Here is a 230,686-nt window from a genome sequence, read left to right on the forward strand (position 1 = left end):
TAAAGGAACTAGGCAAATTGACGCTGTAACTTCGGGATAAGGCGTGCCGCAGTGATGCGGCCTCAGTAAAATGGTACAACCAACTGTTTAACAAAAACACAGGGCCCTGCAAAATCGAAAGATGACGTATAGAGCCTGATACCTGCCCGGTGCTGGAAGGTTAAGGAAGGATGTTCGGAGCAATCCAAAGCTTCTGACTGAAGCCCCAGTAAACGGCGGCCGTAACTATAACGGTCCTAAGGTAGCGAAATTCCTTGTCGGGTAAGTTCCGACCTGCACGAATGGTCTAATGAGTTGTACACTGTCTCTACCACGAGCTCGGTGAAATTGTAGTATCGGTGAAGATGCCGGTTAATCGCAACGGGACGGAAAGACCCCGTGAACCTTCACTACAACTTAACATTGATTTTGAATGCCAGATGTGTAGGATAGTTGGGAGACTATGAAGCAGCTTCGCCAGGAGTTGTGGAGTCATCGTTGAAATACCAACCTTCTGTTATTTAGAGTCTAATCCCAGTAATGGGAGACATTGTTTGGTGGGTAGTTTGACTGGGGTGGTCGCCTCCTAAAAGGTAACGGAGGCTCGCAAAGGTACCCTCAGTACGGTTGGTAATCGTACGCAGAGCGCATTAGTATAAGGGTGCTTGACTGTGAGGCAAACAAGCCGAGCAGGTGCGAAAGCAGGCTAAAGTGATCCGGTGGTTCTGTATGGAAGGGCCATCGCTCAAAGGATAAAAGGTACTCCGGGGATAACAGGCTGATCTCACCCAAGAGCTCATATCGACGGTGAGGTTTGGCACCTCGATGTCGGTTCGTCACATCCTGGGGCTGGAGAAGGTCCCAAGGGTTCGGCTGTTCGCCGATTAAAGTGGCACGTGAACTGGGTTCAGAACGTCGCAAGACAGTTCGGTCCCTATCTGTTGTGATCGTTAGTAAATTGAGAGGACATGACCTTAGTACGAGAGGACCGGGTCGTACATACTGCTGGTGTATCTGTTGTGCCGCCAGGTGCAGTGCAGAGTAGCTATGTATGGATAGGATAAACGCTGAAAGCATCTAAGCGTGAAACCTGCTTCAAGATGAGTTTACTTTTAAGGGCCGTCGGAGACTACGACGTTGATAGGTTACAGGTGTAAGGGTGGTAACATCGCAGCCGAGTAATACTAATTGCCCGTAAGCTTTAATTTTTTAAATATTACGCTAAAGAGTCTTAGAATACAACTTTCCCGATATGTTATCTTATTAGTTTGCTGTAAAGCAAAGAAGATCTTATGGTGGTTATGCCGAGGGTGTTCACCTCTTCCCATTCCGAACAGAGAAGTTAAGCCCCTCATGGCCGATGGTACTGCAATATCATGCGGGAGAGTAGGTAGCTGCCATACTTATTAAGAGAAGCCTTGGTGTACAAACACCGAGGCTTCTTTATTTAAATTCTATCCAGACAGAAAAGCTGTTATAGGTTATCTCTTTAAGAGACTCAAATACGATTCACAGTTCGTTCAGAACTTCATCATATAATTGCCTGCTCAAACAGGCTAAAGATCTTATGGTGGTTATGCCGAGGGTGTTCACCTCTTCCCATTCCGAACAGAGAAGTTAAGCCCCTCATGGCCGATGGTACTGCAATATCATGCGGGAGAGTAGGTAGCTGCCATACTTATTAAAAGAAAGCCTTAGTGTTTCAAACACTAAGGCTTTCTCTTTTATATCACTTCCTGGAATCACTTATCTATTCGTACGATTATACCACTTCGCCAGATTTATCGCAACACCCATATTAAAATTCACCGGCTGGAAATACTCATTGAAATTATGGTCGTCGGTATCGTCGTAAAAACTATTACTGTTTATCGGTGTTGAAAACTGTAACTGTGCCTGAAACTTTACGTATTTATAACCCACCCGCACTGTGAATGCCGGCTCATAGAACACCACGGATTTGTCGTGGATACGCATAAATTTCGTCTGCTCCTGTTCATTATTTTCAAATGCCTTTACGCCAATATTACTGTCGTAAAAGTTTATCAGGGAAAAGCGACTGCTGAACGCTGCTTCCACCACACGATGGGAAAGCCCGAAGCTTGGTTGTATAAATACTTTGCTGAAACGGTTTTTTATGACATAGTCGTTGAGGTTAATGTTACCCGTACCATCATTATCGGATTTGTAGTTGCCAGTCAATGTTTTGAAATTGCCGCTGCCATAACCCGCATATACATCAAAAACTGCTTTTTTACTGACGCCAATAGGCTTGAAGAAGCCAACTGCCCCTTCTATCAATCCTCCGCGGGTATTGTTATCCCGGAATAAGCCATCTTCATCGTAACTATTGGTCGGATCGGCATAATTAAATCCCCACAGGTACTGGCCATTGGCCATGATGGCTATATTATCAGTAATTGCAAAAGCGGTCTGCAGATTGGTAGGTGTAACGCTGCCTTTGAATTCATACTTCTCTTTCAACAACGGCACATTTACCTGGTTAGGCACATAAATACGCTTGTTACAAGAGGATACGGCAACTGCGGCAGTACATAATAATGCTACATAAATGGAAGATTTCATAAAAGTTGTAGGTTATCAGTTTTAGTATTAAATTATATTCCGGTAGATTCCCGCTTGATTAACTCCACCGGGAATACGTAATTTTTTGTCACTTTCACTGTCTCTTCGTGGTTGATCAGCTGAACGATTGTTTCCACTGCTTTCTGCCCCATATTATACCCCGATTGTTCAATGGTAGTTAAAGAAGGAGAAATAATACGGGAAGACAGATCATTGGAATATCCCACTACTTTGATTTGCCCGGGAACCGCAATATTCCTGTTCCTCGCTTCACGGATAAAAGCCACCGCTGAACTGTCATTGGCTGCAAACATACCATCGGGCATTTTCTGTGCATCAAACAATTGTTGTGCAGCAATAGTCGCCGAGTCCATCGTCAGATCATGGATATAAACCAGCTCTTCGTCGAAAGGAATATTATATTGTGCCAATGCCTCTTTGTATCCTGAAAGCCTTTGCTGGTAAAGGTTACAGGTGAGCACTCCGGAGAAGTGGGCAATACGTTTGCAACCTTGTTTGATCAGGTGTTCGGTGGCCAGGAAACCGCCTCTGAAATCATCTCCGGTAATAGTGTAGCCCTGAAAATCGGTAGGCACACGGTCATAAAATACCAGTGGAATATTGTTCTTGATAAACGGACTGAAATGATCAAAATTGGTGGTGAACATGGAAGCAACTGCCAGTAATCCATCTACACGAAGAGAATAAAAAGTATGTACTAATTCCTTCTCCATCGCCACGGTTTCATCCGACTGGCCAATTACAATGCTGAATCCATATTTATGTGCCTCATGCTGAATACCGCTGATAGCCGTACTCTGAAAGTACATGGAAGTTCGGGGTACGATAAGGCCGAGAATGTTCGACCGTTTCTTGCGCAAACTGGAAGCAATCCAGTTAGGTACGTAGCCCATCTCTGTAGCTGCGGCTTGTACTTTTTCACGTGTTTCCAGGTTAATGAGCGGATTGTTTTGCAATGCACGTGAAACAGTAGATGCCGACAGATTCAGCTTATGCGCGATATCGTATATCGTGATTTTGTTAGTCCGATCTTTCACTTTTGAGGCTTCTAAGTTAATAATGCAGCGATATTAAGCATTTTCCGCAATAATTTATAGGCTTTTGAACATCTATAAAACGAAGGCACCCTTCCTGGAGTTACCGGGAAGGGTGCAGATATTTTCGTGTATGCGCATTCGTTATTTCGGATCCAGTGCCTTATTGATACGGGCAATCAGCTCCTGGAGATGATTGCGGGTCATGCTGTCGCCACTGCCTGCAGCAGCACGCAGCTCTGTTCTCAGGGCGGTCAGCTGGGCACGGCCAATGCCTGCAGCATCTGATCTGGCAGCACTCGGAGGTGCATAACCACCCATCATTGGGTTGGCGGGGGCAGCTGGGGCTACCAGGTCAGAAAGGTTATCCACGTAATCGCGTTGCAGGTTTCTGCGGTATACGTCTATCGGTTGATGTGTATAAAGTTCTGAGAAGATGGATTTTTTCAGATCGTTCAGCATATCAACAGGTGAATAAGCCTTTGCTCCCAGTGCAGCTTCACCGGCAATCAGTTTATTGATGGTATTGGTACTCATCAGCCTGTCCAGCACCGGTGTTTGGCGGGAATTAATCAGGGAAACGCCATCGCTGCCTATGCGGCTCAGTAAATCCTGGTTAATCAGCCACTTCGGAGTGGTAAACAGTTGCTTGTTCAGGAACTGTATCGCTTCTTTCTGGGTTGCTTCAGGTACATATTCGTACACGCCACCGGCTTGTTCTACCGTTTTCGGTGTTTCGTAGATCCCGCCTACGTTTTTAGCCACATGACCCATGTAACGGCTAAACTGACCGGCTACTTCTTTATACAATTCAGACAGGTTTGCATAACCTTCGTTATCTACCTTTGTCCAGCTAAGGAGGTTAGGCATAATATACTGGAGGTTTTTTATGCCGTATGTACTGGCAATCATGGCATTGTCGCCCAGGTCTTCATTTTGGGATCTTGGATCATCCGGGTTCATTTCTGTACCGAACCAGAATTTCTTATCCTTCAGCTTTTCTACCGTCATTTTATTCAGGATAGGCGTTTCTGCTTCAGGTGATTTGGCCTGTGGAAGCAGTTTATAGCCCCATTCGATTGCCCATTTGTCGTAGTAATTAATGCGGGGATAGAGATCAGCTCCGGTGATGCCGTCGCCAGGTTGCGCTATGTAGTTAAAACGGGCGTAGTCCATGATAGACGCCGCATGGCCGTTCTTTTTTACCCATTCCTTATCACGCAGTTTCTCAACCGGGTAAGTGGAGCTGGAGCCGAAGTTATGGCGTAAACCGAGTGTATGGCCCACTTCGTGGGAAGATACAAAGCGGATCAGTTCACCCATCAGTTCATCGCTGAACTGCATGTTACGGGCGCGGGGATCGTTGGGAGACGCCTGTACAAAATACCAGTTACGCAGCAAATGCATCACGTTGTGGTACCAGTTGATATGGCTTTCGATAATTTCACCCGAGCGGGGATCGTGTACGTGAGGACCGCTCGCATTAGGCACATCTGAAGGTTTGTAAACGATAGCAGAGAATCTGGCATCTTCAATAGACCAGGTGGAATCTTCCTGGGGAGTAGGCGCCATTTTCGCAATAATAGCGTTTTTAAAGCCCGCCTGTTCGAAGGCAGACTGCCAGTCGTTCACACCCATGATCAGGTATTTACGCCATTTTACGGGCGTTGCAGGGTCAATATAAAACACGATGGGTTTAACTGGTTCCACCAGTTCGCCGCGTTTATATTTCTCCATGTCTTCAGGTTTTGGTTCCAGGCGCCAGCGGGTGATCATCTGGAGTCTTTTCACGCCTTGCGGATCCGCATCGAAGTCGGTTACGCTGGTGGTGAAGTAGCCTACGCGGGGATCAAAATAGCGTGGTTGCATGGGCACTGCGGGAAGCAATACCATAGAGCTGTTTAACTCCACGGTAGCATTGCCACCCGGAGATGGGGGCATACCTGGTCCACCCGGTCCGCCGGATTTGCTGTATGTTTTTACGGTTTTGATTTCGGTATTCATCGGATAGGATTTCACATCAGAGATGTAAGATTTATCAGGTTGAACACCACCGATTTTGAGCATGTTTTTAATCTGGCCGTCGAAGAACAGGATCTCGTTATCCCCGCTGATGTATTCTGTGAGGTCGATAACTGTACCTTTCCCGTTTTTAGATGCCGCCTTTACATCAAATGCTGCAACGATGGGTTGCAGGTTGGAGTTGCTCACAGAGGTGAACATAGGTTGGGTAGAATCTTTTGAAACGTCGGCGTAGGAGATATTTTTAAGGAAGATGCGATTGTTGGGGCCTTTTTCAAAGCGGATCACATTTTCGCCGATGATATCGCCACTGAAGCCCATCATCATAGCGCGGAGACCTGCAGCTGATTTTGAGATCCTGTTTACCACCAGTACATCTCTTCCGAGCAGGGAATCAGGGATTTCAAAAAAGAAGCGGTCATCCAGTTTATAGATGTTAAACAGGCCTGAATCAGCCTGGGCTTTATCAGTAATTACTTCGGCAAAGGGTTTGGGTCCTGGTTTTGGTCCCGGCTTGATCATCGGAGGTTTCCCGGTAGAATCTTTAGCAGGAGCAGGAGTAGTTGGGGTGGCGTTACGCGATTGTTTTTTCCGCTGTGCGCTGGCAGGTTGATAAACTGTAGTACCCAGGCAAAGTGCGCCTGCCATGGCTATTATCAGTTTGTGATGAATTGGTTTGATCATTACGATTTAATAAATTGGTTTTTGATTAGTTGTTATGTTTTTTTAAAAACCTTTGCAAGTAAGTATTTTAAGTATTAACTTATCAGGAAAATCCATAAGCGCAGTAATGACTGTAGGAATGGAAAAAAAGAAGCAAAATTGAATGGTAGGCGTTGAAACAATAGTTGCGGTGGCAACTTTTTTTATGTAAGTATTTATTGTTATAGCAAATAATAATTTCATATGGCAGAGATAACAGGGGAGAAGTTGATTGTCGCTGCGGCATTGAATTTCAAGTTATGGAACGGGCAAATATGGATGTTGTATTGCTAAATGCTATTAGCGTGGCCTGAAAGTGGTCACTGGCGCGGAAATAAATAAGTTGGCAGAATTGTGAGATTTCTGTTGGAACATTTGAATTTTTTCTTAAATTGTGCGTCCAACTTTGAAAAAAATCAAACGATTTCAAGAATTGGGACAGTAACAATCAGTTGTGAGAACTGCAATATTGGTTTATTCGCTTATGTAAGTGTTTGCTCTAAAAAAATGAGTGGTCTAAAAGCCCTGTGATGGGGCTTTTACGTGTGAAGGTTAATTTTTGTGGGTTTTTTTGGGCTGCACTTGTTTTTTTGGACCAACCGTATAACTTTGCGAATCACTGATTAAAACAGTAAATTGGGTGCTGAGGGGCATTCTAAAGGGACAGAAACTTCTAACAAACAATAGTTTAATTTTTAACACTAAAATTTCAATCAACATGGCTGAGACTAAAACAACTGTGACTGCAGCTACAGCTAAGGCTTCTTCTCATCAACCTAAAAAGTCATCCAACCTGTTCGCGACGTTGGCTGTGCCTATCTGCTTAGTGATAGGATTCCTGTTTTTCTTTTTTGTATTAGGTAATCCAGCCAATTTCCAGGGTAATAATCCCGATGGACATCCTATAGATTCAGGTATCGGTAAATGGTTTGGTACTGTTTACAAAGGAGGATTGGTAGTACCGGTATTGATTTCCGTATTACTGGTGTGTCTGACTTTCGTGATCGAGCGCTTCCTGTACCTGTCAAAAGCAAAAGGTAAATTCAGCGGTTCTGAGCTGGTACGTAAAGTACAGTATCACCTGGCTAACAAAAATGTAGACGCAGCACTGGCTGAGTGTGACAAACAGAAAGGCTCTGTAGGAAATGTACTGAAAGCTGGTCTGAAAAAGTACAAAGAAATGGTTACCAATGCTGATCTGGATACAGAACAGAAGATCCTGACCATCAAAAATGAAATTGAAGAAACCACTGCACTGGAACTGCCAATGATGGAAAAGAACCTGGTGTTCCTGTCCACCATTGCGTCTGTAGCAACCCTGTTGGGGCTGTTCGGTACAGTATTGGGTATGATCAAGGCGTTCTCTGCAATGTCTTCTGGTGGTGCTCCGGATTCTGCACAGCTGGCGTTAGGTATCTCTGAGGCGTTGATCAACACCGCACTGGGTATCGGTACATCCGCTATTGCGATCGTAATGTACAACTACTTTACTACCAATATTGATAGCATCACTTACGCTATTGACGAATCTGGCTTTACTTTAACTCAGAGCTTCGCAGCAAACCACAAATAATCTGAGATTATTTTGTGGAATTTGAGCGGTTTTGAATCTATTTAAAGTAAACCATAAAACAGAGTAAAGATGCCTAAAGTTAAAATGCCAAGGAAAAGCACGGCCATTGACATGACAGCAATGTGTGATGTGGCTTTCCTGCTGTTAACTTTCTTTATGCTGGCGACTAAGTTTAAACCGGATGAACCGGTAACAGTAGTTACCCCATCCTCTATAAACACCACCCTTTTACCTGATTCCGATGTGTTGTTATTCACAGTGGATAAGGATGGCAGAGTGTTTTTCAGCATGGATGGTCAGCCCAAAAGAAAGAAGCTGATAGAAGATCTGAACACGCAGTACAAACTGGGCCTGGATGATAAAGAAATTAAAAGCTTTGTAACCGGAGCCAGTGTAGGAGCACCTATCAAAGACCTGAAACAATACCTCTCCCTCTCTGAGGACGAACGTAAAAAATCAGGACTGGACAAGGGAATTCCTACAGATTCTGCTAATAATGAGTTAGGTGCCTGGATCGAATATGGTGTTGCAGCACAAGGCGGAAGCATTGCGAAGCTGAAGTACTGTATCAAAGCAGACAACCAGACTCCTTATCCAAAGATCAAGGAAATCCTGGATACCTTCAAAAAGAAGCATATTCAGAAGCTGAACCTGGTTACTAACCTGGAAGAAGCACCTAAAGGTACTGCTGCCTGGGAAGAGGCAAATGCACCTAAGAAGTAAACGGCAGTAATTACTTCCTGACCTGGAAGGCTGTTGATTTAAGAACTAAAAAAAATTGGCTACTATGGCAGAAATGGATACCAGTAGTAGTGGCGGTGGCAAGAAACACGGTGGGACGAAATCCAAGAAACAATCTACCCGTGTAGATATGACACCGATGGTAGACTTAGGTTTTCTCCTGATTACCTTCTTCATGCTTACCACTACCATGTCCAAGCCCAAAACAATGGACTTGATCATGCCAAAGGATACCGAAAATGAGAAGGACCAGAACAAAGTAAAAGAAAGTACGGCCCTGACCATTTTACTCGGAAAAGATAATCGTGTTTACTATTACGAAGGTTTGGCACAAGACCCGAATGCCTCTGCTAATCCTGACTTCTTCAAGGCAACATCATTTGCCAATACCGGAGGAATCAGAGATGAGATTATCAGAAAGAGGGATGAGGTTGCCAAACTGAGAAATGCAAAAGGTGAACCAGAAGATGTTGTGGTGATTATTAAAGCTGATGATCAGGCTAATTACAAGAATTTCGTAGATATTCTTGATGAAATGGCCATCAACAGGATTCAACGTTATGCAACCGTAGATATCAGTGACCAGGATAAAAAATGGATACAGTCTACAGAAACAGCTAACGGTGTACCTAGCAGCACTCCTGCAACTCCGCCGGCTAAATAACTAATTATTTTTTTGCATCCATCATAAAACAACAACAATGGATTCTGCTAAAGTCTTAAAGTCCGATTTTCTTGATATCCTGTTTGACGGCAGGAACAAGGATTATGGGGCGTACGATTTGCGGAGACAGTATAATAAGCGTGTGCGGAATGCCATTTTGGGAACCGCGTCATTGTTTGTAATATTCTTTGCAACGTACATGATATCACAGTGGGTTAAAGCTTCTGAGGGTGAAAACACGAAGAAGCCGGTGATACAGGAAATTAAGATGGAGGATGTGAAGTTACCGGATGATCCGAAAACGCCACCTCCGCCACCTCCACCGCCTGCGCCGCCACCACCGGTAAAACCGTCAGTACAGTTCACTCCTCCTGTTATTAAGAAGGATAATGAAGTACCACCGGATGAGGAACCTCCGAAACATGAGGATATTAAGGATAAAGCCATCAGTACTAAAACTGTAGACGGTGATCCAAACGGAGTTGATCCGGGATTACTGGAAGATAGTAAAGGTACCGGTGTAGTAGGCCCGCCTCCTGCTCCTGCAAAAGAAGAAATCTTCACTTTCGTAGAGCAACCTCCAACCTTCCCGGGTGGAGAAGAAGCACTGGCCAAATACCTGAGCAAAAATATCCGTTACCCGCGCGTTGCGCAGGAAAATGGTATCTCCGGTACAGTATTCGTTCAGTTCGTAGTAGATTCTGAAGGAAACATTAAAGATGTAAAAACAGTAGGCGCCGCAAAAGGTGGTGGCCTGGAAGAAGAAGCTGTGCGTGTGGTGAAAACCATGCCTAAGTGGAAAGCTGGTAAGCAAAATGGCCGCCAGGTTTCTGTACAGTTCAACCTCCCTATCCGCTTTACTTTGCAGGAGTAGTACTGTATCAATATAATTTTCAAAGGTCCCGTTTCAACATAGTTGGAACGGGACCTTTGATTTTCAGGAATTGGTGATAGCCACGATTGTCCGTAAATTTGTGCCCTTTGGGAATATTCATAAACTAAACACGGTATGCTGGGTAAATTAACAGGATTTGATGATACGATTGTAGCGGTAGCAACAGCCCCGGGCCTCGGCGCTATTGCGGTAATACGGCTGAGCGGCCCCGATACCTATGCGATCTGTAACGGACTATTCCCTGGTAAGGATCTCCTGCAACAAGCCAGTCATACCCTGCATTTTGGTAACATCGTTTCCAATGGTCATATCATCGACGAGGTAGTGGTGAGCCTGTATAAAGGCCCCCGCTCTTATACCGGCGAAGATGTGATTGAGATATCCTGTCATGGTTCTCCCTATATCCAACAACAAATTATTGATGCCACCATTAAAGCAGGTGCACGGCTGGCGAAGCCAGGTGAATTTACCCAGCGGGCATTCCTGAACGGTAAACTGGATCTTACCCAGGCCGAATCTGTGGCCGATCTGATAGCCAGCAATTCTGCCGCTTCCCATCAAACCGCCATGCAACAAATGCGTGGAGGCTTCTCCAAGGAATTACATGCTCTGCGTGAGCAATTAATTACCTTTTCTGCCCTGATCGAACTTGAACTGGACTTCAGCCAGGAAGATGTGGAATTTGCCGATCGTAGCGGCTTATATACCCTTGTTACTAATGCCACCGGAGTAGTGAAGCACCTCATCGATTCCTTCCGGATGGGAAATGTTATCAAAAATGGTGTGAATACCGCCATAGTAGGTAAACCCAATGCCGGCAAATCAACATTACTGAATACGCTTCTCAATGAGAACCGCGCCATCGTCAGCGATATTGCCGGCACTACCCGCGATACCATCGAGGAAATACTCAACATTGATGGCATCCTCTTCCGCCTTATAGATACTGCCGGTATCCGCGAAAGCCTGGATACCATTGAAAGCATTGGTGTGCGGAAAACAATGGAGAAAATACGCGAGGCCGGTGTAGTCGTTTATCTCTTTGATGTGAATGAACTCTCTGAAACGGATATACGTAATCAGATTACTGCTTTTGAATCACAAAACGTTAACTATCTCCTGGTAGGAAACAAAACAGATATCACCGGTGAAGCAGCCATCCGCGCCAAATTCACCGGTATACCTGAAATACTTTTTATCTCAGCAAAGAATCATGCACACATCCAGGAGCTGAAAGATGCACTGGTACATAAGGTACTGGCAGGCGATGTCAACACAGAAGATACCATCATCACCAATGCCCGCCATCACGCCGCGCTGCAGGAAGTGCTGAAATCATTACAGGATGTAAAACAGGGAATGGACGACGGTCTGCCGGGAGACTTGCTGGCACTGGATATCCGGCTCTGTTTGCATTATCTGGGAGAGATAACGGGTGAGGTGACAAATGAGGATAGGCTGGATTATATTTTTAGTAAGTTTTGTATCGGGAAGTAACCCCTTTCTTTTATTTACATCTACTTTTCTTTATTTACCTAACGTAATGCTTATCAGTGCTGCATCTTGACAGGATGCCTAATTTTTCCTTTGTTTTATTTTGTTGTTGATCCATAAACCTCTAAATTAGTAATAAGATACGGAGGTACAAATGTACACGGGGAAATAGGGAAATAATGGCAGTAATTGACAGTTTAAGGCAGTAATAGGCAGTTTAATTCATCCCCAGACAGTAGCCTCACAATAGTTCCAATTTCAACTTCTAAAAAATGAGTAGTCATTTAAGGATAAAGAAGATTTGTGAGCATTGCGGAGAAGTATTCATCGCCCAAAAGACAGTAACCAAATTCTGTTCGCTAACCTGCGCCCGCCGCAATTATAAACTACGTGAGAAGAAAGAGCGTGTACAGAAAGTAGAGTCGGAAACAAACACTCAACTTCTTTCTAAATCCAGGTTGGTTGATCCCCCAACCTCAAAGCCATTGGGTGACCTGATAGATATTAAGGCGCTATCTTCTCTTACCAGCATCAGCGAACGTACTTTATTCCGGTTGATAAAAGATGAGGACTTCCCCAAACTAAAAGTGGGGCGTAGTCTTCTTTTTCACCGGCAAACCGTGATAGATTATTTAACCACCAAATACGGGAATATATGAGAGGAGCGCTGAGAAACAAGAAGTTGAAGAGTGGGAAGCTCAGTCTTTATATAGATTACTACCCGCCTGTATGGAATCCACAGGCGAAACAATACACCCGCCGGGAGTTTCTGAATCTACATCTTCATGCTAATCCTGTTACTCCATTGGAGAAACAGGAAAACAAACTGTATAACGAAATAGCTGAGAAAATCTATCTCAAACGCATGAAAGCCCTGATGCTGGATGCTAACGGCTTGTATAATAAAGATGCGCTGGACGCAGATTTCTACTTGTATGCGTTGAATTTTATTCGTGGAAAGCAGCGAGAGGGAGTTGATACTACCCACCATGAAACAGCTATTAAGTATCTGAAACGTTGGATGGGAGAGCATTTTAAATTTCGGAACATCGATGAAATATTCCTGAAGAAATTCAAAGAATATCTGTTAACTACCAATTCACTAAAGTCCTCAAAAGCGAAGCTGGCCCAGAATTCGGCGGCTTCTTACTATGATAAATTTATTCTCATTATTCAAAGTGCCTTCTTAGATAAGTATCTACCAGAAGACTATACTTTACGTGTGCCGCGTATCAGCAACGTAGATACCTTCCGGCAGATCATTGACGATGAAGAGTTACGGTTGTTATTAGAGAATCCTATTGATGATGATACTGTTTTCCGGTCTTCCATTTTTGCGTTGCTTAGTGGCTTCCGGTTTAGTGCTATCAAGATTCTGAAATGGAGCGATCTGCATTTCTCCGAAGCATTGAACACCTGGTATGTGTATATCATAGACCCCAAGCCGGAACGATCTTTCAAGCATTATATCAGTCAGCAGGCGGTTGATATATTAGGAGAGAAGCAGGAAGGGGATAAGCTAATATTTCCGGATCTCAATTATTCCCGCACCCGGACAAGGCTCCAGGATTGGTTTGCCAGTGTGGGTTTAAAAGATAAAGCTAAGTTCCACAACTGGCGGCATAAGTACGCGACTGACCTGATTGAGAAAGGAGAGGATATATATGTTGTCAGCAAAATGCTGAATCATAAGCATGTGAAGACTACGCAGATCTACGCGAAGGTGCCGGATACTAATAGAGCTAAAGCAGCCAGCAAGGCTATTAATAGACATTTAAATTAACCCCTCATGAGTTTATCGCCTATTGAGCAGAGATTGGATCGTATGGAGAGCGATATCCAGCAGATCAAAAGTATGTTGTCTGAATTACTGGACCTGTCTAAGGGGGCATTTCAGTCGCATGCTCATGAGAATATTATGTCGGCTAAGGAGGTGGCAGACCTACTCCGGCTGGATGTCAATGTTATTTATGGTAAGTGTTCTAAAAGGGAGATACCATTTTTTAGGATGGGGAAGTTGTATAAGTTTAAGAAGTCAGAGATATTGGAGTGGGTGAAGCGGCAGGGGGATAGTGGCGCTTTTTCTGTTGATGATTATGTTAATCGGTATTTACAAGCAAATACATTAAGAGGTTAGTATTTATATTCCATGAACTTTACATTTTTATAATCATATGAAAGACGATCAAATACTCATTTACCAGAATTCAGAAGGCGATTTAAGAATTGATGTTAAGTTGGAAGACGATACTGTTTGGCTGACTCAAGACCAGATGAGCCTTTTATTTCAGAAGGCAAAGTCAACCATTAATGAACACATTAATAATATATATAAAGAGAAAGAGGTTGATCAAGAATTCACTATGAAGAAATTCGGAAATTCCGAATTTGCTAAAAAGCCTGTTAATTTCTATAATCTTGATGTGGTAATTTCTGTTGGTTATCGGGTTAAATCACCACGTGGTACGCAATTCCGCATTTGGGCTAACAAGGTGTTGAAAGAATATCTGATCAGCGGATATGCCATTGACAAAAAGCGTTTTCAGGAACAGTCCCGCAAATTGGATGAGCTGAAGCAAACGGTTAAGCTATTGGGGAATGTTATGGAGGCTCAAAACCTAAATACTGATGAAGCAACGGGTTTATTAAAGGTAATCACTGATTACACTTATGCTTTAGATGTGTTGGATCAATATGATCATCAGGTATTGCAAATTGAATCAACCACCCCTGAGAATTTATTTGAAATTACCTACCCTTCTGCAATGGAAGCAATCAAAGGACTTCGTGATAAGTTTGGTGGAAGTAGTTTGTTTGGGAATGAGAAGGACGAATCATTTCAGGGGTCATTGGCTGCAATTTACCAGACATTTGGCGGGCAGTATCTTTACCCAAGTGTGGAAGAGAAGGCGGCCAACCTGCTTTATTTCGTTATAAAAAATCACTCCTTTTCTGACGGGAATAAGCGTATTGCGGCTTTTTTATTTGTGTGGTTTTTAGAGAAGAATAGAATCCTCTATCATTCCGATGGCTCAAAAAAGATTGCTGACAATGCTTTAGTTGCACTTACTCTTATGATAGCTGAATCTAAACCCGATGAGAAGGATATGATGATTAGGGTGGTTGTAAACCTAGTTAATTTAAGAAACTGACCAGAAATAATTAAGCGTATAGGTAGGTAACCTCAACTATTTCAAAGTTGAATCTTCAGACCCCAGTAATTGTTGAATATCATTCCATAGGAAAAACACACGGGATCTCACTTTGAAAGGCTTCAGTTTACCATGTTTGATCCAGTCATAAATAGTCGGTTTTGTAACCTGGAATAATTCACATACCTCGGTCATCTTATAGAGCGGTTTATATTTGAGTCCTGGTGTTTGATATTGTGAATCGGATGGACTAAGTCTATTAACCTTTGCGACCTCCTCACGTATAATTAGCCTGATCTGCTGCCAAAAATCATCTGGTTCAAAAGGAAACAGCATGGGCATTAGATTCTTTTTTACTTGCATATTTTCTTCCATGCATCCATTATTTGAATAAACATAAAAATTAGATCGAATGAGAAATGCTAAGTACAGCACTACTTTTAAAAAGGATCATCTTCAGAGTACCAGTCAAAACGTTTTTCATTTATACTCTTGTTTTTATTAAGGACTATTGGATCAAAGGTATCATAGAGGAAACCACTTTTTGCGTCATAAACAACATCGCATTTGGCGTAGCTTGTCATATTTCCCTTTCTACGAAGTAAAAATTGTGCTTTATTTCCCTTAAAGTCATAGAAGTCGGGACGGAAGAGCTGAATTATATTATAACCCTGTTGTTCCAGCACATTGCTGTCTCTTAAATCAGAAAGAACAGGCTCCCTGAGCTTAGGCTCATTACTTCTCTGATCTCTTTTTGATGATTCTCTATTTAATAATGCTGTTGCAATAATGGTAATCTTACGTGTTCTAACTATGTCGCTTAGTCGAAGAGTATTTAATGTTACGGTGTTTTCCCTGTTTTGACTCATTCCTTTGTCATATGAGCTAATACCAAGATTTTGGAGAGAGGAAATAAAGAAAACAGTGGTTCCTTGGGCGATATATCTAAGTAATATCTCCTCTATTGTGTCCATATTGCTATGGACTTGATTAATAATCTCGACGCTATTATTGGAGGCTTTAATTTGTGCATCACGAAGAGCACGTCTATGTTCAAATGACAGCTGCTGCCAGTTGTTGAGTTCATCAATATTTACATTAAGCTGTCTAGCGAGTAACTGACGTTCAATCATATCCTTGGGCGTGCCTGAGAATGAAAGGTAGACACTTTTGATATTCAGATTGTTGAAGGAATCTACAGTTGCTAGAAGAGCACTGTCTACTTCATTATTAGGATAGCCAGACAGTATATTTATTGTACCTGGAGTAAAACCTCCTCCAAGTAAGAAATCTAATGATTTGTATCCTGTTGGAAAGTGGGGCTGGGGTGAAAGTCGTTTCATTAATTCAATATTTATTTCTTCAGATTCAATTTTTTCTTCGAGTTCTTTCTTCTCCCTTTCTTTTCTGAGTTCATCTTGCTTTTGCCGCCTGAGGGCAATGACTCCAGAGAATTTTTTTATGAGACAACTTGTACAGAGCTTTTCATCAAATATGCTGCACCATTCGTTATATTTTTCTTCGGTAGTATACGACGCTTTTAAATCTATTTCTCCAACACCTTGCCTGAAATCTCTTCCATTTTCTATAATTGAACTGTAGTGGGATCTGTTTCTAACAAGCAAATTGATTTCTTTGTCACAATAACTTTCTTGGTTTTGGGGGCAACTACCTTTATGCCAGTATACTTTTGATGTTTCTGCTACTTTTTCCTCCATGTCATTTCGCTTCATATTGAATACGTCTCTCTGCAGGTTAAGAATGGAGTACTCCATTTTATTTTTATTTTTAAGGGGATCATTCTTAAAGGAAAAATACATTTGAACTTTCTCTATCTCTTCCTGATCTATTAAATTAATAAAGACTGATAAACGTTGGTTGTTTTTAAGGTCGTAATAAATGGTCTTAGGCATGAGTTGCAGAATTGTATTTGATATGTAATCCGGCTTACTAATTAAGCGGAGCAATTTATTAAGAAAATAAATTAGGGGCGGTTAATCACTTGTTATGCAAAAGATTTTTGAATTAATATTTTAATAATATGTTATCAATTAAGCGTCTATCCTGATAATAATTTCGTATATTGATTATATCCATTTTTGCTAAAATCAACTATGATATGACCCAATTGGAGCAATTGAAAGATGTCCCCTTTAGTGTTAGAGTAGCTGAAACAAATGCCTTTGTGAGGGAAATCCCATATCATGACCAGGCGAAGAAATCCTCTCGTTGGACAATTGACTTTGATAAATTAGCTAACCATGCTTTACATAATCACTACTGTATTTCATTTATAAAATGCCCCTTCCCCTTAAATTTTGATAGCCTGATAAATCATTTTGACTGGTGTAGTCGTTACCTATATTTTAACTTTGAAGAGTCGATTCTACGAATTGAGATATTCACAAAGTTGGAGAAACAGCATTTTGATGCCGAAAAGTTGGAGTATTTAATAAAGATGCTGAAGGAATATCCTCAGGCATATCAGTATAAATTAGACGAGGCGGACAACAGACAACAATGGGCGTTGCGGAAGAAATTTAACTTTCAGAAGAATATGGACTTCTTGAAGATAATGGAAAACGACATGCAGCAAAGGACCATATTATTGGATTACTTGCAAACTCTGCAAAGGGAGATTGGGAGGGATAGAGTCATAAATCCAATTGAGGAATCCGCTACCTCTCCAAAACAAGTTGCTTTACCCAACATGGAGAAGCGGGAAAGGGAAGCAAGCAGCTATAATTATCTGAAATTAAATGATGAACTTTCTCCCGCTACTTGTAAGAAAGTGATTGAGTTTTTATATGACACCCTCCAACCATACTTTCGAGTCCCCTACCATCTTGATATTTTTAGTAAGATATTTAGTACTGAAGACAGCCCTGAATTAGAGCTTATCAAGAAAGACCATTTCGATAATCAATCCTTAAAAATCATCTTCCTGTCATTGAAGGAGGTAAAAGGACTCGTTGTATCCTGGCAGGTAATTGAAAAGAAGGTTCGGGTATTTAAGGCAAATGGAACCCCATTTTCCAGTTTTTCTGAGGTGAGTATGGGTAAGATTAGTCGTCAAAAGCGCCAAAAACAGGAGAAAGACATACACCCCGTAATTGAACTGATTAAGAAGGAGTTAGCCGCCAATAGAAGAAAATAAGCAATCACCATCCTACAAATAAAGTCCGGATTTTGCATCTTTTTTCCGGATTTTGCCTTAAATCGGTATTTTTTGCATTCATATTTGCTCTGAATCAATAGTGAAGAGATATGAGTGAGCAAATGCAATTTATTGGTTTCAGTATAGAGCAAGCAAGGCTCTTTATTGAAAATATCGTTAAGTCCTGCCTCCAAGAAAATAACCTATCCAAGGGTCTATCAGAAACACCCCTAAACATTCAGCAGGCTTGTAAAATTATTGGTGTTTCCGCCCCCACACTCCGGAAGTTCGTGCAAATGTCCCTGATCCGCCGCCATGACCTGGGCGAGCGTAAGAAGGTGTTTTACCTGTCTGAGCTGGAGGAAGATATTAAGCGGATTCGATCCATGAACCAGAAACCTGAAGATTAACCCTTTTTACCCATCTCAAACAATTTTATGGTAACAGATGATTTCCCCATTGCCGAGGCAAAGCGGATCGACATGGTTGATTACCTGGCATCCCTCGGCTACAAGCCTCAGAAGATCCTAAGTCAGGATTATTGGTATTTATCTCCGTTCCGGGAAGAGAATACTGCCTCCTTTAAGGTTAACCGCAGACTGAATTTGTTTTATGATTTTGGAATTGGTCAAGGAGGAAGTATTGTAGACTTTGGAATGTTGTTCCATCATTGTACCATTCCTCAAGTTTTGGAGAAGCTGCAAACTTTTCTTTCTTTTCACCGGCACCAGGTTATCTCTCAGCCTCCACCAGTGGGGCCAGCTCCCCATTTTTCCAGTGAAGAAAAAATCCGGGTGATAGGGGATGCACCGATTACTTCACCGGCCCTGCTCTATTACCTGGAAGTGCGCTGTATTCCCCTGCAGCTTGCCCAGCAGTTTTGCCGGGAAATTCGGTACTCCCTTTATGGAAAGGATTATTATGCCATCGGTTTTAAGAATGATGTCGGCGGGTATGAATTGCGCAATCCTTATTTTAAGGGGAGTTCCAGCCCCAAGGCAACTACGTTTATTGATAATGGCGCATCTGAAGTATTCGTATTTGAAGGCTTCTTCAGTTTTCTATCTTTCCTGATGATCCATCGGGAGAAAGACCCGCCGGTGACCAACTACCTGGTACTAAATTCTTTATCCTTCTTTAAAAAGAGCCGGGAATTAATGGAGGGACATCAGACTATTCATCTGTATTTGGATAGAGACAAAGCAGGTATTATCCAAACGCATCAGGCGTTATCTCTGGATAAGAAATACCGGGATTGCAGTTACCTATATGGGAACTACAAGGACTTGAATCAATTTCTCATCCATTCTAACCCTGCGGAAACCAGCAAACGCCCACAAGACAACCTCAATAAGCTACGCCCAGGTTAGCCTCAGAAAAGGGAATGGAGAATGATGCTCCTTTTTCTTTTCACTGTAACCCACTCCTCTCAGGAGTAATTATTCAATTATTAAAAATCTCAAATTATGGCAGATTTCAAAAGAAAAACACTGCAATTAAGTTCTGGTAAGCAGATTAAGTTATTTGGAAATAGCATGGCTATAGGGAAATCATTGGAACTTGGAGAAGGGTATCGCCCCAATATACTTGCCTGCAATGATGGAGTTTCGGAAAGTAATTCCCCCGCATCTGTGCATAATCCCTTCAGGTTAACCCGTGACGAATTGCTAGAACTAGCGGATTATAATATTCAACTTTGGATGGACTTGAAAAAAAATATCTATAAACACGGGATCGATAACCCCATGATTTTTGAGATGGAGTTACCGCCTCAGAACAAATTAGCTAAGCCCGGACCTAAGAAAAACGGGCCTGAAGGGGAAGGTAAAAAGATAGTTTCTCCCAAATCAGACGACAAATTATAGTGTAGGAAAACCATGCGGGCGGGAGCATATGGGTCTTGAGGCTCGGTATAGCCAGCTATGTTTTGGTAATACCAAAACTTCTGACCCACCGCATGCTATCGCATTTGTGGACAGGTTTTTTCATCCGCTGACGGCGGATTCAAAGAATAAAATGAATTGAATTATGACGCAGAATTATAAGAGGCAGAGGAGTAAAGGAGGGCGTCCTTCAAAAGAAGTCAGGAAAAATATTATCCTGACATTCAAATGTTCAGCTTATGAAAAGATGGTCATTGCCCAAAAGGCAAAGGAATTAAACCTGAATATATCAGAGTATATCAGGCGGATGTCAGTAAACGGTAAGGTTGATCAGCAGATTAAAGTACTCCCTGCTGAAGTATTGGCGCTATCCGGAACACTTAATCATATAGCTGCCAACATCAACCAGGTAGCCAAAAAGCGCAATAAGGATGAAGACTTATCAATGATGGAGCTGGTAAACCTTCAAAACATGGTGCCGGTGCTGAAGGGAATTGCAGTGGAGATTAAAAATTATCTCAGGTGATCGGCACAGTAGTAACCGGAAGTTCTTTTTATCATCTTATCAGCTATGTATTGGAAGATAAAAAAGATTTGTCCGAAAAGCAGAAAAGGGAAATGTCTTTAAGGGATGGTGTTCAGCACAAGGATAGAGCCGAAATACTTGCTTTTAATAATTGTTTCGGCGATAAGTATGAGATGGCTGAACAGTTTAGGGATGTAGCCCACTTGAGTAAGAGAGTTGAAAAACCAGCATTTCATCTTTCCGTTAGACTGGCTGAAGGTGATCATTTGACCAAAGATCAACTGATTGAGCTGGGGGAAGCTTTGGTAAAGGAATTTAATGTTGAAGATCATCAGTACCTGATGGTTTTTCATAAAGATACCCGTGAGCAGCATTTTCATATAGTAGTAAACAGGGTAGGACTTGATGGTAAAGCGGCCAGTGATAGTAATAGCTATAGGCGAATGGCAGCATTTTGCCGGAAGCAGGAACAGAAACTCGGATTGACACAAGTATTGAGTCCGAAAGCGTTTTTATCGAAAGACCAGCAATTAATTCCCCGGCAGGATCAAAGGAAAATAAAGCTGAAGGACCATATCCGAAAAACTTTAAGGGAGGTAAGTGATTATCCTTCCTTTGAAAAAGCTATGCGCTCATTGGGTTATACAGTGATTAAAGGTCGAGGTATTTCTTTTATTGATGGAAAGAAAGTAAAGATTAAAGGAAGCGACGTCGGCTTCTCCCTTTCAAAAATTGAGAAGATTTTATCCCTGAAAAAGGAGCTGGCAGGTAAGCAACTGGAACAAAAGAATCTTGAATCACTTTCCCGAAAACAATTCGGAAAAAATATTCACTATACGGATAATGATTGGTTCCAGTATAATACCGGTTCTCCTCTGACGTTGGGTATTCAAAATTTAGCAAACCTTATTGAATGGTTATTACAACCTGAGATGACTGGTAATTTTATTCCGTATGAATTGACCCAGGAGGCATTTGATAGAAAAAGGAGAAGAAAGAAAAAAGGCCCATCTCTTTGACATCTTCAAAATATTAAATCATGCATCAGATTATAGAAACACTTGCTGCCAAGTTAGACAAGCAAGAAAAATCACTGCAGGACTTGGATGAAAAAGTAAAGGCTATCCCCGATAGCTCCGGTAAGATTGTCGAAATATGGAAGGAAATGCACGGTACTTTCATTCGACATTCCTTACCTAAAGAAGAAGTCGTCACGCTAACTGCTGCTTTATCTGAAAATATCCGGATCATGAAAACTCCCCGGACGGAGAATCTTACCCATCATCATCATTTGCCAAAGGTTATTTTTATAGTGATAGCTCTGGTGGTAGTTGTTGCTGTCCTGAGTATGGGGTGGTATAATGCGGCTGATAATCTGAAGCAGTATAAAGCATCAGATACAAAATACCGCTTCCTGAAATTGCAGGGGAATAAGTCTATTCAACAATTATTAATTACTACCGATAGCCTATATTATTGTAATTCTGTCATGCGGGATAGTGTGCTGCATCAGGAGCAATTGAAAAATGATCGGCTGGAAATGCTACGATTGGCAACTGAACAAGAACAGTCTGCAAGGGAATTGAGAAAGAAAGCGAGTCGCATGAATCAGTAGTTGCTACTGTCTGAAATACCAAGTTTCCTGTGCTGTCTTACCAAATTGCTGAATATAGCTATCGTTGGCGTGAAGAATACATTCCAGATATTGAACCGGGTTGCCGATTTTTAAACCAACCACCTGCAGCCCGGTTTCATTACATCTTTTAAGAAATTCCGGGAAGTCTTCAATAGAAATAACATGTTTGCCGTGAGCAACTCCGCTGAAGCCTTCTAACCAATATATCTGTGTTAGATTATTTTGTGTCATACATTTCCTGTATAGCTACGCATCTGAAAATTACTCCGTCTCTTTCTTCCATATGGGATTCATGATAGTGACCATAATACCATTTCCGACATCCGGCAGCCTTAAGATATGAGTAGATCTGGCTCATTATCAGCCGTTCGTTTTCCAGATCAGTAGCTAGGTCTTTGCCAGCAGCCATCTCCTTAACAATAAAATTAAGAACGATGGGGTCAAAGGTGTAAGGCCATGTTTCTTTAGGGGCTATATGGGAAACAGCCATATCAATGCCTTGAGCGCATGCTGATTTTAGTAATGCTTCATCAAATTTGATTTCTTCGTCCGGCCAGTAGTCTTTGCCGGGTGTCCTGCTTAGCCTGTCAATGGATATACCACCGCCAATAAATATGACCTTTCGATCTTCTATTTCAAGTACTTCGTAATCCTGTACCAGTTTGACGTTTTGAAGATTGAAAGTATCCCTGTGATCCCAGAACCACTTATTATCATGATTGCCTCTCAATATGTACAGATGGTTTTCCTTCTCCCTAAGAAATTTATCAATTTGAGACAATGCTTTTATGTCAAGATCTTTATGCTGAAAGCCAAGCCCCCAGTCTCCAACCTGTATAAAGGAAGAGTTTTCCAGTCCGAATTTTTTGATCTTGGAAAGTATTTCCGGATAACCTCCATGAAGATCACCAACGACTACCATTTCGATATTGTATTAGATGAAAGTTAATATGTTGCTAATGTAATTATTTATAATCCTGGACATGCCTGATCCTGGAAGTTATTTGTTTTCATGTGTATTATCAGTAACCTGATTTTTGAGAAGAAAAGTAACTTCAATCATTCTTTCCATGTCGATGTATAGTTCAGTTGTTCCTAATGGATCAATGTTGCCCATAAGCAGATTTTTAATAAATCCATTCCATAGATGTTCTCTAAAGCTCTGAAGGGAATATCTTTCCCAGAAATCAGTAATTACCAATTGTGGGTTATTTATTTCTTGTTGGTTAAGCCTGAATGGCCGTTGGCTGTAATCATCTTCTATTTCAGATGAATTGATTAGCGGGTTACTATTTTCCATAATTGTTGGAGGTTAGGTGAATAATAAAAATGGTTTAATTGTTTGTCGAGTACTGACTCTGTTGTATATAGCTTTCAGCCTTCCTGGTACGGTTGCAGGATGAGCCGCGAACCATGTAATTGTATACACCCCTTATATGGATACCATAAAAGGAAAGATATTTAGTGAGTACACATGAAGCCTCACTCCACGGGTGTACAAGCACCCTCAAATATTCTTGTTAGCCAGGGAGCTATTCTACAATTATATTAATCCCGGCTTTATTGGCTTTGTAAGTGATCTTTTGCCGTAATCCGCCATAGTTCCAATTTCGCACAACAAATTTTTCTTCTTTCGCCAGTTCTTCTGTTTCCTGTTGATCCACCAGAATAAGTGTGGCCGCTTGATGCTTTACACAAAGGTCTATCAGCCGTTTACTGTAAACATGGAGTTTATAGTTGATGTACCTCTTTTCTGCATCGCGGAAGATATTTACCTTTTGGCGCATCCGCGCTTTACCATTTTTAGTCCTGTTAAAGCCAGATGATTTCTGACAACGCCGGATAGCTTCCTGGATAGCCAGTCTGCGATAGAGGAAGTCTTCTTTTGTGCCTATCCTATATTGATACCTATTGATTTTTACGACCACGGGGATTTCCATAGAAAGTGACGCCTCCGCTATCACCTCAGGTTTTAGATTGTCCACCAGCTTATCAAACTGGAAAACAGCCAGCAAGTAAATTTTACTACTGTCTAATTGCAGGGAGCTATCACAAAGTTTGTAATCTTCTTCTATAGCCCTTTTCCACATGCTATACTTGTCATCCAGATCCTTTCCGAAATAAGTTCTAAAGTAAAGCCCATAGATTGAAAAAGTGTAGTTTCTGCTTTTTTCAATAGAACTTATGTTAATCAAAGCCTTTGCCGGTATAGGTATTGGGATATTGCGTTTATAGTTCCTCAGTGATCTATCCCCTTTCCAGTATGCTTCTTTTTCCTTGTTGTACGTGGATACAAGGGTATTATTTAGACACCCTAGTATTGCCATTGGCATTTCCTGTTTATATCGTTTGCTGAGGAACTGATAAGTGGTATTGGTTTTTGAGGTGGTTAATATACCGTCCGGATCTTTGTGGACATCAGTCAGCTTAACTTTTGTGTCATCCTTCAGATAGAACAATTCCTTTATCTGGTCCTGAATAAAGTGATGGGTAGATATTTGATTGGCGGCCCGGAAACAGAAATGTTGCCATTGCCACAGCGTTTCCCAGATTGTATGTCTTACCTGGTCATCATCACTATTGATGAGTAGCTGGATTCTACGAGTAACAATGATTTTTCTTGTTTCCATGTTTGCGAATTTTTTGTAAGGTTTGATTGGCTGAAACGTATTGATTTACTACATCGGCTAATGGTCTGTTCGTTTCCTGAGAAATCCTGTCAAAGCTGTATTTGTCTTGATGCCGTAACTTATATATCTGGGCTTGTTCTGGAGTCAGGTGTGTTTTATAGTTATCGTGATGGTCCTTTCTGATGGTGGCTTGCTTTGGCGGAGGAGCCAATAACATTGATTTTAGGGATTCAATGCTTTCCTGAATTTCTGTTGTTATATGCTGGTACGGAGCGGCGAACCGTTTGGCTATTTCTTTATAGTTAAGGCCGTAGAGCATGTAAAGCCTTATGATGGTTTGCCTGTTGGCTGGTAAATATGGAATCGCCTTTTCAATCCTTTCAAGGCATTCGAGATCCTTCCCTGACAAGTGAGGTGATTCTGCCTCTTCCTCTGGGTTAAAGGATGCGTAATGACTATTCTCCAGAAATTCAAGGTGCATAAAGCTGCGATGGAATTTACTGACTTTCTTTCTGAGGTATTCGAAGCACCCCCACCGGACACATAGCCGGATGAATCGGAAAAGGTGGAGCATGCTGGTCATTCGTGTTCTGAAATCCCAGGCTCGGAGAAAGGCATCCTGGAGGATAGAGTTTATAACAAATGAGTCTTCAATTATGCGCCTGGCGTAATAGAAGATCGGTTTGTATAGGTTGTTGTATATGTAGTTTAGCCCTGTTTCATCACCCACTTTGAACAGTTGAAAATGGGTATTGTTCTCCGGTGTGCCGGTTGTGATGTATCTACTCATAGCTTCCAATTTCAAATAGACATGATAAGATTGTAGTGGTTGTTAACCACCAAAGCCATTACAGTATGTTTAATTGGAGCCTGCGGAGTGAGTATAAAAAAGGCGCAGGACTCAGCGTTACCGTCCCCTGGCACGACCAAGCGCCTAAAGACCAAAGCAACGCGAGCCCACGCGCCTTATGACGTGAGCTTCGCCGTTGCCTTGTTGGTCTGGAATTTGGTCGTTTCGGGGACCAAGGCATTTGCGAGACGATTCATGCTATATTAGTAGAATCGCCAAATTAGTATTTTATGGAAAGATTTGATAGTCTCTCTTCAATAAAGATAGGATAATTTTTCAATTGTACATCTATAGAGGTACAAAATATTTTCAGATTTAGCAGAACTTCCTTTAATGGATGCCCTTCAGGAGGAAGAAATATTAAAAGAGTTTGGGAAAAAGCTTCAAAAATTGCGTAAAGCAAAAAAATTAAGCATTAGAAATTTTGCATACGCTGCAGAGTTGTCTGTAAGTTATGTGCAAAAGCTTGAAATCGGAGTTTCAAATCCATCCTATACGACATTGTTAAAAATTGCTGATGCTTTGCACGTTAGGCTCAGCGATTTTGACTTGGACAAGTAATTTCATTTATGTGGACAACACTAATCTAGTATTATTACTTAGAGCGCTTTTATCTATATACCGTTTATAGTTTATATATCCCGAAGCCCCTTATTTTCCTATTTCAATTCAAAAAAATTATTATAAAATAATGAACTACTTGAGCATCAACTGTACCGTTGAAAAAGGATTAGGGAGGGTAATAATTGTTGTAATTACGGAGGAAGGGCAAGCTTTATTTCATATATTTAAAAGCCCGTCAGTATTTTCTTTTACTAAAAATTCTGCTGAAATATTGAATTGGCATAGAGATAATATTATTTCCCTTATATCTCAGTATAACATTGAAGGCATAGTTGTAAAAAAAACAGAAAGAACATCTTTCCACTCTAGACCCAAAAATTCAGATATTTTTAAATTGTATATGGAAGGCGTAATGCTATCATTAGCGGGTAACATAGGAAAATATAATAAGCATTTTTACAAAGTAGATATACAGACAATCCTAAAAGACAAAAATATATTTGAGAAAGATTTTAACACTATAAGCAAGACATATAACATTGATTGCTCCTTTGGGAATTTATTAAAAGCAGAAGTTGATCCAATTAAAGAAACATTATTAGCTGCACTAGCTCTCCGCGAAAAAGTAAAGAAATGATAAACACAATAGTTGAAATAGAACATTCTAAAGACTTTGAAGAGCAAGGATTTTACTCTAGAACCTATTTAGCGGAGGATAAACGACTAAAGAGGAAAGTTGCTGTTAAAGATATTCTTCTAGACCATCTTACTTCCAGAGAAGATTTTGAAAAATACTTTGAAGAAGCATTTAAACTATCGGTAGCATCTCATCCCCGCGTACTTCCTGTTTACTATGTCGGTTTGGATCATTCTCCTACAGATGGTAAGCCTATACCCCGGATAGTGACATGTTATCTGAAAAACGGATCATTAAATGCTTACATTAAGAGCGTTTATGATACAGGTCGCACTTTGTGCTTGGATGAGATAATAAGATTTGCCCATGACATTATTCAAGGAATGATACATTTGCATTCTTTGGATATTTTACATCTAGATCTGAAAGCATCCAACATTTATATAGGTGACGACAAGAAAATGATTATTGGAGATTTTGGTCAAAGTAGATTTATAAAAGATGGAATTGTATTTGAGCCAGGAAACCTTTATCCTGCTATTGCACCACAAGAAGCCATAACGAAAAAGGCAATCGATAAAACAGCAGATATATATCAATTTGGGTTATTACTTTATTCTATGGTTTGTTATGATCAGTATCGGAAAGCACTAGAGGAAACCTATAAAATTGATACCAATACTTTGATAGAGATTTTCAGAGAAAATCGCCCTGACAAAGCGGCGAAAAAGAAAGAGTTCCAGGCGAATATGAAACTATTTACTGAGGCAATCAAAACATGCAAATTTCCCTCAAGAACTGAGTACCCATATTACGTTCATAGTAAGATTAAGGAAATTATCCATAAATGTTTAGAGCCGAATGTTGCAAACCGATATAATAATTTTTATGACATACAGTCAGACTTGAATGAAATTATTTTCCCAGATCAAGTTTCAGACTTTTATCAGGACTTAGCAACAGGGAAGGTCCATTTTATAAAAGAAGCTGCACATTGCGAAATTGAAGTCAGCTTAACTAATGATAAATTTGAATTAAAAGCAAAGAAAGACAAACGGCGATGCCACAAAAATGATAAATCTGACATTAGTGTAACAAAGCTGTCGAAGAATTTATTTACTTTGGCATCAGAAATATGAAAAAACATCATTGTAAATATTGCAATAGAGTTATGAAAGTCAATTCTTTACAGTATAGATCTAACCAATACTGTAATAAATGTTTTGATGAAAGAGCTCAAAGCAAACCTATAAAAAAGAAAGATTTAAATACTTTCGTTTTTATGGGAGAAGTATTTTCATTATCTCAATAGTTTTTTCGTAATAAAGCCCCAGCCAGATTTTTTGACTTGCTAAATTGAAATAGCTTCCCCTTGGAATAGATAAGGATTGTAGTTTTTAGTTTGTTACATATCTCATTATTCAAAAATATCCTATTTCCTCTCTTAATCTGCAAAGATATGACATAAACGATTGAGCCTGCTTTGTTTTCGAAATCGTTAGCTTTTTTTAAAACATATGTTTGAGAAGTCTTTATGAAGACTGAATTATTAATGGTATTATCTATAGGTGGACATATCACTAGGAGAAACTTTATTTGCGGGAATAATTACGCTGATGATATAATTGGGATAATTGTTCCCAAGTGCAAGAGACGGACTCAAATGCTGTATTTGGAAAAGTTCACGTATGTCGTTGATCGGATTGTTGGTTTCATTTTTTGGGGTTAGGTCAAAAACAAGAAAGAAGCCCAATTGATCGTAAGCATTTGTATAGGTTTGAGCCTGTGCTAAATAATCGGAAGCTATTCGACTCCATGTTGGTAATATTTTAGTTTTTTTTACTTCTAGGGGAAACATACACTGGTTGTCTTCATATGTCACGTCAATTCTTCCCGCTGCTGCTTTATTCGGTTCGTAGCTATAGTGAGATGCTAACTGTGAATTCCTCAAATTCTTATACAAACTTTCCTGGAAGACATGTTCTGTCCTACCATTTGCTAGCGAAGAGTCATACAATTCAGGGAAGAAATCTTTTGGCTCATTCATAGTTCGGATCACGTATCGAATAACATCCGCTAAAACACTAAGAAAAGTAGTTAACTTCTCCTTGGAATAGCCTGGCAAAAGGGTTATTAATTCGTGGTATAGTGAATAAAGTATTTCTTCTCCCTGCGGGAATCCTGTAAGCTTGCCAAGTTTGTATGACGCTTCATAGCTGGCAACTAATGCTATCAAATCGGACGGGTCTTCAATATTGATTTTTTGGATGTCCTGTTGGATTTGGACGATTGAAACTTTACTGTACCGCTGAGCTAGTGTAGCAAGTGTGGTTGAAACTTCTTTTTTTTTACTTTCTTCGAATACTAACAATTTCTTCAGATCTCCCAAGAAAATGTAAAAGGGAGTATTGGAAGTCGTTTGTTTGAGTAGTGATTCTATTTTACCTTTTGCTGCAGCGAGATTGTATTGGAATAATGGCGTTACTAGAAAGGATGCCACATTCTGTTTAAAATAGTCAAATTGTGAGTTAGGAAAGATATTTGTACCTATCTCAAGAGACATAAGAGCTTGGTGCAAATCAAATATTTCAGTTAATTCTTTGCTATAATCTAGCCAAGATTCCTCTTGAGTTATTTTTTCTGCTATAGAAACCAAATGTTTAAGTGCGATTGAGGTCCCCCCATTTGTCGGGTCAGTGTGAGATAGAGAAAGCCGGGCTATTGAGGTCCCCCCATTTGTCGGGTCAGTGTGAGATAGAGAAAGCCGGGCTATCTAAAGATACAAAACTGATGGGAAAAAGATGTCTTTTCTGATGCCGTTGGTTTATATTCTACTGCCGCAAAAGACGTCTTTTTATCATCAGGATTTATTTTTATTTCTACCATCTCAATATTCGTTCTGTTTGCAATTGGCTACAAACTGAGCAGGTGTTAGCTCGTTTAATGAGCTATGTGGTCTAAAGGTATTATACTCTTGTACCCAGTTGCTAATTTTCTCATAGGCATCATCCAAGGATAAGAACCAGTTTACGTTTAAGCACTCATCCCTGAATGAACCGTTGAAGGATTCTATGAATGGGTTGTCTGTAGGTTTACCTGGTCTAGAATAGTCCAGCACAACCTTGTTTTCATATGCCCATCGATCAAAATCCTTCGAGATAAATTCACTTCCATTATCGACTTGTATCCGTTTTGGGACGGTGCCATTCTCCCGCTTAAGAGTTTCCAGAGCCTCCACTACATCTATCCCCTTGATGGATTTCCCGACCCGGATCGCATGGCAGTAGCGACTAAAATTATCGACTATAGTTAACGACCTGAATTTACGTCCGTCGAAGAGAGCATCGGCTACGAAATCCATGCTCCAACATTGGTGTAAATTAGTGATATTGGGTCTTTCCAGACGGTGTGCCGCTGATTTATTCCTTCGTGGTCTTTTGCTGCGTAGGTTAAGCCCTTCTTCTTTGTAGATCCTATGAATCCTTTTATGATTGTCCTTAAACCCCTCTCTGCGTAACAGTATGTAAATCCGCCACATCCCATATCTGACCCTCGCCTCTGAAATCTCGCGCATTCGTTGGCGAAGGTGCCGATCTTCTCGGCGGCGCGAACGGTAATGCCAATTGGACCAGGGCATGCAAACTACGCGGCAGGCTCTTCGAAGGGATACCTGGTAGTCGGCAGTTAAATGGGTTACCAACTGCCGTAGTTGACGGGTTTTCAAAGATTTTTTTTTAGCACATCCTGCAACATCTGTTTGTCCAGGCTTAAATCTGCGACAATCTGCTTCAGCTTCGCATTTTCGTCCTGAAGTTGCTTCAGTTGCCTTAGCTCACTCATTCCAAGTCCTCCATACTTTTTCTTCCAGTTGTAAAAAGTAGCTTCGCTGACACCCATTTGCCGGCATACTTCTTGGACCTTTACACCACTGTCCGCCTGCTTAAGCGCAAACACAATCTGGCTTTCGGTAAATTTTGTTTTTTTCATGAGCAATTTTTCATGTTTAAATTATGAATTATTGCCCGATTTCTCTACTTTTCAATGGCCCGATTTATTGGGAGGAGGTCACGATGGCTATGTTTGCCTCAATACTAAATGTAGATGTGTTAGAACTGAATAATTTTAGATTCCATAGATGTGACAGTGCTGAGCCCAGAAGTTGGTGAATCATACTCGCATTACCTAATGGAATGGCCATCAATAAATCGCTTATCGATAGATAGTATTGAGCGTCTATACGGTTCTCGCCGATATTGCTCGCGAAACCAAAAGCGATAATACACTCTTGTAATTTGCCAATATATTCTGTCTCACTTTCAGTAGTGATTTTCAGAAAAGAAAGCAATCCTTTTCTGAAGTATGCCTCACCGGCGACCTCTGCATCAGTATGCTTGGTGAGTTGCTCTATCTTTTGGATAATAGCGGTATTTCCGTTATAGAAGGTAAAAAGAAATTTTAACCTTAATACTTGAATAAAAACTTCATCACTTTCATCAAGATCATCCAACAAAATTGCAATAAGGGCATCTGGTTGAAAATAACGAATTAATGTTAGCTCGGCGAAATTTGCTAGTGCCTGTCGTCTTAAGTAGTTATTATTTTCTTCAATAATAATGGTATTTAAAAGAAGTTTGATTTTTGCAATGCTGTATCTTTTATATATTTGGACCTCTACCAACATATCTAGAAAATCTGCCTTTTCAGAGGAGTCCATTTGTGCAAATTCTTTATATGTCAGTATTTGTTCCATCAAAAAAGATATTCGTCAGTTTGCCTTATATCGACCCTCTTGAGGTCTTGTACTGTATTCTGAAGCGTTCTGTTTGCGGTTCCGACAAACACTTGGACTTTATCACCAAATGCTTCATCGATATGAATAAGAGATTCTTTTAAACCTTGTAAAAAGGTTGCATCGCCTTCCTCTTTGCCTGGAGAATCTAGAATAATTAGTTTTGGATGTCTTCCTATTCCCTTTACGATGTCCATTTCGATTAGACTGAGATATAATGCCAACTTGGCTCTTAGCTGTTCCCCTTCAGAAATATCATCAAAATTGTTTTTGATCTCTCCTTGAAAATAGTATATGGCAAAATTTTCCGGGTTTATTAAAACTCTTGTATAGCTTTTAAGCCCAAGTGCATGAAGTTGGGATAGCATCAGATTTTCCAAATTTGAAAAAATGTCTTGCCCAACTGCTGCTCTTTTGTCTAGCAGAACTTGACGTGCAAACTGTATTAGATCTATTTGCTGTTGTAGCTTATTATTGAGTTTTTTATCTTCTTGCTTTCCTTCTGAATTTATTTTATATTCAATGTCGATTTTTCTTTTCAAAAAGTTCTCCATAAGCTCAAAATAGTTTTCATTGGAACTCGCAGTCAGTTTGGACATCTGTTCTTCCATCTCAACTATTTCCTGGTTGATCTTTGAAAGCTGTGAATGAAACGCATCCAAATCCCTTTCATATGTTCTTGAATTTTTTTCTATTTTTCCGATTGCAGCTAATAGATAATCTAAAGAATTTTGTTCATTGGTAATAAGGACCTCATATTTGTTTAGATCTTCCTGTAGTGCGCCTATTCTGTTCTCCCATTCTGATGTATCTTTTTCCCTATCTCCCAAGTCATTTTCGCATAACATGCAAACATGATTTTCTTTTTCATTGGCATATTTCTCAGGATTTACTGTATGTTCGCAATGTGGACATTCAGTAACCTTGAGATTGGAGAAGAAAATACCAGAGTCAATATATTCCTGATGTTCTGTGATTACTTTTTTTGTTTTTCTAACTTCCTTTTTTATGTCATCTATCTGATCTTTTTTAATTGAGATTGCCAGTCGTAGTGAATTATGTTCACCGTTTGCGCCATACAGTCGATCCTCTACTTCTCTATTTCCTTTTCTAATTTTTTCCCTAAAGTTAACTTTAGACGATATTTCTTGTTGCAGTTTTTCAATGTGAGTCCTATTAGAGTTATTTTTAAGTCCAGCAATTAATTGCTGGACTTCCAATAGTTCCAACTTTAAATTGGCTTCAGAATTGACAATATCGGTATTGTCAATTGTCTTTTCTTTTTCCATCTCTATATCTAAATCTCTCGACTTTTTTTTCTGCATAACTTCCAACGCATAGATGGAGTAGGTAAAATCCAGTCCCAATAGCATCTGAAAAACCCCTCCATGTTGGTTGCCCATATTTAGCATGCCATAGTCTTTGGATTGCAGATAAATGGATGAGTAATAGGTGCCCCAGCTGATATCTGATTCCACTAGATTTAGCGAATGCTGATTAGATTGTACTTTTTTTAATGGATAATAATTTAACTGATCAAAAAAGAATTGCGCAATGAAATTTTCAAAACCTTTAACGCTTTTAAATTTTTCGACTGGATCAAGTTCAGGACGAATATTATCAATGCTGGAATGGTATAGTCTTGCATTGAGAGAAGATGCTGATAGATCTAGATCAATTGTATAGATATCATCTCCAATAGAGAATTCAAGTTGTATCTGTTCAAGCCAGGATTTTATTTTATTCCCTAAAGAATTTTTCCCAGTAAGTGCAAATTTTATAGCCTTAAATATTGTTGATTTTCCTTTTAGGTTGTCCGCTACCCACATGTTAACACCTGAAAATAACTGCTTGTCGTAATTGAAAGATGTTTCCCCATCTTTTTTTCCTTTTAAGATAATACGTTGCAGCAGTAGGCGTTTCCCGATCGAGTACGGCTTACTTATCTGGTAACCGTCATCTTCTAGATGGAGGATTTCTTTAACTTCGTTCAACGTGAAATTCGCTTGAAATGAAGAATGAATTTCCCTGGCAAAATCGTCAAAATTAAAGTTCATATTGCTTCCTTAAATTCTTCCTTAAATAAAATTGTTGTCTGCTGTTCGATATCTTGTATGTACTGATTGATCATAGCGTCTTTATATTCTTCATGTTGGTATTGCAGTGCTTTGAGGTCGGTCCCCCCAAGGTCACCAAAATATTTCTTTATTAGTTCGCATCGTTCTGCATACCATCCGATGCTAGGAAGTGCCTTTAATGCTTTTTCAATATTTGTTTTTCCTAATGTGGTAAGATAGTATTCTTTCTTTCGCTGCTTGAAATCCTTTCCCAACTCACTTTTGAAATCAATAAGACCGTGAGCCTTTAAAAATGAAATTGTTCTATCTAAATACTCCCATGCGCCATATAGAAATTTTTTCATGTCAATAGTTCTTATTTGCGGCTCTTCGGACTTAATTATTTTTCTAACTATATTCTTAATTTCTAATTGATCAATTGCTGGATTTTCTCTAAGTTTAAGAATAAGCTCATAGCACAAGTAGCTTGGGTATCTAATTAGAAAGTCCAATTTCTGAATTTTTACTTCGCTTTTAAGAACTCCAATTAAATGAAGTTTGTCGGAAGAGGAATAAGGCTCCGAGAAAAAGTAAATTATAAGTAGTATTCTTAATCTATCACGATACTTTTTGTTTAGGGAATCGTCTTCTAATTGCATGTTTTTAACCTTACTAAGATGTGAGTTATAAAATGCTCTATTCAACTTCATCTTCAATCATAGATATTTGGGTCTTTAGTTCATCTTTGGGGCCTATATTTCATTAAGTGACTAAAGTTAAGTATTTTTTGTTTTAATTAAAAGAGGTGAATGGCTTTTTTATTAATTGATCTATTGCTATTTGGTTATTAATAATGGTTAAATAATAAAGGCTAGATATTCCGAAGTGTCTTTGAACGCATGAATCTACCTAATACCAATAATAAATATTTGGATTGTCGTCGGTGATCGCTAATCACTATCTGTATTGTCCTCCTGCTCATTTATGTAATATTTCTTAATTACGTGAGCTTCGTGTTCAAACCCTTCTTCATTTAGTAAGTCAAGCAGTTCCACACCATTGATTATACATTTTCCAATTTTTTTGGGATTATAACTGCTGCTATTTATTTTATTGATGAAGTCGTTGCATTCTGAATGATAATTTCCTGTTGAAATAAAGACGGCTTTAATTTTATGATTTTGAAGAATCATATCTGTTTTAAAATACTCACTAGCCAGTGGAACCGACGACCTGAAAAAATAGCGGAGTGTATTTTTGGTATTTGAGTCGCCCAGTTTAATATAGGAATTACCCGCATATCCCTTCAACTCGACTAAAATAAGTTCTTTTGGGTGAGAAGAGGCCAAGATATAATCAAATTCTCTTTTTTGATCTTTTTGTGGATGCTTCAGAATTTTGCCGGGTAGGAATTGAGCTTTGGGATATAGTGTTGACAAAACAGGGTTCATTAAAGCTTCAAATAGCGCGCCACGTAATGCTTTTAATTGCTCGGTTTGCCCACTTGTGCTGATTTTATTCAGTGCCGCTTCAATGCTTTCACTAAAATCGTTGTTAAGGTTGCCGTATATGGTCTTGATATCTTCGATAAGTTTACCAATATTGGCACCATAAACCTTTCTCATACTGAAGATCATAAAACCCAGTTTTTTTGCGATATTTTGGACATGAGGCTCAATATTGGCATAAATCAATAATGGCAATACCTTTCGTTGGGCGTCTTTTACAGAGTTATTATTTATTTGAATTCTACTAATAAACCCTTGTAGGTCTGACATACAATATGTCCTACTTATAACTATGTCCATTACTACAAGTGTCTGTTTCTCTATCTTATCTGCATGAACCGCAACACCTGGATTGATACCTGTAGTTTTTGTATAAGCAAAGGCATCCCACGACAGATTATTATGAGTGCTACCTAAACCTGGTGTATTGGAGCTTCGATAAGCCCCCCAAGTTGTAATAATATTAGATTCTGCTAACCACCTAATTAAATCAGGGATAAACATCGTGTCCACCCGCAAAGAGTCTTGATGTTTAGTCATCAGTTCCTTGTAACGTAGTTCAGCCAACTCTCCTTCTTCCTGATGCCGGTATAAGATGAAATTACTACCATTTTCACCTTTTCGTTCAACAACTACTTTGAGTTTGGCAAGGTCATTTACTATGTCTTTCAATAAACTGACTTTCGAGGTGGAGTTCTCTTCTGGTGAAGAGGTAACCTTAAGAGCTTCATGGAAGGATATTACACCTTCATTAATATCTAGTAGATCCAGCAGTCTATATAGGGGAGGGCGTCTTTCTTTTGCAAGATCTTTTATTAAAAATTTGTCAGGGTACTGATCGGGGTGGAAGTAAAAATATTGTCCTTTTCCAAAGCTTAGGGGTTTGCTAGACCAGATTGCTTTATTGTTTGTTACTCGCTGAATGACCTTTCGTGCGTTTTCGGGAGAAACATTAAATTCCTCAATCAATAATTCTGATAATTCGCTTCCAAGTAATCCTTGTTTTTTATTAAGATACTCTCTTAAAAACTCATCGTATTTTCCCATAATTAGTTATAAAATGTCACGCTGCCCTTATTGTTTATTCTTAAAGCATATAATGTGGCAAATCTAAAAAAAAGAAAGGTAATATTAAAAAATTATAACTTGTTGATAATGAATTTGTTGATGTGTATTTTTGAGGATCTAGATCGAGTTTTTTGAGATTTTGGTTTAGAGAATTTGTCCCTTACTTCGTAGATTCTTGTCTCAGATTAGATATTTTTGTTGAAAAGCGATGTATGATCGAGTGAAAATTAATTACGATGATTGAAAGTATCATTCCTTAATTTAGGTGAAAAATTCTTGGTTATAGGCACAATTCAAGCATCTAAATTTCGGAGTCTTGAAATAGACAAAGGCATATTCATTTATCTGAAGGGTAAGCTTTTTATCTTTGGAGAAATGTGATTGGTACAGCGGAAAGTCTATTATTTATTTTGCGAAATAGCCTGTAGAATTTACGAAAGCAGTATCCCCATTTTATGATTAGTTAGAGATAACTATATAAAATTCAATTGTATGTACTTTCTGTATCGGGAAATAGGGGCTTTCTCATACTATTTTCATATCCCGAAAAAATATCAAATTGGCCGTCTATTGACCCTTTATTAGTTGTGACGTATTGAAACCAGTGTGAATAAAACGGACGACATCCCATCCGGATTATCAAAAAAGCTACTATTGATTTCTATATGCAACAATGGTATAATAAAATAGACCCGGTATTAAAAGACATTGTCCAAACCGTCTTAATTCTGGACAGGGCCGATCCCCCTGAGCCGGATGACTTGCCCATATTTACCAACGGCATGCCGGCTTTATTGTGTACAACACAGCATAAGGAAAGTCGCCCTGTCGCTGTTCGGAAAGACCGTTCCTTCAGAAAGATGGGCCGAATGGGGGAATGCTACCCTGATCGCATTTTTCTTCAAACCATTTGCCATAGGGCCTGTTTTTAAGCTATCTGCACAGCAGTTAAAAAATGAAGCCATCGGGCTGAATCGTTGGAATCCACAAAAGGCAATGGCATTGACCATTCAACTAGCCTATGCTCCATCAACAGCCGAGAAAGTGGAGGTGCTACACCAGTTTATTCTTTCCCAGGTTACAGCCAACCAGCGGGAATGCAGGATTATCCGGTATGCGACCGATAAAATATTGGAAAACCCGGAAGCCGATGTGTTGGCACAAATGCTGCAGGAGCTTAGTCTCACCGAAAGAACATTTCAACGGATCTTTAAAAAATATGTAGGTATAACGGCCAGCGAATACAGGCGGATCTGCCAGTTCCAGATGGCTTTTTACCAGTTAAAGTCCGGCCAGTTTCATAAATTGACCGACGTGGCATATGCCAATGGTTATTTTGATCAGAGCCATTATATCCGTTCTTTTAAGGAATTTACAGCAACCACTCCCAATGAGTACCTGCAGTTTGGGCTAAAGAAAAAATAATGTCGGTTTTGTACAAGGCCATGTTTGGTAGCTGGTTCATCTTTACACAAAATTTAAATGTATGAAAGAATTAATCACGCCTTGCTTATGGTTCGATAACCAGGCAAAAGAAGCCGCCGCTTTGTATTGCAAATTAATTCCCGGCGCAAAAATAGTAATGCAGTCGCCTGTTGTCACCGAAATAGAGATAGCCGGACAGCATATTACGCTATTAGATGGTGGTCCTATGTATAGACCCAATCCATCCATTTCAATGTATTACGTCTGTGAAACAGAAGAGGAGTTAAATAATATCTGGGAAGGATTATCCAGCGACGGTTTTATAATGATGCCATTGGATAAGTATCCCTGGAGTGAAAAATACGGCTGGGTGAGCGACCGGTTTGGCATTTCATGGCAGGTTACCCTGGGAACAGTAGCCGCGGTGGGTCAAAAGATTACGCCCTTTTTAATGTTCGTCGGGGATCAGTATGGCCGTGTGGAAGAGGCCATACAGCATTATACTTCCATATTCCGGGATTCAGCAACAGATGGAATACTCCGTTACTCACAGCATGAACAGCCCGATATAGAGGGAAAAGTAAAGCATGCCGTGATAACCTTAGCCGGGCAGAAGTTTATGCTAATGGAAAGTGCACATGCTCACAAATTTGCCTTTAACGAGGGCGTTTCCTTAACGATCCATTGCAACACACAGGAAGAAATAGATCACTATTGGGGAAAATTAACCGAAAGCGGCGAAGAAAGCAGGTGTGGATGGTTGAAAGATAAGTTTGGCGTTTCCTGGCAGGTAATACCTACTATTCTCGGGAAATTGATGACCGATCCCAATAAGGCCGGTAAAGCAGCCCAGGCGTTTATGCAAATGCGAAAATTTGATATTGAAAAGATCGTGCAGGCAACGCTTGAGTAAATTTTGAAAGGCCATACCGGCTATTCTGTTAGATTATTTTACCCGAAAAGTGGAACTATAATATTTTCCACGTCCAATTTTTACTAAGTACAGGCGGCTTTGCTTTATTGCATTGCCGCCTGGCAAATAGCACAGTAATTTAATTATGATGATTGTGTTGTGTCTGCTGCCTTTTCTGTCCGGGCTGAACATGATTCCAATGATACTTATTCCGCAATGTAATTTCCACATGCCCCATTCTCCCCGGATATTACTGTTTCCTGTTTTAGACGGATGGTTGATTATAAATTGTATTGCCCTCCCGCTTTTCGCATACCTATAATCCGTATTTTACAATCCACAAATCCACGGATCGGCGCGCGAACACGCCAAAATGATGACTGAATGATGAAATTGCTACTCCTTCTTGCAGCCTGCTACTGTACGTGCATTACTGCCAATGCCCAGCTCAATGCGGATAGCCTGAATCAACTGCTGGCAAATAAAAACATGACCACGCCGGAAAGGATTACGGCGCTCAATATGCTGGCGGCCCATTACAACCAGGATTCCACCAATGTGGCACTGGTACTGGCCAATGAGGCTTACCTGCTTTCCCTGAAAGAAAAGAACAAGCCGCTCCAGGCGGCTTCTCTCCTCAACCTTTCCGAGGGATATCTCTATAACGATCAATACGACCAGGCGCTCAATTACGCCTATAATGCACTGGATCTCTGCCTGGAGTGGGGAAATGATAGCGCTATTGCCCGATGCTTTACAAACCTGGGCTGGGTTTTCTACGATACGGAGAACGCCCACTTCTCTCTTCAGTACCACCAGCAGGCGCACACATTATATAAAAAAAGCGGCGATCCCCACCGGCTGGCGGTGTCTATGAATGCACTGGGACTGGTTTACCTGATGAAAGATGATTTTGAAACGGCCCGCCTGTATTTTGATAGCACGCTCGCCATCGCAAAGCAAAATCATCTGGAAGGGATGATTGCCACAGCGTTGAGTAACCGCGGTATTTGCTGGAATGAACAAGGGAAGTACCAGGTGGCCATCGCTGATTTTAACCAGGCAATGGCAATCATTAACCCTGCAGAAGTATTGTCGCATGCGGAGGTGCTGAACCAGATGGCTTACTCCCGCATTATGCTGAAGGAATATCCGCAGGCGGAAACGCTCCTCCGGGATGCAAGGGTACTGATCAACCAATCGAACTCCAATACAAAGAAGGAGAAGCTGCTGGATAACCTTACCAATTCAGTATTGCTATACCAGGAGTTGGGAGAATACCAAAAGGCTTTCACCGAACTGCAGGAATATACCAGGGTCCGTAACCAGATCCTTTCCAAAAACAAGAGTGAAGCTATTTCAGCGCTTAAGCTGCAACGGGAGGCAAAAGAGAACGAAACCCGCATCATCACGCTGGTGGCACAGAAGGAGCTTCGGGCGTTTCAACGGAATGCGCTGGCAGCAGGGGTGGTACTCCTTATTATTATCTGGTTGCTGTTTTACAGCAAGATGAAACAAAAGCAGAAAAAGGAGAAAGAACTGGAAGAGGTTAAACGTGCCCTGATCAAACAGGAGCTTGATGGCGCCCTGATGGAAAAGGAAGCCCTGAATGGTAAACTGGAATTCCGCGACAACGACCTCAAAAACTATGCGCTATACATTTCCCAGCGTAATGAAATGATCCGGAATTTTATTGATGAACTGACCAGCCTTGATATCCATAACGACGTCAGAAATGAGAATATCACCCGTTTCAACCGCCTGGTCCATAAATTCCAGCATGACCTCGATCATAATAAAGATGCCCAGGATTTTAATCTCTCGGTAAATGAAATCCATAAAGACTTCTTCTTTAATCTCCTTCAAAAATATCCGGGCCTTACAGAAAATGAACGCCGCCTTTGTGCACAAATCCGGTTAAATCTCTCTATCAAAGACATCGCTTCATTGAATAATATCTCTGTAAAATCAGTTGAAATGGCTCGCTACCGCCTCCGTAAAGCATTCAACCTGGAACACAAAGACAACCTGTCTGATTTTCTGAAAAATTTCTAACCAATTAATTATCAACTACCTGTCTCTCTTGTAGAGGTCATGTAGAGGTGCCTGTAAGGCTCATATAGAGGCTTACAACTCTCCTGTGCCCATCTTTCCTGCCTACATTACTTCCCTGATCCGTTGCTGCCGATTTCACGTTTGAAAGCAGATACCTATGCTGCAGCATCCGGACGATCCATGTTATACTTTTTAAAAAAAAGATCTAAAAACCAAAATGCGTATGTGGAAACTATTACGGAGGAACGGAATATTATTATTCCTTTTATTTACCGGGTTAACGGCAATCGCTCAAACAGCATCCGTTAACTGGACCCTGAAGGGGAGAATTAAAGACGCCGCAGGCAACCCTATTCCGGGCGCCAGCGTCGTGGTAAAAAACACGGCTAACGGAACGGCCACCTCAGACAAGGGCGTCTTTACACTAACCGTACCTGAAAATGCTACCCTGGTTATTTCGGCGATGGGATTTACCGCCAAAGAAATTAAACTGACCAGCGCCAAAGAACTGGTAGTAGCCCTGGAAGAAAGTGTGAAAGGACTGGATGAAGTACTGGTGATCGGCTATGGTACCCAGAAAAAAGGAGATGTGACAGCGGCCATATCTTCCGTAAATACAAAAAATCTCGCCAAACAACCCTCCGGTAACATCGGTACCATGCTGCAGGGACAAGCGGCCGGCGTGATCGTAAGTGCCGGTACAGGCAATCCTGCGGCCAATCCCGTAGTGCTGGTGCGGGGCCTCAACAGTATTAACAACGACAACCCCCTTTATGTAGTGGATGGTATTCCCCTGGGATATGCATATGATATCAACCCCAATGATATCGAATCTGTAAGCATCCTTAAAGATGCTTCTGCCGCTACCATTTATGGCGCCCGGGCGGCCGGGGGTGTTATCATCATCACCACCAAAAAAGGGAAAACGGGTGAACCGCGTATCACCTTCAACTCCTACGCATCCCTGCACAAGCTGAATAATAATATTGACCTGCTGGAGAAAGTTCCCATGAATAAGGTGGTGAGAGAAGCCTATGCCAATGACGGCGAAACACCTCCCATTTATGTGCAGGATGATAATAAATACGCTAACTCCGACTGGCTCGGCGCTTTCACCAAACAAGGCGTGGAACAGAAATATGATGTTGATGTGGCAGGCGCTTCAGAGAAAATTGCTTACCGCCTGTCGTTAGGACACTGGGGACATTCCGGGTCCATCATTAATTCCGGCTCTAAAAGAGATAACATCCGGCTGAATACAGAGATCAAACTACTCAACAATCGCCTCAAATTAAGTCCCATTATCGCTTATACCCGTTTTGACAATAAGAATTTTGGAGATGTGAACGGTGATGGAAATGCAGGATTTTCTCCCATTATGAACGTTTATAACACCCTCCCACATAAACGCATCTACGACCTTGCTTCGATGAACGGTTATGCCAAACCCGAAACAGAGCTGGGTTCCGGCAACCCGGTAGGTGAAAGAATGCTGAGCAACGGCAACACAATAGATGATCACCTGCAGTTCAATATGGCTGCCGACCTGCAACTCTGGAAAGGGTTCTCTTACAACTTTACCCTGGGCCGTAACATTGTAAATACCTACGAGTACACGCAAACAGACCCTTACGACTTTGGCGCACAGGCGCTGGTTGAAAATCCGAGTCGCTCCGAAAGCCGTGGCCGGAATGAGTTCACCGTGTTTACCCATCTCCTGAATTACGAAAAACAACTGGGTAAGCACAATATTAAAGGCATGTACGGCTTCTCCCGTGAAAAGTCTGTGAGCCAGGGTACCACCGGCGCAGGCAATCATTTGAGCAGTCCGCTGATCGAATCACTGTCGGGCCTGATCATCGACGGTAAAGGAGATTTTATCCGCGCCGGCGGCTGGAATTTTTCCAGCACGCTGCAATCCTACTTTGGCCGCGCAAGCTATAATTACGACGATAAATATTTTCTCCAGGGAAGCCTCCGCCGTGACGGCTCTTCTAAATTCGGCCCTCTGAACCGTTACGGTACTTTCTACTCTTTCTCTGCAGGCTGGAACATGCATAAGGAATCCTTTTTCAATATCCCGTGGATATCAGAACTAAAGCCGCGTATCAGCTATGGTACCGTGGGGAATCAGAACGTGAGCAACTTTCAGTACCTCGCCAAGATATTCCTGACAGGCTCCAGTCCTTACCTGAACTATCCTTTGGGTTCCGCGCTCAGTCAGCAGGTATATGTCGGCGCCATTGCAGCTACATTGGCTAATAACAACATCAAATGGGAACAAACGGCTACCCTCAATGCAGGGTTGAATTTTAGTTTCTTAAAAGGTGCTGTGAGCGGCAGTTTCGATTACTTTAGTTCCAGAACATCTGATATGCTGGCCGAAACGCCTATCCCTGCATCATCCGGTATCACAGCATTGCCGCTCACCAATATCGCGGATATGGAAAATAAAGGATGGGAAGTAACGGCTACCTACCGCCGCCCTGCGTCCAATGCATTTTACTGGGATATAACTGCAAATATTTCACACAGCCGGAATAAGATCATCCGGTTGGGATATGACGAAGGGGTGATTGCCGACGGATATGTTGATTTTAACAACCGCGGTACCACGCTCACCAAGAAAGGAGAGGCGCTGGCATCATTTTATCTTTATAAAACAGACGGCATCTTCAGATCGCAGGCGGATGTGGATGCACACGTCAATAAATCCGGCGATCCGCTGCAACCCAATGCCAAACCCGGCGACCTTCGTTTCGTGGATACAAATGGCGACGGTGCATTGGACGATAATGATAAACAGCTGATGGGTAACGGTCTTCCTAACCTCGACTTCGGTATTACTTTCAACGCCAGTTACAAAAACTTCGACCTGATGGTGTTCTTCAACGGCAAACAGGGCCAGAAGATGTACAACGGCGCAAAGATGTTCCTGTACCGCTTCTACCGCTCTGCAGACCTGCTGAACGCCTGGAGCCCCTCCAATCCGGATGCTTCGGTATATCGTCTTTCCAATACAGATGAAAACGAAAACCTCCGCGTGTCCGACTACTTCCTGGAAGACGCTTCTTTTGTACGCCTGCGAAACCTCCAGCTGGGTTACACACTTCCGCAGCAACTCACGGCAAAAGTACACATCGACCGCTTACGGGTTTATGCCGGCGCCTACAACCTGCTCACCTTTACAAAGTATACAGGCTTTGATCCGGACCTCTCTAACACCGGCATCTTTGGCCGTGGGGTAGACCGTGGCTACTACCCGCTGAGCCGCTCTTTTGTATTCGGCCTTAACGTTGGATTCTAATCTGAAATTTTAAACTGACAATCATGAAACTACCAATAGCCGTTCTCTTCTTCTTTTCCGTTGCGCTCTTCACTGCGTGCTCCGATAAATACCTGGAGCTGGACGATAAACAAAACCTCACAGAAAATACTTTCTGGACCACCCGGCAGCATGCTTTGCAGGGAATTACCGCCAGCTATGCGGCTTTACAGGGACACGACGGCTCCATGTGGACTTTCTTTGAGGAAGTATATATCACGCTCTCCTATAAGGCTGATGATATAGATAATAATAAAAATGAGCCTTATGGAAAAAATCTGGCTGCATTTGTAAACAGTGCAGATGAAGGCGGTCCCTGGAATCTCTGGGCTACCTGTTATGCAGGAATTGGCCGTGCTAACCAGGTGATCGAAAAAGTACCAGGCATTACTGCCATGACGGAAAAAGAAAGAAATGAAATTGTTGCAGAAGCTAAATTTCTCCGCGCCTATAATTATTTCATACTGGTAAATGGTTTTGAAAATGTACCGCTGGTATTGAAATTTGAAAAAGATCTTACCAAACTTCAAACGCCGCAGTCCCCCGCTGCAGACGTTTGGGCACAAATTGAAAAAGATCTGACAGAAGCAGAAGCCGTGCTGCCAACCGCTTATCCGGATGCATATAAAGGTCGTGCAACAAAAGGCGCCGCTAAAGCGCTGTTGGCAAAAACATATCTCTTCCAGGAAAAATGGACAGCGGCAGAAGCAAAATTCAGAGAGATTTACGGGCAGTACACCCTCAATACAAATTATATCGACAACTTCAACGGCACAAAGGAAAATGGCCCTGAATCCATCTTTGAAGTGCAATTCAGTGGCGATCGTTCCGTGTCTGATGAAAGACATCCTTTCAATTTTGAAGTGAGGCCCTATGCGCTTGATGGCTGGGAACTCTTTTATCCTTCTGACTGGCTGGTGACTACACTGATGAAAGATAAAACCGCAACAGGTGGTTATAGCGACAGGGTATATGGTACTATCTTTTTCAACGATCCGGCGTCAAAAATGTGGGATCTCAACATTCCCGCCAACCTCGTGCCCTACGCAGATGTGGCAGGCAATCTTTCCCACCCCGCCTTCTTCAATAAATATGCATACCCTAACGACAGGGGCGGTTCTTATGTAGGAACGAACATCTCCCTGATCCGTTATGCAGATGTGCTGCTTATGCTGGCAGAGGCAACGAATGAAAATGGGGGAACGGCTGCAGCTATTGACCTCGTGAATGAAGTGCGTAACCGCAGTCACGCGAAACCAATTGCAGCAGGCAGTCTGAATAAAGAACAGCTGCGGGAGCAGATCCGAAATCACGAAAGACCGGTAGAACTGGCAATGGAATTTGGTATCCGCTGGTTCGACCTGGTACGCTGGGGCCGTGGCGCTACCGCCAAACAACCGGTAAAAGCCCTGCTGACAAACCATGGTAAAGCTGCTGCAGCCAACTATGTAGAAGATAAACACATCCGCTACCCTATACCGCTGAAAGAGATCAACGTAAACCCGCTCCTGAAGCAAAACAATTTGTACTAAACAACCGGGCCGGTGTGCCATTGTATGCCGGCCGGTAATTTTTTTTCAAGATAAGCAAGGAACTTAATGAAATACAGCACCGGATTGATGATTGTTTGGTTGTTATGGCTCAATATTTTTACTGCCAGTTCCCAACAGCATCCACAGCCCTGGCAGCACCCGGAGATACAAACAGAAAACGCCCTGGCGCCGCGGGCATGGTTTATACCCGCCATCTCGGAGGCCGCTGCCATGTCGGGTTCCCCGTCCCCATTCCTGCTTTCGCTGGATGGCAACTGGAAGTTCAGGCTAGATGCATCACCTGCAGCAAGGCCCGATAGTTTTTATGCGGACCATTATGACGTGAGCAACTGGAAGAATATTAAAGTGCCCGCGCACTGGCAAACGGAAGGTTTCGATAAATTTATTTTCACGGATGTGGAATATCCTATTCCCGTAAATCCGCCGTATCCACCGGAGAACGACAATCCCACCGGCTCCTACCGGAGGAGCTTTACCATTCCCGCGAAATGGGCCGGCAGGAATGTAATCCTCCGCTTCGGCGCCGTAAATTCCTTTTTTTATTGCTGGATCAATGGCCGGTACTTAGGCTTTAGCAAAGACAGTAAAACTGCCGCCGAATTTGATATCACCCATTATTTACGGAAAGGAGAGAACACCATTTCCGTACAGGTATTCCGTTTTAGCGACGCCACCTACCTGGAAGGGCAGGATATGTGGAAGCTAAGCGGAATAGAACGAAGCGTGCAGCTGATTGCACAACCTAAAATAGCTGTACGCGATTTCTTTGTAAAAGCAGGACTGGACAGCACTTACACCAATGGTATCTTTAGCCTGGACGTACAACTAAATTCTACAGCACGGCATGGGCGTTTGCAAATAAAACTGCTGGATGACAAGGGAAACATCGTTATACAACAACAGCAAACGTTGAACGGCACTGCAGATTATCACTTTGATGCTACGCTGCATAATGTAAAAAGCTGGAATGCAGAGTATCCCCATCTTTATAAACTACTCATTTCCCAATTCGATAAAAATGGCAAGCTGGTGGAATGTATTGCGCATGAAACAGGCTTCCGGACGATAGAGATCAGGAACGGGCTATTGCTGGTAAACGGCGTGGCGGTAAAGATCAAAGGCGTAAACCGGCACGAACATAACATGTACACCGGGAAGGTGATCACGCAGGAAAATATGATGGAAGATATACGGCTGATGAAACAGTATAACATCAATGCGGTACGTGCCAGTCACTATCCCAACAGCCCGGAATGGTACCGCCTTTGCGACGAATACGGTATTTACGTGGCGGACGAAGCCAATATTGAATGCGATGGCATGTCGTTTCATCCGATGAAAACATTATCCGATAAACCGCAATGGAAAGAAGCCTATCTGCACCGCACCCGGAGGATGTTTGAAACCAACAAGAATCATTGCTCCATTATTACATGGTCGTTGGGAAATGAAAGCGGCTTTGGTGAAAACTTTGAAGCTACCTACCGGTATCTTAAATCAAAAGACAACACCCGCCCGGTTCAATACGAAGCGGCAGGAGACAATGAATTTACAGACATCGTGTGCCCGATGTATAAATCCACCAGTGTGTTGCTGGGGTACGTGAGAGAGTGGCGCAGCCGTCCGTTTATTCTTTGCGAATATGCGCACATGATGGGCAACGGTGGCGGTAACCTGAAAGAGTACTGGGACCTGATGTATCGTTACCCGCAATTGCAGGGCGGCTTTATCTGGGATTTTTCTGATCAGACTTTTAAAAAGAAAGATAAAGCAGGAAGGGATATCTGGGCCTATGGCCGGGATATGGGTAATGTAGGTCTTACCAGTGATACGAGTTATTGTGCTGACGGGTTGTTTGCAGCCGATCGCACGCCGCATCCACAGGCGTTTGAATTTAAAAAAGTAATACAGCCGGCAGGCTTTGAGCCCGTGCCGTTGTCGGCAAACAGTATCCGCATTATTAACCGCCTCGATTTTACAGACCTGGATCAGTTTTATTTCAACTGGGTTATCAGGTCAAACGGGGAAACGATCGCCAAAGGTGAACTGAATGCCGGTTCCGTGGCGCCCCATAAAGAAAAGATCATTACACTGCCTTTGCCGGTGCTGAAAGCGAAGCCCGGTGCGGAATATTTTGTTATGATAGAAATGAGGACGCGGCACGATGCGCCACTGGTGCCTGCACACTACCTCGCGGCATGGGAGCAGTTCCCGTTGCCTGTGGCACTGGCTGAAATGCCCGCTCCTGCAAGCACTAAAGCAATATCGGTTAAAGAAGAACCATCGCAAATAAAAATTGCCGGGGTTGATTTTGAAGTGGCATTCAGCCGGAAAACTGGCTGGCTGAGCGCTTATAACTGGCTGCAGCAGGCAATGATGAAGTCGCCCCTCGAGCCGCACTTCTGGCGTGCTGCCACGGATAATGACATCGGTAACAGTCAGCAGATCCGCTGCGCCGTATGGAAAGATGTATTGCAAACAGCCCGGCTTGATTCCCTGAAAATAGACACCACAAATAAACGACAGGTAGTCATCCGCACCTGGCACTATCTGCCTGCGGTAAAAGCAGTGTATAAAGCAGCGTATATAGTAACGGGAGATGGAGTAATAAACATCAGCGTAGCAATGAAATCCGGGAGAGATCCCATGCCGGAGCTTCCGCGATTCGGTATGCGCATGATCCTGCGCGGAGCATTCGATCAGGTGAAGTGGCTGGGCCGCGGTCCTTTTGATAATTATGCCGACCGGCAAACTGCTGCAGCTGTTGATATATACAGCATGAACGCCGATCAGCTTTTTCATCCTTATCCGCGTGCACAGGAAAGCGGCTACAGAACGGATGTGCGCTGGATAACCCTGACCAACAAAAACGGCGTGGGATTGACCGCACAGGGTCAGCCGCATATCAGCACAGGCGTATTGCATTTCAATATGGACCATCTTGAATTTGACCGCTACGCAGCGGAGAACAACCACGGTGGCTCTATGACGAACGAAGATCTGGTATGGTGGAATATCGATTATAAACAAATGGGCGTAGGCGGCGACAACAGCTGGGGCGCCACCCCACACGCAGAATATTTGCTGCCTTACCAGGATTACAGTTACTCTTTTACGCTACGTCCCGCTATAAAATGAAGCAGATGAGAATATGGATATTACTATTGCTCACCGTGCAGACAGCTACTGCGCAGCGCTACCGTTATCCTGATGTGTTGGATTTGCGGACGGCGCCTCCTGCCGGTGAAAGTATCGAGGCCAATGTATTCAGCGATATGGGTGCATGGCATGCCTATGCACTGCCCTCGGGGAAAGAAAACAACGGCGCCTTTATCGGCCCTTTGTTGATGGATATGCAGGGAGAATGGCTTTCCGGCTCTTTCTCAAGATTAGCTGTCCGTGAAAACGGTGTACCGCTTAACCTGCCGGCAGCGAAAGCCAACATTAAGTTTTATCCCGGGCTGTTACAGCAGCAATTTGAAATCGCCGGCCTGGTGATATGCCAGCAGCTCCTCTTTGCTTCCAGCCGCGAAGCATTGTTGTACACAAAAATTACCAACAGCTCCCGCTATCCCCGTATGCTGGATGTGGAATACTATGGGCAAACAAAAAAGAGGATGACTGCGGAGGCCTCCACCCTGCGGGTAAACGGTTTTGTAACCGTATTCCCCAAGGGCACTGCATTGCAGGCGGACAGCTTTACTTATAAAGCGCTTTGGAAGAATGTAGTGATACAACCCGGCGGAAGTTATGAACAAACACAGGTGCAGGCGTATTATCCCGGTGAAACGCGGCAACCTTTTCAATACAACTTCAAAACAGCGCTCAAAAAAAATGAAGCGAGATGGAATGGTTATCTCTCCCGGTATTTCTCCCTGGCATCTCATTTAACAGAGATAAAAAAAAGGCTGGCAGTCAAATGTATCATCACGCTTATTACCAACTGGCGAAGCAGCGCTAAGGACATCCTGCACGACGGCGTATTTCCCTCTGTAAACTACCGGGGCTTTTATGGCGTGTGGAGCTGGGACAGCTGGAAGCAGGCCGCGGGCCTCGCCACCTTTTTTCCTCAGCTGGCGAAAGACAACGTCCGTTCCATGTTCGATTACCAGGATGACCACGGCATGGTGGCAGACTGTATCTATGCAGATAAACGTGAAAACAACTGGCGGGATACCAAACCTCCTCTTGCCGCCTGGGCAGTGTGGGAAATCTATCTGCATACAAAAGACAAATCATTCGTCAAAGAAATGCTGCCTAAACTTATTGCCTATCATGAATGGTGGTATGCTAACCGCGATCACGACCGGAATGGCCTCTGCGAATACGGCGCTACCGATGGTACCCGCATAGCCGCAGCATGGGAAAGCGGAATGGATAATGCCGTACGCTTCGACAGCGCGGTGATGCTGCAAAACAACAGCAGCGCATGGTCGCTGAACCAGGAAAGTGTGGATCTCAATACTTATCTCTATGCAGAGAAATTGTACCTGGCAAAGCTTTCATCTCTCCTGGATAACAAACAACATACTTACCGGCAGCAAGCGGAGAAGTTGCTCCGGCGGATACGCACACAGTTCTACGATGAGCATGCCGGTTACTTCTACGACACCAGGGCGAATGGCTGTGTGCAGGTGGATGGCCCGGAAGGATGGATCCCGTTATGGGCTGGCGTAGCCACCTCACAGCAGGCCAGAAGGGTAAAAGAAAAAATGGAAGACACGGCAAAATTCAATACGAAAATACCGCTGCCTACCCTGGCTGCCGATCATGTTGCTTTTGATCCGATGAAAGGATACTGGCGCGGGCCGGTATGGCTGGACCAGTTTGCCTTTGGTACAAGCGGTTTACGGAAATACGGCTATGATAGTCTGGCAGCAGTATTCGAAAACCAACTATTGGAAAATGCAGCAGGCATGACAGCCAACGAACCGGTATATGAAAACTATCACCCGCTTACCGGTAAAGGGCTGAATGCAAAGAATTTCAGCTGGTCGGCCGCACACTTGTTAATGATACTGAAAAATAAATAACGTCATGGAATTTACAGCAAATGAAGTAAAGCAACTGGTACAAAAGAATTACCTGCTTGCAGTAGAAGTGGAAACACTCCAGGGCTACGATGAATTTAATTATAAAATAACGGATGTCTCCGGCCGTAAATTCATCCTCAAAATAACGGGGGAAGAAAAGCGCTACTCCTTCCTGGATGCGCAACTCCGCATATTGGAACATCTTTCAGTGAGCGCCGTGGCGTGGAACTTTCAGCAGATACTCCGCAACAAAAACCGGCAGGAACTTACGCCCATCTTCAAGGATGGTAAACAATATTACCTGCGTATCCTCTCCTGGCTGGAGGGAGTATGCTGGGCGCAGGTACCGCACAAAAACAAGGAGCTCTATCTTGGTCTCGGCAGCTTCCTCGGCAAAACAGATGAAGCGATGCAGGATTTTCAACACGACGCCCTGCACCGGCATTACACCTGGGATATCAGCACTGCCGCAAGCGCTAATCGCCTGCTGCACTGCATCCGCGATCATGAAAAAAGAAGGCTGGCCGGATATTTTTTGCTTGCCTTTGAAACAGAAGTGCTGCCGGTACTTGACTCGCTTCGTCATGCGAGCATCCACAACGACGCCAACGATTATAACGTATTGGTTCAAAACGGTGAAGTAAGCGGTTTGATAGACCTTGGCGATATGGTGTATTCTGCACTGGTGAATAATGTGGCTATTGCATGTACCTATGCGATGCTGAACACGGAAGATCCTTTACAGGCAGCTTCCTGGGTGATACAGGGATATCACGGCGCCTTTCCGTTAACAGAACAGGAAACAGATCTTATTTATTACCTGGTGGCTGCGAGGCTTTGTATCAGTGTAACACAGTCGGCCTGGCAGGCGTCACTCGGCTCTGTCAATGGCCATCACTTTGTAACAGAACGGGATGCCTGGTCGCTGCTGAATCAACTGATCCGGATAAACCCGCTGAAAGCCGCCGATACTTTCCGGAAAGCGTGTGGCATGTCCTTGCTTATCAATGCCGGCGAGGATTACAGTCCGTTGCTGCAGGAAAGGAAAACATTCATCGGCGCCAACCTGAGTATCAGCTACCGCAAGCCATTAAAAATTGTAAAAGGTGCATTGCAATACCTCTACGACGACAAAGGAAATACGTTTATTGATTGCGTAAATAATGTAAGCCATGTTGGGCATTGCCACCCGGTAGTAGTGAAAGCGATGCAGAAACAGATTGCCACGCTAAATACGAATACCCGTTACCTGAACAACCACCTGGTGGAGTTTGCCAAAGCGATCCATCGCACATTGCCTTCAAAGCTCTCCGTATGTTACTTCACCAATTCAGGAAGTGAAGCAAACGATCTGGCTATTCGCATGAGCCGTCATTTTACCCGCCGGAACGATGTGGTGGTGCTGGATCATGCTTATCATGGCACGTCTACTGTTGCAATGGAAATGAGCCCTTACAAGTTTGATGGCAAAGGCGGATCCGGGCAAATGCCTTATATCCACAAAGCCATCTCTCCCGATTTATACCGTGGAGCATACCGGTACAACGATCCGGAAGCAGGCGTTAAATATGCGCAGGATGTACAAACTATTCTTACGGAGAACCCGGGCAAGGTAGCGGCCTTTATCTGTGAAACATTGTTGGGTGTAGGTGGGCAAATCCCTTTACCGGATCATTACCTGGAAGCAGTATACCGGCATGTGCGTGAAGCAGGTGGCGTATGCATTGCAGATGAAGTGCAGGTAGGCTTCGGACGGGTAGGAGAGAAGTTCTGGGGATTTGAGCTGCAGCAGGTGGAACCTGATATTGTAGTGTTGGGAAAACCTATCGGCAACGGTCATCCACTGGCTGCCGTGGTGGTTACCAAAGAAATAGCCGCCGCATTTAACAACGGTATGGAGTATTTTAATACGTTTGGCGGGAACCCCGTTTCAATGGTTACCGGCAGGGCAGTACTGGACGTAATACAATCTGAAGATTTGCAGCAGCACGCGCTGGAAACAGGCAATTACCTCATGAAAGGCTTGCGTGGTTTAATGAATAAACACACCATTATCAGCGATGTAAGAGGACACGGTTTATTTGTGGGGGCAGAGATGGTGAAAAACAGGAATTCTATGGAACCCGCTGTGGATGAGATCAACAAGGTAGTGGAAGAAATGAAGGAAAGAGGGTTTCTGCTCAGCACCGACGGACCGTTATACAATGTGTTGAAAATAAAACCGCCATTGGTGTTCAGTAAAGAAAACGCCGCCGATATGGTGCATCATCTCGATGAAGTATTATCAAATCTTTAACTTAAAATATAACAGGTATGAGTAACCTGCAATTGATACTGGACGGCCTGATGCGCCGTTATAAAGAACGGGTGCCGGATGTGGAAAAAGTAATATCAGCCATGATGGAAGAAGGACTGATACAACATGCAAACGAAATTGAAAATGATCACATCGCATTCCGGACAATTGGCGTGCCCCACCTGGGCATCCAATCACTGGAGAAAATATTCCTGCACCATGGATATGTCAAAAGGGATTATTACTATTTCGCTGAAAAGAAACTCGACGCTTACTGGTATGCCCCGCCAGCGCCTTCTTTGCCCCGCATCTTCATCAGTGAGCTCCGGGTAAAAGACCTTTCTCCCGAAGCTCAACATATTATACACCATTATACAGATGAAGTTACGGCGGATCCTGTATTGCAACTGGATCTGAACGATGCCGCTGCGGTAGACGATTTTCTCCACAGCGGTCTTTGGCGACTACCTGCTTACAGCGATTTTTCAACATTAGCGAAAGAAAGTGAATATGCTTCATGGACTATTTACAACCGTTATTATCTCAATCATTTTACCATTAGTGTACACAACCTGAAGCCTGGCTATAATGACATTACAGCGTTCAACCGGTTTCTTGAAAAACATGGCTTCGTGCTTAATGATGCTGGCGGCAAGTTCAAGAAAAGTCCGGATGGCCTTTTGCTGCAAAGCTCCACTGTAGCGGGTATGATAACAGCGGCATTTGCAGATGGCGGGAAGCACGCGATCTCCGGTTCGTATGTGGAATTCGCGGAGCGCCGCGTGTTGCCTGCTTTCCGGCATCTGGATGTTACAGCCATAAAAAGGGAACATCGCCGGGAGGGCTTTGAAGCAGCCAATGCCAACAAAATATTCGAAAGCACGTATTCATCTCAAACCAATAAAAAATAATGGAATTTCTAAAGGAGTTAGGTATAATGCCGCGCAATTCCGGCGTTAGCACCGGTATGAACTGGCTGAACGGCAGGGGCGGAGATCTCGCGTCGTATTCTCCCGTAAACGGGCAACTGATTGCTACTGTTACGACGGCTGATGAAACTGATTACGACTCGGTGATCAATACTGCGGTAAAAGCTTTTGCGTATTGGCGTACCGTACCTGCGCCGCAACGCGGCGAAATAGTACGGCAGATAGGGGAGGCGCTTCGCCAAAAGAAACAGGCACTGGGCAGCCTGGTAAGTTTTGAAATGGGGAAAAGTTTGCAGGAAGGTTTGGGAGAAGTACAGGAGATGATTGACATATGCGATTTTGCGACAGGACTGAGCCGCCAGTTATATGGCCTTACCATGCATAGCGAACGTCCGATGCACCGGATGTATGAGCAATGGCATCCGCTTGGGGTTACGGGTATTATATCTGCTTTTAATTTCCCGGTGGCGGTATGGAGCTGGAATGCAATGCTGGCAATGGTATGCGGGAATGTATGTGTGTGGAAGCCCAGCGAGAAAACACCGGTATCTGCCATTGCCTGTCAGAAAATTATTGCAGCAATACTAAAGCGTAATAATGTGCCGGAAGGAGTAAGTTGTTTAATCAATGGTGGAAAAGAAACCGGCAGGCTGCTGTCCACGGATGTAAGAATACCGCTTGTATCAGCCACGGGGTCAACGCTCATGGGAAGAAATGTAGGTGTTGCCGTAGCGGCCAGGTTTGGACGTTGCCTGCTGGAGCTTGGCGGGAATAATGCCATCATGATTTCTAAAGATGCTGACCTGGATATGGCACTTACCGGCAGCGTATTTGGCGCCGTGGGTACTGCCGGGCAGCGCTGCACCACCACCCGGCGGCTGATCATCCATGAAGAGATATACACCCGTTTCACGGAACTATTGGTACATGCCTACGGCCAGCTCAGGATTGGCAATCCCCTGGATGAGTTAAATCATGTGGGACCTTTAATCGATAAGGATGCTGCAAATACTTACCTGGAGGCTATTGCAGCCTGTAAAGAGCAGGGAGGCCGTTTTGTTGTGGAAGGCGGCGTAATGGAGGGACCGGGTTATGAAAGCGGTTGTTACGTGAAGCCCTGTATTGCCGAAGTACTGCCTGGTTACCCCATCGTACAAACCGAAACTTTTGCTCCTATTCTATATCTCATGAAATACAAAACCACAGAAGAGGCAGTAGCTATACAGAATGAGGTGCCCCAGGGGTTATCTTCCGCTATTATGACCATGAACCTCCGGGAGGCGGAATACTTCCTGTCTGCCTCCGGCAGCGATTGCGGGATTGCAAATGTGAACATCGGTACTTCCGGCGCAGAAATAGGAGGCGCCTTCGGCGGAGAAAAAGAAACCGGCGGTGGCAGGGAAAGCGGCAGCGACGCATGGAAAGTTTATATGAGAAGACAAACCAACACCATTAATTACGGCACCCATCTGCCGCTGGCACAAGGGATCCGGTTTGATCTCTGATAGAGGGTATACCACGGGAAGGGGCTATGCTGTAAAGCATGCCCCCTTTCTTGTCTATGGAAAACGGAAGAAACCACTATATTTACTGCATAAAATTAACCCCCGTAAACATCAATCTATGTTCCGTTACCTTACTTTTCTGCTTTGTTGTATACCCGCCTGCCTCTTTGCACAATCCAATCTTACAGTAGATGTGGGAGATACAGAAGTGACCTTTCACAGCACAAGCGCCTTCGGTCTCCGGGGTAACCGCAGTCAAACGCTGAAACCCAGGGATATTGCTTCCTTTAAGTACCTGGGCGGGGCTTTTTCAAAAGATAAGTTCCAGGTTTATTTCTATACAAGCATCGTAAAGGAAGCTGATGCCGCATCTTTTTTCTGCCTGGGCCGCAATAGCCTATATCCCGAATTTAATCTTTTCCCTAAACTCAAATCAGTGATAGGCGCCGATGAAAAGAACATTTACTTTATGCCCAACTTCGGACCCGTTGGCGACTATGTGGATGATGTGACCGTAATGGACCGGAAAACATTTGGCGTAATAACTGTATTGGATTCCATCAGCGGGAGTTACCTGTTGAGAGATGGGAAGAAAATATACGTGATGATGAAGGATATGTACGACAGAACGAATGTTATTCCTACTGATCTGGTGGAAAAAAATATTACGTTAATCGGCGGCGGATATCTCCTGAATGGCGATACACTCTATTATCAGATCTTCCCGATCCATAAAGTGAAGCCCGGAAGTATGAAAGTGTACGCAGGATCTAAGTATATAACTGATGGGAAAAAGGTTTACCACTATACATACAGCCTCGACCCAATAGTAGCAGACTATGCCTCTTTTAAAGTACACCCGGTATATAAAGCCTTTGCCAGGGATAAGAAGGATTATTATTTTAAGGGAGAAAAAATGTCATCTTCCCTGACTGCATTTGAAGTGGCAAAGGAAATATTCAGCAAGGTTGATATTGAACCGGCCAATCACCGGCGTTACCTGAAGATGTGTGAGGAAACCGACTAATTTCTCCATTATAAAATTAAAAATGGGCTGCGGGTAAATTACCTGCAGCCCATTTTTTGATTGATTGAATACTATTCTAAAGCACCATTATAATCTGATTCTTTCAACGGAACTTTCCAGGTCCATTTGTTATTACTTTCAGGAGTGATGGTAATAGCCAAAGAAGTTATAAAGTTACCACCGTTGGCGTAATCGCGTCTTACAATAGGATCTCCCCAACGTTTCATATCAAACCAATCGAAACCTTCTCCCCACAGCTCAATAGCGCGGTATGTTTTGATTTCATTTAGCAGATCTGTACCTGTTTTGGTGCAGGTGTAGCTTGCGTCACGTCCCGAGTTTTTGGTTAAGTCAACCAGTACCTGCTGAACTTCGGCTGCCGGCTTATTCTGGTAATATTTAGCTTCTGCTTCAATCAGATACATTTCGGAAGAGCGGAAGTGATTCACATTGCCAACGCCGGGCTGGTCATTCGCTTTCACTTTAAACTGCATATAGGCGTATACGTTTGACGTGCTGTAGATATCCGGGAACAGCTGGAAAGCACGGGCTTTCAATGCTGCGCCGGCGGCGCCTGTGGCAGTGGTATAAGGATCTGTTTTGGGATCAAGGAACAGGTTTTTGCGGATATCCGTAGCGGGGATTTTATTATACAATTCTTTGCTGATACACTTAGGATAAGTTCTGACTGCAGAAGCGCTGGAATTGTATGCGATGTATGACTGGTAAGAGTAATAGTATAAAGTTTCATCTGACGCGCCATAGCTGCTCCATAACCATTCGCTGTTTGGAGTAGAGAAGCCTGCTTTGTAGTCAGCTACAGACATCAAAGGATATCCGGTGCGGGCTTTAGCAGCAAAAGCCTCTGCTTTCGGATAGTCCTGGCGTGTGAGTGCTGCACGGGCATAAACTGCATACGCCACATTGATATCCATTTCAAAATTCTTCGACCTGGATTTACCAGCGGCCGTGAACAATTCGATCGCTTTATCCAGGTCACTGTAGATAAGGCTATAGGTAGCTCCCAGCGAAGACCTTTCGAGGTCGCCATTGGAGAGGTCCGTTCTCAGTACAAGGCCCGGAGTTGCGCCGTTATTGGAATCGCTCCATCTGTTACCATATAACTGTGCCAGCATAGTATAGCAGTAGGCCCTGTAGGTTAACGCCTGTGCTTTGATGAAATTTTTATCAGCTTCTGATCCCTTTGCGGCATCAATGTAAAAAATGATGGCGTTGGCATTGCCAATTACTTTGTAATAGTAGTACCACGGATAGTAGTCATAAATGCTACTTACATTTTCGTTGATAGTACCATTGATAAGCGTGGCCCAGCCCGGCAGGTTTACATAAAAATTGTTGCCAGGATAGTTGCCATAGTACATTTTAATCGTTCCTTCCCCGTTGAATCCCTGGGAAGACAGGTACTGCACCGTCATCAATTTGGCCAGGCCGTTAACGGCTAATTTTGCATTTTCCGTTGATTCAAATGCAGTAGAAGTACCGGTTGAGCTGGTAGGTTCGGTATCCAGGTAATCCTTTTTACAAGAGCCTGCAAGCAGTACAAAAAACAACAAACCTATATTATATATCTTATTCATCTTTCTTCTTTTTAATTATAAACCAATATTAACACCAAGAGATATTACACGTGGCGTTACAAAAGCGTTTAGGCTTCTTCCGTTAAACGACTGCTGCGGATTCATGCCTTGCAGTTTTGTAAGCGTCACCAGGTTTTCAACACTCAAAGTAAATCTGGCAGATCTGATGTCTATTTTCTGTAGTAAAGAAGAAGGTACCTGGTAAGCCAAAGCAATATTCTTCACTACGAAGTAAGAGCCATTCTGGAGAAACCGGGTTGACATAGCGTTGCTATAATTACTTTTGGAGAAATCCATTACAGGAACGCCTTTAGGGTCAATACGGTTGGAAGAAGTTTCTGTGATGCCGGAAGGAACTCCATCCCATGATTTTAGTACATCTTTATGCATCTGGCCTACAGTACCCGACATAGTCATCAGATCCAGGTAGGAATCATCATAAACTTTACCTCCCAGGGAATAAGTGAAGATGCCCGACAAGGTGAGATCTTTGTAGGTAAGGCCGGTGGAGAAGCTACCAAAAACATCCGGGATGGCACTGCCTGACCAATCACGTTTTGCGTAAGTGGTGTAGGTGGTATAGTCAACGCCGTTGATATTCACAAGATATTTGTAGTGTGCGCCATTTACATCTTTCGGATCGAAGTTTTCATTATCCGCCAGGTACAAAGCGCTGCCGGTCATTTGATCCACGCCGGCGTACTGGTATGTCCAGAAGTCATAAATGCCATGTCCTTCCATGTATTTATAATTTCCGTTGATAATCCCATTGGCCCGGTTTTGCTCCGGTAAGGAAACAATTTTATTTTTCAGGAAAGTGGCATTTACGCCAACATTCCATTTAAAATCTCTCTTCCTGATTACATCAACATCTAACGACAGCTCAAACCCTTTATTGGAAACCGTACCCAGGTTTTTTGTAATAACAGACTCGGCTACCGTATTAGAAGTACCACCGGCAGATAATGGTAAGCTTACATCAAATAACAAGTTTTGTGAACGTTTATCAAAATACTCAACAGTGAAGTTGGCCCTGTTGAACAAACGTGTTTCCAAAGCAGCAGAAATGGAAGAAGAGGTTTCCCATTGCAGATCAAGTGCTTCGTTTTGCGTTTTATATAACGCAGCAAGATTGTTATTCTGATCAATGGTATACAATGCCATGTATGCGTAGGTGGCGGCGCTTACGTCGTTACCTACCTGACCGTAAGAAGCACGGAGCTTTGCATAATCCGCATATCGGGAAAGGCCGGTAAAGAACTTTTCTTTAGACAAGAGCCAGCTACCACCTAATGACCAGAAATTACCCCAGCGGTTATCTTTATAGAACTTGGAAGAACCATCTCTTCTGAATGAACCATCCAGGAAATACTTTTCATCGTAGTTATAGCGTGCGCGTGCGAAGTATCCTTCGGATCTGTAGTTTACCTGGTAGTCGGTGAGATCAGTGATGTTGGTAAAGTTTACTAATTCGGTTGCATTCGCAAACGTTTCAGTCGTTTTATATCCATACAGATAGTTATAGTTGTCGTAATAGTTTTCATGACCTACCAACGCATCTACTGTATGAAAGCCATAAGATTTACCCCAGTTCAGCATTTGCTGGGCAGTGTAATTTTTATAGCGGTAGTTGGTTCGGGAGGCGCGACCCTGGTTACCTGCGCCATCACCAATGATGGCGTTATCGTAAGTCTGGGTATCACTGTTGCGGACGTTGAGGTCGCCCTTCACGGTGAACGTAAAGTCTTTAGGTAATTTAAAGTCCAGGAACACCTGGCCATTTACTGTATTTCTATATACCAGGTCTTTATTCAGTTCATTTTCCCAGGTAGTATGACGGCCAATAAATTGATTGCGGCTGGTAGAACCATCATCATATTGTTCCTTACCGGCATCATCCAGCACCAGTTCACCGGTAGCTTTGTCGTGTAGGTGCACAGGATAGATAGGTGCTATGCCCCTGGCATACATGAAAGGGTTGGCATAGGAAGACGCACTTGTTGAAGTAGCGGAAATATTACTGGTATTCTGATGAGAACCAGCGAGATTAAATCCGTATTTAAACCAATCTTTCGCCTGTATATCAGCGTTAATCCTGCCGGTGAATCTTTTATAACCGGTATTTATCACATATCCGTCTTCATCAAGATATCCGGCGGAATAGTAGAGATTACTTTTTTTATTGCTTGCACTACCATTGAGTGAGTATTCCTGGCGGAAGCCGGTTCTTTCCACACCATCGAACCAGTTCAGGTCATTGGCGTAGCCGGATTTTATCCTGGCATCACCAACCAGTTTGCCGTTGGCATCAAATAGCTGGTCGTCTGGTTTGTTGTAGATGTTCAGGTATAAATAGTCAGAAATCAAGCTGCTGGTGGCCTTTGCACCGGCCGCTTCTTTCGTCGGATAGCCGGTAGGGTTGGTAGACATCAGGTTGTTTCTGTAACCCTTCCACATGGTTTCCATAAACTCGTTAGCGCTCAGTACCTTGTATTCTTTGATACCACGGGTGTATACGCCTTGGTTCATAACCAGGTTTACATTGCCATCGCTGGCTTTGGAAGCCCTTTTTGTGGTCATAATAATAACACCGTTAGATGCCTTGTTGCCATATAAGGCGCCGGCTGCAGCGTCTTTCAATACAGAAACAGATTCTATGTCTGCCGGATTGATATCCGTTACATTGCCGGAAAAAGGCACGCCATCGATAACATACAACGGAGTGTTATCACCGTTTACGGAACTAAACCCGCGGATGCGGATACTGGGCAGTGCACCCGGTGTTCCTGTAGTGTTATTAACCTGAATACCTGCACTACCTTCCAACACACTCAGCGCATTGGAAACCGGGCGTTTTTCGATGTCTTTCGCCTTAATTGCAGCTACAGAACCTGTCAGCGATTCTTTCTTTGCATTACCATAAGCGACTACAATCACCTCGTTCAGATCATCACGTTGCACGGCGAGTGTCACGTTGATAATATCTGAGGCGCCTACCGTAACATTTTTTATCGCAAAGCCTATGGAGCGGAACGATAACACTTTGCCGGCAGGTACATTAATACTGTAATTACCATTTGCATCGGTTTGGGTTCCCACGGATGTACCCTGGATTACTACCGAAGTGCCGGGAATACCGCTTCCATCGGCGGTGTTGGTAACTTTACCGGTAATTCTTTTTTCCTGTGCAAATACTGCAACAGTTTGCAGCATGCTCAACAGGAAAAAAACAAGTAAACTTTTTCTCATGAAAATTTAGATTTAGATATAGAAAGAAAACTCAGACATAGAAAGGATTACAGCTGTAGTATACCCATAGCCCTGCCAGCCGCACATATCAGGAGATATGCAGGTTTGTTTCAAACTGGATTTACTGCGCGCAAGAATAACGCTAAAGGCGCCGGCCTTTAAAACATCTCTTAAAAAATTCAGCTTGAATTTTATCTCGTAAGCGAATATGTACTACTAAAGCGCCGCCTCAGTAGCCCTTATTCAGATTTTGGATTTTAGTTCTCATATAAGCAAATAGGCCGCCCCTAAAGGCGTTGTTTAGATTTAGACTTGTACAATAAGTTATCATTTCTAAGACATCCGTCTTAGCATTTAGCTGTTTAGATAAAATATTTTGACTTTTAACTCAGGATAAAATCGCCATAGTACTGCTGTAATTTAGGTTAGACTTTGGTTTTACTACCGAAACGGGTTACTATAACTTCAGTGCTCACGCAATAAATTCTAAAGGTATAGAAGGGCCGGCATGGCCACCTTCCATCGGGCATAGTTTTGTTGTAATTGATGTGCTCCTGCCGTAAAAATAAATAAAACTTTTTCTTTTTATAATTTTTTTTTGAGAGTGCACTTTATTGACGCAAAGAATTCCGCAGGAAGTATTGTTTTAACCCTTTTGCCTATATTAGTATCCGCTCAAATTTAGCGCTATCTATGAACAAGATACTCTTAACAATAATGTTTAGTCTCCTGGTAGTATCTTCCTTCGCCCAGGATACTACTCTTCCCTCATTACAAAAATTAACCACCGACAAGCAATTTGATGCAATTGTCGCGCAGTATGCCCCGGCACAGGAGCACCTGTCAGCAGCAGCATTATACTACGTAGGATATGCGTATTTTATGAAGCAGCAAGATGACAGCTGCCTGAAATTTATGGATCTTTCTATTGATAGAAATGCGAATGATCACCGGGCATATTTTATAAAAGGATCTACACTGAATTACATGCAGCAGTTTGATCAGTCGATTAAATGCTTCAAGGCGGCTATTGCATTGAAACCAGATACTGCAGAGTATTACAGCGGATTGGGAGATGCATACTACAACCTCCACCTGTATGAATCGGCCCTTGAAAATTATAAAACGGCAACGGAAAAGAAAGCTCCCGGCGAACGTCCGTTTTTAATGGTTCCCCAGGTATACTTTAATCTGCACCAGGAGTCGAAAGCGCTGGAAGCACTTTATAATAATACATCGAAGCTTCCCCATGGAAGCGAGGGATATACGAAGTCGTGGTTTAACATCGGCCAGATCGAATCTTTAAGCGGCAACTATGATAAAGCGGAAACGGCTTTTCTTGCAGTGATAAAATCCGATTCATCCGACTTTCATGCTTATGCAAAACTGATCCAGGTGTATTATCATAATAAAACCTATGAAAAGGCAAAGTTTTATAGGGCCAGTTTATATGATGCCCACAAACAAGGACTGCTGAAAGAAAATATGGAAGATATGTTCTGCTTTGATCAGTTTAAGTGGAAAGGCAAATCCATCCAGGCTTTTGAGCGATATGAAGAAGGGCCTAAACAAGGGATTTTCAATAAGCAGATTTTTTATGTGCTGGATTCCATTGGAAATGTAGACTTCACTATACAAACGGAGTATTCACCTATTTCTGTAGAGATGGGAGGACCGAAGTATATCCTTTGTGGTTCTCAGGGAGGAACGCATTTAAACTATGGCATCGGGTTTAATGATAACTTTAAGTATGATGATTTGAAAAATGCGGTAGTTAATATTTTGGAGAAGAAATACAAAACGGTGGCTGAAAGTAAATAAGAACTCATATCTATTGGACTATGACATCCCAGGACACTATCCTCAAGAGATATAACAGTATCCGCAAGCGCGCTTTTAATAATTATATAGAAATCCGGTTGTTCTATTTTTTCCAACATGCAATAGCGAATCCGGAAGTAAACGATATTAAGCAACTTATAATAGAACCTGGATTATATGATCTATATGCTTCCTGTTACCAGCTAACATCTGTTGAGAAAGTACCGGAAGGCCAATCTCTTACCATCGGGGAACTGGACAAACTATACATAAACTGGTATAACAATCACCCGCCGGAACTTCAATCCCTGCGACAACATTTTGAAAATAACTGTTTTCTCTCCATAGAAAAGTTCAGTGAGATTTATAATAATATACAGAGGAAATGCCACTACTGTAACATTACGGAAGCTGAAATTGATCTACTGAGAAGCCACAAGAAAATAGAGACCAAACGTTTCATCACAAGAGGAAAAACACTGGAGGTGGACAGGATCAATCCATTCCAACCTTATGAAGAAGGGAACCTGGTGCTTTGCTGTTACTGGTGCAATAATGCCAAAACAGATGAATTCTCAGAAGAAGAGTTTAAGAAAATAGGAAAAGTAATGGAAGAGATATGGAACGAACGGTTAAGAAATGAAGAGGCTGACCAAAAGTAATGGCCAGCCTCAGCGCCTTAAACGAGTCTCAAAGTCTTCGTCTTAATCATTTAATCAACCCCGCTGCCACATGCTGAGGATCTGCCAGGTTATGGTTAAACCAGTGCGGATATAACGGCCCAGGAGCCGTGAGACTGTCCAGTAATTCCACTTCCGCAACAGAGAGCTCAATGGACGCTGCTTTCAGGTTGTCTTCCAGCTGCTGTACTTTGGATGCGCCAATCAGTACGCTGGACACTACCGGTTTGGTGAGCAGCCAGGCCAATGATATTTGTGCCACCGTGGCGTTATGTGCCGCCGCAATTTCTTTCATCCGGTCTACCAGGACAAACCCTTTTTCTTTGTCGAACGGAATGATATCAAAGCCGGAAAGGCGGTTCCCTTCTTCTTTCAGATTTTCCCGGGTGTATTTGCCACTCAGGAATCCGCCAGCCAGTGGTCCCCAAACCGTCATGCCTATTCCTGCCTGTTGCATAAACGGTACCACATCGTATTCCACATCACGGCCAACAAGGGTGTAGTTCATCTGGCCATTGCAAAAGGTAGCCCAATTATTGTCGCGCTGCATCTGCCAGGCAAGCGCCGATTTCCATACCGACCAGTTGGAGAACCCGATGTACCGCACCTTCCCGCTTTTTACCAACCCATCCAGCGTAGCCAGGGTTTCTTCCAGTGGCGTTACCGGGTCTTCCCGGTGAACAATGTACAAGTCAATATAGTCGGTACCCAGTCGCTTCAGGCTCTGATCGCAGGAGTACAGGATATGCCTGCGGGAAAGCCCCGACTGCGTAATAGGCGCACCATTCCGGAATCCTACTTTGGTGGCAATCACCACTTCATGCCGGCGGCTGGCCAGCAATTTGCCAAGCATTACTTCCGACTGGCCACCGGCATACCCGTCGGCAGTATCAAAGAAGTTTATGCCGGCAGCCAGCGATGTGTCAATCATTTTACGCGCTTCCTCATCTGATACCTTATATATAGTAGGCATAGATGGATCGCTGCCAAAGGTCATGGCGCCAAAGGATAATCTGGAAACAATCAATCCGGTATTTCCCAGGGTAGTGTATTTCATAAGAAACTTAATTGTTGGTTCAAAATATGGTTAAGCCATCGAAAAGAATAACAAATATCGCCGGAAAATTTATTCCCTGATACTACTATTGTTAATACTTATTTATCAATAGTAGTATTTTTCTGACCCTGCAGACTACCATTTTTTTAAATACTTTTTACATAAATGGTTGATTTAAAGCTTGTTAGCACTGGTTAACATTTGTGTTATAATCGTTATCAAAGCTGATATGGATTCTTACGAAAGAACGATAGCTTCATCATGAATTCCAGACGTTATGATTTGTAAAATTGGCCTATACCACTTTTATGATGCACCGTATGATGCCATAAAAAGGACCTGTACAAGAACAATTTCCATCTTAAGAATTCCACTTTTTATATCAACCAGATACCGTCAGTATGTTTAAAACAAACGTTATGAAACACTTATTACCTCACCTCCAAATCATTCTTCAATGAAAAAAACTCTAACAAGGTTAAAACCCATATGCTGTTTTTTCCTCTGCTATTCATTGTTAATGATCAACTGCTCCCTGCGTGCTTACAGTCAATCCCGTACTGTAAAGGGAGTGATTACAGGTGAATCGCAGCCACTACCCGGTGCAACCGTGCTGGTAAAAGGCACCAAAACAATGGCGCTTAGTAATTTAAACGGAGAATTCACTATTGCAGCCGCCAAAGGAGATGTATTGGTCGTTACCTATCTCAGTTATCAAACCAGGGAAATCCGTGTAGGAGAGGAAGATGTTATCCGTATATCACTTACTTCCGCTACCAGTAAGCTCGACGAACTGGTGGTAGTGGCTTATGGCAAGGCCAAACGGGCCAACCTCACCAGCGCACAAACTACGATTACCTCCAAAGAAATGGACCGCACAGTAAATACCACGCTGGAACAAGCCATACAGGGACGCTCCGCAGGCGTGTATATAACTCAGAATTCCGGTCAGCCCGGTGGCGGTATCTCCGTGAACATCCGTGGCGTGAACTCTATTAATGGTACCAACGAGCCGTTGTATGTAATTGATGGTGTTCAGATGCCCGGCGCGTCCATCTCCTTTGGGTCAACCAGTTCGTCCAATCCACTGGCCGGCCTTAACCCCGCCGACATCGAAAATATTGAAGTATTGCAGGGACCTTCCGCTACCGCGCTGTATGGCTCCAGGGCCACCAACGGGGTGCTGATCGTAACCACCAAAAGAGGTAAAGCCGGCGATACTAAAATGGACTACATGTTCCAATATAATATACAAACGCCGCCACCACATGTAGAAGTGATGGACCTGCGCCAATACGCACAAATGGTAAATGAATACCACGCACTGGCAGGCGGCAACACCCAGGGGGAATTTAAAGACCCTTCCCTGCTGGGTAAAGGTACCGACTGGCAAAAGGAACTTTTCAAAAATGCTCCCATGAGTAAACACCAGCTGAGCCTGAGCGGAGGCACCGATAAAACTACCTACTACCTTTCCGGCGAATACATGAAGCAGGAAGGTATTGCACTGGGTTCGGGCTTTAACAGGTATGGGTTCCGGTTAAACCTCGACAATAAACCCCGCAACTGGATCGCACTGAACGCCAATCTCAGCTTCAACCAAACAAAGGAAAATCTCACCACCAGCCAGGAAAATATTATTTCTAACGCTTTGATGCTCACTCCGCAGATCCCCGTGAAAAATATGGACGGTTCCTGGGGAGGCGGCGATCTTACCAATGGCGCCAATATCTTTACCCCGGTGAATCCTATTGCCATTGCCAATCTGAATATCAACAGGGCAGTAAGGCGGCAGTTGATCGGCGGCATCGGCGCCAGCATAAACCCTATAAAGGATCTCTATATCAGAACTACTTTCAATACCAATTTTGGCTTCGCCAACACAGAAAATTACCTGCCTACCTATTCTATTGGCTGGGCGGTAAACGACCGGGCTAGTCTTACCAACGGAAGCAATGTAAGTACCTACTGGAACTGGAATCAGCTGATTGAATACTCCAAACAACTTGGAAAACATAATATTAACCTGATGGTGAGCCATGAGGCGCAGGAATCCAACTGGAAAAATTTAACCGGTGGCAGGAAAGGGTTTCTTACCAATGACATCCTGGATCTGAACGCAGGTGAGGCGGCCGATGCCACCAACTCCGGTGGCCAGGGCGACTGGGCAATGGAATCTTATCTTGGAAGAATAAATTATAATTACGATGACCGGTATATCCTGTCAGCTTCTGCCAGGAGAGACGGATCAGCAAACTTCGGAGATGAAAATATCTGGGGCACCTTCTCCGCTGTTTCAGCAGCATGGCGCGTTTCCAGGGAACACTTCTTCCAGGTACCTTTTATCAGCGACCTTAAACTGAGATTTGAAACCGGTATCACCGGTAACTCGGGCTGGAGCGCCGGTATCTATGCGCCTATGCAGGCCGCCGCCACACCAACCGGTACAGGGTTTTTAACATCCCGGTATGCGAACCCGGGGTTGCAGTGGGAGTCTACCCAAACCAATAATATTGGTATTAATATGGGCTTCCTGAATAACAGGATCAGCATCGAGGCGGACTATTATGTGAAAAATACCGACAACCTCCTGATGGATATTCCACTGCCCTGGTATATGGGTACCAACGGGATCGGTGCAGTAGGAGCGCCGACCGTTAACATCGGCTCCCTGGAGAATAAAGGATGGGCCGTAACGATCAACACCACCAACATCCGCACAAAAGATTTTAAATGGGAATCCAGTCTCAATCTGTCGGGGTTCAAAACAACGATCAAAAAGTTCAATACAGATGCAGGTGTGCTGAACCGCACTTCCTGGTGGCTGGATAACTGGACGCAGCAATCTGTTGTGGGCCAGGCGCCCTGGTTGTTCCTGGGCTATATCCAGGAAGGTATTTTCCAGTCGGTAGACGAAATCAATAAAAGCGCCGTGCCGGTAGATAACACCGGGCAGCGTCTTCCCACCAATGTGGACAATATCTGGGTAGGAGATGTGAAGTTCAAAGATGTAAGCGGTCCGCAAGGAAAGCCCGATGGCATCATTGATGTAAATGATCAAACCTATATCGGCAACCCCTATCCGAAAGTATTTGGCGGCTTTACAAACACCTTTTCTTATAAAGGATTTGACCTGAGTATTTTAATCACCGGCACTTACGGCAATGATGTATATAATTACCTGGCAAGGGTGAACTCCAATCCCAACCAGATCAATCTTAGCCGCAACATGATGATAGAAGCAATGGACTATGCCAAACCGGTAACGGATAAAGACGGCAATGTGTCCTTATCGAATCCGGGAACAAATGTCCCGAGAATATCCAGTGGTCCGAACGGCAACTACGGCCGTATCACCGACAGGTTCGTGGAAGATGGTTCTTTCCTTCGGCTGAAAAATGTTTCCCTCTCTTATAGCTTGCCCGCTTCCCTGCTGGCAAAGCAAAAAATAATCAGGGGCGCCAGGTTAACTTTTGGCGCGCAAAACCTGGCTACTCTCACCGGTTATACCGGATACGATCCTGAAGTAGGTGGTTACGTGGGAAGGGAGTCCAGCTCCGGGAATCAGGCTATAGGACTTGATTTCGGACGTTATCCGCTCACACGCATCTACACTTTTGCCCTAGGCGTTAATTTCTAAAATTGCTGGTTATGAAAAAAGGTACATTCAATATATATCACGGGGCGCTGCTGTTATCTGTGTTTTTACTGGCAGCCTGTTCAAAAGAATTTTTACGCCGTCCACCCAAAGATGCTATCGTGGATGCGGGATTTTATAAAACGGATGATCAGCTGATGGCAGCTACCGCTTTGCTATACAGTAAAGTATGGTCTGATTACAATGGCCGTTCGGCTATCAGCATCGGTGATTTCAGGGCGGGTACTGCTTATTCGGCATGGAATGATAAAGACAATGTGGAGTTTAACACCACCGCCAATACTACGGCCAATGGCGCGTCCTGGCGGTCGTTCTTTATTGTGATCGGCCAGTCCAATCTCACTATTTCCAATATCAATAAATATGCGGGTCCGGAAGTTTCTGCCAACGCTAAAAAAATGGCTATTGCGGAAGCGCGGTTTATGAGGGCGCTGGCTTACCGATACCTGGTAATGAACTGGGGAGAAGTGCCCATTATCGAAGATAACCTGAAGTTGATTTCCGATACTTCTCTCCGGAAAAATACCGCAGAAAGTGTATGGAAATTTGTGATCAGCGAAATGCGTGCTGTGGCGGAAGACCTGCCGGAAGTACCAGCCCGCGAAGGCCGGATCACAAAATGGACCGCACAAGGTATGCTCGCCCGCTTTTACCTGGCCAGGTCCGGGTTAGGAGCAAACGGTTCCGGCGCCCGTAATCAATCGGACCTCGACAGCGCCAAATACTTCTCTCAACAGGTCATCACAAAAAGTAAATATTCATTGCTGAGGAGTTACTACGACCTCTTCCTCTTTCCTTATGACAACAACACAGAATCCATGTTCTCACTGCAATGGGTATACGCACCGGGCGACTGGGGCGCCTCCAATGCTTCTCCGTCCGATCTGAACTACGATAGCAAAATGTGCAACGGCGATGGCTGGGGCGGCGATAAAAGCGCCACCTGGTGGATGATCAGCAAGTATGAAGGCTTCGTGAACTCCGGCGATACGCTCATCAGCGGCAGAACGCTGGACCAAAGACTGAAAGCCACCTTTTTTATGCCGGGCGCATACTACCCGGAAATTACAGAGAAGCTCGCAGATGGTACCACACCTAAATTAATTTACCCTTATAACACCGGTGATAACAATTTCCTCTGCATCAAGAAATATGTAACCGGCAGGGCCGCCGATGTAGGTGGACAGTCGGCGCAACAAAACTATGGTAACGATACCTACATGATGCGGTTGTCTGAAATGTACCTGATTTACGCGGAAGCGGTACTGGGTAACAGCGCCAGTACTACAGACGCCACTGCACTGGAGTATTTTAACGCCGTGCATACCCGCGCAGGCTTACCCCGTTTTGAAAAACCACTTACCGCAGATGTGATCTTTAACGAACGCATCGTCGAGTTTGCCATGGAAGGAATGGCCTGGTACGACCTGGTAGCTCTTCACTATTACAATAAAGCAAAAGCATACGCCATCTTAAACTCGCAGGACAGGGGCTTGTTTGCCACCGCGCCGGATAAAATGCCTGATCCTACATCATGGAAATGTGTGAAAACATCCTGGGCATCCTTCCGGAAAATTATTGCCAACGATGGCAACTTCCTGATTCCGATACCTGCAGCAGAACTAAGCCAGGCGCCCAATCTGAAGAAACCGGCAGTAGATTATTATAACAAGTAGGCCTATACGCTTTTTACAAAAAATAATATACTCATGCAAAAGATATATAGCTCCATAGTATTGCTCATTATGTGTATAGGAATCATTTCCTGTAGCAAAGATAATCTCCCCAACAACGGAGAGCCGCGGATCAGTTATGTCCGGCTCACAGATCCCGCTACCAGCGACTCCTTGCTCGTAGAAGCCGGGCAGGGTGTGCTGATCGCCATTGTAGGGGAGAACCTCGGAGACGCCAGGGAAATCTGGTTCAACGATCAGAAAGCCAGTCTTACACAACCCTACATTACGCCTACCGTTATCCTCGTAAGCATACCTTCCCAAATCCCGGTAGAAGTAGATAATAAACTGAAGATCATCTTCGGCAGCGGAAAAAAACTAGAGTACAATTTCCCGGTAAAAATCAGCAAACCACTGCTTACCCGGATGGATTGTGAATATGTGGCCGCCGGGGATGTAGCCGTGATCACAGGTGATTTTTTCTATGCGCCCGTAACGGTAACCTTTACCGGTGGCGCTGTTGGCGAAATAGTGGAAACAACAGATAAGCAGGTGAGAGTAAGGGTGCCTGCCGGCGCACAACCAGGGCAAATCACCGTTAAAACCAATTTCGGGGAAGCCATTTCCGATTTCTGGTTCCGCGATAACAGGAACATTTTTATCAGCAGCGACCCATTCACCGGTTGGTGGAATTCCTCTTTTGTAGTAACCAATCCGGGCGCCGGCGACCCTGCCGCTATCAATGGTAACTATATCCGCGTAAAACAACCCATCAGCAACTGGGGCTGGGTGGAGCTGGCCGGCGGACCTGCAGATGCCATGGGGCCCATCAGCAAAAATATCCCGGATGAAGCCATCCTGAAACCGGAAAACTATAACCTGAAATTTGAACTGAACACGAAGAAGCCCTACAACAATAATGCACTTAAATTTTGTGTAGGTGTGAAGAATGACGGCCAAGGCGACTTCTCCTGGATGCCTCCTTACGACACCAAAGGCGTGTGGCAAACCGTGACTATTCCCTACGAAGAAGTAACCGCCAGCTACGCCAAACAAACCGTGCAACCCAATGGGTACTACACCAGGATTGTGTTCAGCGGCGCCGGTGACCTCGATTGCGATATGTCGTTCGATAATTTCCGCGTAGTGCCAAAAGTGATTAGGAAATAAGTGTTCACAAGTTCTCAACTCATTTCAATGAAAACTATTTTATATAAACAACTGCTTTGGCTGCTCCTGCTCATCGCCGGACTGATGTCATGCAGTAAAGACGACGACGATGCCGTTAAAACGGATAAGGTAACACTCCTGAGCTTTGGCCCATCCGGGTCAAAGCCAGGCGACAAGATCGGCTTTATCGGTACCAATCTTAATAAAGTAACCGCCATCGTGCTGAAAGGCGCTACCGTAGAAGCCGCGGCCTTCTCAGAACAAACGGCCGATCATATCGTCATCACGGTGCCGCAGGAAACGGAGAAAGGAGTGGTTACCCTGAAAGCACCTGAAGGCGATATTGTATCCAAAACGGTATTGAACCTCAATGTGCCGGTAACCATTACCACGATTCCCGCTTCCGCCGCCAAAGGAGCTACGATCACCATTAAAGGCACTTTTGTAAACTGGGTAACGCGGGTCACTTTTGGGAACGATGATGCTGCAGTAACGGAATTTGTCAGCAAATCGGTGACAGACCTGGTGCTGAAGGTACCGGCCACGGCCACTACCGGCACACTGGTATTCAGCACGGACGGTACCACACCAATGGATATTGAGTCGGAAAATCCGCTGGTGATTGAATAACCCGAAAATAGCATACATTTTAAACAGAGGAATCGTATTTTCATATCGCCCGCTGTCACTACCGGCAGCGGGGATATACCTTTTTTCAATTGCGTCCGCGTTATAAGATGAAACTTACCAATATAAAATACCTGCTGTTGTTATGTATGTACTGCACGTCTGTTTCTGCACAGGATATACCGTATGCTTTCTCGCACCTGGATGTAAATAACGGGCTGTCCCATAATGGAATTACCAGCATCCTCAAAGATGCCAAAGGATTCCTGTGGATGGGAAGCCTGAATGGATTGAACCGGTTTGATGGTTCTAAATTTAAGGTATATAAACACCGGCTGAATGATGCCACTTCTCTCAGTGATAATTTTATTACCCAAATTTATGATGCCCCCGGGAACCGCCTGTGGATCAGAACACAGCTTGGCTTTTCTATCTATGATCCGGAAACAGACAGCTTCAATGATGATGTAGCCAAATTGCTGCACCCGCTGCAGGTATATGGCTACCAGGTAGAAAAAATACTGAAGGGCGCCAACGGCGATTTTTATTTTTTACATGCCGATCATGGCATTATCATTCTTAATGAACACACCAAACAAATAAAAGCCTACTGCGTTGCTGCAAACGATAGTACCTCCCTTCATTCCATTGCCATATCTGATATTGCGCTGGATGATCGCGGCGACCTGTGGATTGCATACCTCGACGGATGGGTGGAACAATTTGACACCCGTACCCGTAAAGTGGTATACAGGGCCATGCCTTTGTATGCAACCCTGGCTAAAAAGAAAGCTACCAGGTACCAGCTGTACATCGACCACCAGCAGGATATCTGGGTTTTTACCGGCAGCGGCGATGGGCTTTACTATTACAGCCCTTCGGGCAACCTGCTGAAACACTTCTATAAAGATGCACCGGAAAACAGGATCACCGCAAATGTTGTGAATGCGGTGATGCAAGATAAACAAGGCAAAGTGTGGATTGCCACCGATCCCGGTGGCATCAACCTGCTCGATAAATCAGGGTTTCATGTACAGAACCTGGTAATGGATGAACGTAATCCAAACAGTATTTCCCAAAATAGTATTACCACGCTGTACAGCGATGCAGCCGGTATGATCTGGTTTGGGACTTATAAAAAAGGAGTTAATTATTATTATCCGGATCTCTTCAAATTCCCTTTGTACAGCCATGATCCCATGAAACCGGAAGGACTCAACTACAGCGACATAAACGCATTTGCGGAAGACGCAAAAGGCAACCTGTGGCTGGCCAGTAACGGCGGCGGACTTACTTGTTTTAACCCGCAAACAGGTACTTATAAGGCGTACGTACACGATAAATCTAACCCGCAAAGCATAAGCACCAATGTGCTTGTAAGTATTTGTATAGATCATAAACAGCATATATGGGTAGGCACCTACCTTGGTGGACTCGAGTACTTCGATGGAAAAACGTTTACCCATTACCGTCATGATGAACAGAACCCCAATAGTTTGTCTGATAACAGGATCTATGAAATTATGGAAGACAGTGAACACCGTATCTGGGTGGGAACGCTGTCTGGTGGCGTAAATATTTTTGATCCGGAAACAAAAATATTCAGGCATTTAAGAAGGGAAGATTCCGTCAGCATCCGTTCAAACTACGTTTTTACCCTGCTGGAAGACCGGCGCAAGGATATCTGGATCGGCACGTCGAACGGTATTGACGTATTGCAGAAAAAGACCGGGAGGTTTGTGCATTACCAGCATGAAAATGATAATCCCAACAGCCTGGCAAATGATAATATCCTTTCCATGATCGAAGACAGCAGGGGATATATCTGTATCGGTACACGCGAGGGACTGAACATTTTTAATCCCAATACCAAACAGTTTTCCCTGTTCCGGGAAGAAGATGGATTGCCAGACAATAATATACTCGGCATCCGGGAAGATAAAAATCATAACCTTTGGCTAAGTACAGCCAACGGCCTTTCCAATGCCGTAGTGTCGGTGGAAAATGAGGTGTACAAGCTGAACTTCATTAACTATGATGTAAAAGATGGCCTGCAGGGAAAGCAGTTTAATGAAGATGCCTCCCTGGTAACCTCCAAAGGAGAAATGGTCTTTGGCGGAGGCAGCGGCTTTAATATTTTCAACCCGGCAAGTATTAAGATCAACAACATCTTACCGGAACTGGTATTTACAGATTTCCAATTATTTAATCATACCGTAAATACCGGTGAAAAAATAAATGGCAGGGTGATTCTTCCTGTTTCTATTACCATTGCCAAAAATATTGTACTGAATTATAACCAGAACTTTTTTTCGATAGAATTTGCCGCACTGGATTACCTGAACCCCGACAAAGTAAAGTATCAGTACAAGATGGAAGGGTTGGATGAAAACTGGGTAGCCGTTGATAACAAAATCCGCAAAGCCACTTACACCAATGTGGATCCGGGCAGCTATGTGTTTAAAGTGAGAACATCCACTGTACATGATACCTGGAACGAAAAAGTGCTCGCGATCAATATCCGTATCCTTCCGCCTTTCTGGAAAACTCAGGTCGCCTACATCACTTATGTGTTGCTGGTTTTAGCGGGTTTATTTTACCTGAGATACAGGGGTATCAAAAAAATACGGACGCAGTTTTTACAGGAGCAGGAAAAACAAAAAGCGCAACGGAGCCGCGAGCAGGAGAGGGAAGAAGCCAGGCGACTGCATGAACTGGACCGGCTAAAGATTAAATTCCTCACGAATGTAAGTCACGAGTTCCGGACGCCCTTGTCGCTGATCATAGCGCCACTCGATAAAATGCTGAAAGATCCGCAGCTGGCAGAACAGAACGTCCAGGTAAATATGATCAAACGCAACGTAAGACGCTTACTGAACCTGGTAAACCAACTGCTGGATTTCAGGAAGATGGAAGTGTATGAACTGAAGCTGGATGCCCGCCCGGGTGATATTATTCGTTTCATTAAAGAAGTATCTTTTTCATTTATGGATATTGCGGAACAGAAAAATATCAAGTTTGCATTTGATACCGATATTTCTTCCCTTGAAACCAGTTTTGACTATGATAAGATAGAAAGGATTTTATTCAACCTGCTTTCCAACGCTTTCAAGTTTACACCGGCAGGTGGGCATGTAGGCGTGTTCCTGAATTGTCTCCCGGCAGATGAAAGCGGCAACACCGTAACCCTCCGCATCAATGTGATGGATTCCGGCATTGGTATTCCCCCGGAAAAAGTAGATAAGATCTTTGACCGTTTCTATCAGCATGATATTCCTGCCTCGCTCATCAACCAGGGCAGTGGTATTGGTTTATCTATTACGAGGGAGTTTGTAAAATTGCATCAGGGGAGCATCCGGGTAGAATCTATTACCAATGGCGGGAGTTGCTTTATAGTAGAGCTGCCGCTGAAAACAGAACCGGCGGAAAACGGGGAGGTAGTTACAGAGAACCAGCAAACTGCCGTTACACAACGGGAAAAGAATAAGAAACCTACCATTTTGCTGGTAGAAGATAATGATGATTTCAGATTTTACCTGAAAGATAATTTGCAGGAGTACTTCTGTTTACTGGAAGCTGCCAATGGCAAAGAAGGATGGCAGAAGGCGCTGGCATTGCATCCCGATCTGATTGTGAGCGATGTAAGTATGCCTGAAATGAATGGCATGGAGCTGTGCACAAAAATCAAACAGGATAAGCGCACCTCGCATATCCCGATTATCCTGCTCACCGCATTGGTAGGCGAGGAATATCAGATAAAGGGATTGGAAACAGGCGCCAACGACTATCTCTGTAAGCCATTCAATTTTGAAATGCTGGTGTCAAAGATCCGGAACCTGCTTACATTACAAACCACTATCAAAAAAGTATATACCAAACAGGTGGAGGTGCAGGTGGCGGATATCTCCATCCAATCTGTAGATGAAAAATTTATCGCTGCCGCACTGGCTTATGTGGAAGAAAATCTGCAGAACGCCAACCTGAGTGTGGCAGAATTAAGCAGGCATCTTTGCATCAGCAGGGTATCGCTTTATAAAAAGATGTTGCTGCTCACGGGTAAAACACCGGTTGATTTCATCCGCTCTATCCGCCTGCAGAAAGCAGCACTGATGCTGGAAAAAAGCCAGCTGAGTATTGCAGAAATATCATACGAAGTGGGATTTAATACCCCGCATTATTTCACAAAATCTTTCAAAGCTGAATTCGGTGTATTGCCTTCTGCCTATATCAAGCAGTCGGGGAAAGATTCACCGAAGAAAGCAGTATAAATTATGCAGCATATGAAACGGCTCCCGTTATCTTTCTACATCATTGTGTTCTTTTTATGCGCCTTTGTCTGTGCAAAACCGGCCCGGTCGGATGCCGGCGATAAGCCTCCGAAAGACACGCTCCCGGCAGGATCACCGGTGCAGCGGTATGGCGCGTTGCATGTATCCGGCCGCTACCTGAAAGATCAGCGTAACAATACTATATCCCTGCGCGGACAAAGTTTCGGCTGGAGCACCTGGTGGCCGCAGTACTGGAACCCGGGCGTAGTGAACTGGCTGACGGATGATTTCAAAACAGATATTGTCCGCGCCGCCATGGGCGTTGATGCAACGCCTGCTTATCTGAATGATCGTGCCCGACAGCTTGCACTGCTGAAGAAAGTAATTGACGCCGCGCTGGCAAAAGGCAGCTATGTAATTATCGACTGGCATTGCGAAGCATTTCACCAGGAAGAAGCGGTCGCCTTCTTCAAATTGATGGCGCAAACGTATGGTCATCATCCGCACATACTTTATGAAATCATCAATGAACCTAATAAAACGCAAACATGGGAACAGGTGAAATCCTATGCAGCGGCGGTGATCGCCGGTATCCGTGCATATGATCCGGATAATATTATAATTGTAGGTTGCCCGCACTGGGACCAGAAGATCCGCGAAGTAGCAGATGCGCCTTTAACCGGCTACAGTAATATTATGTACACGGTACATTTTTATGCGGCGTCACATGGCCAGTGGCTGAGAGATGACTGTGCTTATGCGCTCAGCAAAAACATTCCTGTATTTGTAACAGAGTGTAACGGCTCGGAAGCTACCGGCAGCGGCCACATCGACTATCCCCAATGGGAGGCGTGGTTTACGTTCCTGGAAAGCAACCAGGTAAGCTGGATTAACTGGTCGGTGTCCGATAAGCCCAACGAGTTATGTTCTATCCTGTTGCCCGGTGCGCCCGCAAATGGGGGCTGGACAGCTGCTCAGCTCACAGCATCCGGTAAATATATCCGGGCGAAATTAAGAGGCTACAGCACCCGCCCCTGACAATAATTATTTTTTACGCGACCATAATTTCCCGACGCCAATAAAAGCCAGGGACATTAAGGTGAACAGCACGCCCATTCCAACGGCGTTTATTAATGTTTGCCGGAAACCTAAATCATTTAAGTTGATAAACGGATAAGGGTAAAAACCGGAGAAGGAGCCACGGATCAGTACAAATAAAACATAAATCAGGGGATACCAGAGCCATGGAAGGAAGTCTTTCCATTGAAGGGAACTTTTGTTCACAAACACACACCAATATAAAACAAATAGTACCGGTACGATTACATGCTGTACTTCATTTAATATTTTTTGTAATCCTTCAAATTGGTAGAGGGGGCGAAGGATCACGTTATATATCAGTGCCACAATAGTAATATACACCGTTATAGCGGTAGCGGTGGTAGTCCGTGCAAAAAATCGTCCCCAGCTGCTATTGGGCGCTACTAACAACACCGTGCTGGAAATGGCTACCATAGCATTGGTAAGCAGGGTGAAATAACTGAAATACCGGATGAAATTCTCAAACCAGGGCGCCTGGTTACTGCCGATGGTGATGAAAAACTGTGGGATCAGGGCAAACCAGGCAAAGCAGGATAAGATCGCCAGGAAAATTTTTATTGAAATGGGTTTTTTCAGGCTCATCTTCCATTAGTATTTATACGAATATAATAATATAATCCCCATTTAGTGTATTCTTGGTGTGGATCACCTTCTGACGCAGGTTTCCGCTAAAAAAGGCCAGGGTATCTTTATCTGGCCTTTTTTTAGCTAATTTTATCGGCAGAAAAGAAGGAAATGGAAGTATTCGGTAACCACAATCATACAATAATACATGGAGATGCGTTGCAGGCGCTGCAAACGCTGGTGCCGGATCATTCTGTGGATCTCATCTTCGCCGATCCTCCCTATAATATCGGCAAAAACTTTAACGGGCATATTGAAAAATGGGATACGGAAGAAGAATACCTTAACTGGTGCTATCAGTGGCTGGACCTTTGCCTAAAGAAACTCAAACCTGCCGGCAGCTTTTATGTAATGACCGCCACCCAGTTCATGCCTTATTTTGATATTTACCTGCGTCAGAAAATCAATATTCTCTCCCGCATCGTATGGAGTTACGATAGCTCCGGCGTACAGGCCAGGAAATACTTTGGGTCCATGTATGAGCCCATCCTGTTTTGCGTAAACGATAAAAACAACTACACTTTCAATGCAGCCGATATTCTCATTGAAGCCAAAACAGGGGCAAAAAGGAAACTGATCGACTACCGGAAAAGCACGCCGGCTGCCTATAACACGCAAAAAGTTCCCGGCAATGTATGGGACTTTGCACGGGTACGCTACCGCATGGATGAATATGAAAATCATCCCACCCAGAAACCTGTTGCCCTGCTGGAACGTATCATTAAAGCCAGTTCCAACCCGGGAGACGTAATCCTGGACCCGTTCTCCGGTACTTTCACTACCTGCGCGGTGGCTAAAGAGCTGGGAAGGAAGTGCATCGGTATAGAAATGCAGGAAGAATATGTAAAGATCGGGCTGCGAAGATTGCAGCTCGCAGATGAATACAAAGGCGAAAAATTACAACGTGAGATACGCTCCTTCGAAAGCGGCATCATCTGAATGGCCGCTGTACAATTCCGGTTGTACAGGGACTTTTTAAAACGGGATATATGGAATTACACGATCAGAAAATTGTGGCGGCTATTGAAGCCATCTGGGAAGAAGCAGAGGTGTTGTTTGAAAACAATGATCCTGCCAGGTATGCATTGAAGCTGGAAGAAGCCTGGGAACTGCTGCCAGCACCTAAAGAGGTGTATGACGAGAGCTATCATATTGCCCTTGCCATTGCAGAAACCTATTTCATATTAAAAGATTTTCCGGCCATGCTCCGCTGGGCAAATACCTTACAACAATGCGATCCTGCGCGTGCAGATGATGGTGAATGTGAATTTGTACTGGGTAAAGCCCGTTTTGAAAACGGAGATATGAAAGGAGCAGAAGAATATTTTACTACGGCTATGCATAAGTCGGCCGGGCGCGTATTTGAAGGAGTGGATGAAAAATACCTGCATGTATTTTCCGGCCTGGCAACTGTAGTGGAGGAAGAACTGCCGGCAGATATCCACGAAAAAGTAGAAGCTTTATCTGAGGCGGGCAACGAACTGGCGGATGCAGATGATTTTGATGGCGCCATTGCCCGGTTTACCGAAGCTTTGCAGCTCCTGCCGGAACCGGCGCGGAACTGGGAAGCCAGTACCTGGTTGTATGCCAGCATCGGGGATATGTATTACTTTAAAGGCAACTATGAGGCGGCCGCCAATAGCTTTTATGACGCCTTAAACGGCCCGGATGCACAGGCCAACGGCTTTGTGAATTTACGCCTGGGGGAAAGCCTGTATGAATTGAACCAGCATGATCAATCGCTGGAATACCTGTTAAGGGCGTATATGCTGGAAGGGAAGGAGATTTTTGCAGAAGAAGATCCCCGCTATTTTATTTTCCTGAAAACACATGTGAAATTATAGATCCGCTCTTTCTGCAAATTCATTGATGAGCCGTGCATGATCTCCGAGAGAATAAACTGCATCGATCAGGGGCGCATATTTCAGGGTATAGTTCCTGATCGTCAGCCGGGCAGCCTCTTCTCTTACAGTAGGATTAAACACGCTGCCTGCTTCATCAAACAGGAACCAGTCGCCCTGGATGCTGTCGCATGATTCGCAATGATTAGACCAGCAATGACTCCCCAGTGTATTTGACCACGCCCGTTTGTAACGCGGATAGTAATCATTCAGAAATGTTTGCAGGTTATCTGAAATGCTGGACACCTGCTGGAATACTGTAAAGAAATCCTGCGCCAGCCATACCGACTCATCCCGCTCATTCATATCTTTCTCATAAAAATAATTGCCGGCAAGCGCTATTACCCGGTTATTGTGCTGGCATTTCCAGCACGTCCTGCCAGCCTGCACAATACTTATTTCGGTGGGCAGAATAATGGCAGGATGCTTTTCCGGTATCCACCGGGCCACCTCTATGAGCCGGTCGTAGCGGTCCTCCGGTAAGTACCAGGCGCGCGCCACCTGATCCCATTGGGCGCCCATAGATGCAGCATGCTCTTTTTCCGCGTTGGGAACATTCAGTAGTAATGACATAAAAGCAGGATATGACTGAAGACTCTCTTCAATGAATTTAAGGAAAAAAAGGGGAATTCGGTGGACTGTTCATGATTCCTTAACGAATCCATTTGCGTACCAGCAGGAAGGCCGGTATCAGCAGCAGTAAAAGCAGCCAGTACCAGCAGAAACGGGAGGAAGACAGGACTGCCGCCGCCGTATTCCCCTGGAAGCTCAATGCGGCCCAGTAATAGGGAAGTTTATGCATGTCCGTTACCATGGGATCTTTAAGCCAGTTTAGCTTGGCCTGTTGCAGGGCAGTGGCGGCATTGTGTTGTATAGTGAGTTGCTCATAAAATTGTTGCATCAGCAGGGGAGCAGTGGCATCGTTTACATTCCAGTAAGCGGCTACCACTGCAGGCGTGCCACCCGCCATAAAAGCATGCGCCATACTCTGGATGCCTTCCCCGGTTACCAGGCGGCCGTCGCCGGTTTTACAGGCGCTCAGCACCACCAGGGCGGGGTGGCGGACAATACCATTCAATTCAAATAAGTAGAACGGCGCATCATACAACATGAGGTGCGGGGCAGCGGTGCTATCCTTTTGAGTGAACCCGTGCGTGCTGATATGTACAATGCCCGATTGCTCCAACGCATTCCTGAACTGTTGACTGTGTGCCTGTTCATTCACAAACCATTGCCCGTTATTTATCACCGGCGCCAGCAACTCTTTTTCTTTCATAACTCCCTGCAGGTCCGGTAATCCGGCGTGCTGCCGCGAAATAAAGAAACCGCTGAAGCCTTCGGGATTGCTATGGGCCTGCATCTGTAGGTTCCAGGTGCGCAATGAATAAGCGTAAGATACCGTTGCCTGTTTCACAAGAAAGGACCATTGCCCGATGGCGGATTTATATACAGGGTCTGTTATCAGGGCGTCCATTGGGAGTGTGTTGAGCGGACCATCCGGCATCAGCAGGTAACTGTAGCCGGCCTGTAATGGGTGCCCGGCAAATATTTGCGTATACAGGCGGTATGCTGCCTGGTGATAGGCCTTCGGATGGTTCACCATGGCAGACGCCCCTTCTTCAAAAAAATGCTGCTTAAAATAGCGGATCTCATCACGGTCCAGCGGCGTGCTATCCGCATACCGTATTCCCTGGTGATCCGATTCTATGCTGTATAAGGTATGCTCTCCCGCAAAGTAAGTCCGGATCCGCTGGCGGGGAGCCAGCCGGTGCAGCAGGCTGTCGGGCGAAAACAATTCATTGCCGTTATGTGCTGTCTGCCGTACTTTTTTCCTTAAAGTAGCCAGGTCCCAGGCCAGTCGCTGCTGGCGAAGCTGCAATAAGCTATCATTTTTACTACCGAGTAGCGCTTCTTTCCTGTAGTAGAGCTGCGCCTGCTCCAGCAGCCGGATTCGTTTTTGGATAGTATCGTTGCCGGAATGAATGGACTGCTGCTGCATTTCTTCCCACAATAACTGCGACTTGCTGTCTTCCATAAACTGCAGGATGGCCAGCTGGTAAGCTGCCTGGTGTGTGGTTTGCCAGCAGCGCCAGGCCAGTGCAATAGCGGCTTCATAACGGTAACGGCTATCTGATATAGCGGCCTCTTTGGCCGATGGGGATATATACTGGTGCCGCAACTCCCTTTCTGCGGTAAAGCTCAGGCGGTATAAGGACAGTGCTGTAGCGGGTTGCCCGAGCGACTGGTACACCGATGCTGTGGTGAAGAGGAGATCCAGCAGGGTGTATTCACCATAAACATCTTCAGTAGTAACTTTGCGTATATCCTTTCCCGGTAGTAATATTTTTGAGCAGCTATCCAGCCAGGGAAGCGCTTTTGCCGGTTGCTTACCCGAAACTTGCAACTTCGCGATACGCAGGAACAGGCGGGCCTGTTCCCTCTTTCGCAGGGTGCGTTGGCTTTCCGGCATGGACAGCGCACGGAAGTAGTATTGTGCTGCGGTTTTGGGATCAGCGAGATAAATATCGCCTGCCTGCTGATAGGCCATAAACAGCCAGTGCGTGGCTTCCGGGTTGCCGGCGGGCTGCTGTTGCAGGATGCGGATACTTTGCGCAATACTTTGCCTGGCGGCCGGAAACTGGTGTAACTGCTGGCAGGCATCTGCCTGCTCAGACAACAGCAAACCATAGGTAGCACTGTGCTTATCCGCCAGCAGCAAGCCTTCCTGGCAGTATCGAAGCGATTGTTCCAGCTGCCCCATGTTGGCGGCAGTGTTAGCGAGATTGCTGTAAGTGGCTGCAGTAGCCTGACGATCGTTGAGCTCACGGGCAAATTCCAGCGCTATGCGGTGAATAAACAACGCCTGTTCGTAGTCGCCGAGCCGCGTATAATTGTTGCCCAGCGGCTTCAGGATATATTCCAGTACTAGGCCGGGATCAGTAACGGAGGTGTGTTGCCGGCCCCATTCAAAGGCTTGCTGGTAGGCGTCTGTAGAGGAAATGATATCGCCGCTTTGCAACAGGGAATAGCCCTGGTTAATGAGCAGGTCCATCCATGCCTGTATTTCATCGGTAGACCGGGGCACCCGCCAGGCATTGGCAGCAGCTCTTTTCAGCTGTGCGGCCTTTTCTGCAGGCGAAGCGGCAGGGCATTGAATATAGGCGTAGATCCACTCATCCAGCCGGTTGGCGGCCTTGTGTTTTTTCAGCACTGCCGGTGCTGGGTCCTGCCAGGAAATCAACAGACCAGATACCGCCAGTAACAGCAGTACTTTTTTCAGGTAGGTGATATATGATCGGGCTCCAGCCATGGTATAATGGCTGAAGTTATGATTTATTACAGTTTGTAGATAGCGTATACAAAGAAACGATCGGGCGTGTTACCGGTTACCTGCCGCAGGTAACGCAACCCTATTGCCGGTCCGCTTTTTATTTTTCCTATCTGTATATCGGCAAAGGGCGCCGCGTTGATGCTGGCAAACCATTGCGGATCATCTTTGAGCGTTTTACTGACCGTGTTGGTGACCACGTCGGGTTGTTGCACACCGGTCAGGTATACTTTTGACTCAGTAGTAGTTTTGGTAGCAATATTTATTTGCGCCATCGCACCAATACCTACACCGATCCAATTGTTGAGGTTATACCGGAAATGTAACGGCACCAGTTGCAGCGACTGCCGCGTGGTGGTGGTGAGTTCATTCCTGCCCCTGATCAGGTACACCTGGCCGTTTACGGTGGTATCCCGTTTATCGCGTATGATGGTTGTTCCGGAAGATTCCTTTTCCAGCAGGCCGGCAAAGGCTTCCACCTGGAAGTAAGGACGGTCGGGTGCAAAAGGCGCCAATACGGCGCCGAGTTGTAGCGGCCCTTTCAGCGTATAGTCGCCGCTGTTAGGAGAAAACGTATAACCGGCAATAATCCCGGGAGAAAATCCTTTGATAAACCTGGCAGTGGCGCGGTTGGTATAAATGGGCTCGTTTTTATCAAAGATGATGGCCGCGCTGCTGCTGAAAGGAATCTTTTTGGGTTTCTTTTTGAACAGGATGGAATACCGCACAAATCCTTTGGTGGAATCAGGATCGGTAACACCTTCCTGCTGGAGGCCGGGGAGATAAATATTTCTGAAAACAAAATAGATGCTGTCTTTTGTCCGCACGGTATCCATACAGCTTTGCGACTGATAGGCGGAGTCGCAGGCGATGCAAGCAGGGTTTACTTCTTTTAGCTGTATAGTTTCTGTATTCAGTTGCCGTGGCACGGCGATGCCGATGGCCACTCTTTTTGCGGGCCCTTTGCCGGTATTCTGAAATTGAATTTTATAGGTCAGTTCTTTTTTCTTTCCCATAAAACGATAGTTGATCCGGTGTTTCCGCAGTTGCAGCCGGTTGGGGTCGTGGGAATTTACCACGGCCATTTCCAGCTCATATACTTCCGGTTGCGCCAACGCGTTGTCGGGCACCATCATGGCGGTCATGGTAACGGTTGCATTGGTGTCCTGCACCATTTCCGGCAGCGTGTGCATGTTGAGGAAAAGGAATTGTTCTGCGGTTTTGCCGGCATTGCTGAAGTGCAATACGGTATGACTGCTATATGCGCCCTGCATGGCCTGTAACATGGCTTTGGCAGCGGCGTTGTTCACTGCGGGTAAGCCGGCATGGGGGCCACGGGCCAGTGCTACGTCGGGTTCAATACCGGGCGTTTCCAGTTGAGCCAGCAAGGATTGCAGGGAGCTGCTGTCTTCCCCGTGGTAGCTTCTTTTTTCTGTAAGATCAAATGCCGCATGCCCAAACTGTTTCTCGTTATAAAACAACAGGATGGTGCCGCTGCCCGCATCGCCGGCCATATTCCGGTAGCCAATAAGCGCCATGAAGTCCTCGCCAGGTTTGGGGTTCCGGTTTATCTTCATCTCTATATTCCCATTTCCGTGAAAGAAACGGGAAGCCCAGGCGCTGTTCTTTACAGGCTTCTTCACCTTTATGGGCCTGGGTTTGGTGGGCGGCGCCTTACCATCGTCGTAGTTATTGGTGGCGTATAGGCGTACCTGGTAGGTGCCGGTATCTTTGTAGTGCAGTTCCGGCGTTGGACTAAAACTAAACGTGCCATCTCCCAGTTCCCAGAAATATGTATAGAAAGATGCGGGGGCGCCGGCTATCTGGCGCAGTGGGCGCAGCTTTGCAACGAGGTGCATACTGTCGTCGGTACCTTGTACTTCAATTTCCGGAGGAAGGGTATCCTGCGGAAATGATGGAGGTACAGGGGATTGCGCCATCACAACGCTTTGAAAGAAAAGTAATAGTGCTGCCAGGAGAGCTGTAGGTTGCATATAACATAAATATAAATAAATATTATATAAAAGCAGCAATAAGCCAACCGGGGGATTGACTTATTGCCTTCAGATTTGGAGTACTTGTAAACGGATAACAGGCCGGTTATTTGGAATTCATGCTGTTAATTAACGACAACAACGTAGCGGCATCCACAGCCTGCAGATCAAAGCTTACGGTGGAATAGTTATCGCTGCCTGCCGGTGTGCCGATGGTAACTGTTTTCTGTTCTGCATACAGCTGGCCATTTACGGCGCTGATAGCGAGGAAGGTGCCTTCCAGTCCTACGGGGATAGAGGTCTGGTAGCTATGGAAGCCTTCTTTACCAGCGGGAGGCGTCATAATAACGTTGTAGAATTTTACCAGTGTATTATAGTTTTTGGGTTTGAAGAACAGCATGCTGGGTTGTTCGCCGCCGTAGCTGCTGCCTGTTTCATTGTTAAAGTGATTAGTGAAATAAGCCATCACCGTGGTTTTGGGATTAGGCATATTAGCCAGTCCATCGCAGTTAACCCATCGGATAAGGCTGTCGAGCCGGAAGTTCATGGAGCCATTGGATGAATTGAACAGTGCATAACTGCTCTGGATCTGGTTCCATAACACGCCCCTCGAAATAGTGTGCTCGGTGGTAATGGTCACGGGCTGGTTGATGTAGTTAAAGCCGTGCTGGGTAACAGATACGGTGGTGTCGCCGTTCCACATCGGCACTTCTTTCATGCCATTCAGTACGTTATCTGCCGGTCTGGCGGGTACCTGTACCATGATGCCTTTGCCGGTATCATTCTTCGGTCGCAGGCCAAGGTCCTGATTGTTCTGGACGGCTCTCACAAAAAATTCTCCAAATGATACCAGCATCTTCCCATCGGCAGTAACAGTGGCTTTGTCCGACAGGATCATACTGCTCACATCCCTGATCTCTTTGATACTGATATCTACTGCGCCCGTAACAGGTGCCCCGCCGGCAGTAATAAAAACGTTGGGAGGAATATTGAATTTTGTTCCCTGGCTGGTAGTGATAACGCCGCCCGCTGCTGCATTTATGCTGAAGTGTTCAAATGGTCGGGCGTGACCGTCCAGGAATTCGGCCAGCATTTTAGCGTCCTGGCCTTTTTCCGGGCCGGGTATTTCCTGGCTGTTATTCTTTTTACAGGAAGAAATAGCCAGTGCGGCAGCTACCAGGCAGGTGATCGACGTTAAGGTAATCGCTTTCATAAAAGATATTTTTGTTGAGTAATGTTTTTGCTTGTTTGATAGTAGATCAACAGCCCTTTTATTTTGTTACCCCCTTTCCGGAATATTTTTTTAGAAAGATGTACTTTTAGTCAGCGCATGTTCCTGTCAACCCATGCGAATCACTTCCAGATGAGTATTCACCCCGACCAGCGATACCTTGAAGGTCTGCTCCAGAACGATACGTTGCTGGTGCAGGAGATTTATCAGCGTTTTGCGGGAAAGATCAAACACCATATCCTGCAACATCAGGGTACGGAAGATGATGCTGCCGATATTTTCCAGGAGTCCATTATAGATGTATACCACCAGGCAAAGTACAAACAGCTGCAGCTTACCTGTCCCTTTGAACCGTTCTTTTTATTGATCTGTAAAAGGAAATGGCTGAATGAACTAAAAAAAAGAGGCCGTCAGCCGGTAACAAAAAGACTGGATGATTTATATGATGTGGGAGAAGATGTATTTGCCGCGGCCGAACAGGTGGTAAAAGAGGAAGCCCGGATAGGCATCTACCTGGAACAGTTTGAACGGTTGGGGGAGAAGTGCCGGGAAATTCTCCGGCAATCGCTGACCGGTGAAGCCCAGGAAAAAATTGCAGCGGCCATGGGGGTTTCCTATGGTTATCTGCGGAAGAAAAAATCGGAGTGCATGGCTACATTGTTATCCTATATTCAGGCTCAGAAAATTTAGTGTATGGCTGCTTATAACCAGGAAGATATTATCCGTTACGTAGAAGGCGACATGCAGCCGGAAGAACTGCTGCAATTTGAAGCGGCCCTCCGGGAAGATGCTGCTTTGTCCGCATCGGTACAGCAATACCGCGAGGTCATTGCTGCCTTGTCGGACCGCTTAAAGCCTGATCCGGGGCTTCAGCAGTTGAAAACCACCCTGGAGGCACAACGCGCTGAACATTTCCGGCGTACAGGGAAAGTGGTGGGCTTTAAAAAGTACCTGGTCACAATCGGTATGGCCGCAGCGGTGCTGGGCGGGATCTTCTTATTCCGCTTTTATTCCCGCGATACCGGTTACATGGATACCTATGGCAATATTGAAATGCAGGTAGCCGCGGAGCGGGGAAATAGTGAGGATACACTGTTACAGTCAGCTGCATTATATTTTAACGAGAAGGCCTACACGAAGGTGATCCCTTTACTGGACAGCTATCTCAAAACAGATAGTAGCAGTCAAACCGCCCTTTATTACCGGGGAATAGCCCTTATCCAAACGGGTGCGGTGCAAACAGGTATGAAAGACCTGGTGAAAGTATACGAAGGGGAATCAGTATTTAAATATGATGCTGTGTTTTATATTGCCCTGTATCACGCACAGGCGCAGCATAAAAAGGAGGCACTGACCTGGTTAAAGAAAATTCCGGCGGATGCCTCTGCTGCGGCGAAAGCTGCTGCGCTGGAGAAAGAATTGAAATAACGCGGATTTTGTCTTTCTCGCTGATTATACTGATTAGTTTGATTTTTACTTTTGGATTTTATAAAGGATTAAGGGAGATAGAAGCGGATATATTCGCTCTTATCTCCCTTAATTATTAAATCAGAAAAAATCCAAAAGTAAAAATCAAACTAATCAGTATAATCAGCGTAATCAGCGAGAAAGACAAAATTCGCGTATGATCAGTATTTATCGTCATTGATCTCCAGCCAGTAACCATCCGGGTCACGGAGGTAGATCTGCTGTACGCCATCCACTCTTTTGTTGATAGCACCGGCTTTGCCTGGCCAGTCTTCAAAAGGAATCTGGTGCTTTTTCAATACTTCCACGAAAGCCTGCATATCAGGCACGCTGAAGCAAAGGTGCGTGTTTTTGTCGTGCGCAGTGGCTTTGGCTGCGCCGGAAATAACGTGTACATGGCTGTTCTCACCCACTTTGAACCAGCTGTGTCTTCCATCTTTAAAGGGCTCTTCCATTGGTTCCAGCCCAATAATATCCCGGTAAAATTCCGTGCTTATTTTCAGATCTACTACGTACAACGCCATGTGGTTCAGCGATGGATACTTCTTTGCTTGTCCGCTCATGTGAATAGAAATACCGGTAAGCGCCAGAAAGAGGAGGCCGCCGGATAATAAAAACTTTTTCATACAAACAAGATAATGAGCACAAATGAAAAGTGCAAGAGCGGATGTTGTCTTTCTCGCTGATTACGCTGATTTACTTTTTTTGATTTTTTAAAAGATTTTGGGAGATATCAGCGATATACCCGCTGATATCTCCCAAAATCTTTTAAAATCCAAATAAAATCCAAAAGTAGAAATCAAATTAATCAGTAAAATCAGCGTAATCCTGAGAAAGACAACATCCGCTTAATTCGCTGCTTTGAATGCCACCGATTCAATAACCACGTCCAGTTTTTTCAGTGCAGGCATATCGGAGCGGAGTATTTTGTCGCCGGTGACCTGGTCGTATTGCTTGGGATCGCCGGTGTTATTGGCTTTCAGTATAACGATCACGCTTTTGCCTTCCAGGGCGCCGCCGTTCCAGCTGGATACCATTCCGCCGTTGGTCCATTCAAATGCGTTCAGCTTAAAGGGGCGGCCATTTACCTTGATGAGTTTATCCAATGGGTCGCCGGCTTTGATGCCGTAAGGCGATTTCCATTTGGAGGGGTAGTGCGAAAAGGTAAGGATGTTGCCATTTTCGCCGTCAAACTGTACTTCCAGTTCATTATCGGTATCAGGATAGATCAGGTAAGCCTCGCCTTCTTTTTCGCCGGAGAGGTTGATGGCATCATGCTGGGTAACGTTATTGACGCCGTACATTTCCACCAGTTGTTCCGGGGTGCGTACCTGGAACAGGGGGCGTACTTCCCAGTTACGTGTATCCGCTGCCGGTGCAGAGGTGGTAGCTTCCGCATTACCAGTTGCCGTGGTGGCGGTGCTTTCATTGCCGCTGCTGGTGCTGGCCGGGGCGGTGGCTGCTGCCTGGTTGGCTGCTGCTACTTCCGCAATGGTAGCAGGTGGCTTTTTACCGGTTACCGGGCCTGTATAGGTGGCCAGGAAATCCGTTTTATCTTCCATGAGGGCTTTTACTTCGCCCTTATACTTGTTGGCGGTGTAGGTGGCAATGGGGAATACGCTGTTGGTTTGAAGTCCCATACTGCGCAGGTTGGTAATAAACCGTTGCCGGTTACAGTCGCTGTACTGGTAAAGGTATTTCAGCGCGGCGTCCAGGGCTACCGGGTCTTTTTTCAGGTCAAAAACAGTAGAGTCGATATCCAGGCCGGCATTACCACTGCGGGTGAGCTGTTCAGCGATGTACCCGGTGATGGAATCATGCGGCAGCTGGTAGTGAGCGGCCACCCGGGCGGAGAAATCGTCTACGATATTTTGACTGAGTTTCGTTTGCGCGGTGAGTGTCACCGGAACGAGAAGGGCAACCAATATGAAAAACCTTTTCATGTGAGCTGTATTGAGAATCTTTAAAACTAACAACGTTAACTGGTTTGAGATCACTAATTTATGTAATCTTTGCCACAGCAGTTACCATTACCGCAATAATAGCGGGAATTAGTAAAACGTATGGATACTGAAATATAGTATTTTTAGAGGCAGGGGACGCCAAAGAAATGCCGTTACGGCGCGTTTATGGTGGAGATGGTACACTGTCGCGGGTTTTAATAAACGCCCCGTAATGCTTTTTTATATCCGCATAGATGTCGTAGTCGGAAGCGTTTTTAATAAATGAATATTCCGGGCGGTAGTACCGCATAAAAAGCTGGAGGCTGTCGCCATCGAGCCGGGTCACTTTATTCACCATCGAGGGGGTGTATACACTGTTTACATACATCTCCTGTTCTTTATCCAGCAACATATGTTTGAAGGCGATCTTCTTTTTATTCTTCTTAAACTGCGTAACCCGGTATAGTTTGTTGATATCAACGGCGGTGATCTTGTAAACTTCGAACCATTTGGGCCGGCGGAAGGTCATCTCTCTGCTGTATTCTTCCCGGAAGGCAGCAGAATCTTTAAAAAAATTATACCGGACAATATTCACTGTTTTCAGTTGTACCGGTGGTTTCGTGGTGGTATCGGCAGTTTTGGCCTGTGCAAAACTGCGGGTCGCGGCAAAGCATAATATAATTATCCAGGTGGTTACTACGGGCTTCATCGGCAGTTAAAATACTTTCTTCTGTTGAAAGAAAAAATTAAATAAACATATCTTCGGCACAGAAAATATTCTGATGAAGTATCAACCGCTTTTATTGAAATGCTTATTGCTGGCATTGCTGATTGGTTTCCTGGCGTCGTGTGATCAAAGCAAAAAACAAAAGTTCAGCGTGGAAGATGTACCGGATCCCAAAAAATCCGGTGGGGGGTATGTAAGTAATCCCGACCAGCTGATTTCAGCAGCTGCCGTGAATGAGCTGAATGAAAAGTTATCCACTATGGATAACGCTGGTAAGGCGCAGGTGGCGGTGGTCATACTGCACAGTATCGGCGACAATGAAACGCGCGACTTTGCCCATAAACTGTTTAATTACTGGAAAATAGGAGATAAGGAAAAAAATAACGGGCTGCTGATCCTGATGGTGGAAGATGCCCGTAAACTGGAATTTGAAACGGGGTATGGCCTTGAGGCAGATATGCCGGATATTATCTGTTTTCGTATCCAGCAGGAATATATGATCCCGCGCATCAAAGAGCACAACTATGATGCAGCCTTTACGGACGGTATTAAGTCAGTGGCCTCCCTGTTTGATAACGGCAACTATGCATACAATATGCTGCCGGATCTGCCCCGGGCTGATTCCTCCCTGATGGCTGCCGATACCATAGTTATTGCCGGAGACGAGGCCACCATGCCGGCCACCATGCCGGCCACCGTGCCGGCGACAGATGGCGACGTAATAGACGTAGCTCCCCAATCATTTGCCAGTACAGATCAGGCCACCAATTCCGCTTCCAATGACTATACCGGCGATTTCTCGTTTACTGCCATTATCTTCTGGTTATTCGCCTCGGCGGCAATGATGCATGTTTTCTTCGGGAAAAAAGCAAAGCGGAGGGACGATGATCCGGATGCGGAGCCATTGGCCATAACGGCTGTTCCCAATGAATTCCTGCGTCCACGCTGGATTGGCCTGATCATTATTCACGCTATCGCTTTCTATACCATTTTTTATATCGCTACAAAGCGGCACACAGATGTAGGCTTTCTGAAAGTATTCCTGGTCTACTACCTGGTGTGGCTGGTGTTTATGCATGCAGCGGTGTTGCTGATCATGCTCCGTTCTGCAGTGATGCTGAGAAATGATGACCGCCACCTGAAATGGCTGCGGTTGGAGGTATTGAGGAGGGATCTGCGGATTGCCGGTTACGTGTTCCCACTGCCCTATTTATGGCTGTATATGATGTGGCTGAAGTCCCGGCTCAATCATCTGCGGAACGATGTGTATGATTGCCCGCAATGCACACATGCGATGCATAAACTGGATGAAGCAGATGATAACACCTACCTGGAAAAGGGGCAGGTGGTGGAGGAAGAACTGGATTCGGTTGACTATGACGTATGGCGCTGCGATACCTGCAATACCCAAACAGTACTGAATTACACGAATATGCGCTCCGCGCTGGCAGATTGCCCATCTTGCAAACATAAAACCTATAAGTGTAAGAAAACGGTGACGAAAAAGCGCGCAACCACTTCCTCCGAAGGGTGGGGTATCAAGGAATATGCCTGTGCATTTTGTGCTTATGCACATGACTACCAGTTTGTTATTCCAAAGATATCCAAATCATCATCATCTTCTTCTTCCGGAAGCTCTTCGTCATCGTCCTCTTCTTCCAGCTGGGGTGGCGGGTCTTCGGGCGGTGGCGGAGCAAGCAGCAGCTGGTAAATCCTTTCTCCCGGAATAAAAAAGAGCCGGTGTAAAACCGGCTCTCCTGTTAAACTGAATAACTATGTTGTTTTAATTATCGGCATTCATTTTACCAACCACTTTATATCCTGCGATAGAATTATCGCTGTTCAGAACTGACTGGTAATACATGCCGTCTGGTGATAAGTAATACTGCTGACCATTGATGTTCACGGAGCGGCTGTTATCCGGCAGCTGTGAAACCATATCTGTACCACTGTTGCCTGCGCCGTTATCGGGATTGTTATTTCCCTGGTCATCATTAATGGTCACTGTTTTATCGCCTATTTTACCATTTTTGCCAACTACTACATAACGTCTGCCGTTATCCGTCATGGACTCCTGGTAATAGGTGCCATTCAGTTCGTAATAGGTATTTCCGTCTACCTGTATTTCTTCTGCGCCTTCCGGCAGGTCCGGTACTGCTGCGCCGACGGGAGCTTCCACTACTTTATAGCCTTTGGTATCGCCGGTCGACTGGTAATAGGTTCCTCCGTAATAGTACATTGGACCAAAGGAGGCGCCCAGGGAGAAGTAACCGAAAGGCAGTGAGGAAACATATAATCCCAATGGCGGGAAGAACGGATTGTAGTAAGGTCTGTACCAGGGACGTCCGTAATATACGCGTCCGCGGTAAACCGGGCCACGATAACCGTGATAATAGCCTCTGTTTACCGGGGCCACTACCCGTGGAGAATACATGCGGGGGGACGCGTATACCCTGCCGCTACCGCCTGACCGGAATCCTCCGCCACCGCCATGATAACCTCCACCGCGGCCACCGCCCTGACCTGAGCTAACACGTTGCGCATAGGCGTTGCTTACTGTAAATGTGCCCAACAGGCCAACCAGCACAAACAGTATATAAAGTCTGTTTTTCATTTTTTTTAACATTTGGTAATCGTCTCTTCAGTTCTCTTTCGCTGTCATTTATTAGACGGTAAAGGGGGCTTGAAGTTTAACTGCAATACCATATAATGCAAAAATGCGGCCGGTTTGCTGAAATGCGGCTGTTTACTGGGTGCTGGTAGTATTAATAGCCGCCATAAAGCGTTTGGCGAGATTTCCTATCTCCGCTGATTTTACCACCTGGTTTATCCACTGGGCAGGCAGCTGGTCAAACCCGTAGTGGAGGCCCGCCGCCGCACCGGCCACTGCGCCGGTGGTATCTGTATCTCCTCCCAGGTTTACAGCAGTGAGCACGCAGCTTTGGTAATCCTGCGTAGTGAGCAGGCACCAGAGGGCGCTTTCCAGGGTATGTATTACGTAACCGGAGCTAAGGATCTGTTGTTCAGGGATAGCGGCTATATTTTGCTGTAATACACGCTCATAAAGCTTTATTTCCGCCGGATTAAAGGGCTGGGTGCCCAGGTAGGCGTTTACACTCCGCTGCATCTGCAAATAAGCCTCCCGGAGATCTTTCAGGGAAAGCAGCGCCCGGAGAAATTCCACGTAGATAAAACAGCCCAGTACCGAGCGGAAATGCTGGTGCGTAATGCCAGACACTTCCCGGATAACCTGGTAACGCGTATGGATATCATTTTCGTTGGTGAGGAACAGGGCAAGCGGCATCATGCGCATTAAAGATCCGTTGCCGTTTTCAAATTCCTCAAATCCACCGCTTACCAGGGGCGACGTGCCGGTACTTACCCTCAGCAGCGCCCGGCGGGTAGTATGACCAATATCAAATACCTCGTTATGCGCGCCCCAGTAACCTTCCGATGACCAGCGCACAAACGACTGCGCCATGTTTTGAAGGTTGTAACCGGTTATCAGGCTTTCCGCTGTGCAGAAAGTGAGGGAGGAATCATCTGAAAATGTGCCGGGAGGCTGATTCCAGCATCCATATCCCGTGAGGGTGGTAATGGGATTTTCTGAGAGATAACTACGCGTTTTGAATTCTACCGGTACGCCCAATGCATCGCCGATAGCGATACCGTAAAAAGCGCCTGTAATTTCTTGTTGCATGGGATAGAATAACTAACGTTAAGGTATATATGAAATTATAGCAATGAATATACGGTTGATTTGTTAATTCTGACCATCAGAATATGATATTTATACAACAAATTTTTTGATCTCCGGTATTCATTTTATTCAGCATTTTTTTGTTCCATTCAGGATTGTTCATTGTAATAATGGCTGCAAAACCTGTTTTCCGGGAATGGTAACTCCCTACCTTTGCTTTATCACGATGAACATATCGCTGAAAAGAATTACCGAAAATCTGTTTTTTAGCTTGTCTGGAGCATTTATATAACCTTGTTGTCACAGTTAACCCGGTTACAATACAAAGGTTATTCAACCATTATTAGCAGCGCCAAATAGCTGGCTATTCCTTGTATTTATTTATTGAAAACGAAAATTAACCCACATGCAATCTTTTTTGTTCAACCGGCATTTTCAAACATGCACATTTCTTGGACATTACCACTATCAGTTATTTTTTTTTGTGTTGAATTAGCAGAACAGCTGTTGCTTTCGGTACGCCAGGTCCTGATCAGGGTTCAGGAAGATCAGGCATAGGAAAATGGTGATGTATTACCGGCATTGATATGCGGTAACTGGTCAGACCTGGTTTTACCGGATAGCTGTCACGGGAGCGGCATGTACACTTGCAGCTAAAAGTATTCATTGTTTGTTCCCGGCTACAGTTAACCAATCAAATCCTATTCACATGGGGTGATAGTACATACAAGAACGGACCGTTTTTCCAGGCAGTCCGGTTTTTTTAACATTGAGATGAACATTTAGTTGAAGTCTTTGCGACGCATGTTAAACGGGGCCGCTTATTCAGGTAGTCCCCTGTTTTTCAATCCCATAAAAATTTTATATGAAAAGATTATTGGAGTGCAACATACACGATGGAAGCTTTATGCCCTGGACCGTTTTTCTAAACGGTCCCCATTACCGGAATCACCAATATGAAGGCGCATACCCTGCATATTGTTTAAATATAAAGCCATACGCTAAACCGATCAGTGTAGAAACGAGATCATTTATGCTGCGATTGATTCGGAAAACCGGGGGACTGTTTTTCCAGGCGGTCCCCATCTTTGAAAACCAGGCTGGCAACAGTCTTCCTGATACAACGCTTTTTCATAGGTTCAATTTGATTTGGGAAAGGAAGGGACCATCTTTCCAGATGGTCCTGATTTCTTCCTCCGGATCATCCTGACGAAATTCATTCAACAATGGATCGGACATACTAAAAAACAGGGGCTGTTTTTCCAGGCGGCCCCATCTCCTGACCAACACATGGTAACGCAGCGGCAGTGCCGCGCTTACTGCAACATAGCTCATTTTTGAGGTGGACGTAAATTGATATCGGGGCTGTTTATCAAAACAGCCCACTATTTTAAACCGGATTTATGTGAAAAATGAAAGTTTTGGTGATAACTTCGTTACCTGCACTTTCACAGAAAGCGCTTGTTGAAAACATCGTAAACCCGGAAACGCATGCAATATCACCTCCTCGGAAAATCAGGCCTCGCCGTCAGTGAAATCGGATTCGGCTGCATGTCGCTCGGAAATGATGATGCCGCTAACGCAAGCCTTCTTCATCACGCCTGCGACCAGGGAATCAATTTCTTTGATACCGCCGACCTCTATGAACACGGGCAAAATGAAATCACCATAGGCAAAGCACTGCAGGACAGAAGATCATCTGTAATCATCGCCACCAAAGTAGGGAACCAGTGGAAAGAAGATGGCAGCGGATGGGACTGGAATCCCCGCAAAGCATACATCATGGCGGCTGTAGAAGCAAGTTTACAACGGCTGAAAACAGATTATATCGACCTGTATCAGCTACATGGCGGCACTATTGCCGATCCCATAGATGAAACAATTGAGGCCTTTGAAACCCTGCAACAGCAAGGGAAAATAAGGTATTATGGCATCTCTTCCATCCGCCCCAATGTGATCCGCGAGTATGTACAGCGGTCGGGTATGGTAAGTGTAATGATGCAATACAGCCTGCTGGACCGGCGTCCGGAAGAAACGGCGTTCCCTTTATTGCTGGAAAACAACATCGGTGTGCTGGCAAGGGGAAGTGTGGCAAAAGGCCTGCTGGTAAATAAACCCGCGGCGCCTTACCTCAACTATACTGCGGAAGAAGTGAGCGCTGCCGCCGCTGCGGTAAAAACGTTCAGCACAGCTTCCCGGGATGCTGCGCAAACGGCGCTGCGGTTTGTATTGCAGCAGCCGGCGGTTTCCAGCGCTGTGGTAGGCATACGCACCACCGCACAACTGGAAGATGCACTGCGCGCTGTGAAATCCGCAGCACTGCTGCCGGATGAAATAAAAAAACTGCAACAGGCAGTAACCATAAACACGTATGATCAGCACCGGTAGCAATTTGCGCTGCTCCCTGCCTTCATGCTGCTTACATTATATTGTACCCCATCTAAAGCCGCTGTTATGCAAAAACTGAAAGTAGGAATGTTATTGTTTCCTGAGTTAACCGTCCTCGATTTTACAGGACCTTACGATGTATTTGTGAAGGCGCCCTGTTTTGAAGTGATCGTTATCGGGGAAACCACTGGTATTATCCAGGCAGAAGGCGGCTTGTTGCTGCAGCCACAGGTAGCGCTGGCGGATTGTCCGCAACTGGATATTATTTTTGTTCCCGGTGGGAGAGGAATCAATGGGTTACTCACCAACGCCGTAGTGCTGAAGTTTCTGCAGGATCAGGCGGTAAAGGCAAAGTATATCACATCTGTTTGTACAGGTGCATTGGTGCTGGCCGCAGCAGGATTGCTCGATGGATTCAAGGCTACTACTCACTGGCGTTCGCTGGAATTGTTACGGATGTTCGGTGTGGAAACGGTAGAAGAAAGAGTAGTGAGAGACCGGAGCCGCATTACCGGCGGGGGCGTAACCGCAGGCATCGATTTCGGATTGGTGCTGACAGCACTTATAGCCGGAGATGAAGTGGCTAAAATTATACAGCTGCAACTGGAATATAATCCCGCGCCGCCATTCAGGGCAGGATCGCCACATACCGCGGGATTGCCGGTGCTGCAAAAAGCAAAAGAACTCAGCGCGCAGATGCTGGATGCCAGGAAGAAAATTATCCGGCAACTACTGCAGGATCGCGCTCCCTCCTCAGCAGGGTCCTCCTGATACTGCGTACTTCACGCAGGCTGATCATCCGGTTTTGTTCAGGATCCCATACCTTCAGCCGGAAACAGGCGCACACATCCCGGAAGCCCAGGCTGGTGGTTTTAACAGACTGCATGGCAGGTATCTTTTGCATTACTTCCGGTAAACGGTAAAAGGGAATACGTGCATTCAGGTGATGAATATGATGATAGCCAATATTGCCGGTAAACCATTTCATTACAGGATTCATTACCATATAGCTGGAAGACAACAGTGCGGCCTTATCATAACACCATTCCTTGTTTACATTGAACGTAACGCCCGGAAAATTATGCTGCGCATAAAAAAGATAGGCGCCCAGTCCGCATGCAATGGTAAACGGAATCAAGATAAACAACAACCAGCTTTGCCAGCCCAGGAAGTAAATCACAGCCGCGCTACCACCGATATGAATGATCAGCGCCAGTAAAGAATCCAGGTGTTTACGCGGACTGCTTAAAAAAGACTGTACACACATGCCGATCATAAACATCGACAGGTAACCGGCTGCAATTGTTATCGGGTGGCGGCTGAACAGGTAAGTTCTCCTCTCTGCCGGTGTTATGGATTCAAATTTCTTACGGGTAATAATAGGGTAGGAGCCAATGCTGGCGCTGAACAACTTCGAATTATGTTTATGGTGGTAATCGTGCGAACGCTTCCAGATACTGGAAGGCGCCAGCACATATACCCCGAAAGTAACCATGATTGCTTCCGCTAACCAGGATTTATGCAGAATAGCATGATGCTGATGATCATGATAAATAACAAACATCCTTACGATCAGTAATCCGGAAAGAATACTGGCCATTATTTTAAGTACCAGGTCAGGCAATACCAGGGTGCCTGTTAAGGCCAGCATCAACAGTAGTAATGTTGATATTGTATAGAGCCAGCTTTTGGCTCTCTCTTCGCGCGCATATGGCTTGGTAGCCAGTATCAGTTGTTTCCCTTCCAGCATAATTGTCGTAGGATGATCTATCTTAAGTTGTTGTTTGTAAAATGATTAAATAACGGCAGGGCGTTTGTGTTTCCACCTTTTGTGCGACCAAAGCCACGTTGCTGGTTGGGAAACAATGTCCTCTTCCAGTTTACGGGTATGTGCGGAGGTAATGGCGCCGTCTTTTTCTTCAGCCGGCGTGGCGGTCAGTAATTCAGCCGACACGGTGTAGTAGCCTCTCTTTTCGCGTTGCACGGTTACATACACTACCGGGTAATTCATTTTCTGTGCTATTTTTTCAGTGCCCTTGAAAACAGGCGTATCCTGGTGAAGGAAGTTGAGCCATTGCGCTGTTTTCGGCTGTGGGGCCTGGTCAGCAATAAAAGCAGTGGCATTTACTTCTCCACGGTTTTGCACCATGTCGCGGAAGGTGTCCTGCATGGCAATCAGCTTGGTGCCAAAGCGGGTACGCATGCGGTACATGAGACCGTTAAAATGTTTGTTGGCCAGCGGGTGATAGATAACATAAAGCTGCTGGCGGCACAGTATGCTAAACGTATTTCCTGCCCATTCCCAGTTTCCTTTGTGCCCCATTACAAGTACCGCACTTTTTTTCTCTGCTTCGAGCTGGTTAAAAAGCTCCACTGTAGCCGGTGTAAAGCTGCAGTGTTTCACCATCGCTGTTTTGCTGATGGTAAGCGTTTTAAACGTTTCCAGGAAAAGATCACAGAGGTAATGATAGAAATCTTTGCATATACGTTGGATCTCTGCGTCACTCTTTTCTGGAAAAGAATTCCGCAAATTCTGAAGAACCACCTTTTTACGGTAGCCCATCACGTAATATAACAACACATATACTGCGTCAGAAACCAGGTAAAGCACACGGAATGGCAGTAGCGATAACGCGTAGATCAGTGGTAACAGTAAGTAGTAGGCAATAGCAGACAATGTGGCACAGGTTTTTGATACTTCGAAAAGTATTATTGAAAATGTAAATGTATACCTTAAAGAACACTTTTCATAGTATCCGTAAAAAAAACGATGCATTGGTTCATTTAGTATCTTTATCAGGTAGTGTTGTCTAAACTTTAACAGTTCCAGATGAAGACCATAGCCCGATTTGCGAGATACGGCTGCCTGCTGGCAGCGATTGGCGGCCTTTCTTATTGCGCCCGTAACCCATATGCCGCCACCAATAAGGTTTACCGGCAGGAAGCTAAAACCTACGCGAAGGTGTTGCGTGAGCAGCCCGGAGCGCTGAATGGCGCCGGCGGCGCAGAAGCCCCCTCCTGGGTAGGCACGGTGAACTTCAATATGAGGAAACCCAGTCTTGTTATCATACATCATACCGCTCAGAATTCATGTGAACAAACACTGAAAACGTTTACCCTGCAAAGAACCCAGGTAAGCGCCCATTATGTGATATGCCGTAATGGAGCCATCCATCATATGCTGAACGATTATCTCCGCGCCTGGCACGGAGGCGTCGCCAAATGGGGCAACCTCACGGATATCAATTCTTCTTCCATCGGTATAGAGCTGGACAACAACGGCAAGGAACCTTTCGATTCCGCCCAGATCCGCAGCCTGTTAGTGTTACTGGACACCCTTCAGCACCGCTACAATATCCCCGCAGCCAACTTCATCGGCCATGGCGACATCGCCCCCGGCAGAAAAGTAGACCCCAGCGCCTGGTTCCCCTGGCATCAACTGGCCGATAAAGGCTTTGGCCTCTGGTATAAAGACACCAGCAATACCATCGTGCCCCAAACATTCGACCCGTTGCTCTCGCTTCGCATCATCGGGTACGATGTGAAAGACTCCACCGCCGCCATCATGGCCTTTAAACGCCACTTTATACCGGAAGACAGCCTCCCGGGTCTTGATGACGCCGGCCGGAAAATAATGTTCAACCTGCAGCAGCAATACCAGTGATCTGTTAGAAAGACACCCAACTTTACTTTTACCCCTATGTTTCTGCAAAGATTATTTTGTGGAGTGGGATAAATATCATATTTTAATAATGAGTTAAAAAGAGATATAAACCAAAATCAGCAATCAAGAGACCCATTTTCCCGGACTTGTTATTATACCTAATCTCCATGTTATACTAATCTTTCTTGTTATGAAACGTTCTTTTAAATTCCCGTTACTGCTGGCAGCAGCCAGCATCGCATTGCTATGCTGGCCCCGTGAACAGGCCACCGCACAAACAGACCATCCCGCAAAAGATTCTTCCTGCCTGGTGAAAACAGATGTCAGCTACGATTTTGCAGATAATATGCACAAAAAAGTAAACGACATCATAGAAGATAAACTTGCCGGTGGTATCGAAGAAAGCGGCAGGGTCACCTGGGAAAATTCTCCCGACGCCCCGGAATATTACCAGGTAGTACTGCGCAAAACAAAGGTGACCATCAAATATAAAGGCACCATTTGCGAAGACAGGATGATCTGGCAGAATATTGAAGACTGTAAGTCTGAGCTCAAAAAGCTGCTCGGGGCGAAGTAAATGACATTTTCAAAAGAATTTACCGGGAAATGCCTTCCCGGTAAATTCCCGCGAAGCTGGTTACCTGTAAACCAAATGCAGGATTACCCAAAACTGGTGTAAGCCAAAACCAGGACTATCTCACCTGTGTTATAAACCGGCCTCAGGAAGAGATAGTGTATTGGGAGTGCATTAATAGTGCATTAATAGTGCATGAGGAGTGCATGGGAAGTGTATAGATAGTCCATAGCATACGCATATTTCAGGCATGGCTGAAGCATCCGTGAAGTAACACTGGCATTATCTCCATGTATCCGTTACCTGCTCATTTCAGTGATAAACTCTCTGACCGGAATCGCCCCGCGGTTACCGCCATCCCATACGCACAATGCCCGCCCGACAGCTCTTCCCTGCTAAATATTTAGCAGCATCCTCCCGCTGTTTTCACAGCCCATATAGTCTATAAATTTTGTAGATTAGTAATTGTACCTTACTTTTGCCCCCGATATCACCAACTGATTATACACCAAAAAAGAAATGCCAAAATCTGAACGGTGTAACCATATCCGCAAAGATCTGAGTCAACTTATAAATCAAGTACAAAGCATGAATTACGTAAAAAGGCTGTTATGCCTGCTGCCCGGTTTACTGTGGCTGCAGCAGAGCATTGCCCAGGAAATCAGGGTAAACGGGGTAGTCACATCCCGTTCGGATGCACAGAACATACCCGGCGCAATTGTTCAGGTGAAGGGAACCGGTCGCGGTACACAAACCGATCCGGACGGAAAGTATTCGATCAGTGCGCAGGTGAATGATACGCTGCAATTTTCCTCACTAGGCTTTGAAACAACGTTTGCCGTTGTAGGAAACAATAAAGTGATCAACATCTCCCTGGAAAACAGTAACAGGAAACTGGAAGAAGTAGTAGTGACCGCCCTGGGCATTTCCCGCGAAAAGAAATCACTCGGCTACGCTGTGCAGGAATTAAAATCAAAAGACATTTCTGAAGCAAAGGAAACCAACCTGGTAAACGCATTGTCCGGAAAGATAGCAGGCGTACAGGTTACCAACAGCCAGGGTAACCTCGGCTCTTCCCGCATCGTGATTCGTGGCGAAACCTCCATTGCAGGTTATAACCAGCCACTGTTTGTACTGGATGGCGTGCCGGTAGACAACAGCCAGCTCGGTATTGGCACAGGCCGCGATTTTGCCAATGCCATTTCGGATATCAACCCTGATGACATTGCCTCCATCAGCGTTCTGAAAGGCCCCAATGCGGCGGCATTGTACGGATCGCGCGCTTCCAGCGGCGTAATCGTCATCAAAACAAAAACAGGAAAAGATACCAAAGGAGGCATGGGCGTGACCGTAAATTCCGGCGCCACCTTTGAAAAACTCCTCATCCTGCCCGACTTTCAGAACTCCTACGGACAAGGTACCGGCGGACAATTCTCCTATAAAGACGGTAAAGGCGGCGGCATTAACGACGGCGTTGATGAAAGCTGGGGGCCGAAAATGGACGGACGCCTCATCCCGCAGTTCTTCTCCAATGGCGAAGCAGTACCGTTTGTAGCACATCCCGATAACGTAAGAGATTTCTATGTTACCGGGTATACATTGAATAACGGTTTATCTGTAGGCGGCACCAACGAAAAACTGGATTACCGGTTCTCTTATAACAATACCAAACAAGGCGGCATTTTACCAAATACCGGTATTACCCGTAATACCTTCACCGCCAGTAATACGTTCCGTATTACACCAAAACTCACCCTCAGTACCTATGCCAATTACGTGCGCAGCGCTGCCGATAATCTTCCCGGTGTAGATGGCCGGCGCGGTAACAGCGTTACCCTCCAGTTCATCTGGTTTGGCCGCCAGGTAGATGTGAGCAAACTGAAAAACTACAAAAATGCAGATGGTACCGATTACAACTGGAACCACAGTTACTACAGCAACCCTTACTGGATCCAGAACGAGAATACAGTAGGCATGCTGCGCAACCGTTTCCTCGGTAACGCCCGTCTGTCGTACCAGATCCAGGATTGGCTCACCGCCAGCTTCCGCATTGGTACCGACTACTACCAGGACAGACGCAAATATAAAATTGCTTACTACACCAATGGTACGCCATTCGGTTCTTATACAGAAGATGCCTACGCAGTTAGCGAAACCAATGGCGAGTTTACATTAAACGCCAAGAAAAAACTAAACAGCGATTTTGATATCGATGTGTTGGCCGGCGCCAACCTCCGCTCTAATCAGCTGGAACAAAACTACCAGCAGGCGCCACGCCTGGCAGTGAAAGATGTATACACACTGAACAACTCCCGCGATCCGCTCATCTCTACCAGTTTGCTCAACAGGCAGAAAGTGTACAGCGGATTTGCAGCAGCGCAGGTAGGTTACCGCAATTATGCGTTCGTGAATTTAACCGCGCGTAACGACTGGTCATCCACACTCCCAAGAGGCAGCAACTCTTATTTTTATCCTTCTGTAAATGCCAGCCTGGTGCTGTCTGAAGCGCTGCATATCCAGGGCGAGGCACTCTCCCTGCTGAAACTGCGCGGCGGATGGGCACAGGTAGGAAAGGACACCGATCCTTACCAAGAAATCAATACCTATCCATTCAACCAGCCGTTTGGCTCACTGCCGTTACTCACCGTGTCGGATAAGTACCTGAATAAAGACCTGAAACCGGAAATCACCACTTCAACAGAAGTAGGGGTGGAAGCCGGATTTATCGATAACCGCGTACGGCTGGATGTTACGTACTACAGCTCCCACAGCCGCAACCAGATCCTGCTGGCGGATGTGAGCTCAACTACCGGCTATCTGAAGAAACTGCTCAATACAGGCGAACTCAGTAACCATGGTGTGGAAGTAATGCTGGGACTAACGCCCATCACTACACGCTCCGGGTTTCGCTGGGATGCGAACATCAATTATGCCCGTAATGTGAGTAAAGTAATAGAACTTGATGCAGATGGATATCTCACCAACTATGTACTCGGCAGCTCCGGTAATATCCAGGTACTTGCCAGCAAAGGCCAGCGCTATGGCGCTCTTTATGGCATTGCCTATAAAAGAGACAGCGAGAACAGGATCCTGGTTAATGCAGATGGTACCCCGGCTGTAGATCCGAGTAAAAAAATATTAGGCTACTACACACCAAAATGGACAGGTAGCATCAACAATAATTTCTCCTTCAAAGGGTTTAACCTGAGCTTCCTGATAGACACCAAACAAGGCGGTTCCATCTGGTCCGGTACCAATGCCACCGGTATGAGTACCGGTGTACTGGCAGCAACCATGCCAGGTCGCGACCAGGAACATGGCGGGTTGCCTTACTATAATGATGGCTCTAAAAATGTTCAGCTGCCGGATCATAACGCCACCGCACCTGGCGGCTTTACCGTGAAACACGACGGGATCATCTTCGACGGCTACACAGCAGACGGTAAGAAGAATACCGCTATCCTGCCCGCACAAAACTATTACAAGGCCGTATACAGCAGCAACCTGAATGAAAGCGCTGTATATGACGCGTCCTTTGTTAAACTGCGTGAAATAAAAGTAGGATATACTTTACCGGTTTCCCTGGTGAAGAAATGGGGACTACAGGCGGTGAATGTGGCGCTGGTAGGACGGAATCTCGGGTACCTGCACAAGAACACACCGAACATAGATCCCGAAACAGCCTTTAATACCGGTAACGGGCAGGGACTGGAAACGCTGCAGATACCTACTACCCGCAGCTTTGGCTTTAACCTGAATGTTTCATTTTAATGATTGATTGATTATGAAAAAGTTGTTGATACCTTTTTGCTTAATATTCGCTGCTGCATGGCTGGCTGGTTGCCAGAAAGACCTGGAGCGCACCAACATAAATCCGAACGAACCTACCGTTGTACAGCCCGACTACCTGCTGAGCAACGGCATTAAATCCAACGTGGATACCTACTGGGGCAGTGATGCCACCATGGAAACATCCCTGCTGTACATCCAGTACTGGGCTAAGATCCAGTATCCCGACCCGGATCGTTATATCCCCGCATCTACCAATATCCAAACGGTGTGGAACAATTTTTATGCACAGGGAATCGCTGATTTTACCAAGCTGGCAGAGTTGGGCGACACGTTGCACAATCCTAATTATAAAGCAGTAGGCATTATCATGCGTTCCTGGATCTTCCAGGTGTTGACGGACCTGTACGGGGATATTCCTTACACACAGGCAGGCAATATCGATAAGTACCTTACACCGGTGTACGACAGTCAGCGCGTAGTATACAGGGGGCTTCTGGCTGAACTGAAAAATGCTGCGAACACTATTTCCCCATCAGACAATCCTATCCTCGGCGACTCTTTACTGGCCGGGAATATGAATGGCTGGAAAAAATTTGCCAACGGGCTGCGTTCGCGCATTGCCTTACGCCTGGCCGATCGTGATCCTGCTGCCGCTAAAGCGGTGTTCGCAGAACTGGCGGCAGAAGGCAACTTTTTCCTCACCGCCGGCGACCGTGAAGTGAAACTGAATTACCTTACTTCTCCCAACCAGAACCCGGTTGGTAAAAACAGGGAAACGAGAAACGATTACCGCATCAGTAAAACAGTGGTCGATAAACTGAAAGCACTGAACGACCCACGGTTAAGCATATACGCAGCACTGCCAGCTGATACCAATGCATATATCGGCGTTACCAATGGATTGTCTGCCGACTCGGCCTCACGGTTGGGTTTCAGCAGGACTTCCGATGTGGGAGCCGCTTTTACCGCTACACAGGCGCCTGCCTATGTGTTTACCTATGCAGAGCAATTGTTTATCCTGGCAGAAGCAGCGCAGCGTAACCTGATCAGCGGCAACGCCGCCGATTTGTATGCACAGGCTATCCGCGCATCCTTCAAACAGTACGGTATTACCGGCGGTCAGGTAGACGCTTACCTCGCACAACCGGCCGTAGCGTACGACGCCAGTAATTTTAAGAAATCAATAGGAGAGCAGAAGTGGCTGGCCTTATTCAGTGAAGGCCTGGAGGCTTTTGCAGAATGGAGGAGACTGGATTATCCACAGTTGAAGCCCGCTTATACCGGCGCGCTGCAGGGTAAAATGCCGCTGCGTTTAACGTATCCTTCAAGTGAGCAGGCGTTGAACGGCGCCAACTACAAAGCAGCTGTTGCCCGCCAGGGTGCGGATCTGCTGACGACGAAGGTTTGGTTTGACATGTACTAAAAGAAGTAAAAAAAAGGACGGATTTGCAGTAAGTTGTTACCTGCAAATCCGTCCTTTTTTTATTTTTTATTATTCGCGCGGTAGCGCATGATTTCTATACCTGCTTCTATCACCGGTCCGATCCCGTGAAAATCGTTCAGTTCTGTAGGACGGTTATAGTAAAAAGACAGGTCCGCCGACGTGTTTGTGCCGATGCACACATCTTTCAGTTGTCCATCTTCCTGAATTTTCTCCTTTACCAATCCTTCCCAACCCCTTTCTGCTATGGAGATATAGCGTTTATCGAGCCAGCCTTCATTTACCCCGCGTGCAATGGAATATACAAACATCGCGGTGCAGGAAGTTTCTGTGTAGGAATCGGTACGGTCCAGTACCTGGTGAAACAGGCCGCTGGCCGACTGATATTTTGCAACGCCCAGGATTTGACGGGTAACATCTGCAATTACTTCATTCCTGCCGGGGTGATTGGCGGGCAGGTCGTTCAGCAGCTGTACTTTTGCCAGCATGATCCAGCCGTTGGCACGGCCCCAGTGAGCAACGCCCTGTCTTTTCAGATCTTCGTAATAATAGTGCACATACAATTCATTCCGTTCATCCCAGAGGTAATGCGAAAAATGTTTTACCTGGGCTACGGCATCATCAAAATAAGCGTTGTTGCCGGTGAGCTTACCCATACGTGCGAGGAAGGGAACGCTCATGTACAGGTCATCTCCCCAGAGCGTCCACTTATAAGGCGTTGGCCGGCATAAGGTGCCGTCTGCCAGCCTTTCCTGTACCTTGCTGATATGGTTGGCTGCTTTATCGATATAGGCCCTGTAATCGCTTCTTTTTACTTTTTGGTAGACGTCTAACAGGCTGGCCCCCATGGCGCCGCAGTCATCCAGCACGCGGGTGTTGATTAGCTGGTTGAACGGAAAACTTTTGTACTTCACACCTTTTTTGCTGAGCGCTTCAAAATAGGCGTAGTTGTCGAACGCAAAGGCTACATGCCGCTGCGCGAAGGCAGTATATTTTTCGTCTTTCAGGTAATTGCCGAGGTCCGTCATAGCGATATTCAATACACCGTTTGGATAATGCCATTCGCTCAGGTGGTCGGATATCCTGGCTGTTGTGCCGGCTGGTATTTCCTTGCTGGTGTTCCAGGTTTGGTTGTTATCATCTTTAAACTGGAAGGCTGCGTGTGCCACAGCATAGTCGGCTACTTTTTTTACAACTGCTGCGTCGGCGGAATTATCCTGCGACAGCGCGGCTAACGGGAGGGTTATGCCCAGGAGTAAGACAAGGGTTTGCTTTTTCATATGTGGAAATTGTATGTACAATATAGCCCGCATTTATCATTATTGCAAACGATTGCATAAAAATAACTTGGTTCTTAATATAATTTATTTTAATTATGTGTTTCAAAGTAACCAGTTTAAATTTTATCGGGATCATGCGGAATATACGGCATCGGCTGAACGAAGAAAGAAAGCGCGTGTTCAGTATCGTCATATTGCTGTCGTTAACAGCCTGTCAGCAGCACAAAACAGAAGAAATGGACATTGCTGTAGCGGCGCCTTCGGAAAACATCCGGCCGCTTACGGAAGAGGAAGACTCCCTGCAGGAAATCCGGCGGAACATTGCCTGGGAGCAGATAGAGGTTTTCCTCTTTGCCAAAGCGCTCATCAATAACAAAGTGCCGTTATTTACCAGCAGGCAGCGCCTGGAAGCAGCCATAGGTACGGCCGACAGCATCATCTCTGCAAATGGGGAAGATATCTGCGGGTCGCAGTTTGCGGAGGATTTTGATTTTTTCTATAAAGATGGATCTACTTTTGAACACTGTAAAGATTCACTGGCCTGTGAAGAATTTGTTTTTACAGATAGTAACTCACTTACTTCCGGTAAAATTACACTTACCCGCAATACTACCTGGGAAGAAGTAAAACAGTTGTATCCCAATGCAGTATTGCAGGCGGAAAACGAAGGTAAAAGAGATATGATCATCCTGCGCGATTCCTACAGCAAAGACAGCGAAAGCAGTGTGCAGTTATATTTTGAAGATGGCCGCCTGGTGAGGATCGTTAATTTTATTCCTTGTTGAGTTACATCACGGGTGTTTTGCCTCCGTCTACAGCAGTACTGGTACCCGTAATGTAGGCAGCCGCAGGCGATGCCAGGAACGCTGCCAGCGCCGCTATTTCATGGGCTTCTCCAAAGCGCTGCATGGGGATTTCTTTCAGCCATTCTGCTTCTATTACTTCCGGAGATACATTGCGGGCAGCAGCGCTGCTCTTAAACAATCCTTCCAGCCGAGCGGTGGAAGTGGAGCCGGGTAATACATTGTTCACCGTAATGCCATGCGGCGCCAGTTCTGTAGCAAGGGTTTTTGACCACGCCGCCACTGCCCAGCGGGTAGTATTGGACACGCCTAAATTTTTTATAGGTGTTTTTACAGAAGTGGAAATGATATTGATGATCCGGCCGAAACCCGCGCTGATCATGCCAGGCACAAATATTTGCGCCAACGCCTGGTTGCACAGCAGGTGTTGTGAAAAGGCTGCGGTAAAAGCGGCCGCACTGGCTTCTAAAATAGGACCACCCGCCGGACCGCCGGTGTTGTTAATCAGTATATGCACCGGACCAAGTGCAGCAACTTTTTCTGCTGCTGCCGTTACCTGCGCCACATCTGAAAAATCGGCGATGGCATAACTATGTTGTTGCCCGCCGGAGGTACTCAGTGTTGGCAGTACTGTTTTCAACCTGTCTTCATTCCTGGCCAATAAAATACACGTAGCGCCTAATAAAGCCAGTTCCTTTGCGGTGGCCAGTCCTATTCCCTGTGAGCTACCGCACACCAGCGCTGTTCTTCCTTTGAGTGAGAGATCCATCCGTGATAATTTTATGTACAATTTAGCGAAAATGTCTGACGCGTATAAAAGCGAAGGGAAGGCCATGCGACCTTCCCTTTGCTTTTATAATTCAGTAAGATAATATGGTTATACGCGGACGTAGATCTTCTTTTTGTCGAGAATAAATCCTACCAGCCAGCAGGTGAGCATGAATGCCAGTGAAAACAGCAGCGATCCGAATTTGCCCGGCGACAATGGCTGGAAGATGGTGTCGTTGATCCATTTGTAGAGCGACACGCCATTGACCATAAAGAAATAGAACAGGATGGCCATTACTTCCGACAGCAGGTAGAGGAACAACGGATTTTTACCGAACACGGTAAAGAAGCCGGTGCCTTTAGTGAAGCCGAGGATATCTATCACAAAAATGAGGAGTGATAACAGCAACAGGTCGATTCCGATGGTGAGCAATACATAGGAGCTGGTCCACAATTTTTTATTGATAGGGAATACCGTGTTCCAGGCATATGCCAGCAGCAGGAATAATACGCCGGCGCCCACCATGCGGAGCAGGCCGGGTTTTGTTCTGCCCTGTTGCTGTACAAACAGGCCGGTGTAATAACCTGCCACCACGTTTACTACAGCCGGAATGGTGCTGAGGATGCCTTCCGGATCAAAGGCAATGCCTTCGCCATGATACATGTGGTTATCTCCTAAAATAAGTTTATCGAGCAGGATGCCGGCATTGCCACCCATGCTGTACTGTTCGCCGGGAGTACCGAAGTACCACATAACGGCCCAGTATCCCAGGAGGAATATGGCACTCACAGCCCATACCACTTTTTTAGAGCAGTAGTGGATCAGGAGGGAGGCAATACAGTAGCACAAGGCGATACGTTGCAGCACGCCCAGTATACGGGTATGACTAAATGGCTTGAATTGAAGTCCGTTATCGGTATGGTCTACAAACGGGAACCAGTACATCAGGTACCCGAGGAGGAAAATGATCAGGGTGCGTTTGAAAATTTTTCCCAGCACCGCTGAATTTCCCAGTTGAACATATTTCTTCATGCTGAAGCTCATGGCATTGCCCACAGCAAAAAGAAAAGAAGGAAATACCATATCGGTGGGGGTCCAGCCATGCCAGGCAGCATGGTCAAGTGGCCAGTAAGTCCCACCAGTGCCGCCTGTGTTCACTATGATCATGAAACAAACGGTCAGCCCGCGGAATACGTCCAGCGGTAAAAAGCGTTGAGAGCTTTGTGTCATTTCCCTTTAATTGTATTGGTTGATAAGATGGTAAGGATAGAAAAAGCGTTGAGCTGCCTACAATATATACATCTAATTTTCAAAATCCAAATATGAATTCGTTCCGGGAAAACAAATTGAGACATATCGGCTAACGTGAGACACGTATAATCACTATTTTGGTGACTCCACTAAAAAAGTTACGTTATGAATTACAGATTTATTGCGTTGTGCGTGGCCGTGCTTGTTCAGATGAGCTGTAAGCAGCCCGAAAAAGGTTTGTGGTCAAAGGAAAGGGCCAATACCTGGTATGCAGGTAAAGACTGGATCAGGGGAAGTGATTTCATTCCCAGTACGGCTATCAACCAGCTGGAAATGTGGCAGGCCGCTACTTTTGATACTGCTACCATTAACCGGGAACTGGGTTATGCAGAAGGAATAGGCATGAACACCATGCGGGTGTACCTGCATCACGTGCCCTGGGTGGTTGACTCCGCGGGGTTTAAGCAAAGGATCAATACCTACCTCGATATTGCTGACAGGCATCATATCTCTACCTTGTTCGTATTCTTCGACGATTGCTGGGACAGTACCTACCAGGCGGGGCCGCAGCGGGCGCCAAGGCCAGGCATCCATAATTCCGGCTGGGTGCAGGATCCGGGATTAGCCATTCATCAACGTCCTGCGCTGGTGGATACGTTGGAGAGATATGTGAAAGATATCCTGACTTCCTTCTCTGATGATAAACGTATCCTATTATGGGACCTGTATAATGAACCCGGTAACTCCGGCCATGGCAACAGGAGTTTGCCCCTGCTGGAAAAAGTATTTGCCTGGGGCAGGGAAGTAAATCCTTCGCAGCCTTTGTCCGCGGGGATATGGGACTGGAAGCTGAAGGACCTCTCCAACTTCCAGGAAACACATTCCGATGTAATTACCTACCATAACTACTCTCCACCGGAAGAGCATCAACGGGATATTGATACCCTGCGCCGCCTGGGAAGGCCGCTTATTTGTACCGAATATATGGCCCGTACGCGCAGCAGCCGTTTTGATAATATTATGCCGTTGCTGAAAAAAGAAAATATCGGCGCCATTAACTGGGGACTGGTAGCGGGTAAAACCAATACCAAATATGCCTGGAGTACGCCTATGCCGGATGGTGGCGAGCCGCCTACCTGGTTTCATGATATTTTCCGGCCGGATGGCACGCCTTACAGCGAAGAAGAAGTGAAAGTGATCCGTGGGCTAACCGGTAAGTAATGGTGGTTGCCGGCTTCCCGATACAGGCAGCCGGCAGCTATGCTATTTTGAAAACCCTCTCCCCAGTACTTCATGTACTTCGTGTATCACCACAAAGGCCTCCGGGTCGGTTTCGTGCACCAGTGATTTAAGGCGCATCAGCTCCTGTTTGCCGATCACTACATACAACACCTCTTTAGGCGCGCCGGTATAGGCGCCATGGCCGTGCAATACTGTGGCGCCGCGTTTCATTTCGCCGGTGATCTTAGCCGCAATAGCTTCGGTGCGTGCGGAGATAATGGTGATGGCGCGTTTGGTGTTAAGACCGTCCACGATATAATCTACTGTTCTGGCGCCAATGTATACGGCAATAAAAGTGTACATGGTTTTTTCTATGCCTATAATAAAGGAAGAAGCCATGATCACCACGATGTCAAAAATGAGCATGGCGTTACCCAGTGTCCAGCCGAAATACTTATTAAATAACCGGGCTACAATAGCTGATCCGCCGGTGGTGCCGCCGGAAAGGAATACCAGTCCGATGCCTATACCTACCAGCAACCCTGCGAAGATAGCCGCCAGCAAAGGATTGGTGGTAACCGGGGCGAGTTTGTTTTCCGTGAGATACAGGAACAACGAGCAAAACAGGATGCCAAGTATGGTATATACCATGCTCCTTTTATCCAGGAGCCGGTAACCGGTTACGATCAGGATGGCATTGATGATGAAGTTGGTAATGCCCGGCGACCATCCCCAATAGTAGTAAGTTACAATGGTAATACCGATGACGCCTCCCTCAGATAATTTGTTGGGAATGGCCAGGTAGTTAATGCCTGCTGCAAAGATGAAGGCACCTGCTATAATGAGTAATATGTTTTTCACATGCTCTTTCATGCCGCAAAAATACGCTTTTGTCGCACTTGGATACTGGCCCGCTTCTCCAGCCACGAACAAAAAATCACAAAAAAAATTGTGCAATTATTTGGAATTAATAAAACTCGATGTATATTTGTCTACCAAATCAGTAGACTAATAAAATCTACCACCACAGGGAAGTATCAGGCAAACGCTTCCGGCATCCTTTGACCACCAGCAAGGTGTTGCTGCCATCATTTATTGAAAATGTGTAAATAAAAATACACTATGAAAAGGCACCCGCTAACTAGTGGAATGCGTTACCACACGCAAAATACCGTGGTAAATATCACCTGTCCCCGTTACATTCAAATAGCAGGCTGTTATTGCAGCCGCTGTTGAAAGAAAATCTTGCGTTCTGTAAGCTGTAAATAGAATGCCTGGTCAGGCTTGCGGGAAAGGTGGGCTGCAAATTTATTGGTGGTAAATTTATCAGCAACGTACCTCCCCGCATCCTCCTGGCATTTATCAACTGAAATCTTAAACCAGTCTCTCTCATTTTATTTAACATGAAAACAAACATCAACTGTTCAGTCCTGATGCCGTTACCCGGCAGCCCGGCAATAACAGCTGTATATGATAGTATAACGTATACGGATACACGATTTTAATAGTGTATTGGTAACGGAATAGAATTGGGTTACTATCCATTGAAATTAAACGATCAACTTCAGTTCAAAAGGGGCGTTGTCTCAAACAATACTGGTGGGTTTTGTCGGCAACTGCCCCAGGGACTGAAGCATTATCGGATCATTTAGGACTGCTTCCAAACCAACTGTTATAAAGATATTATCCGGAAGCAGCCGGGCAAAATACGTAATAACGTATAAGCCTATACTTTTTTCGGAAAGCCTAATTAAAATGAAGGAACCACTTGTTTTCAGGTAAGGTCCCCAGTGCCAGCAAGTCCCGACACGTGTCGGGACTTCTATTTTAATACTACCTGTATCTTACGCTATTATATATACCCCGCCCCGTTACCCATCTCCCTGAAAATATATTTTCAAAAACCTTATGGAAAATATTTTACTGCAACATCTAATTAGAAACATATTTACCATGGACTCAGCTAAAATCCCGGGGAATGATTTCCTCGACATTCTCTTCTATGGAAGGAACAAAGATTATGGGGCCTATGAATTACGCAGTCGTTACGACAGGCGTGTTCGCAACGCAGTAATGGGCACCGCTTCTATTATGCTGGTAATGATCGGCGGCTACGTGTTGAACAACACGCTGATGGCCGCAGAAAATGTACACCGGCCTGTATTGGCAGAGAAAAAAATTGAATTACAGGCATTGGAAATGCCACCGGAACCCCCGGTTACCATTCCTCCACCCCCGGTAACCTCCGCACCGCCGCCATTGGCTGCTTCTATCAGGGTAACTACACCGGTGATTGTTAACACAGATGTTCCGCCGGATGAAATGCCTCCGAAAAATGCCGATATGGACGGCCAGGTTATAGGATTTAAAACTACGGAAGGAGTAGAAGGAGGGATGGACATTGACCTGGGTGCAAGTGGCAACGGCGGCGGTTCCGGTGTAGTAAAGGCTCCTCCGGCGGCCAATCCAGATGTTCCAGTTGCATTCGTGGAAATCATGCCTGAATTTCCCGGCGGTGAAGCTGCATTAGCGAAATACCTGGGTAACAATATCCGGTATCCGCACATCGCCCAGGAGAATGAAATACAAGGTACCGTATTTATCCAGTTCGTGGTAAACCGCGACGGCACTATTTCACAGGTGAAAACAGTAGGCGCAGCGAAAGGCGGGGGCCTGGAAGAAGAAGCGGTCCGTGTGATCAGTAAAATGCCCAAGTGGAAACCCGGCAAACAGAATGGACAGTATGTGGCGGTATATTTTAACCTCCCGGTCAGCTTCCGGTTAAGCGGCAACTAGTTTCACCTTTCCTCATTTTTTTCAATAAACACTTTATTAATAACCCGGAAAAGTGCTGTCATCGTTTGACGGCGTGACTTCCTATATTATTATCTCTTTAATTCTTACAATTCCTGTTTATCCGGCTTACATCCATTTAACCTGCGCATTCTGATTCCTGATACCAATCCCGGCCCGCATATAGCGGCCGGGATTGCCTTTTAATCCTCTCGCTTCTTATTAGATAATATTCAAACATTATCACTTTATATCAAACAAAAATCAAAAATCTAAGAAATTAACATAATAATTATTAATTTAACAGCCGCTTAGTCTTCTTCTTTAGCACTATAAACGGATAATTAGTATGGAAGCGCCGGTAAATAATTCGCTGCAACAGTTCAAAAACCTCGTTGGGACCAAGTTTCAGCTGTATAATAGCCTCTTCACCTCTTTGCCTTTCCACCGGGTGGAAAAGACAGGCATCTTCCTGTCCCTGTTCCTGCTTCATTGTGAAGAAGGATACGCCAAAGGCAACAGCCCCCAGGAAATAATGGACTCCTTCTTTTCCCAGTATACCACCTATACGGAAGAAAAACAGCGGACGGACCTCTTGTTCCGCTTTGTGCAATACGCTGAAAGACAGGTAGTACTGTTTGATGCACTGGAAGATGCTGCGTTCCGGAATATCCGCGACCTCCAGGGCGCCGGTACCCTGCGCCACCTGCAGTCGGAAGTGATCCAGGAACAAGCCCAGGATAAACTCAGGGATAAACTGAAGGACTTTTCAGTGAGATTGGTGCTGACGGCGCATCCGACACAATTTTACCCCAGTGAGGTGCTGGGCATTATCAACGACCTGTCGAAAGCCCTCATCGACGAAAATACCAGCCAGGTAAATATGTACCTGCAACAGCTGGGAAAAACACCGTTCTTCAAAAAAGAAAAACCCACCCCGTATGATGAAGCCATCAGCCTGGTGTGGTTTCTCGAAAATATATTTTACCAGTCGGCCGGCCGCATCCTGTCGTCTATCCGGGCGCAGTTCCCGGGCGCCATCAGCAGCGATAACTCCGTGATCCGCATGGGCTTCTGGCCCGGTGGCGACCGTGACGGGAACCCGTTTGTGAAAGCGCCTACCACCGTGGAAGTAGCTGCCGCCCTGCGCGCGTCTATCATGAAATGTTACTTCCGGGAAGTACGCAACCTGCGCCGCCGCCTTACCTTTAAAGGCGTGGAAAATGTAGTAGCCGCCCTGGAATCAAAATTATCCCGCAACCTCTTTATTCCCGGGCATAAAGCGGATATCAGCCGCCAGGAAATACTGGACACGTTGTCGGATATACGAAATACCATTATCGCTGATCTGAACGGGCTGTTTGTACATCTTGTAGATAACCTGATCAGCAAAGTGGAAATATTCGGGTTGTTCTTTGCTTCCCTGGATATCCGCCAGGACAGCTCCATTCATGAAGCCGTACTGGAAGCCGTAGCTGCCAGAACAACCGCGCTGCCGGATAATTATACTTCCCTGGGAGATAAAGAAAAGATCAGCCTGTTACTGAATATAAAAGAAGCCGCAGATCCTAAAGCGCTGGAAAATCCCCTGCACCAGGATACGCTTGAAACCATTGCCGCCATTAAGGAAATACAGGCTGCCAATGGAGAAGAAGGCTGCAACCGTTATATTATCAGTCACAGTACCAGTGTACTCAACGTAATGGAAGTATACGGGCTGTTCCTGCTGAGCGGTTGGAAAAAAGAAGAGATGACGGTAGATATTGTGCCGCTGTTTGAAACCATCGATGACCTGCGCCATGCAGGACAGGTGATGAAAGAGCTGTATGAAAACGCCGACTACCGCGAGCATCTGCGTCGTCGCCAGTGCAAACAAACGATTATGCTCGGCTTCTCGGATGGCACCAAAGATGGTGGCTATCTCATGGCCAACTGGAGCATCTATAAAGCCAAAGAAGAACTCACTACTATCTCCAAAGAATACGGTATCAACGTAGTGTTCTTTGACGGCAGGGGAGGTCCTCCGGCCCGTGGCGGTGGAAAAACGCACCAGTTCTATGCTTCAATGGGCAGGAACATTGCCAATAAAGAAATACAGCAAACCATTCAGGGGCAAACCATCAGCTCCAATTTCGGCACCGTGGATGCAGCACAGTTCAATATGGAACAGCTGATACATGCCGGCATCAGCAATGAGCTGTTTTCTTCCCGGGAAGTAACGCTGAGTAAATCAGAAGAAGATTTGCTGCAGCTACTGGCGGACGAAGGATATAAATCTTACAATACATTAAAAACACATCCTCATTTCCTGGCTTATCTCGATCACGCCAGCCCGCTGCGTTACTATGCGGAGGCGAATATCGGCAGCCGTCCCAGCAAACGTAATGCTTCTGCTAAACTCAATCTTAATGACTTGAGAGCAGTGCCTTATGTAGGTGCCTGGAGCCAGCTGAAACAGAATGTGCCCGGCTATTACGGCGTGGGCAGTGCGCTGGAACAGCTGGAAAAGCAAGGTAAATGGGAAGAGGTCCAGGCATTATATGTGCACTCGCTGTTTTTCAGGACCCTGCTCGATAACTGTGTAATGGCGATGAAGAAGAGTTACTTCCCGCTCACTGCTTACCTGGCCAAGCATCCGCAATACGGCGAAGTATGGCAGATGATCTATAATGAATTTGAGCTGACGAAGAAATACCTGCTGTTACTCACCAATGAATCCGAACTGATGGCCGGCAGCCCGATCGATCTGCTGTCTATCCAAATGCGGGAAAGAATTGTGCTGCCTTTGCTTACTACCCAGCAGTATGCGCTTACGCGCATCCGGGAGCTGGACGCACATCCCGACAACGGACATGGCAGGGAAACCTACGAAAAGCTCATCATGCGTTGCTCTTTTGGTATTATCAATGCTGGCAGAAACTCAGCCTAAAAATTATTCATCATCCGGTTACGGAGTTATGTGGAAATAGTGGCGGTGAACAACATCAGCGGCTGTCTCCATATAACTCCGTAATTCGTAATTTGTATTTCGTAATTCTTCCCTACTTTTACACCTCCTTAAGTAACTTCTCTATATATGGCAAACAGCTTATATGACTTTGGAATGATCGGTCTCGGCGTGATGGGTAGAAACCTGTTACTCAACATGGCAGATCATGGCTTTTCCGTTATCGGCTTTGATAAAGACGCTGCCAAGAACAGCGCACTGGAAGCAGCCGCTACCCCCGGTACTACCGTTAAAGGTGTTGCAGAGCTGGCCACTATGGTACAGTTGCTGGAACGTCCCCGCAAATTAATGATGTTGGTACCCGCCGGTCAACCGGTAGATGACGTGATAGCATCCCTGTTGCCGCTGCTGGAGCAGGGCGACGTAGTAATAGATGGTGGCAACTCCCACTATACGGACACTTTACGCCGTGTGAAACAACTCCGCGAAAAGGGTATCCATTTTATGGGTATCGGCGTTTCCGGTGGTGAGCAGGGCGCGCGTAGCGGTCCAAGCATTATGCCCGGTGGCGACCTCGACGCCTATGCAAAGGTACAACCCATGCTGGAGGCGATTTCCGCCAAAGTAAAAGGGACGCCTTGTGTGGCTTACCTGGGTAAAGAAGGCGCCGGCCATTATGTGAAAATGGTACACAATGGTATTGAATATGCCATCATGCAACTGATCAGTGAAAGCTATACCCTGTTGCAAAAGGGCGCTGGCCTTAGCAATGATCAATTGCACGAAGTATTCAAAAGCTGGAACCAGGGCGCTTTACAATCATTCCTGGTAGAAATTACCGCGGATATCTTCCTGCAGAACGACGATAAATCTGACAAACGCCTGGTAGACGTGATCTCCGATAAGGCTGGCTCCAAGGGAACCGGTAAATGGACTTCACAGGATGCAATGGAATTGCCGGTGGCCGTTCCGGTTATTGATACCGCCGTGGCGATGCGTACCCTTTCCGGTTACAAAGAGCAGCGCCTGGAAGCTGAAGCGATCTATAAAGCACCTGAAAATACCATTCATGCCGACGCTGAAATGTGGATCAAACAGGTACACGATGCCCTCTACTTTGCCACCATCCTGAGCTATGCACAGGGATTGGCTATGCTGAGAGAAGCTTCCGGTGATCTGAAAATGGAGATCCCGTTACCGGAAGTGGTGAAAGTATGGAGAGGTGGTTGTATCATCCGTTCTTCCCTGCTGGAAATATTTACACAAGCTTACCAGAAAAATGCTGACCTGGCCAACATCCTGTTGGATGAAGGCGTAGCGTATCTCGTACAATCGGTAGAAAGCAACACCCGCAGCGTAATTGCGCAGGCCGCCTCCGCAGGTATTCCTGTGGGCGGATTCATGTCTGCTTTGTCTTATTTCGATGCGTTCCGTACCGGCCGTATGGCTACCAACCTGATTCAGGCACAGCGCGACTATTTCGGCGCGCACACCTACCAGCGTATTGATATGCCAGGTACTTTCCACACAGAGTGGCAGCAACACTAAAAAATGTTCATCTTTAATTAAACATATGCAGATCCATAAACGCCCGCCTGCATCCATCCTGTTCATATTCGGAGGCAGTGGCGATTTAAACTACCGGAAACTAACGCCTGCGTTATATAATCTCTTTTTAGATGAGTGGATGCCTGAGCAATTTGCCATTGCAGGCTTAGGCCGCAGCCCATACAGCAACGAAGACTATAACAAACACCTGCTGGAAGGGATCAGTAAGTTTTCCCGTCGGAAGGGCGAGCAGAATGGTCACTGGAAAGATTTCAGTAATCATGTTACTTACCTGCAGATGGATGCAGAAGATCCTGCATCTTACAGCAAGATCACCGATTTTGTAACGCAGAAGGAAGAAGAGTGGGGCGTACATCCTACCGTTATCTTTTACCTGGCCGTAGCGCCACAGCTGGTGCCGAACATAGCCACCCGTTTGGGTGAGCTGAATCTTTGCTCCGATAAACACTGCACCCGCATTGTAGTAGAAAAACCATTCGGGCATGACCTGCAAAGCGCGCATGAACTGAATGAACTGCTGGCAAAGAAATTTACAGAAGAGCAGATCTATCGTATCGATCACTATCTCGGTAAAGAAACCATTCAGAATATCCTGGCTTTCCGCTTCGCAAACGCATTGTTTGAACCGGTGTGGAACCGCAATTACATCGACAATATCCAGATCACTGCTGCTGAAAGCGTGGGACTGGAAGGTCGTGGCGGTTACTACGAAAGGGCAGGCGCATTGCGCGATATGGTGCAGAACCATATCCTGCAGATCATGTGTATCCTGGCCATGGAAGCGCCGGTATCTTTTGATGCCAATGAAGTGCGAAACAAGAAGGTGGATGTACTCAACGCGATCCGCCGTATCACACCGGGTAAAGTGCATGAACATGCCGTACGCGGACAGTATTCTGCCGGCTGGATGAAAGGCAACAAAGTAGCCGGCTACCGCGAGGAAAAAGGTGTGGATCCCAAATCCAATATTGATACTTATGCGGCCGTTAAATTTTATATCGACAACTGGCGCTGGCAGGGCGTTCCGATCTATGTGCGGACCGGTAAATATCTCCACCAGAAAGCTACCAATATCATCATCACCTTTAAGGAAGCACCTCCTTATTCCTTCCCGATAGAAGCTGCGCAAACATGGCGCCCTAACAGGCTCACCATCAGCATTCAACCGGAAATGGATATACGGATCCGCTTCCAGGCAAAACGTCCCGGTCAAACCATGACGCTGGACCCGGTAGACATGACCTTTAACTACGATGCTGCCAATGGCGAGCATGCACCGGAAGCATATGAAACGCTGCTGCTGGATGTAATGGAAGGAGATGCTACCCTGTTCATGCGCGGCGACCAGGTAGATGCCGCCTGGAAAGTGATCATGCCCATCCTGGAAACATGGGAAAACCGCACGCCGCAGGACTTCCCGAACTATGCACCCGATTCATGGGGCCCCGATGATGCAGATGCACTCGTTGCCCGCGACGGTCATACCTGGATTAATTTACCTACTAAATAATAATTACGGACCATTTGTGAAAATGGTCCGTAACTTTTTTGTCTTATGGAACTACATATCGCAAAAGATCCTGCCCAGCTGAGTGAAAATGTAGCTGCATGGATCAGCAACTACATACTGGAAGTATTGCAAACACAGGAACGGTTTACATTTGTACTGTCCGGCGGTAATACGCCAAAGCAGCTATACAGCCTGCTGGCGAAAGCTCCTTACAACATGGTGATACCCTGGGAGAAAATACATTTTTTCTGGGGAGATGAAAGAGATGTGCCTTTTGAAGATGAACGCAATAATGCCCGCATGGCATTTGAATCATTACTGGATAAAGTAAGTGTAAACCCCGATAATATCCATGTAATGCGTACCGATATCGGCCCGGAAGAATCGGCTGCCGAATATGAAAAGATCCTGAAATCTTATTTCGGAAAAGATGATACCACGTTCGACCTGGTGCTGCTGGGCATGGGAGACGATGGACACACGCTGTCGCTGTTCCCCGGATTACCCATTGTGCACGAAAAGAAAGCCTGGGTAAAATCATTTTTCCTGGAAGCACAGGACATGTACCGTATTACCTTAACTGCACCGGTGGTGAATAAGGCTGCCTGTGTATTGTTTCTCACCACCGGCGCCAATAAAGCCATTACGCTGAAAAGTGTGATTGAAGGCACTTTCGATGCGGAGAAATATCCTTCCCAGCTCATCAGGCCGGAAGAAGGCGAGCTGCATTGGTTTGTGGACGAAGCCGCTGCCGGCGCAATGGAAATTTAACAAAACATAAAGCAATTGCGGTAAAGGCCCGGGCGGATTAAGAGATCCCTCCGGGCCTTCTGCTTTCTGCTTTCAGCTATTTTCTGTAGCTTGTGTATTGTAACAACGATGAGATTATGTTTGATAAGCCCATATTCGACGCACACCTGCATATCATTGATCACCGGTTCCCTTTGCAGCCAAACGAAGGCTTTTTGCCGTCGGAATTTTCAGTAGCCGACTACCAGCAACAGGTAGCGCCGCTGAACGTAGGTGGCGGCGCAGTGGTTTCCGGCTCTTTCCAGGGATTTGATCAGGGATACCTGCTGGAAGCATTGAAACAGCTGGGCCCCGGTTATGTAGGCGTAACGCAGATACCTGCCGGTACCAGCGACGAAGAAATTATAGCCCTGCATGAAGCGGGTGTACGCGCCGTAAGATTTAATGTGCAGCGCGGTGGTTCTGAGAGTGTGAAACACCTCGAACGGCTGGCATTACGTGTGTATGAACTCGTGAAATGGCATGTGGAGCTGTATGTGGATTCCCGGCAACTGCCCGGATTATCCACTACGTTGCATAAACTGCCTGCCGTGGTTATTGATCACCTGGGTTTATCAAAAGCCGGGTTCAAATATTTATTGCCATTGGTAGAAAAAGGAGCGAGGGTAAAAGCAACGGGTTTCAGTCGTTGTGATTTTGATGTGTTAACCGCCATGCGCCAGATTACAGCTATTAATGCCAGTGCTTTATTATTCGGCACCGATTTGCCTTCTACACGGGCGCCACGGCCATTTGCCGCCTCCGATCTGCAACTGATCCTCCAGAATTTCCCGGCAGATATTGCCGCTAAAATATGCAGGGAAAACGCCCTCGCACTTTACCAGCCGCGGATTTTGTCTGGCTCAGGATTATGATGATGTTGGGGATTATATTTTTAAAAATATTTTGAGAGATAAAAAGATTCCGGCTTTTATTCCACAGGGAATAAAAGCCGGAATCTTTTTATACTATATCCACGTATCAATTCCCACGGTTTCCATTTCTTTTTTCAGATGTTCGGGCATTAGTCCGTTTAACAATGTACCCGGAGCTGCACTTGGGTATATGTCTTCAAAAGTTTTTACCTGGTTCATAAATACCCGGCGGAAAATATGCCGCCTGGTAATATGATGCGGATCTTTTAAACCGGCTGCCCCAGCGAGTTCTATGGCGCTTTCAATGGTATCGCGGTGATAGTTGGCTACGCGGTGTTTCTTGTCGTCTACCACCAGGCCGGCAGATAACCATTTGTCCTGTGTAGCCACGCCGGTAGGGCATTTATTGGTGTTGCATACCAACGCCTGAATACATCCAAGCGCCATCATCATGGCACGGGCACTGTTGCAGGTATCGGCGCCCAGGGCCATGGCCCGCAGCATGTGATAGCCGGTGAGTATTTTGCCGGAGGCAATGATCTTCATATGATGACGGATATTGAATCCGGTAAGGGTATCGTGTACGAAGGAAAGTCCATCCATCAGCGGCATGCCCACCGAGTTGGAAAATTCCGGTGGCGCGGCACCTGTACCGCCTTCACCACCATCTACAGTAATGAAATCGGGATAGATATCGGTTTCTATCATGGCCTTGCAGATGGCGTAGAATTCCCGTTGCTGGCCGATGCACAGTTTGAATCCAACCGGTTTACCCTTGCTGAGATCACGCAGGCGCTGGATAAACAGCATCATTTCGCGCGGACTGTTAAATGCTTTATGGTAAGGGGGAGAAAATACGGTGGTATGTGGTTTCACGTGACGGATGGCTGCAATTTCGGCCGTGTTTTTAGCAGCCGGTAATATACCACCATGGCCCGGTTTGGCGCCCTGCGAAATTTTCAGTTCTATCATTTTGACTTGTGACAGCGCACTTTTTTCTGCAAACAAACTATCGGAGAAATTGCCGTCATCGTCGCGGCAACCGAAATAGCCGGTACCTATTTGCCATATGATATCGCCACCTTGTTTGAGATGTGCTTCGCTGATACCTCCTTCGCCGGTGTTATGCGCAAAGTTCCCTATTTTGGCGCCGCCATTTAAAGCCTGTACAGCGTTGTTACTGAGCGATCCATAGCTCATGGCGCTCACATTGAGGATGCTGCCGGAATAAGGCTGTTTACAGTCTTTCCCGCCAAAGATTACACGCGGGTCCTTCTCCAGGTGATCAAAATTTTGCGGCTGAATAGAATGGGCCATCCATTCATATCCTTCCGCGTATACATTAAACTGGGTACCAAATGGCTGGGAGTCCAGTTCCCGCTTGGCGCGCTGGTAAATAGTAGAGCGGTCTACCCGGTTAATCGGGCTGCCATCAATATCGCTTTCCACAAAATACTGGTAAATTTTTGGCCGTAATGCCTCCATCCAGTAACGCATCCGCCCCACTACCGGGTAATTGCGGATGATGGCGTGTTTGGTTTGCAACAAGTCAAGGACACCCATCACAATAATGGGCAATACCAGCACCAGTAACCAGAAAACCCACGGGAAAAATAAACCCAAAACAACGATAACACCTAAACTAACACCTGAAAATCCAATAAATGCTTTGACCATAGACTGTAATTTTTGATTTTTTGATGCTCCTAACCACAGGAGATTGCCGAATACTTCCTTAGCTATTGTTCTTATAAATCTACTTAACGTATAGCAGATAAATTTGTTAAATCTTCGCGAAGGTTGTCTTTCTCAGGATTACGCTGATTATATTGATTTTGGGGATTTGTTTTTTTGATTTTATAAAGGATTTTGGGAGACAGCAGAGGAGATATGCGTTTTAGGATTTAATTTTCTTATATTTTTTAAAAAAGGTAAGGAACGACAAAAGCAAAATATCCGCTGCTGTCTTCCCAAATCTTTTTAAAATCAAAAACAAAATCAAAAAAAACAAATCCCCAAAATCAATATAATCAGCGTAATCCTGGGAAAGACAACCTTCGCTAAAATCCGCGCAGTTTTTAAATTTATTTATTATCTTTCAAAATAAGCCAATCTTCAATCAATCCACCAAATGAAAAAATACATTCATCCTGGTAAGTTGGTAGCAACTTTCCTGTTCTTATTTAGTACTGTAGCAGATGTCCGGGCGCAACAAGCCACGCCCTATGATGCTGCCCGGCTGAAAACCAGCTGGGAAGTGGTAGAAAACCATTACCAGGGCGGCGACAATTTCCAGTCGGCCTTCACCTTTGTGAATACGGCCGGTAAGCCGTTTCCTGCCAAAGGATGGCAGTTGTATTTCAATTTTATCAGGATGGTTGCTCCCGGGGAATTACCGGGGCATGTGAAAGTGGAGCATATTAACGGTGACCTGTACCGGTTTACACCGGCGGATGGTTTTACCGGTATCGCTCCCGGCGACTCCCTGAAACTCGCTATTACCGGCGATGCCTGGGCGGTGAATTTTACAGATGCACCTACCGGGTTGTACCTGGTATGGGACGAACAGCCGGAAAAAGGCTTCTCAATCAAGGATTATAGTATCCGCCCTTCTACTACCGCAAAGCAATTGATGCGTTATCCCGGTGATAAAACTGCCGTAGTAACGCCAACGGATATATTTAAACAGAATGCTGCAGTAAAGGATATTCCCGTATCACAGCTGCCGCTGGTGTTCCCGACGCCGAAGTCTTACACTGCCACCGGTAAAGGTCTGGTGCTGGATGCATTCCCGGAAGTAAAAGCCGATCCGCAGTTGTCTGCCAGCGCGGCAATGCTGGATGCAGAGTTGCTAACGTTGCTGGGTAAACGAAAAAAAGGAACGGCAGTTATCAGCCTGGTTTATGACACTGCTGTCACCGCTCCGGAAGGTTACCGTTTGAAAGTGGCGCCGGAAGGAATTACCATTACTGCCGGCACTGAAGCAGGCGCCTTCTATGCTATCCAATCTTTAAAAACACTGGTTCCGCCAACGGCGTTTGCCGGCAATCAGAAAACCATTACCATACCGGGTGTGGAGGTTACAGATGAGCCACGCTTTGGTTACCGCGCTTTTATGATAGATGTGGCCCGTAACTTTCATAACAAGCGCGATATGCTACGCATCATCGACCTGATGGCGCTGTATAAATTAAACGTGTTGCACTTTCATTTCAGCGATGATGAAGGCTGGCGCCTGGAAATCCCTTCCCTGCCGGAACTTACTTCCGTAGGCGCTAAGCGCGGCCATAGCAGCGACTGGAAAAATATGCTGCCGCCGTCTTATGGCTCCGGTCCGGATACCACCAACACTGCAGGTAGTGGTTATTTCTCACGCAACGATTTTATAGAAATCCTCCGCTATGCAACGGCAAGGCATATACGTGTTTTGCCTGAAATAGAAAGCCCCGGCCATGCCCGCGCTGCGGTGAAAGCCATGGAATCCCGCTACTACCGCCTGAAAGCGGCTGGTCGTGATAAGGAAGCCAATGAATACCTGCTGACCGATTTGCAGGATAAATCTGAATACCACTCTGTTCAGTATTGGAACGACAACGTGATGAACGTAGCGCTGCCTTCTACTTACCACTTCCTCGATAAAGTGGTGGAAGAAATCCAGTCGATGTATAAAGAAGCCGGCGCTCCGCTGGAATCAGTGCATATGGGCGGCGATGAAGTGCCAGGCGGCGTATTTGAAAAATCGCCTGCCTGTATCGCGTTGATGCAGCAGGATAAATCACTGAAAGATGTAAATGATCTCTGGTATTATTACTACCGCAAGGTGAATGACCTGCTGAAGGCCCGTAGCTTATCTGTAGCAGGATGGGAGGAAGCCGGGATGCGTAAAACAACGGTCGGTGGCGAATCACAGAGCATCCCTAATCCCGATTTTGTAAACGATCATTTCCAGCTGAATGTATGGAACAACGTGATCGGCGGCGGACAGGAAGATTTATCCTACCGCCTGGCAAATGCCGGGTATAAAGTCATCCTGTCTGGTGTAAGCAATTTTTATTTTGATATGGCTTACATGAAATCTTTTGATGAACCCGGATTTTACTGGGGTGGATTTGTAGACGTGGATAAGCCGTTTTATTTTATTCCGTTCGACTACTACAAGAACTCAAAAGTAGATGGCAGGGGCAACCCGGTTACACCGGAGTTGTTTGTAGGTAAGGACCGGTTAACAGGTTTTGGTGCTTCCAATATCCCAGGTATCCAGGGATTGCTGTGGAGTGAAACGGTAACCAGCTCTGACCGTATGGAATATATGATGTTGCCAAAACTACTTGGGCTTGCAGAACGTGCGTGGGCGCAGGATCCGGAGTGGGCTACCGAAAAGGATTCCGCTAAAGCCGATGCATTGTATGCACAGGCATGGAGTGTATTCAGCAATGTAATGGGTAAGCGTGAAATGCCGCGCCTGGATTATTATGAAGGGGGCTTCAACTGGCGTATCCCAACCGCAGGAGCGAAAGTGGAAAATGGCGTGCTGAGCACAAACATCCAGATGCCAGGTTTAGTGATCCGGTATACTACTAACGGCGACGAGCCTACGTTGAAGAGCCCGGTGTATACTACTCCTGTGGCAGCAGGCGGTAAAACGGTGAAGCTGAAAGTATTCAGCCCTAAAGGCCGCAGCAGCAGGACTACCACCGTAAAAGTGCCGGTAGCCGATACGCAGATGAAGAATAATAAATTATAATTTTCCGGAAGAAAGAAAGACGGTGAGCAACGGGATCTTCCTGTTGCTCACCGTTTTCATTTACGGGTTATTGTCCGGAAATCATCTTTCAAAAAAGATAAAAAAATATTCCTTATCCCCGTGAGAGCAGTTAAATCCGCTGCATTTACCCTTCATCCATTTTCTTGCTTCTCCTTTTGCAATTTTTGTATTTTGTTCGTTAAACCCATATCAACCTGATGTTTCGCATTATTCCACTTATTATTAGCTGTTGTATTGTTGGATTCTCTGTGTGTGCACAAAAGAAAAATGATGCTTATCAATTGCAGATCCGCAAAGCGGTGTCGCCTGTTAAGATAGATGGTGTAGCAGATGAAGCAGCGTGGCTGGAGGCGGATATTGCCACCGGTTTTCACATGGTGCTGCCAATGGATACCAGTGCAGCCCGGTTGCGTACAGATGTGCGGATGACCTACGACGACAAGAACCTTTACCTCATAGTAGAGAACTACACGACAGGCGACGGGCCTTATATGGTGGAATCATTGAGACGCGATTTTGCTTTTCTGAAGAATGATAACTTCCTTTTATTCATGGACCCGTTTGATGATCAGACCAACGGCTTTTCATTCGGCGCCAATGCAGCCGGTGCGCAATGGGACGGTTTGATGTATGATGGCGGAAAGGTGGACCTGAGCTGGGATAATAAGTGGACATCGGTAGTAAAGAACTACCCGGATAAATGGGTTTTTGAAGCAGCGATACCGTTTAAAACCATCCGGTATAAAAAAGGAATTACCCGGTGGGGTATTAACTTCAGTAGGAACGATCTGAAAACAACAGAGAAATCGGCATGGGCGCCGGTGCCACGGCAGTTTCCCACTGCTTCGCTGGCGTATACAGGCAACCTGGTATGGGATGCTGCTCCACCTGCTGCGGGCGCAAATGTGTCGCTGATTCCTTACCTGCTGGGAGGCATGTTAAAGGATTATGATAAGGCTACTCCCACCAAATACCGGCGGGATGCAGGTTTAGATGCCAAAGTAGCGGTTACTTCCTCGCTGAACCTCGACCTCACAGTGAACCCGGATTTCTCGCAGGTAGATGTGGATAAACAGGTGACCAACCTGGATCGTTTTGAATTGTTTTACCCGGAGAAGCGGCAGTTCTTTCTCGAAAACGGAGACCAGTTTTCAAATTTTGGGTATTCCACGATCCGTCCTTTTTTCTCGAGGCGTATTGGTCTTGGTGGCGTGCCAATCCGTTTTGGCGCCAGGCTGAGTGGCAAACTGAATAAAGACTGGCGCTTAGGAGTAATGAATATGCAAACCGGGAAGCAGGAGGAAACCGGGTTGCCGGCCCAAAACTTTACGGTGGCGGCTTTACAGCGCCGGGTGTTTTCCCGCTCCAACCTGGGTTTTATTTTTATCAATAAGGAGTCGGTAAACTATGATCCGGCTAAAGTAACGGATAAGCCAATTTACAACCGGTATAACCGGAACATGGGGCTGGAGTATAACCTGGCTTCCTCCAACAATTTCTGGACGGGAAAGGCCATGTTGCTGAAGTCGTATACGCCCAATAAAACCGGTCATGATGTGGCGCATGCCGCTAATCTGCAGTATACCAGCAAGCAATGGAACATTGGGTGGCAGCATGAGTATGTGGGACGTAATTACAATGCGGAGGTGGGATATGTGCCCCGCCAGGGATATATAAAAGTGGCGCCGCAGGTTACCCGCCTGTTCTTTCCCTTATCGGGTGCGGTGTTGAGTCATGGGCCGCAGGTAACCAGTACCTGGTTTTTTGACGAAGCGCATATGCGCCGTACTGATAACGAAACCATGCTAAACTATGGCATTGTGTTCCGGAAGCGAAACACGCTCAATATCTGGGCGTCCAACACTTATATCAAACTGCTGCAGCCTTTTGACCCTACCAATACCGGTAAAGATAGCCTGGTGAACGGGAGTCAGCATAACTGGAATACTGTGGGCGCTGATTACGTGTCAAAGCCACAGAGTTTGTTTACCTATTCGTTATCGGCCCGCTATGGAGGTTATTATGCAGATGGCAGCCGGTTAATGACCAATACGGAACTGGGATATCGTTTCCAGCCGTATGTGAGCATTGCATTAAGCGCTAACTATAACCATATCAACCTGCCAAAGCCCTGGGGCAATAATTCTTTCTGGCTGGTAGGCCCGCGGTTGGATGTAACAATGACAAACACCCTTTTCTTTACCGGGTTTATGCAATACAATGGCCAGCAGAAGAATATGAACCTGAATACCCGCTTCCAATGGCGCTACCGGCCTGCATCCGATCTTTTTATAGTGTATACCGACAATTATCTCCCGGAGCCATTTTATGTGAGAAACCGTGCTTTGGTGCTGAAGCTGGTGTATTGGTTTAATCTCTAAAAATCCGTTTTCGTATTAACAGTTAAGATTCGATTAACACTTTACCGTTTTATACCCGTTATCATTGCACCACAAGTTTGGCGTAATAGAACGGGGATGCCCGTTAAGATATATATAAAATTTTCATTTACTATCGTTGTGAATATTATCTCCCTGTAGTTTTTACTACGGGGATTTTCACCATTTAAAATCTAATTATGAACCGTCCTCCTATGATGATGCAGCTGCTGCGTATCAGCTGTATTTTTTTGATGCTGGCAGGAACAGCTGCAGCACAACAATCCGCCGCGGTGATTACGGGCAGGGTAGTGGACCATCCTGTGCAAAAGGTGTCGTTATCTTACTGGTATGATCCGGGAATTTCCCCGGCAGTTACGCAGGATACTTTGCTAAAATCTGATTCTTTTTATTTCCGTATATCCGTTCCGGCAGGAAGGGTAATATTTTTTTATGCAGATGCGGGTAGTGGATATAATTTTTATGGGATGATCCGCGGCGGGGATAGCCTGCAGATGGTGATGCAGGGCGACAGCATCCGGTTTGGCGGCAGTAGTGCAGTGTTGAACAGGGCTGTTTATACTGCTAAGCGGGAGCAGTCTGTAGTGCAGCTTCCTGTATTGCCTGATGCGTTCCGGCTGGCAGCGGCATGGCGGCAGCGGTTGCAGGCGGCAGGCAAGGTACTGGCGGTTTACCGCGACAGCATAAGTGCTGCCACGTGGGCGCTGGTAAGATCGCATGTATTAGCGGAAGCCGCATCGGGGCTGGTGAGTACTGTGTGGAAAGTGGCCGCAGCACCGGATAGTACGCTGGAAGAAAGACAAGTGCTTTTTTATAAGGATAATATACTGCCTGCATTACCGCAGATTATTCCTTCAGATACAACGGTGACGTCTATACGTTATTTGAATTATCTGTTGCAAAAAGCGGAAGCAGATTATTTTATTCAGCATCGTTATGAATGTAATAACAGGGCGATCTATGAATGGCTTAAAACGCATTACAGTGGCCGGTTACGCGACAGGTTGCTGGCGCATTCGCTGATGTTGGGTTTTGCTGCCGGCAATTCGCCGGAAGAACAGGAATGGTGTGTGCGTGACTACCTGGAGCTGGTGCAGGATGACGCATGTAAGCAGGCCATCGCAAAGCTTTACGGTCGCTCGAGGAAGGGTATTAGCAGAGGTGTGACGGCACCGGTATTCAGTTTTCCCGATGCGCAGGGAAACCTGGTGAGCCTACGGCAATTCAGCGGAAAGGTAGTATTGCTGCATTTCTACAGTGGGAAAGATCCGCTGCTGCCTGCACTTACAGAAATAAAAAATTGCTTTGATGATAGCGTTACGTTTGTGAACATCTGCTGCGATGGCAATGCTGTAAGGGGTTTGCCGGGATGGATATGGCAGCTGGATGAACAGCACCGCGACGTACTTACGCAATACAACATCAGTAAATATCCTTCGTTTATCATTGTTGGAAAGAATGGAAAAGTATATGCTATAAAGCCTCCGGATCCCGCAGTAGACCGCGGTACAGCGCTTACCAACATTATCTATGAAGCATTATTGCAGTGAGTTTTTTTCAGGGTAATAGCCAATAAAACCAAGGTAGCAACGTTTAGTAAAAGTACGCAGCTTATCCGCATCAGCGCCATTGTTCCGCAGCTAAAATTTCGAAAACCCATTTAAACCAGATTGTTAATATTTACGTTTAAATATATATATGATAATGCTGGTTTAATAAAGACACAAATCGTATATTCAGTAAATAACCGTTAAGACCCCTCTATGCCACATGCCAAAGCGTTATTTTGACAGACTACAGACCATTGATTACCTCATTAGGATCAAAGGGACCGGTAAGCCCGCTCAGTTAGCCAAGCGGCTTCGTATTTCCGAAAGAACACTCTATGAATTCCTCAAAATGATGAAGGAGTTAGGTGCTCCCATTGAGTACGACCGGTACAAAGAAAGTTACTTCTACTCAGAAAAAGGCGGCTTCAACGTCAGGTTCTCAAAAAACCTGATCGCCGTGAGTACGATGTTTCTTTTATGCTTCCTTATTTGGTGAACATGGTCCGCGCACTGACCAGTTAACCGGCCTCCCTGTTAGCTCTCCCTGCGCCCGCGCTGCCCTTTCAGGGCCTTAGATCTGTTGCACAGCTGTAAGGCAGCTGTTCCAGGATCTTTTATGTAATCTTCCTTAACTGGTGGACAGGGAAAGTATTGTCTTTCTGGACAGTAGCTTGATCTGTCCACCTTCTTTTTCCAAAATCCTTAACATTCGATTAACTGTTGCTACCCGGAATAGCTTCAATTTTACGACTGAAATTATTGTCAGCTTTTTAATGAGAATTTACTGTGAAGAATAGTTTTTTTCATAACGCGGTTTAGATTAGATTTTAGATTATACGCGGGTTTCTGTTCAGTCACCTGCCCTACTTAAATCCTCTCTTTCCGTGGCAACTGACTGGAGTAAATTTACGTACCCATATTTGAACAAATCAGCTCTATGGTACTAAACTGTATTATTTTGGGTAATAACCCGGAGGGATTTGAAGAGCTGGAGAATTATTTGTCTGCTATTCCCTATGTTTACCTGGCTGGCAGAAGCCAAACGATGGCGGAAGCACGTTTTTGGCTGGAAACACAAACCATTCATGTACTGATAGCAGGAGAATATGATGATCCGCTTTCCCTTCCAATGACCATAACAGGCATATTGCCCGTTTTAATGATGACGTATAACGATACGCCACCCGGAGGATTTGATTTCCTCCCGGCAGCACTCCTGCAACTGCCCTTTACTGCCGAAACGTTAAATAATGTGTTCTCTAAAATTTATAAGACCATAGAAATGGACGTAATTACCAGCCCCACCAAATATTCAGCGGATTATTTCACGCTGAAAACACAGCACAGTTTTGAGAAAGTATTTTATGATGATCTGCAATATGTAGAAGTAATGGATGATCATATCATGCTTCATCTCCGCGATCAGAAAATGGTGACCACCGAAAAACTCGACTGGATCATTTCACAGCTGCCGGCAAACGCTTTTATGCGGGTACATCACTGGTTCGTGATAGGATTCCGCCATATAACAGCACTGGCAGACGATCATGTAATGATTGGGGACGCCAGGATTACCTTGACAAAAGAAGTAAGAAAGGAACTGGCTAAAAGATACCAGCTGCCTATGGAGTAGCGCCTGTATGCAGCGCCGCCAGTATCTTACCCGCCACGCCGCCCGCATCTTCATCATAAGCATGCCCGCCGGGCAGGATCATTTTTTCATACCGGACATTCAGGGCTGACAGGTTGAAGTCTTTTTCCTCTGCACCAAATACCAATAGCAAAGGTTTGTTTGTAATTTTGTTGATCTCCCCAGGAACACTCATTCCCTTATTGCCGGATCTGCCCAGCATGTCAGAAAGATGCACTTCGAGATCGGTATAAAGAGACGGCGACAAAAATACCAGGTGCTTTACTTGTGCCGCCACTTCCGGTGGTAAACCGGTGTAAATGAACGGCAGCACATCTGCCCCCAGCGAATATCCGACCAGCACTACCCCGTGGTTCCCGCCCCACTGCGACTGATAATACGTAATCAATGATGCTATATCCTTTGCCGCCTGCTGTGGCGATTTTTTACTCCAGAAATATTTTAATGCATTCAATGCTACTACCGGGTAGTTCTGCTGATGAAATGATTCAATTACATTTGCGGAAAATTTCTTCATGCCACCGTCACCGGTTATATACACAATCAATGGTGCAGTATTGCCTGCGGGAGGCGCTTTAATAACCACCGGCAGGTTATTAATCCCGCTTTGTGCGTTTGACGGAAACGTTGTGAAAAATAGACAAAAGCTGAGCAGCATGGCTGCATGGAATAACTTACTCATATACCAGATTAACGCCTCCTGTAAAACAAAATCCGTTCCGCTATTGTTCGCCGGCCTCAGGGCTGCATTACTTTACTGAGGGCAGAAGGTAATTGTATCAAATCGAAATCATGTCCATATACCAGGTATTTGTTAGTCCATTCGGTGGCATATTTTTCTTTAAACTCACGCAACCCCTGGTAGTGACGGAAAAACCGCAGCTTCTCGTATGCATACTTCACCATTTTTTCCGCAGTATTTTCCGGTTGGATAATGCCGGACATCGGTACCATTCCCAGGTTCAGGTAGTGCAGCTCTTTTTGCTGCGCATCCTGGATCAGTGCAATGATCAGCGCATCCATCACTCCGCCCGGCGCGTCGGCACGTTTGCGGATCAGGTCATAAGTGCATTCCCCGGGGGCATAGTCAGGAATAATATTGAGGAACGCCGCTACTTTCCCTTCTGCATCGGTTACGGTAATGATATCCTGGTTACGGATCACGTCTTCATCAAATAAGCCCTGCGAAAAAGTGAGTTCCTTTACTTCATACTGGTGAAGCCATTCATCGCTCACCGCTTTTAAATCCTGCAGCATAGCAGTCGTTTGAGGCGCGGCATGGAAGGTAGTTACATAACCTTTATTGGCGAGGCTGTTCAAACCGTTACGCAGTGATTTTTTGTCTTTGCCGCTCAGCGTGAAGTCCCTGATATCCATAATCGCTTCCTGGCCTATCAGCATTTTTTTCTTTTATAAGATGACTGAAATAGTAGGTACTATCTTCATCCACCCGGTAGAAAGCAGGCCGGAGGCCCATCTTACGGCATTGTTGTTCAAATTCTTCCAAAACCAGCAGCTTATTATCTTCGCTGCACACCGGTTCTTCCAGTACAATAGCAAAGCTGCCCGCTACCCGGTAAGCGATAAAGCCTTCATATTGCTCAGACATAAACAACAGTTTGTCCTGGCCTATTTTGAAATAATCCATCGGGGAGTCGCCGTACTGGCTCAGGTAAAACCGTGCTTTCTCCAGGCTGGTATTCGTTTGCTGGGTAACATGCAGGTAAGGCCGTATAATAGTATAAAACAGGAAGGCCCATGCACTTACGCCTAATACACGGATCGCCGACATAAACTCTTTCCCGAACCGGGTAACGGGTTGCAGTCCGTCATCTTCCAGCAACATAAAACAATGGAAAGCATGGCGGATAGATTGCTGCCAGGTAAAATCGATCCCGAAATGTCTTACATCTAAAAAATAAAAACCAACGGTACCAAAAATGAGGACGACAAACAGTGTAGCCAATGCCGTTACCACGCCGATATTTACCAGCTGGGGATTACTTTTTACCCGGTATTGCCGCGAAGTGATAAGTAATATCACACTGGTAACCAGCGCCAGTGAAGCTTCTTCATAATCCAGCGCCTTTCCGATATGACCAAATACCGACAACAGAGAAACTGCCAGCGCCACAATCCACGCGCTGCGCAGGCCCCGGAACAAAAAGGTGGCCGTTACCAGCAACACCAGGCCCAGGAACACCACCAGTAAGTTAGTAGCGTGAATAGACGTTCCGGGAATATAAGCCCGCAGCAAATGAATACGGTTAGCCAGGGGAGGAGTAAGCACCGAAAAGATGTTCACCATACCCAACAGGAAGATCAGGATAGGTGGGAGTAGCCGTAATACCAATTCCCTGCCTTTCAGGGCAAAGGCGATCATGCCCGCAACCAACGGCAGCCAGAACTCAAACAGCCGGAATAATAAAGTGATTTCCAGTGCCTCCAGTGTACTGAATCCATAATTGCTGAGGATATAAGCCAGCGATAGTTCGATGGCGCCCAATCCGCGGAGAAAAGGGGAAATAATTAAGAAAATAGTGGCTACAATATAGCCTACGCAGGCGGCTTCCAGCGACGGGGTAACACCCACTGCCAGCATGCTCAGGTAAAGATGTCCTATGCCCGCTATTTCTATCAGCGCCGAGGCGAGTACCGTATTCATGAAAGAGGGTACCGACAATTGAAAGGTAAATATTTCATCTGCCTGCCGGGCTGCTCCCGGAAAGTATTTCACCAGCCACTGATAGGCTTTGCCTTTCAATTGCATGGAACGTACCAGCCATACTACGCCGAGCAGCAGCGCACAAATGGCGATGAGTCCCCACAAAGCATCTTTCATGGTGGCTGCATGAAACATCGCATAAGCAACAACCGGAATACCCACCAGGAAAACAGACAGGATGCCTACAAATCCATAGATGCCGGAGGCCTGGTGGATTTGTTGCTTATGCAAGCCGGTGCGGCGTAAGCTCTGTGGCAGATAGGCCAGTGAACTGACACCGCCTGCGGGAAGAAATACGGATAAAAGATTGCGCTTCAGGAATAATTCGGTACTCCGGCCAGCATCCAGTTTGGCGCCTACCGCTCGGAAACTGAATACATACATGCCTGCCTGTAATAAAATATAGGCGATAGTTACTACTACTCCCAGCACCACCCAACCCCTCTGGGCCTTTTCAATAGCAGGGATCAGGGAGTATAATTCATGACGCTGTGACCGGAAGAAATAAATGGCCAGTAATATGAATAACACGGCCAGTAGCTCTTTGAGGTGGAGCTTACGTAAAAACGCTGCAGTAAAAAATTTCTTTTTCAAAGGTTCGTGGGTTTCGTTAGGTCTGTTGTTCGCAATGACCACAAAGGTATACCAACTTTTAAACGAATCTTTTAGGCTACGGGGAGTTTAAGGCTATTTTAATCTGCCAGGTGTTGGGGTTGTTGCAGGATATAAAGCAACTCCCGGGCTGTTTTGCCGGGAGTTGCGGTTGTATGAATTGTTGAGTGTTGTTTTAGTGTTCCTCCAGGTTATAGGGAACCACCAGTACGGGAATGCGGGAATGGCGGATTATATATTCCGCATTGCTGCCCAGCAGCATATGATCCAGGCCGGTCCGGCCATGAGTGCCTACCACCAGCATAGTGGCATTGCTGTCATGTGCCTGTACCAGGGTTTCATTTTTAGGGTTGCCGGTACCTACTACAATGCTGATGTTCTGCTTATCCGGGTAATTTTGTTTGTAAGCTTCCAGTCTTTCCTCCACTTCACGGATACGGGCCGGAATATCGTCGGTAAACACGGGGCCGCCTTCCGGCAGGCCGATGCCAATGCCTATTTCTACCACGGAAAAGAGGGTAACGGAAGCATTCATTTTATCGGCCAGTTCGAGGCCGGTCCTGATCAGGCTTTCTGAAAAGCTGCTCAGGTCTACTGCGATCATGATGTCTGACATATGCAGGTGGATTAATTTGTGAATATTTATTCATTTATCATTATGCTTTCAGGGCATCCCAGCATAGGTCGAACGTACTGTTGATCCGGCTTCTGTTAAGGGTAATGCTGCTGTAATGCGTTTGTTTTACCAGTTCATTCATAGCGCCCATCATAAAGGTGAGCAAAAGTCCAATATCTGTTTGCTTGATAAGTTGTTCTTTCTGGCCTCTTTCCATCAATGCGTAGAAGGGGGCCGACAGCTGTTGCGCTTTTTCCCGGGTGCCGGCCGTAATAAAAGGGGAGTGATAGCATTGCTCCATGAAAATCACTTCTTCAAAGTGCTGCAGCTTATAGCGCAGGATATTCAGCCATATATTTTTGAACCCTGGTTTGAAAGGTAACTGCGGGTTATAGCCTTTAAAAGATACCTGTACCGAGTTTTCCCGGCAGGCAGCAAATAAGGCGTTAATCAGTTCATCTTTCCCTTTGAAGTAAACATACAGGGTGCCGGTGGCAATGCCGGCTTCCCTGGAGATGTCGCCCATGGTAATGCCGGACAATCCCTTTTTAGCCACCAGCTTGAGGGCCGACTGGAAAATCTGGGCTACTTTTTTATCATCTTTCAGTTTCACATTACAAAGATAAGCGAATAAATATTCATTTTCAAGATCAAAAAAGCCTCCGCAGTGGAAACCGCAGAGGCGCTGTAGCTAGATGATGATTAAATCAAAAACCCATTGATCGTCAGACCGGTGGGTGATTGTTTAACACTGGAAAAATCCCCGTCGGCCTGAAAAGGCCAACAGGTACTGCTGAGATATTTGTTAGTTGTATGCATTTCAGTTATCAGACTGAACATAACGATAAAACAATATTAGCCGGACTGGGTGTGCAGAGCGTTAATTAAACCTAAACAAGAATTGAAATAACGGGGAGAAAGGGCAAAAAAGAAACCCTTGCTGATGACCACAGCAAGGGTTTTAAAAAAACATTCACATGGCACCTGCGGCATCGCGTCAGATGCTGATAACACATTTATAGCCTGCTATTAAGCTAAATAAGATGATTGCTGAATTTGGAAAGTTACCAATTTGCTTAGTGGATTGTAACTTGTCGAACCCGAAATTAGATATTACTATCCGGAATAATCGTTAACCGTTGGTTAATGACGCGAAGCGCCCGCCTCCCTCCGCTGATTGTAGCATTTTCCCTTTCCCTGATACCATTTTCCACGCATTTGCATATACCGCAGGATATGTATATTTTTTACGGATTGTACTACTAAACTTAGCTATATGTTCCACCGGATTCCAACGTTATTACTATTCCTGTGCCTGCTCACTTCGCAAAAAGGGAATTCCCAGGACATGCCGGATATGTGGAACAAAGGTGCCGTAGCCAATAAGCTCCATCCCGGGCTGAAATGGTTCAGCGAAGCTAAGTTCGGGCTGTTCATTCACTGGGGACTTTATTCTAAACTAGGTGGCCGCTGGAACGACAGCAGCTACTACGGCAGCGGCGAATGGATCATGAACCGCGCAAAAGCCCCGGCTGCTGAATATGCCAAAGTAGCACAAACATTCAACCCCACCGGGTTTAACGCAGAAGAATGGGCAGAAACAGCCCGGCAGTCGGGGATTAAGTATATGGTGATCACCGCCAAACACCACGAAGGCTTCAGCATGTACGATTCCAAAGTAACTGACTTTGATATCGTTGACGCTTCTCCCTATAAAAAAGATCCGATGAAGGCGCTCTCCGACGCCTGCCGCACAAAAGGCATACACTTCGGATTTTACTACTCCCAGTTCCTCGACTGGCACGAACCTAACGGCGGCGGAAATAACTGGGATTTTAAAAACAAAGAGAAAGATTACCAGCAATACTACCGCACCAAATCAATCCCGCAGCTGAAGGAACTGTTAACCAACTACGGTCCGCTGGGCCTCGTTTGGTTTGATATGCCCGGCGGCTTAACCGCAGCACAAACCAAACAGATGATCGACAGTCTCCGGCTACTGCAGCCAGGCTGCCTGTTCAGCAGCCGCGTAGGACATGATCTTGGCGACTACCGCGATTTTGGCGATTCTGAAATACCCCCGGTTCCCATCCCGGGCGCCTGGGAATCTATTTATACCCACAACGACTCCTGGGGCTATATCCGTCACGATCTGAATTTTAAATCACCTACGGAAATCATCCGGCTCCTGGGAAATGTAGCCTCCAAAGGAGGAAACCTGATGCTGAATGTTGGTCCCGACGGCAATGGCCAATGGCCTGCCTATTCCATAGCATACCTGAAAGCCACCGGTAAATGGCTGCAAACCTATGGAGAAAGCATTTATGGCACCATCTGGGGACTGATCCCGGCACAGCCCTGGGGCGTAACCACTAGTAAACCAGGAAAGTTATTCCTGCATATCTGGCAAATGCCAGCCAACAGGCAGTTACGAGTACCCGGACTCACAGCAAAAATTAAATCGGTAAAAATCCTGGGTACTAAAGACCAGCTTGCGTGGAAACAGCTGCCGGAAGAAACCGTTATCCAGCTGCCGGCAATATTGCCGGATACCCGAAGTACCGTGATTGAAGTGGTGTATACCGGGCAGCAAACAGATTTATCACAGCTGCGCACACAAACCGTGAGCAGCGAATATGCGCAGGCGGAAATACCCGCTGTATGGGCCGTTTTCAACGGCGCCGCCAAAAGCAAACTCTTTACGTATTCCCATTACTTCGGCGACTGGAAACATGATAACTGCATCACCGGTATGGTAACTCCCGATGATGCGATTGTATTTCCACTGGAAGTACAGGACGCAGGCGACTATAAAATTATACTGGATTACGCCTGCGAACCGGGAAGCGCATCGCAGCAGGGACTGGTAACCCTTGGCGGGCAACAACTGCCCTTCCTCACACTGGTAACCGGCAGCTACGACAGCCACAAACCCATGAACTTTATTCAACACGCAGTTGGCATTATACATATTGATAAGGCGGGCAAACAAAACCTGACAGTGAAACCGGTTTCCGGAAATAAAAATGAATTATGCTGGTTACGGAAAGTGATCCTGCAGCCAGTGAAATAATAATTTATCAGAGAACAAGAACATGAAAAGAACACACCTCCTGTTTGGACTGGTTACCAGTCTTTATTCCGGTATAGCGATCGCACAGGTGAAAGCCCCTGCGCCCGACTGGCTCATCAGCCACCAGTCGTATACCGCCACGGTAACGGAAAAGGAAAAGGAAATTACACTCAGCAATGGTTTGCTGAGCCGGAGTTTTCGTATAGCCCCTAACGTAATCTGCACCGATTACCGTAACCTGGTCAGCGGTGAACAGCTGCTGCGTGCTATTAAGCCCGAAGCCAGGCTTACTATTAACGGGCACGACTATATGATTGGCGGCGCCCGGGGCCAAAAGCAACAGGCATATCTGCTTCCTGCGTGGCTGGATAACCTGAAAGCCGGGTCAACAGATTTTATTTACAGTGGCCACCAGGTAACCGCCACCTCTCCCTATTTAAAATGGCAGGCAAAAGGCTGGTGCAGCAATCCAAAGCAGCCCTCCGGCAAAGAGCTTACCTTCTCGTATGAGGCGCAGGCGCCTGAACTGAAAGGCATCAGCGTTAAAGTGCACTACGATATTTTTGACGGGATCCCGCTCCTCTCGAAATGGCTGGAAATAACCAACAAGAGCGGACAACCCATAAAGCTGCAACAGGTAGTGAATGAAATACTGGCAACGCCGGAAGAGGAATCTGCAGTAGTAGGCAGCGTGAATAAAATGCAGGTACCGCACGGAATTTATATCGAAAGTAATTACGCTTTCAATAATGCCATGAAGGCAAATCTCAGCGATCAGACCACCCACTGGAAAGCCGACAGCACCTACACTTCCCAGGTAAACTACGACCTGCAAACGCCCTGCGTACTGGAAGTATACCCAAGTGTGCCGGTAGGCATCACCTTAGCCGCCGGTGAACATTTTGAATCGATCCGTACCTACGAACTGTTGTTTGACGGATACGACCGCGAAAGAAATGGATTGGCTAAGAGAAGATTTTACCGCACCATCGCACCGTGGACCACCGAAAATCCTATTTTCATGCACCTGGTAAGTACCGACCCCGTGAAAGTAAAAGCGATCATTGACCAATGCGCCGCAACCGGCTATGAAGGCGTGATCCTCAGCTTTGGCAGTGGTTTGAATATGGAAGATACAGGCGCTGCCAACATCGCTAAATTCAAAGCGCTGGCGGATTATGCACATAGTAAAAAGGTGCTGCTGGGCGGTTACTCCCTGTTTTCGAGCAGGCGTATCAGTGAGGAAGATGATGTGATTAACCCGGCAACCGGTAAAACAGGCGGTGCATTTTTTGGGAATGCTCCCTGTATGGGCAGCAAATGGGGCCTGAGTTATCTGCAGAAGATTAAAAGTTTTATCAGCGCTACCGGCTTCGATATTTTTGAAAATGATGGGCCTTACCCCGGAGATGTTTGCGCCTCCACAACACATCCCGGCCACACCGGGCTGGAAGATTCCCAGTGGAAGCAAATGCAGTTACAGAAAGGGCTTTATCACTGGCTCAACGAAAAAGGGGTGTATGTAAATGCCCCCGATTGGTACTTCCTGGATGGCACCAACAAAATAGCATTGGGCTACCGCGAAGTAAATTTTTCCCTGCCACGCGCAGAACAACTGATCCTGAACAGGCAGAATATTTTTGATGGCACCTGGGAGAAAACCCCTTCCATGAGCTGGGGATTTGTACCGCTCAGCGAATACCAGGGCGGAGGCGCAGCCGCGACCCTGGAACCGCTGAAAGATCACCTGGACGCCTACGACCAGCTGATGGCACAGTATTACGGCGCCGGAGTACAGGCCTGCTACCGTGGTCCGCGTTTATACGACACCGATAGCACCAAAGCAGTGGTAAAGAACATGGTCAACTGGTATAAAAAGTATCGCGACATTCTCAATACGGACATCATTCACCTGCGTAGGGCTGATGGCCGCGACTGGGACGGGATTATGCATATAAGCGCCCAATTGCCGCAAAAGGCCCTGGCGATGCTGTACAATCCAACACAACAGGCCATTACCCGTGAAGTGGCGCTGCCTCTGTATTACAGCGGGCTCACACAAAGCGTGCGTATCCGGGAAAAAGAAGGACCGCTAAAAACGTATACCCTTGACCGTTACCGCGCTCATGTGAAAGTAACCATCCCCGCAAATGGCTACACCTGGCTGGTAGCCGAGTAACCTTGTATCAAACCGAATGTATAATTTATTAGTTATGAAGAAACTATCACTTTGTATTCTCACTTTCCTGGTATTCCTGTCGGCAGTTAACGCACAGGAAAAGAAAATATTCAACGAAACAGATGCACAGAAAGAGCAACGGCTGTCCTGGTGGGTGAACGACCGCTTCGGCATGTTTATTCACTGGGGACTGTATTCCATGCCTTCCCGGCACGAATGGGTAAAAAGTAATGAGCATATTACCGACAGTGCCTACCAGAAATATTTCGACCTCTATAACCCGGACCTCTACAATCCACGCGAATGGGCGCGGCAGGCGAAAGCGGCAGGTATGAAGTATGCAGTGATCACCACCAAGCACCATGAAGGCTTCTGTTTATTTGATTCTAAATACACCGATTACAAAGCGCCTAACACGGCAGCTAAAAGGGATCTGATCAAGGAATGGGTAGACGCTTTCCGGGCAGAAGGATTAAAAGTAGGGTTTTATTATTCGCTGATCGACTGGCATCATCCGGATTATACCATCGACCGTGTGCACCCGCAGCGTCCTTCCGATCCGAAGGATTATGAGCAGCTGAATAAGGGCCGCGATATGGAAAAATACCGTACTTACCTGAAGAACCAGGTAAAGGAACTTATGACCAACTACGGTAAAATTGACATCCTCTGGACCGACTTTTCTTTTCCGGGAGAGCATGGGAAAGATCATAACGACTGGAATTCGCTGGATCTTATTAAAATGATCCGCAAGCTGCAACCAGGCATTATCATCAACGACCGCCTGGACCTTGGAGAATATGAAGACGGCGGCGATTTTGCCACACCGGAGCAATACAAAGTATCCGAATGGCCTACCCGTAATGGCAAGCGCATTCATTGGGAAACCTGCCAGACTTTTTCCGGTTCATGGGGATATTACCGTGATGAAACTTCCTGGAAGGATAACAAGCAGTTACTGGTGTTGCTGATTGAATCGGTGAGTAAGGGCGGTAACCTGTTGCTAAACGTAGGACCTACCTCCCGCGGTACTTTTGATGCCCGCGCACAGGACAGGCTGAAAGGAATGGGTGAGTGGATGCAGGTGAATGGCCGTTCCATTTACGGCTGCACCGAAGCACCAGCGGAGTTCAAGCGCCCTGATAACAGTTTGCTGACTTACAATCCAACCACCAAACGTTTGTATGTGCATTTGCTCGACTACCCATTACAACGTTTCGAACTGCCGGGCATGAAAGGCAAAGTAAAATACGCGCAGCTACTAAACGATGGCTCCGAAGTGAAAATGCGTGGCACCGACAAAGGCGACCTTGCCCTGGAACTGCCGGTGCGCAAACCTGACGTGGAGATCCCGGTGATAGAACTGATTTTGCAATGAGCGGGTTTTGTCTTGAGCGCTGATTACGCTGATTATAATGATTTAGGGGATTGACCTTTGGGATTTTATTATGATTAGGGGAGATAGAAGCGATTTGATCTTTTGAGATTTTTATTGTTATTTTTGTTATGATTAAGGGAGATATAGGCGGATTTATTCGCTTATATCTCCCTTAATCTTTAATACATCTTATGATAACAAATCGCTTATATATTCTCTAATCTTATAAAAATCCCAAAGGTCAAATCGCTTCTATCTCCCCTAATCATAATAAAATCCCAAAGGTCAATCCCCTAAATCATTATAATCAGCGTAATCAGCGCTCAAGACAAAACTCGCTAAGACAAATTTTTCTAGGAAATCCGCGGAAGATGTATATTTTTATACTCACCATTATTTATTGTTAAACGTCCCGGATGAAAAGAGCTTTTTTTTGCCTGAGCACATTCATATTGGCGGCTGTATCATTCAGCTTTAGGGAACTGCCGCCGGTGGCAAAAAAGCCGAATATTGTGATCATCTTCATGGATGACATGGGTTATGGTGACCTTGAATGTTTTGCCGGTACTCCCTGGCACACTCCCAATATCAACCGTATGGCCGCTCAGGGCATGCGTTTCACTTATTTTTATGCAGCGCAGGCAGTTTGTTCTGCATCAAGGGCAGGATTGCTGACCGGCTGTTATCCTAACAGGGTAGGCATTAATGGCGCTTTGTCGCCGGCATCGCCTATTGCGCTGGACACCGCCGAACAAACCATTGCATCTGTTTTAAAAGCACGGGGTTACCGCACCGGGATGGTAGGTAAGTGGCACCTGGGAAGCAGGGAACCATGGTTGCCTTTACAGCATGGTTTTGATGAGTACCTCGGACTGCCTTATTCCAATGATATGTGGCCGGTACATTATGATGGAAAGCCTTATTCCGATACCTCTGCGCATCCGCGGAGAAAGTATCCGCCACTGCCGCTGATAGAAGGTAATAAGCCACTCAGATATATTAAAACACTGGAAGATCAGTCGCAACTCACTACGCTTTATACAGAAAGGGCCTGCCGTTTTATAAAGAATAACCGGCAGCAACCATTTTTTCTTTACCTGGCGCACAGTATGCCACATGTACCTATTGCGGTGTCAGAGAAGTATAAAGGAAAAAGTAAGGATGGACTTTTTGGAGATGTGATAGCAGAAATAGATTGGTCTGTTGGCCAGGTATTAAAGACGTTGGAGGAGAATGGTTTGTCTGATAACACCCTGGTGATTTTTACCAGCGATAATGGTCCCTGGTTATCTTATGGTAACCATGCCGGAAATACCGGCGGCCTGCGCGAAGGTAAAGGTACTTCCTGGGAAGGTGGCACGAGGGTACCGTGTATCATGCGCTGGCCGGGGAAGATTCCTGCCGGTACTGTTTGCAACAAAATGGCTGCTACCATTGATCTGCTTCCTACAGTGGCCAATTTATGCGGGGCTGCATTGCCAGTCCGGAAAATTGACGGAGTGGATATGAAGTCATTATTATTTAATGAGCCGGAAGCAAACCCGCGGGATGAGCTGGCCGTATATTACCAGGTGAATAGTTTGGAGGCCATCAGGAAAGGGCCGTGGAAACTGATGCTCCCGCATAGAAGCAGAACGTATAAATTAAACCTGCCGGGATATGATGGTTTTCCCGGTGCGCAGCCGGAAGTAGACGTCCCTATGGCATTGTATGACATGCGGCGTGATCCGGGTGAAACATTGGATGTGCAGCAGCAGTTTCCGGAGGTGGTGAAATCCCTGCAGGCGATAGCAGAAAAGTACCGGTCGACGCTTGGCGACGACCTTACCGGGGCGAAGGGAACTGAGCGGAGACCCGCAGGAAAAGTACAACCATAATATATATATACCAAAGTATAATTTGTTTTAAATGATAGAAGTCCTGACTTTTAAGTAGTTGATTAGTAAGTAATTGTATCCAGGTTAATCCTTTAATAAACTGTCAGATACCACGTTATATTTTCATTTTATTGCTAATATAAAATGAATTGTATATTAATATTTATTGAAAAACCATATATGTATCCGATTGACTACTGCATGTAATTGTTTCAAATTTGCGACGGGTATGGGAACCGTGTGATTCTTTCCATTTATAATTTATCAACCATACCAGCTTCCGGAAAACCTGCAGTTATTAATGGAATATTTCATATGAATATACATAACCCAAAAGGAATATTATGAAAAAAGTGCGGCCTATTAATTCTGCTAACCTGGGAGGAACGCGTGTTTTAGAGGTTTCAGGATTGCACAGCGAATCGTCGGAAACGTTACAACAATTAGCAAAAGATATCTGCAACCTGGTTTTTATGGATATAGAGATACCCGGATTGACCGCAATAGAAGCCGCCAGCATAGTAAAAGCAGCTTACCCTGATATAAATGTGCTATTGCTTACCCTGAACGAAACGGAACAGGGATTAATACAGGTGCCGGCAGCAACTGAAGCGTTTAAAATCGATCATGTACCCCCGGTCTCCCTGACAGAGTTTATTTCTCAGATATATGAGACGGCTTTGCAGTCGAACTTAGTGGCGGTTAACAAAGTACTGGCCTTTTTCCGCAAGGAGAAACAGGTTTATCAGGACCCCTACGGATTATCGCCGCGGGAGAAGGAGATTTTACGTTGCCTGGTAAATGGCGACACCTATAAGCAGATAGCAGAAGGGTGCCATATCAGTGTGGGAACGGTCCGTTCCCATATCATGAATATTTATCGCAAGCTCGATGTAAAATCCCGCTCCAACGCTATTGTAAAGGCAATGAAAGAACACCTGGTCTGATGCCATAGCGTTTAGCCCCAGAAACCCTGTGCCTTTACCTGTTTGCCTTGCTGACGTAATAATTTGCGTACCTGTACCACCATCTGTTGATTACCTGCCACATAATAAGTTGTATTTGCCACCGGGAAATCATAATGGTATAACCATTCATGTAAATCGGTGAAATAATGACCGTTATTGGAAAGCGGCTGTACCGGCATTTGTAATATCTGCCGGGTAAGCGGATCTTCCAATTGCAGGAAGCAATGAAATTGTTGTTGGTTGGTTTTACGCAGGTATAAAGAATGAAAGTGCCCTGCAGCGCTGGCGTCACCTATGCACACCAGGTGCTGCATGCCGGAGGGCTGATGCTGACCACCACCGGGCCCGGCATAATTTACTTCATCACCAGGTTGCAGTTCCAGCGCCCAGGAGCTGCCAGCTCCCTCATGTCCGCAATCCACTATAAGGGTGGCGGTTTGTGCAGCAGTGTCCCAGCATGCAACGGTGTAATCGCGATACGCATATGGAGCCACCTCACATTTGAGATGCTGGGTGCTGCGTTCTGGCAGGGCCTGCGACAGTTGCAAATCTATCTCTAATAAAAAATTTCCTATACGTGCTACGCTTATTACGTGCGCAGTTTTCCCTATGCGCGACATCAGTAAACTGGTCGCCCTTTCTTTAATTGAAGGCATTTATTAAATGTGTTTGATGATTAAAACGCGCCGGCTTGCGGCGGGTAAGTTGCAGAATAAAGGGGCTGATATTACCAGAGCCTGGCGGAGAACGGCTGCAGTGCCTCTTTAAGGGTTACTCTTTATTTTCAGATGCTTAATATCGTTCGTAAAAATTACTAGTGGTTTCATAACTCAAAAATTGTTTCAGCAAAACTACCGGACCCACACTTCTCTGTTATTATACTATTCCGGGTTATAGTTATACTTTTCCCGGCTTGAGATCCGGAAGGCCACCGGCGTTTGACCGGTATGCTGTTTGAAAAAACGGTTGAAATAAGTGACCTCATTGAATTGCAGGTACCAGGCTATTTCCTTGATGCCATGCGTGGAATGCAGCAACATCCGCTTGGCTTCCAGTATACGTCTGGCAGCCAGCAACGCGGAAGCCGTTTGCCCTGTTTCCTGTTTTACTACCTCGTTTAAATGGTCTGTGGTAACATACAGCGCCCGTGCGTATTCTCCGGCGCTGTTCCAGCTCAGCAGGTGTTGCTCCATCAGTTCCCGGTAACGGTTTAATAATGTTGATTGTAAAGGGGAGCTTTGGGTGTTTTCGGGAAGATACCGCGTAAACTGGGTCAGCAATACCGCCAGGTAATGTTGCAATACCTGTTCCTGCAGCACCTTACGCGTATTGAATTCCCGCAGCATCTGTGCACACAAATGCCATATTTCCTGGTAAGCAGCGTTGTCGGGTGTTACCGGATGCTCCACACATAAAGGCAAAGCAGCAAAGCCAACAGGTAAAAAATCACGCGTGAAGGAGATCAAGTACACATCCTGCACCTGTTCTCCATCCATCGACAGGTGCACCTGCCACGGTGTTAATAAAAACATGCTCTCCGGTGGCATGTCTATCAGCCTGAAATCTACCATGTGCCGGCTTCGCTGCCTGCCTGTTATCACCAATGTGTAAAACTCGTGCCGGTGGGCCGCCGTTAAATCAGCATTGGGGTGGTGGGCCGGTTCCCCGGCCTGTTTATGATGAACATCTATCATCAACCCCGGAACAACCAGAAGCTCTTCCAGCCGGTATGATGCAATGATGGATTGTTTTCCTTTTTTCATAACAACATCCTCACTTTATTACCAGACGATCGAACAAAACATTTATTGTATAATTTTCTTTTTTTGCTTTTGCAAGACAGGAACCTTCCACGGTCACCCCATCTGATAACCGGTTTCTCCCTCTTTTTTACACTGCCTTAAAAAGATACCTGAAATGGGTAAAATTGCATACATTTATTTGCAACCGATTGCATAGTTTCGGATTATATTAGCAAAGCATAGTTTTTAAAATACCCGTAGAAGTAGTGAAAACACCGGTTAAGGTCGACTAAGGATATTTTGCAAACGTTTGCTGAAAGAGATAAATTCCATGATGAAAGAACGAATGTCAGGTAACTGATATACATTCCCCTTTCTAAAAAAAGAAAGCCTGCAACAGACATTTCCTTAAAACAGATTCGCCAAAAAAATTAAAAGCAAATGTTAATCAGAGGAATGGCCACCTGCCTTGCCATCATAGCCGGATCAGAATTACTATGGAGGCCCAGGCTGGTATGAACGATGGTAAGGTAGTGGCAACCGTAAGCAAGGGAATGGAAACAGGCATGACTCAACTTGAAAAATAATATATTGATGATAAAGTATCTGTTAGCAGCTTCGCTGATGTTATTGGCCGGAAACACCGGCGCCGGAACACCTGCAGATTCCCTGTTAAAACTCTGGTACCGGCAACCGGCCAAACAATGGGTAGAGGCACTCCCTGTAGGAAACGGCCGCATGGGTGCCATGATCTTTGGCGGCGTACAGCAGGAAGAACTGCAACTCAATGAAGGTTATCTCTGGTCCGGCGTTCCACGTGATGGCAATAACCCGGCCGCCAAAGAACTGCTGCCCGTCATCCGCCAGCTGCTGGCAGAAGAAAAATATATGGAAGCAGATCAGGTGGCCCGCAAAATGATGGGTACCTACAGCGCCCGCTATCTCACACTGGGAAGTCTTTTTATAAACAACGATATACCACAGGAGGCCATACAATATAAACGTGAACTGAACCTGAACAACGGGGTAGTACGCGTTAGTTATACAGCTAACGGTGTCGACTATACGAGGGAAGTGTTTTGCAGTTATCCGAAGCAATTGCTGGTAATACGCTATACGGCCAGTAAAGCCGGGCAGCTTAGCTTCAGCACCCGTTTTGCCAACCCGATGCCGCATACGAACAGCGTGGTTAACCCGCATTACCTGGTCATGAAGGGCAGATGCCCCGAATATGTGGCGGCAAGGGCTTATGAGCCAAAACAGATTGTTTATGGCAATAAAGGAATCAATTATGAAGTACATCTTGATGCGCGCGTAAACGGAGGACACGTAAATACAGATACTGCCGGCATACACATTTCCGGCGCAACGGAAGCAGTACTCCTGGTATCTGTTGGCACTAGTTTCAAAGATGGATTACCCAACGGGAAAGATCCGCATGCGGCAGCTGTGGCGCCTCTACAGAAAGCAGGCAATTATCTGCAATTACTGACTGGTCACATAAACGACTATACGTCGTTGTTCAGCCGGGTATCGCTCAACCTCGGAAGCGACACTTCCGCATTGCTGCCAACAGATGAAAGGCTGAAAGTATATACGCTCGCCGGTGGCAACCGCGATCCGCAATTAACCACGCTGCTGTATCAATACGGCCGCTACCTGATGATATCCGGATCCCGTAAAGGCGGTCCGGCTATGAATCTGCAGGGACTGTGGAATAAGGAAATGCAACCGCCCTGGGGCTCCAACTATACTATCAATATTAATACGGAAATGAATTACTGGCCGTCTGAAACCGCCAACTTATCGGATTGCGGTGCGCCTTTATTTGAATTTATTGGCCAGCTGGCGCAACACGGGCGTGTAACCGCCGCCATAAATTATGGCGCAAAAGGATGGACGGCGCATCATAACTCGGATATATGGGGTATGACCAACCCGGCCGGTGGTATTGATTTTTCCGATCCCAGCGGTAACCCCAAATGGGCAATATGGCCAATGGGCGGAGCCTGGCTAAGCCGCCACCTGTGGGAACACTACCAGTTTACCGGCGATAAGAAAATGCTGCAACAGGTATATCCCGATCTGAAAGGCGCTGCATTATTTATGCTCGACTGGCTGGTGAAAAATAAAGAGGGACAATGGATAACAAGCCCTTCTACCACGCCGGAGAATAACTTTATGGTAAACGGCAAGCGTGAAGGTTCTGTGAGCATTGCTACCACCATGGATCTTTCCATTATTCACGACCTGTTTAATAATACGATCCGGGCAGCAGTAGTGTTGCAACAGGATGCAGCCCTGGTAGCCCGTATCAAACAAACCATGAAGGAAATGTATCCTTTCCATACCGGTCAGTATGGACAATTGCAGGAGTGGTACAAAGACTGGGACGATCCAAAAGATGCTCACCGCCACGTATCCCACCTGTATGGCTTATTCCCGGGCAATTTCATTTCGCCCCGAAGGGATACCGTACTATCGGCGGCGGCTATACGCAGTTTGCTGCTTCGGGGGGATGGCGGAACCGGCTGGTCTAAATCATGGAAGATAAACTGGTGGGCACGCCTGGAAGATGGCAATCACGCGTATACCATGTTGAATAAGCAGTTATTCCTGGCGGGCGGTCAAACAGTGAGCGTAGCCGACAACAGCGGCGGGTCTTATCCCAATCTGTTTGATGCGCATCCTCCGTTCCAGATCGACGGCAATTTCGGGGTAACTTCCGGGATTACGGAAATGCTGCTGCAAAGTCATGATGGCGCGCTGTACCTGCTCCCCGCATTGCCCGATGCGTGGCCTTCCGGCAGTGTGAAAGGATTAAAAGCAAGAGGTGGTTTTGAAGTAGATATGGAATGGAAAAATGGGCAGCTCACGCATGCCGTTATCCGTTCAGCATTGGGTGGTAACTGCCGTATTCGTACGCGCGTTGCCGTTAAAGTGAACGGACAACCGGTAAAGGTGGCGGTTGGTAACAACATAAATCCATTCTACCAGTTGCAGATCCGGGGGAACACTATTGTAAAAGACGCAACGAAATTACCAGTGTTGCAGTTGGAAAAAGTTTTTGAGTATGATTTTTCAACTGCACCTGGTAAAATTTATGATATCTTATGAACTATCGCAGGCGCATATTAAGTATAGCCTTTAGCGTTATAACAGCAGTAACTGTTGCGCAGGTGAAAGGCGCTGATGATGGCATCCTGAGCCAGCAGGCCGCAGCGCGCGACAGCATAGCAGTCAACGGCGCGCTGAATGGCTGGTGGAAAGCATCCATGAAAAACCACGATGCCCGCATTGCCTGGTGGCGGGATGTTAAATTCGGATGCTTTATCCACTGGGGCGTTTATTCTACCGCCGGCGGCGAATGGAATGGAAAGAAGGTGGAGGGCTACGCCGAGCACCTGATGCGGAAGGAGAAGATAAGCCGGCAGGAATATGCGGATAAGCTCATTCAACCATTTAACCCGGTAAATTTTGATGCCGACGCCTGGGTACGTATGATTAAAGCGGCGGGCATGAAATACCTGGTCATCACCGCCAAGCATCATGATGGCGTGGCCATGTATCCCACTGCTATCGGCAACTATCACATTCAGCAGGATCCTTTGGCGGCATTGTCGGTCGCCTGTAAGAAATATGGTATCCGGTTCGGCTTTTATTACTCCCATGCGTTCGACTGGGAGCATCCCGATGCACCGGGTAACGACTGGGATTATAAAAATCCGGGGGGAGATAAGAACCTGTATGGTGGTGTCACCTGGTATAATGCACATCCGGAATTACTGCCTAAGGCGGTGAGGTATGTGAATGAAAAAGCAATCCCGCAAATATTAGAGTTGTTGAAAAGATATCATCCGGATATTCTTTGGTTTGACACGCCGCATAAGCTACCGCTCAGTGAAAACATCCGTATACTGCAGGCGATCCGGGCGGCAGATAACAAGGTAGTAGTGAATGGCAGGCTGGCACGCGCTCCCGGCGTTTCTTTCGGCGATTACGTGAACACGGCCGACCGGCCCGCGGAGTTTTACCCGGTAACCGGCGATTGGGAAGCCATTCCCACCACCAACGAGTCGTACGGATATTCGAAGTACGACAGCAGTCATAAGCCGCCGGGCTTTTTTATCCGGCTGCTGGCCAAAGCGGCCGGCAAAGGCGGCAACCTGCTCATGAACATCGGCCCGGAAGGCGACGGCAGCATTGACCCGCGTGATACGGTAATACTGCATACCATTGGAGCGTGGATGCAACAATACGGCGAAAGTATTTACGGCACTACTGCAAGTCCGCTACCAGTGCAGCCCTGGGGTGAAAGCACGCGGAAGGGCAACAAGTTATACCTGCACCTTTTTAACTGGCAATCTACTTTATATGTAGGCGGACTGGAAAGCAATATCCGCAAGGCTTATCTTTTGGGCGACAAAGGTAAAAAGCCGCTGCAGTTAAAGCGGCAGCAGTCCAAAGACTGGCTGATTGCATTGCCTGCACACGCGCCCGATAGCATTAACAGCGTTATTGTACTGGAAACAGACCAGCTTAAAACAGATAACGTAAGAGTATTGGATACTTATAACATTACGAATGTGCTCAGGGCGTTTGATGCCACCCTGCATGGCAGCGGCTGGCAGTACAGTGACGGAAAGAAGAATAATTATGACGTACATAACTGGAAAGACACTGCGCAGTACATCAGCTGGAAGGTGCGTACCGTACACGATGCGGCGTACAGCCTTAGTATTAAGTATGGTGCAGATGCCGGTGGCAGTTTCATACTGCGTATAGGCGATAATGTTATAAAGGAAACTGTGCAACCGGTTAAAACAACCGTAAAGTCACTGAAAGATATTTATCTGCCGGCAGGCGAGTATGACATAACAATTAAGGCAAACGGGATAACGGGAAAAGAATTGATGAAACTATTTGAACTCACGATGCAACCAAAATAATATCCACGATGAAAAAAAATAGTTGGCTTTTAACTGCCGGTTTACTGTGGTGTGCCCTCACCGCCATGGCAGGAACCCCCGCAGCATTTGTACAGGCGCTGAAAGGCAGTGCAGCTGTAGTGTATGCTGCCAATGGCAGTATAGCGCCGGATTATATTAAAGTAGTCCGCAACTGGAAAAATGATCACTTTGAAGTACGTATAGTCAACACCGGTAGTACCGCGGTGCGATTGAAGGAAGTGATTACCGGTGCGGCAGGTAAGATATTGTTGCCCACCACGCCCTTTTATGCGGAGGGTTTCCAGATGCTGACGCAAACAGCCGGTACGCTTGCTCATCCTGAAACATTAGGGAATTATACGGATGCCGGGCATTATAAAATTCCGCAACCGGAGGGTTACCTGGCAGTATACAACCTGCTGCGTTTGTACCCTGCAAATGAGGAACAGATATTATTGGGATATACTTCCAGCAGGCGTTTTGTGGGCAAGTTTTATATTTCTGCGGATACCATCAAAACAGTAACCGACCTGGAGAACCTGGAACTTGCTCCCGGAGCTGATTTTAAGCTGGAGGAATTAATGGTGATCACGGGTAAGGATGGCAACGCCTTGCTGGACCGTTTCGCCGGCAGGATCCAGGAGCATCACCCACGGCTTGAGTTTAAGCAGCCACCAACCGGGTGGTGCTCCTGGTATTGTTTCGGTCCGAAGGTAACCACACAGAATATTTACGATAACCTTGATTACATAAAAAGTAACATTCCGGCGCTAAAATATATACAGGTAGACGACGGTTATCAGCCGCATATGGGCGACTGGCTGGAGTCGGGTAATTCTTTTGGCGGTAATGTGCAACAGGTGCTGAAAGCCATCCGGGAAAAAGGCTTTGAGCCGGCTATTTGGGTAGCGCCGTTTATTTGCGACAGCAACTCCACTATTTATAAAAATCATAAGGACTGGCTGGTGAAAGACGCGTCTGGTGCACCTTTGCGCAGCGACCTGGTTACGTTTGGCGGCTGGCGGATGAAGCCCTGGTTTGTGCTGGATGGCACAAACCCTGCGGTGCAGCAACACCTGGAGCAACTATTCCGGACCATGCGCAACGACTGGGGCGTTACTTATTTTAAACTGGATGCTAATTTCTGGGGCGCTATTCATGGCGGCAAATTTTATGATGCTAAAGCTACAAGGGTAGAAGCATACCGGCGTGGCATGGAAGCCATTCTCAAAGGCAGCAGGGATGCTTTTATACTTGGCTGTAATCATCCGCTGTGGCCATCATTAGGATTGGTGCATGGCAGCCGGAGCTCAATGGATATTAAACGCATCTGGCCGGTATTTGAGCGTTCCGGTCGTGAAAACCTTTACCGTGCCTGGCAAAATGGCCGTTTATGGTGGAACGATCCTGATTGCCTGGTACTCACCGGCAACATGCCTGACAACGAATTTAATTTCCATGCAGCTTTGCTGTACGCTACCGGTGGTATGTTACTAAGTGGCGATGACTTAGCGGAGATATCACGGGAACGGCTCAACGTTTTGAAGAAGGCATTGCCTCCCACCGCAAAGGCAGCAGCTTTTGAAGGCACTGATTTTGAAATAGGAAGGGTTACTACCGCGGCAGGCAAACAGGTGATTTTGCTCAACTGGCAGTCATCTTCAAAAAAAATAACGGTGAAACTTGATCAGCCATACCAAATATCAGATTACTGGACAGGCGCTGGTTTAGGTACACACACCGGTTCTTTTGTGATGGAGCTGGCAGGACATGACGGCCGGGTATTACTATTAACACCAAAAAAATAATTCCATGCGTGCGTTCCTGGCAGCTTTATTCATCAGTATTTCCTGCATAATGCAGGCGCAATCACCCTATCAGCAGCAGCTGCTTAAAGATACACGGGTGGCGGTGATCAAACGGGCCGCATGGGCCATGCAGCAGCCACCACAAACGATTACCGCCTTCCGTTGCGACCGCAGCGCCGGCGGCATACATGACTTTTATTCAGAAGGGGATTACTGGTGGCCCGATCCGGCAAATCCAAACGGAGCTTATATCCAGCGGGATGGCCAAACCAACCCTGAAAATTTTGTAGCGCACCGGCTGGCCATGATCCGTTTCAGCCGGGTGATGGGCGCACTGGCGGCAGGATATATTGCCACCAAAGACAACACTTATCTGCAGCAGGCATTGCTGCATGCGAAGGCCTGGTTTGAAACAGCGGCTACCCGGATGAATCCTTCGCTGCTGTATGCGCAGGCCATCAAAGGAAAGGTAACCGGCAGGGGTATCGGCATTATTGATACGATCCATTTGATGGAAGTGGTGCAGGCTTTAAGTGTTATGGAGAAAGCCGGCGCCATTCCTCCAGCGGATCTTACAGCGTTTAAGAGCTGGTTCAGTGAATACCTGCAATGGCTGACCACACATCCTTATGGGAAGGATGAAATGAATGCTGCCAATAATCACGGCACGTGCTGGGTGATGCAGGTAGCCGCTTTTGCGCGTTTTGTGGATGATAAAGAGCTGTTGGAATTTTGCAGCAATCGTTATAAAACGGTATTGCTGCCTCACCAGATGGCTGCTGACGGCAGTTTCCCACTGGAATTGAAACGTACTAAACCTTACGGCTACTCGCTGTTTAACCTGGATGCCATGAGCACCATCTGCCAGTTGCTGAGTACGCCGGATAATGACCTGTGGCGCTTTACAGCAGACAGCAGTAAAAGTATGGAGAGAGGAATCGCTTTCCTTTATCCATATGTGAATAACAAAAACAGCTGGCCTTATGCACATGATGTGATGTACTGGAACAGCTGGCCGGTGGCGCAGCCCTTCCTCATTTTCGGTGCGGCTGCTTTTCAGCGGCCGGAATACTACCGGCTATGGCTGTCGCTTAACCAGGATCCGGAGGAGGAAGAAGTGCTTAGAAACCTTCCCGTGAGGAATCCTCTGATCTGGTTATGAGCGCTTTAGAATTTACAATTATTTAAGATTCAGATGTTTTATTTTCTTAATATAAATCCTTAACTTTAGGAGACTATACACTATGTTTAAACTTTAGAGAAATGAGTTGGATGGATGACTTGTATGTTATTTACCAGAAACTGGATGCCACCGGTTGTGAAGAGGTAAAACATGACATTTTAAAAGCCCAGATTGATGGCTGTAACCGCGGAGAGATCTATTTCCTGGTATTACAACAACTGGTACAGATCAAAACAGGTAAGGCGCCTGTTTATGAGTTAATTAAGGGAGAAGTAGAAAATATTATCCACTACAGTAAGGGACAATACCTGAGTTAATTATTTTAATTCTTCTATTAGTTTCTGCACTTTGAGGTAATTCGGCGCGCCGGATGGGATTTTTAATAACCATTCGAGGCATTGCTGCTTACGTCCTTCCCGCAGGTAGCTCAACGCCATATAAAAGGCTGCTTCGTACCGGAGTTCGCTGCTGTTGTTAAAAACAGTAGTGAGGTCCTGTCGTGCGCTTTCCATCTGGTTTTGGTCGATCAGGGCTACGCCGCGGTAATAGCGGGCGTATAGGTTGCCCGGGTTGGCTGCCAGTGCTTTATTCAATAGCAATACAGCTTCGTTGAAATGGCCGCGATTGAACTGTTCGATCGCTTCTTCCGGAAGCCGCAGGCTGTCGATATCCGGAATCTGCATTTCAGTGGAAGCGAATTGCCGGTAGATATTTTTTCTCCAGGGGCTTACATACAGCAGGATAGCCAGTCCTGCTGCTATCAATGCAGTAAGGATTACATAATTGCGGATGGGTATGGGCGAACTGTCTTTCAGCGTGTACCAGGCGTTGCGGTGGGTAAACAGCAAATGTTGCAACTCATCCCGGTTGGCGTCGTTACAGATTTTCTGGCCCAGCAGTTGCCGGACAGCATCAAAGCGCTTTACCTGTTGTGTAAGCAGGGTGTCGGTTTGAAGTCGTTCGGAGAAAGCTTTGCGCTCTGCCTCACTCATTTGCCCGCTGAGGAAACGGTCTGTTTCCAGCAGGTCTTTTTCTGAAAGGCTGTTGGCTTTTAGTTTTATGTCGATATCCCTGAACAGGCTGCGGAAACAATCGGCTCGTCTGCCAGGCAGTTCACTAATAGGGATGTTGGTTTCTGCGGCAATATCTTCCTGGAGGCAGCCATCTGTGAGCGACCAGCGGAGTAATTCTTTGCAGTCGTCCGAGAGGGCGAGGTAATAGTGATAGGCGAGTCTTCTTTTTTCTCCTTCTTTCAGCACATCTTCCACATCCTGGATATCGTCTCTGCTCATGGTAGAGAGCTCCTCTGCTTCCAGGCCGGGAATCCGTTGCCCTCTTCTCTCCAGTTCCTGTTCCCAGATACGCTTGCACAGCAGTTGCAGAAAGGGCTCAAAGTCGGAGACTTTCAGCGGGTGACGGCGGGCGAAGTAATAAATGTCCATCAGGGCCTCTTCAAAAATATGCGCCGCATCTTTTACGTGACCGCTCTTTTGCAGGATGAACCGCTTTTCTTTGGAAGCAAAGCGCTGATAAATATTTTCAATTACTGCTGGTGTATGGTGAAGCAATCCCTCAATATATTCCTGGTCGTTATTTATTAATTGTTCAGGTGACATACATATCGTTTTTGCCGGTTCCTCTGTGCTAAAAATATTAAACCTTGCGGAAGTGACCTAATTATTTATTCTGTCTGTACAAATGTAATGCCTGCGCGATGGAACTTGCAGGGAAGTTAAGTATCTTGCCAAACATACCAGCTATAGCCACGTGCATTCCAATCACTATGTATCAACCGGAACAGGATATCGATGATCTGATATCAAGATATATACATGCTCCACAGGATCCGTTTTTACAGGAACAGATGGCCGGTTTATGCCGCGAAGGACCTGAGCAGGCTGCTTACGTGGAAAGCCGCTTAACCGCCTGGCTTGCAGAGGGGATACCTGTTCCCCATGATGTGGAAAGCGCGGTTCCGTCATCTTCACCCGCTTTATCCAAACGCTCCCCGGTACGCGCCTTTAACCGTAAATGGCTGGTGGCCGCTGCGGTGACGCTGCTCGTCGCAGCGGTGATTGTTTACTATTGCCGGCCGGCTCCGGCTAAGCAATTGGGGTACGTTAACAATACAGGCCATACCGATAGCCTATTGCTGGCCCCGGGCTGTACCGTGATTGCCGGCAACGGCGCGTCGTTCAGCTATGCTAAAGGGCTTGATGTAACGCCGGAATTACGCATGCTTGCCGGCGATGCCTGGTTTGATGTGGCATTGCCAACCCGCACCCGGATGCAGCTGGATGAGCACACTGATCTGTATACGCTGAAGGCCGTATTTGCAGTGCATAAAACCAATAACCTCTTCAAAGTGCTGGTAATAAAGGGAAAGGTAACCCTGGTGCAGGATCAGGGCAAAAAAGTATACCTCACCGCAAATATGCAGGCAAAGCGGGAACAGCATCAGCCGTTGCAGTTCAAAACAGTTAAAAGCCAGTCGCTGCTCGCCTGGAAAACAGGCCGCCTGAAGTTCCGGAATATTCCCCTGGAAGAAATCATTGATGCGGTGAACAGCTACTTCCACCTTGATATACGGGTGCCGCCATCCGCAGCAGGCGTGTATAAACGCAGCCTGACTGTTGACTTTGAAAATAAATCTGCAGAAGAAACGCTGGAATTACTGCAAAAGATGTTAAAGGTACCTTTGGTGAAAGACAGTGCCAACCGGTATTACATAACGTTGAAATAAAGAATGGTCAGCTCAGGTTTAAGCCTGCTGTTAATTGTTTAAGGATCGTTTTCAGCTGTGTAAAAGCTTCTTCGCCTATAATACCGGCGTACAGGTCCTGTACTTCATCTACCGCTTCGTAGGCGTTGATCATAAACTCTTTTCCTTTCTCTGTCAGGAAAATAATGCTGGCGCGGTTGTCGGTATCGTGTTTGCGGGTACCGATGTAGTTATCTGCTTCCAGGTTCTTTACTACCTTGCTCATGGCTTGTTTACTGATGCGCGCTTTCCTGGCGAGGTCGTTGTTAATGGTGCCCTGCGCATCGATGTGTACCAGGAGTACCATATCGCCCAGTTTAAAGTTCTTGTATCCGCGCTCCAGTAATTTTTGTGTAATACGCAGGTCTATATCTTTTTTGAACAAATTGATCAGGCGGGCGAGGCTGTCAGGTCTTTTGGCCAGGCATGCCTCATATCTCGCATCTATAGTTGCGCTCATCATATTGTAGGTTTGGTAAAAGTGTACAGTTGATAAAATCTTGTCCTGATGCAATGCTACAAAAAAGCAGTGATTTTTTGTGCGCTGCTTTTAAAATTTGTGGTTAGCCGGCGCTAGAAAAAGTAAGACCCACCGGTAAGGCGGGTCTTTAATATATTTTCAGAGTAGTGTTATTTGTACACGTAATCAGCCATTACGGTATATGTTCAAATACGCTTTCTGCCCTGGTGTAGCATCTCAGTCCGACGATGGTATTGCTTATCCCCACCTTTACTCTTTGTGCAGACCTGATGCTGGTAGACGTCAGTCAATCAGAGCCTAAAGCCCCCGCGATACCCATTTCCAGTCCACGCAGTTCTGCCAGTCCGCGTAAACGGCCGATAGCACTGTATCCCGGATTTGTTTTCTTGTGCAGGTCATCCAGCATCTGGTGGCCATGATCCGGGCGCATAGGAATGGAAACATTGCGGCGTTTCATGGTGAGCAGGATGTTCTTTACTACGGCAAACATGTCTACGTCGCCTTCCAGGTGGTTGGCTTCGTGGAAGTTGCCCAATGCATCCCGTTGTGTGCTGCGCAGGTGGATGAAGTGGATATGATCGCCCAGGCGTTCTATCATGCCGGGAAGATCGTTGTCGGCCCTTACGCCATAGGAGCCGGTGCAAAAGCACAGTCCATTGGAGGCATACGGCGCCGCAATGAGCAGTTCGCGGGCATCCTGTTCGGTGCTTACCACCCGCGGCAGTCCCAAAATCGGGAACGGAGGATCATCCGGGTGGATAGCCAGTTTAATACCGGCTTCTTCTGCAACAGGCGCTATTTGCTGAAGGAAATAAAACAGGTGCAGTTTCAGCTGGGTGGCATCAATGCCTTTATATTTATCCAATGCGGCCTGGAACTGTTGCAGCGTAAAGCTTTCTTCAGATCCGGGTAATCCGGCAATAATATTTTTTTGCAGCAGCTCTTTGTCGGCCGCAGTCATGCTGTCGAAATGCTCCTTTGCACGGGCTATATCTTCCTCGCTGTAATCTTTCTCTGCATCTGGTCTTTGCAACATGAACAGGTCGAATGCCATGAACGCCGCTTTTTCAAAGCGCAGCGCTTTGGAACCATCTTCTACGGTATACGCCAGATCGGTGCGGGTCCAGTCGAGTACTGGCATGAAGTTGTACGTAACAGTACGTATACCGCATGCTGCCAGGTTCCGCAAGCTTTGCTGGTAGTTGTGGATATAATCCTTAAAACGGCCGCTTTGCGTTTTGATATCTTCATGTACCGGCACGCTCTCCACAACAGACCAGGTAAGCCCTGCTGCTTCTATGATGGCTTTCCGCTTTTGTATCTCCTCCTTCGTCCATACCACTCCATTAGGCACATGATGCAATGCGGTTACAATTCCGGTAGCTCCTGCCTGTTTAATATCAGACAAGCTAACCGGATCATTGGGTCCGTACCACCGCCATGTCTGTTCCATTCTCAGCATAATGCAAATACGTTTAGTAAATCCAGAATTTCTAGTTCCAAACCCCAAAAATATAATCTATCCACACATATACAAACTTTGATTTCAAATTTTAGGGCCGTCTGCGGCGATCAGGATGATCATGAGATCCATCACATTTGTTTGGGTAGGGCCTGTAATCATTAACCCGCCTGCTTTTGAGAAGAAATGCCATGCATCGTTCTGTTGTAAAAAACTATTTGGATCGAGCTGCATTTTTACCGCATTTTTTATCGTTGATGCGTCTACGATAGCTCCTGCAGCATTGGTAGGACCATCACTGCCATCGGTGCCGCCGCTCAGGAAAGTAAGCGATGGATAACCGGCAAGGGCAATGCCTGCTGCCAGCGCAAGTTGCTGATTTCTGCCACCAAGGCCATTTCCGGTTACTTCCACGGTAGTTTCCCCGCCAGCCAGTAAACAGGCTGGTAAAGGACCATCGTACCGGAGTGCCGTTTGTACCAGGTCGGCAGCTACAGCGTGCACTTCTCCCGTTATAGTATCAGATAACAATACCGGGTGATAACCCAGCTGCCGGGCCTTTGCAGCCGCCGCTTCCAATGCCACACGGTTGGTACCGGTGAGATAGTTGTGTGTATGCAGCAGGGATGGATCGCCTGGCTTGGGTGTTTCACGTATCCTGCCAGCGAGGCCGTCTTCAATATGCTGAAGGAGGAACGCGGATATTTTTTCCGGGAGATGATATTTGCGGAGTACATTCATGGTATCCGCAAAGGTAGACGGGTCGGCCACTGTAGGCCCTGACCCTATCACGCTGAGATCATCGCCCACCACATCGCTAAGAACAAGGGTGCATAACGTAGCCGGATATATGCTTTTTGCCAGTTGACCACCTTTGATACCGGAAAGATGTTTTCTTACGGTGTTCATTTCGCGGATGTCGGCGCCGCTTTTCAGTAATGCTTCAAACAATTGTTGTACTTCAGGTAAACTGCTGCCTGCCGGTACATCTGCCAGCAGTGCGGAGGCGCCGCCTGAAAGTAAAAAGATAACCAGGTCCTGCGGCTGCACCTTAGCAGCCATATCCAGCAGTTTAACGGAAGCGGCTACACTCTGTTCATCGGGCACCGGGTGACCGGCCTCCATAAGCTCCACCTGCTGTAACGGTAACGCATGCCCGTACTTTGTAACCACCATTCCCTTTACCGGGAAATGCGCAGCGAGTATGTTTTCCAGCTCCTGTGCCATCGCGGCGGCAGCTTTGCCTGCCCCCAGTATCCAAACAGCCGCATGCTCCGGGAGGACGTAGCTATCTCCCGAAATATTAATAACGCGGGTGGCAGGTATTACCTGTACATTTTTCCTGATCAGCTGCTGCGGATGCACTGCCGCAACGCCCTGCAGGAAAATATCTTTTATATCGGCAGTAGTGTTGTTCATGTTTTCGCGGCATAAAAAAAGCAGTGAGACTACTCACTGCCAATATCTTTCAAGTTAAGAAATTTATTGCGGTTGGGTGGAGTCTTTAGCTTCCTTCTTTTGCCGCTTTTTTTCCATTTTTTGTTCCAGGTGTTCTTTTTTAGTCATTTCCCAATCATTCCACTTTTTATACTGCGCGGGCGTAAATACGGTTTTGAAACGCTGGCTGCGCTCCGTATCCAGGGCTTTAAACTGTGTCATGCGCTCCTTTTTGGAGAGGGAAGGATTGTTTTTCACTGCATCCATCCGGCGCACAATATCCTGATTGATTACCAGGATCTTTTTTTCCTGGTCTTTGTTCAGATTTACTTTATGGGAGATTTTGTCCGTGATTTTATCGGCTCTTCCTTCCGCTGTCCAGCGGCCTTTTGCATTGGCACTATCTTTTACCTGGGCACTGGTAGTAAAGGTAGTTGCTGCAAAAAAAACGGTGAGCAACATCCATGTATAAACAGAAATAAACTTCATAGTCAGCAAGTATTATACGAATTTAAACAAACTTAAGCGGTAAACCCTTTTCAAATTATCCCTTTTTCGTGTGAATCCAAAATCCACTTACCACTCATAAAAAATATGCCGTTTTATTTAGTCCCGCCTTAATGATTTATTACATTTAGCGGATCAACTGAATCTGAACCGAAAAAATAAAAGATTTACATGAAAAGAGCTTTTGAGAAACCCGGAACAGCCCTGCTGTTGCGGTGTATTACCTATGCTATGAAGCGGCACCGCGGTAAACTGCTGTTACTGGCCCTGCTGGCAACCGGCCAGGCAGTCAGCGCACAGGAAACCTATCCGGTCAACGGGATCGCCGATCCCCGCGAAGGGTGCTTTGCTTTTACACATGCCACCATTGTAAAAGACCCGCAAACCACCCTGAACAATGCCACACTGGTGATCCGCGACGGGAAAATAGTGTCTGCCGGCGTATCGGCTGCCATCCCCAAAGATGCAGTGATCGTGGATTGTAAAGGGAAATATATCTATCCTTCCTTTGTGGATATCTTCAGCAATTATGGTTTGTCGGAGCCTAAACGGGGCGGTTCCGCATGGAATGCACCTCCTCAGTTCCTGTCTAACACCAAAGGGGCCTATGGCTGGAACCAGGCCATCAGAAGCGAAGTAAATGCCGTGGATCTTTTTTCTGCAGATGATGAAAAGGCAACGCCCCTGCGGGAAGCCGGATTTGGCGCCGTGCTTACCCAACAGCCCGATGGCATCGCCCGTGGTACCGCTGCACTGGTAACCCTGGCCACCGCAAAAGAAAACAAAGTCATTATCCGGGAGAAAGCCGCTGCGGCCTATTCTTTTGATAAAGGCACCTCTACGCAAAATTATCCTAACTCCCTCATGGGTTGCATCGCCCTCCTGCGACAAACGTTCCTGGATGCCCAGTGGTATAAATCCCAGCCTGCCAGGGAAGGAGTCAATCTCAGCCTGGAAGCCTGGAACGCCAGTCAGCAGCTGCCTCAGCTGTTTGAAGTGACCGATAAATGGGATGCGCTCCGCGCAGATAAGATAGGAGACGAGTTCGGGGTACAGTATATTATTAAAGCCGGTGGCAATGAATACCAGCGTATCAGTGAAATGGCCGCCACCAAAGCCACGTTCGCATTGCCGCTGAACTTCCCGGGCGCCATCGATATGGAGGATCCCGCAGATGCACGCTATGTATCACTGGCCGAAATGAAACACTGGGAAATGGCGCCTACGGAGCCTGCTGCTTTTGAGAAAGCAAATATTCCCTTCTGTTTAACTGCTGCCGACCTGAAAGATGTAAAGCAATTTCTGGCCAATGTGCGGAAAGCCATCAGCTATGGCCTCAGCGAACAGAAAGCCCTGGAAGCCCTGACCAAAACCCCAGCCACACTTATAAAGGCTTATGATAAAGTGGGCAGCCTGGAACCAGGTAAACTGGCCAATTTCCTCATTACCTCCGGTCCCGTTTTCAACGAAAAAACCATCCTGTACCAGAACTGGGTACAAGGTAACCGTTATACCATCAAGGCCGACGGCTGGAATGATATACGCGGCATCTATACCGTAAATCTTATCCCCGGCGGCAGCTACTCTGTGGAAGTAAGAGGTACCGCTGTTGCACCGTTACTGTCTGTGTTGCAGAAAGATACGCTTCCCGGCCGTATTGATGTAAACGGCAAACTGGTATCCCTGTCGCTGACACTGGCAAAGAACAGTAAAAGCAATGTACGTCTTAGCGGTATCATCGGCGATAACAGCTGGACCGGCACCGGCGCCGATACCAGTGGAAATCTTGTAAAATGGAATGCTGTATTTGTAAAGGCCGTCCCGGAAAAAGCAGATTCCGTAAAGAAAGAAACACCTTTGGTCATTGGGCCACTGTATTATCCGTTGAATGGATATGGCTGGGAGAAGTTACCATCGCAGCAGGACCTGCTTATCAAAAATGCTACTGTTTGGACCAGCGAAAAAGAAGGGAAACTGGAAAATACAGATGTTTTGATCCGCAACGGCAAAATTGCACAGGTGGGTAAAAACCTGGCTGCCGGCAATGCCCGCGTAATTGATGGTACCGGCAAACACCTGAGTGCCGGCATCATCGACGAACACTCGCATATTGCCATCAGTAAGGGAGTGAACGAATCGTCGCAGTCGGTTACTTCTGAAGTAAGGATCGCAGATGTACTCAACCCCGATGATGTGAATATCTACCGTCAGCTGAGCGGCGGCGTAACCGCTTCTCATTTATTGCATGGCAGTGCCAACGCCATCGGCGGGCAGTCGCAGCTGATTAAACTCCGTTGGGGGCAAAATGCAGAAGCACTGAAAGTGACCAACTGGGATCCTTTCATCAAATTTGCATTGGGAGAGAACGTGAAGCAATCCAACTGGGGCGACCGTAATACCGTACGTTTCCCGCAAACAAGAATGGGCGTAGAGCAAATTTATACAGATGCATTTACACGTGCGCTCGACTATGAAAAACAAGGCGCCGGCAAGCGCCGCGACCTGGAACTGGACGCCCTTGTGGAAATATTATATCAGAAGCGTTTTATTACCTGTCACTCCTATGTGCAGAGCGAAATCAATATGCTGATGCACGTAGCAGATAGTTTTCACTTCAAAGTGAATACGTTCACACATATCCTGGAAGGATATAAAGTAGCCGATAAAATGAAAGCACATGGCGCAGGGGCAGGCACCTTCGCCGATTGGTGGGCTTATAAAATGGAAGTACAGGACGCCATTCCTTACAACGCTGCCATCATGCAGGGCGCCGGAGTGCTTACCGCTATTAACTCCGATGATGCGGAAATGGCACGCCGCCTGAACCAGGAAGCCGCCAAGAGCATCAAATACGGTGGTATGACGGAAGAAGAAGCCATTAAGCTGGTGACTATCAACCCCGCTAAACTGCTGCATGTAGACAATCACATGGGAAGCATCAAAGTCGGTAAAGATGCCGATGTGGTACTGTGGAGCGATAATCCGCTAAGCATTTATGCCAAAGCCGAAAAGACGATCGTGGATGGTATCGTGGAATTTGACCGCGACAGCGATCTGCAGCTGCGTAAGCGCATTGCAACGGAGCGTAACCGGCTTACCCAGTTACTGCTGGCGGAAAAGAAAAAAGGTACGCCTACCCGCAAAGCATCGCTGACGCCGGAAGAAATCTACCACTGCGAAGATTTGCAGGGCGGACATCAGCAAGCTATTGGTTATTGATCTGTTAGAAATTTTTAAGCACCGCTAAATGCTACAAGCGATGAAAAGACAATTAATTTTATTAAGCCTTACCCTGGGAATGTATACTGCCCGGGCACAGGAAACGATATCTCCGGCAAGCCCGCAAAACAAGCCTGTATACCTTACCAATGCCACTATTCACGTAGGCAACGGACAGGTGATTGAAAACGGTACCATTGCATTCAGCCATGGAAAAATTACTGCAGTAGGTAATAACATTCCCGCTGCCGGTAGCGATGCCACGGTACTGGATATGAAAGGACAGCATGTATATCCTGGTATCATTGCGCCCGAATCCAACCTGGGGCTGGTGGAATTTGAGAGTGTGCGCGCCACCATCGATGTGCGTGAAGTAGGAGAAATAAACCCCTCCGTACGCTCCATCATTGCGTATAATGCCGATTCCAAAGTAATCAACACCCTGCGTTCCAATGGCATCCTGCTGGCTCAGGTAACACCGGAAGGAGGTATTGTCAGCGGTGTTTCTTCTGTAGTACAGCTGGATGCCTGGAACTGGGAAGATGCCGCTTACAAAACGGATAATGCCCTGCACTTTTTTATGCCACCGCTGGCGCCGCTGGGCGGAGGTCGTGGGGCTGTTCCCAACGAACGGCTGAAAGCAGCCCTGGAACAAATAGAAACGGTAAGAACATTTTTCCGCGAGGCAAAGGCTTATCAGAAGGAAGGCAAACACATCGCTACCAATCTGAAGTTTGAGTCGATGCGCAAGCTGTTTAACCGGGAGCAGAAACTGTTTATCCACTGCGACCTGGTAAAGGAAATGCTGGTAGCGATCGACTTTGCCAAAGAGTTCCAGCTCGATGTGGTGATTGTTGGCGGGGCTGATTCCTGGCTCATTGCAGATATCCTGAAACAAAATAATATCCCGGTAGTGCTGGCACAGCCGCATGCTTTGCCGGTGATGCAGGACGACGATGTGGATCAGCCTTACAAAACCGCTGCACAACTGCAGAAAGCCGGGGTGCTGTTTTGCCTGAGCAACGAAGGCTTCTGGCAGCAGCGTAACCTGGGTTTTGAAGCAGGTACCGCCAGCACCTATGGTTTAACAAAAGAAGAAGCACTGTCGGCGATTACGCTCAATGCAGCTAAAATCCTGGGCATCGATAAAACTACCGGCTCACTGGAGGCCGGCAAGGATGCGAATATTGCCATAAGTACCGGCGATATCCTGGATATGAAGTCGAGCGTGATTACGCGGGCATTCATCCAGGGAAGGGAAATAAACCTGGATAATAAACAGAAGCAGTTATATGAAAAATATGAAAAGAAGTATGGGTTGAAATAGTAGCAGATGTTTTTTTGAAAGAAGAAGAGGGAAGAGAAAGCGGACAATTGCTTTTTCTTCCCTCTTCTTTTTAAATATTTCTTACCAGGTATAACCGGAGAATTACACCGCCTTTACCAGGAAATAGCTTTTACCTTTCTGCAATAAAATATATTTATCTCTCAGCAATGAAGATGTGTTTACAATCATATCAATGCCGGGCACTTTTATCTTATTTACACTTACGCCCCCGCCCTGCACTGTTTTACGGGCTTCGCTTTTGCTGGGGAAAATGCCTGTTTCAGCAAGCAGGCTTACAATATCCTTACCGGCTTCCAGGTCGGCTCTTGGTACTTCGTATTGCGGAACACCATCCATCACTTCTATCAGATCGGATTCAGAAAGGGACACCAGTAATTCGGCAGTGTTTTTATTATACAGGATAGACGCCGCTTCTACCGCGAAATTATAGTTTTCTTCCCCGTGAATAAATACGGTTACTTCTTTAGCAAGACGTTTCTGTAACAACCGCTGTCCCGGATCTTTTCTGTGTTCTTCTATCAAAGCGTCTACTTCAGGTTGTTCCAGGAAAGTGAATATTTTGATATAGCTTTCTGCATCCACATCGGTTGTTCTGAGCCAGAACTGGTAGAATGCGTAGGGAGAAGTACGTTTAGGATCAAGCCATACGGTGCCTTGCTCGGTTTTACCGAATTTGGTGCCATCTGCTTTTTTGATCAGGGGACAGGTAAATGCAAAAGCTTCCCCCCGTGCCTTACGGCGGATCAATTCTGTACCGGTAACAATATTACCCCACTGATCTGAGCCTCCCATCTGCAATTTGCAGTTTTTGGCAGTATACAAATGATAGAAATCGTAACCCTGTATCAGCTGATAGGTAAATTCAGTGAATGACATCCCGTTGTCGCCTTCGATTCTTTTCTTAACGGAATCTTTGGCCATCATATAGTTAACGGTAATGTGCTTGCCGGTATCGCGAATAAAATCGAGAAAGGAAATATGTTGGAACCAGTCGAAGTTATTCACCATTTCAGCTGCATTGGGTTTGGCAGCATTGAAGTCGAGGAAGCGTTCCAGCTGGGCTTTGATACCGGCTACATTTTTCTGCAGGGTATCCAGGTCCAGCATTTTCCGTTCTTCCGCTTTAAAGGAGGGGTCGCCTACCATTCCGGTAGCGCCGCCCACCAGCGCCAGGGGCTTATGTCCTGCCTTTTGCAGATGCACCAGTAACAGGATGGGTACCAGGCTGCCGATGTGTAACGACTCTGCTGTAGGATCAAAACCAATATAAGCAGTGGTCATTTCTTTATTCAGTTGCTCTTCCGTGCCAGGCATCATATCCTGTAGCATACCCCGCCAGCGCAGCTCTTCTATCAGATTCATGATTTTAATAACAATTTTTGCAAACCTACATAAAATTCGCAGGATTCGCCCATTTTAAGGATTCCGGGCTGGTATAACAAATATCGGTGTAAATTTATAAAGAAGACCTGCTGTTTGCACCTGCCGCCGGTCTGAGATTTCTTACCCCCAAATAAAATATTATGAAAAAAGCACTCTTTCTTTTATTGGCGCTGATATTTACGGTACCGGCACTGTCGCAGGATTGCAAAGGATACTATTACCTGCTCAACAATGCGGAAATTGAGATGACCATCCTGGATGCGAAAGGCGTGGCCAGTGGCAAAACTATTTACAAAATCACGAACGTGCACAAAGATGAGACTGGAACGGTGTCTGATTTTACCAATACCTTTTATGACAAAAGTAATAAGGAGGTAACTTCCGGTACCGGGCATTTTAAATGCAGCGGAAACGGGGTAGCCATTGATATGAAGATGAGCGTTCCTGTAATGCCGCAGATGAAAGACATGAAGATGGAAGGCAAAACCAATGCTTCTTTCCTGGATTATCCATCCGGAATGCACGCCGGACAAGACTTACCGGGTGGCACCTTTGAAATGAACGGTAATGTGAAAGGCATGGAAATGGGGATCAGTTATGTAATCAGCAACCGGAAAGTATTGGGAAAAGAAAAAGTAACTACACCGGCAGGCAGCTGGGATTGTTTCAAAATAGCTTATGATATTAATTTCCAGATGAAAATGATGGGGCAGGGAATTCCGATGAAATTCAGTGCTATCGAATGGTTTGCCCCTGATTTCGGACCGGTGAAAACTTCTTCCAGTAAGGATGGGAAGGACATGGGAGGAACTATGATCACGGCGCTGAAGAAATAAAAATGCTTTAACGCGAAGGTTGTCTTTACCAGGATTACGCTGATTTTGCTGATTAGCTCTTTGTGATTTTGGAGGGATTTTTGAAGATTAATACACCGGTCAGATGCTAATTCCTGTCTTAAATACTGCTCACCCATTTTTACCAGTATGTAAGAACGCCGTTTCATTTATACGGTAGTGTTCGCATAAACGTCCTGTATCTTTTCCTCTGTAAAGCCCTGTGGTAAAAGGTCCTGGCATTAAGTCCACTTCACCTCCACGTCAGCTCCAGGTTATCTGCATGTATTAAGCATATGCTAAGTATCTGCTGGGTATCAATGCAGTATCCCCGAGTCAATCCTCGAGCAATCCCCGTCATATATCTCCCCAATCATTTTAAAATCCAAAAAAATAAAATCAGCGTAATCAACATAATCAGCGTAATCCTGAGAAAGACAACCTCCGCTCTGGTTATATATTTTTCAGGCATTGGGCCAAACTATCTCTCCAATAGGGAATAGTAATGCCAAAAGTGCTTTTAATTTTTTCCTTGTTTAATACGCTGTAGGCCGGGCGTTTAGCGGCCGTTTTATACTTGTCGGAAGTAACCGGGTATATGGCGGTTGTAGCGTTCGTCATTTCTTTAATGGTTACTGCAAAATCGAACCAACTGGTTACCCCTTCGTTGCTGTAATGATATACGCCGCCGATGGCTGCATCCGGATTGGCTGATTTATACTGTAAGATGTCCAGGATTGCTTTAGCCAGGTCGCCTGCGTAAGTAGGGGTGCCGGTTTGATCAAAAACAACATTCAGTTCCTGTTTTTCCTGCATCAGTTGTTTCATTCTTTTAACGAAGTTAACTGCGAATTCGGAGTAGAGCCAGGAAGTACGGAGTATAATGGTGTCGGGATTATAACCAGCAGCCGCCGCTTCCCCACGCACTTTAGAGGCGCCGTAAATGCTTTCAGGATCAGTATCGTCGTTTTCTGTGTAAGGTACATTCTGTTTTCCGCTGAATACATAGTCCGTGGAGATATGCAGCAGCTGGGCATTATATTGGGCGCATATTTCCGCCAGGCTCAGTACCGCCTGGAAATTCAGGAGGAATGCCTTGTCTTCATCTTCTTCAGCTTTATCTACTGCTGTATAGGCAGCGCAGTTAATACAGGCATCGATCTGTTGGGCAGCAAAATAAGCGGCCAGGGCATCCGCGTCCGTGATATCAAGGTCCTGGTAGTCGGTATATAACAGGTTGAATTGCGGATAATCGCCTGCTACTTTTTGCAGGGCTTGTCCTAGTTGTCCGTTTCCGCCGGTAACAAGAATATTCTTCATGGCAAATGATCAGCTGTTAAAAATAAAATTATGTTGAATATCTGCAAGCGTGGGCAGGATCAGGTCTTTGTCTGAAACTACCGCGTCATCCAGGTTGATACCCCAGTCGATGCCCAGGGCGGGGTCATTATAGATGATGCCGCCTTCACTGCCTTTATGGTAAAAGTTGTCGCATTTATACATTACTTCTGCCGTTTCACTGATCACTGCGTAACCATGCGCAAATCCTTTAGGCACCAGTAGTTGCAGTTTATTGCTGGCGCTTAACTCAATTGCAAAAGATTTACCGTAAGTGGGGGAGCCTTTGCGGATGTCTACCACCGCATCTATGATGCTTCCTTCCAGTACCCTTACCAGTTTTGTTTGTGCATAAGGCTCCAACTGGTAGTGCAGTCCACGGAGCACACCATAGGTAGAACGTGCCTGGTTGTCCTGTACGAATTTATACTCAATACCTTCTGCACTGAAGGTGTTGGCGTTATAGCTTTCGAAAAAGTAACCACGGTGATCGCCAAAAACTTTTGGCTCGTAAATTAACAGGTCAGGTATTCCGGTTTGTTGAAAAGGCATGTGTAATAACTAAAAGCTGTGAGCGGTTAGCTTATAAAAGCCAACCGCCGGCAGCTATCTTTTTTGATATTGTTCGTTATAATATTGCTGGTAGTTTCCGCTGGTAACATTGTTGAGCCAGGTTTCATTCTCCAGGTACCAGTCGACCGTCTTTTCCAGGCCTTCTTCAAATTGGAGAGAGGGTTCCCAGCCCAGTTCTTTATTGAGCTTGGTAGCGTCAATAGCATAGCGGAGATCATGCCCGGCCCTGTCCTTTACAAAAGTAATCAGCTGTGCAGAGGCGCCTTCCGGCCGCCCCAGCTTCTTATCCATGATTTTACACAATAATTGAATCAGGTCAATATTTTTCCATTCGTTGAATCCGCCTACATTATAGGTTTCTCCCACTTTCCCATGATGGAAAATAGTGTCAATTGCGCGGGCATGGTCATTTACGTATAACCAGTCGCGTATATTTTCCCCTTTTCCGTAAACGGGTACCGGTTTATTGTTTTTGATATTGTGAATAGCCAGCGGTATCAGCTTTTCAGGGAAATGATGAGAACCGTAGTTATTGGAACAATTGGATATAACAGCAGGTAAGTGATAAGTATGATAATAGGCCATTACAAAATGATCCGAACTTGCTTTTGAAGCGGAGTAAGGAGAACGCGGATCGTAGGCGGTAGTTTCAAGAAAAAAACCTTCCTGTCCCAGTGATCCATACACTTCGTCCGTGGATACATGATAGAAAAGTTTCCCGTTCATGTTATCTTTCCAGTGTTTCCGTGCATTGTTCAGCAATACTGCAGTACCTAACACATTTGTTTTGATAAACGCCAGCGGATCCATAATGGAGCGGTCTACATGACTTTCCGCAGCCAGGTGGATCACACCATCGAACTGATACCTGGTGAAAAGGTCATCAACAAAAGATTCTTCCGTGATATCACCTTTCTCAAAAATGTAATTCGGTTTATCTTTTACATCTGTCAGGTTTTCCAGATTACCGGCGTAGGTAAGAGCATCAAGATTTACGATCTGGTAGTCGGGATATTTATTGACAAATAGCCTTACCACATGTGAACCGATGAATCCCGCACCACCGGTAATTAATAGTTTTCGCTTCATTCCGGAGAAAAGTTTATTTTAATAAGGCTTCTTTAAAATATTCATATGTGATCCTTAATCCTTCCTGTCTGCCTACTTTTGGTTCCCAACCTAACAGTGTACGTGCTTTGGTAATATCGGGCTGACGTTGTTTCGGATCGTCTTTTGGTAACGGATGGTAAACAATCTTTTGTTTTGAACCTGTTAATGCAATGATCTCTTCAGCAAACTGGTTCAATGTGATTTCCTGTGGATTGCCGATGTTAACAGGCAGGTGGTAGTCGCTTAATAATAAACGATAGATACCTTCCACGAGGTCATCTACATAACAAAAGGAACGGGTCTGGCTGCCGTCGCCAAATACGGTGAGATCCTGACCATTCAGCGCCTGGCTCATGAATGCGGGCAGTGCACGGCCGTCATTGAGTCGCATACGCGGACCGTAAGTGTTGAAGATACGGATGATACGGGTGTCTACACCATGGAAATTATGATAAGCCATGGTAATAGACTCCAGGAATCTTTTGGCTTCATCATATACTCCCCTGGGACCTACGGGATTTACATTACCCCAGTATTCTTCCGGTTGCGGATGTACGTTTGGATCACCATATACTTCAGAAGTGGAAGCTACGAGGATACGTGCTTTTTTTTCCTTTGCCAGTCCCAGCAGGTTATGCGTTCCCAATGATCCTACTTTCAGCGTCTGGATAGGCATCTTGAGGTAATCAATGGGGCTGGCGGGGGAAGCAAAGTTCAGTATATAATCCAGTTTTCCCGGAACATGCACAAACTTGGTAACATCGTGGTGATAGTATTCAAATTCCGGTAACGGAAAAAGATGTTCTATATTTTTGATATTGCCGGTAAGGAGGTTGTCCATGCCAATTACATGAAAACCCTCTTTTATAAAACGATCACAAAGGTGGGAGCCAAGAAATCCAGCTGCACCGGCAATAAGTATTTTTTTCTTTTCCATGTTGTTGTTATAAGTAATTACAATGTTGCTGGTATACGTCCTACACTTTCGTAATGGTAACCGAGTTCTTTCATGCGGGAGACTTCGAAAAGATTTCTGCCGTCAAAAATAGCCTGATTTTTAAGACTGGCCGAAATTTTATGGAAGTCAGGAGTCCTGAATACACTCCATTCTGTAGCAATAATCAGCGCATCTGCGTTTTCCAGGCAAGTGTATTGATGTTCGGCGTAGATGATTTTATCTCCCACTACCTGTTTTACATTTGCCATAGCTTCCGGATCAAAAACACTTACAGTGGCGCCTTCTGCCAGCAATGCTTCAATAATGTACAATGCCGGTGCTTCCCTGATGTCATCTGTATTTGGTTTGAAGGCAAGTCCCCAGAGCGCAAAATGCTTGCCCTTCAGATCGTTTTTAAAGAAACTTTTTATTTTCGGAAGAAGAAACAGCTTCTGATTTTCATTTACATCCATTACGGCATTCAGTATCTTAAATTCGTACTGTGCATCCTGTGATGACTTTACCAATGCCTGTACATCCTTGGGGAAACAGCTGCCGCCGTATCCGATACCCGGGAAAAGGAAGCGTTTACCGATACGGTCATCACTACCAATACCCTTGCGCACCATATCTACATCAGCGCCGAGTCTTTCACATAATACCGCAATTTCATTCATGAAGGAAATCTTTGTGGCCAGGAAGGAATTGGCAGCATACTTGGTGAGTTCTGCCGATTTTTCATCCATGAAAAGAATAGGATTTCCTTGTCTCACAAAAGGAGCATACAATTCTCCCATTACTTTGCGTGCCCTTTCAGACATAGTGCCAATCACCACCCTGTCTGGTTTCATGAAGTCGTCTACTGCCACCCCCTCACGTAAAAATTCCGGGTTGGAAACTACATCAAATGGGGTTTTACAATTTTTCGCGATGGCAGCGATTACTTTTTCTGCGGTACCCACAGGTACGGTGCTTTTGTCTACGATAACTTTGTAGTCAGTCATGATTTTACCCAGGTGCTCTGCTACATTCAGCACAAAGGAAAGATCTGCAGCTCCGTCTGCTCCCGGAGGGGTAGGCAATGCAAGGAAAATTACTTCAGCATCTTTAATGCCCTCTTCCAAACTAGTGGTAAAGAACAAACGTTCCTCTTTGAGGTTGCGCTCAAATAATTTTTCCAGGCCAGGTTCATAAATAGTAATTTGACCTGACGAAAGCTTTTTTACTTTGTTGGCATCAATGTCTACACAAGTGACATCATTTCCTGTTTCGGCAAAACAAGTCCCGGTTACAAGACCTACATAACCAGTTCCTACTACTGTAATTTTCATGCGGGGTGATTATTTTAAAAATGATTTAACGGATTGGATAATGTGCTCCAATTGATCGGGATCCATTTCAGTGTGTATTGGCAAGGAAATCACCTTTGTGGTGAGACTATCGGTTACGGGAAGATCAAAGGCCGCGCCACCAAAATGCTCGAACATTTTCTGGCGGTGGGCAGGAACAGGATAATATATCATTGCAGGTACCTCTTTTTCTGCCAGGTATTTCTGCAGCTCATTTCTGTCAGCGCCATTTAACTGCAGTGTATACTGATGAAATACATGGTAGCTGTACGGAGCGCGATAAGGTGTTGTTATTTGTGGCATATCTGCAAATGCAGCATCATATGCATCTGCCACCTTACGGCGTGCAGTAATATATTGATCCAGTAATGGCAGTTTAATACGCAATACGGCTGCCTGTACAGAATCGAGACGGGAGTTGCAGCCTACGACATCATGATAATAGCGGGCAGATTGGCCATGATTGGCGACCATGCGAATCTTCGCCGCCAGTTCATCATCATTTGTAAAAATGGCGCCACCATCTCCATAACAACCCAGATTTTTTGAAGGGAAGAAAGAAGTGCAGCCAATATGACCAATAGCACCGGCTTTTTTCTTTGTGCCGTCGCTAAAAGTATAATCGGCGCCAATAGCCTGGGCATTATCTTCAATCACGTACAGTTTATGTTTTGCCGCCAGCGCCATCAACGGTTCCATATCCGTTACATGACCGTATAAATGTACCGGCACGATGGCTTTGGTTCTGGGGGTAATTGCTTTTTCTATGGCAGCTACATCCACGCAGTAGGTTTGAGGATCTACATCCACAAAAACGGGTTTCAGTTGTAACAGGGCGATTACCTCCGCGGTGGCTATAAAGGTGAATGAGGGAGTTATTACCTCATCGCCTGGTTCCAGTCCGAGCGCCATCATGGCAATTTGAAGCGCGTCTGTACCATTTGCACAGGGAATCACATGCTTTACGTCCAGGTATGACTGCAATTCAGTGCTAAACTTCTGAACCGCGCCACCATTAATAAAAGCGGAACTATCCAGCACTTCGCCGATGGCTGCATCTACCTGTGATTTAATCTTCGTATACTGGCGTTTCAAGTCTACCATCTGAATAGGAACCATATGATCGTATATTTTTATTTTGTTTAAAGTGTGCAAATTTACAAATTTTGGGATTGGCTGGGGATTATCTTTGCATTCAGCTGAAAATTAAGTAAAAGTACGCAGGCGAATGATAGCAACAGGAATTTATAATGCAGGGCTTCAATTGTATAAAGCGGGAGTTCACCTGGCCGCATTGGCAGGCAAAACCAAAGCCCGGCGCTGGCTGGAAGGCCGGCAGAACTGGCAATCGCGTATGCGGAAGGACGGAATCGGCTCTCGTCCGGTAGTATGGATCCATGCTGCCTCCCTGGGGGAATTTGAGCAGGGGAGGCCGGTGCTGGAGGCAATCCGCGCTGCCTGGCCCTCATATGAAATTTTGTTAACATTTTTTTCGCCTTCGGGGTATGAGGTCCGGAAAGACTATAAAGGCGCGGACCATGTTTATTACCTGCCCCTGGATACCCGCAGCAACGCCCGGGATTTTATAGATATTGTTCAGCCCGCCCTGGCTATCTTCATAAAATATGAATTCTGGTATCATTACCTGACTACACTCCATCAAAGGAATATCCCGACCCTGCTGGTATCTGGCATTTTCCGGCCCGATCAGGTATTTTTTAAGGGATATGGCAACATGTTCCGCGGCCTCCTGCGCCACCTGACACATATTTTTGTACAGAATGAGGCATCCCTTCAATTACTTCGCGGAATAGGGTTGCAAAATAGCAGCATCAGCGGGGACACACGGTTCGACCGGGTGGCCGCCCTGCTCAATGAATACAGGGAATTGCCTGAAATTTCCGTTTTTGCCGGCGAAAAGCGATTAGTCGTAGCCGGTAGTACCTGGCCATCCGATGAAAAAATCCTGGGCGACTGGTGGAAAGAAAAGGAAGAAACAGACGTAAAGCTGGTCCTTGCACCCCATGAAATTGATGATCACCATATCCAGTCGATACAGGCTTTGTTTTCCGGATGCGCAGCGCTTCTCTGAACTAAAGCAAGGAAATAACAGGCAGGGGGATGTATTGATCATAGATAATATCGGCATGCTCACTACGCTCTATCGTTATGCTGCTATCACTTATGTAGGAGGGGGCTTTGGCAAGGACGGCATACATAATATACTGGAGCCGGCCGTTTACAGCAAGCCGGTGATCATAGGACCGGAATTCGGGAAATACTTCGAAGCAGTGGAGCTGGTGGCCGCGGGTGGCGCATTGGTAGTACATAATTACAGAAACCTCCACACCTGTATGGAGATGCTCCTGGCCGACAAGGTAGCCTGTGCTGAAGTAGCCGCCATCGCTGGAAATTATGTAGCCGCCAATACCGGAGCTACCCAAAAGGTGTTAGATTATATTCAGGAGAAACGCTTTTTGAGCAACGAATAGAAGTGCTGCACCAGGTGATGGTCGTCTTCCCATCCCTGTATAATTTTTATTTCACGCTGGATCCAGTAATCCGCTTCCTGGAGATTACTACATTCATTGATGGTTTTGATAGAACGTTCGTACAGGTCGCGGTCGCCCCGGAACAGCTCCTGAATGAACTGGTATTTTTCATTGATACCAATGGCCTGCCGCAGATCATTAATAGGCATCTCACCAAGTTTCTGCGCTACTTCTACCTGTTGTTGCCGCAAACGGTCGTTTAGTGAAGTACCGTTGCTGCCGGCAAGTTCGTTGAGATCTTTTCGGAGTTCGCCGTTGTTGGCCACCGGCGGCGTGTTTTTTACAGGTTGTATATCGTCGAACAGGGTAGCAGCCTGCGCGGGTTTTGTTTTTTCAACAGGAGATTGATTAATTGCCAGCGTGGGAATGGGTTGGGCAGTGACAACCGGTTCCGGTTTGGGTGGTACCAGGTCGGCCGCCGGAGGCACAGCCGCTATCGGCGTTTCCATTGGCGTGGCTTTAGGCATTTCCACAGGTTTGGTAGCTGAAGGTTCTTCTGTCCTGGAGGCGCGGCCATTAATATCTTCAGTAAGTATTACCGTATTACGGGTAGGCGTATCATTTAGCCTGGCTGCGCGGGTATTGATATCTTCAGGCTCAGCGGTGGCAATTGGCGCTTCCGCCGGTTTATTTGAAGGTAATGTTGTAGTTTGCGGCGCAGTTGCTGCCGGCGCCGGTACCGTTATCGGTTGTTGCGCAGGCATGATCACCGCGATATTTCCCTGTGTAGATTGCACCTGTTGCTGATGCAGCTTGTTACGCGCATGCAACACCTCTGCCTGGAGCAATTGCGCGTAGTACGAAATTGCAGAAAGCTCAGCCCCGGAATTTTTTAATTCCTGTAGTTTTTCAATTAATGCATTAATTTTTTCCATGCCTTAATTGTTAACGGGTTAGTGATAGAATTATTTTATTTTCATAAAATTAGAATATTTTAATTAATTAATAATCAAATTAGTATAATATGTTTATTGAACCTTCTCTTGCAGGAGGGCGGAGGGGCTGGATCGAGGTAATTTGCGGCTCTATGTTTTCGGGGAAAACCGAAGAACTGATCCGCCGGCTCAAACGGGTACGTATCGCCAATTTAAAGGTAGAAATATTCGGGCCTGCCATAGACACCCGGTTTGATGAAAGAAGCCTTACGTCGCATGACGACAATAAAATTATTTCCACACCAATAGAAAATTCCCAGCAAATCCTGTTGCTGGCCCAGGAAGTAGATGTGGTAGGTATTGATGAAGCGCAGTTTTTTGATGATGAGTTACCCAATGTATGTGATCAGCTGGCGCTTCGTGGGGTGCGTGTAATCGTTGCCGGACTGGATATGGATTTCACAGGCAAGCCATTTGGTCAGATGCCCTTCCTGCTGGCAAAAGCAGATTATATTACCAAGTTGCACGCCATCTGTGTGAAGTGCGGTCATATTGCCAATTACTCTTACCGTAAATCGGCATCAAAAGAAACATTGTTGCTGGGAGAGAAGGATCTGTATGAACCGAGATGCAGGCATTGCTATTACGAAAATGTATGATAAAGTAAAAAGGAAGGTCAGCGACCTTCCTTTTTACTTTATGCCTGTTGTTTCACTTTAAAGGTAAATTTCTTCTGGGTCAGATAGCTGAAAGTTACTACCAGCACAGTGGTACAGATCTTACCTACGGTGGCATACAAGTGCAGGTGGTCCACAAATATCTTCATTAATAAATAGTTCAGTACAATACAGATGCCTACCAGCATGAAGTAACGGAGCAATTGTACGCGTCCGCGTAAATTGGATTCAGAGAACACTACATATTTGCTGAGCAGGAAACCGGTAGGAAAGGTAACCGCCATTGACATAAAGAGGGCAGCGATATGCGCGCTCATGCTAACCGGCCCCAGGTGAACCATTTGCTGGTGCAGTATAAAATTATAACATACATAATACAGGCATATATCCAATACGGTATTGCCCCCGCCACATGCTAAGTAGCGGAAGGTTTGCCAGGGCATCACCTTCGAAAAGGGCTGGTAAAAGAACTGAAGGATCTGTAATATGATGTTACGTAACATAATTAAAATTGGCGCAAAGTTATGCGTTTTCGGGTTTTCAGGAAACACTTTAACGAAAGTTAACAACTGTTTTGGCTTATCTTAACATATTCCTTTTTTTCCAGGCCGATTCACGTGGATGATTGCTGATAGCCGCTTCCTGTAAATTTATATTGTTTTGCTGCCATACGTATGCAGCCAGGATTGCCGCCAGTTTATTGAGGTCTGCTTCGTCTGTAAGCAGCGACTGTGGCGTAAAATATTTATTGATAAAGTTGGTGTCAAAATCTCCTTCAATGAAGGCAGGCTGCTGCAGTGCCCATTTACCGAAAGGCAGGGTGGTTTTGATCCCTTTTACCTGGTATTCTTCAATGGCGCGGATCAGGCGAAGCCGGGCTTCTTCCCGGTTGCTGCCCCAGGCGATGAGCTTGGCAATCATCGGATCGTAGTAAATGGGAATATCCATGCCTTGTTCATATCCGTCATCTACCCGCACGCCATAACCCTGCGGACGGATATAGGTTTCCAGCTTACCGGTGTCCGGCAGAAAGTTATTGCCCGGATCTTCAGCGCAGATACGCAGTTCAATGGCATGGCCGTTTATTTTCAGGCTTTCCTGGGTGAAAGATAATTTTTCTCCCCGGGCCACCTTAATCTGTTCTTTTACGAGGTCGAGACCGGTGATCAGTTCCGTAACCGGATGCTCCACCTGCAGGCGGGTATTCATTTCCAGGAAGTAGAAGTTCAACTGGTCATCTACCAGGAATTCCACGGTGCCGGCGCCATAATAGTTGCAGGCTTTGGCCACATCTACGGCACACTGGCCCATAGCGGCGCGGATGGCCGGTGTGAGGCAGGACGACGGCGCCTCTTCAATCAGCTTCTGGTGGCGTCTTTGAATAGAACACTCCCTTTCAAATAAATATACACAGTTACCGTGGCGGTCGCCCAATACCTGTATTTCTATATGCCGTGGCGAACCCACATACTTTTCTATAAATACGGCGTCGTCACCAAAGGCGCTGAGGGCTTCGCTTTTAGCCATCCTGATCTGCTCATCCAGTTCTTCCGGGGCATTAACCACCCTCATTCCTTTACCACCACCACCGGCGGAAGCTTTGATCAGGATAGGAAAGCCTGTTTTCTTTACCACTTCCCTGGCCTCCTCCACACTGCGTAAAGGCGTTTCTGTGCCCGGAACCATGGGGACGCCGAATTTCTGCGCCGCCTGTTTGGCAGCCAGCTTACTGCCCATTACCTCAATGGAAGCGGCAGACGGACCAATGAAAGTAATACCGGCATCCGTTACCTGTTGTGCAAAACGGGCATTTTCACTTAAAAAACCATATCCCGGGTGAATGCCATCCGCTCCTTTTTCTTTAGCCACGGCAATTATTTTTTCGCCCAGCAGGTAAGATTGATTGGAAGGTGCGGGACCAATGCAAACGGCTTCATCTGCATATTGTACAAAGGGCATGGATCGATCCGCTTCGGAATATACCGCCACTGTTTTTATACCCATTTCATGTGCAGAACGCATAATGCGTAATGCAATCTCTCCCCGATTGGCAACCAGAATTTTCTTCATCAGCAGTTTGCTTTTAACAAGGCCCCTTTGCTATGGGGATGTCATTTTTTAATGAGGGGCTAAATATACTTAAAAATGGGTAACGGCTGAAAGCTAATTGTGAATAACTATCTTTGCGCCTGATCATGAAAAAAAGCAATCCCATACATCAGACATTTACCCTCGTGAAAAAGGATCTTACGCTGGAATTACGCCAGCAGTATGCTTTTTATGGGGTACTGCTCTATATTGTGTCTACTGTTTTTGTCATCAACCTGATGATGGGACGACCGGACGACAAAGTATGGAATGCCCTTTTCTGGGTGATACAGCTGTTTGTGGCAGTAAATGCCGTCGCTAAAAGTTTTATGCAGGAAAGCAGGGGACGGCTCCTGTATTTCTATTCCCTGGTGAATCCGCGCTGTTTTATTGCGGCCAAGCTGATCTACAATATGATCTTAATGACCCTCATGAGCATTATTGCTTTGGTTTGCAGCATTGCGTTCCTGGGCAATCCCATTATCAACCCCATTTATTTTGTGGGCATGGTACTCCTGGGCGGTACCAGTATCTCCCTGCTATTTACCATGCTGGCGGCTATTGCCGCCCAGGCCAATCACAATGCAGCACTGATGGCCGTGATGGGTTTCCCCCTGATTATGCCGGTGTTGATGCTGCTGGCCAACATCTCTTTATCTGCCTTTGTAACCGTATATCAGCCGGAACTGCCTAAAATGTTCCTGTTGCTCGGGGGAATGGATATACTGGTTATTGCCCTGACAATGATCCTTTTCCCATTTTTGTGGAAAGACTGATATTAGAAATATCAAACAAAAAGCTCACTTCTGTAAAGGATATTTAACGGGGAATTACTGCCGTTGGATAAACTTAAAATCCCCGAAAATCTTTGTGATTAGGTTTAAAACGTGTAGGTTTGCCCCCGAATATAGCTATTAAAAAATGGCCAGACATTGGTGGAAAGCATTAGCGATACTGCTTCTTTTATATGTAATTATCGCCGGGTTCACTGTTAAAATACCTATAATAGGAACCAACGGACAATCATCCCGCGGATTGTTCTTTCACGTACCGATGTGGATATGTATGTATACCATGTACACCATATCTATTATCAACTCGCTGCTTTATCTGTCGAAATACGATTTAAAGAAAGATGTGATTGCCTCCAGCGCTGCAGGAGTGGGTACTTTCTTCGGCGTATTGGGCTTCGCAACAGGTACGCTCTGGGCTACCTATACCTGGGGCGGCACGCTTACAGACGATCCCAAACAGATGTGCACCGCCATCGCCATTCTTATCTATATGGCTTACCTGGTGCTGCGCATGAGCATACACGACCTCGACAAACGGGCACGGATATCCGCAGTTTTCAACATTTTTGCGTTTGCATTGCTGATACCCTTAACTTATATCATTCCCCGCATGGTGGACTCCCTGCATCCGGGAAGCGCTACCACACCAGGCTTTGCGTCAAAAGATACCGATGGCTCCATGAAACTGGTGTTGTATCCCGCCTTTATTGGCTGGACCCTGCTGAGTGTGTGGATATTCACACTGGTAGTACGTTACAGGAAATTACAGCTTAAAAATATTTTTAAATGATCAATAGAGCGTTTTCATTTTGCCTGACCCTGGCCTTGCTATTCATTTCGGTACTGGCAAATGCACAACAGCAGAATACAGAGAAAGGAGCGGTCAACGAATTCTTCCGCAGCAACGATAAAATTTATGTCATTGTTGGTGTTTTAGTGATCATCTTCCTGGGAATCGTGTTATTTCTTATCAATCTGGACAGAAAGATCGGTAAGCTGGAAGAAAAAGATAAAAATCAGTAACCCGAAAATTTAAAATCTAATCGTTATACCAAAACAATAATTTATGTCGCAAGATCAGCATTATAGCTTCTTCCAGAGTGTGGAGAAAAGCTTCGACAAAGCAGCTGCATTCACTAAATGGGACAAAGGTATCCTGGAGCAGATCAAGGCCTGCAACGCCGTTTACCAGATTAAATTCCCGGTGAGAATAGGCGATTCTGTACAGGTGATTGAAGCTTACCGCGTACAACATTCACATCATAAACTTCCCTGCAAAGGTGGTATCCGCTTCAGCGATGAAGTAAACCAGGACGAAGTAATGGCCCTGGCATCCCTGATGACCTACAAATGCGCCATTGTGAACGTGCCGTTTGGTGGTGCCAAAGGTGGTTTGAAAATCAACCCCCGCAACTATACGCCCTTTCAGCTGGAAGCGATTACCCGTCGTTATACCGCGGAACTGGTAAAGAAAAACTTTATCGGACCAGGTACAGATGTTCCTGCTCCTGATTACGGTACCGGCGAAAGGGAAATGAGCTGGATCCTGGATACTTACATGAGCCTGCGCCCGGGAGAAATTGACGGCTACGGTTGCGTTACCGGTAAACCTGTATCACAGGGCGGTGTGCGCGGTCGTACAGAAGCAACCGGTTTAGGTGTGTTCTACGGTTTACGCGAACTGTGTAACATCAAGGAAGACATGGACCGCCTTGGTCTTACCACCGGCATCGAAGGAAAAAGAGTGATTGTACAGGGAATGGGTAACGTGGGGTACCACGCTGCTAAATACTTCCATGAAGCAGGCGCCAAAGTAATCTGCCTGATCGAGTGGGATGGCGCCATCTATAACGAACAGGGTATGAATCCTGATGAAGTACTGATGCACAAAAAAGCCACCGGTTCTATCGTAAACTTCGCCGGCGCTACCAACCTCAATAAAAATACAGATGGCCTGGAACTGGATTGTGAAATCCTGATCCCTGCTGCCCTGGAAAATGTAATTGATAAACACAACGCTCCCAACGTTAAAGCAAAGATCATCGGTGAAGCTGCCAATGGTCCTTTAACACCGGAAGCGGATGAAATCCTGAATAAGAAAGGCGTGATCGTGGTGCCGGATATGTTCCTGAACGCCGGCGGTGTAACCGTTTCTTATTTCGAATGGCTGAAAAACCTCAGCCACGTGCGTTACGGCCGTTTGGGCAAACGCTTCGATGAAAATATGAACATTCATATCCTGCAAACCATCGAAGAGCTGACCGGCAAAACTGTTTCTGATAAAGAAAGAAAGTTCATTGCCCATGGTGCGGATGAAGTAGACCTGGTATATTCCGGCCTGGAAGAAACCATGCACGCTGCACTCCACGAAGTACGCGACGTAATGATGGCAAACCCGCAGATCCATGATATGCGTACAGCCGCTTACGTAGTAGCCATTAACAAAGTAGGTGCGGCTTACGAGCAACTGGGCATTTTCCCTTGATGAGCGCGGAGCGCGCCTTTGGCGCGGAAATTGTCTTGGAGCGCTGATTACGCTGATTTTACTGATTAGCTTGATTTTTACATTTAGGATTTTTTTTGATAAATATTTTGGGGAGATAAAAGCGAATATATCCGCTTATATCTCCCCAAATCTTTTAAAATCCAAAATGATCAAATCAAGCTAATCAGTAAAATCAGCGTAATCAGCGCTCCAAGACAATTTCCGCGCCGAAGGCGCGCTAAGCAAACCCCGGTAACTCGCGCAGGAACCGCCATTTATTTTCGGCCGCCACGTAATTGCCGCAGAAGGTGTTCAGGCCGTTGGTGATCACCAGGTAGGTGGCGGGAATTACCATGTTATAGCGGATCACCTGCTGCATGGTGTGCTCGGTGAGCGGTACATTCATTTCTTTGCATTCCACCAGCATCCAGGGTTGTGTTGCACGGTTGTAGATCACGATGTCGAATCGCTTCTTCATCTCTCCCAGAAAAATTTCCTTTTCAATACCTATCAGGGATGCCGGGTAATTCAGCACTTTCACCAGGTAGTTCAGGAAATTTTGCCGTACCCACTCTTCCGGTGTGAGTACCACATATTTTTTACGGAAGCGGTCAAAGATGAGTTCTTTGCTGCCTTCTTTCATAATTTTGAAATCGGGTGGAGGGAAGCTGATCGCGATCAAGATATAACTGATTTAATACCGTTGCGAAGATAGTTACATTAGGATAATATTGGGGTTAGCGAACAAAACCTTATATTTGCTTGTCAAAAAGCTATGAAGACAAAAGACGAAATTGTAGCTAACTGGCTGCCCCGCTACACGGGTGAGAAACTGGATCAATTTGGCTCCCACATCCTCCTCACCAACTTCAGTAATTATGTAACAATGTTTGCCGAATGGAACAACGTGGAAATCGTTGGCGTTGGCCGGCCTATGCAATGCGCTACGGCAGGTGATATTACCATTATCAACTTTGGTATGGGAAGCCCGGGTGCTGCTACCGTAATGGACCTGTTATCTGCCATCTCCCCGAAAGCAGTATTATTCCTCGGAAAATGCGGCGGATTAAAAAAGAAGAATAACATCGGCGACCTGATACTGCCTATCGCCGCTATCCGCGGGGAAGGTACCAGCAACGATTATTTCCCCCCGGAAGTACCCGCACTGCCTGCATTTGCTTTGCAAAAAGCCATTTCCACCACGATCCGTGATTCCGGTTACGATTACTGGACAGGCACCTGCTATACCACCAACAGACGTGTATGGGAGCATGATGCCGCATTTAAACAATACCTGGAAAAGATAAGAGCAATGGCAGTGGATATGGAAACAGCCACCATCTTTTCTGTTGGTTTCTTTAACAAGATCCCTACCGGTGCTTTATTGCTGGTATCTGATCAGCCGATGGTGCCGGAAGGCGTAAAAACGGAAGAAAGCGACAAAAAGGTGACCACTAAATTTGTGGAACGCCATCTTAAAGTAGGCATCGACTCCTTACAGAAGCTGATTGAAAGTCACCAGACCGTGAAGCACCTGCGTTTTTAGAATTGTTGTATCTTCCGGGTATGCTTTCCACGCGGGTAGAGATACAGGACCTGGAGGTAACATTCAGGTCCGGACAAACAACAACAACAGCTGTTAATCAGATTTCCCTTTCCATAGGAAAGGGTGAAATTGTAGGCGTAGTAGGAGAATCCGGTTCCGGAAAATCCGTTACTGCCCTTTCGCTCATGCGACTCATTGATATGCCTGGTACCATCTCCGGTGGAAAGATCCTTTACCAGGCTGCGGATGAAACAGCAGTAAACCTGCTGCAGTTGCCCGATGCTACCATGCGTAGCTACCGCGGCAACGAAATTGCCATGATTTTTCAGGAACCCATGACGGCGCTGAATCCGCTGCATACCTGCGGAGAGCAGGTGGCGGAAGCTATCCGGTTGCATACCGGCATAAGCCGCAAGGCCGCCCGCGAGGAAGTGATCGCCCTCTTCCAAAAGGTAAAACTCCCTGATCCTGCAGCGATTACGGACCGTTATCCCCATGAAATTTCCGGCGGACAAAAACAACGGGTTATGATTGCGATGGCCATCTCCTGCCATCCCCGCCTGCTCATCGCCGATGAGCCCACTACAGCGCTGGATGTTACCGTGCAAAAAGCTATACTGGAACTACTCCGGGAACTGCAACAGCAGATGGAGATGAGCGTTATTTTTATTACCCATGATTTAGGCGTAGTAGCTGAAATAGCGGAAAGGGTAGTGGTGATGTATAAAGGGAATATTGTGGAAGAAGGAACTGTGAAAGAGGTGTTCCTGCATCCGCAACACCCGTATACAAAGGGACTGCTGGCTTGCCGGCCCCCGCTGGATAAACGTTTGGTGAGATTGCCCGTGATCCGGGATTTTATGGAGACGGACTCACGGGGACAGATACACGAAAAAGCAGGCGCCATCCGGGATGTGATGCAGTCGCTGGTAATCCCCGACGCAGCGCTGCGGCAGCGGGAGCAACAGCTGGCAGCCGCGCCACCTCTGCTCGAGGTGCATCAGCTGAAAACGTGGTTTCCCGTGAAAAGAAGTATCACGGGTAAAGTACTGCAATGGGCCAAAGCCGTGGACGATGTGAGCTTCCGGGTAATCACCGGTGAAACGCTTGGGTTAGTAGGCGAGTCTGGTTGTGGTAAAACCACTTTGGGCCGGTCGCTGCTAAGACTTGCAGAACCAACCGCCGGAAGTATTATTTATAAAGGACAGGAGATACGAAGTTTGTCGGCCACCGGGATGCGTGCGCTGCGGAAGGATATGCAATTGATTTTCCAGGACCCATACGCATCGTTGAATCCCCGGAAAACCATTGGGGCTGCTATCCTGGAGCCTATGAAAGTGCATGGTTTGTATGGCACGGAGCGGCAGCAGAAAGCAAAAGCGGAGGAATTACTGGAGAAGGTGAATCTGCTGCCTGAGCATTTTAACCGTTATCCGCATGAGTTTTCCGGCGGGCAACGGCAACGGATTGTGATAGCGCGTGCCCTGGCGGTGGAACCCTCTTTTATCATCTGTGATGAATCGGTAGCAGCGCTGGATGTAAGTGTGCAGGCGCAGGTGCTGAACCTGCTGATCCGTTTACGGGAAGAGCTGGGCTTTACGTGTATTTTTATTTCACACGATCTTTCCGTGGTAAGGTTTATCAGCGACCGGATGATGGTGATGCAGAAAGGAAAGATTGTGGAACAGGGAGCAGCCGACAGGGTGTATAACCATCCGGAAAACCCGTATACTCAACAACTGATAGCAGCCATTCCTAAAGGAATATAATATATAATTATCTGATTATTATACATTATATATCATTTTTTGATGATGTAGATAATAATTGATAACTTTGCACCTCTAAAATTTATTCATACCGTAATATGAAACTATCACAGTTCAAATTCGATCTTCCTTTAAATCTGATCGCCCAGCACCCTACCAAGACAAGAGATGAATCACGTTTAATGGTGGTACATCGTAATACCGGCAAAATTGAGCACAAAGTATTCAAGGATATCCTCGGTTATTTCAACGACAAGGATGTAATGATTGTGAACAATACGAAGGTATTTCCGGCAAGGTTATATGGCCGTAAAGAAAAAACAGGAGCAAAAATTGAAGTATTCCTGCTGCGTGAGCTGAACAAGCAAAACCGTCTGTGGGATGTAATTGTTGACCCGGCGCGTAAAATCCGTGTAGGCAACAAGTTGTATTTTGGCGACGACGAGACGTTGGTAGCAGAGGTAATTGATAACACTACTTCAAGAGGCCGTACCATCCGTTTTTTATTCGAAGGTAATGATGAAGAGTTCAAACAGGTGCTTGATCAGCTGGGAGAAACGCCATTGCCTAAGTATATCAAACGCAAACCGGAAGACGAAGATAAAGAGCGTTATCAGACCGTGTATGCCAAGTACGAAGGCGCTGTAGCTGCACCTACTGCAGGTTTGCACTTCAGTCGTGAGTTGATCAAACGTTTGGAAATTAAAGGTGTTAAGTTTGCAGAAGTAACGCTGCACACAGGTTTAGGTACTTTCCGCCCTATTGAAGTGGAAGACCTGAGCAAACACAAAATGGATGCGGAGTATTTTCATATTGAAGAACACGCAGTGAAAGTGGTAAACAAAGCGAAAGAAGAAAACCGCAAGATCTGCGCTATTGGTACTACCTCTGTACGTGCCGTAGAATCTTCCGTAACTGCGCAAAACCATCTGAAAGCAGCAGAAGGATGGACGAATACGTTCATCCATCCACCATATGATTTTGCCATTCCAAATTCATTGGTAACGAACTTCCACCTGCCTAAAACCAGCCTGCTCATCATGACCTGCGCTTTTGCAGGATATGACCTGGTCATGGAGGCTTACCAGCAGGCGATTAAAGAGAAATACCGTTTCTTCAGCTATGGCGATGCCATGCTGATCGTTTAATTACAAAGCACTTTTCGGGGATTTTCTTATTCAGCCAACTGGATGAGAAAATCCCCGATCTTTTTTTATGGAATATAAAAAAGTAGCTATCATAGTTGCCGGCGGGTCCGGTACCCGGATGCAGAGTGCTGTTCCCAAACAGTTCCTGGAACTGTCCGGTAAACCTGTATTGTACCACACTATTGCCGCTTTTGCGGCCGCCTTTCCGGATATGGAAATTGTGCTGGTGCTTCCTGAAGCTCATTTTACTTTCGCCAACCACATCCTGCAGGCTTTTGATAAACTGCCGGATATCACCATTATAAAAGGAGGAAATACCCGCTTTCATTCTGTACAGAATGGATTGCAGCAGGTAAAACACCCGTCGGTGGTATTTGTACACGATGGGGTGCGCCCGCTGGTATCCACTACGTTGATCCGTGCCTGTTATGAAGCCGCACTTATCCATGGTAGCGCTATCCCGGTGATTGATATGAAAGACAGTATCCGGGAGATATCAGGCGGCAGCAATGCTGCTGTGGACCGCGATCGTTTCAGGATTATCCAGACGCCGCAAACATTTCTTTCGGAGTTGATCCTGCCTGCCTTTGAACTGCCCTATGATCCGTTGTTTACGGATGAAGCCACCGTAGTGGAACGGCTGGGGTATCCTGTGCATCTGCTGCCGGGAGAAGAGTCCAATATTAAAATTACGAAACCGCTTGATCTTGCTATTGCAGAAGTGTTGCTGAAAGAGCGCAGCTAAAGTGCCTGTTATAGGAGATAACGTTACCTGCCGGTAAAGCCTGCTGCTTTTGCAGTATTGGCAAAAACGACGAATGCAGTAACCCGGCGATTGGTAAGCGTATCACTGCTGGCATAATTACCTGCGCCGGGTTACCAGCATAACTATTTAGCGGAGGCCGTTTCAGACAGGCCTTTATTTATTTTTGCGAGGATCTGGTGGGCTACATCCATTGCCTGCAGGCCGTCGATCGCATTTACGGCAACCGGTTTATTTTGCAGGATGCTGTCGCGGAACATTTCCAGTTCCATACGGATGGCATTGGATTGTTTTATTTCCGGGTTATCGATGGCGATTGTTTTTCTACCGCTGTTGGTTTCAATATCCAGGGTAAACAAGCCTTCGTCTTCCGGTGTTTTGAGTTTGATGATCTCTGTTTTTTTATCGAGGAAATCGATGCCGATGTAAGCATCTTTCTGGAAGAGGCGCATTTTGCGCATCTTTTTCAGGGAGATACGGCTGGAAGTGAGATTGGCTACGCAGCCATTATGGAATTCGATGCGTACGTTGGCGATATCCGGGGTGTCGCTCATAACAGCAACTCCGCTGGCGGAGATGCGGCTCACGGTAGATTTCACGATGCTCAGCACGATGTCGATGTCGTGGATCATCAGGTCGAGGATAACGCTTACGTCTGTACCGCGGGGATTGAATTCTGCGAGGCGGTGTACTTCAATGAACATGGGTTTGAGATCATATCCCCGGAGTGCGAGGTAAGCGGGATTGAATCTTTCCACGTGGCCTACCTGGAATTTTATATTCGCTTCTTCCACCAGTTTAACCAGTGTTTTGGCTTCGTCCATGGTGTTGGTCATGGGTTTTTCCACGAATATGTGTTTGCCGTTGCGGATGGCCAGTTCGCATAATTTGAAGTGCAGGGTGGTTGGCGCCACAATATCAATGGCGTCTACCGACTGTATCAGTTCTTCCGCGGTTGTATACCGCTGAATATTATATTGCTCGGAGATGCTGGCTGCATTTGCATTGTTGGGATCATAGAAGCCTACCACTTCTACGTCTTTCATAGTGGCCAGTTGAGAGAGGTGTATCTTACCTAAATGTCCTACGCCGAAGAGTCCTATTTTGAGCATATGGAAAATGAATAAATATGTGCGAAAGTAAAACACATTTCGGGATTTATATCATCCCTTCTTCCGCGAGGCTGTAATACCCGGTTTCGGATACAATGATATGATCCATTACCTGGATATCGAAGAGCATTCCCATATCTTTTATGCGGCTGGTAATCCGGAGATCGGCCTGGCTGGGGCGGAGGCTGCCGGAAGGATGGTTATGGCAGAGTAATAACTTGGTGGCGCCTGTATCCAGTGCTTCCCGGAAAATAATGCGGGGATCCACGACAGTGCTGGTGATGCCGCCGGTACTGAGGTGGCGGTAATGAAGCACTTTGTTCGCGTGGCTGAGGAACAGGACATGGAAGGTTTCATAGGGCTGGTCTGCAAGCATGGGCTTGAAAAACATGGCTGCATCCGATCCGTTGTTGATCACTGTTTTTTTATGGATGGTGCCGGCTTGCCGCCTGCGGGCCAGCTCCATAGCGGCCAGTATGGTAACAGCCTTGGCATAACCCACTCCCCGGATTTTTTGCAGCTTTTTTACGTTTATTTTTCCCAGTTCGGAGAGGTTGTTATTGGCCAGGCGGAGGATTTCCTTTGCCAGCTCAAGGGCGGATTTACTTTTATGCCCTGTATGCAACAGGATTGCCAGTAACTCTGCATCGCTTAGCGCAGTGGGGCCTATATTGATCAGTTTTTCTCTTGGCTTTTCATTATCCGGCCATTTATGAATAGCCAGGTGGGGAGCCGGGTTAACATCAACAAACATGACTTATTCCATTTATCCAAATATACGAACCTATCATGACACACCTGTTCTTCCAACCACATTTTTCTTTTCCTTTTACCAGTGGATCGTTATAAAATCGTTATATTCGGTACCGATCGTTATAGGAATTTTTCGGGACCTATTATCTCTTAAAACGTTATGATAATGTGATAATTATAGCTGGTTTTTAACAGCTATATAATTTGTATTTCAAAAAAAATCAGGCGGGTACTCCCAAAAAATCCTAGTTTTGCAACCTCTTTTCCACTAGTATCTAGTATGCAACCTTCAGTAAAAATTTTCACAGGCAACAGTAATCCGGCCTTGGCCGAGAAAATTGCCAAGAAATATGGCAAGGGTCTTAATGGCGGTCTTGGCAAAGTAAAGATTCAGAAATTCAGCGATGGGGAAATCCAGCCTGTTTTCCTGGAAAGTATCCGGGGTGACTATGTTTTCCTGATTCAGGGAACCAGTGCGCCTTCAGACAACCTGCTGGAGCTGCTGTTGATGATTGATGCTGCCAAGCGGGCTTCCGCCGGCTATATCACCGCAGTAATTCCTTATTTCGGATACGCCCGCCAGGACAGAAAAGATAAGCCCCGCGTGGCTATCGGCTCTAAACTGGTGGCCAATCTGCTTACTTCGGCAGGGGCTAACAGGGTGATAACCATGGACTTGCATGCACCTCAGATCCAGGGGTTCTTTGATATACCGGTAGATCATCTTGATAGTTCAGCTATTTTTATTCCCTATATAGAGAATTTAAAGCTGGAAAATCTTACCTTTGCGTCCCCTGACGTAGGAAGTACCAATAGGGTACGTGAAGTAGCGTCTTACTTTAATGCTGAAATGGTTATTTGCGACAAACATCGTAAACGAGCCAATGAAATAGCATCAATGGTAGTGATAGGAGATGTGACAAACAGGGACATTGTGCTCATTGATGATATCTGCGATACTGCAGGCACACTTTCAAAAGCCGCCAACCTGTTAATGGAAAAAGGCGCCCGGAGTGTACGTGCTTTTTGTACCCATCCCGTTTTCAGCGGAAATGCGTACGAAAATATCGAAAAATCAGTACTGCAGGAGATAGTGGTATGTGATACCATTCCTATCAAACCACAGGGAGCCGGTTCCAAGATCAAGGTGATATCTGTTGCAGAGCTTTTTGCGGTAGCCATCCGTAACATGCACGAAAACAAATCAATCACCAGCCTGTTTATTCACAGTCACCGCCGGGGAGATTGATAACATAGTATTTTAATAATCAATATAAATTGTCTAAACAATGAACACAATAACCATCGAAGGACAACTCAGGAGCGAATTCGGCAAAAAAGCCACCCGCCAGATCCGTTCTGAGGAACAAGTGCCTTGCGTTATTTACGGGGGTGCAGAAACTGTTAATTTTTCAGCTCCTGCCAAAGCATTCAAAACACTGGTTTACACTGCAGCTTTCCAGATTGCAGAAATTAAACTGGGTGCTAAAACTTACAGATGCGTATTGAAAGATATGCAGTTTGATGTAGTTACTGACGCACTTGCTCACATCGATTTCATGGAACTGGTAGAAGACAAACAGGTTGCTGTTACCATTCCTATTAAACTGGTTGGTTCTTCTGCAGGTGTTAAAGCCGGCGGTAAACTGGTTAGCAAACTGAAAGCGCTGAAAGTAAAAGCTTTACCTAAGCACCTGGTTGAAAATATCGAAGTTAACATCGATAACCTGGAACTGAACGCGAACATCCGTGTAGAAGACGTGAAAATTGAAGGTGTTGAAATCACCAACTCTCCGCGTATTCCAATCGCTTCTGTGGTAATGACCCGTCAGCTGCGTCAGGAAGAAGCAACTGCTGAAAAAGATGCTAAAAAGAAATAATCTTTTAGATATATTTTTCCAAAAAGCCTCTCTACTTTTAGAGGGGCTTTTTAATTTTGGAAATCTCCAGGTACGAAAACGACCCGTATGAAATACTTAATAGCAGGATTAGGCAATATCGGCGAGGAATACCGGCATACCCGTCATAATATAGGTTTTGATGTGGTAGATGATTTTGTTGCCAGGCATAAAGCCTCCTTCCGGAACGACCGGCTCGCTGATGTGGCGGAATGTAAATGGAAAGGGAAAACGTTTATTGTTATTAAGCCCACCACTTACATGAACCTGAGCGGTAAGGCTATCAAATACTGGCTGGATAAGGAAAAGATACCCGTGGAAAACCTGCTTGTGATCCTCGACGACCTGGCCCTTCCGCTGGATGTGCTCCGCTTACGCCCCGGCGGCAGTGATGCCGGGCATAACGGCCTGAAAAGTATCCAGGAATCCCTGGGTACCAACCAGTATCCCCGCCTGCGTTTCGGGGTAGGTAATAATTATCCCAAGGGCCGCCAGGTGGAATTTGTACTCAGTAAATGGAAAAATACAGAAGAACGGATTGTAGAAGAGAAAATATGGAAATGTTCGGATATCATTGAAAGTTTTGCCAGTATCGGCATTGCCCGTACTATGAACGACAGTAATAAACTGACCTTCCCGTCTGTGAAATAAATTTGTTCATCTGGTTCCTATCTGCTTTTTTTATACTTTAAAACAAACGCATTATGAAAATTATTTGCGTAGGCAGGAATTATGCCGACCATGCCAGGGAGTTGAAGAATGAAGTGCCCACAGAACCGGTGTTATTTATGAAACCAAAGAATGCGTTGCTGCAAAACGGGCACCCGTTCTATTACCCGGAATTTACTACCAACCTGCACTACGAATGCGAACTGGTACTCAGGGTGAGCAAAAACGGTAAACATATCCAGGAAAAATTTGCAGATAAGTACTACGATCATATCTCCGTAGGTATCGATTTTACCGCCCGGGATCTGCAGGATAAGCAAAAAGCGAAAGGATTACCCTGGGAAATAGCCAAAGCTTTCGATAACTCCGCAGTGGTGGGTAATTTCATCCCCATTACCCCGGAAATGGATAAAAAAGATATCAATTTCTGCCTGTATAAAAACAAGGCATTGGCGCAATCCGGTAATACACAGGATCTTTTGTTCTCCTTCGATTTCCTGGTAGCCTATATTTCCCGCTTCTTTACCCTGAACATAGGCGACCTCATTTTTACAGGCACCCCCGCCGGCGTAGGACCAACGGAAATCGGAGACGACTTCGAGGCATTTATTGAAAACGACAGCCTGCTGGAGTTTTCTGTTAAATAAGGACCAGCGCGAATTTTGTCTTTCTCGCTGATTACGCTGATTTTACTGATTTTACCTTTGGATTTTATAAAGGATTATGGGAGATAGAAGCGGATATATTCGCTCTTATCTCCCATAATCCTTTATAAAATCCAAAAAGTAAAAATCCAGCTAATCAGTAAAATCAGCGTAATCAGCGAGAAAGACAAAATTCGCGGCGATCCTACGGAATATTTGCATAAATCGTGTCCAGGATCCGGGTTAACTCGGCATAATCCGTTTCTGTCAGCGTTTTCCAGCCAATTTTACGCATATCGTATACCAGCGACTTTACATCTTTATATTTTTCCACTCCGTCCGGGGTGAGCTGTAAATATACCTTCCGGCGATCGTACACATCGGCTTCCCTTTTTACCAACCCTTTTTTTACCAGCAGCTCAATGATGCGGGAAATGGTGGTAATATCCTTTGAGGTATTACGGGCCAGCTCGTTGTGGGTAGTTTTTTTGTGTTTATACAGGTTCTCAATCAGCAACCACTGATCCACTGTAATGTCCTTCTGTTGGGCATCAAACGTTTTTTGCCAATAGTTGCGCAATTTTTTGAGCGTAGCATCCAACTTAAAAAAAGAGGGATTACTGACGAAAGTATCAGGCATATTAATTAATTTGCATTAGCAACTGTTGCTATGGCAACTATTGTTTTTAAATTACCATCATCACCAAAACAGTCTTACTGTGTTTAAAGATAACACAAGCGTTTCAACTTTAAAAACGCCGGCCTCCAACAGGGGTAGTAACGCCGGCGAACGGGCCGAGTTATTAACAGCCTGGCGATTGATGTGTGAAGCCGGCAGTATGGCCGCCATTTATGAGGCAAACCGGCAAATCTGCAAATATGTGCATTCTACTTCCCGCGGACATGAAGCCATACAAATAGCCACCGGACTGCAATTGCGGCCGTGGGACTTTGTAAGCCCCTATTACCGGGATGAGAGCATGTTGCTCGCCATCGGTTTTACCCCTTATGAACTAATGCTCCAATTGCTGGCGAAAGGAGAAGACCCTTTTTCCGCCGGAAGATCTTATTACAGTCACCCTAACAACAGAGCGGCCGATAAACCGCAGATACCCCACCAGAGCAGCGCCACCGGTATGCAGGTGATCCCCACCACCGGCATGGCGCAGGGACTTAAATACCTGGAACAAATACATTCTCCCCTGCTGAAAACAGGGCCGGATGGGGAATTGCCCGTAGTGATCTGTTCTCTCGGAGATGGCAGCGTAACGGAAGGAGAGGTGAGCGAAGCCCTGCAATTTGCCGTTCTGAAACAGCTGCCGGTAATTTACCTGGTACAGGACAACGATTGGGGTATCTCCGCCACGGCGGCAGAAGTAAGAACAATGGATGCATATGAATATGCTGCCGGGTTTAAAGGCCTGGAACGCATGCGGGTAGACGGCAGCGACTTCACCGCCAGCTATGCTGCGATGGAAACCGCTATCAGTTATGTAAGACAAGAACGACGGCCCATACTGGTACAGGCAAATGTACCCCTGCTGGGACATCATACTTCCGGCGTGCGAAAAGAATGGTACCGCTCCGCGGAAGACCTGGAAAAGCATGCAGCCAATGATCCGGTTCCTAAAATGAGAGCGTTGCTGTTGAAACACGGCATTACTCCGGAGGAGCTGGACAAAATTGAGCAGACTGCCGCGGCCGATATAAAGGCAGGATTTGACAAGGCTGTACAGGCCCCGGGACCATTGCCGGAAACGGTGCAGGAGCACGTATTTGCGCCTGCTGCGGTAACAGCCGAAAGTGGTACCCGCACACCAGCCGGTAAGACCAAAGTAGTAATGGTAGATGCAGCCCTTCACGCTGTGGAAGAGATTATGCAGCAGTATCCGGAAGCTATTTTATTTGGGCAGGATGTAGGCGTAAGGTTGGGAGGCGTGTTCCGCGAAGCGGCCACCCTGGGCGAAAAATTCGGACCACACCGCGTATATAACACCGCGATACAGGAAGCGTACATTATTGGCGCTACTGCAGGTCTATCTGCCGTAGGCGTAAAACCCATTGTGGAAGTACAGTTTGCCGATTATATCTACCCTGGATTCAATCAACTGGTTACAGAAATATCAAAGTCGTGTTACCTGAGCAATGGTAAATTTCCCGTACAAACCCTTATCCGCGTTCCGGTGGGCGCCTATGGCGGTGGCGGTCCTTATCATTCCGGCAGTGTGGAATCCACACTGTTAAGCGTTAAGGGAATCAAAGTGGTGTATCCCTCCAATGCTGCCGATATGAAAGGACTGATGAAAGCTGCATTCCTGGATCCCAACCCGGTAGTGATGCTGGAGCATAAAGGACTGTATTGGAGCAAAGTACCCGGTACACTCGATGCCATGACCATAGAACCTGCAGCTGATTACCTGCTGCCGTTAGGGAAGGGAAATATAATACAACGCGCACATCCAAAAGATACTGCCCAGGGCAATACGCTTTGCATAATTACTTACGGAATGGGCGTTTACTGGGCCAAAGCTGCTGCCAAGGCCTATCCTGGCCAGGTAACCATAGTGGACCTGCGCACCCTTTTCCCATTGGATGAAGAACTGGTATTTGACATGGTGAAGCAACATGGGAAATGCCTGATCCTTACAGAAGAACAACTCAATAATTCTTTTGCACAGGCATTGGCAGGACGCATTCAGCAAACATGCTTCCGGTTCCTCGATGCTCCTGTATTTACGGTGGGGGCGCTGGATTTGCCGGCAGTGCCGCTTAACACCGGCCTGGAAGCAGCCATGTTGCCTACGCCTGCAAAAGTAGCAGCTGCTATCAGCGAACTGCTGGCTTATTGACCATCACGATACTAAATTGAAAACGGCCATCTCAATTAAGAGACGGCCGTTTTGGGTTTTCCGCATCCAGGTTAAAGTCGTTTACTACTTTACCCAACCAGTTTATCAGTAACCAGGGTTTTGAACCAGGTTAGGATTAATACTTGTTTGTTTGAAAGGAATCGGGAACAACTTGTACTTATCAGCAGATGGCTGATGATCCCACCAGGTGGCGGTGGTAAATTTGCCAAAGCGGATCAGATCCGAACGGCGTTTACCTTCAAAGATGAACTCACGGCCTCTTTCAGCAAGCAGTTCATTCATGGTGAGCGTAGTAGGGGTATAAGCCTCTGCTGCCCAGTCTTCCGCTTTGAAAGCACGCTTTTTACAGGTGTTGATAAGATCTACTGCATCCTGTGTTGCGATGCCGTTATTTTTTCTCATCAGTGCTTCCGCCTTGTTGAAATAAATTTCTGTCAAACGGTATAATACAAAGTCGTTGCCCCAGTAGTTAGGATCGTTTTGTGTGCCGGGAACATATTTCGCGAAACGTGCGCCGCTGTTCTCTTCACCCTGCGTCATGCCACCGGCGCCGCTTTCTCCTTCTGTGTTTCTGCGGATTTCTTTCACAAATACAAGCGGTTTGCCATTGTATTCCTCTGTGCCGAGTACCAAACTGTCTGCAACGCTGGTGCGTAGTGCCGGATCTTTTTTCTGTGGTCCGATCAGCATCCACTTTTGCTTGCGGAGGTCATTGTCTTTATACGCATCATAAGCAGTAGGAACTACAACGATACTGTTGTTTCCATCTACGTCGGCGTTGTAGACCTGGCGTTGACGGTAGTGCCAGAAATCACCTTGCCATCCGAAGCGGGAGTTACCGGCTCTCAGGTCATAGGCGAGCTGGAACAGGTCTTCGGGGGAGGTATTGTTGTTGTTGGCAAAAGCGCGGAAAATATCCGGTTCAAGTGCGGGCACAGCGCCGCTCAGGGAGCCGCCGTTGCCTGCAATGATCTTATTGCAATAGTTAATACAGTCGTCCCAGCGTGGGGTGCCTGTCCATTCCTGTGCGTTGAGATAGAGTTCTACCAGCATCGCATAGCCGCCCGCTTTGGTGGCGCGGCCTACCATGTCTGCGGATAATGGTTTCAGCAGTTCCACATTTTCTTTCAGTTCTTTTTCAACGAACTCAAATACTTCTTTGCGGGTTTTGGTAGCCGGAGATGCCGGTGTACCTACTTCTGTTACGATGGGAATGTTACCATAGAGGTCCATCAGTTTCAGGTAATGCCAGGCGCGCACCACTTTTGTTTCTGCAATAAAGGAGGCTTTGTCTTCATTGGTCATACCAATTTTAGTGAAGTCCATAGCCGCCAGATCTACCAGTGTATTGTTACAGAAGCCCATTCCCCAGTACATCAGTCTCCACGGATTCCAGGCATTGTCTTCATTAGCAATCCAGGTATGGTTATGCAGGCGGATCCAGTTACCGCCATCATAACCGTGTTTGCCTTTCTGCGGCCATGCCAGCTGATCGGCGGAAAGCTCCTGCAGGCGCCAGTAGCCGGTTTGACCGGTAGGGGCGGCCCATGCGCCGGCATGCGTAAACGGACGCAGTACGGCAGACAGTACTTCTTCTTTATTATGATAAAAATTATCTGAAATAATTTCGCTGTATGGTTTTTCATCGAGCTTGGTACAGGCGCTCAATCCGAGGGCCAGCAAGGCTGCGCTGATATATGCTTTATTTTTTTTCATACGTTACAATTTTGCTGCTTTTAAAATCCAAGGTTCAATCCGATAGTGTAGGAGCGGGTGCGTGGATAAAATCCTCTTCCATCTATACCGGAATCCAGCGCAGTATCCTGCAGTTCGGGATCAAGACCGCTGTATTTTGTGATGGTAGCGATATTACGGCCGCTCGCATACACGCGCAGGTTGCGGATATATTTGGTTTTCAGTTTGAAATTATAACCGAGGGTGATGTTATCCAGTTTCACGAAATCGCCTTTTTCCAGGTAGTAGTCAGAGAACTGTGGATCGTCATTCAGCTTATCATTTTTACCGATAGCAGATGATAACATGTTATTCGGTTTCCATTTTTTATTACCGAAGTACATATCCTGCAGGTTCAGGATATCGAAACCGAATTTGCCGCGGAAGAGGATACTCAGGTCAAAGTTCTTGTAACGGAAAGTATTGTTCCAGGAAGCCATGTACTTGGGAATACCATTTCCGATCACTGTTTTATCGTCCGGATTGATTTCAGAAGTAGTGGCTTTACTGCCATCTTTTTTATAGAACTGCCATTTGCCGTCGTCAGTAAGACCTGCGTAGCGGTAGCCATAGAAAGTGCCGAGCGGACCGCCTTCTACTACGCGGATGGCCTGGCCAAGATTACCCGGAGATGGGAGATCTCCATAAAACTGTTCAGTGGCTTTATAAATCTGGTTGGAGAATGACACCATTTTATTCCGCTGGGAGTTGAAGGCGAGATCACTGTTCCAGGAAAAATCTTTGCTTCTTACCGGTACCGCATTGATCACTACTTCCACCCCGTTGTTGGAGATCTCCCCTACGTTGGTGAAGATATTATCCAGGATATTGGAGGGCAGCTGTGCCGTGTAGTTGAATAACAGGTCTTCTGTTCTACGGCTGTATACATCAACGGAACCGCCGATTCTGTTTTTCAGCAGGGAGAAATCAAGACCCACGTTGAACTCTTTCTTCTTTTCCCATCTCAGGTCCGGGTTTGGATTTTTATTGGGGCCATAAGTCTGGATCCATTTACCATACTGGAGGTAAGCGCCCCCTGTTCCCAATGTGATCAGGGATTGGTAGTTAGGAATACCCTGGTTACCGGTAACGCCATAGCCGGCGCGCAGTTTCAGGTGGTTGATAACAGTGAGGTCCTGCATGAAGGCTTCTTTTGAAATCACCCATCCGGCGGATACTGCAGGGAAGTTACCCCATTTGTAGTTGGCACCGAAGCGGGAAGAACCTTCATGGCGCAGGATAGCCTGCAACATGTATTTCTGTTTGTAGTTATAGTTTATCCTGCCGAAGAATGCAATGAGGGTGTTGTCTACCTTGTTGCTGCTCTGTGTAGGGCGTGGCAGTTTGGGATCATTTAAGGCGTTACCTGCAGAGATGTTCCAGTCTTCAAACGCATCGGTGAGGAAGCCGTTGTTATCCATGGCATACTTTTCCAGGGTGCTGTACTGATAGCTGTAGCCGCCGAGCACATTGAATGTATGGTCTGAATTGATTGTCTTTGTATAGTCTACCGTAGCTTCAAAAGTTTTATCCATAGCGGCGGAATTGGCTTTATACGCATAACCGCCACCCTGGAAGTCCTGGATGGAAGAGCGGGAAGCCTTCATTTTATACTGGCGGTCAGTATACTCATCGCGGACAATAGCGCCGAAGGCAGAAAATTTCAAATCCTGAATAGGCTCCAGCGTTATACGTGCATCTCCTGAATAGGTTTTCTGATCCCTTTCGTATAATTCCTGCTGTAAGCGGGCCAGTGGATTGTAGTTATTGAAACCGTTTGTTTCAACATATTTACCATCAGGTCCAAAAATCGGCGCAGTAGGATTCCGTTGTACTGCCTGCTCAAAATCGGCGCCCGGGTTGCCGGCTTTGTTATCACCGTCACCGCTGTTTCCACCGTTTAAGTTGGCTTTACTGAAATTGCCTGCCAGGTTGAACTGCATGGTGAGCATGCCCTGTAAGCCGGTCTGGTTTACATTCACCCTTCCGCCGTATTGTTTACGGCCGTTTTCGAGGGCAATACCATTGGCATCGTTGTAATAAAGGGATGCGCGGTAGTTGCTGTTTGCAGTACCACCGGAGGCTGCGAAGTTGTGGTAATGACTAAGATTGTTTTTGTCGAGCAGGAGATCATACATATCCACATCGGCGCCCTGGTCATTGGTAGCGCCGGCCACTTTTACATATTCTGCTGCGCTGAGTATGCTGGGTCTTTTGGCCACAGCTTCGCGTTGCAGGTAGGTAGAGTAAGTATACTGCGGATCACCTGCTTTACCTTTTTTAGTAGTGATGAGGATTACCCCGTTGTTACCGCGGGTACCATAAATAGCTGCTGCGGAACCGTCTTTCAAAACGTCGAAAGTAGCGATATCATCCTGTTGCAGCAGGTCGAGGTTGCCTCCGGGAATACCATCCACAACGATCAGCGGCTTCATATCACCGGATATGGAGCTGATACCCCTGATCTGTATAGAAGCGCCGCTGTTGGGGTTATTCCCCTGGGTCCTGGTAACGGATAAGCCGGCTACTTTACCCTGGATCAGATCCATTGGAGAGCGGGAGCCGCCCTGGTTGAAGTTTTCCGCCTTTACGGTAGCTACTGAAGTGGTTACTTCATTTCTTTTTTGGGTACCGTAACCCACTACCACTACGTCTTGCAGCGACTTTACGGAAGCTGCCAGTTTTACATTCATGGCAGTAGCTGATGCCGGTACTTCCTGGGGGAGGTAACCAACAAAAGTAAATATCAGCACGGCATTTTCCGGTGCCTGCAGGGTAAAGGTACCATCGGGTTTGGTGATGGTTCCGCTGCTGGTTCCTTTTATCTGAACAGATACACCGGGAATTGCGGTGTTGTCATTGGCATCCGTTACTTTTCCGGATACGGTTTTGCCTTGTGAAAAGGCAAACAGCGAGAAGAGCATCAGTACCATACTGGCAAAGCAGGTCCGTGCCCAAAACGTGGATCGTTTGTGCATATACGTTAATTGAAGTTGGTTAATAAAGAAAAGCCCGGGTTGCTTATTAGGAAAAACGATTTAGCAATAAGCCTACAGGCTGATTTTTAAAATTTTTCAGATACTGGTTTAATCATTTAAATAGTGAAAAATATCTCCTGAATGAAGATGCTGCCTGGTTTCCGGTCAGGCATGCAATGGTTCCCATTATATTCGCATAAGCAAAATGTACGATCCTTACAGTACTGTTTTAGTCAGTAGTATATCGATTTAGCAAACAATAAGAATAACAAGTTCAGTTAGCTTTTTTACCTGGAATATATTTTAATTACTATGTTTTTTTCGTTCATACGCGGTGTGTAATGCATAGATTTCCCGGCGCCAATCATAGTCTCCGTTAAAAAATCGATTTAGCAATAGGTTCCAAAAAAAAGATCCATGTGAATCTTTTATTAAATAACAAGTCAAATAACGCAGCACTTTTTCTCTTGCCCGGAATAAAAGTAGTATTTATTTGTATTAAATGAAATCATTTTTAACATTTTTTTTGAGATCCGGGTCAAACGGAGGGATATACCGGATCAATCACCGGCTGTACATATCGCTGATTTCTTTCAGGATTTCATAAACGGCCTGCTGATTACCTTCGTTATAGCGTCGGGCCCAGAAAGAAACCAGCCAAACGGTCATCCGGTGTGCATCCAGGTCGTTGTTATTCAGTGAAGGATCTACGCGAATCATGCTACTTAACACCTGTCTTACCTCTCCAATGAAATTTTCTGAGGGGCCATGATCAGTACTGATAGCCATCTTAATATAGAGTTTTTCCAGCTGTGCCGTTACGTTTTCATTTGCCTGGAGTGCGCTATAAGTGAGTAATAATTTTTCCACATAATAACGTGCCGGGGAACGTTGGTAAGTATTATACGGCAGCATTTCGTATAACAGGTTTTTATAACTGGCGAAGGATGCACGCAGCCGGGCCTCATCGCGGCCAGTCCAGGCAAGTTGCCGGATAGCGGGCTCTAACCCGTGATTTTTCGTATAGGCGGTTGTGTTATACGGATCTTCCGATTCTCCTTCATAATACAGCGGTTGTACATATGAATGCCACATCAGTGCGAGATCAAAAGTTTGCTTTTTTTTCACCACATGGCTGTCCAGTTGCAGCTGTTCATGCAGCAGATAGGCAGTGGCATCACGGAGCTGGGAAACGCTGAGCGGAAATTCTGCAGCGGTCTTCATTTCATAGGTAACGCTGTCTACCGCCACTGCGGCCTGTACTGTCGCTTCATCCAGCGCAACAGCGGCAGCTGCTCCGGCTTTGTCATTTGACAAATATTCCGGATGACTGCTTTTACGCACAGTTCGCACTGTAATAAAAATAACCACCATTGCTGCAATACATACAATAGTAGCAGTATAGGTCTTGTTTCCCATATGGATAAAAAGGTTAACTATCAACAAATATATTATAATATGGCGCAAAAAAAAGTGATTAGCAGGAATACTGTTAATCACTTCAGGAGATGTATTATAAGGGATTGGAGGATAGATATAATATTTGATGTCCTGTTTAAGCACATGTCCACAGGTGACAATGTAAATGTACCGCCGCAGCAATTGCTGTGGAAGACGATTCAGGAAAAGTATTTATAGATTCCGGAAAAAGAGGGGGAGTAACAGGGAGACTAACCGGCCTCCCTGTAAAAGAAAGTATTAGATATCGCCGGAAACGGGACTGTTGCCTGCTTTCGCGGCCTGGCTGTCGCGGGTATTTTTCTGTACCGTGATAGCGCCGAAAACGCTCAGCAAAAATGCAAATGCGTAAAATCCTTTTTCGCTTGGTGCAAGGGTGGCATTCCATAATCCGATAGTAAGCAACAGGATGGTAAGCAACATGGACACCCAGCTGAGACCATAATAAATGTCGGTTACGGGAACACCTTCAATCCTGTCGCGCACGCACTTCTGGACAGATACCGCTGCGAACAGGCCGTACATTAAAACGGTGAAGTAATATCCTTTTTCATTCAGTTGCATAGTGGATGCATTCCACAGGCCGATGATGAAGCCTAGGATACCTGCAAATACCGCTACCCAGGAGGCGGCAATAAATGCCATTGATGGTTTTTGTTTCATTGAGTAATAAAATTTGTTTAGGGATTGGGTTGATGGCTAACAAAAACTGCTTTCAGGTATTGATGGCCTGTTGTAATAATACTATTTATTTTCGATCTGTTGCGGTATAAAAAAAGTCCTGCACTTTCAGTACAGGACTTTTACTTTTTGTAGCGAGGAGCGGATTCGAACCACTGACCTTCGGGTTATGAGCCCGACGAGCTACCTCTGCTCTACCTCGCATTGTGGAGTGCAAATGTAGGTAAATAATTTAAACCACAAAATTTAAATGTTGTTTTTTATGAGCACAGCCGCATGTTCCAGGGCAATGAGGTTTTTGCGTGGAAAAACAGATCCGGTATAATGTAGTGCCGTAGCGCGTTTGATGGAATTGGTCTGGCGCTTCTTTTTTATTTTCTGTGAGATGAAAAATATTTTTGATAGAAGAGATGACTAATAGTTTGATATGAATAAACTGCCAGCCATCTCTTCTTTCTAAAAAAAATTATATCCTGCTTCTTCGTAATCTTAATAAAGTATTTACGAGCGTATCAATATCCGCACAACTGTTGTAGAATGCCAGTGATGGCCTCACGGTGCTTTCCACGCCAAACCTGCGAAGGATGGGCTGTGCGCAATGATGGCCGGATCTTACTGCAATTCCTTCCTGGTTGAGCGCCGCACCCACCTGTTCAGTTGTGAAATCTTTAAATACAAAAGACAACACGCTTGTTTTATCGGGAGCGGTGCCTATCAGGCGCAAACCAGGTACGTCTTTCAATAACTGTGTGGCATATACGAGCAAGTAATGTTCATACTGGTATATAACATCAATGCCTATATGATTTACGTAATCAATGGCAGCGCCTAGTCCTACGGCGTCGGCTATGTTACCGGTACCGGCTTCAAAGCGCCCGGGGGCGGCGTGGTATTGGGTGTGTTCAAAGGTTACATCTTTGATCATATTACCGCCACCCTGCCAGGGTTGTGTTTCATTCAGCAATGCCTCTTTGCCGTACAATACGCCGATGCCGGTGGGGCCAAAAACTTTGTGCCCGGAAAATACGTACCAGTCGCAATTAAGCCGCTGTACATCAGCGCGCATATGCGATACCGCCTGGGCGCCGTCTACCAGCACTTTAGCGCCTGCCTGGTGGGCGAGTTCCACTATTTGTTGGGCCGGTGTAACGGTGCCGAGTGCATTGGACACCTGTGTAAAAGACACCAGCTTTGTTTTAGCGCCAAGCAGTTTCTGGTATTCAGAAAGTATGATCTGCCCGTCGTCATCCACAGGAATTACTTTTATCAGCAATCCTTTTTTGGCAGCCAGTTGTTGCCACGGTACAATGTTAGCATGATGCTCCAGGTGACTCAGAATAATTTCATCGCCTGCCTGCAGGAATTGTTCGCCCCAGCTTTTGGCGACGAGGTTAATGGCTTCCGTGGCGCCGCGAACAAATACGATTTCATTCATGGAGGCAGCATTCAGAAAAGCCCTTACCTTTTCGCGGGCGCCTTCATAAGCATCTGTGGCGCGTGCTGCCAGTTCATGAGCGGCGCGGTGAATATTTGAATTTTCATGTTCATAAAAATAGCTGATCCGTTCAATGACACTCCGCGGCTTCTGCGTAGTAGCGGCATTATCCAGCCATATCAGCCGGCGGCCGTTCACCTGTTCCTGCAATATGGGGAAGTCCGCCCTCACCCGGTTGATATCCAACGGAGGCTGGGTAGCGCCGGTGATAGCTGCTGTTTTTTCCGGTAAGAAATAGTAGGAGGTGCCTGCGGAAGGCAGCTGCGATGTATAGGTCGATGACGGTATACTTTTCAGCGCCCGTTGCAGTTCCTGTTCAAAAGAAGGATCATACGCCGTTGTTGGATGCGTGAGCGCAGCCGGTGAAATACCGCTGCCTGCCACAGAAGCAGGAATGCCGCCGTTACCGGAAAAGTGGGGATCCGGTAAACTGGTGGGCGCCTGCGTAACATCCGTTACGCTTCCCTGTTGCAGTAACGGGTCCTGGATGGGGGCAGCAGATGCGTAGCCTGCGGAGGGCGCATCATTACCGGATTGCAGGGAGGAAAACAACTGGTTGGCCAGTTTTTCCAATGCGGCAATATCCGGTAATCCATCGGGTTGTAAATTATTTGTATTCATGGTACTTGCCTATTTCTACATCATCCAATACAGCAATGGCATCGTCTACCAATACTGCCAGTGAACAGTAAAGGGATACGAGATAGGAAGCAATGGCCTGATGGTTAATGCCCATGAAGCGCACAGATAACCCGGGCGACTGTTCTCCCGGTAAGTTAGGCTGGTACAAGCCAACTACTCCCTGCCTGCTTTCGCCGGTGCGTAAAAGAATGATCTTGGATTTACCGTTTTCGATGGGCACTTTATCGGATGGTATCAGCGGAATGCCGCGCCAGGTAATAAATTGAGAGCCGAAAAGGGAAACGGTGGGAGGAGGCACACCCCGTCTGGTGCATTCCCGGCCAAAGGCGGCAATGGTGAGCGGATGCAGTAAAAAGAAGCCGGGCTCCTTCCATACTTTCGTGATGAGTTCATCCAGGTCGTCCGGAGTAGGCGCGCCGGTGCGTGTTTTAATACGCTGAGAGGCTATTACGCTGTTCAGCAAACCATATTCCTTGTTGTTAATCAGTTCGCTTTCCTGCCTTTCCTTAATGGTTTCGATGATCAGCCGCAACTGTTCGCTGATCTGGTTGTAAGGTTTGCTGTAGAGGTCCGACACGCGGGTATGTACATCCAGCACCGTATTCACTGCACTGAGATTGTACTCACGTGGGTTATCAATGTAATCCACAAAAGTTTGCGGCAGTTCGCGTTCATCCCTTCCGGAACAATCCACGGTTACATTGCTTTCATCTTTTACTTTGTTAAGCCTGTACACGCCCGATTCTACCGGGATCCAGCTCATTAATCGCGTGAGCCAGCGGGGGGTAATGGTAGACATTTGCGGGACCGTACGGGTGGCAATGGCAAGCTGTCTTGCGGCGACGTCACCTAGTGCGGTCTGAACTTTCTGTTGAGTTTCATCAGCCATGTGGGGATCAGTTTTTGAATTTTAAATAATTGTGGTGTCATTGGCCGGAAGCAAAAATGTGTGGTGGCTCATTTTCACTCCCGCCGGTGGGTGTAATAGCAGTTAAATTAAGTCTTTTTGTTTAATTATCGGCGCACATTTTTAATCTGTGGGCGGGGCAGGTAAGCGCCTGCGCGGGGAGGTGTTGCCCGTAGAAATATTATTTATACTTTTACGACAAATGTGGGTCAGCATTTACCGGCCTGGAAACAAAGCCATGGCGGTAATAGGGAACAGTGAGGGCTACGGTGGCAGTATGATAAATGGAGTGGCAGGTGCATGCCTGCCACTCCATGGTATTACAGGTCTGAATAGTCTGTTGGTCTCAGGAACAAGATATCTGATTTGGATACATTGTGACTGTATTCTTCCAGCGCCGACAGGGCTTTCCATTTCGGATCTGCACTAAATGCCTTCCAGTGTTCATCGCGGTCTTCCTTATTGTTGAAAGTGGTCATGTACATCAGGTTGGGCATGCGTGAACCGGAAATGACAGTGGCATAAAACACCGCATTAAAGTTGAGGTTTTTGAAAATGCCGATTTCATCGCCGGTATTGAACATTTTTACTTTATTGACGTGGTATTTCTCGGAAGGGCTTTCATAACTGCGTAGTTCGTATACCCGCTCACTTTTGGGAGCTTTCAATGAGGGAGCCTCCAGTACGGGCATCCCGGGAAACGCCTGTAACAGGATGGATTCTATCCTGGTAAAAGGAACGTTGTTCCAGGCTGCATCCGTATAGTCTTTCCCGTTAGCCTGGAAGGACTTGTCGGCCTGCAGGGTTTTATCCAGGTTGGTGAACTGTTCGAGCGACTGGAATGGGATCAATACATAGATCCGGATTTCGGCCGTATCGGCAGTAACCGGTTTAAACACGCCGGCCTGTTTGATGCCTGCATGGTGTAATGCCGGGAGAAATGCTTTTTCCAGGTAATTATCTACCAGTGTTTCCTGCGCTTTTGTTTTCAGGTGGTAGATTTTGATCTGATAAAATTGTCGTTCTTTGGCAGTGAGTGTAGCTGAACAAAACATCATGAGTGCCATTAACAGGGTGGAATATCTTTTCATAAAAAATTAATTGTATACCTGACAAAATACAGCAATTGAGGCAGGAATTATAGTATTGCCGGGATTGTGTTATTTTTCGATCTTAAAAGAATAATTATGTCTGAGCCGGTAATGTTGATAGACCAGCCTAATAACAGGGGAACTTTATATGCCGTAGTGGAGCAGGACGACAGAGTGGCTTATTTTTACCTGTATCCATCGGAATTGCTGACCACAAAGTATTCGCCGCGACCGTGCTGGTTGCGTAACCTGCAGCCGGCGCCCGCAACGAAAGATGTTGCGGCCATGAAAGAAGGCATGGCGCCTATGTTGGAAGCAGCCTACTGCAACCACCCGGAAGGCCGTGAACCGCTGGAAAAAGAGCGTATAACAATTGTATGGACGGAAGAGGGAGATGGAGCAGCGGTATTATATGATAATGAAATACTGGGTGTGATACCCGGCTGGAGTTTGTATAATGATGAACACGCGGTAGCCTATGCTGCGGATTGTACCGGCGCCGGCGAAAACGACCGGCTGATGCCACTGGGCAAACGGGGCGCCAACGCCATGTATGAGCGCGTAGACCAGGCCATTGCCTTCTGGAAAGACTGGGAAGGCGAAACCAGCCAGGCATGGAGCATTTTACAGGACCGGTATCTGAAAGCCTATGAAGCGGAGTTTGGTCCCATTCAGAAGTACTACGCCATCGACGGCGGACAATGGCCCCCGATGGCATTAGGTAAATTTGAGAAAGATGAGGTCGTATACCTGCTTACCCTGGGGGTGAGTATCCGCCCGATGCCGTGGGTAGAGCTGCTGTACAGCGACCGGGCACCCGGGTTTCGCCGGATGGAACTGGCGATGGCAGTGAGCAGTAAAGATTTTACGGATAAAGAGATCATGGCCATGGCCGGCCTGATGTCTGACATGGCCGACAGGCCCTGGAAACAGGTTACCTGGCTGGGAGAAGGCCATACGGTAAGCTCCGGTGAACTCCCGGCGCCTTTCGAAAGCGTAGTGGTATCGTCCGCCTTATATAATGGCCCCGCCATCGGGTTGCCGGAGGTATATGGCGATAAGGTGAACTTGTACTGGCTGGCCCCCATCACCAAACTGGAAAGGGAATATGCGCACTCCCGGCCTAATGCAGGCTACGACCTGCTGGAGAAAATGATCCATCATAACCTGAACCACATTGTTACCCGCAGGCCCGAATTGCCCGCTGATAAATAAGAATACCTCTGTTACAGGAAAAGGTCTGCCACAAAGCAGACCTTTCTCTTTACTGGTGGCCGGTTTAAGAAATTTTTAAAAGAAAGTTGAAATAATCTGTAACGAAGTGATTCCATCGCCTACTAATTCTGAAAAGAAAATCAAAAAGCACATGAAAAATATCTTCAGGAATATCGCAGCAGCTACATTGGTAATCACAGGCTTATTTGCAGGTAAAGCGGTTGCACAGCAGCCAACCAGCCAGGACAAATCATTATTGTGGGAAGTCAGCGGTAACGGGTTATCGAAGCCCTCTTATTTGTATGGCACCATCCACATGATTTGTGAAAATGATTTTAAAGTAACCGAAAAAACAAAGCAGGCATTAAGTAAATCGGCGCAACTGGTGATTGAAGCTAATATCCTCGACCCCAATATTAATACCATTATGGCTAAAGCCATGGCGTCTGATGTGCCGTTGAGCAAGAAATTATCTCCTGCCGACTACCACGACGTGGATTCTATCCTGAAAAGTAAATGTGGCGTGCCTTTGGCGCCGTTTGAAAACTATCAGCTGGTCGCTACTATCTCCCTGCTGGCCATGAAATCATTTCCCTGCCAGGAATTAAAATCTTACGAAACTACTTTTATACAAACAATGCAGGCGGATAAAAAGCATGTCGATTACCTGGAAGGATTGGAAGAGCAGGTGGGATACCTGCTGAAATCTTATACCGATAAACAAATTGTTGAACAGGTAAAGGCTTTCGACAGCAGCAGTATAAACATGAACAAACTGGTGGCAGCCTATAAAGCAGAAGAGCTGAGTACTATGTACAACCTGATGACTACCCCGGACCAGATGGATGAAAATGCCATTCACTGGATGCTGGAAGTGCGGAACAAAAACTGGGTTGATAAAATGCCCGGAATGATGCAGCAGGAAAGCACTTTCTTTGCAGTGGGCGGCGCCCATCTCGCAGGCCCTATCGGATTGATTAAATTATTAAGAGAGAAAGGATATACGGTTACACCTATTTTGAACTAAAGATATCACCGATTGAAAAACAAGGAAAAAGAATTTCTTGAACTGGTTGAAGCCCACAAAGGAATTATTCATAAGATTTCCAGGATGTATATGGATGCTGAAGATGATCAGCAGGATCTGACACAGGAAATCATCTACCAGCTATGGAAATCTTACGACTCCTTTCAGCACCAAAGCCGCTTCTCCACCTGGATGTACAGGGTTGCGCTGAATACCGCACTGGTATTCTTCAAAAAAGAAAAAAGAAAAATGGTTGTTACAGACACCATGCCGGAACACATGGCCATGGAAGAAAATATAACAGCTACAAAAGAACTGCAACTGGCACACTTTTACAGGGCGGTACAGAAACTGGAAAGACTGGAAAAGGCATTGGTTTTTCTTCACCTGGAAAATTATTCCCACAAAGAGATCGGTGAAAACCTGGGTATCTCCGAAGGAAATGCCAGAATTAAGCTCAGCAGGGCAAAAGACAAATTAAAAGAACTGATTAAAAAACAAGGTTATGAATTTTGATGATATAAAATCTGCATGGAACAACGATAATGAAAGCGGCAATGTAGTGGTTCCTTCCAGTGTAGACCAGTTAAAAACCTTACAACTGCCGGTGGAAAAACTACGTAAAGCGATGCAAATGGAATTTTTTGTACAGCTTTTCAGCCTGGTACTGATAGCGTTTACACCTAAAATTTTTCCACTCGATCCGGTGATGGTGGTGCCTTTTTATGCGGTGTACCTGGTGGTGATAGCCATCTCTGTTCAATATTATTATAAGTTTAATACTTTTTATAAGAGTCTTGGTACAAATACCCTCAGCTCAAAAGATAATCTATATGCTTTGTATTACGAGGCCAGGCTGAATATTGAAATGTATAAAGCTTACACCTATACATTGCTTCCTTTTGCATTGATCATTGGCGTTATGTACATGGTGAGCCATAAAAGCAGCGAGATGACCAGTTTGCTGGAAAAGGCTGCTGATCACCGGGGAATCGCGCTGGGTTTAGCTGCAGCTTTTGTTTTGCTGGTATTACTGATTACCGCCTTAACGGAAATATGGATTAAACAAAGTTATGGGAAGTACCTGAAGCAGATAGGGCAGGTGCTGGAACAGTTTAAAGAAAATGCGTAGATAAGAATAAAAATAAAGCGCGGGTCGACAAATGATGTCGACCCGCGCTTTATTTTAAAGTAAGTATTACTTCTGGTAGCTGCCCACCAGTTTTATGAGTTTATCAGGTGCATTGGAAATAATGCCGTCTACTCCCCAGGAGATGAGTTTTTTTAATTCGCTTTCGTCATCTACGGTCCAGGGAATCACCGCCACTTTTTTATCGTGTGCTTCTTTTACCAGGGTCGGCGTTACCAACAGGTAGTTTGGGCTATAGATGGTGGGCGTGAATCCCAGCTTCTCAAGGTTGTCGCTGAAGCTGTCTTTGTTACCTATCAGCAAAGCGGTTTTCTGACCGGGATGGGTTTTATGCAATTCCTGGAGTGTGCGGATGTCGAACGACTGGATAATAACGCGGTCCGTAATTTTTTTCCTGTTGATGACTTCCATTACGCGGGCTACAAATTCCGCTGGTCCGGGATTATAGATGCCATCGCCATCGGGAGCGCTTTTGGTTTCCATGTTGTAAAACACTGGTTTGAGGTGATGTGTTTTTACATACGTTTCCACACTATCTATCAGGTCTGTTAGCAGTGGCCGGTGAACCATCATTTTTTCCTGTTGCGGAAAGCGGGGATGTGGTTTTGTACCTGCGTCATATTTCCGGATGCTGTCGTAAGACATTTTATACAACGCGAGGCTTTTTTCTTCGGCTTTGGAGATATCCGAGCCATCAGGCTTACGCATAAATTCTGCCGACATATACGCATCGTGCGATACGACTACCTGTTGATCTGCTGTAATGATGCAGTCGAGTTCCAGTGTTCTGGCGCCTAATTTTACGGCGTTGATCATAGCGGGAATGGTATTCTCCGGCATCAGGGCCATTCCCCCGCGATGTGCCTGTATATCTATCGGTTGTTGTGCGATTGCGCTACTGGTAAACAGGCTACCCAGGACAGCTAAAAATAAAGTACGGTTCATCATTGCAAAGTGAATATAAATGGTTTACCGGCAATGTTATTTTATTGTTGCTTCACGATCCTTGCGGCCCACCCGCCGCCAACGTTCATTACTACCGCGTACTTTCGAGTTTTTATCTACCGTTATCTGTTCCATTTTATAGTCTTGTGCGTTCCTGTCGGCGTTGATACCATCTTTCCAGACATGCATGGTATAGGTACCTTCTGGCAGGAAAGAACAATCCAGTGTTAAGGTGCGTGGTGTGAAGTTTGTCATACCGCCTACATACCAATCGCCGTTAGCGGCCTTGCGCGCGGTAAGGATATAGTTGCCAACGCTGGCCTGCAGGGCAATAGTGGTATCCCATACGCTGGGAACCGCCTCGAGGAACTGCATACACTCCGGTTCTTTGTAATAGTGCGTGGGATTATCTGCCAGCATTTGCAGGGGGCTTTCATATACCACGTACATTGCCAGTTGATGGCAACGGGTACCGATGCTCATTGGGTTGCTGAAATGCGGGGCCCAGTCTCCTTTTTGGGCATTCAGCATCGCGCCTGGTGTATAATCTGCCGGTCCTGCTGCCATACGGATAAAGGGGAAGGTAACGTTATGATCCGGTGCAATGGATTTGCTTTGATCGCCTTTGCTTTGCTCCAGTCCATACACGCCTTCAAAGGAAATTACGTTGGGGTATGTACGTTGGAGCCCCGCGGGTTTATGCGCGCCATGGAAGTCTACCAGCATTTTATGTGCAGCAGCGGCTTTGGCCACCCTTTCATAAAAGTTCACCATTGGCTGGTCATCGCGCTGCATGAAGTCGACCTTAATCCCTTTGATATTCCATTTGGCAAAGAGTTCCATTGCGGCGTCCAGCTGTTGATCCAGTGCCAGCCACGTTGTCCACAGGATGATGCCTACATTTTTGGAAGCCGCGTAGCGCGATAATTCTTCCATATTTATGTCGGGTACTGTTTTCAGCAGGTTGCGGGTATCGCTCCAGCCTTCGTCCAGTACTACATATTCCAGTTTGTATTTAGCGGCAAAGTCGATGTAATATTTATAAGTGTCGGTGTTGATACCCGCCCGGAAATCCACCTGGTAAATATTATTATCGTTCCACCAGTCCCAGATGGCCTTGCCGGGCTTCACCCAGCTGTAGTCGCCCGCAGCCGGCTCCGCGAGTTGATAAGGAAGTTCATTTACCAGCAGGTCTTTATCTTCCGGTGCTATCATCACAATGCGCCAGGGCAATTGGGAGGCGCCTTCTTTTTTGGCGATAAAATGCTCCCTGGTTTCTACTTCTTCATCGCGGTCGGAGGTTACTTTTTTCTTTATCGGGTAGTGGGGAAATACGGCCTCCAGTGTGTTGCTGCCATTTCCCTGAAGCCACATTCCTGCGTGATTAAGGAGACCGGTTTCGGTGATCAGTAATTTGGCGCCGTTTACGCTGAACAGTGCAGGCAGGCTGGCCAGGCTTTTCGGGCCGCGGATACTATCTATGGTCAGTTTTTTATAGAGGCGTTCGTTATGGGAGAAGAACCCGCTTTCAACCGGGTACCAGGCGCTGTCTTTCGCCTGGAGGGCGAAGCCGGCCTGCTCGTTCACCACCTGCCAGGCGCCTTTGTTATTAATGAGCCATCGCCATGCAATACCATTGTTGTAGGCGCGCCATTGCAGGGAGGTGCGGTTTTTAAAATTGAGCTGCAACTGATCGTAGTGATCTTCAATGAAGGTACTTTTCTGCTTTACTACCGGGCGAAGCGTTTGTGTTACCGACGACGTTTTAGTGCCGGCAACTTTCCAGTTACCATCACGGCTAACAGAGGTAGCCACGCCGATAGTGGCCGGCTGCAACAATACCTGGCCATTGTAGGATAAGGAATACTGTATACTATCCCTTACGGTTATACGTATATTTATTTTACCGTCGGGCGAACGCAATGTATATTCCTGTGCCGCTGCTGCTATGCTTCCTGTAATGGCTATCCAGGCAAGCATCCATCCTTTCAGATTCATTATTTCCGTTTTAAGTTGTAAAATGAAGTTCCTCCGCTCGGAGAAGCGGGGGTTAAATTAATCGTTATTTTATAAACTTTACATGATAAATTACGGGCCGCATTATGAAAGCTGCGTTCAATAATAGCACTGATTGCTGGCCTGCTAGATAAGTTAATATTTCATCGCGGGCCGTTATATACATTTGAAGTTGTAAACATTAGGTATCCTGCTTATTATTTAACGGCAGAGCTCTTTTATTTTATCGCATCAACGGCGTTATTTTTTTGTTGGCGTATGATTGAAATTGTGGCACTTGTTGTATATTAGTTGCTGACTGTAACCATGTCAATCTCCTGTTGTGTGTTTTAACCCGTTAATGGCAACAGCAGATATTAATTCCAATTTTTTGAAGTAGTTACCCGATATCATTTCTATGGTGATAAAAAGGTATAACCATATTTAAAACCGTAAAAGCTGCGAAATGTCATTGTATACGCACACCTCATTCACTATTGGTGATCATCAGTTTACTTCTTTTCATTCCCTTGTCCTGCATCAGACTATACGCGGTCATCATAGCTTTGAGATCATGATCGGGTACGACTGGCTTACCAAACTCGGAAAAGGATTGTTTAATGCCGGTAAGGAGTTCCTGGGAAAAGAAATTTCTATCTCTGTAAAACCTGTTGAATCAAATGCCGTATACAAACCTTTAAATTTTAATGGTATTGTGAGTGGTATCAGCATGGGAAAGGAGACCGATGGTACGCACGGATTTTGCGTGATCAAAGGACATAGTGTAACTATCCTGCTAGAAGATGATGAACATATTGCCTGTTATGAGCAGAAAACATTGTCGGCCATTGTGAATGAAGCCCTGAAGGGATGCGGGCCTTACGCCAAATCGCCCGCCGTAGATCCGGCACATACCGATGCGCTGAAATATATTGTACAATATAAAGAAACCACCTATGAGTTTATAGACAGGCTCGCCGCCCGTTTCGGGGAATGGTTTTTTTATGATGGAGAGAAGGTGGTGTTTGGAAATTACCGTCCGCAGAAGACAACGCTTACACACCAGGTAGACCTGATCGGGTTTAACCTCGATCTTACCGTGAAGTCCAACAATAGCCGCTTCTATGGCTATGATTACCGGCAAAACCAGGCGGTAAGCAACGATACCCTGTCGGTGCCCGCAGGTAACACCGACGTATATACGAGCCACCTGAAAGAAGTAAGTGAACGGCTGTATAAAAAAACGTCGCAGTATAAACTGAACCAATCGTTTGGTACCGCAGCAAAATCGCAACTGGATAAATATACGCAGGTACAAAAGAAGGGAAGGCTTTCGCAAATGGCCGTCCTGAAAGGTACCAGCCAGCAGAGCGCATTACGTATCGGGGATATCATTACCGTTAATGAATCGGTACTTTCCAATGAGCACCATGGCGAGTTTGTAGTAACGCAACTCGCGCACTACTGCACAGAAAACGGATTATATAAAAATACCTTTGAAGCCATACCCGCCGCAGCAGCCATGCCGGAGGTAGACCTGTACCGCACGCCGGTATGTGAAGCGCAAAGCGCTGTGGTGACCGATAATAATGACCCCAAAGGACTGGGCCGTGTACGGGTAAAATTTCAATGGCAGCAACAAGGAACTACGCCCTGGCTACGATTGGTATCCCCGCATGGAGGTACTGAGAAAGGGTTCTATTTTATACCTGAAAACGGGGAGGAAGTATGGGTAGATTTTGAAGGAGGTAATCCTGAAGTGCCAGTCGTACTTGGCACCGTGTATAACGGAAACGCGAAAACGGGCTTCGGTGACGCGCAAAATAACCTGAAGGTCATTAAAACCCGCAGCGGGCATATCATCCGCCTGGATGATACCGACGGCGCAGAAAGCATCACCATCACCGATAAATCCGGTAACATCGTTACAATGGATACCAGTGCCCAAAGTATTAACATCGCCGCGATGGAAAACATCACTATCAATGCTAAAAATATCAGCTTTACAGCAAAAGAAAATATACAGGTAAGCGCCGGTAAAAACCTGTCGCAAACTGCGGTGAAGGACTTTAGCCTGCTTGCTGCCAATATCAAAGAGGTGGCGGATGATACACTCCAGCGCACTGCTAAAAATATTGAGAAGACCGCCGAGAAAGTGAGTATGAACAGTACCAAAGAAAATATTGAAATGCACAGCGCCAAGCAGATCGTGAATAAAAGCGGCGACAAGGCGAAAATGTTTTAACCCCACAACCAGGTACAGATGGGAAATATGATCTCAGTAGCAAAAACAATTGTTGAAAGCTCCGAGCTGTCAACTACCTATGCCACCAATGGCGATATCAGCTTGAATGCCGCCAGCCAGGTAAAACTGCGCAGCACAGAGAAAATTATTTATGACAAGTATAAGGCGCCGCCAGCAAAAGAGAAGGAACTGAAAAAGTTCCTGGTACACTTCAGGCGGCCGGCGGGTTACAAAGGGGAATATGGGTTCGACTGGCTCCGGGACGAATATATCTATCCCCTTATTTACATTGAACGCGATAATAATAACCAGCCGTGTAACAGCACAGTACCACTGGTTAGCGACGTAGCCGCCGCAAAAAGCGAATACCTGAAAGACGTAAAGAACCCGGTGAAGCCATACGGCGTTGACTATTACCCCGCCTGGTTGTCACTTTTTCCTTATACTACTTCACAACAGTTTAAATACGGTTCTTCCATGAATAAAGATGGCGCCCGGCTGGACCTTGAACTGGAAGAGATAGAGGAAGTAGTCAGCGATGGTACCGAGATTATCTTCGAATCAAAAAATCCTAACCTGAAAATAACCCCGCAGAAAATAAATATCGCTGCATTAATGGGAAGCGGCCAGCAAACGCGCTTCCGGCCAGGCGGCGTAAAAGTTAAGTACTATACGTTGAAAGGCGCCGTGAATGTAGTAAATGCCAATGCTCCGCTGCAACAGCATGAAGAAATAAAAGTGTTTGCAAAACTGGGCAATAAGAAGGAAGAAGTGGGCAAGCTGATGGTGTATAATAATCACGTCATTCCCAAAATGGAGCTGATACTGGTGAAGGTAGGCACACAGGCAAACAGTCTTCCTGCTATTGATCAGCAAATGGTAAAGGACATAGAGTACCAGTTTAAAAGAGGTTCATATAACCAGGCGCTCATCCGCGCCGAAATTAAAACCGACACCATTTTTGAAACCGGCGTACTCCCTTTAACCGACCATGACGTTACCAGCTATTGGAATAATGTTCTTGGCGGAGCAGCAGCCTTCAATGAGCAACAGTTTCTGGAGGAAGTGATGAAGCTGTATGAAAAATACGGGCAGCACAAACCCAATGGCGGCCGCATTAACGCCGATGCCAACAAACGCACCTATATATTCCTCACGGATTTACCCGCCGATTTTAACGGCATCGCTGCTGCCGCCGACGGAGACGTTATAAAGGAATTTGTATGGGGAAATGCCTTCGTTGTATTTCTGAAAGGGCTCAATCAACGGCGTACCCTGTTGCATGAAGCGGGGCATTCGCTGGGCTTGCAGCATACTTTCAGTGCCGGGCAGCCTATGGCCGGACTAAAACCGCCGCCCTATACTTTTTACCAGGGCCATACCGACAACATCATGGATTATACCTGGCAAACAAACGGTAATCTGAATCCACACAATGCTAAAGATAATATGCGGTCCTTTTTTAAGTTCCAGTGGGACATCATGAGACAGGACCGGAGTTTAATTTTAAATTACTAGTATGCGCGGCAGTTTGATTACGCTTTTATTGATGCTAATGGTAATGGATATACTACCGGCACAAACAAAACCCGGAACCGGTGCAGTAGCCTGGGTACACTTCGGTGTTTTTTCCACCGGCATCCGGGTGAAATACCGCGTTACGCCTGAAGTACTGGAGCGATACTGGCTGGATACCACTGGCGTAAAAATAGATTCGTCCGTGCAAACATTATCCTCCGGTCAATGGCAGCGAAGCCGTTTTGTGCTGGATTCCATCCCATCACTGTTGTTAACCGCCGGTACTACTACTCATAGCTGGGGTTGCCTGTATTGCGGAGAGCAGCCGGTGGTAATAGTGGAAGTTGGGTTTAAAGATAAAAGGTCGCCTATGTCGTACCAGATAGATGCCGACACCGGCCGCATCCCGGCAGCTATCAGGCATTACGTGGGAAACCTAAAAAAAGAGGTATCGCAACTGATTACTGAAGGGAATAAAAAAAAGTAGCCATACCGATATGAGTAATCGTTCTTTCCGGTTTAACCCGGTACATCTCAGCAGAACTTACGGCGTAACCTATATTATTCAATCGGCCGGCAGGGAACAAGCGATCAGTTGTGAGATAACGGTAAGCTGCTCCAAAAGATTACCCGGTAATATGTTCCTGTTTGAAATCAATAAAGGGCAGGTATACATTAACGATCAGGCGCCGGAAAAAATGATTGATAAGCTCGCGGAGCAATGTGGGAAAGTATTGTATCCCTTGCAGATAAAGGTGAGCGAAGCCGGGCAATTTACCGGCATCGCCAACCAGTTACAAATTGCTGCTGCCTGGGCTGCCGCCAAACCGGGCATTCAACAGTATTATACCGGCGATATTACAGACGAAATAATAGCATATATGGACCTGGCAGTAAGCAGCGAAGCACATATTTACCGGTCGTTGTGCCGCGATTGGTTTATGGCCCTTTATTTTGCCGACCTGTATCAGCCAGGCAGCGATATCATGAAACGCCAGCTTACTGCGGCATTGCCGGTAATGCCTTATACCGCGCCCGTGCTGTTTAACGTTACGCAGCAACCCATACAGCACAATACCGCCAGCGGCAGTTTGGTGCTCCAGCAGAAAGGTAGTTGCAGTGACCCGCGTAGTGCGGAAGACATTTCCGCGGAAAAAGAAATTCCCTTGTCCCGGCAGTTACACGGTATTCACACACCCGCAAAAGGGCAGGTGGATATCACTTATAAATTATACCAGACAGATTATTCGATCAATGCCATCACAGGAGAATGCAGTTTGCAGCTTGTACCTGGCCAGGATAAAAAAGTAACATTTACGATCTATCATTTGCGGGAAAAAGATAAAACGCAGGCGCCGGCAATGTCAGTGCTGTTGCCGGAAAAGGAGTTACCGGGGAAGAAGAAAAGTATTTTTTCCTTCTTTTTCAACCGCAGGGAAAATTAAAAAGATATGAGCGAAAAACATCTGGTTTGTCAGGGCGCCGTTTGTAAGTGCCAGTTTGGTACAGCCCCCGATAAACTGAAAGTGAAGAGTCAGCAGGTGCATTATATCAACGACAAAGACGGTGCAGAGAAACCGTTGGGGAATACCAAAGATATTGGTCAGCCTTTTGAAGCCAATACCTTTGGTAGTTGCAGTAAAAAGAATAATACTCCCTGTACGCCGTCAGTTACGGCCTGGAGCGGTTTTTATGATAAAGTGGTATTACCGGGAGATGCTTATATTTTGCTGGAAGATAGTAAGGCGACCTGCGCCACCGGTGGAAAAGATTGTATCGCTATCACCTTTCACGGGCAAACAGCCGATATGACAAAAAAGGATGCGGAGAAAGCTGACAAGGAAGTACAAACACACCTGAATCCCATGATGGATGTACAGAAAGTAGAAGAAGATTTATTTCTGATCCGGTTTCCACAGGGACAGCCGTTTTAAAAATAGTTGCCATGTCTGATAATAAAAAGCTGGTAGTCACCATCCCGGCAGCGAAAGGATCGGTAGATGTAAAAACTTCCACCGCCGTATTAAACGAGGCCGGAACAGTGCGGGCAGAAATGAAACGCATTACCACGATGGTGGAAAAACTGCCGGTGCCTGCCAAGATCAGCGTTCCCATGAAAATGCCGGAAGGTGATAAAACCCCTTACCGCTGGATCTGGTCGATGTTGCGCACACTTACATTTAAGAAAACGGATGTGAACGAAGCACTGAACGGGCCGGTGGTGCATCCCAATTTCCCGAAGATAGTGGAAGGTGGCGGACTTGGTTGGCTGGAGCCTTTTCTCGACGGACATGAACCTACCAATTCAGCGGCGCATGGCTACTTTATTGCTGCGCGCGGGAAGCCGGCGATTATGTCCGCCGAGTGGCGGGAGTTTACACCCAATAATGACGGTAAAATTATCACCGGCAGCACTAAAAAATTCAGGGAAAGTGTGCAGCTTCATATTTACACCCGCGCCCTGTACGGGCAGGAACTACGGATTTTCCTGATGGATAATGATACCGCTACAGCAGATGATGATCTGCCGCCATGGGAGCGGGTTGCTGGAGAAGCACAGAAGGAGCCGGGGAAAGAAACCCCTGATGATGCCATCAAATATTTCACCCGGCAGGTGAAAATAATGCCCATGCTGTCGGATGAAACCAGTCGTGGGGAAACGTTGCAGACAAGTGATTTTGTAATAAAAGATAAGTCAGGGAAAGAGATGAAGGTGGCCGCCGGCTCCATCACCTACCAGAACTTCGTGCAAAAAATAGTGATAGACGTTTTCCTGGATGACCTCTGGAAGCCCGGTGCAGGCGAAGTACTGGAAATATATCCCATCGTAAAAACACGCGATGGCAAGCTCTCTAAAACATTGTCGAAGTGCTTCCTTAATGTAAAGGAAGATCCCAAAGTAAAAGAATCTCCCCTGATGTATGGCGGTAATAAGCCGGTGCTGGCAGGAGATATTCCTACCAATACGCGCAAGTTCCAGCCTTGTAAGTATGGCATGATCACCGTGGAAGACAAAGACGGCACACAAACCATCTTTGATGAAAATGTACTGGACTTTCAGCCACCGGAAAACCTCACCTATAACATAGTGGCAGGAAGCGAAACCGCGAAGAAAACCATCAAACTCAGCGTGCAAAGCCTGGTGACGCATGAAGATGAATGTACAGCGTCGCCGAAGCATAAGGACCATGTAATAGACCTGAGCAGCTTTGGCGCCAAAGGATATAAGAAAGAAGACGTGAAGGCCGGTGTGAAACGGGAAAAAGAAAAAGAGAGTGCCGCCAAGGGGAAATTTGAAATAAAGGCCAATAACTATAAGTTTAAAAGAGATACCAACGCTTCTTTTTCCGGTGTGATAAAGGTATCGGATGAAGAACTGGAATTTGATGCGCAGTACAAGTATAATTTCTTTGATGAAAACAATCATGTGCTTTTTGAGCGGATCCTGGGCTATTTGTGGATTCCTGCGGCACAAGCCGACCATTTCCCGGTAACTATACAAACCTGTCGCTGGAAACATATTATCGACTTTGCGGTGTATCCCGATATAAAGTGGACAGCAGCCCTGGCGTTTAACATGGACAAAGCCGATTTTGATGCGCTGAAAACCAAATTCGCGGAAGCAAATAATGGTAAAGGAATAAAGAATGCTTTGCAGCGGTTTACCATGAACCGGCTGGAAGGCGTGGAAAAGATCGGGGAGGCTGCGAAAGGCCGCTGGAGCAAGCCCACACCTACGCTGGACCGCCACAATGAAGAGTTAGGTACTGAATTGGGTGAAATGTTTGCACTGCCAAAAGATAAAAAGGCGGCGCCAACCCCGGTGAAATCGAAAGGTAAGTTTGCAGAGCTGGTGGAGCTGCTGAAAGAATTCGATTTCTCCATCAAGGTGGAATGGAATAATGATACCGAGAGCGTGGATCCTATTGAGGATATGATTGCCAAATATTACAATGTACTGAAGGCCGGATGGAACCTGGTAAAGGAGTTCAGGAATATTATTCATGGCAACCATACCAATAAAGCGGATACTTCCGGCGACGACGGGAAAGATCCCGACGAGTTTATCAATAAAAACAAAGGGAACCCCGATAAAAATATCCAGGGGCTTATTCAGCGGATGCAGCGCAAGCCATTTGATTATGAGCTGCAGTTTCCAAAGCTGGGGCTGGCTGCTTCGTGGTACTATGAAACCATGCCGCCACAAAAAGGCGACAGCAAGTTGTGGGGCGCGGGCAAAACTGTGCTGGTAAAGCTGGATGCCAAACCGTTGGTAGGGATCGACCTGAAGTGGGATTTCCTGGAACTGCTTTGCCGCCGGCACCCCATTGCCTATGCCATCTTAAAGGCCGTAGACGCGTTGCTGTACATATGTGCGGACGACGACAGTAAAGTGGATATCAGTGTAACCCTCTCCGGTAAAATAGACCTGGAAGCCACCTTTAAACACAACACGGTGGGAGGGAATGTATTCACCCGGACAGCCGGTGCATCAGAAAAGAAGGAAGACCTGATAAAGGGAGGGGCAGCAGTGTCAGTGAAGCTGGAATGTAAACTGTATCTGAGTAAAACGGCCACCGCATTCAAGGTAAAAGTAGTAGTGGCGCTGGGAATAGGACTGGAAGGAAGTTCCGGCCTGGGATTGCAGGCCAGGATTGGTTCTGATGACGCGGGATTATTTGTAGGATTTGATTTGATTTTTGAAGGCATAAAAATTGAAGGGTATGTGGAGGCAAAGGTGAACGTAGGGGAAAAAACAAAAGAGGTAAAGAAGAAGAAAGGCGCCCCGGAGAAACCGGCCGAGTACAATAAACTGGTAGAAGCCAATCCCAAAGCGTCTTTTGAAATCGGTATCGATGAGAAAAAGATCTCTTTGAAAAAAATATACTTAACAAAAAAAGAATCGGACGGATGAGCAAACCAGCAATCATCATCTCATTAATTTTACTGATCGGCCTGCATAGCTGCGGGCAGGGAACAAATGCAAAAAAAGAAAGCATGAATCAGGGCATAAAGGAAAAATATCTGAACAGTTATAAACTGGTAAAAAAATACGACTATAATCCGCGTTTTATCCTGGATTTTAACAGCTACAATTGTACCTATGAAATACTGGTTAACGATATGCCCGCCTATTCGGACTTTGGCGGCGGGAACCAGGGCGGTGCTGTATGGCCAATATCTCCCAATATCCTGAAAAGCGGTAAGCAAACCATTACTATCAGGGTATTCCCAAAAGTAGATGACGATGATAAAATGGAACCGTTTTTACTGGCAAAAAACTGCGGCCTGGAAGTAAAGGTGCTGTATGGCGATGAAGAAAAAGAAAAGCCTAAAGAATACAAACAACTCTTTTATTATAAAATGCCGGAGATAAAACTTGATAATGTACCCTACCTCGAATTTAAAGGCGCCTTTGAGGCTTCTACCCCTTACCAGCTGAAGGGATGGAGCCAGAGCCAGGATCTGCGGAAAGAAGATAAAACGCAGCTCACAAAAGAAGTGCTGGCCTTTTACAACCAGTACCGCAAACTGATGGCAGATGGTAACATGAATGCCGTGGCGGAGCTGATCTACAACCGGGAACTGGAAACAGAACAGGCTTATTTTCAGAACAAGCCTGCTGATGCAGCAGAAACCTGGAACCGGTTTGACCAGATCAAGGCTTATCACCTGGAGATGCTGCCATTGGAGCATTATGAACTGCGCTTTTTTGGCGACGGCAGGGTAGTGGGATTGATCCGCACGGATGATGAACTGAGGGGAGAATCGGCCCTGGCTGGCATTACCGACAATAAGTATAAGATATATAACCTGTTACTGCATAAGCCCGCAGGGAGTGACCAGTTGCAGGTAATCAGGTAACACACCTGATTTATGGCAAAGGGAACAGCATAGCCGCTATGTTGTTCCCTTTTTATTTTACCATATATTTTAAAATCAACATATTTTTATTAACTTTTCACTCAAACATCTGAACGTTATGAACCTGCGATTACCCGCCATTATTGGTATTATTGGATGGACCGTTGTTTCCTGCGGAGAAGCAAAGGCACCGGAAGCCGCTACAGCGTTATCTTTAATAGGTACCTGGAAATTAGCATACAGTAAGATGATTAAGAACGGAGATACCACTGATACGTATCCCGTAAAAGGTCAGGAGATGATCAAAATGTTTAATGGCAGTCATTTTGCTTTTTTCAAGCATGATGTTTCGAAAGGAAGCGACAGCAGCACTGCTGTTTTCGATTCCGGTGCAGGTACTTATGAGTTAACAGGCGATAAATACGAGGAGCACTTGCAGTATTGCAGCTACCGCCCCTGGGAAGACATGCATTTCACTTTCACACTTAGCTTACAGCATGATACGCTGATTCAGCGGGGTATAGAAAAGATTGATAGCCTCAACGTTAACCAGGAAATCCTGGAAGCGTATATCCGTGTACGTTAAGTTATTTTACCATGAGCAGCAATATTCCCTTTCAAGCTATCGATTGGTCATTAATTCCGAAAACAGTCCACCCGGGAGAAAACGGTACCGCGTGGTGGCAAACATTGCAGTTCCCCGGGCTCCGGATAAGAATGGTGGAGTATTCTCCTGGTTATCTGGCTGATCATTGGTGCAGAAAAGGGCATATTGTACATTGCCTGCAAGGTGCTTTTGTAAGCGAGTTGCAGAGTGGTGAAAACTTTGAATTATCTGAAGGCATGAGTTATGTGGTGACAGATGATCTGAGTAGTCACCGTTCAGTTTCAACAACTGGTGTTAAACTCCTGATCATAGACGGTGATTTTCTGAAGTTATCCGTATAATTCCTCTCTTATTTCTCTTCTTCTTTCCGGCCGGTTAATCCGTCCTTCCGGGTGCTATTGCTACGCCCGTTAAGCCCTCCCTCACACCTCACCCATGGAAATTACATTGTGCTTTTAACTAATGTTTGTTTTTCCTTGCCAGGCAGCCATGGTATTGAATCTTACCACTTCTAAAACATTCGTGCTTAACAATGGATTAACCAGTCGGGATGTTTTATAACGTTACTTTTATTCCAGATTTAGAAAAAAGGAATGCAAAATAAACCACTTTTAACCACCGTAGTAAACCATTAAAAAGCTTGATTTTCTAACACCTGTATTGTCAATAAAAGTCGAAATATTTTTCCTAAACCAGTCTCTCAAAAAGGAAATGAGAATGCAACATAACAACCAAGATGCCGTCCTGCTGGAACTGCTTAAAGATGGTAGTACCGAAGCATTTACAATTGTGTACAAAAAATATAGCCGCATCCTGCTACTGCTGGCTATAGATATGCTAAAGGACGAAGAAAAAGCAAAAGATGTTCTCCAGGAATTTTTTCTGGACTTCTGGCAGAAGAAATTGTTCCTGAAGATTGATGCTAATTACCAGAACCGGGACAGTTCCTGTATTATGAAAAGTTATCTGTATGCCAGCATACGGAACCGCTGTCTCAACAAAATTACGCGGGAAAGGAAATTTTCCTGTGTTATTCCGGATGAAGCTTTTGTACCGAGCGATCCGTTGGAAAGCGAAGAAATTTACTGCCAGGTGAATATCGCACTGAAGAAAAAAGTACCGCCTAAATCCTCTACGGCTTTCCGTTTAAGACACTATGATCAGAAAAGCCATAAAGAAATAGCGGAAGAGATGAACACCAGCATTCAAACGGTGAAAAACCAGATTGGTACTGCTGTAAAGATTTTACGCGGTTATTTTACACCTGCCCACCTGTAATCCGGGAAACCTTACTTTAAACAATTTGACGGTTGTTGCCCACCGCCCTTCAATGGGTAGTGGCAGGGATTTGCTTTATATGGTCATCCTGGTGGACCTTTTTGAGTCCGCCAGGGATCTAATGGCTTTTGAAGAATGATAAGCGTGGCTATCCTTGGTGGTGGCGTATTTTGCGTTGATGCACCCCGCCAGCCAACCGGTTGCCGCTGTGCATAAATAATTATTTCCCGATTGCGTAAATCGTTTTCCCGATACAATAGATAATTTGGCCTTTTCTCAATGCACCTTTGCATCGTAAAACGATAAGACCAACATGACAAGGGCATACCTGTTTCTAACATTTTTTCTACTTCCATTTACCTTAATATACGCCGGCGTGCCGGACGAAGGAGCCAACAATACCATTCAGGGCATTATTACCACATCAGACGGTCACCCGGCTACCAACGTAACCGTTATCCTGAAAGGCATTTCAAAAGGAATGATCACCAACCAGAGCGGCGAATTCCTCTTCAAAAATATTCCGGACGGCAACTACGAGCTGGAAGTATCTATGATCGGATTTGAAACCATCAGGAGAACCGTTGCTGTAGTAAACGGCAAAAGTGTACTCCTGCAAATAGAACTGAAAACATCTTCCCAAAACCTCGAAGAAGTGGTAGTAGCCACCGGGGGAAACCGCTTTGCCAAAAAGGAAAGCGAAGATGTATCCAAACTGCCGTTAAAAAACCTCGAAAATCCACAGGTTTACAGCGTTGTAGGGAAGGAACTGATGAAAGAGCAACTGGTAACAGATTATAACAGCGCCTTCAAAAATATACCGGGAGCAGGTATCCCCATCGTATACAACCAGGGAAGAAGCTCCGCCACTTCAAGAGGCTTCACCACCGCCAACCTGGTACGTAACGGCGTAGGCAGTTTTGTATATACTAATGTAGACCCGGCTAACCTGGAACGCATAGAAGTGATCAAAGGCCCCTCCGCCACACTATTTGGCAGCACCCTCTCTTCTTTTGGCGGCCTATTTAACCGGGTTACCAAAAAGCCATTCGACAGCTTCAAAGGAGAAGTATCTTACTCCGGCGGCAGCTGGGACCTGAACCGTCTCACACTGGATATCAATACCCCGGTAAATGAAGAGAAAACAGCACTGTTCCGCTTCAACGGCGCTATCCATAGCGAACGTAGCTTCCAGGACGCCGGCTTCAGCAAAAACTATTTGCTGGCGCCCAGCTTCTCCTATAAAGTAAACGACCGGCTCACCATTTTACTGGATGTGGAAATGAGCGGCTACAAAGCTACCTCCCCGATGAGAGTAGCCCCCTACACCAAAGGGAAAGCACGCAGCGTAGAAGAACTGGGTATGCCCTACAAACTCTCCTATGCCAACAATACCATGAGCTATAACAGTCAGCAGCTGAATGTTTTTGGACAGATCAAATATAAACTGTCCGGCAACTGGACCTCGCAAACCGTATTTTCCCGTACCCGCTCCAGCTCCGACGGATTCACCACGCAGCTGAATATATTAAGCGACAGCACGCTCCGGCAGGCAGTTACCTCGCAAACCTACCCTTACTATGGTACAGATATCCAGCAAAACTTTATAGGCGATTTCCGTATCGGTAAAATGCGTAACCGGTTGGTGATAGGCGTAGATTTTTATAGCCTGCGCGCCTCCCGGAATGATACTATCGTGAATATGCCGGCCATTAATTACAGAACTCCCGGCGATGCGTACTACAATTTCAATAAGGATAACGTAACACCGCTGTTTGCAAAACTTAAATTCCTGGCGTTCGACAGTAACCGTGAAAACACTTACAGCGCTTATTTCTCAGACGTTATTAATATCACAGAGCAGCTGCTGGTGATGGCAAGCTTAAGGCTGGATAATTATCACAATCTCGGCGCCTATTATCCCAGTAAAGATCTTACAGTAGGTAATTACACGCAAACGGCCCTATCACCCAAATTCGGGGTGGTATACCAGGTAATTAAAGACCGGTTTTCCCTGTTTGCCAACTACATGAACGGATTCCAGAACCAGTCAGGTACCGATTACAATGGCAACACTTTTAAACCACAACAGGCCAACCAGATAGAAGGAGGTATTAAAGCAGATCTTTTCAATGAGAAATTAAACGCCACGCTCAGCTACTACGATATTTCTGTTACTAACTCCGTATACGATGATCCCGCTCACAGCGGATTTTCTCTCCAGGATGGAACCCAGCTCAGCAAAGGCTTTGAAGCCGAAGTAATTGCCAACCCGGTTCCCGGGTTAAATATCATTGCGGGCTATGCTTATAATGAAAGTAAAATGGATAAGGCGGATGCCAAATTCCAGGGACTGCGGCCATCTTCAGCGGGGCCAGCCACCACGGCCAACCTGTGGGTGAGCTACCGCCTGGTGCGGGGCACTGCGAAAGGACTTGGTTTCGCTTTTGGAGGCAACTATGGCAGCCAGTCGTTTCAAACCAACACCAATGCCTTCGCATTTACCATACCTTCCTATACCGTGTTGGATGCATCCCTGTTTTACGACAAACCCGTTTACCGGATAGGCCTGAAAGTAGATAATATTACCAACGGAAAATATTGGTCGAACCGCCTGGCAGCACAAAACCCCACAAGGGTAACCGCTAACCTCACCATTAAGTTTTAAGCAACAACTGCAGGAGAGGTGGTCTCTCCTGCAGTTGCCGGAAGAAAGCGCCCCGGTATCATGATAATTACCACCAGCAATCACCCGCTCTCCAATGTTAAGTATATATTTCCTGTAACTTTTCCTTGTTCCCCCCGTTTAACAGGTAACCTTGTTTCGAAGAAAACACTGTAGAATTTCATCCCCTAAATAAATATCAATGAAACTGCCAAAATCATTACTCGGCGCCATCCTGATCGGTATCACCGTTCAAACAACCAGTTCCTGTAACAAGGATAAACCGGTTAAACCAAAAGAAAAGAAAGAAGAAGTGAAAAAGCCATATGGTGAAAATGGTTGTCCTGGCTGCGGAATGGGCTGATTCTCTCGTTACACTTAAACTTAATTCCAAAAGGTGCCGGAAATTTTATCAGCAGCCGCCTGCAACCTGGACGCCAACATACTGGCCGCATGTCTTCCGCTAATGGAAGAGTCACGACTGGAAGCCATTGAATGGTCGTTCGATGCCTTGTTTAAAGTGCAACAGATCCCATCCTGGTTTCTTGAATTGCTGACTGCCTACAGCAATGAGCAACGACTCATTGGGCATGGCGTATTCTTTTCCCTTTTTTCCGGAAAGTGGCGCCAGGAACAGGCCGATTGGCTGAAACAATTGAAAAAGGTCAGGGAGGAATTCCGGTTTGATCACGTGACGGAACATTTTGGCTTCATGACAGGGAAAGACTTTCATCACGGCGCTCCGCTGAATATTCCCTATACGAAAACCACACTCGACATTGGGAAAGACAGATTGAAGCGGATCTATGAAGCATGTGAATGCCCGGTAGGACTGGAGAACCTGGCCTTTTCCTATTCCCTGGATGAGGTAAAACGTCAAGGCGCCTTTTTGGAACAGCTCCTCGAACCTGTAAATGGTTTTATCATCCTCGATCTGCATAATCTCTATTGCCAGATCCACAATTTTAATATTCCATTCGAAGAAATACTCGCAGGCTACCCGTTGGATAAAGTACGGGAAATACATATTTCCGGCGGCAGCTGGGAAGATGCTCCCAATAGCCCGGTGAAGAGAATCAGGAGGGATACACATGATGATGCCGTTCCGGCAGAAGTATTTCATCTACTGGAAAACACGATAGCCCGTTGCCCCCATCTTAAATATGTTGTACTCGAACAACTTGGAAATGCCCTTACCACCAGTGAAAGCAGGATTACTTTTTACAATGATTTTGGAAAGATGGAAAGTATTGTGAAGAAGAAAAGCACACCCGGTATATCATCTTACCATCCCTTTTTACCATCATCCCCGGTAATTACAGGTAACATCATTGAAGATGAAGTGCTGTACCATCAGCAGCTGGAACTTTCTGCTATACTGGAATCAGCAGCCTCCTGCCAGGAGGCTATTCACTCGCTCTCCCGCTCTTCCCTTGCACATACCGCCTGGCAAATTGAAAGCTGGGAACCTTATATGATAGATACCGCCATACAGATTGCACAAAAATGGAAGAAATAGCCGCTGTGCCCCTGTTCACAATTGAACAATAAATTGTACTGAAACTGAACAAAGTGCTTAATTTCATGTGTATAATTTATTGTTATTAAGAGGATTGAGAACTGGTATATTCTTTCCTGCGATGCGAATGGTCAAAGATTTTAAACTTCATGTTTAGCAACTATTTTAAAATAGCGTGGCGGAATCTGATCCGGAATAGAGCCTTCTCGGTTATTAATATCCTTGGGCTCACCATAGGTTTAACCTGCAGCCTGCTGATATTATTATGGGTTTGGGATGAACGCAGCGTAGATAATTTCCATGAGCAGGGTAACCGGCTTTACCTCGTATATGAACGCCAGTTTGTAGATAAAGAGGTATTTGCAGGTTATAAAACACCAGGTATGCTGGCTAACGAAATGAAGCGCACCATTCCGGAAATTGAGTACGCGTCAAATTTTTCGTGGATAGATGATAGCCCCGACCGGCTTACGTTTGAGAATAACAGTAAAATAATAAAGTTTGATGCCTGTTATGCAGATACCGACTATTTTAAAATGATGAGCTATCCCTTACTACAGGGTAATCCGGCTACTGCACTCAGTACACCCGGAAGCCTGTGTGTATCGGAAAAAATGGCCAAAGCGTTTTTTGGAAGCGCCGATGTTGCCTTAGGAAAAACACTTCGCTATGACAACCGGAAAGACCTGACAATAACCGGCGTGTTCAAAGACCTGCCGGAAAATGTTTCCGCAAAGTTTGATTGTCTCATTGACTGGTCCACCTTCCTGCAGGAAAACAGCTGGGCAAAAGACTGGGGCAATGTGGGGCCTAATACAATCGTTCTCCTGCGCAAAGATGCCAATCCCCAACAGGTGGCGGCAAAGATTAAACAATTACTGGCCAGGTATAATAATACCAGCCATCACCGCGTGGAGCTGGAGTTACAACGTTATGGCGACAGCTATCTGAATGCAAATTTTAAAGCGGGCTATTTATCGGGAGGCAGGATAGAGTATGTAAGACTATTCAGCATAGTGGCTGTTTTCATTTTATTGATTGCCTGCGTCAATTTCATGAACCTTACTACTGCCCGATCTGCAAAGCGCGCCAAAGAAATTGGT

The 230,686-nt window shown here is 46.0% G+C and carries 180 protein-coding genes, 1 tRNA gene, 3 rRNA genes and 1 pseudogene (2 of these 185 running past the window's edge); 112 read left to right on the forward strand and 73 right to left on the reverse strand.

Annotated elements, in window-relative coordinates; genetic code table 11:
* From QFZ48_RS14250 to rrf (QFZ48_RS14260), 3 genes are all read left to right on the forward strand, one after another.
* Window positions 1-1,187: ribosomal RNA gene (locus QFZ48_RS14250) — 23S ribosomal RNA — on the forward strand (it extends 1,701 nt beyond the left edge of the window).
* A gap of 83 nt (window positions 1,188-1,270) precedes the next feature.
* Window positions 1,271-1,382 (forward strand): 5S ribosomal RNA (rrf, locus tag QFZ48_RS14255).
* Window positions 1,383-1,545: 163 nt separating this feature from the next.
* Window positions 1,546-1,657: ribosomal RNA gene (gene rrf / locus QFZ48_RS14260) — 5S ribosomal RNA — on the forward strand.
* A gap of 68 nt (window positions 1,658-1,725) precedes the next feature.
* On the opposite strand, the gene QFZ48_RS14265 is transcribed toward rrf (QFZ48_RS14260), so the two are convergent.
* From QFZ48_RS14265 to QFZ48_RS14275, 3 genes are all read right to left on the reverse strand, one after another.
* A complete protein-coding gene (locus QFZ48_RS14265; protein ID WP_370912648.1) occupies window positions 1,726-2,565 on the reverse strand; it encodes a hypothetical protein in 840 nt (279 codons plus the stop codon).
* A 32-nt stretch (window positions 2,566-2,597) separates the two neighbouring features.
* Window positions 2,598-3,623 (reverse strand): LacI family DNA-binding transcriptional regulator, encoded by a 1,026-nt coding sequence (locus QFZ48_RS14270; protein ID WP_370912647.1) that lies wholly within the window; start codon window positions 3,621-3,623, stop codon window positions 2,598-2,600.
* Between the two features lie 141 nt (window positions 3,624-3,764).
* Window positions 3,765-6,326 carry a zinc-dependent metalloprotease gene (locus QFZ48_RS14275; protein WP_370912646.1) on the reverse strand — a complete coding sequence of 854 codons (2,562 nt, stop codon included), beginning with the start codon at window positions 6,324-6,326 and terminating at the stop codon, window positions 3,765-3,767.
* A gap of 736 nt (window positions 6,327-7,062) precedes the next feature.
* Between QFZ48_RS14275 and QFZ48_RS14280 the strand changes: the two genes are divergently transcribed.
* The 9 genes from QFZ48_RS14280 to rhuM all read left to right on the forward strand — a co-directional run bounded on the left by QFZ48_RS14280 (window position 7,063) and on the right by rhuM (window position 14,863).
* A complete protein-coding gene (locus QFZ48_RS14280; protein ID WP_336389237.1) occupies window positions 7,063-7,917 on the forward strand; it encodes a MotA/TolQ/ExbB proton channel family protein in 855 nt (284 codons plus the stop codon).
* Between the two features lie 69 nt (window positions 7,918-7,986).
* Complete coding sequence (locus QFZ48_RS14285) at window positions 7,987-8,640, forward strand: ExbD/TolR family protein (protein ID WP_079470956.1); 654 nt, start codon at window positions 7,987-7,989, stop codon at window positions 8,638-8,640.
* Window positions 8,641-8,704: 64 nt separating this feature from the next.
* Window positions 8,705-9,322: an ExbD/TolR family protein gene (locus tag QFZ48_RS14290; protein ID WP_429051552.1), complete on the forward strand. Its 618-nt coding sequence runs from the start codon at window positions 8,705-8,707 to the stop codon at window positions 9,320-9,322.
* 37 nt (window positions 9,323-9,359) lie between these two features.
* The gene (locus QFZ48_RS14295) at window positions 9,360-10,196 is read left to right on the forward strand and encodes an energy transducer TonB (RefSeq protein ID WP_079470954.1); all 837 of its coding nucleotides are present in this window, start codon (window positions 9,360-9,362) and stop codon (window positions 10,194-10,196) included.
* 135 nt (window positions 10,197-10,331) lie between these two features.
* Window positions 10,332-11,714, forward strand: a complete 1,383-nt coding sequence (mnmE, locus tag QFZ48_RS14300) for a tRNA uridine-5-carboxymethylaminomethyl(34) synthesis GTPase MnmE (protein WP_429051551.1) — start codon at window positions 10,332-10,334, stop codon at window positions 11,712-11,714.
* 269 nt (window positions 11,715-11,983) lie between these two features.
* A complete protein-coding gene (locus QFZ48_RS14305) occupies window positions 11,984-12,370 on the forward strand; it encodes a helix-turn-helix transcriptional regulator (protein WP_429062702.1) in 387 nt (128 codons plus the stop codon).
* Window positions 12,367-13,494 carry a tyrosine-type recombinase/integrase gene (locus tag QFZ48_RS14310; protein WP_429062704.1) on the forward strand — a complete coding sequence of 376 codons (1,128 nt, stop codon included), beginning with the start codon at window positions 12,367-12,369 and terminating at the stop codon, window positions 13,492-13,494. Before QFZ48_RS14305 ends, QFZ48_RS14310 begins: the two co-directional genes overlap by 4 nt.
* Window positions 13,495-13,500: 6 nt before the next feature.
* Window positions 13,501-13,848: a helix-turn-helix domain-containing protein gene (locus tag QFZ48_RS14315; protein WP_429062706.1), complete on the forward strand. Its 348-nt coding sequence runs from the start codon at window positions 13,501-13,503 to the stop codon at window positions 13,846-13,848.
* A gap of 37 nt (window positions 13,849-13,885) precedes the next feature.
* Complete coding sequence (rhuM, locus tag QFZ48_RS14320) at window positions 13,886-14,863, forward strand: RhuM family protein (RefSeq protein ID WP_429062708.1); 978 nt, start codon at window positions 13,886-13,888, stop codon at window positions 14,861-14,863.
* 36 nt (window positions 14,864-14,899) lie between these two features.
* On the opposite strand, the gene QFZ48_RS14325 is transcribed toward rhuM, so the two are convergent.
* Window positions 14,900-15,238: a helix-turn-helix domain-containing protein gene (locus QFZ48_RS14325; protein WP_429062709.1), complete on the reverse strand. Its 339-nt coding sequence runs from the start codon at window positions 15,236-15,238 to the stop codon at window positions 14,900-14,902.
* A gap of 65 nt (window positions 15,239-15,303) precedes the next feature.
* Window positions 15,304-16,776, reverse strand: a complete 1,473-nt coding sequence (locus QFZ48_RS14330) for a DnaB-like helicase C-terminal domain-containing protein (protein ID WP_429062711.1) — start codon at window positions 16,774-16,776, stop codon at window positions 15,304-15,306.
* A gap of 206 nt (window positions 16,777-16,982) precedes the next feature.
* On the opposite strand from QFZ48_RS14330, the gene QFZ48_RS14335 reads away from it, so the two are divergent.
* The 7 genes from QFZ48_RS14335 to QFZ48_RS14365 all read left to right on the forward strand — a co-directional run bounded on the left by QFZ48_RS14335 (window position 16,983) and on the right by QFZ48_RS14365 (window position 22,044).
* A complete protein-coding gene (locus QFZ48_RS14335; protein ID WP_429062713.1) occupies window positions 16,983-18,020 on the forward strand; it encodes a hypothetical protein in 1,038 nt (345 codons plus the stop codon).
* A gap of 110 nt (window positions 18,021-18,130) precedes the next feature.
* Window positions 18,131-18,430 carry a hypothetical protein gene (locus QFZ48_RS14340; protein WP_429062714.1) on the forward strand — a complete coding sequence of 100 codons (300 nt, stop codon included), beginning with the start codon at window positions 18,131-18,133 and terminating at the stop codon, window positions 18,428-18,430.
* Between the two features lie 27 nt (window positions 18,431-18,457).
* The gene (locus QFZ48_RS14345) at window positions 18,458-19,390 is read left to right on the forward strand and encodes a CHC2 zinc finger domain-containing protein (protein ID WP_429062716.1); all 933 of its coding nucleotides are present in this window, start codon (window positions 18,458-18,460) and stop codon (window positions 19,388-19,390) included.
* 96 nt (window positions 19,391-19,486) lie between these two features.
* A complete protein-coding gene (locus tag QFZ48_RS14350) occupies window positions 19,487-19,885 on the forward strand; it encodes a hypothetical protein (RefSeq protein ID WP_429062718.1) in 399 nt (132 codons plus the stop codon).
* 163 nt (window positions 19,886-20,048) lie between these two features.
* Window positions 20,049-20,429: a plasmid mobilization protein gene (locus QFZ48_RS14355; protein ID WP_429062720.1), complete on the forward strand. Its 381-nt coding sequence runs from the start codon at window positions 20,049-20,051 to the stop codon at window positions 20,427-20,429.
* Window positions 20,426-21,448: a relaxase/mobilization nuclease domain-containing protein gene (locus QFZ48_RS14360; RefSeq protein ID WP_429062722.1), complete on the forward strand. Its 1,023-nt coding sequence runs from the start codon at window positions 20,426-20,428 to the stop codon at window positions 21,446-21,448. The genes QFZ48_RS14355 and QFZ48_RS14360 overlap by 4 nt, the downstream gene beginning before the upstream one ends.
* A 20-nt stretch (window positions 21,449-21,468) precedes the next feature.
* Entirely contained in the window at window positions 21,469-22,044 is a 576-nt protein-coding gene (locus tag QFZ48_RS14365; protein WP_429062723.1) for a hypothetical protein, read from the forward strand.
* 3 nt (window positions 22,045-22,047) lie between these two features.
* On the opposite strand, the gene QFZ48_RS14370 is transcribed toward QFZ48_RS14365, so the two are convergent.
* From QFZ48_RS14370 to QFZ48_RS14390, 5 genes are all read right to left on the reverse strand, one after another.
* Entirely contained in the window at window positions 22,048-22,296 is a 249-nt protein-coding gene (locus tag QFZ48_RS14370) for a hypothetical protein (protein ID WP_429062725.1), read from the reverse strand.
* Window positions 22,283-22,987, reverse strand: coding sequence for a metallophosphoesterase (locus QFZ48_RS14375; protein WP_429062727.1), 705 nt, complete (start codon window positions 22,985-22,987; stop codon window positions 22,283-22,285). Before QFZ48_RS14375 ends, QFZ48_RS14370 begins: the two co-directional genes overlap by 14 nt.
* Window positions 22,988-23,065: 78 nt before the next feature.
* Window positions 23,066-23,365, reverse strand: a complete 300-nt coding sequence (locus QFZ48_RS14380; RefSeq protein ID WP_429062729.1) for a hypothetical protein — start codon at window positions 23,363-23,365, stop codon at window positions 23,066-23,068.
* Window positions 23,366-23,597: 232 nt separating this feature from the next.
* Window positions 23,598-24,695: a hypothetical protein gene (locus QFZ48_RS14385; protein WP_429062731.1), complete on the reverse strand. Its 1,098-nt coding sequence runs from the start codon at window positions 24,693-24,695 to the stop codon at window positions 23,598-23,600.
* Window positions 24,664-25,485: an RNA polymerase sigma factor gene (locus QFZ48_RS14390; RefSeq protein ID WP_429062732.1), complete on the reverse strand. Its 822-nt coding sequence runs from the start codon at window positions 25,483-25,485 to the stop codon at window positions 24,664-24,666. The genes QFZ48_RS14385 and QFZ48_RS14390 overlap by 32 nt, the downstream gene beginning before the upstream one ends.
* 393 nt (window positions 25,486-25,878) lie before the next feature.
* On the opposite strand from QFZ48_RS14390, the gene QFZ48_RS14395 reads away from it, so the two are divergent.
* The 3 genes from QFZ48_RS14395 (at window position 25,879) to QFZ48_RS14405 (ending at window position 27,885) form a co-directional block, all read left to right on the forward strand.
* Window positions 25,879-26,106, forward strand: a complete 228-nt coding sequence (locus QFZ48_RS14395) for a helix-turn-helix domain-containing protein (protein WP_429062734.1) — start codon at window positions 25,879-25,881, stop codon at window positions 26,104-26,106.
* A 139-nt stretch (window positions 26,107-26,245) separates the two neighbouring features.
* Window positions 26,246-26,746, forward strand: coding sequence for a hypothetical protein (locus QFZ48_RS14400; protein WP_429062736.1), 501 nt, complete (start codon window positions 26,246-26,248; stop codon window positions 26,744-26,746).
* A complete protein-coding gene (locus QFZ48_RS14405; RefSeq protein ID WP_429062738.1) occupies window positions 26,743-27,885 on the forward strand; it encodes a protein kinase domain-containing protein in 1,143 nt (380 codons plus the stop codon). The genes QFZ48_RS14400 and QFZ48_RS14405 overlap by 4 nt, the downstream gene beginning before the upstream one ends.
* A 419-nt stretch (window positions 27,886-28,304) precedes the next feature.
* On the opposite strand, the gene QFZ48_RS14410 is transcribed toward QFZ48_RS14405, so the two are convergent.
* The 6 genes from QFZ48_RS14410 to QFZ48_RS14435 form a co-directional block, all read right to left on the reverse strand.
* Complete coding sequence (locus QFZ48_RS14410; RefSeq protein WP_429062740.1) at window positions 28,305-29,402, reverse strand: hypothetical protein; 1,098 nt, start codon at window positions 29,400-29,402, stop codon at window positions 28,305-28,307.
* A gap of 231 nt (window positions 29,403-29,633) precedes the next feature.
* Window positions 29,634-30,733 (reverse strand): IS3 family transposase gene (locus tag QFZ48_RS14415; protein WP_394349268.1). Its coding sequence is split into 2 segments (ribosomal slippage): window positions 29,634-30,478 and window positions 30,478-30,733, totalling 1,101 coding nucleotides; the frame shifts between segments, so codons are not numbered across the junction.
* 64 nt (window positions 30,734-30,797) lie between these two features.
* On the reverse strand, window positions 30,798-31,496 hold the full coding sequence (locus QFZ48_RS14420; RefSeq protein ID WP_429062742.1) for a hypothetical protein: 699 nt from the start codon (window positions 31,494-31,496) through the stop codon (window positions 30,798-30,800).
* The gene (locus tag QFZ48_RS14425) at window positions 31,496-33,592 is read right to left on the reverse strand and encodes a hypothetical protein (RefSeq protein WP_429062743.1); all 2,097 of its coding nucleotides are present in this window, start codon (window positions 33,590-33,592) and stop codon (window positions 31,496-31,498) included. The genes QFZ48_RS14420 and QFZ48_RS14425 overlap by 1 nt, the downstream gene beginning before the upstream one ends.
* Entirely contained in the window at window positions 33,589-34,251 is a 663-nt protein-coding gene (locus QFZ48_RS14430) for a hypothetical protein (RefSeq protein ID WP_429062744.1), read from the reverse strand. The genes QFZ48_RS14425 and QFZ48_RS14430 overlap by 4 nt, the downstream gene beginning before the upstream one ends.
* A 291-nt stretch (window positions 34,252-34,542) precedes the next feature.
* A complete protein-coding gene (locus QFZ48_RS14435) occupies window positions 34,543-36,147 on the reverse strand; it encodes a hypothetical protein (RefSeq protein WP_429062745.1) in 1,605 nt (534 codons plus the stop codon).
* A 777-nt stretch (window positions 36,148-36,924) separates the two neighbouring features.
* On the opposite strand from QFZ48_RS14435, the gene QFZ48_RS14440 reads away from it, so the two are divergent.
* The 11 genes from QFZ48_RS14440 to QFZ48_RS14490 all read left to right on the forward strand — a co-directional run bounded on the left by QFZ48_RS14440 (window position 36,925) and on the right by QFZ48_RS14490 (window position 56,229).
* Window positions 36,925-37,593, forward strand: coding sequence for a helix-turn-helix domain-containing protein (locus QFZ48_RS14440; RefSeq protein ID WP_429062747.1), 669 nt, complete (start codon window positions 36,925-36,927; stop codon window positions 37,591-37,593).
* A 61-nt stretch (window positions 37,594-37,654) separates the two neighbouring features.
* On the forward strand, window positions 37,655-38,506 hold the full coding sequence (locus QFZ48_RS14445; protein ID WP_429062749.1) for a VOC family protein: 852 nt from the start codon (window positions 37,655-37,657) through the stop codon (window positions 38,504-38,506).
* 384 nt (window positions 38,507-38,890) lie between these two features.
* On the forward strand, window positions 38,891-40,561 hold the full coding sequence (locus QFZ48_RS14450) for a tetratricopeptide repeat protein (RefSeq protein WP_429062751.1): 1,671 nt from the start codon (window positions 38,891-38,893) through the stop codon (window positions 40,559-40,561).
* 223 nt (window positions 40,562-40,784) lie between these two features.
* The gene (locus QFZ48_RS14455) at window positions 40,785-43,868 is read left to right on the forward strand and encodes a SusC/RagA family TonB-linked outer membrane protein (RefSeq protein ID WP_429062752.1); all 3,084 of its coding nucleotides are present in this window, start codon (window positions 40,785-40,787) and stop codon (window positions 43,866-43,868) included.
* 23 nt (window positions 43,869-43,891) lie between these two features.
* The gene (locus QFZ48_RS14460; RefSeq protein WP_429062753.1) at window positions 43,892-45,418 is read left to right on the forward strand and encodes a RagB/SusD family nutrient uptake outer membrane protein; all 1,527 of its coding nucleotides are present in this window, start codon (window positions 43,892-43,894) and stop codon (window positions 45,416-45,418) included.
* Window positions 45,419-45,484: 66 nt separating this feature from the next.
* Entirely contained in the window at window positions 45,485-48,577 is a 3,093-nt protein-coding gene (locus QFZ48_RS14465; RefSeq protein ID WP_429062755.1) for a glycoside hydrolase family 2 TIM barrel-domain containing protein, read from the forward strand.
* Between the two features lie 5 nt (window positions 48,578-48,582).
* Entirely contained in the window at window positions 48,583-50,472 is a 1,890-nt protein-coding gene (locus QFZ48_RS14470; RefSeq protein WP_429062759.1) for an MGH1-like glycoside hydrolase domain-containing protein, read from the forward strand.
* A gap of 4 nt (window positions 50,473-50,476) precedes the next feature.
* Complete coding sequence (locus QFZ48_RS14475; protein WP_429062761.1) at window positions 50,477-52,768, forward strand: aminotransferase class III-fold pyridoxal phosphate-dependent enzyme; 2,292 nt, start codon at window positions 50,477-50,479, stop codon at window positions 52,766-52,768.
* A gap of 17 nt (window positions 52,769-52,785) precedes the next feature.
* Entirely contained in the window at window positions 52,786-53,679 is an 894-nt protein-coding gene (locus QFZ48_RS14480; protein WP_429062763.1) for a DUF1338 domain-containing protein, read from the forward strand.
* Window positions 53,679-55,202 carry an L-piperidine-6-carboxylate dehydrogenase gene (amaB, locus tag QFZ48_RS14485; RefSeq protein WP_429062764.1) on the forward strand — a complete coding sequence of 508 codons (1,524 nt, stop codon included), beginning with the start codon at window positions 53,679-53,681 and terminating at the stop codon, window positions 55,200-55,202. The genes QFZ48_RS14480 and amaB overlap by 1 nt, the downstream gene beginning before the upstream one ends.
* A 118-nt stretch (window positions 55,203-55,320) precedes the next feature.
* Window positions 55,321-56,229: a DKNYY domain-containing protein gene (locus QFZ48_RS14490; protein WP_429062766.1), complete on the forward strand. Its 909-nt coding sequence runs from the start codon at window positions 55,321-55,323 to the stop codon at window positions 56,227-56,229.
* 71 nt (window positions 56,230-56,300) lie between these two features.
* Here QFZ48_RS14490 and QFZ48_RS14495 read toward each other — a convergent pair whose 3' ends face one another.
* Window positions 56,301-57,827 (reverse strand): RagB/SusD family nutrient uptake outer membrane protein, encoded by a 1,527-nt coding sequence (locus QFZ48_RS14495; RefSeq protein ID WP_429062768.1) that lies wholly within the window; start codon window positions 57,825-57,827, stop codon window positions 56,301-56,303.
* Between the two features lie 15 nt (window positions 57,828-57,842).
* Entirely contained in the window at window positions 57,843-61,076 is a 3,234-nt protein-coding gene (locus QFZ48_RS14500; protein WP_429062769.1) for a SusC/RagA family TonB-linked outer membrane protein, read from the reverse strand.
* A gap of 693 nt (window positions 61,077-61,769) precedes the next feature.
* Here QFZ48_RS14500 and QFZ48_RS14505 point away from each other — a divergent pair.
* Complete coding sequence (locus QFZ48_RS14505; protein ID WP_429062771.1) at window positions 61,770-62,897, forward strand: tetratricopeptide repeat protein; 1,128 nt, start codon at window positions 61,770-61,772, stop codon at window positions 62,895-62,897.
* Window positions 62,898-62,917: 20 nt separating this feature from the next.
* Window positions 62,918-63,559, forward strand: coding sequence for a hypothetical protein (locus tag QFZ48_RS14510; RefSeq protein ID WP_429062773.1), 642 nt, complete (start codon window positions 62,918-62,920; stop codon window positions 63,557-63,559).
* Window positions 63,560-63,605: 46 nt separating this feature from the next.
* On the opposite strand, the gene QFZ48_RS14515 is transcribed toward QFZ48_RS14510, so the two are convergent.
* Window positions 63,606-64,634, reverse strand: coding sequence for an aldo/keto reductase (locus tag QFZ48_RS14515; RefSeq protein ID WP_429051514.1), 1,029 nt, complete (start codon window positions 64,632-64,634; stop codon window positions 63,606-63,608).
* A 457-nt stretch (window positions 64,635-65,091) separates the two neighbouring features.
* Here QFZ48_RS14515 and QFZ48_RS14520 point away from each other — a divergent pair, with 457 nt between their 5' ends.
* The 6 genes from QFZ48_RS14520 (at window position 65,092) to QFZ48_RS14545 (ending at window position 77,068) form a co-directional block, all read left to right on the forward strand.
* Window positions 65,092-68,274, forward strand: coding sequence for a SusC/RagA family TonB-linked outer membrane protein (locus tag QFZ48_RS14520; RefSeq protein WP_429062774.1), 3,183 nt, complete (start codon window positions 65,092-65,094; stop codon window positions 68,272-68,274).
* An 11-nt stretch (window positions 68,275-68,285) separates the two neighbouring features.
* Entirely contained in the window at window positions 68,286-69,968 is a 1,683-nt protein-coding gene (locus QFZ48_RS14525; RefSeq protein WP_429062776.1) for a RagB/SusD family nutrient uptake outer membrane protein, read from the forward strand.
* A 33-nt stretch (window positions 69,969-70,001) separates the two neighbouring features.
* Entirely contained in the window at window positions 70,002-71,135 is a 1,134-nt protein-coding gene (locus QFZ48_RS14530; protein ID WP_429062777.1) for a glycan-binding surface protein, read from the forward strand.
* Window positions 71,136-71,162: 27 nt separating this feature from the next.
* Entirely contained in the window at window positions 71,163-71,765 is a 603-nt protein-coding gene (locus tag QFZ48_RS14535; protein ID WP_429051506.1) for a hypothetical protein, read from the forward strand.
* A gap of 107 nt (window positions 71,766-71,872) precedes the next feature.
* Complete coding sequence (locus tag QFZ48_RS14540) at window positions 71,873-76,030, forward strand: hybrid sensor histidine kinase/response regulator transcription factor (RefSeq protein ID WP_429062779.1); 4,158 nt, start codon at window positions 71,873-71,875, stop codon at window positions 76,028-76,030.
* A 12-nt stretch (window positions 76,031-76,042) separates the two neighbouring features.
* Complete coding sequence (locus tag QFZ48_RS14545) at window positions 76,043-77,068, forward strand: glycoside hydrolase family 5 protein (RefSeq protein WP_429062780.1); 1,026 nt, start codon at window positions 76,043-76,045, stop codon at window positions 77,066-77,068.
* A 6-nt stretch (window positions 77,069-77,074) separates the two neighbouring features.
* On the opposite strand, the gene QFZ48_RS14550 is transcribed toward QFZ48_RS14545, so the two are convergent.
* Entirely contained in the window at window positions 77,075-77,713 is a 639-nt protein-coding gene (locus tag QFZ48_RS14550; protein ID WP_429051501.1) for a Pr6Pr family membrane protein, read from the reverse strand.
* 153 nt (window positions 77,714-77,866) lie between these two features.
* Here QFZ48_RS14550 and yhdJ point away from each other — a divergent pair, with 153 nt between their 5' ends.
* Together yhdJ and QFZ48_RS14560 are read left to right on the forward strand one after the other, a co-directional pair.
* Complete coding sequence (gene yhdJ, locus QFZ48_RS14555; RefSeq protein WP_429051499.1) at window positions 77,867-78,694, forward strand: adenine-specific DNA-methyltransferase; 828 nt, start codon at window positions 77,867-77,869, stop codon at window positions 78,692-78,694.
* 50 nt (window positions 78,695-78,744) lie between these two features.
* Window positions 78,745-79,599, forward strand: a complete 855-nt coding sequence (locus QFZ48_RS14560) for a tetratricopeptide repeat protein (protein WP_429062781.1) — start codon at window positions 78,745-78,747, stop codon at window positions 79,597-79,599.
* On the opposite strand, the gene QFZ48_RS14565 is transcribed toward QFZ48_RS14560, so the two are convergent.
* The 4 genes from QFZ48_RS14565 to QFZ48_RS14580 all read right to left on the reverse strand — a co-directional run bounded on the left by QFZ48_RS14565 (window position 79,594) and on the right by QFZ48_RS14580 (window position 86,191).
* Complete coding sequence (locus tag QFZ48_RS14565) at window positions 79,594-80,229, reverse strand: DUF5710 domain-containing protein (protein WP_370912614.1); 636 nt, start codon at window positions 80,227-80,229, stop codon at window positions 79,594-79,596. The two genes, QFZ48_RS14560 and QFZ48_RS14565, sit on opposite strands and share 6 nt — an antisense overlap.
* 79 nt (window positions 80,230-80,308) lie before the next feature.
* Complete coding sequence (locus QFZ48_RS14570) at window positions 80,309-82,966, reverse strand: CHAT domain-containing protein (RefSeq protein WP_429062783.1); 2,658 nt, start codon at window positions 82,964-82,966, stop codon at window positions 80,309-80,311.
* A gap of 26 nt (window positions 82,967-82,992) precedes the next feature.
* Complete coding sequence (locus QFZ48_RS14575) at window positions 82,993-84,978, reverse strand: DUF7619 domain-containing protein (RefSeq protein WP_429062785.1); 1,986 nt, start codon at window positions 84,976-84,978, stop codon at window positions 82,993-82,995.
* Window positions 84,979-85,084: 106 nt separating this feature from the next.
* On the reverse strand, window positions 85,085-86,191 hold the full coding sequence (locus tag QFZ48_RS14580; protein WP_429051492.1) for a hypothetical protein: 1,107 nt from the start codon (window positions 86,189-86,191) through the stop codon (window positions 85,085-85,087).
* A 117-nt stretch (window positions 86,192-86,308) separates the two neighbouring features.
* On the opposite strand from QFZ48_RS14580, the gene QFZ48_RS14585 reads away from it, so the two are divergent.
* Both QFZ48_RS14585 and QFZ48_RS14590 read left to right on the forward strand, forming a co-directional pair.
* The gene (locus QFZ48_RS14585; protein ID WP_429051491.1) at window positions 86,309-86,899 is read left to right on the forward strand and encodes an RNA polymerase sigma factor; all 591 of its coding nucleotides are present in this window, start codon (window positions 86,309-86,311) and stop codon (window positions 86,897-86,899) included.
* Between the two features lie 3 nt (window positions 86,900-86,902).
* On the forward strand, window positions 86,903-87,637 hold the full coding sequence (locus tag QFZ48_RS14590) for an anti-sigma factor family protein (RefSeq protein ID WP_429062787.1): 735 nt from the start codon (window positions 86,903-86,905) through the stop codon (window positions 87,635-87,637).
* 200 nt (window positions 87,638-87,837) lie between these two features.
* Here the strand turns inward: QFZ48_RS14590 and QFZ48_RS14595 are convergent, their stop codons facing one another.
* From QFZ48_RS14595 to QFZ48_RS14605, 3 genes are all read right to left on the reverse strand, one after another.
* Window positions 87,838-88,302, reverse strand: a complete 465-nt coding sequence (locus QFZ48_RS14595) for a VOC family protein (RefSeq protein WP_429062789.1) — start codon at window positions 88,300-88,302, stop codon at window positions 87,838-87,840.
* 222 nt (window positions 88,303-88,524) lie between these two features.
* The gene (locus QFZ48_RS14600) at window positions 88,525-89,619 is read right to left on the reverse strand and encodes a hypothetical protein (protein WP_429062791.1); all 1,095 of its coding nucleotides are present in this window, start codon (window positions 89,617-89,619) and stop codon (window positions 88,525-88,527) included.
* Window positions 89,620-89,803: 184 nt separating this feature from the next.
* Entirely contained in the window at window positions 89,804-90,328 is a 525-nt protein-coding gene (locus QFZ48_RS14605) for a hypothetical protein (RefSeq protein WP_429051486.1), read from the reverse strand.
* A 73-nt stretch (window positions 90,329-90,401) separates the two neighbouring features.
* Here QFZ48_RS14605 and QFZ48_RS14610 point away from each other — a divergent pair, with 73 nt between their 5' ends.
* Window positions 90,402-92,057, forward strand: a complete 1,656-nt coding sequence (locus QFZ48_RS14610) for a TPM domain-containing protein (protein WP_429062793.1) — start codon at window positions 90,402-90,404, stop codon at window positions 92,055-92,057.
* A 72-nt stretch (window positions 92,058-92,129) separates the two neighbouring features.
* Here QFZ48_RS14610 and QFZ48_RS14615 read toward each other — a convergent pair whose 3' ends face one another.
* The 3 genes from QFZ48_RS14615 to QFZ48_RS14625 all read right to left on the reverse strand — a co-directional run bounded on the left by QFZ48_RS14615 (window position 92,130) and on the right by QFZ48_RS14625 (window position 95,381).
* Window positions 92,130-92,960: a DUF6515 family protein gene (locus QFZ48_RS14615; protein ID WP_429062795.1), complete on the reverse strand. Its 831-nt coding sequence runs from the start codon at window positions 92,958-92,960 to the stop codon at window positions 92,130-92,132.
* 132 nt (window positions 92,961-93,092) lie between these two features.
* A complete protein-coding gene (locus tag QFZ48_RS14620; protein ID WP_429051481.1) occupies window positions 93,093-94,046 on the reverse strand; it encodes an ADP-ribosylglycohydrolase family protein in 954 nt (317 codons plus the stop codon).
* A 1,131-nt stretch (window positions 94,047-95,177) separates the two neighbouring features.
* A complete protein-coding gene (locus QFZ48_RS14625) occupies window positions 95,178-95,381 on the reverse strand; it encodes a hypothetical protein (RefSeq protein WP_370912602.1) in 204 nt (67 codons plus the stop codon).
* 156 nt (window positions 95,382-95,537) lie between these two features.
* Here QFZ48_RS14625 and QFZ48_RS14630 point away from each other — a divergent pair, with 156 nt between their 5' ends.
* On the forward strand, window positions 95,538-96,434 hold the full coding sequence (locus QFZ48_RS14630; protein WP_429051480.1) for an aldo/keto reductase: 897 nt from the start codon (window positions 95,538-95,540) through the stop codon (window positions 96,432-96,434).
* Between the two features lie 66 nt (window positions 96,435-96,500).
* Entirely contained in the window at window positions 96,501-97,205 is a 705-nt protein-coding gene (locus tag QFZ48_RS14635; protein ID WP_429062796.1) for a DJ-1/PfpI family protein, read from the forward strand.
* Here the strand turns inward: QFZ48_RS14635 and QFZ48_RS14640 are convergent.
* A complete protein-coding gene (locus QFZ48_RS14640) occupies window positions 97,153-98,184 on the reverse strand; it encodes a fatty acid desaturase family protein (RefSeq protein WP_429062798.1) in 1,032 nt (343 codons plus the stop codon). The genes QFZ48_RS14635 and QFZ48_RS14640 overlap by 53 nt on opposite strands.
* A gap of 45 nt (window positions 98,185-98,229) precedes the next feature.
* Window positions 98,230-99,111, reverse strand: a complete 882-nt coding sequence (locus QFZ48_RS14645; protein WP_370912598.1) for a lysophospholipid acyltransferase family protein — start codon at window positions 99,109-99,111, stop codon at window positions 98,230-98,232.
* Between the two features lie 153 nt (window positions 99,112-99,264).
* Between QFZ48_RS14645 and QFZ48_RS14650 the strand changes: the two genes are divergently transcribed.
* From QFZ48_RS14650 to QFZ48_RS14665, 4 genes are all read left to right on the forward strand, one after another.
* Window positions 99,265-100,098 (forward strand): N-acetylmuramoyl-L-alanine amidase, encoded by an 834-nt coding sequence (locus QFZ48_RS14650; RefSeq protein ID WP_429062800.1) that lies wholly within the window; start codon window positions 99,265-99,267, stop codon window positions 100,096-100,098.
* Between the two features lie 190 nt (window positions 100,099-100,288).
* Window positions 100,289-100,675, forward strand: coding sequence for a hypothetical protein (locus tag QFZ48_RS14655; RefSeq protein WP_429051473.1), 387 nt, complete (start codon window positions 100,289-100,291; stop codon window positions 100,673-100,675).
* A gap of 585 nt (window positions 100,676-101,260) precedes the next feature.
* A complete protein-coding gene (locus tag QFZ48_RS14660) occupies window positions 101,261-104,443 on the forward strand; it encodes a SusC/RagA family TonB-linked outer membrane protein (RefSeq protein ID WP_429062801.1) in 3,183 nt (1,060 codons plus the stop codon).
* A 13-nt stretch (window positions 104,444-104,456) separates the two neighbouring features.
* Complete coding sequence (locus tag QFZ48_RS14665) at window positions 104,457-105,887, forward strand: SusD/RagB family nutrient-binding outer membrane lipoprotein (RefSeq protein ID WP_429051469.1); 1,431 nt, start codon at window positions 104,457-104,459, stop codon at window positions 105,885-105,887.
* A 59-nt stretch (window positions 105,888-105,946) separates the two neighbouring features.
* Here QFZ48_RS14665 and QFZ48_RS14670 read toward each other — a convergent pair whose 3' ends face one another.
* The gene (locus QFZ48_RS14670) at window positions 105,947-107,185 is read right to left on the reverse strand and encodes a glycoside hydrolase family 88/105 protein (protein WP_429051467.1); all 1,239 of its coding nucleotides are present in this window, start codon (window positions 107,183-107,185) and stop codon (window positions 105,947-105,949) included.
* Between the two features lie 134 nt (window positions 107,186-107,319).
* Between QFZ48_RS14670 and QFZ48_RS14675 the strand changes: the two genes are divergently transcribed.
* Complete coding sequence (locus tag QFZ48_RS14675; RefSeq protein ID WP_429062803.1) at window positions 107,320-107,970, forward strand: hypothetical protein; 651 nt, start codon at window positions 107,320-107,322, stop codon at window positions 107,968-107,970.
* 1 nt (window position 107,971) lies between these two features.
* Here QFZ48_RS14675 and QFZ48_RS14680 read toward each other — a convergent pair whose 3' ends face one another.
* Together QFZ48_RS14680 and QFZ48_RS14685 are read right to left on the reverse strand one after the other, a co-directional pair.
* On the reverse strand, window positions 107,972-108,757 hold the full coding sequence (locus tag QFZ48_RS14680) for an SDR family oxidoreductase (RefSeq protein WP_429062804.1): 786 nt from the start codon (window positions 108,755-108,757) through the stop codon (window positions 107,972-107,974).
* A gap of 108 nt (window positions 108,758-108,865) precedes the next feature.
* Entirely contained in the window at window positions 108,866-109,987 is a 1,122-nt protein-coding gene (locus QFZ48_RS14685) for an acyltransferase family protein (protein WP_429062806.1), read from the reverse strand.
* Between the two features lie 186 nt (window positions 109,988-110,173).
* Here QFZ48_RS14685 and QFZ48_RS14690 point away from each other — a divergent pair, with 186 nt between their 5' ends.
* Entirely contained in the window at window positions 110,174-111,229 is a 1,056-nt protein-coding gene (locus QFZ48_RS14690; protein ID WP_429062808.1) for a cellulase family glycosylhydrolase, read from the forward strand.
* 42 nt (window positions 111,230-111,271) lie between these two features.
* Here QFZ48_RS14690 and QFZ48_RS14695 read toward each other — a convergent pair whose 3' ends face one another.
* Window positions 111,272-112,102 (reverse strand): YitT family protein, encoded by an 831-nt coding sequence (locus QFZ48_RS14695; RefSeq protein ID WP_429062809.1) that lies wholly within the window; start codon window positions 112,100-112,102, stop codon window positions 111,272-111,274.
* 1,080 nt (window positions 112,103-113,182) lie between these two features.
* On the opposite strand from QFZ48_RS14695, the gene QFZ48_RS14700 reads away from it, so the two are divergent.
* From QFZ48_RS14700 to QFZ48_RS14725, 6 genes are all read left to right on the forward strand, one after another.
* Window positions 113,183-114,025, forward strand: coding sequence for an energy transducer TonB (locus tag QFZ48_RS14700; RefSeq protein WP_429051455.1), 843 nt, complete (start codon window positions 113,183-113,185; stop codon window positions 114,023-114,025).
* Between the two features lie 346 nt (window positions 114,026-114,371).
* A complete protein-coding gene (locus QFZ48_RS14705; RefSeq protein ID WP_429051453.1) occupies window positions 114,372-116,951 on the forward strand; it encodes a phosphoenolpyruvate carboxylase in 2,580 nt (859 codons plus the stop codon).
* A 147-nt stretch (window positions 116,952-117,098) separates the two neighbouring features.
* Window positions 117,099-118,517 (forward strand): NADP-dependent phosphogluconate dehydrogenase, encoded by a 1,419-nt coding sequence (gene gndA / locus QFZ48_RS14710; RefSeq protein WP_429051451.1) that lies wholly within the window; start codon window positions 117,099-117,101, stop codon window positions 118,515-118,517.
* Window positions 118,518-118,542: 25 nt separating this feature from the next.
* On the forward strand, window positions 118,543-120,048 hold the full coding sequence (gene zwf, locus QFZ48_RS14715; RefSeq protein ID WP_429051449.1) for a glucose-6-phosphate dehydrogenase: 1,506 nt from the start codon (window positions 118,543-118,545) through the stop codon (window positions 120,046-120,048).
* A gap of 45 nt (window positions 120,049-120,093) precedes the next feature.
* On the forward strand, window positions 120,094-120,819 hold the full coding sequence (gene pgl / locus QFZ48_RS14720; protein ID WP_429051447.1) for a 6-phosphogluconolactonase: 726 nt from the start codon (window positions 120,094-120,096) through the stop codon (window positions 120,817-120,819).
* 116 nt (window positions 120,820-120,935) lie between these two features.
* On the forward strand, window positions 120,936-121,712 hold the full coding sequence (locus tag QFZ48_RS14725) for an amidohydrolase family protein (RefSeq protein WP_429051445.1): 777 nt from the start codon (window positions 120,936-120,938) through the stop codon (window positions 121,710-121,712).
* Window positions 121,713-121,805: 93 nt separating this feature from the next.
* Here QFZ48_RS14725 and QFZ48_RS14730 read toward each other — a convergent pair whose 3' ends face one another.
* Entirely contained in the window at window positions 121,806-123,389 is a 1,584-nt protein-coding gene (locus tag QFZ48_RS14730; protein ID WP_429062811.1) for an FMN-binding glutamate synthase family protein, read from the reverse strand.
* 454 nt (window positions 123,390-123,843) lie between these two features.
* Here QFZ48_RS14730 and QFZ48_RS14735 point away from each other — a divergent pair, with 454 nt between their 5' ends.
* The 4 genes from QFZ48_RS14735 (at window position 123,844) to QFZ48_RS14750 (ending at window position 132,059) form a co-directional block, all read left to right on the forward strand.
* Window positions 123,844-126,456, forward strand: coding sequence for a family 20 glycosylhydrolase (locus QFZ48_RS14735; RefSeq protein ID WP_429062813.1), 2,613 nt, complete (start codon window positions 123,844-123,846; stop codon window positions 126,454-126,456).
* 218 nt (window positions 126,457-126,674) lie between these two features.
* Complete coding sequence (locus QFZ48_RS14740) at window positions 126,675-128,858, forward strand: DUF5916 domain-containing protein (protein ID WP_429051439.1); 2,184 nt, start codon at window positions 126,675-126,677, stop codon at window positions 128,856-128,858.
* 197 nt (window positions 128,859-129,055) lie between these two features.
* Window positions 129,056-130,426, forward strand: a complete 1,371-nt coding sequence (locus tag QFZ48_RS14745) for a TlpA family protein disulfide reductase (protein WP_429051438.1) — start codon at window positions 129,056-129,058, stop codon at window positions 130,424-130,426.
* Between the two features lie 937 nt (window positions 130,427-131,363).
* Window positions 131,364-132,059: a LytR/AlgR family response regulator transcription factor gene (locus QFZ48_RS14750; RefSeq protein ID WP_429062815.1), complete on the forward strand. Its 696-nt coding sequence runs from the start codon at window positions 131,364-131,366 to the stop codon at window positions 132,057-132,059.
* Here QFZ48_RS14750 and QFZ48_RS14755 read toward each other — a convergent pair.
* From QFZ48_RS14755 to QFZ48_RS14770, 4 genes and pseudogenes are all read right to left on the reverse strand, one after another.
* Complete coding sequence (locus QFZ48_RS14755) at window positions 132,049-132,759, reverse strand: AcvB/VirJ family lysyl-phosphatidylglycerol hydrolase (RefSeq protein WP_429062817.1); 711 nt, start codon at window positions 132,757-132,759, stop codon at window positions 132,049-132,051. The two genes, QFZ48_RS14750 and QFZ48_RS14755, sit on opposite strands and share 11 nt — an antisense overlap.
* Window positions 132,760-132,815: 56 nt before the next feature.
* Window positions 132,816-135,438 (reverse strand): annotated as a pseudogene (locus tag QFZ48_RS14760) (phosphatidylglycerol lysyltransferase domain-containing protein).
* Between the two features lie 151 nt (window positions 135,439-135,589).
* A complete protein-coding gene (locus QFZ48_RS14765) occupies window positions 135,590-136,030 on the reverse strand; it encodes a universal stress protein (protein WP_429051430.1) in 441 nt (146 codons plus the stop codon).
* Window positions 136,031-136,070: 40 nt separating this feature from the next.
* On the reverse strand, window positions 136,071-136,643 hold the full coding sequence (locus tag QFZ48_RS14770; RefSeq protein ID WP_370912572.1) for a TetR/AcrR family transcriptional regulator: 573 nt from the start codon (window positions 136,641-136,643) through the stop codon (window positions 136,071-136,073).
* A 663-nt stretch (window positions 136,644-137,306) separates the two neighbouring features.
* Here QFZ48_RS14770 and QFZ48_RS14775 point away from each other — a divergent pair.
* From QFZ48_RS14775 to QFZ48_RS14795, 5 genes are all read left to right on the forward strand, one after another.
* The gene (locus QFZ48_RS14775; RefSeq protein ID WP_429062819.1) at window positions 137,307-139,103 is read left to right on the forward strand and encodes an alpha-L-fucosidase; all 1,797 of its coding nucleotides are present in this window, start codon (window positions 137,307-137,309) and stop codon (window positions 139,101-139,103) included.
* Between the two features lie 22 nt (window positions 139,104-139,125).
* Window positions 139,126-141,282, forward strand: coding sequence for an alpha-galactosidase (locus tag QFZ48_RS14780; protein ID WP_429062821.1), 2,157 nt, complete (start codon window positions 139,126-139,128; stop codon window positions 141,280-141,282).
* Between the two features lie 34 nt (window positions 141,283-141,316).
* Window positions 141,317-142,660, forward strand: coding sequence for an alpha-L-fucosidase (locus QFZ48_RS14785; protein ID WP_429062822.1), 1,344 nt, complete (start codon window positions 141,317-141,319; stop codon window positions 142,658-142,660).
* A gap of 416 nt (window positions 142,661-143,076) precedes the next feature.
* The gene (locus QFZ48_RS14790) at window positions 143,077-144,537 is read left to right on the forward strand and encodes a sulfatase family protein (RefSeq protein ID WP_429051423.1); all 1,461 of its coding nucleotides are present in this window, start codon (window positions 143,077-143,079) and stop codon (window positions 144,535-144,537) included.
* A 344-nt stretch (window positions 144,538-144,881) separates the two neighbouring features.
* Window positions 144,882-145,484, forward strand: a complete 603-nt coding sequence (locus QFZ48_RS14795) for a DNA-binding response regulator (RefSeq protein ID WP_429051421.1) — start codon at window positions 144,882-144,884, stop codon at window positions 145,482-145,484.
* Window positions 145,485-145,495: 11 nt separating this feature from the next.
* On the opposite strand, the gene QFZ48_RS14800 is transcribed toward QFZ48_RS14795, so the two are convergent.
* Both QFZ48_RS14800 and QFZ48_RS14805 read right to left on the reverse strand, forming a co-directional pair.
* A complete protein-coding gene (locus tag QFZ48_RS14800) occupies window positions 145,496-146,161 on the reverse strand; it encodes a siderophore-interacting protein (protein ID WP_429062824.1) in 666 nt (221 codons plus the stop codon).
* A gap of 225 nt (window positions 146,162-146,386) precedes the next feature.
* Window positions 146,387-147,268, reverse strand: coding sequence for a helix-turn-helix domain-containing protein (locus QFZ48_RS14805; RefSeq protein ID WP_429062826.1), 882 nt, complete (start codon window positions 147,266-147,268; stop codon window positions 146,387-146,389).
* Window positions 147,269-147,841: 573 nt separating this feature from the next.
* Here QFZ48_RS14805 and QFZ48_RS14810 point away from each other — a divergent pair.
* From QFZ48_RS14810 to QFZ48_RS14830, 5 genes are all read left to right on the forward strand, one after another.
* Window positions 147,842-150,364, forward strand: a complete 2,523-nt coding sequence (locus QFZ48_RS14810; RefSeq protein WP_429062828.1) for a glycoside hydrolase family 95 protein — start codon at window positions 147,842-147,844, stop codon at window positions 150,362-150,364.
* Window positions 150,361-152,196, forward strand: a complete 1,836-nt coding sequence (locus tag QFZ48_RS14815; protein ID WP_429062830.1) for an alpha-L-fucosidase — start codon at window positions 150,361-150,363, stop codon at window positions 152,194-152,196. The genes QFZ48_RS14810 and QFZ48_RS14815 overlap by 4 nt, the downstream gene beginning before the upstream one ends.
* Window positions 152,197-152,204: 8 nt before the next feature.
* The gene (locus QFZ48_RS14820) at window positions 152,205-154,004 is read left to right on the forward strand and encodes a glycoside hydrolase family 36 protein (RefSeq protein WP_429062831.1); all 1,800 of its coding nucleotides are present in this window, start codon (window positions 152,205-152,207) and stop codon (window positions 154,002-154,004) included.
* A 4-nt stretch (window positions 154,005-154,008) separates the two neighbouring features.
* Window positions 154,009-155,166 (forward strand): alginate lyase family protein, encoded by a 1,158-nt coding sequence (locus QFZ48_RS14825; RefSeq protein ID WP_429062833.1) that lies wholly within the window; start codon window positions 154,009-154,011, stop codon window positions 155,164-155,166.
* A gap of 101 nt (window positions 155,167-155,267) precedes the next feature.
* Window positions 155,268-155,504 (forward strand): hypothetical protein, encoded by a 237-nt coding sequence (locus QFZ48_RS14830; RefSeq protein WP_079470877.1) that lies wholly within the window; start codon window positions 155,268-155,270, stop codon window positions 155,502-155,504.
* Here the strand turns inward: QFZ48_RS14830 and QFZ48_RS14835 are convergent, their stop codons facing one another.
* Window positions 155,505-156,803: a tetratricopeptide repeat protein gene (locus QFZ48_RS14835; RefSeq protein WP_429051409.1), complete on the reverse strand. Its 1,299-nt coding sequence runs from the start codon at window positions 156,801-156,803 to the stop codon at window positions 155,505-155,507. It abuts the gene before it with no gap.
* A gap of 167 nt (window positions 156,804-156,970) precedes the next feature.
* Here QFZ48_RS14835 and QFZ48_RS14840 point away from each other — a divergent pair, with 167 nt between their 5' ends.
* Complete coding sequence (locus QFZ48_RS14840) at window positions 156,971-157,930, forward strand: FecR family protein (protein ID WP_429062834.1); 960 nt, start codon at window positions 156,971-156,973, stop codon at window positions 157,928-157,930.
* A gap of 7 nt (window positions 157,931-157,937) precedes the next feature.
* On the opposite strand, the gene QFZ48_RS14845 is transcribed toward QFZ48_RS14840, so the two are convergent.
* From QFZ48_RS14845 to QFZ48_RS14860, 4 genes are all read right to left on the reverse strand, one after another.
* A complete protein-coding gene (locus tag QFZ48_RS14845; RefSeq protein ID WP_159454348.1) occupies window positions 157,938-158,408 on the reverse strand; it encodes a MarR family winged helix-turn-helix transcriptional regulator in 471 nt (156 codons plus the stop codon).
* Between the two features lie 307 nt (window positions 158,409-158,715).
* Window positions 158,716-159,891: a mannonate dehydratase gene (uxuA, locus tag QFZ48_RS14850; RefSeq protein WP_429062837.1), complete on the reverse strand. Its 1,176-nt coding sequence runs from the start codon at window positions 159,889-159,891 to the stop codon at window positions 158,716-158,718.
* An 84-nt stretch (window positions 159,892-159,975) separates the two neighbouring features.
* Window positions 159,976-161,310 (reverse strand): glycerate kinase type-2 family protein, encoded by a 1,335-nt coding sequence (locus tag QFZ48_RS14855; RefSeq protein ID WP_429051404.1) that lies wholly within the window; start codon window positions 161,308-161,310, stop codon window positions 159,976-159,978.
* A gap of 63 nt (window positions 161,311-161,373) precedes the next feature.
* Window positions 161,374-161,817 carry a hypothetical protein gene (locus QFZ48_RS14860; protein WP_429051402.1) on the reverse strand — a complete coding sequence of 148 codons (444 nt, stop codon included), beginning with the start codon at window positions 161,815-161,817 and terminating at the stop codon, window positions 161,374-161,376.
* Window positions 161,818-162,006: 189 nt separating this feature from the next.
* Between QFZ48_RS14860 and QFZ48_RS14865 the strand changes: the two genes are divergently transcribed.
* Window positions 162,007-165,054 (forward strand): amidohydrolase family protein, encoded by a 3,048-nt coding sequence (locus tag QFZ48_RS14865; protein ID WP_429062839.1) that lies wholly within the window; start codon window positions 162,007-162,009, stop codon window positions 165,052-165,054.
* 40 nt (window positions 165,055-165,094) lie between these two features.
* Window positions 165,095-166,381: an amidohydrolase family protein gene (locus QFZ48_RS14870; protein WP_429062841.1), complete on the forward strand. Its 1,287-nt coding sequence runs from the start codon at window positions 165,095-165,097 to the stop codon at window positions 166,379-166,381.
* Between the two features lie 102 nt (window positions 166,382-166,483).
* On the opposite strand, the gene tyrS is transcribed toward QFZ48_RS14870, so the two are convergent.
* On the reverse strand, window positions 166,484-167,764 hold the full coding sequence (tyrS, locus tag QFZ48_RS14875; RefSeq protein WP_429062843.1) for a tyrosine--tRNA ligase: 1,281 nt from the start codon (window positions 167,762-167,764) through the stop codon (window positions 166,484-166,486).
* Between the two features lie 161 nt (window positions 167,765-167,925).
* Here tyrS and QFZ48_RS14880 point away from each other — a divergent pair, with 161 nt between their 5' ends.
* Entirely contained in the window at window positions 167,926-168,621 is a 696-nt protein-coding gene (locus QFZ48_RS14880) for a hypothetical protein (RefSeq protein WP_429051394.1), read from the forward strand.
* Between the two features lie 450 nt (window positions 168,622-169,071).
* Here QFZ48_RS14880 and rfbD read toward each other — a convergent pair whose 3' ends face one another.
* From rfbD to QFZ48_RS14910, 6 genes are read right to left on the reverse strand one after another with little or no spacing between them, the layout of a single operon-like run.
* Window positions 169,072-169,938, reverse strand: a complete 867-nt coding sequence (gene rfbD, locus QFZ48_RS14885; protein ID WP_429051393.1) for a dTDP-4-dehydrorhamnose reductase — start codon at window positions 169,936-169,938, stop codon at window positions 169,072-169,074.
* A 9-nt stretch (window positions 169,939-169,947) separates the two neighbouring features.
* Window positions 169,948-170,508 carry a dTDP-4-dehydrorhamnose 3,5-epimerase gene (gene rfbC, locus QFZ48_RS14890; protein WP_429051391.1) on the reverse strand — a complete coding sequence of 187 codons (561 nt, stop codon included), beginning with the start codon at window positions 170,506-170,508 and terminating at the stop codon, window positions 169,948-169,950.
* A 54-nt stretch (window positions 170,509-170,562) separates the two neighbouring features.
* On the reverse strand, window positions 170,563-171,618 hold the full coding sequence (gene rfbB, locus QFZ48_RS14895) for a dTDP-glucose 4,6-dehydratase (protein ID WP_429051388.1): 1,056 nt from the start codon (window positions 171,616-171,618) through the stop codon (window positions 170,563-170,565).
* A gap of 13 nt (window positions 171,619-171,631) precedes the next feature.
* A complete protein-coding gene (locus QFZ48_RS14900) occupies window positions 171,632-172,576 on the reverse strand; it encodes a UDP-glucuronic acid decarboxylase family protein (RefSeq protein ID WP_370912548.1) in 945 nt (314 codons plus the stop codon).
* Between the two features lie 17 nt (window positions 172,577-172,593).
* Window positions 172,594-173,907 carry a UDP-glucose dehydrogenase family protein gene (locus tag QFZ48_RS14905; protein WP_429051384.1) on the reverse strand — a complete coding sequence of 438 codons (1,314 nt, stop codon included), beginning with the start codon at window positions 173,905-173,907 and terminating at the stop codon, window positions 172,594-172,596.
* 9 nt (window positions 173,908-173,916) lie between these two features.
* Window positions 173,917-175,044: a DegT/DnrJ/EryC1/StrS family aminotransferase gene (locus QFZ48_RS14910; protein ID WP_429051381.1), complete on the reverse strand. Its 1,128-nt coding sequence runs from the start codon at window positions 175,042-175,044 to the stop codon at window positions 173,917-173,919.
* Window positions 175,045-175,153: 109 nt separating this feature from the next.
* Here QFZ48_RS14910 and QFZ48_RS14915 point away from each other — a divergent pair, with 109 nt between their 5' ends.
* Complete coding sequence (locus QFZ48_RS14915) at window positions 175,154-176,017, forward strand: 3-deoxy-D-manno-octulosonic acid transferase (RefSeq protein WP_429062845.1); 864 nt, start codon at window positions 175,154-175,156, stop codon at window positions 176,015-176,017.
* Window positions 176,018-176,051: 34 nt separating this feature from the next.
* Complete coding sequence (locus QFZ48_RS14920; protein ID WP_429062846.1) at window positions 176,052-176,417, forward strand: 3-deoxy-D-manno-octulosonic acid transferase; 366 nt, start codon at window positions 176,052-176,054, stop codon at window positions 176,415-176,417.
* Here QFZ48_RS14920 and QFZ48_RS14925 read toward each other — a convergent pair.
* Window positions 176,387-177,352 carry a hypothetical protein gene (locus QFZ48_RS14925; RefSeq protein WP_429062848.1) on the reverse strand — a complete coding sequence of 322 codons (966 nt, stop codon included), beginning with the start codon at window positions 177,350-177,352 and terminating at the stop codon, window positions 176,387-176,389. The genes QFZ48_RS14920 and QFZ48_RS14925 overlap by 31 nt on opposite strands.
* 89 nt (window positions 177,353-177,441) lie before the next feature.
* Between QFZ48_RS14925 and QFZ48_RS14930 the strand changes: the two genes are divergently transcribed.
* Window positions 177,442-178,011: a thymidine kinase gene (locus QFZ48_RS14930; RefSeq protein WP_370912543.1), complete on the forward strand. Its 570-nt coding sequence runs from the start codon at window positions 177,442-177,444 to the stop codon at window positions 178,009-178,011.
* A 38-nt stretch (window positions 178,012-178,049) separates the two neighbouring features.
* Here QFZ48_RS14930 and QFZ48_RS14935 read toward each other — a convergent pair whose 3' ends face one another.
* The gene (locus tag QFZ48_RS14935; protein WP_429051374.1) at window positions 178,050-178,532 is read right to left on the reverse strand and encodes a GtrA family protein; all 483 of its coding nucleotides are present in this window, start codon (window positions 178,530-178,532) and stop codon (window positions 178,050-178,052) included.
* A 76-nt stretch (window positions 178,533-178,608) separates the two neighbouring features.
* Entirely contained in the window at window positions 178,609-180,099 is a 1,491-nt protein-coding gene (gene accC, locus QFZ48_RS14940; RefSeq protein WP_429051371.1) for an acetyl-CoA carboxylase biotin carboxylase subunit, read from the reverse strand.
* 125 nt (window positions 180,100-180,224) lie between these two features.
* On the opposite strand from accC, the gene QFZ48_RS14945 reads away from it, so the two are divergent.
* From QFZ48_RS14945 to QFZ48_RS14960, 4 genes are all read left to right on the forward strand, one after another.
* On the forward strand, window positions 180,225-180,893 hold the full coding sequence (locus QFZ48_RS14945; RefSeq protein WP_429062850.1) for a heme exporter protein CcmB: 669 nt from the start codon (window positions 180,225-180,227) through the stop codon (window positions 180,891-180,893).
* Between the two features lie 145 nt (window positions 180,894-181,038).
* Window positions 181,039-181,701, forward strand: coding sequence for a cytochrome c biogenesis protein CcsA (gene ccsA, locus QFZ48_RS14950; RefSeq protein ID WP_370912539.1), 663 nt, complete (start codon window positions 181,039-181,041; stop codon window positions 181,699-181,701).
* Window positions 181,698-181,934 carry a CcmD family protein gene (locus QFZ48_RS14955; protein ID WP_370912538.1) on the forward strand — a complete coding sequence of 79 codons (237 nt, stop codon included), beginning with the start codon at window positions 181,698-181,700 and terminating at the stop codon, window positions 181,932-181,934. The genes ccsA and QFZ48_RS14955 overlap by 4 nt, the downstream gene beginning before the upstream one ends.
* Before the next feature lie 43 nt (window positions 181,935-181,977).
* On the forward strand, window positions 181,978-183,396 hold the full coding sequence (locus tag QFZ48_RS14960) for a Glu/Leu/Phe/Val family dehydrogenase (RefSeq protein WP_079470855.1): 1,419 nt from the start codon (window positions 181,978-181,980) through the stop codon (window positions 183,394-183,396).
* Between the two features lie 238 nt (window positions 183,397-183,634).
* Here the strand turns inward: QFZ48_RS14960 and QFZ48_RS14965 are convergent, their stop codons facing one another.
* Window positions 183,635-184,078: a type I restriction enzyme HsdR N-terminal domain-containing protein gene (locus QFZ48_RS14965; RefSeq protein WP_370912537.1), complete on the reverse strand. Its 444-nt coding sequence runs from the start codon at window positions 184,076-184,078 to the stop codon at window positions 183,635-183,637.
* A gap of 93 nt (window positions 184,079-184,171) precedes the next feature.
* On the opposite strand from QFZ48_RS14965, the gene QFZ48_RS14970 reads away from it, so the two are divergent.
* The 4 genes from QFZ48_RS14970 (at window position 184,172) to QFZ48_RS14985 (ending at window position 188,604) form a co-directional block, all read left to right on the forward strand.
* Complete coding sequence (locus QFZ48_RS14970) at window positions 184,172-184,942, forward strand: AMP nucleosidase (protein WP_370912536.1); 771 nt, start codon at window positions 184,172-184,174, stop codon at window positions 184,940-184,942.
* Window positions 184,943-184,962: 20 nt separating this feature from the next.
* A complete protein-coding gene (locus tag QFZ48_RS14975) occupies window positions 184,963-186,711 on the forward strand; it encodes an ABC transporter ATP-binding protein (protein WP_429062852.1) in 1,749 nt (582 codons plus the stop codon).
* A 98-nt stretch (window positions 186,712-186,809) separates the two neighbouring features.
* On the forward strand, window positions 186,810-187,859 hold the full coding sequence (gene queA, locus QFZ48_RS14980) for a tRNA preQ1(34) S-adenosylmethionine ribosyltransferase-isomerase QueA (RefSeq protein ID WP_370912534.1): 1,050 nt from the start codon (window positions 186,810-186,812) through the stop codon (window positions 187,857-187,859).
* 67 nt (window positions 187,860-187,926) lie between these two features.
* On the forward strand, window positions 187,927-188,604 hold the full coding sequence (locus QFZ48_RS14985; protein ID WP_429062854.1) for a 2-C-methyl-D-erythritol 4-phosphate cytidylyltransferase: 678 nt from the start codon (window positions 187,927-187,929) through the stop codon (window positions 188,602-188,604).
* 143 nt (window positions 188,605-188,747) lie between these two features.
* Here QFZ48_RS14985 and QFZ48_RS14990 read toward each other — a convergent pair whose 3' ends face one another.
* Both QFZ48_RS14990 and radC read right to left on the reverse strand, forming a co-directional pair.
* A complete protein-coding gene (locus QFZ48_RS14990; RefSeq protein WP_429051360.1) occupies window positions 188,748-189,734 on the reverse strand; it encodes a Gfo/Idh/MocA family protein in 987 nt (328 codons plus the stop codon).
* 46 nt (window positions 189,735-189,780) lie between these two features.
* Window positions 189,781-190,488 (reverse strand): RadC family protein, encoded by a 708-nt coding sequence (gene radC / locus QFZ48_RS14995; protein ID WP_429051358.1) that lies wholly within the window; start codon window positions 190,486-190,488, stop codon window positions 189,781-189,783.
* A gap of 279 nt (window positions 190,489-190,767) precedes the next feature.
* Between radC and QFZ48_RS15000 the strand changes: the two genes are divergently transcribed.
* The 4 genes from QFZ48_RS15000 (at window position 190,768) to QFZ48_RS15015 (ending at window position 193,701) form a co-directional block, all read left to right on the forward strand.
* Window positions 190,768-191,736 (forward strand): ribose-phosphate pyrophosphokinase, encoded by a 969-nt coding sequence (locus tag QFZ48_RS15000; protein ID WP_079470848.1) that lies wholly within the window; start codon window positions 190,768-190,770, stop codon window positions 191,734-191,736.
* 40 nt (window positions 191,737-191,776) lie between these two features.
* Window positions 191,777-192,367 carry a 50S ribosomal protein L25 gene (locus QFZ48_RS15005; RefSeq protein ID WP_370912530.1) on the forward strand — a complete coding sequence of 197 codons (591 nt, stop codon included), beginning with the start codon at window positions 191,777-191,779 and terminating at the stop codon, window positions 192,365-192,367.
* Between the two features lie 87 nt (window positions 192,368-192,454).
* Window positions 192,455-193,036, forward strand: coding sequence for an aminoacyl-tRNA hydrolase (gene pth, locus QFZ48_RS15010; RefSeq protein ID WP_370912529.1), 582 nt, complete (start codon window positions 192,455-192,457; stop codon window positions 193,034-193,036).
* 53 nt (window positions 193,037-193,089) lie between these two features.
* Window positions 193,090-193,701, forward strand: coding sequence for a fumarylacetoacetate hydrolase family protein (locus QFZ48_RS15015; protein WP_209863114.1), 612 nt, complete (start codon window positions 193,090-193,092; stop codon window positions 193,699-193,701).
* Window positions 193,702-193,903: 202 nt separating this feature from the next.
* Here the strand turns inward: QFZ48_RS15015 and QFZ48_RS15020 are convergent, their stop codons facing one another.
* Window positions 193,904-194,338 (reverse strand): MarR family winged helix-turn-helix transcriptional regulator, encoded by a 435-nt coding sequence (locus QFZ48_RS15020; RefSeq protein ID WP_370912527.1) that lies wholly within the window; start codon window positions 194,336-194,338, stop codon window positions 193,904-193,906.
* A 79-nt stretch (window positions 194,339-194,417) separates the two neighbouring features.
* On the opposite strand from QFZ48_RS15020, the gene QFZ48_RS15025 reads away from it, so the two are divergent.
* Complete coding sequence (locus tag QFZ48_RS15025) at window positions 194,418-196,547, forward strand: alpha-ketoacid dehydrogenase subunit alpha/beta (RefSeq protein ID WP_429062856.1); 2,130 nt, start codon at window positions 194,418-194,420, stop codon at window positions 196,545-196,547.
* 105 nt (window positions 196,548-196,652) lie between these two features.
* Here QFZ48_RS15025 and QFZ48_RS15030 read toward each other — a convergent pair whose 3' ends face one another.
* The 9 genes from QFZ48_RS15030 to QFZ48_RS15070 all read right to left on the reverse strand — a co-directional run bounded on the left by QFZ48_RS15030 (window position 196,653) and on the right by QFZ48_RS15070 (window position 207,554).
* Entirely contained in the window at window positions 196,653-198,284 is a 1,632-nt protein-coding gene (locus QFZ48_RS15030) for a RagB/SusD family nutrient uptake outer membrane protein (protein ID WP_429051352.1), read from the reverse strand.
* A 20-nt stretch (window positions 198,285-198,304) separates the two neighbouring features.
* Window positions 198,305-201,280, reverse strand: a complete 2,976-nt coding sequence (locus QFZ48_RS15035; RefSeq protein WP_429062858.1) for a SusC/RagA family TonB-linked outer membrane protein — start codon at window positions 201,278-201,280, stop codon at window positions 198,305-198,307.
* Between the two features lie 564 nt (window positions 201,281-201,844).
* Window positions 201,845-202,699 (reverse strand): hypothetical protein, encoded by an 855-nt coding sequence (locus tag QFZ48_RS15040; RefSeq protein ID WP_429062860.1) that lies wholly within the window; start codon window positions 202,697-202,699, stop codon window positions 201,845-201,847.
* 279 nt (window positions 202,700-202,978) lie between these two features.
* Window positions 202,979-203,401, reverse strand: coding sequence for an inner membrane protein YiaA (yiaA, locus tag QFZ48_RS15045; RefSeq protein ID WP_429051345.1), 423 nt, complete (start codon window positions 203,399-203,401; stop codon window positions 202,979-202,981).
* A gap of 150 nt (window positions 203,402-203,551) precedes the next feature.
* Window positions 203,552-203,623: transfer RNA gene (locus tag QFZ48_RS15050), tRNA-Met, on the reverse strand.
* Window positions 203,624-203,885: 262 nt separating this feature from the next.
* Entirely contained in the window at window positions 203,886-205,535 is a 1,650-nt protein-coding gene (locus QFZ48_RS15055) for a family 2A encapsulin nanocompartment cargo protein cysteine desulfurase (protein ID WP_429062862.1), read from the reverse strand.
* Window positions 205,522-206,445: a family 2A encapsulin nanocompartment shell protein gene (locus QFZ48_RS15060; RefSeq protein ID WP_429051343.1), complete on the reverse strand. Its 924-nt coding sequence runs from the start codon at window positions 206,443-206,445 to the stop codon at window positions 205,522-205,524. Before QFZ48_RS15060 ends, QFZ48_RS15055 begins: the two co-directional genes overlap by 14 nt.
* Before the next feature lie 211 nt (window positions 206,446-206,656).
* Entirely contained in the window at window positions 206,657-206,779 is a 123-nt protein-coding gene (locus QFZ48_RS15065) for a hypothetical protein (RefSeq protein ID WP_429051342.1), read from the reverse strand.
* 4 nt (window positions 206,780-206,783) lie between these two features.
* Entirely contained in the window at window positions 206,784-207,554 is a 771-nt protein-coding gene (locus QFZ48_RS15070; RefSeq protein WP_429062864.1) for an NIPSNAP family protein, read from the reverse strand.
* 96 nt (window positions 207,555-207,650) lie between these two features.
* Between QFZ48_RS15070 and QFZ48_RS15075 the strand changes: the two genes are divergently transcribed.
* The 4 genes from QFZ48_RS15075 to QFZ48_RS15090 all read left to right on the forward strand — a co-directional run bounded on the left by QFZ48_RS15075 (window position 207,651) and on the right by QFZ48_RS15090 (window position 210,928).
* The gene (locus tag QFZ48_RS15075; protein WP_429062866.1) at window positions 207,651-208,769 is read left to right on the forward strand and encodes a suppressor of fused domain protein; all 1,119 of its coding nucleotides are present in this window, start codon (window positions 207,651-207,653) and stop codon (window positions 208,767-208,769) included.
* Between the two features lie 151 nt (window positions 208,770-208,920).
* Window positions 208,921-209,796 (forward strand): TraB/GumN family protein, encoded by an 876-nt coding sequence (locus QFZ48_RS15080; protein WP_429051336.1) that lies wholly within the window; start codon window positions 208,921-208,923, stop codon window positions 209,794-209,796.
* 12 nt (window positions 209,797-209,808) lie between these two features.
* Window positions 209,809-210,312 carry an RNA polymerase sigma factor gene (locus QFZ48_RS15085; RefSeq protein WP_429062868.1) on the forward strand — a complete coding sequence of 168 codons (504 nt, stop codon included), beginning with the start codon at window positions 209,809-209,811 and terminating at the stop codon, window positions 210,310-210,312.
* On the forward strand, window positions 210,302-210,928 hold the full coding sequence (locus QFZ48_RS15090; RefSeq protein WP_429051332.1) for a hypothetical protein: 627 nt from the start codon (window positions 210,302-210,304) through the stop codon (window positions 210,926-210,928). The genes QFZ48_RS15085 and QFZ48_RS15090 overlap by 11 nt, the downstream gene beginning before the upstream one ends.
* A 66-nt stretch (window positions 210,929-210,994) precedes the next feature.
* Here QFZ48_RS15090 and QFZ48_RS15095 read toward each other — a convergent pair whose 3' ends face one another.
* Together QFZ48_RS15095 and QFZ48_RS15100 are read right to left on the reverse strand one after the other, a co-directional pair.
* Window positions 210,995-211,894: a glycerophosphodiester phosphodiesterase family protein gene (locus QFZ48_RS15095; RefSeq protein WP_429051330.1), complete on the reverse strand. Its 900-nt coding sequence runs from the start codon at window positions 211,892-211,894 to the stop codon at window positions 210,995-210,997.
* Window positions 211,895-211,927: 33 nt separating this feature from the next.
* On the reverse strand, window positions 211,928-213,889 hold the full coding sequence (locus QFZ48_RS15100) for a glycoside hydrolase family 97 protein (RefSeq protein WP_429062870.1): 1,962 nt from the start codon (window positions 213,887-213,889) through the stop codon (window positions 211,928-211,930).
* A gap of 463 nt (window positions 213,890-214,352) precedes the next feature.
* Here QFZ48_RS15100 and QFZ48_RS15105 point away from each other — a divergent pair, with 463 nt between their 5' ends.
* The 14 genes from QFZ48_RS15105 to QFZ48_RS15170 form a co-directional block, all read left to right on the forward strand.
* Window positions 214,353-216,131 carry a type VI secretion system Vgr family protein gene (locus tag QFZ48_RS15105; protein WP_429062872.1) on the forward strand — a complete coding sequence of 593 codons (1,779 nt, stop codon included), beginning with the start codon at window positions 214,353-214,355 and terminating at the stop codon, window positions 216,129-216,131.
* 18 nt (window positions 216,132-216,149) lie between these two features.
* Window positions 216,150-217,649: a zinc-dependent metalloprotease gene (locus QFZ48_RS15110; protein ID WP_429051321.1), complete on the forward strand. Its 1,500-nt coding sequence runs from the start codon at window positions 216,150-216,152 to the stop codon at window positions 217,647-217,649.
* A 1-nt stretch (window position 217,650) separates the two neighbouring features.
* Complete coding sequence (locus QFZ48_RS15115) at window positions 217,651-218,136, forward strand: hypothetical protein (protein ID WP_429062874.1); 486 nt, start codon at window positions 217,651-217,653, stop codon at window positions 218,134-218,136.
* Between the two features lie 10 nt (window positions 218,137-218,146).
* Entirely contained in the window at window positions 218,147-219,094 is a 948-nt protein-coding gene (locus QFZ48_RS15120; RefSeq protein WP_429062875.1) for a hypothetical protein, read from the forward strand.
* A gap of 6 nt (window positions 219,095-219,100) precedes the next feature.
* Complete coding sequence (locus QFZ48_RS15125; RefSeq protein WP_429051315.1) at window positions 219,101-219,583, forward strand: DUF4280 domain-containing protein; 483 nt, start codon at window positions 219,101-219,103, stop codon at window positions 219,581-219,583.
* 11 nt (window positions 219,584-219,594) lie between these two features.
* Complete coding sequence (locus tag QFZ48_RS15130) at window positions 219,595-222,564, forward strand: hypothetical protein (protein ID WP_429051313.1); 2,970 nt, start codon at window positions 219,595-219,597, stop codon at window positions 222,562-222,564.
* Window positions 222,561-223,514: a hypothetical protein gene (locus QFZ48_RS15135; RefSeq protein WP_429062877.1), complete on the forward strand. Its 954-nt coding sequence runs from the start codon at window positions 222,561-222,563 to the stop codon at window positions 223,512-223,514. Before QFZ48_RS15130 ends, QFZ48_RS15135 begins: the two co-directional genes overlap by 4 nt.
* 118 nt (window positions 223,515-223,632) lie before the next feature.
* Window positions 223,633-224,100: a hypothetical protein gene (locus tag QFZ48_RS15140; protein WP_429062879.1), complete on the forward strand. Its 468-nt coding sequence runs from the start codon at window positions 223,633-223,635 to the stop codon at window positions 224,098-224,100.
* 11 nt (window positions 224,101-224,111) lie between these two features.
* Window positions 224,112-224,462, forward strand: a complete 351-nt coding sequence (locus QFZ48_RS15145; protein ID WP_429051304.1) for a DHCW motif cupin fold protein — start codon at window positions 224,112-224,114, stop codon at window positions 224,460-224,462.
* 376 nt (window positions 224,463-224,838) lie between these two features.
* The gene (locus tag QFZ48_RS15150) at window positions 224,839-225,399 is read left to right on the forward strand and encodes an RNA polymerase sigma factor (protein WP_429051302.1); all 561 of its coding nucleotides are present in this window, start codon (window positions 224,839-224,841) and stop codon (window positions 225,397-225,399) included.
* 376 nt (window positions 225,400-225,775) lie between these two features.
* Window positions 225,776-228,067: a TonB-dependent siderophore receptor gene (locus QFZ48_RS15155; protein ID WP_429062881.1), complete on the forward strand. Its 2,292-nt coding sequence runs from the start codon at window positions 225,776-225,778 to the stop codon at window positions 228,065-228,067.
* A 199-nt stretch (window positions 228,068-228,266) separates the two neighbouring features.
* A complete protein-coding gene (locus tag QFZ48_RS15160; protein ID WP_429051298.1) occupies window positions 228,267-228,428 on the forward strand; it encodes a chryseobasin-related MNIO class RiPP peptide in 162 nt (53 codons plus the stop codon).
* A 33-nt stretch (window positions 228,429-228,461) separates the two neighbouring features.
* A complete protein-coding gene (locus tag QFZ48_RS15165; RefSeq protein WP_429062883.1) occupies window positions 228,462-229,583 on the forward strand; it encodes a multinuclear nonheme iron-dependent oxidase in 1,122 nt (373 codons plus the stop codon).
* Window positions 229,584-229,732: 149 nt separating this feature from the next.
* On the forward strand, window positions 229,733-230,686 hold the 5' portion of the coding sequence (locus tag QFZ48_RS15170; protein WP_429062885.1) for an ABC transporter permease. It continues 309 nt past the right edge of the window; only the first 954 of its 1,263 coding nucleotides appear in the window; its start codon is at window positions 229,733-229,735; its stop codon lies off the right edge, out of view.

Source organism: Chitinophaga sp. W2I13, from assembly GCF_050434005.1.
Taxonomy (GTDB): Bacteria; Bacteroidota; Bacteroidia; order Chitinophagales; family Chitinophagaceae; genus Chitinophaga.

What these genes read in the sequence shown, in the direction of transcription:
- QFZ48_RS14265 (WP_370912648.1), bottom strand. Translation starts at nt 2,565, where the DNA reads ATGAAATCTTCCATTTATGTAGCATTATTATGTACTGCCGCAGTTGCC.
- QFZ48_RS14275 (WP_370912646.1), bottom strand. Translation starts at nt 6,326, where the DNA reads ATGATCAAACCAATTCATCACAAACTGATAATAGCCATGGCAGGCGCA.
- QFZ48_RS14280 (WP_336389237.1), top strand. Translation starts at nt 7,063, where the DNA reads ATGGCTGAGACTAAAACAACTGTGACTGCAGCTACAGCTAAGGCTTCT.
- QFZ48_RS14285 (WP_079470956.1), top strand. Translation starts at nt 7,987, where the DNA reads ATGCCTAAAGTTAAAATGCCAAGGAAAAGCACGGCCATTGACATGACA.
- QFZ48_RS14290 (WP_429051552.1), top strand. Translation starts at nt 8,705, where the DNA reads ATGGCAGAAATGGATACCAGTAGTAGTGGCGGTGGCAAGAAACACGGT.
- QFZ48_RS14295 (WP_079470954.1), top strand. Translation starts at nt 9,360, where the DNA reads ATGGATTCTGCTAAAGTCTTAAAGTCCGATTTTCTTGATATCCTGTTT.
- mnmE (WP_429051551.1), top strand. Translation starts at nt 10,332, where the DNA reads ATGCTGGGTAAATTAACAGGATTTGATGATACGATTGTAGCGGTAGCA.
- QFZ48_RS14305 (WP_429062702.1), top strand. Translation starts at nt 11,984, where the DNA reads ATGAGTAGTCATTTAAGGATAAAGAAGATTTGTGAGCATTGCGGAGAA.
- QFZ48_RS14310 (WP_429062704.1), top strand. Translation starts at nt 12,367, where the DNA reads ATGAGAGGAGCGCTGAGAAACAAGAAGTTGAAGAGTGGGAAGCTCAGT.
- QFZ48_RS14315 (WP_429062706.1), top strand. Translation starts at nt 13,501, where the DNA reads ATGAGTTTATCGCCTATTGAGCAGAGATTGGATCGTATGGAGAGCGAT.
- rhuM (WP_429062708.1), top strand. Translation starts at nt 13,886, where the DNA reads ATGAAAGACGATCAAATACTCATTTACCAGAATTCAGAAGGCGATTTA.
- QFZ48_RS14325 (WP_429062709.1), bottom strand. Translation starts at nt 15,238, where the DNA reads ATGGAAGAAAATATGCAAGTAAAAAAGAATCTAATGCCCATGCTGTTT.
- QFZ48_RS14330 (WP_429062711.1), bottom strand. Translation starts at nt 16,776, where the DNA reads ATGCCTAAGACCATTTATTACGACCTTAAAAACAACCAACGTTTATCA.
- QFZ48_RS14335 (WP_429062713.1), top strand. Translation starts at nt 16,983, where the DNA reads ATGACCCAATTGGAGCAATTGAAAGATGTCCCCTTTAGTGTTAGAGTA.
- QFZ48_RS14340 (WP_429062714.1), top strand. Translation starts at nt 18,131, where the DNA reads ATGAGTGAGCAAATGCAATTTATTGGTTTCAGTATAGAGCAAGCAAGG.
- QFZ48_RS14345 (WP_429062716.1), top strand. Translation starts at nt 18,458, where the DNA reads ATGGTAACAGATGATTTCCCCATTGCCGAGGCAAAGCGGATCGACATG.
- QFZ48_RS14350 (WP_429062718.1), top strand. Translation starts at nt 19,487, where the DNA reads ATGGCAGATTTCAAAAGAAAAACACTGCAATTAAGTTCTGGTAAGCAG.
- QFZ48_RS14355 (WP_429062720.1), top strand. Translation starts at nt 20,049, where the DNA reads ATGACGCAGAATTATAAGAGGCAGAGGAGTAAAGGAGGGCGTCCTTCA.
- QFZ48_RS14365 (WP_429062723.1), top strand. Translation starts at nt 21,469, where the DNA reads ATGCATCAGATTATAGAAACACTTGCTGCCAAGTTAGACAAGCAAGAA.
- QFZ48_RS14370 (WP_429062725.1), bottom strand. Translation starts at nt 22,296, where the DNA reads ATGACACAAAATAATCTAACACAGATATATTGGTTAGAAGGCTTCAGC.
- QFZ48_RS14375 (WP_429062727.1), bottom strand. Translation starts at nt 22,987, where the DNA reads ATGGTAGTCGTTGGTGATCTTCATGGAGGTTATCCGGAAATACTTTCC.
- QFZ48_RS14380 (WP_429062729.1), bottom strand. Translation starts at nt 23,365, where the DNA reads ATGGAAAATAGTAACCCGCTAATCAATTCATCTGAAATAGAAGATGAT.
- QFZ48_RS14385 (WP_429062731.1), bottom strand. Translation starts at nt 24,695, where the DNA reads ATGGAAACAAGAAAAATCATTGTTACTCGTAGAATCCAGCTACTCATC.
- QFZ48_RS14390 (WP_429062732.1), bottom strand. Translation starts at nt 25,485, where the DNA reads ATGAGTAGATACATCACAACCGGCACACCGGAGAACAATACCCATTTT.
- QFZ48_RS14395 (WP_429062734.1), top strand. Translation starts at nt 25,879, where the DNA reads ATGGATGCCCTTCAGGAGGAAGAAATATTAAAAGAGTTTGGGAAAAAG.
- QFZ48_RS14405 (WP_429062738.1), top strand. Translation starts at nt 26,743, where the DNA reads ATGATAAACACAATAGTTGAAATAGAACATTCTAAAGACTTTGAAGAG.
- QFZ48_RS14420 (WP_429062742.1), bottom strand. Translation starts at nt 31,496, where the DNA reads ATGGAACAAATACTGACATATAAAGAATTTGCACAAATGGACTCCTCT.
- QFZ48_RS14425 (WP_429062743.1), bottom strand. Translation starts at nt 33,592, where the DNA reads ATGAACTTTAATTTTGACGATTTTGCCAGGGAAATTCATTCTTCATTT.
- QFZ48_RS14430 (WP_429062744.1), bottom strand. Translation starts at nt 34,251, where the DNA reads ATGCAATTAGAAGACGATTCCCTAAACAAAAAGTATCGTGATAGATTA.
- QFZ48_RS14435 (WP_429062745.1), bottom strand. Translation starts at nt 36,147, where the DNA reads ATGGGAAAATACGATGAGTTTTTAAGAGAGTATCTTAATAAAAAACAA.
- QFZ48_RS14440 (WP_429062747.1), top strand. Translation starts at nt 36,925, where the DNA reads ATGACTTGCCCATATTTACCAACGGCATGCCGGCTTTATTGTGTACAA.
- QFZ48_RS14445 (WP_429062749.1), top strand. Translation starts at nt 37,655, where the DNA reads ATGAAAGAATTAATCACGCCTTGCTTATGGTTCGATAACCAGGCAAAA.
- QFZ48_RS14450 (WP_429062751.1), top strand. Translation starts at nt 38,891, where the DNA reads ATGATGAAATTGCTACTCCTTCTTGCAGCCTGCTACTGTACGTGCATT.
- QFZ48_RS14455 (WP_429062752.1), top strand. Translation starts at nt 40,785, where the DNA reads ATGTGGAAACTATTACGGAGGAACGGAATATTATTATTCCTTTTATTT.
- QFZ48_RS14460 (WP_429062753.1), top strand. Translation starts at nt 43,892, where the DNA reads ATGAAACTACCAATAGCCGTTCTCTTCTTCTTTTCCGTTGCGCTCTTC.
- QFZ48_RS14465 (WP_429062755.1), top strand. Translation starts at nt 45,485, where the DNA reads ATGAAATACAGCACCGGATTGATGATTGTTTGGTTGTTATGGCTCAAT.
- QFZ48_RS14470 (WP_429062759.1), top strand. Translation starts at nt 48,583, where the DNA reads ATGAGAATATGGATATTACTATTGCTCACCGTGCAGACAGCTACTGCG.
- QFZ48_RS14475 (WP_429062761.1), top strand. Translation starts at nt 50,477, where the DNA reads ATGGAATTTACAGCAAATGAAGTAAAGCAACTGGTACAAAAGAATTAC.
- QFZ48_RS14480 (WP_429062763.1), top strand. Translation starts at nt 52,786, where the DNA reads ATGAGTAACCTGCAATTGATACTGGACGGCCTGATGCGCCGTTATAAA.
- amaB (WP_429062764.1), top strand. Translation starts at nt 53,679, where the DNA reads ATGGAATTTCTAAAGGAGTTAGGTATAATGCCGCGCAATTCCGGCGTT.
- QFZ48_RS14490 (WP_429062766.1), top strand. Translation starts at nt 55,321, where the DNA reads ATGTTCCGTTACCTTACTTTTCTGCTTTGTTGTATACCCGCCTGCCTC.
- QFZ48_RS14495 (WP_429062768.1), bottom strand. Translation starts at nt 57,827, where the DNA reads ATGAATAAGATATATAATATAGGTTTGTTGTTTTTTGTACTGCTTGCA.
- QFZ48_RS14500 (WP_429062769.1), bottom strand. Translation starts at nt 61,076, where the DNA reads ATGAGAAAAAGTTTACTTGTTTTTTTCCTGTTGAGCATGCTGCAAACT.
- QFZ48_RS14505 (WP_429062771.1), top strand. Translation starts at nt 61,770, where the DNA reads ATGAACAAGATACTCTTAACAATAATGTTTAGTCTCCTGGTAGTATCT.
- QFZ48_RS14510 (WP_429062773.1), top strand. Translation starts at nt 62,918, where the DNA reads ATGACATCCCAGGACACTATCCTCAAGAGATATAACAGTATCCGCAAG.
- QFZ48_RS14515 (WP_429051514.1), bottom strand. Translation starts at nt 64,634, where the DNA reads ATGAAATACACTACCCTGGGAAATACCGGATTGATTGTTTCCAGATTA.
- QFZ48_RS14520 (WP_429062774.1), top strand. Translation starts at nt 65,092, where the DNA reads ATGAAAAAAACTCTAACAAGGTTAAAACCCATATGCTGTTTTTTCCTC.
- QFZ48_RS14525 (WP_429062776.1), top strand. Translation starts at nt 68,286, where the DNA reads ATGAAAAAAGGTACATTCAATATATATCACGGGGCGCTGCTGTTATCT.
- QFZ48_RS14530 (WP_429062777.1), top strand. Translation starts at nt 70,002, where the DNA reads ATGCAAAAGATATATAGCTCCATAGTATTGCTCATTATGTGTATAGGA.
- QFZ48_RS14535 (WP_429051506.1), top strand. Translation starts at nt 71,163, where the DNA reads ATGAAAACTATTTTATATAAACAACTGCTTTGGCTGCTCCTGCTCATC.
- QFZ48_RS14540 (WP_429062779.1), top strand. Translation starts at nt 71,873, where the DNA reads ATGAAACTTACCAATATAAAATACCTGCTGTTGTTATGTATGTACTGC.
- QFZ48_RS14545 (WP_429062780.1), top strand. Translation starts at nt 76,043, where the DNA reads ATGAAACGGCTCCCGTTATCTTTCTACATCATTGTGTTCTTTTTATGC.
- QFZ48_RS14550 (WP_429051501.1), bottom strand. Translation starts at nt 77,713, where the DNA reads ATGAGCCTGAAAAAACCCATTTCAATAAAAATTTTCCTGGCGATCTTA.
- yhdJ (WP_429051499.1), top strand. Translation starts at nt 77,867, where the DNA reads ATGGAAGTATTCGGTAACCACAATCATACAATAATACATGGAGATGCG.
- QFZ48_RS14560 (WP_429062781.1), top strand. Translation starts at nt 78,745, where the DNA reads ATGGAATTACACGATCAGAAAATTGTGGCGGCTATTGAAGCCATCTGG.
- QFZ48_RS14565 (WP_370912614.1), bottom strand. Translation starts at nt 80,229, where the DNA reads ATGTCATTACTACTGAATGTTCCCAACGCGGAAAAAGAGCATGCTGCA.
- QFZ48_RS14570 (WP_429062783.1), bottom strand. Translation starts at nt 82,966, where the DNA reads ATGGCTGGAGCCCGATCATATATCACCTACCTGAAAAAAGTACTGCTG.
- QFZ48_RS14575 (WP_429062785.1), bottom strand. Translation starts at nt 84,978, where the DNA reads ATGCAACCTACAGCTCTCCTGGCAGCACTATTACTTTTCTTTCAAAGC.
- QFZ48_RS14580 (WP_429051492.1), bottom strand. Translation starts at nt 86,191, where the DNA reads ATGAAAGCGATTACCTTAACGTCGATCACCTGCCTGGTAGCTGCCGCA.
- QFZ48_RS14585 (WP_429051491.1), top strand. Translation starts at nt 86,309, where the DNA reads ATGTTCCTGTCAACCCATGCGAATCACTTCCAGATGAGTATTCACCCC.
- QFZ48_RS14590 (WP_429062787.1), top strand. Translation starts at nt 86,903, where the DNA reads ATGGCTGCTTATAACCAGGAAGATATTATCCGTTACGTAGAAGGCGAC.
- QFZ48_RS14595 (WP_429062789.1), bottom strand. Translation starts at nt 88,302, where the DNA reads ATGAAAAAGTTTTTATTATCCGGCGGCCTCCTCTTTCTGGCGCTTACC.
- QFZ48_RS14600 (WP_429062791.1), bottom strand. Translation starts at nt 89,619, where the DNA reads ATGAAAAGGTTTTTCATATTGGTTGCCCTTCTCGTTCCGGTGACACTC.
- QFZ48_RS14605 (WP_429051486.1), bottom strand. Translation starts at nt 90,328, where the DNA reads ATGAAGCCCGTAGTAACCACCTGGATAATTATATTATGCTTTGCCGCG.
- QFZ48_RS14610 (WP_429062793.1), top strand. Translation starts at nt 90,402, where the DNA reads ATGAAGTATCAACCGCTTTTATTGAAATGCTTATTGCTGGCATTGCTG.
- QFZ48_RS14615 (WP_429062795.1), bottom strand. Translation starts at nt 92,960, where the DNA reads ATGAAAAACAGACTTTATATACTGTTTGTGCTGGTTGGCCTGTTGGGC.
- QFZ48_RS14620 (WP_429051481.1), bottom strand. Translation starts at nt 94,046, where the DNA reads ATGCAACAAGAAATTACAGGCGCTTTTTACGGTATCGCTATCGGCGAT.
- QFZ48_RS14625 (WP_370912602.1), bottom strand. Translation starts at nt 95,381, where the DNA reads ATGAGCTATGTTGCAGTAAGCGCGGCACTGCCGCTGCGTTACCATGTG.
- QFZ48_RS14630 (WP_429051480.1), top strand. Translation starts at nt 95,538, where the DNA reads ATGCAATATCACCTCCTCGGAAAATCAGGCCTCGCCGTCAGTGAAATC.
- QFZ48_RS14635 (WP_429062796.1), top strand. Translation starts at nt 96,501, where the DNA reads ATGCAAAAACTGAAAGTAGGAATGTTATTGTTTCCTGAGTTAACCGTC.
- QFZ48_RS14640 (WP_429062798.1), bottom strand. Translation starts at nt 98,184, where the DNA reads ATGCTGGAAGGGAAACAACTGATACTGGCTACCAAGCCATATGCGCGC.
- QFZ48_RS14650 (WP_429062800.1), top strand. Translation starts at nt 99,265, where the DNA reads ATGAAGACCATAGCCCGATTTGCGAGATACGGCTGCCTGCTGGCAGCG.
- QFZ48_RS14655 (WP_429051473.1), top strand. Translation starts at nt 100,289, where the DNA reads ATGAAACGTTCTTTTAAATTCCCGTTACTGCTGGCAGCAGCCAGCATC.
- QFZ48_RS14660 (WP_429062801.1), top strand. Translation starts at nt 101,261, where the DNA reads ATGAATTACGTAAAAAGGCTGTTATGCCTGCTGCCCGGTTTACTGTGG.
- QFZ48_RS14665 (WP_429051469.1), top strand. Translation starts at nt 104,457, where the DNA reads ATGAAAAAGTTGTTGATACCTTTTTGCTTAATATTCGCTGCTGCATGG.
- QFZ48_RS14670 (WP_429051467.1), bottom strand. Translation starts at nt 107,185, where the DNA reads ATGAAAAAGCAAACCCTTGTCTTACTCCTGGGCATAACCCTCCCGTTA.
- QFZ48_RS14675 (WP_429062803.1), top strand. Translation starts at nt 107,320, where the DNA reads ATGCGGAATATACGGCATCGGCTGAACGAAGAAAGAAAGCGCGTGTTC.
- QFZ48_RS14680 (WP_429062804.1), bottom strand. Translation starts at nt 108,757, where the DNA reads ATGGATCTCTCACTCAAAGGAAGAACAGCGCTGGTGTGCGGTAGCTCA.
- QFZ48_RS14685 (WP_429062806.1), bottom strand. Translation starts at nt 109,987, where the DNA reads ATGACACAAAGCTCTCAACGCTTTTTACCGCTGGACGTATTCCGCGGG.
- QFZ48_RS14690 (WP_429062808.1), top strand. Translation starts at nt 110,174, where the DNA reads ATGAATTACAGATTTATTGCGTTGTGCGTGGCCGTGCTTGTTCAGATG.
- QFZ48_RS14695 (WP_429062809.1), bottom strand. Translation starts at nt 112,102, where the DNA reads ATGAAAGAGCATGTGAAAAACATATTACTCATTATAGCAGGTGCCTTC.
- QFZ48_RS14700 (WP_429051455.1), top strand. Translation starts at nt 113,183, where the DNA reads ATGGACTCAGCTAAAATCCCGGGGAATGATTTCCTCGACATTCTCTTC.
- QFZ48_RS14705 (WP_429051453.1), top strand. Translation starts at nt 114,372, where the DNA reads ATGGAAGCGCCGGTAAATAATTCGCTGCAACAGTTCAAAAACCTCGTT.
- gndA (WP_429051451.1), top strand. Translation starts at nt 117,099, where the DNA reads ATGGCAAACAGCTTATATGACTTTGGAATGATCGGTCTCGGCGTGATG.
- zwf (WP_429051449.1), top strand. Translation starts at nt 118,543, where the DNA reads ATGCAGATCCATAAACGCCCGCCTGCATCCATCCTGTTCATATTCGGA.
- pgl (WP_429051447.1), top strand. Translation starts at nt 120,094, where the DNA reads ATGGAACTACATATCGCAAAAGATCCTGCCCAGCTGAGTGAAAATGTA.
- QFZ48_RS14725 (WP_429051445.1), top strand. Translation starts at nt 120,936, where the DNA reads ATGTTTGATAAGCCCATATTCGACGCACACCTGCATATCATTGATCAC.
- QFZ48_RS14730 (WP_429062811.1), bottom strand. Translation starts at nt 123,389, where the DNA reads ATGGTCAAAGCATTTATTGGATTTTCAGGTGTTAGTTTAGGTGTTATC.
- QFZ48_RS14735 (WP_429062813.1), top strand. Translation starts at nt 123,844, where the DNA reads ATGAAAAAATACATTCATCCTGGTAAGTTGGTAGCAACTTTCCTGTTC.
- QFZ48_RS14740 (WP_429051439.1), top strand. Translation starts at nt 126,675, where the DNA reads ATGTTTCGCATTATTCCACTTATTATTAGCTGTTGTATTGTTGGATTC.
- QFZ48_RS14745 (WP_429051438.1), top strand. Translation starts at nt 129,056, where the DNA reads ATGAACCGTCCTCCTATGATGATGCAGCTGCTGCGTATCAGCTGTATT.
- QFZ48_RS14750 (WP_429062815.1), top strand. Translation starts at nt 131,364, where the DNA reads ATGGTACTAAACTGTATTATTTTGGGTAATAACCCGGAGGGATTTGAA.
- QFZ48_RS14755 (WP_429062817.1), bottom strand. Translation starts at nt 132,759, where the DNA reads ATGAGTAAGTTATTCCATGCAGCCATGCTGCTCAGCTTTTGTCTATTT.
- QFZ48_RS14765 (WP_429051430.1), bottom strand. Translation starts at nt 136,030, where the DNA reads ATGTCAGACATCATGATCGCAGTAGACCTGAGCAGCTTTTCAGAAAGC.
- QFZ48_RS14775 (WP_429062819.1), top strand. Translation starts at nt 137,307, where the DNA reads ATGTTCCACCGGATTCCAACGTTATTACTATTCCTGTGCCTGCTCACT.
- QFZ48_RS14780 (WP_429062821.1), top strand. Translation starts at nt 139,126, where the DNA reads ATGAAAAGAACACACCTCCTGTTTGGACTGGTTACCAGTCTTTATTCC.
- QFZ48_RS14785 (WP_429062822.1), top strand. Translation starts at nt 141,317, where the DNA reads ATGAAGAAACTATCACTTTGTATTCTCACTTTCCTGGTATTCCTGTCG.
- QFZ48_RS14790 (WP_429051423.1), top strand. Translation starts at nt 143,077, where the DNA reads ATGAAAAGAGCTTTTTTTTGCCTGAGCACATTCATATTGGCGGCTGTA.
- QFZ48_RS14795 (WP_429051421.1), top strand. Translation starts at nt 144,882, where the DNA reads ATGAAAAAAGTGCGGCCTATTAATTCTGCTAACCTGGGAGGAACGCGT.
- QFZ48_RS14800 (WP_429062824.1), bottom strand. Translation starts at nt 146,161, where the DNA reads ATGCCTTCAATTAAAGAAAGGGCGACCAGTTTACTGATGTCGCGCATA.
- QFZ48_RS14805 (WP_429062826.1), bottom strand. Translation starts at nt 147,268, where the DNA reads ATGAAAAAAGGAAAACAATCCATCATTGCATCATACCGGCTGGAAGAG.
- QFZ48_RS14810 (WP_429062828.1), top strand. Translation starts at nt 147,842, where the DNA reads ATGATAAAGTATCTGTTAGCAGCTTCGCTGATGTTATTGGCCGGAAAC.
- QFZ48_RS14815 (WP_429062830.1), top strand. Translation starts at nt 150,361, where the DNA reads ATGAACTATCGCAGGCGCATATTAAGTATAGCCTTTAGCGTTATAACA.
- QFZ48_RS14820 (WP_429062831.1), top strand. Translation starts at nt 152,205, where the DNA reads ATGAAAAAAAATAGTTGGCTTTTAACTGCCGGTTTACTGTGGTGTGCC.
- QFZ48_RS14825 (WP_429062833.1), top strand. Translation starts at nt 154,009, where the DNA reads ATGCGTGCGTTCCTGGCAGCTTTATTCATCAGTATTTCCTGCATAATG.
- QFZ48_RS14830 (WP_079470877.1), top strand. Translation starts at nt 155,268, where the DNA reads ATGAGTTGGATGGATGACTTGTATGTTATTTACCAGAAACTGGATGCC.
- QFZ48_RS14835 (WP_429051409.1), bottom strand. Translation starts at nt 156,803, where the DNA reads ATGTCACCTGAACAATTAATAAATAACGACCAGGAATATATTGAGGGA.
- QFZ48_RS14840 (WP_429062834.1), top strand. Translation starts at nt 156,971, where the DNA reads ATGTATCAACCGGAACAGGATATCGATGATCTGATATCAAGATATATA.
- QFZ48_RS14845 (WP_159454348.1), bottom strand. Translation starts at nt 158,408, where the DNA reads ATGAGCGCAACTATAGATGCGAGATATGAGGCATGCCTGGCCAAAAGA.
- uxuA (WP_429062837.1), bottom strand. Translation starts at nt 159,891, where the DNA reads ATGCTGAGAATGGAACAGACATGGCGGTGGTACGGACCCAATGATCCG.
- QFZ48_RS14855 (WP_429051404.1), bottom strand. Translation starts at nt 161,310, where the DNA reads ATGAACAACACTACTGCCGATATAAAAGATATTTTCCTGCAGGGCGTT.
- QFZ48_RS14860 (WP_429051402.1), bottom strand. Translation starts at nt 161,817, where the DNA reads ATGAAGTTTATTTCTGTTTATACATGGATGTTGCTCACCGTTTTTTTT.
- QFZ48_RS14865 (WP_429062839.1), top strand. Translation starts at nt 162,007, where the DNA reads ATGAAAAGAGCTTTTGAGAAACCCGGAACAGCCCTGCTGTTGCGGTGT.
- QFZ48_RS14870 (WP_429062841.1), top strand. Translation starts at nt 165,095, where the DNA reads ATGAAAAGACAATTAATTTTATTAAGCCTTACCCTGGGAATGTATACT.
- tyrS (WP_429062843.1), bottom strand. Translation starts at nt 167,764, where the DNA reads ATGAATCTGATAGAAGAGCTGCGCTGGCGGGGTATGCTACAGGATATG.
- QFZ48_RS14880 (WP_429051394.1), top strand. Translation starts at nt 167,926, where the DNA reads ATGAAAAAAGCACTCTTTCTTTTATTGGCGCTGATATTTACGGTACCG.
- rfbD (WP_429051393.1), bottom strand. Translation starts at nt 169,938, where the DNA reads ATGAAGAATATTCTTGTTACCGGCGGAAACGGACAACTAGGACAAGCC.
- rfbC (WP_429051391.1), bottom strand. Translation starts at nt 170,508, where the DNA reads ATGCCTTTTCAACAAACCGGAATACCTGACCTGTTAATTTACGAGCCA.
- rfbB (WP_429051388.1), bottom strand. Translation starts at nt 171,618, where the DNA reads ATGAAGCGAAAACTATTAATTACCGGTGGTGCGGGATTCATCGGTTCA.
- QFZ48_RS14900 (WP_370912548.1), bottom strand. Translation starts at nt 172,576, where the DNA reads ATGGAAAAGAAAAAAATACTTATTGCCGGTGCAGCTGGATTTCTTGGC.
- QFZ48_RS14905 (WP_429051384.1), bottom strand. Translation starts at nt 173,907, where the DNA reads ATGAAAATTACAGTAGTAGGAACTGGTTATGTAGGTCTTGTAACCGGG.
- QFZ48_RS14910 (WP_429051381.1), bottom strand. Translation starts at nt 175,044, where the DNA reads ATGGTTCCTATTCAGATGGTAGACTTGAAACGCCAGTATACGAAGATT.
- QFZ48_RS14915 (WP_429062845.1), top strand. Translation starts at nt 175,154, where the DNA reads ATGATAGCAACAGGAATTTATAATGCAGGGCTTCAATTGTATAAAGCG.
- QFZ48_RS14925 (WP_429062848.1), bottom strand. Translation starts at nt 177,352, where the DNA reads ATGGAAAAAATTAATGCATTAATTGAAAAACTACAGGAATTAAAAAAT.
- QFZ48_RS14930 (WP_370912543.1), top strand. Translation starts at nt 177,442, where the DNA reads ATGTTTATTGAACCTTCTCTTGCAGGAGGGCGGAGGGGCTGGATCGAG.
- QFZ48_RS14935 (WP_429051374.1), bottom strand. Translation starts at nt 178,532, where the DNA reads ATGTTACGTAACATCATATTACAGATCCTTCAGTTCTTTTACCAGCCC.
- accC (WP_429051371.1), bottom strand. Translation starts at nt 180,099, where the DNA reads ATGAAGAAAATTCTGGTTGCCAATCGGGGAGAGATTGCATTACGCATT.
- QFZ48_RS14945 (WP_429062850.1), top strand. Translation starts at nt 180,225, where the DNA reads ATGAAAAAAAGCAATCCCATACATCAGACATTTACCCTCGTGAAAAAG.
- ccsA (WP_370912539.1), top strand. Translation starts at nt 181,039, where the DNA reads ATGGCCAGACATTGGTGGAAAGCATTAGCGATACTGCTTCTTTTATAT.
- QFZ48_RS14955 (WP_370912538.1), top strand. Translation starts at nt 181,698, where the DNA reads ATGATCAATAGAGCGTTTTCATTTTGCCTGACCCTGGCCTTGCTATTC.
- QFZ48_RS14960 (WP_079470855.1), top strand. Translation starts at nt 181,978, where the DNA reads ATGTCGCAAGATCAGCATTATAGCTTCTTCCAGAGTGTGGAGAAAAGC.
- QFZ48_RS14970 (WP_370912536.1), top strand. Translation starts at nt 184,172, where the DNA reads ATGAAGACAAAAGACGAAATTGTAGCTAACTGGCTGCCCCGCTACACG.
- QFZ48_RS14975 (WP_429062852.1), top strand. Translation starts at nt 184,963, where the DNA reads ATGCTTTCCACGCGGGTAGAGATACAGGACCTGGAGGTAACATTCAGG.
- queA (WP_370912534.1), top strand. Translation starts at nt 186,810, where the DNA reads ATGAAACTATCACAGTTCAAATTCGATCTTCCTTTAAATCTGATCGCC.
- QFZ48_RS14985 (WP_429062854.1), top strand. Translation starts at nt 187,927, where the DNA reads ATGGAATATAAAAAAGTAGCTATCATAGTTGCCGGCGGGTCCGGTACC.
- QFZ48_RS14990 (WP_429051360.1), bottom strand. Translation starts at nt 189,734, where the DNA reads ATGCTCAAAATAGGACTCTTCGGCGTAGGACATTTAGGTAAGATACAC.
- radC (WP_429051358.1), bottom strand. Translation starts at nt 190,488, where the DNA reads ATGTTTGTTGATGTTAACCCGGCTCCCCACCTGGCTATTCATAAATGG.
- QFZ48_RS15000 (WP_079470848.1), top strand. Translation starts at nt 190,768, where the DNA reads ATGCAACCTTCAGTAAAAATTTTCACAGGCAACAGTAATCCGGCCTTG.
- QFZ48_RS15005 (WP_370912530.1), top strand. Translation starts at nt 191,777, where the DNA reads ATGAACACAATAACCATCGAAGGACAACTCAGGAGCGAATTCGGCAAA.
- pth (WP_370912529.1), top strand. Translation starts at nt 192,455, where the DNA reads ATGAAATACTTAATAGCAGGATTAGGCAATATCGGCGAGGAATACCGG.
- QFZ48_RS15015 (WP_209863114.1), top strand. Translation starts at nt 193,090, where the DNA reads ATGAAAATTATTTGCGTAGGCAGGAATTATGCCGACCATGCCAGGGAG.
- QFZ48_RS15020 (WP_370912527.1), bottom strand. Translation starts at nt 194,338, where the DNA reads ATGCCTGATACTTTCGTCAGTAATCCCTCTTTTTTTAAGTTGGATGCT.
- QFZ48_RS15030 (WP_429051352.1), bottom strand. Translation starts at nt 198,284, where the DNA reads ATGAAAAAAAATAAAGCATATATCAGCGCAGCCTTGCTGGCCCTCGGA.
- QFZ48_RS15035 (WP_429062858.1), bottom strand. Translation starts at nt 201,280, where the DNA reads ATGCACAAACGATCCACGTTTTGGGCACGGACCTGCTTTGCCAGTATG.
- QFZ48_RS15040 (WP_429062860.1), bottom strand. Translation starts at nt 202,699, where the DNA reads ATGGGAAACAAGACCTATACTGCTACTATTGTATGTATTGCAGCAATG.
- yiaA (WP_429051345.1), bottom strand. Translation starts at nt 203,401, where the DNA reads ATGAAACAAAAACCATCAATGGCATTTATTGCCGCCTCCTGGGTAGCG.
- QFZ48_RS15055 (WP_429062862.1), bottom strand. Translation starts at nt 205,535, where the DNA reads ATGAATACAAATAATTTACAACCCGATGGATTACCGGATATTGCCGCA.
- QFZ48_RS15060 (WP_429051343.1), bottom strand. Translation starts at nt 206,445, where the DNA reads ATGGCTGATGAAACTCAACAGAAAGTTCAGACCGCACTAGGTGACGTC.
- QFZ48_RS15065 (WP_429051342.1), bottom strand. Translation starts at nt 206,779, where the DNA reads ATGGAGTGGCAGGCATGCACCTGCCACTCCATTTATCATACTGCCACC.
- QFZ48_RS15070 (WP_429062864.1), bottom strand. Translation starts at nt 207,554, where the DNA reads ATGAAAAGATATTCCACCCTGTTAATGGCACTCATGATGTTTTGTTCA.
- QFZ48_RS15075 (WP_429062866.1), top strand. Translation starts at nt 207,651, where the DNA reads ATGTCTGAGCCGGTAATGTTGATAGACCAGCCTAATAACAGGGGAACT.
- QFZ48_RS15080 (WP_429051336.1), top strand. Translation starts at nt 208,921, where the DNA reads ATGAAAAATATCTTCAGGAATATCGCAGCAGCTACATTGGTAATCACA.
- QFZ48_RS15090 (WP_429051332.1), top strand. Translation starts at nt 210,302, where the DNA reads ATGAATTTTGATGATATAAAATCTGCATGGAACAACGATAATGAAAGC.
- QFZ48_RS15095 (WP_429051330.1), bottom strand. Translation starts at nt 211,894, where the DNA reads ATGATGAACCGTACTTTATTTTTAGCTGTCCTGGGTAGCCTGTTTACC.
- QFZ48_RS15100 (WP_429062870.1), bottom strand. Translation starts at nt 213,889, where the DNA reads ATGAATCTGAAAGGATGGATGCTTGCCTGGATAGCCATTACAGGAAGC.
- QFZ48_RS15105 (WP_429062872.1), top strand. Translation starts at nt 214,353, where the DNA reads ATGTCATTGTATACGCACACCTCATTCACTATTGGTGATCATCAGTTT.
- QFZ48_RS15110 (WP_429051321.1), top strand. Translation starts at nt 216,150, where the DNA reads ATGGGAAATATGATCTCAGTAGCAAAAACAATTGTTGAAAGCTCCGAG.
- QFZ48_RS15115 (WP_429062874.1), top strand. Translation starts at nt 217,651, where the DNA reads ATGCGCGGCAGTTTGATTACGCTTTTATTGATGCTAATGGTAATGGAT.
- QFZ48_RS15120 (WP_429062875.1), top strand. Translation starts at nt 218,147, where the DNA reads ATGAGTAATCGTTCTTTCCGGTTTAACCCGGTACATCTCAGCAGAACT.
- QFZ48_RS15125 (WP_429051315.1), top strand. Translation starts at nt 219,101, where the DNA reads ATGAGCGAAAAACATCTGGTTTGTCAGGGCGCCGTTTGTAAGTGCCAG.
- QFZ48_RS15130 (WP_429051313.1), top strand. Translation starts at nt 219,595, where the DNA reads ATGTCTGATAATAAAAAGCTGGTAGTCACCATCCCGGCAGCGAAAGGA.
- QFZ48_RS15135 (WP_429062877.1), top strand. Translation starts at nt 222,561, where the DNA reads ATGAGCAAACCAGCAATCATCATCTCATTAATTTTACTGATCGGCCTG.
- QFZ48_RS15140 (WP_429062879.1), top strand. Translation starts at nt 223,633, where the DNA reads ATGAACCTGCGATTACCCGCCATTATTGGTATTATTGGATGGACCGTT.
- QFZ48_RS15145 (WP_429051304.1), top strand. Translation starts at nt 224,112, where the DNA reads ATGAGCAGCAATATTCCCTTTCAAGCTATCGATTGGTCATTAATTCCG.
- QFZ48_RS15150 (WP_429051302.1), top strand. Translation starts at nt 224,839, where the DNA reads ATGCAACATAACAACCAAGATGCCGTCCTGCTGGAACTGCTTAAAGAT.
- QFZ48_RS15160 (WP_429051298.1), top strand. Translation starts at nt 228,267, where the DNA reads ATGAAACTGCCAAAATCATTACTCGGCGCCATCCTGATCGGTATCACC.